Raw genomic sequence first — 230,686 nt, forward strand, 5'->3', positions numbered from 1 at the left:
CAGTTCGCGCAGCCAGGAAATTGCCTTGCGCGACGAACTGGCCGCGCTCGATCATTACATCGGTATCGAGAAGATTCGTCTCGGCGAACGCCTGCGGGTGCGCTGGTCGATCGACTCGGCGCTGCTCGATGCGCAGGTGCCGCAGTTGCTTCTGCAACCGCTGGTCGAGAACGCGATCCATCACGCCGTGGCGACCCGCACCACGCCGGGACAGGTGTCGGTATGCGCGCAACGCGATCATGCCCATCTGCTGCTGGAAGTCAGCGACGACGGCGGCCAGCGCAGCGCGCCGCCGGGCAATGGCCTAGCGCTGGGCAATACCCGCGAGCGCCTGCGGTGTTTGTACGGCGACGATCATCGGTTCGAGATTGGTGCGCGCACCGGTGGCGGCACTCAGGTCTGCCTGCGCTTGCCGTTACGGATGGCGACGGTCGGCGAGGCGGCGGCGTGAGCGCGTCCAGTATGGCCGGGCCGGGTATGGGCGCGCCGCTGCGCGCGGTCGTGGTCGACGACGAGGCGATGTCGCGCGCGCGTCTGCGTCGTCTGCTGGGGCAGCAGCGCGATGTCGAGGTCGTCGCCGAATGCGGCGACGGCGACAGCGCCTTGGCGGCGTTGCGGCGTCTGCGTCCGGACGTGGTATTTCTGGACATCCGTCTGCCCGACCTCAACGGGTTCGGCGTGATCGACGCGTTACCCTCCGAACAGCGACCGCAGGTGGTGTTCGTGACCGCGCATGCCGAGCATGCGCTGCGCGCGTTCGACGCGCAGGCGGTGGACTATCTGCTCAAGCCGTATTCGGCCGAACGTTTGCAGGCGGCGTTGGAGCGTATCCGTCGCTTGCGTGCGCCTGCGCCGGCGATGCCGTTCGCCGCATCGGCCGAGGGCTTCGCGCAGCGGCTGGCGGTGCCGGTCGGCGCGCGTCTGCGTCTGCTGCCGGTCGAGACGATCGAATGCGTGATCGCGCGGAGCAACTACGTCGAGCTGCGCGCCGACGGTCAGACCTATGTGTTGCGCGAGACCCTGAGCGGCCTGCAGGCGAGGTTGGACCCGCGCCGCTTCGTGCGCATCCATCGCTCGCGGATCGTGCGCGTGGATGCGGTGCGCGACATCGAGCATCTCGACGGCGGGCGCTATGTGCTGCGGCTGGCGAACGGGCTGCGCCTGGCCAGCGGCGCGAGTTATCGCGAACGGGTGCGCGAGGCGATGGGGTTGGGGTGATCTCGCAGTGCGCTCGCTGCCGCTGCGTTGTTTGCGCATGGCCTTCGTTTCGGGTCTCGCCACCGTCTGCATAGTTTTCGTCATTCCCGCGAACGCGGGAATCCAGCGACTTTAATCGTGGCTGCACGAAAGCCACTGGATTCCCGCGTTCGCGGGAATGACGAATTGAGAGATGGCGCTGAAGTCTCTGGATCCCCGCCTTCGCGGGGATGACGTTCTTGAGGAGCGCGTCCTGGGGTGGTGAGGTTCCGATTGGAGTCTCGCGTGGTCTATTGCGATGAGGCTCTTGAAGACCGTCAACACCAGCCACTCAATCCGCCGCCGCCTCATCGCGCAGCTGCTTCGCCCGCGCATGGCCCAGATAGCCGTGAATCCACACCCGCAGCAGATAGATCAACGGAATCATCGCGAACGCCGCCAGCATCTTGTAGCCGTAGTTGACCGTGCCGATCGCCAGGAACTGCGGGATCGGCCAATGCTGCGGGCCGAGTACGAAGGCGATGTACAGCACCACGAAGCTGTCGACCAGTTGCGAGACCGCGGTCGAGCCGGTCGCGCGCAGCCAGATGTGCTTGTCGCCGGTGGCGCTGCGGATGCGGTGGAACACCGCCACGTCAATCAGCTGGCCCAGCATGAAGGCGACCAGCGAGCCGCCGATGCTCCACATGCCCTGGCCGAAGATCGCCGCGAACGCGGCCTGGTAGTCGGGCACGCCCTGCGCCTGCGCGGCCTTGACCCACCAGTCGGCCGGCGCCAGCGCGATCGCGGCGAACGCGAACACGAAGCCGTAGGCGATCAGGATCGCCGCCAGCCACGAGATCAGACGCACGCCGCGACGGCCGAAGAACTCGTTGATGACGTCGGTCATCAGGAACACCACCGGCCACAGCAGGGTGCCGGCGGTGAAGTTCAACGAGCCGGTCTGGCCGAACAGATTCCATTGCAGCGGGGCGATGCCGAGGGTGTCTTCCAGCGCGAAGATCTTGACCCCGATGAACTCGGCCAACGCCGCGTTGACGCAGAAGAACGCCGACAACACGATGAACAAACGCAGCGAGCGATCCTGCAAGGTGCGCGTGCCTTCACCACCGGCGAACGGAATGCTGGGCTCGCCCGCGCTCACCGCTTGGGCCTCACCCGGTAGATCACGCCGCTCTTGTCGTCAGTGAACAGGAAACTGTCGCGGCCGGTGTGCAGCACGTCGCAGGGACGACCCAGTACCTTGCCGTCGGCGAGGAAACCGGTGATCAGATCGCCGCCGCTGCGGCCGTCGGCCTTGACCCGCACCAGGCGGTAACCGTGGTTGAGCGCGAGCTTGCTGGCGCCGTGCAGCGCGACCACGAACTCGTCGCTCAACTGGCCCTTGTCGCTGGACGGAAACCAGGCCAAGCCCAGTGCGGAAGCGTGCGAGGGGAAATACGAGAAGGTCTTGGGCGCGCTCGCGCAGCCGCTCTTGCGCGGAAACTTCGGATCGGCCGCGACCTTGCCGTTGTTGTAGTAGCAATACGGCCAGCCGTAATCGGCGCCGTCATTGACCACGAACATGGTTTCGTCGGGCTTCTGGTCGCCCAGGTGATCGGAGCCCTGATTGGTCGCATACAACTTGCCGTCGCGGTACAGCAGGCCGACCGCGTTGCGCAGGCCGCGCGCGTAGATGCGGCGCTGGCTGCCGTCGGGATTCATCTGCAGGATCGCCGCGCGCACGTCTTCTTTTTCCACGCAGGCGTTGCAGCTGCTGCCGACTGAGACGTACAGCTTGCCGTTGCCGAAGGCCAAGGTGCGGGTCAGGTGCCAGCCGCCGTATTTGTAGCTCAGGCCGTAGTCCGGGAAGCTCGCCAGCACTTCGGGTTCGGACGAAGGCTTGAGGTCGCCGTTGCGGTAGCGATAGCGCAGCAGCTTGTCGGTGTTGGCCAGGTACAGCCACGACTGGCCGGCGGCGTCGGTGTGGAAGGCGACGCTGTTGGGGTTGCGCTGCTTGTCCAGGTACACCGAGACCTTGGTGTAGCGCTCGGTCTTTTCGTCCCAGCCGTCGAGCGCGTACACGCGGCCGAGCTTGTTGTCGCTCAGGTTCTGCATGTCGGTGACGAACACCCGGCCGTCCGGGCTGCGGGCGAAGAAGCGCACGCGCTTAAGCCCTTGCACGACCGGCACGATTTCCAGATTGGCCGGCAGGTTGAGCGAGAAGCTGCGGCCGTCGTCGAGCTTGACCGGGTGCGGCGTCAGCGGCGCGGCCGCGGCGTGGGCGGTGTCGGCGAACAACGCGACGCCGCACAACAACGCGGTCGCGGCGGCGGTGCGGGCCAGACAGGCCAGAACTAAGGTCATGGAGTGCGCTCCGAATCGGCAGTGGCGCCCGCTGCGGGCGCGGAGAAGGGGATGGTCGACGGCGAGACCGCGCCGCCGGAGATGATGAAGCTCATCGCCTGATCGACGGTCCAGTCGGTCGGGGTGATCAGTTCGACCGGCACGATTTCCAGATAACCCGAGGTCGGGTTGGGCGTGGTCGGCACGTACACCGCGGCGAGTTCGCGGCCGGTGCCCTCCTCGCGCATGACCTTGGTGACGAAGCCGATCGATTTCATCTGGTTGTGCGGGAAATCCACCAGCACCACGCGCTGGGTGCCGTCGGGCTTGGTCTGCAGGATGTCGAGCAACTGGCGCGCGCTGCCGTAGATGGTGTTGGCCAGCGGGATGCGCTTGATCATCGCCTCGAACCAGCGCAGGACGGTCTGGCCGACGACGCGGCGCGCCATCGCGCCCGACAGCAGGATCACGCCGACGGTCGCGATCAGGGCGATCGCGGTCTGCACCCATTGATCGTTCAACCAGCCCAGGGCCTGCGGCGAGGTGGTCGCCAGGTTCTCGAGCAGCGGGCCGATCAGCGGACGGCTGGTGTCGGACAGCAGCACGAATACGAACTTGACCACGACCCAGGTCAGCCAGATCGGCAGCAGGGTCAACAGGCCGGTGAGGAACAGGCGTTGCAGATTGGGCGGGCGCATGGCGCGGATTGTAGGGGAGGGCGGTGGGTTGCGTGGTGTCTGGGTCGTGCTCGGTTTGGCGGTGGCGGTTGGGAGGTGGTGCGTGGGGAGGTGGATGGCGCCGTGGAGGCGCGGGTGCGGCTTGGGTGGTTACGTGTTGTTGCGCGGGCTGGAAGCGAATCCCCCGCGCCGATCGATTTGTAGCTGCGGGGTGCGACGTTGGGCGCTCGCCCCCCCCAACAAAGTGGGCGATGGTTTTCGTGGCTTCGGTGGGGTGTGAGCGTTGCGGCCGCTCAGGTTTGCTTCGAGCATCTGGGTGCGCACGCGTGCAAAGCTGACGATCGCGCCAGCCTGCGCCGAAACGGTGACCCGGACTGGCGCTACATGCGCTCGATCAGGCGCGCCAACACATCGCCCACTTTGGTGAGGGGGCGAGCGCCTTGCGCAGGTACGAAGTCAAATCACTGCTGCGTCGCGGGGGATTCGCTTTTGCCCGACGATGCAAAGGCCAACAGCACCAACGGCTTCAGCGCTCACGCACCAACCGGAACCCCACATCGTCATACCCGCGCCCCGCGCTCAGCGGACGCTGCGCGCTGCCGCTGCGCCAAGACCCGCCGCCGACCTGCCGTTGCTGGCAGTTGCGGCCGCAATCGGCCGACCACATCGACAGGGCGCGGCCGCTGCTGCCCGGCATGCGCTGGGCTTCGTCGGCGGTCGGCAGGCGATAGCGACGGCCGGTCTGCTGGCTGTACCACTGCGCATAGGCTTCGGCGTCGGCGATCGACACGCACACCACCGGTTCGGCTTCGGTCTGGTCGAAGCCCGGTGCTCGCCAGTCCTTCGGCGCGATCACCCGCAGCAGCGACACGCGTTCGCGGCACAGCGCCGGCGCGCGTTGATGGGCGCTGACGAAACGCGCGTATTCGCCGCGGCTGACCGGACGCGGGTTGAAGCTGACCGCGACGCTGGCGGCCGGCGCGACCGCGCTGGTGGCGACGCCGCGCGCGACCGGCGTGTCGCCGGCGATGCCGCGCGCCTGCGCGACCAGTCGGGTCGACACCGCGCGCGGTAAACCGAATTCCTCGGCCAGGGCGATGACCTTGCCGGCATCGGCGCCATCGCCGCGGCGCGCGGCCTGTTCGAGCCGGGTCTGCAGCGCCAGCGCGGCTTTCTCGCGCAGGCCGCGCTGCGCCGGCGAATCGGCGGTGCCGGTCTGCTGGCCCAGCGCGGTGGCGTTGACCAGATGCTCGCGGGCGCGCTGGTCGCGGCCTTCGCGCAGATCGCGGGCCATTTCCTCGGAGAACGCCTGGGTCAGTTCGTCGACCACCACCGCGACTTCCGGATTGGTGCTGTCCAGATGCCAGGCGGTGAGCAGGCTGTTGTACGCGTTGGCGTCGGCCGGCGACGCCAGCCGGCCCTGCGCGATGTAGCCGCGCGCGGCCTGCAGCGAATCCTGCAGCGGCGCCTGCGGCAACGGCGCCATCATCGCCTGGGTCGGGTCTTCGCTGGCGCTGGCCACGGCGGTCTTGTTGGCGGCGTCCGGCGCGACCCGGAAGAAACCGTCCTGCTCGACCCGGTTCAGCGCGAAGGCGATGGTCACCACCGCGATCGCCAGCACCGCCAGCCCGGCCCAGGCCGGCGTGGCCCAGCGCTTGAGCGGACGCAGCCGGCTGGCCATGCGGCCGAAGCCGCTCATCTGCCCGCGGTGTTTGATTTCGGCCAGGGCGACGGCCATTTCGGCGGCGTCGTCGAAACGCTGGTCGGGCTGCTTGGCCAGCGCGCGGTTCATGAAACGCTGCCAGTGCTTGAGCGGTGGCGGCAGTTTCGGAATCGGGTTCTGCGCGTGCATCACCGCCATCGACAGCGCGTCGGGCGCTTCGAACGGCAACCGGCCGGTCAGCATTTCCCAGCACAGCACGCCGAGGCTGTAGAGATCGGCGCGGCCGTCGACTTCCTCGCCGCGCGCCTGCTCGGGCGCCATGTAGGCGGTGCTGCCCACGGCCAGGCCGGTCGCGGTCATGCGCGCGCCGAAGCCGCGCCGCAGGGCGATGCCGAAATCGGCCAGCAGCGGCCGCTCGGTGATGTCGAACAACACGTTCTCGGCCTTGACGTCGCGATGCACGACGCCGCGCGCATGTGCGTACTCCAGCGCCGACAGCAGCGGTTCCATGATCGCGATGACGTCGCTTTCGCCGCGCGCGAAGCCTTGCTCGATGCGCTTGCCCAGATGGCCACGCGGCAGGAACGGCATGGCGTAGTAGGGCAGGCCGTCGCGGGTGCGGCCGACTTCGTGGATGCCGACCACGTGCGGATGTTCCAGCCGCGCGATCGTGCGCACTTCGTTCTCGAAGCGGCGCCGGCTGACCTCGTCGGCCAGCGCGTGCGGCAGCATGATCTTGATCGCCACTTCGCGCCCAAGCGCGATCTGCTCGCCCAGGTAGACCGTGGACAAGCCGCCGTGGTTGATGATCTCGCGCAACCGATAGCCCGGAATTTCCGGCATCGGAACGCTATTGGCATCGTTTTGTGGTGTGAAAGTCGACATTCGCGGCCCCGTGTCGCGACTGCACAGCATACGCTGCCGCAGTGCCCGCGTGAGGCCTAGTGTGTCTTTTCTGTGCCTTTACTTACAAGTAGCGGCGCGGCCGGACGGCGGGTTCGTCTCGATCGCCATACGCGAACGGCGTGCAACGAATGGCGACCGAAGTCTCATCGCGCGACGCGGTCGCGTTTGCGCCGTATGTACAGCTGCTTGCGCACCTTCGCCACGACCTCGCCGGAGGCGTCGACCACGTCGGTGTCGAACCAGCGCAGGTATTTGTCGCCGCCGGCGGTGGCCGCGCGCAATTCCTCCAGCACCGTGTCGTCGAGATCGAACTGGGCATGCACGGTGCCGCGGCCGGGTTTGACGAATTCGATCGCGCCGGCGCGGTCCCAGACGATGTAATCGCGGCCCAGTGCATTCATCGCCAGCAGCATCCAGAACGGGTCGGTCATCGAGAACAGACTGCCGCCGAAGTGGGTACCGACGTAATTGCGGTTCCACGGCCGCATCCGCAACTCGACCCGGGCATGGCGGTAGTCGTCGGCGATGCGGACGACCCGGATGCCGGCAAACAGGAACGGCGGCCACAGGTTCAGGCCGAGTCGCAAGGTGTTGGCTTTCATGGGCAGGGCAGTGGCTAGGGCGGGCCTAGCCTGCCATACGGATGCGTATAGTCAAGCCTCGGGCCGAGATCGCCTTTTCGGGCGTCCCGGTCGGGCCGGCTCGTGCGGCCGGCCGGTCCCGGCCGACTCAGAACAGCAGCGACGCCATCTTGCGGCGGTAGCGGCCGATCAGGTCTTCGTCGGCGACCACCCGGAACGCGTCGATCAGGGCCTTGCGCGGCAGGCCGTCCTGGTAGGCGCGGTCGCGCCGCAGCAGTTCGATGAACTGCTCCAGCCCGGCTTCGTCGCGGCCGGAGGCGATCTGGCGCGCGCCGAGCAGGTAGCGCGCCTGCAGGTCGTCGGGCTGGGCGGCGATGGCGGCTTCCAGGGTCTCGACCGGCGGTGCGTCGCGGGTCACGGCGAGGAAGTTCAGGCGCGAGCGGGCGCGCAGGGTGCGGTCGTCGGTGGCCAGGTTGGCGGGCAGGGCGTCGAGCAACTGCTCGGACTCCGAGGCCGCGCCGGTGGCGAGCAGGGCCAGGGCCAGGTCGAGCTTGAGTTCGGACTTGTCGGGATGCTCGGCGACCTCGTGACGCAGGCGCACGACCTCGGCATGCAGGTCGACCGGCGGCACTTCGACGGGCGCTTCTTCCTCGACCGCGGGCGCGGCCGGTTCGATGCCGTGATGCTTGAGGAATTCGCGCACCGCGCTTTCCGGCAGGGCTTCGGCGAAGCCATCGACCAGCTGCCCGTCCTTGACCAGGAACACGGTCGGGATCGAGCGGATCTGGAACGCCGCGCCGAGCTGCTGTTCGGCCTCGACGTCGACCTTGGCCAGTTCGAACGCGCCGTTGTAATCGGCGGCGAGTTTTTCCAGGATCGGGCCGAGCGTCTTGCACGGCTGGCACCACTCGGCCCAGAAGTCGATCAGGACCGGCACCTGCAGGGATTTCTGCAGCACCTCTTCCTGGAATCGCTCGGTGGTGGCGTCGAATACGTGGGGCTTGGCGGGTGCGGTCATCGGCGGGCTCATGGTTCGTACGCGGGGGTTGCTCCCCGAGGTGGGGACGGTGCGGGGCGCAGGCAAGCCAGTGCAGGCCAGGGTGTGCAGGCGAGAGTGGGCAGGCGAGCGCGCCGCGCGGCAGCGCACGCTAGCATGGCGCGATGAATCGCTCATCGACACCGCCTGCATCCGGATCGTCTTCGTCGGCCTCGCCTGCGTCGGCATCGCGCTCATCGACAGCAGATCCATCGTCGTCGCCCACGCGCGCCGCGCGCTGGATCGCCGTGGCCGCCGGACTGTGCTGCCTGGCGTCGCTGTACGGATTCGGCGCGGTGCTGGACGGCTATTCGCAGCGCCTGCATCCGCCAGGCCTGCTCGGCGCGCGCGGCATCGACCACGCCGCGGCCTTCAACCTGCTCGGTTTCGCCCTGCCGGGGCTGGCGCTGGCCTGGGTCGGCTGGCGCTTGCGCGAACGCCTCGATCAACGCAGCCGCGCGACCCGCATCGGCGCGTGGATGTGGAGCCTGTCGGCGCTGGCGTGGGCGGCGCAGGGCGCGTTCGTGCTCGATCCGGCCAATCTCGACGCGCAATCCAGCCGCCTGCATGCGGCGATGTGGTTGTTGTGGGCGCTGGCCTTCGTCGCCGGCGCGTTGCTGGTGGGGCTGGATGCGGTCCGGCGTCCGGGCGAGCGCGGTCTCGCCCTGATCGCATGGCTGGCGGCCGCGGCGATGCTGATCGTGCTTCGGGACGGCCAGTTCGGCCTGATGAGCGGGCCGGTCGCGCAGCGCCTGGCGTTGTGTGCGTGGCTCGTGGCCTATGTCGCGATGATGTGGCGCGAACACAGGCCACGCTAAGCGCGGACGGTTGATCGCGCGCGCGGCGGGCAATCTGAGTGGCATCGATCGCCTGTCAGCCGACGTGCGCCGGGTTGCCCGGCGCGCGTTCGAATCCCTGTCGCGGAAAGCTCAGGCCGACGCGGCCGCTTCACTCCGGCGCGGGGCAGAACCGGGTCATGCACCACTGGCGTTCGCGCTGACACAAACTCAACTGCGCCGGCGTCTGCGCCGCGGCGCGGCAGGCGCTGTATTCGGCGGCGCATTCCAGGCATTGCGGCGGCAACGCGGCATAGGCCGGCGCGATCGACGCCAGGGCGAAGCCGCTAAGGCCGGCGAGCGCGGCGGTGTATACGAGGCTGGAGATCTTCATCGATGGCATTCCTTGCGGTGGGCGAACGCCGCGGGGTTGCGACGTGGTTTCAAGCGTGGGCCGGTGAACGCGGCATGGCCGCAATCGATCGGGCTTGATCGATGACGCGGGATCAATTGGCCGTGCAAGAGCGCCTGCATGAGTGATAGCGCGTGTCGCAGGCGACCTCCTGCTCCGGCGTCTCGGCCCGGGTTACGCAACGCTTGTAGTCCGAGTAGCAGGCTATGCAGGTGGTTTCATTGGCCTGCACCGGCGAGGTCAGTGCCACGGAAAATCCCAGTCCTGCGATGGCGATCAGCGCGAACAGCATCGAATGCTTCATGGCGAGTGCGTCCTTATCGGTGGAAAGCCGCGATCTTGCGGCGGTGGCAGTGGCAGTGGCGATGCGTTGCATCGTGTCGGCGTGGCGCGGCCGGCATGGACCGATGCCGCAGCAAGGCAGATCGTTATCGGCGCCTGCCGCGGAGACTGCATCCGCGGCCTGCCTTGCTGCGACATCGGCGTTACCCTGATCGTTTGCGGCGCTTCGTTCGCCGCGCCGCGCGCATCACCGGCGCCTGTCGATGCGGTCGTGGCGGAACCAGTGCGGCACTTGGCCTCTTGTGCCGGGGCCGTCGCGGCGCGGGCGCGCCGCGGAGGCGATCGAAGCGTCGGATGTCGCGACGACTGCGTTGAATGGCCATGGAGTGCCGTGTGTCGAACTCCTTTTCGTTGGCGGTGACCAGCGGCTCCCGCCTCGCGGGCGGCGTGTGCGCATCGCGCTGGCTTGTCGCGATCGCGGCCGCGTCGTGACGATTCGATCCCGCGTCACGTCAAGCCCAAGGTTCCGTTTATAGCACCGGCGTCGCATCTGCGGCTGTGACCGATGCACGGGCAAAACCGGGCGTCCGCGGCTCGATGCATGAGCGTGGCGCAGTCGCGAGCGCGCCGCGAATGATCGCGGCGCGCGTGGGTGTGTTCGCTGGCGTTTTGACAGGCCGGGTCCGACGCGCCGGCCTCGCGGTCGCCGACTCAGAACGTCTGCTTGTAGACCTTGCCGTCCTTCATCACGAACTCGACCTTCATCACCGCATTGATGTCCTCGACCGGATTGCCCGGCACCGCGACGATGTCGGCGCGCTTGCCGGTTTCGATCACGCCCTGGTCGTCGACGCCGAGCACTTCGGCGGCGCGGATCGTCGCCGCCTGCAAGGCGACCGCGGCCGGAATGCCGGCTTCGACCATGTACAGGAACTCGCGCGCGTTATCGCCGTGCGGGCCCACGCCCATGTCGGTGCCGAAGCCGATCTTGACCCCGTTCTTGTAGGCCTTGGCCGCGGTGTCCTGGATCAGCGCGCCGATCCGCGCGGCCTTCGGGCGCACCACATCGGGAAAATAACCGTCGATCTTGGCCTTGTCGGCGACGAAACGGCCGGCGTAGACGGTCGGGATGTACCAGGTGCCTTTCTGTTTCATCAGCGACATGACCTCGTCGGTCATGTAGGTGCCGTGTTCGATCGAGGTGACTCCGCCGAGCACCGCGCGTTTCATGCCCTCGGCGCCGTGCGCGTGCGCGGCGACGCGATAGCCGTAATCGCGCGCCGTGTCCACGATCGCTTTCACTTCATCCACCGTGAACTGCGGCGCGTCGCCGGACTTGGCGTACGACAGCACGCCGCCGGTGGCGGTGATCTTGATGACGTCGCTGCCTTCCTTGTAGCGCTGACGCACGGCCTGGCGGGCGTCGTCGATCGAATTGATCACGCCGTCGGTCGGGCCGGGCGGGCCGATCAGATGCGACAGCGCGTCGTTGTAGCCGTTGGTGGGATCGGCGTGGCCGCCGGTGGTGGCGATCGATTTGCCGGCCGCCCAGATGCGCGGGCCTTCGATCAGGCCCTGATTGATCGCATCGCGCAGATGCGGACTGACTTCGCCGCCGAGATCGCGCACGCTGGTGAAGCCGGCCTGCAGGGTCTTGTTGGCGTAACCGACCGCGCGGAAGGCGAAGTCGACTTCGTCCAGGCGGAAGCCTTCGGAATAGCTTTGCGGGCTGGACTGCGAACCCAGATGCACGTGCAGATCGGTCCAGCCCGGGGTGCAGGTGTGTTGCGACAGATCGATGCTGCGCGCGCCCGGCGCATCGGCGCGGCCGTCGAGCACCTGCTCGATCTTGCCGTCGCGCACGACCACGGTGCGCGCGCCCAGCACCTTGCCGCTGCGCGCGTCGAACAGTTTTCCGCATTGCAGCGCGAGCGGTTCGGCCGGAACGGCGGCGGCGAGGGCGGGCGCGGCGAACGCGCCGGCGAGGGCGATCGATACAGCGGCGGATAAGCGGGTCATGAGCGATTCCGGCAGAAGGGCGGGGTCGAGCCCGCGGTGAAGATCCGCCGCTGTGCGCGCACGGCGAATCGCGATTTGCATCGGCCGGGGAATCGCGCAACCATCCCCCGCGCGACAGTCGAAGCTCCCGGAGCATGCAATCGACGGTGGCGATGGGTCAACGTGACTAACGTACTAGGCTTGGTGATCGGCGCGCGGCGCGGCATCGCGCGCGATGGACGGGCCGGCGCCGATGCGCATCGGCCCGGCCGGATTTCCTCAGGTCGGCCGTGATCCTATCCGTCGCGCGATCCGAGTCTTTCAACATGGCTCTGAGCGAGTTCACAGACCGAGTCCCGAACCTCATTCAATTCCAGGAGCCTTACCCATGAAACGCATCAGCCTGTTGCTCGCCGCATTGTTCGCACTGACCAGCACCAGCGTATTCGCCGAAGGCGAGGGCGATGGCCAGCATGGCGGCCAAGGCGGAGGAAAGACCGATCGCAGCAACAGCCACTTGCCGGTGATCTGCCGCGCGAACGAAACCGCGGTGGTGGTGCAGGGCGCGGACGGCAAGATCGTATGGACCTGCACGAGCGCAGCCGGGTCGGCCTCGTAGTAGCCACCGTTCAGTCGTCGGGGGCGCCGCGCGCATTGACTGGATCTGCCGCGGCGATATCCCTGAGTCTGCGTCTGTCGGCTCACGCGGCGGACGTGTCGCGAAGCGAATCACGAACACGCAGACCTGCGCTCGCCGGCCCTGCATGCGGCGAAAGCGTTCGATATCGATTCCGAACTGGTTTGGCCGAAGCGCGAGGCCGGCTGCTTGGCTGAGGCGGCGGCGTAATGGTGGCGTCATGGCGGAGCCGGCAGCGTTTTTTACTCGAACCGCAGCGCAGGCATGCATCGATCCAGTCGCCGCGATTGCGCGGTGATCCGATCGGCGGCAACGGAAAACCATACGCCCTGCAATGGAGCAACCATTTGCCGGCGCGGCATTCGAAGTGGCGCGCCATCCGTGCAAAACGGCACGTGCCGAGTGCGTTTTCGCGACGACGTTAGCCGAATCGGGCCGTTCATCCGATTTGAGACGCTTGTCGCGGGCGAAAGGCTCGTGCAAGGTAGCGCTCGCCTGAGGCCGTACGGACCGGGACTTCAGGTGTTGAACGCAGCGCGAATCCGGTTCGCCAGCGCGAGTCGAACCCCAATGAACAAACTTCTTCTTCAGATCGCCGCGGCTGCCGTCGTGGTCGTGTCGTTTTCCGCTTCGGCCGTCGATGTGCGCTCGGCGCCCGTGCTGAGCAGCAGCGGCGGGTTCCAGAACCTGCCCAAGAGCTGCCCGGCGGGCAAGACCGCACGCATCGTCTACGACCAGAAAGGCACGCCGATCGGCGTGGTCTGCGTTTAACGCGGCACGCATATCCGCGTTGGGCGAACCCTGAGGTTCGCCTGTCCGGATGGCGCTTGAAGACGAAGCCGCGGCATGCCGCGGCTTCGTCGTATCGGCGCGGACGCGGCATCAATGCGTGGGTCGAGCGGGCTTATCGGTCCATGTCGGCGCGCACGACGCGCGCCGCAGCTTATCGACTCAGGCCGTCGCCTCACGCAGCACTAAGCGCGCGATTGCCGTCGACCACGCGGTCGCGGCCTTCGCCCTTGGCGCGGTACAGCGCGGCGTCGGCGATCTGCAGCAGCTGCTGCGGGGTTTCGCGATCGTCCTGCGAGGTCGCCAGGCCGATCGAGCACGTCGCCGGGCCGAAGCTCTGGCGCAGGTGCAGGATCGTGGTCGAACCGATGGCCGCGCGGATCTGCTCGGCGCGCCGCAGCGCGGTCGCGGCATCGGCTTCGGGCAGCACGATGGTGAATTCCTCGCCACCGTAGCGGCAGGCGATGTCTTCGTTGCGGACCAGGTCGTGCAGCACTTGCCCGACCCGCGCCAGCAGCGCGTCGCCGGCGGCATGGCCGTGGGTGTCGTTGAAACGCTTGAAGTGGTCGATGTCGAGCATCAGCACCGACAGCGGCAGTTTGCGCCGCTGGCAGCGCAGCAGTTCGCGCTGCAGGTTCTCTTCCAGGTAGCGGCGGTTGAACAGGCCGGTCAGCGGGTCGCGCAAGGACTGCACGCGCAGAGTTTCGCGCAATTGCAGGTTGACGATGGCCTGGCTGAGTTGTTCGGCGATGGACTGGATCAGCCGCAGGTCGGCGTCCTGCGGCGGCTGCTCGCCGCTCAGGCACAGCAGGCCCAGCGAAGTGTTCTGCGCCATCAGCGGCACGCACAGGTTCCAGCGCGGATCGTCGTCGCCGCGCGCCGGTTCCAGGTGATTGCAGCGGACCGCGCCGCGATCGCCCTGGACCCGCTGTGGCTGGCCGCGGCGCAGCGCCCAGCAATCGTTGGGGTGCAGCAGGTCGGCGCTGACGATCTTTTCCTCGCCGAAACGCGCGGCGGTTTCGGCCAGGTTCTGCGAGGCGCGCAGGATGTAGCAGCGCCCGCCGATGCTCGGGATCAGGTCGGCGATCAGGTGCGCGGTCATGTCCATCGCTTCCTGCAGGTTCTGGCAGCTCTGCAGCAGACCGGCGTAATGGCTCAGGCTGCGGTGGCGCTCGGTCAGCAGGTGGCGCTCGGACGCCGAGGCCTCCAGGTCGATCAGGGCCTGGCGGGTCTCGCGTTCCAGTTCGCGGCTGCGCCGGTTCTCGCGCCACAGGCTGTACATCAACAGCGCCAGCAGGATCATCGCCAGGCCGATGCCGAGCACGACCAGCGCGGTCAGCAGGCTGGCGCGGTATTCGCTGCGGGCGTGGCGCGCGGCCAGCAGCGCGCGCTCGCGCTCGCGCATGACCTCGGCGAGCGCGGTCAGCTCGCGCATCTGTTCGTAACCCTTGCTGGTCTGGGCCTCGATCCGCGCCCGCGCCGGGTCGCGGCTGTGCAGTTCGACCAGGCGGTCGATCTCGGCCAGGCGCGCGCGCACCCGCCGTTCGAGGTCGCGGGCGAGGCGGTTCTGCGCCGGGTTGTCGGCGGTCAGGGAGATCAGCCGGCTGGCGCCGCTCAGCGCGCCGGGGATGCTGGTCAGGTATTCGGCGCGCAGCGTCGATCGGTCGGTGAGGCGGTAGCCGCGGGCGCTGGATTCGACCGTGCGGGTCGCGGCCACGGTCGCTTCGATCTCGCCGAGCACCTGGTAGGAATGCTCGACCCACTGCGAACTGCTGGCGAACCCGCGCAGGCCCAATACCGTGGCCACGCCGACCGCGGCCAGCAGCACCGCCGACAGCACGAAGGCGGGCAGGCGATAGGCGCGATAGGGGTTCGGGCGGGGCGGCTGAGACGGGAGCAAGGCGGGCTCGGGCGGCGTTTCGGCGCAGGCATCATCCCATACGGCGCCCTGGGTACCGCGAATTGGGCCGAACGCTCACATCGATCTGCGCAGTTAATGTGCCAGCCGGAGCGGCTGCGCGGATTCCGGGAACCGGCGGCCGCGCCGCCGCGATCGATCGATCCGGGCCATCGAGGCCCGAATGGCGGGCTTTTGTGCGCTGCGGTAGGCTTGCCGGTCCTGTCCTCTCGCCATTGCCCACCCGTGTCCGACGCCGCCCCCGCCCCGCACGACCCCAAGAACGAACACCACGGCTTCGATCCCAGCGCCCTGGAAGCCGCCGCCCAACGCTATTGGGACGCCACCCGCGCGTTCGAGGTCGACGAGCGTTCCGACAAGCCCAAGTACTACTGCCTGTCGATGCTGCCGTATCCGTCCGGCGCGCTGCACATGGGCCACGTGCGCAACTACACCATCGGCGACGTGATCAGCCGCTACAAACGCATGACCGGTTTCAACGTGCTGCAGCCGATGGGCTGGGACGCGTTCGGCCTGCCGGCCGAGAACGCCGCGATCAAGAACAAGACCGCGCCGGCCAAGTGGACCTACGCCAACATCGCCCACATGAAGGCGCAGCTCAAGACCATGGGCTACGCGATCGACTGGTCGCGCGAATTCGCCACCTGCACGCCGGACTATTACGTCCACGAGCAGCGCATGTTCGTGCGCTTGATGAAGCAGGGCCTGGCCTATCGCAAGAACTCGGTCGTGAATTGGGACCCGATCGATCAGACCGTGCTGGCCAACGAGCAGGTCATCGACGGCCGCGGCTGGCGCACCGGCGCGCTGGTCGAGAAACGCGAAATTCCGCAGTGGTTCCTCAAGATCACCGACTACGCGCAGGAACTGCTCGACGGCCTGGACACGCTGCCGGGCTGGCCGGAGGCGGTCAAGACCATGCAGCGCAACTGGATCGGCCGCAGCGAGGGCCTGGAGATCCGTTTCGACGTGCGCGATGCGGACGGCAACGCGCTGCAGCCGTTGACCGTGTTCACCACGCGTCCGGACACGCTGATGGGCGCGACCTTCGTGTCGATCGCCGCCGAGCATCCGCTGGCCGTGCACGCGGCGCAGTCCGATTCCGATCTGGCCGCGTTCATCGCCGAGCTGCGCCAGGGCGGCGTGTCCGAGGCCGAACTGGAAACCCAGGAAAAACGCGGCCGCGACACCGGCCTGCGCGCGATCCATCCCGTCACCGGCGAAGAAGTGCCGGTGTACGTCGCCAACTTCGTGCTGATGAACTACGGCACCGGCGCGGTCATGGCCGTGCCCGGCCACGATCAGCGCGACTGGGAATTCGCCAAGCGTTATCAACTGCCGATCAAGACCGTGATCGTGCCCGACGCGGTGCGCGATGCGCTGGCCGAAATCGGCCGCGACGTCGCCAGCCATCCCGACGCGATGAGCAGCGCGCTCGGCGGCGGTCCGTCGATCGACGTGTACGACACCGGCGCGGCGGTGCAGGTGGTCGAACAGTTCCAAAGCGCGATCCAGGAACAGGGCCCGTGGACCGAGCGCGGCTGGCTGGTCAATTCCGGCGAGTACGACGGCATGGATTTCCAGCAGTCGCTCGACGCGCTGGCGACCCGCTTCGAAGCCGAAGGTCGCGGCAACCGTCGGGTCAACTACCGTCTGCGCGACTGGGGCGTGAGCCGCCAGCGTTATTGGGGTTGTCCGATCCCGGTGATCCTGTGCGCCAAGTGCGGCGACGTGCCGGTGCCGGAAGACCAGTTGCCGGTGGTGCTGCCGGAAGACGTCGAATTCAGCGGCGTCGCCTCGCCGATCAAGTCCGACCCGCAATGGCGCAAGACCAACTGCCCGAACTGCGGCGGCGAGGCCGAGCGCGAGACCGACACCTTCGACACCTTCATGGAGTCGAGCTGGTACTACGCGCGCTACACCTCGCCGGGCGCGAGCCAGCAGGTCGACGAGCGCGCGAAGTACTGGACCCCGGTCGACCAGTACATCGGCGGCATCGAGCACGCGATCCTGCATCTGATGTATTTCCGCTTCTATCACAAGCTCATGCGCGATCAGGGCCTGGTCGACAGCGACGAGCCGGCGACCAACCTGATGACCCAGGGCATGGTGATCGCCGAGACCTTCTCGCGCGGCCCGAAGGGCGCGCAGGACTGGTTCAATCCGGCCGACGTGGACGTGATCCGCGACGAGCGCGGCCGCATCACCGGCGCGACGCTCAAGGCCGACGGCCTGCCGGTGGACATCGGCGGCATCGAGAAGATGGCCAAGTCGAAGAACAACGGCGTCGATCCGCAGTTGATGGTCGGCAAGTTCGGCGCCGACACCGTGCGCCTGTTCTCGATGTTCGCCGCGCCGCCGGACCAGTCGCTGGAATGGAACGAGGCCGGCGTGGAAGGCATGGCGCGGTTCCTGCGCCGGGTGTGGGTGTCGGTGCACAAGCACGTCGCCGACGGCATCGCGCCGGCGCTGGACCTGGTCTCGCTGGACGCCGCGCAGAAGACCCTGCGCCGGCAGCTGCACGAAGCGATCCAGAAGGTCGGCGACGATTACGGCCGCCGCCACAGCTTCAACACCGCGATCGCCGGGGTGATGGAACTGCACAACCACTTGTCCAAGTTCGACGACGCCAGCGACAACGGCCGCGCCTTGCGCCAGGAAGTCCTGACCGCGATCGTGCTGCTGCTCAACCCGATCACCCCGCACACCAGCCATGCCCTGTGGCAGGTGCTGGGCCATGCCGAGACCCTGCTCGAAGACCTGCCGTTCCCGCAGGCCGACACGTCCGCGTTGACCCGCGACACGGTGACCCTGGCGGTGCAGGTCAACGGCAAGCTGCGCGGCACCATCGAGGTCGCGGTCGGCATCGCCAAGGAAGACGCCGAGCGTCTGGCCCTGGCCGAACCGAACGTGGTCAAGTTCATGGAAGGCCTGACCGTGCGCAAGGTGATCGTGGTGCCGGGCAAGATCGTCAATATCGTCGCGTCGTAAGGTTCGCGGCGGGGTGGGGGGACGCTAAAAGCGAAGAGCTAAAAGCGAAGAGCGAAGAGCGAAGAGCGAAGAGCGAAGAGCGAAGAGCGAAGAGCGAAGAGCGAATCCCCCTCGGTCCCCCTTTTGCAAAGGGGGGAAGACAAGCACGGGCTTTGCCGGGATGCGAAGCGAGTACGACAGTTGCGAAACGAAAGCTGCAATTGCGAAACGAACGCTGCAATTGCCAAGTCAGCGCGGCGATTGCGAAACGAGCGCGGCGGTTACGAAGCCAAGCGGGTTTTGCTGAGCAAGGCATCGCGAAACCAAGCAGCGTCTCTCCGCAGGCATCGCTGGACGTACCCGACGCCATCGCCTTTGCTTTCCGCTCTTTGCTTTTCCCCCCTTTGCAAAAGGGGGGCAGGGGGGATTCGCTTTTGCCCTTGCTTGCCCCCGCCCGCGCCCAACATCCAAAGCCAGCCATGACCCCCATCCTCTACTGCCACCCCGACTCCGGCTTCAGCTACAAAGTCGCCCTGGCCCTGCGCCTGCTCGGCATCGAGTTCGAACAACGCCAGGTCAACATCCGCATCCCGCGCGACCAGCGCTCGCAGGAGTTCCGCGACCTCGCCGTCCACGGCGAAATCCCGGTGCTGCGCATCGATGGCCTGGCGCTGTGCCAATCGAACGTGATCCTCGACTATCTCGCCGTGCGCGAAAGCCGCCTCGACGGTGCCGATCTTGAACATCGCCTGCATGTGCGCGAATGGCTGGCCTGGGAAGCCAACCGGATCAGCCTCAACCTCGCCCACTCGCGCTACGGCCGCCAGATCGGCCACTACGACCCGGCCGTGCTGGCCTGGTACGACCGCCGCTCGATCGCCGACCTCGACCGCCTGCAGGCGCAGCTGAGCCAGACCGCGTGGCTGGCCGGCGCCGCGCCGACCATCGCCGATGTCGCCTGCAGCGGCTATCTGCTGTACGCGGTCGAGCCCTGGGCCGAGGCGGCCGGTTTCCCATGGCGGCTGTGGAGCGAACGCTGGCCGGCGGTGCATGCCTGGCTCGAACGCCTGCTCGCATTGCCGGGCGCGCAGACCCCGCAGGCGCTGTTCGCCGGGCACGAGATTCGTTACTGAGTCGAACCGGATCGATCGCGCCATGCGGCAAAACCGCATAGTGCGCATCGCCCGGGCCCGCGCGGTTCAGCCTTGCTATTGATGCCCGCAGCCGCGTCGTCCAGACTTCGCCCCATGACGCCTCGCTCTCCCTTCCTGTTCAAAGCGGCCGCCCGCACGTCGCTGTTGGCCCTCGTGCTGGTTCTGTCGGCCTGCGGATTCCAGTTGCGCCAGGCCCTGACCCTGCCGCCCGACCTCGGTCCGGTGCGGGTGGTTTCGGCCAATCGCTACAGCCCTCTGGCCGAATCGCTGGCGCAGGCGCTGACCCGCGCCGGCGCGGTGCCCGCCGAGGCCGATTCCAGCGAGGTCGCGGTGCTCGACCTGATTTCCGAGCGCTGGGGCGACAGCCCGGCCGCGCTCGACGAACTCGGCCGCGTGCAGGAATACAGCCTGCGCTACGCGGTGGTGTTCGAACTGCGCAAGGCCGACGGCACGGCGCTGGTGCCGCGCCAGACCATCGAACTGTCGCGCGACTACGTGTCCAACCCGACCAACGCCATCGGCACCGAGGGCGAGCGCGAAATACTGATGCGCGAAATGCGCCGCGACATGAGCGCCGCGGTGCTGCGCCGGATCGGCGCGGTCAGCGAGCGGCGCTAAGCCGCCCGCGCCGCCGCTTGCGATGGAACTGACCCCCGAGCGCCTGCTCGGTCAACTCGACAACGAAGCGCTGCGGCCGGCCTATCTGATCGCCGGCCCCGAGCCGCTGCGCGTGCTCGAAGCCGCCGACGCGGTGCGCGCGAGCGCGCGCAAACAAGGCATCGCCGAACGCGAAATCTTCGAAGCCGAAGGCAATCAGCGCGAACCCGACTGGAACGCGATGTCGGCCTCGTTCCGCGCGCCCAGCCTGTTCGCCAGCCGGCGCCTGCTGGAACTGCGCCTGCCCAGCGGCAAGCCGGGCAAGGAAGGCGCCGAGGTCATCAGCGACTTTTGCGCCGACCCGCCGCACGACGTCAGCCTGCTGATCACCGCCGGCGACTGGAGCAAGCAGCACGGCGGCAAGTGGAGCGAAGCGGTCGGCCGGATCGGCCACATCGCGGTCGCCTGGGCGATCAAGCCGCACGAACTGCCCGACTGGATCGAACGCCGGCTGCGCGCGCGCGGCCTGCGCGCCGACCGCGACGCGGTGCAGAGCCTGGCCGACCGGGTCGAGGGCAACCTGCTCGCGGCCGCGCAGGAGGTCGACAAGCTCGCCCTGTTGTCCGACGGCGAAACCCTGGACCTCGAACGCATGCAGGCGCTGGTCGCCGACGCCGCGCGCTTCGACGTGTTCCGCGTCCTCGATGCGGCCATGAACGGGCAGGGCGCGCAGGTCTCGCGCATGCTCGCCGGCCTGCGCGCCGAGGGCGAGGCCGTGCCGGCCCTGCTCGGCATGGTGGTGATGGAATTGCAGCGCACCGCCGCGCTGGCGCGGGTCAGCGCGCGCGGCGGCAATATCGCTTCGGAATTCAAGGCGCAGCGGATCTGGGATTCGAAGCAGCCGATGTACCGCCGCGCCCTGCAGCGCCACGACGCGCGGCGCTGGGAACTGCTGTTGGCCCAGGCCGGCCGGGTCGACCGCATGGCCAAGGGCCGCGAGGCCGGCGACGCCTGGGTCGCGCTGGAACGCCTGCTGCTGGCCGTCGCCGAGCCGCGCGCGCTGCGCCTGCTCAGTGTCTCGGCCGGCTGAGCCCGGACATGAGTCAGCCATGAGCCAGCCCATGAGCCGGCGACACGGAATCCGCGCATGAGCCTGCTCGTCTTCTACGGCGGCACCTTCGATCCGATCCACGACGGCCACATGGCGATCGCCTGCGCCGCCCGCGACGCCTTGCAGGCGCGGGTGCGGCTGATGCCGGCCGCCGACCCGCCGCACCGCGCGCCGCCTGGCGCCAGCGCCGAGCACCGCGCGCGCATGCTCGATCTGGCCGTGGCCGGCGAGCGCGATCTGGTCGTCGACCGGCGCGAATTGCGCCGCGAGGGCCGCTCCTACACGGTCGAAACACTGCGCGAGGTCCGCGCCGAGGTCGGCCCGGCGCAGCCGCTGGCCTTGCTGGTCGGCGCCGACAGCTTTCTCGACCTGCCGCAGTGGCGCGAATGGCAGGCGCTGTTCGATCTGGCCCATTTCGTCGTCGCCGAGCGCCCGGGCAGCCCGCTCGACCCGGCCCGCATCGAATTCGCAACAGGGCGTGAGACGGTCGACGTCGAAGCCCTGCGCGGGACCCCGGCCGGCCGGGTCTATCGCCTGCACCAGCCTTTGCATGCCGAATCGGCCAGCCAGGTGCGCTCGCTGATCGCCGCCGGCGAAGCCTGGCGGCAGTACGTCCCGGCGCCGGTGGCCGCCTACATCGAGCGCCACGGCCTGTACGGCGTCCCGGCCGTGCGCGGCGCGCCGGTATAGGCCTCCGGTATAATCCCGGCACACATTCCCGATAACGCAGAGCCGCATTCTCTTGACCAGCCAAGCCCAAGTCATCAAGACCCAGTTGCCGAACCCGCCGCCGCCGACCGAGCTGATCCTCAAGACGGTCCACGCCGCGGTCGAAGAACTCAAGGCCAAGGATGTCGTCGAGATCGACGTACGCGGCAAGAGCAGCGTTACCGACTACATGATCGTCGCGTCCGGCACCTCCACCCGCCACGTCAAGTCGATCGCCGACGAAGTGGTCAAGTTCGCCAAGAACCTCGACGTCATGCCGCTCGGCGTGGAAGGCGAGCGCGAAGCCGAATGGGTGCTGGTCGACCTCGGCGACGTCGTCGTCCACGTCATGCTGCCGCGCGTGCGCGAGTTCTACGCGCTCGAGCGCCTGTGGACGGTCGGCGACCAGCCGCCGCCGCCGGAAGGCTACGAAGGCAAGTTCGAGACCGACGACGAAGACCGCTTCTGATTGGCGGCCCGCTTCCGAGCGGGACGTTTCGAAACGAACCAACGACGGCGCCCACGGGCGCCGTCGTCGTTTCCGGCTCATGAAATCCCGCGCAACCAAGCCCCTGACTCGCAAGCGGCGACCGCAGGGCGTGCAGAGCTGAGAGGGGTTGGGGTGAGGGGCCCTCACGATCGCCAGACAAAGAAAAAGGGCGCCCAAGGCGCCCTTTTCCGTCAACCGCAAGCCAATCCGAATCAGTTACGCGACTGAATCTTCGACAGCAAGCGCAGGAACTCGATATACAGCCACACCAGAGTGACCATCAGCCCGAACGCGCCGTACCACTCCATGTACTTCGGCGCGCCCTGCTCGACGCCGGTCTCGATGAAATCGAAGTCCAGCACCAGGTTGAGCGCGGCGATCACCACCACGAACAAGCTGAAGCCAATGCCGATGATCCCCGACTGATGGATATACGGCACCTGGATGTTGAAGAAGCTCAGCGCGAAGCTGACCAGGTAGAGCAGGGCGATGCCGCCGGTGGCCGCGACCACGCCGAGCTTGAAGTTCTCGGTCGCCTTGATCAGGCCCGAGCGGTAGGCGAACAGCAGCGCGAACAGGGTGCCGAAGGTCAGCATCACCGCCTGGATCACGATGCCCGGGAAGCGGGCCTCGAACATCGAGGAGATCGCGCCGAGGAAGAAGCCCTCGACCAGCGCGTACAGCGGCGCCGTCACCGGCGACCAGGTCTTCTTGAAGGTGGTGACCAGGGCCAGGACCAGGCCGCCGATCGCGCCGCCCCAGATGTACGGGCCGGCGCCGATCACGCCCTGCTCGGTGATCTGCACCTGACTCCAGGCGAAGGCCGCGGTGAGCACGGTCAGCAGCAGCAGGAAACCGGTCTTGTTGACCGTGCCGTTCAGGGTCATCACCTGATCGCCGCCGCGCACGACCGCGCCGCTGCCCAGGTCGAGGAAAGTCGATTCCTTCAATGCGGGATTGCCGCTGCGGATCATGGTCTTGCTCCTTGAAAACGTACCGCGCACAGGCCGCGATACTTGAGAATGAGGTGTACCTGGGGCCGAAGCATACACGGCGCAAGCGCCGCCGCGCCTTTGCCGAGCGCGCCGGCGCGCGCCGCCGCCAGAATCCATCGCTTCGACCTCATTGACAGCGGCGAAAGCGCCCACCACACTATGCGGCCTTTCGCGGGGTTGGTGTGCCGCGGGAGTCCCGGCTTCGGGGTATAGCTCAGCCTGGTAGAGCGCCAGCTTTGGGAGCTGGATGTCGTGGGTTCGAATCCCTCTGCCCCGACCATCCGTCGAACAGGCCGAGCGTCAGTTAAGATTCTTCCGACTGGCGCCCGTAGCTCAACCGGATAGAGCACCGGCCTTCTAAGCCGGTGGTTGCAGGTTCGATTCCTGCCGGGCGCGCCACGTCGTAACGCTTTTAAATGTCGTTTCGCTTTAAGATGTAGCTTGTAGATGTCTATGGTGGATGTAGCTCAGTTGGTTAGAGCACCGGATTGTGATTCCGGGGGTCGCGGGTTCAAATCCCGTCTTCCACCCCAAATTTTAGTTGTGCGGCACTGCGTAGTTCGGTTATAGTGTCGCTCCGGTTTTATCGGGCTGTTAGCTCAGTTGGTAGAGCAGTTGACTCTTAATCAATAGGTCCAAGGTTCGAATCCTTGACAGCCCACCAAATAAGAAAAGGGACTTGGCCGCAACGCCAAGTCCCTTTTTCTTTGCCCGGAGTTTCTCGGCCCGAAACTTCCCGGCCTGAAGATTCCCGCTGAATTTATAGCTCTCTTCGGCGGTGTCGCGTACCGCGTACCGCGCGCCGCGCGATGCGGAGGCCGCATTCCAGCCGGCCTCCTGTCCGCCGTATCGCTCAGTCGAAAACCTGTTCCTTGGCGAGCGCGATCAGACGGTCGTATTGCTCGAGGAAACCCGCGGGCGCTTTTCCGCCCTGAGTGAACGCCGAGCGCATGCTGTCGGCCACGGCGGTGTATTCGCCGGCGATGCGCCGACGATAGTCGGTATCGGCGGTTCTGATCATGGCCTTGAGCAAGACGTCGTGGGCCGCCAAGGTGGCGAAAATCTTGTCCATGAGGTTGATCTCATGGGCGGAGGGGGCGTTGCGGTCGTTGCCGGACATGGGGACTCCAATTGCCGTGATGGGAAGGCGCCGCGATGAGGCGAGCCTGAAAGATGTCGCGGGTTGCCTTCAGTTTACGGTTCCCGCGCCACGCCCGGCCACGCCCGGCTTTTTGGCCGCGTCCGACCACGCCGCGCGAACCTTCATTCGTGTAAGAACCCGATGTCGATTCGCGCCCTGCTGGTTCGTCGGACTCAGTGAGGGCTTCACCTCGCTTAGGAGATATCCCATGAGTGGCACCGTCCGCCTGCATCGCGTCTTCACCGCCCCGACCGAGCGCGTCTACCGCGCCTTCCTCGACGCCGCCGCCCTGTCCAAGTGGCTGCCGCCGGACGGCTTCACCTGCACCGTGCATGAGCTGGAGGCGCGGGTCGGCGGCCGATACCGCATGAGCTTCACCAATCTTTCGACCGGCAACGGCCACAGCTTCGGCGGCACGTATCTGGAACTCGTGCCGAACGAGCGCATCGTTCACGACGACCGCTTCGACGATCCGAATCTGCCGGGCACCATGGTCACCACGATCACCTTGCGCGCGGTCTCGTGCGGCACCGAAGTGCAGATCGTGCAGGAAGGCATTCCGGACGTGATTCCGGTCGAACAGTGTTATCTGGGCTGGCAGGAATCGCTGACTTTGCTCGAGCGCCTGGTCGAGCCGACGATTCCGGATTGATCCTCGCTGCGGCATCGCGCGGCTCGGGATTCGGGTTCTGAGTTGCGAATCCATTCGAACGGGCATCTGCACGAGCCGCGACGAACCTGCCGGGGGACAATTGAGATTGTCGCGATCGCTTAAGCCGAATCACGACGATTACGCGTCCAGTGGCGACGCCCGATCAGCTCGGCTCACCTCCCGATGCGGCTTATCGATCCGCGGTCGCGACGCATCGTCGAATGCGACGAAACGAAAAGGCCCGGTCTATCCGCCGGGCCTTTTCTGTTCAGCGAGCCGTCCTGGTGTTCGGCGACGTGCCATCGCCACGGCGCGGGCTGAACGCTTGCAGGATCAGGGGGTGTAGCAGGGGCCGCCGCCAATCGGGCACGACTTCACGAACACCCATTTGTAGTTCGTGCAGGTGTAGTAGTTGCGCCGTCCGTTCTGCACGACGGTCGTCGAGGCGCCGTTGGGACTGCACGACTGCCCGGCCACCTGCGCGCTCGCGGTACCGCCAGCGCCGATCATCAATCCCGCCGCGAACACCGCGGCCGCTACTTTCTTCGTCATCGTCGAATTCATCACTTGCTCCATGTGCTTAACAATGTCGCTGGATTGGTTCGCGGGCATTGGCGGGACATGCAGCGTACAACTAGGGTCCGCGTATGCCGGCACGGGCAGCCAGCGCCTCTGTCCGTCATCGGATATCGCGCTTCGCGCATCGAATGCGACCTGGGAAGCTCGAGCCTGGACACGTGACGAATCAGGGATAACCTATTTTTCGCCGGATGTCAGACGTTCGCGTGCATGGCGCAAAACCGAAGCGTGATCTTCATCGGCACTTCGCGGCGGCGAACATGGCGATCGCGTAGTCATCGCAATCACTCGCGCGCCATCCGCGTGGCTGAAAAGATCAGCGGCTTAGCAAATGCATCGATGGCTGCGACGGGCGGGCGCCGCGTCGCTGACGCCGATGGTCTTGGCGAACGCGTGGATGTCGCAGCCGCGATGGACCGCGGATAGGCGTGCGCTGCATTCAAGGATAAAAGTGCCGGTGAAGATCACGTTTTAAGCGTGATCCACAGTCTCGAACATCGCACAGCGGCGCAAAAATCGGCTATCCCTATCAAGGCGTGTCCAGGTCTGAACTGCGCCGATCCCATTCGTCGCCCCCACGACAGCACCGGTACCCGACAACGGACAGAATCGCTGGCTGTCCGTGCTGCCATTCATGGCGCAAGTTTCGTTTGCATGCCGCCGCGAATGCCCGCGAATCGTTCCAGCGACATCATGTTATGCAAAGGGAGCAACGAATGAATCGGACTGTGATGAAGAAGATGGCGGCCGTGGTGTTCGCGGCGGGTATGGCGATCGGCGCCGGCGGCACCGCGAGCGCGCAGGTCGGCGGCCAGTACTGCAATCCCAACGGCGCCACCACGACCATCGTGCAGGGCAGCTGGCGTTACTACTACACCTGCAGCAGTCACAAGTGGGTGTTCGTCAAGGCATGCCCGATCGGCGGCGGACGCTGCGTCTTCTGATCGTACTCATGCGGGCCGTTGCGGCCGGTGCCCTGGCGACCGTCATGTCGCGATGAATCCTGGACGGCCCCATGGATGAAAAGCCCGGCAGACATGCCGGGCTTTTTTTGTCCGCGTCAGTTCAGCGTGCTGTCGAAGCAGGCGCGCGCCGGCTGCGCGGGGCGAAACGCGTTGCTTCGATCGAGCCTCGGCGTCGCGATCCGGTTCGATCGATCGCGACACCTGCGAGCATCGCGCAGGTGCCGAGATCAGGCTTCATCGCGTGCCTGGCCCGATCACGCCGCGCCTATCGCGCTGATAAAGCGAAGCGATCAGCGAGCGCATCGGTCGCCGTCACCAACGCATCCACGATCGCAGGATCCGCCGCGCTGTGTCCGGCCAGGACAATCTTGAGCTCCGCTTCCGGCCACGCCGCGGCCAGATCGATCGCGCTTTTCGCCGGACAAATGATGTCGTAGCGACCCTGCACGATCGTCGCCGGAATCTGGCGGATGCGATCGACATCGCGCAGCAGTTGATCGGGCTGCAGGAACACCTGGTTGCGGAAGTAGTGCGCCTCGGCGCGCGCCACGCTGATCGCCACCCGCGGTTCTTCGAAATTGCCCGCTTCGTTGGGATCGTGGATCAAGGTGGTGCTGCCGCCTTCCCAATACCCCCACGCCTGCGCCGCGGCCAGGCGCACGTCCGGATCGTCGCTGTCGAGCCGGCGCCAATAGGCCTCGGTCAGATTGTCGTGTTCGGCTTCGGGGATGTGGGCGAGGTAACGCGCCCAGCGCTCGGGGAAAATCCAGCGCGCGCCGCCGTCGAGTTCCTGGAACCAGCGTAGTTCGTCCGGCCGGCCCAGGAAAATGCCGCGCAGCACCAGCCCGAGCGTGCGGTCGGGATGCGTCTGGCTGTAGGCGAGGGCGAGGGTGGAGCCCCACGATCCGCCGAATACCACCCAGCGTTCGATGCCGAAGTGCTCGCGAATCGTCTCGATGTCCGCGACCAGATGTTGGGTGGTGTTGTCGCGCAATTCCGCGTGCGGCGTCGACTTGCCCGCGCCGCGTTGATCGAACAGGACGATCCGGTAGCGCTTGGGATCGAAAAAGCGCCGGTGATACGGCGACACGCCCGCGCCCGGCCCGCCGTGCAGGAACACGACCGGCAGACCGTCGGGATTGCCGCACTCTTCGATATGCAGTTCGTGCAGGTCGTCCACGGCGAGGCGGTGAGTGCGGTAGGGCTCGATCTCGGGAAACAGTTCGCGCACGGGAGGGCTTCCGTTGGGTTTCGCCGAGCATAGCCGCGCGGTCGCGCGGGTGTCTTTGCGGGCTTGGTGGCGATGGTCGGCGAGCGTGTGGCGGTGTCGGGCGCGCGCGACCGGAGGTGCGCGGCGTTTGCGATCGCGCCGAAGGCCTGGGGCGGGTGCGCATCGCCCGCGGCCATCGCGGCCATCGCGGCCGCGGGGCGATTTTTCGCCGCGCGCCGGCTAGAATGCGCCGGCCGCTTCGTTTCGATGCCGGCGCTGCGCGAAAGTGGCGGAATTGGTAGACGCACTGGATTTAGGTTCCAGCGGGTAACCCCCGTGCGGGTTCGAGTCCCGCCTTTCGCACCACGTCGGCTGGCCTGGCGACCATCCGCCGTGAATACCCCAATGGCGGGCGATTCCGGCCGGGGCTTTACCCCGTTTTGGCGCCAGCGCCACCGTAGCGGCAAGCTCTGCGGCCGGTCGCCGCTGCGGCATGCCAGCGGGACAGGATTCGCCCCGTCGGGCCTGGCACGGCCGCGCCGCCCCCGCCTTCAGGCCGCTCAAGCGCCGCGGCCCCCGTCTGGATCGCCAAAACGCGACCAATCGCCCGCAAAACCCCGCCCAAGGCCGATTCGGCGGCCCTTGACGCTGGCAGCGGCGGCCTTTATCGGCCAAACTAGTAAGTTCCGCTGCCCGGGACTGCTGCCGCCCAGGCCAGCGGCCGGACAGGATCATCAACATCGTCGCCGCGGCAGGTGCCGCGGTCGCAGGAGTGGATATGCAAGTTTCGCTCGAATCGCTGGGCTCGCTGGAACGCCGTCTGACCTTCAGCCTCCCCGCCGAAAATCTGGAAACCCAGGTCGGTGGCCGCCTGCGCGAAATCGCGCGCGACGCCAAGATCAAGGGCTTCCGTCCCGGCAAAGTGCCGACCAAGGTGATCGAGCAGCGCTTCGGCGCCCAGGTCCGCGCCGAAATCCTCGACGGCATGCTGCGCGAGAGCTTCAGCAACGCCGTGCGCGAGGAAAAGCTGCAGATCGCCGGTAACCCGCGCATCGAGCCGGCCGCCGAAGGCGGCGAAACGCTGTCGTACATCGCCACCTTCGAAGTCGTGCCGGATTTCGGCGACATCGACGTGAGCAAGCTGCAGGTCCTTCGCCACACCGCCGAAGTGACCGACACCGACATCGACGCGATGATCGAGAACCTGCGCCTGCAGCGCCGCACCCTGACCACGGTCGAGCGCCCGGCCCAGGCCGGCGACGTGGTCGAGCTGGAAACCTGGAGCCAGGTCGGCGACGAACGCCTGCCGGCCGAGGGCGCAGAGTACGGCAGCACCCAGATCGGCTCGGAATCGATGTTCAAGCCGCTCGAAGACGCCATGATCGGGGTCAAGGCCGGCGAAGAAACCGTCGCCGAGGTCGAATTCCCGGCCGACTGGCGCGCGCCGCAGCTGGCCGGCCAGAAGGCCAGCGTGCACCTCAAGCTCAACCACGTGTCCGAGCCGGTCCTGCCGGAGGTCGACGCGGCCTTCATCAAGAGCTTCGGCGTGAAGAGCGGCGATGCCGAGCAGTTCCGCAACGACATCCGCACCAACCTGGAGCGCGAGCTCAAGGGCGCGCTGATGACCCGCCTGCGCCGCGAAGTCGGCGAGCAGCTCATCGCCGCCTACGAGTCGGTCGAAATGCCGCCCAAGCTGGTCGAGAACGAAGCCCGCGACATGGTCTGGCAGACCGTCGAGCAGGCCCGTCGCCAGGGCCGCCAGATCGAAGCCCCGGCCGATGCGCACCTGAACTACATGGACGCGGCCCGCAAGCGCGTGCTGGTCGGCCTGCTGGTCGGCGAGATCGCGCGCCGCAACGAGCTGCGCCTGGAGCCCAAGCGCGTCAACGAGACCCTGCGCCTGATCGCCTCGACCTACGAGGAGCCGCAGCAGGTGATCGACCTGTACCGCAACGACCAGCAGCTGATGGCCGGCCTGCAGAACCGGGTGATGGAGGAGCAGGTGATCGACTGGATCGCCGAGCGCGCCCAGCACACCGAGCAGCCGCTGTCGTTCAGCGAGGCGATCCGCCCGAACTGAGCGGATTCGCGCACCGCCGGCGCGATCGCTCGCGCCGGCGCCCGCGAATCCGTTGCGGACGCTGTCCACAACGGGCGCGGGGAACCGCCAAGACGCTTTTAGCAATCGCGCCTCTTGCGCTGCGGTCCGGCCGGCCCCAAGTTGGCCGGACCGCGCTGCGTTTATCAGCGCACTTCTACGTCAGCCAATAGGTGCCGTTGAACATGGACAACCGAACCAAAGCCTTGAACCTGGTGCCGATGGTGGTCGAACAGACCAGCCGCGGCGAGCGCGCCTACGACATCTACTCGCGCCTGCTCAAGGAACGCATCATCTTCCTGGTCGGCGGGGTCGACGACCACGTCGCCAACGTGATCGTGGCGCAGATGCTGTTCCTGGAAGCTGAAAATCCCGAAAAGGACATCAGCCTCTACATCAACTCGCCCGGTGGCGTGGTCACCGCCGGCATGGCGATCTACGACACCATGCAGTACATCAAGCCCGACGTGAGCACGATCTGCATCGGCCAGGCCGCCAGCATGGGCGCCTTGCTGCTGGCCTCGGGCGCCAAGGGCAAGCGTCTGGCGTTACCGAACTCGCGGGTGATGATCCATCAGCCGCTCGGCGGCTTCCAGGGCCAGGCGACCGATATCGACATCCACGCCCGCGAGATCCTGACCCTGCGTCAGCGCCTCAACGAGATTCTGGCCAAGCACACCGGCCAGGACCTGGAGACGATCGCCCGCGACACCGAGCGCGACAACTTCAAGAGCGCCCAAGCCGCACTCGAATACGGCCTGATCGATCAGGTCGTGGATCGCCGCCCCGAAGAGTCGGTGCAGCCGTCCTGAGTCAGGCCACGACCCGATAATGACGCAAATCCTTGATCGCGCTGGGAATCCAGGGCGAGGCCCACGCTACGGGGTGGCCGGGGACGCTGTGTTATTCTCGGGTCGGCATAACTGAATCAGCGTTGGCGGCGCTTGCCGCCAAGGCTTTTTGGGCATATTAAGAATCAGGCTTCACACTGAGCAGCAACGGACCCCACCAAGCATGACCGACGATCGACAAGGACGCAGCACGGGCGAAAGCAACAAGATCCTGTATTGCTCGTTCTGCGGTAAAAGCCAGCACGAAGTCCGCAAGCTGATTGCGGGTCCGAGCGTCTTCATCTGCGATGAATGCGTCGAGCTTTGCAACGACATCATCCGTGAGGAGCTCGAGGAAAAGGCGCAGTCGGCACGCAGTCATCTGCCCAAGCCGCGCGAGATCCTCGAGGTGCTGGACCAATACGTGATCGGCCAGCTGCGCGCCAAGCGCACCTTGGCCGTGGCCGTGTACAACCACTACAAGCGCATCGAGAGCCGGCAGAGGAACGACGACGTCGAATTGTCGAAGTCGAACATCCTGCTGGTGGGCCCGACCGGTTCGGGCAAGACGCTGCTGGCCGAAACGCTGGCGCGGCTGCTCAATGTGCCGTTCACGATCGCCGACGCCACCACCCTGACCGAAGCCGGTTATGTGGGCGAAGACGTCGAGAACATCATCCAGAAGCTCTTGCAGAAGTGCGATTACGATGTCGAGAAGGCCCAGCAGGGCATCGTCTACATCGACGAAATCGACAAGATCTCGCGCAAGAGCGACAACCCCTCGATCACCCGCGACGTGTCCGGCGAAGGCGTGCAGCAGGCGCTGCTCAAGCTGATCGAAGGCACCGTCGCCAGCGTGCCGCCGCAGGGCGGGCGCAAGCATCCGCAGCAGGAATTCCTGCAGGTCGACACGCGCAATATTTTGTTCGTAGTCGGCGGTGCGTTCGCGGGTCTGGACAAGATCATCCAGCAGCGCAGCACCGAAGCCGGCGGCATCGGTTTCGGCGCCAAGGTCAAGAGCAGCGAGCGCAAGGTCGAGATCGGCAAGATCCTGGCCGAAGTCGAGCCCGAGGACCTGATCAAGTTCGGCCTGATCCCCGAGTTCGTCGGCCGCCTGCCGGTGGTCGCCACGCTCGAGGAGCTCGACGAAGCGGCGCTGATCTCGATCCTGACCGAGCCCAAGAACGCGATCACCAAGCAGTTCCGCAAGTTGTTCGAGATGGAGAGCGTCGAGCTCGAATTCCGTCCCGACGCGCTCGCGGCGATCGCGCGCAAGGCGCTCAAGCGCAAGACCGGCGCGCGCGGCCTGCGCACCATCGTCGAATCGGTGCTGCTGGACACGATGTACGAACTGCCGTCGCTGGAAAACGTCAGCAAGGTGGTCGTCGACGAGTCGGTGATCGAGCACAAGTCCGAGCCGTACCTGATCTATCAGACGCCGCCGGCGCAGCCGAAAGTCGCCGCGGCCGAGTAAGCCGCGGCATCGCGAGGCTATCGAAAAGACCAGGCGCTCGCGTCTGGTCTTTTTCGTTATGAATGCGACAAAGGCTTCGCAGCCGCGAAGTTTATTGTGGGAGGGCCTTCAGGCCCGACGCTCTTGTTTCAGATCGGGGTAAGCCGAGCGAAAAGCATCGGGGCTGAAGCCCCTCCCACAAAAAATTCCATAGCCGCGAGGTCTTTTGTGGGAGGGCCTTCAGGCCCGACGCTCTTGTTTCAGATCGGAGTGATCCGAGCGGAAAGCATCGGGGCCGATGCCCCTCCCAAAGATTCCGAAGCCGCGAGGTCTATTGGATTGCGCGGCGCGCTGTCGTCGCAACTGCCTCGGTCAAGCAGGCCTCAGCTGCGCAATCCCGAGTCGCGACTGGTTGCTACCCGGCGGCGGCCTGCAAGCCCCGGCAGGTGGTTAGCCGCGGCGCCCGGCCAACCTGTCCGATCCGCGCCCGGATCGGCGTGTGTTCAGTCAATAACGGCGTAAGGTGCGAATCAGGCCCGCGCGTCGCCGGCTGCCCGCCGCACCGCCAAGGCCGACTGTCGACAAGGCTGGAACTTTGCATGCCGAAAACGCTTCAATCCACTGATTAACAACGGTTTTCAAGGACAACGGACCGCCGCTGCACACGCCGCGCTTGCATCGCTCAGGCGACAACCCCATAAATCGGTCATGGCGGCCGTAGTGGCCGCAGATCGTATTCATCTGGAGTCCGCATGTCAGACCATACCGAACACGAAATCCTGCAATTGCCGGTGCTGCCGCTGCGCGACGTGGTCGTGTTCCCGCACATGGTGATCCCGCTGTTCGTCGGACGCGACAAGTCCATTCGCGCGCTCGATCAAGCGATGGAATCCGACAAGCGCATCCTGCTGGTCGCGCAGAAGTCCGCCGAAACCGACGACCCGGCCGCCGAGGATCTGTACGAGATCGGCACGCTCGCGCAGGTGCTGCAATTGCTCAAGCTGCCCGACGGCACGATCAAGGTGCTGGTCGAAGGCGTCTCGCGCGTCGCGGTCAGCGAGGTGATCGAACGCGACGGCGCATTGTCCGGCCAGGCCGTCATCGTCGAGCCGAACCTCGATCGCGAAGAACGCGAGATCGAGGCGATCGCGCGTTCGCTGATGGGCTTGTTCGAGCAATACGTCAAGACCAATCGCAAGCTGCCGCCGGAGCTGATGCAGACGCTCGCCGGCATCGACGAACCCGGCCGCCTGGCCGACACCGTCGCCGCCCATCTGGGCGTGCGCATCGGTGACAAGCAGAAGCTGCTGGAGACCCACGCCATTGGCGCGCGCCTGGAGCAGCTGGTCGGCCTGGTTGACGGCGAGATCGACGTGCAGCAGCTGGAAAAGCGCATCCGCGGCCGCGTGAAGTCGCAGATGGAGAAGAGCCAGCGCGAGTACTACCTCAACGAGCAGATGAAGGCGATCCAGAAGGAGCTGGGCGAGATCGACGATGCGCCCAACGACATCGACGAACTCACCCGCAAGATCGCCGAAGCCGGCATGCCCAAGCCGGTCGAGACCAAGGCCAAGGCCGAACTCAACAAGCTCAAGCAGATGTCGCCGATGTCGGCCGAAGCCGCGGTCGTGCGCAACTATCTGGATTGGCTGCTCGGCGTGCCGTGGAAGAAGCGCAGCAAGATCCGCAAGGACCTCAAGGCCGCGCAGGACGTGCTGGACGCGGATCACTTCGGTCTGGAGAAGGTCAAGGAGCGCATCCTTGAATACCTCGCCGTGCAGACGCGGGTGAAAAACATGAAGGGCGCTATCCTGTGTCTGGTCGGCCCGCCAGGCGTGGGCAAGACTTCGCTGGGTCAGTCGATCGCCAAGGCCACCAATCGCAAGTTCGTGCGCATGTCGCTCGGCGGCGTGCGCGACGAGGCCGAAATCCGCGGCCATCGCCGTACGTATGTCGGTTCGATGCCGGGCCGCATCGTCCAGAACCTCAACAAGATCGGCACCAAGAACCCGCTGTTCGTGCTCGACGAAATCGACAAGATGTCGATGGACTTCCGCGGCGATCCGTCCTCGGCGCTGCTGGAAGTGCTCGATCCCGAGCAGAACCATTCGTTCAACGACCACTACCTCGAAGTCGATCTGGACCTGAGCGAAGTGATGTTCGTGGCGACCTCCAACTCGCTCAATATTCCCGGCCCGCTGCTCGACCGCATGGAAGTGATCCGCATCCCGGGTTACACCGAGGAAGAGAAGCTCAGCATCGCCATGCGCTATCTGCTGCCCAAGCAGATCAAGGCCAACGGGCTGAAGGTCGAGGAAATCAAGATCGCCGAGTCGGCGGTGCGCGACATCGTGCGCTACTACACGCGCGAGTCGGGCGTGCGCAATCTCGAACGCGAGATCTCCAAGATCTGCCGCAAGGTGGTGAAGGAAATCGCGCTGGCCGGTCCGAAGCCGAAGAAGGGCAAGGACGGCGTGCATACGATCAGCTCGAAGAATCTCGAGAAGTATCTGGGCGTGCGTCGCTTCGATTTCGGCCGCGCCGAGGAGCAGAACGAAATCGGCCTGGTCACCGGCCTGGCCTGGACCGAAGTCGGCGGCGACCTGTTGCAGGTCGAAGCCACGCTGGTGCCGGGCAAGGGTCAGTTGATCCTCACCGGACAGCTCGGCGACGTGATGAAGGAATCGGCATCGGCGGCGTTGTCGGTGGTGCGTTCGCGCGCCGAACATCTCGGCATCGACGTCGAGTTCCTGCAGAAGCACGACGTGCATGTGCACGTGCCCGAAGGCGCGACGCCGAAGGACGGCCCGAGCGCGGGCATCGGCATGGCGACGGCGCTGGTGTCGATGCTGACCAAGAATCCGGTCAAGGCCGACGTGGCGATGACCGGCGAAATCACCTTGCGCGGTCGCGTGCTGCCGATCGGCGGACTGAAGGAAAAATTGCTGGCCGCGCTGCGTGGCGGCATCCGCACCGTGATCATTCCCGAAGAGAACCGCAAGGATCTGGTCGACTTGCCGAAGAGTGTGACGCAGGGCTTGAACATCGTGCCCGCGCGCTGGATCGACGAGGTGCTCGGTCTCGCGCTCGAGCGTCCCATCACGCCGACGCCGCCCGCCGGCGAAGGCGAACTTCCGGTTCGCGAAAACAACAAGAGCAATCCGCAGCCCGACGTCAAGCACTGACTCGGGCCGCTGGTCGGAATCCATCGTCAAGGGGTAGTAAAAATCGCTGAAAGCCGCGCCACAGCTAGCTTTCAAGCTTGCGCCCCTAAAATGCCGCTGGTATAACGACCGCAACCGCGCTGCAGCATCCCCACAACAAATCTGCAGAACGGCACACTTGATCGGAACGTTCGCCTCCTGCGGCGTTCGTTCCGATTCTCAGAACACGCGGTCACACCGCACAGGGAGTCAAGAAACTAATGAACAAGGCCGAACTCGTAGGCGCCGTTGCCGAAACCGCCGAGCTGTCGAAGACCGACGCTACCGCCGCCGTCGACGCACTGATCGACGTCGTCACCAAGGCGCTCAAGAAGGGCGACACTGTCACGCTCGTAGGCTTCGGCACCTTCCAGGTGCGCCAGCGCGCCGCGCGCCAGGGCCGCAACCCGAAGACCGGCGAGACCATCAAGATCGCGGCTTCGCAGAATCCTTCCTTCAAGGCTGGCAAGGCGCTGAAGGATGCTGTAAACTAAGCAGCTCGCCGACGATGCCAACGCATCGAAGGCAGAATCGAAGCAACGAACCCAGATGCTCGGGTGCTTAGCTCAGCGGTAGAGCGTCTCCTTTACACGGAGAGGGTCGGGGGTTCGAAACCCTCAGCACCCACCAGACTCTGGTCTTTCTGCCGCGGAATCCGCCTGAACACGGATGCCCAGCAAGACGCGAGTCGGGTTCGTACTTCGAAAAGTTTGTGGTCGAAAGTTTCAAAGCAGCGGAGTGGTAGTTCAGTCGGTTAGAATGCTGGCCTGTCACGCCGGAGGTCGCGGGTTCGAGTCCCGTCCACTCCGCCAGTTTTGCCAGAGGCGCCGGGAACGGCGCCTTTGTTTTTATATAAGTGAGAGCCCTGTTTTTTCGGTCGCGACCCGGCCGGCGGATTTGGGGTCTGCTGCAAAAGTTTCAAAGCGCGGAGTGGTAGTTCAGTCGGTTAGAATGCTGGCCTGTCACGCCGGAGGTCGCGGGTTCGAGTCCCGTCCACTCCGCCAGTTTCTCCAAAGGCATCGGCAACGATGCCTTTGTTTTTTCCAGGTTTTGCGCGGCACCGGCAACGGCGCCTGCGTTTTAAAAAGGCGCCCCGCAACGGGCGCCTTTTTTCTCGCCTGCAGATTCCCGCGCCATTCCCGCGCGGCGCCTTATCCGGGCCTGGGCCAGATCCTGCGAGTGGGGCGGGACAGCGGCGTGGCCATCCCGCCGGCCTGTCCCCCGGCAAACCGCTCCGGGCATATCGCCCTGGCCCCGGCGGCCTGACAGCGGGCGCCCCAGGCCGCCTCTCGCGAATGCGACCGACGTCGCCCCCCGCCCGCCCACGGCCCGGAACCGCGCTAAACTGTCCGGCTTACGACTGAACGCGACCCGGACAATGCTGCAGACACTTCGCGACAAGACCTCTGGCTGGATCGCCACGGTGATCCTGGGACTGCTGATCATTCCCTTCGCCTTCGTCGGCATCGAGCAATACCTCGTGCAGCGCGTCGACAGCGCGGTCGCGCGCATCGATATCGCGCCGTCGTGGTGGCGTTCGGCGCCGTCGTGGTGGCCGGCCTCGATGCTGTGGAAGCACGAGTCGATCGATCGCTCGCAGTTCGACGAGCGTTTCCAGCAGGAACGCGAACGTCGCCGCGCCCAGCAGGGCGAGCAGTTCGACGCGCGCGAATTCGAAACCCTGGAAAGCAAGCGCGAAGTGCTGGAAATCCTGATCGACGAGCGCGTGCGCAAGCTCGCCGCCGACGTCGACGGCCTGGCGGTCAGCGACGCGCTGGTGGTCAAGACCATCCAGAGCATCCCCGACTTCCAGGACAGCAACGGCAAGTTCAATCAGGAACGCTATGTGCTCGGCCTGCAGATGCGCCAGCCGGCGCAGACGCCGGCGCAATTCGAACAGTTCGTGCGCGAGCGGCTGATGGAAGGCCTGCTGACCAGCAGCGTCGGCCAGAGCAACTTCCTCACCCAGACCGAGATCGATCGACTGGTCAAGCTGATGGGCGAGAAGCGCGACGTCAGCCTGGTGATGCTGCCGGCGCCGGCCGCGGATACCTCCGAGGTCGCCGCCGCCGATATCCAGAAGTGGTACGACAGCCACGCCAAGGATTTCCGCGCGCCCGAGAGCGTCAACATCGAATACGTCGAAGTCGTCGGCGCGAACCTGCCGCCGCCGGCGCCGCCGACCGAACAGGCGTTGCAGGACCGCTACAAGGCGGAGAAGGCGCGCTTCCTCGCCGAGGAACAGCGCCAGATCTCGCACATCCAGATCAACGTGCCCGACGGCGCCGATGCCGCCGCGCAGAAGGCCGCCGAAACCAAGGCGAACCAGATCGCCGCGCAGGCCAGGGCGCCTGGCGCCGATTTCGCCGCGCTGGCGCGCGCCAACAGCGACGACCTGGGTTCCAAGGCCGCCGGCGGCGACCTGGGCTGGGTCGGCAAGGGCGCGATTCCCGGCGCGTTCGACGCCGCCGCGTTCAAGCTCAAGGTCGGTGAAGTCAGCGCGCCGGTGAAAGACGAAAGCGGTTGGCACGTGATCGTGGTGCGCGAGATCAAGAGCGGCGAGCAGCAGCCGTTCGAACAGGTGCGCGAGGCGCTGGTGCGCGAGGAAACCGAGTCGCTGCGCGAGAACGCGTTCAAGGATGTCTCGGGCAAGCTGGTCGATCTGGTCTACAAGAACCCGACCACGCTCGAAGGCCCGGCCAAGCAGATGAATCTGCCGCTGCTCAAGCTCGGCCCGATCACCCGCGACGCCGCCAGCAACACCGGCATCGCCAAGAATCCGGCGGTGATCCGCGCGGCGTTCTCCGAGGCGCGCATCCAGGACAACACGGTCAGCGATCCGATCGATATCGGCCAGGACCACAGCGTGCTGATCCGGGTCGTGTCGCACACGCCCGAGCGCGCGCTGCCGCTGGCCCAGGTCCGCGACAAGGTGATCGCCGCGGTGCGCGCCGATCGCACCGCCAAGGCCGCCGAGAAGGAAGCCGACGCGCTGATCGCGCGCATCAACGGCGGCGAGACCATCGCCGCGGTCGCCGCGTCCAAGCAACTGCCGGCGCCGGAAACGCTGCCCGACGTCGCCCGCGGCATGCCGTTGCCGACGCCCGAAGTCAGCGAGGCGATCTTCCTGGTCAAGGCGCCCGCGGCGGGCAAGGTCGCGGCTGGCAAGGCCGCGCTGCCCGATGGCCGCATGGTGCTGTTCGCGATCAACAAGGTGGTGCCGGGCAAGTCGTCGGATATCCCGGCGACGCAGATGGACATGCTGCGCACCCAGATCACCCAGATGGGCGGTGTCGACGAAAGCCGCGAGCTGACCTCGGCGCTGCGCAAGCGCATGCAGATCAAGGTGATGGACGACAACCTGCGCTGAGCGTTCTGAACAAGTCGAAGTGTGCTTGCACCCGACGGCGATTCAAAATCCGAGGCGTTGCGTCGTGGCAAGACGATTGGCGCATCGTCCCGGTTTTGAATACCCAGCGATGCCGATGACTCGTTGAGGGAGCAGGCGCGTGGGCGATATCGATCCGTTGACCTTCAGCGTCTTCTTCTTCGAGGGCTTGTGCGTGGTCGGCGCATTGCTGTTGATCTACAACCGATTTCGACCCTTGCCCGGATGGACCAAGGCGCTCAATGCGGTCTGGTGGTCGATCATCGTCGCTGGCCTGATTACGGCTGGGGTGCTGGCGTACGCGACCATCGTGTTCACCGAGGGCTGGGAGGCGGTGATGGTCTACGCCGCGATGCTGGCGTTCTTGCCGTTGTTTTTTGCATCGGTCATCGCGCTGTTCTTCAAACCCAGGCGCGCAATACCGCCGAGGTCATAGGCCGCGCGCGGCGGTGGAACCGATCGGATCGAATCGAATATGGGGCCCGACGTTGTCGGGCCTTTTTCGTGGGGCATTGCGGCGTCGGTCGAACAGACCTCGCCGGTGTCCGCCGTGGGCCTTGCGAGCGTGAACTCGAGCGCTTGGCTACCATGCGCGCATGAAAAGCAGATTGATCGCCGTCGGCGAACGCGCGCCGCGCTGGGTCGCTGAAGGGTTCGGCGAGTATCAGAAGCGTTTGTCGCATTGGCTGCCGCTGGAATTGGTCGAGATCGAGCCGGGCCTGCGCGGCAAGGGCCGCGACGCGGTGCGCGCGACCCAGGACGAAGGCGCGCGCGTGCTCGCCGCGTTGCCGAAGAACGCCTGCGTGGTCGCGCTGGAAGGCCGCGGACGCTTGTGGACCTCGGAACAACTCGCGCAGCGCCTGGAGCATTGGCGCGGGCAGGGTCGCGATCTCGCGTTCCTGATCGGCGGACCGGAAGGACACGCGCCCGAGGTGCTGGCGCGCGCCGATGAGCAATGGTCGCTGGGTCCGTTGACCCTGCCGCATATGTTGGTGCGGCTGGTGGCGGCGGAGCAGTTGTACCGGGCGGCGGCGTTGCTGGTGAATCATCCGTATCACCGGGCCTGACGGCCGGGATCGGGGAATCGGGAATCGGGTTTGCCGAGTCTGTTTTTTGCCCGTCATCCCCGCGAAGGCGGGGATCCAGGGCTTCATCCAGGCATGGCTCTGAAGTCTCTGGATCCCCGCCTTCGCGGGGATGACGAGCAAGGGCGAGGATATTTCGTTAGCCGTTAGCCGTTAGCCGTTAGCCGTCAGTCGCCAGCTGGCAGTCATCAGCCATCACCGCCTTCGACCGCATCCGAGAACGCCTCGTCGTCATTGCGCTACCGCAATCACCGACGTCCGATTCCCCATTCCCGAACCAAAAAAAGCCCGGGCCAAGGCCCGGGCTTTTTTGGTTCAACTCGCGAGAAAAACCTACTGCTCCAGCTTGAACTCGATCGGCACGCGGCCGCGGGCCTGGACCGGCTGGCCGTTGCTCATCGCCGCCTGGAACTTCCAGCGCGACTTGACCACCCGGATCGCGGCCTGGTCGAGCAGGCGATGGCCGCTGCTGCGCACCACGCTGACGTCGATCGGCTTGCCGTCGATGCCGACCAGGATTTCCAGTTCGACCACGCCGGTGAGGTTTTCGCGCACGGCCTGCGGCGGATACGACGGCGGCGGGCTGCTGAGCGCCTGCAGCGATGCACCGGTGAGCACCTGCGGGCCGACGTCGATCGACGGCGGAGTGAACGCGGCAACGGTGTCGGCGCCGAGCACGTCGCCGATCTGCGGGGTGTCGTTGATCACGATCGGCGGCGGTTCGACCGTCTGGGTTTGCTGCACGGGGCGGGGCACGGGATCGCGTTTGATCTCGCGCTTTTCGATGATCGTCGGCGGCGGCGGTGGTTCGATCTTTTTCTCGGGTTTGACGATCACGATCTCGGTGATCGTTTCCAGCGGCTGTTGAATCAGCTTGGGCGCACTCAGCGGAACCAGCATCAACATCAGCATGGCCGCGTTGAAGGTGATGGCGCCGGCGTTGGCGGCGATGCGGGTGCCGTCCAACTGGGTGGAGTGGGTAGGGATCGCGCGAACCATGTGCTGCCTCCTTGGATTGTCTACACATCACAGACAACGACTGGATACCGCTAACGGGGTCGAATCAGAAAGCGGCCTCGTGTCACAAAGTTGCGCCGGCGCGGGGCGGCAATGCAAGCGGTTCTCGTTTGCGACTTTGGTCGCTGGCGGCATATGGGCAAGCGCCACGGCCGCTGGCATCGCCGCGGCGGCGATGCGGGATTTCGCCAGGGTTTTTCGCGGGTCGGCGGATTGGGCGACGGTCGCCGATGTGCAATTCGCATGTGGTGTATCGCTGAACGGATGGCAACGGAAACCCGGGCGGCAGGCGCTTGGCCACTTGCGCGAACCCGATGGCCGCCATTGTTGCCGCAGTAACTTTCATCGTCCGGATCGCGCAATCGCCCGTGCCGCAAAAACGAAGACCCGCTTGCGCGGGTCTCGTCCGTACTCGTCGATGATCCAGCCCGGCGCGATTACTCGTCGGTTGGGTCCTGATCGGCACCGGGCTTGCGCTCCAGGCCGCCCTCGTCGGGATTGGGCGGCTTGCGCGGGTGCGGCTGGCGGGCGTCGTCGGGATCGCGCGGCTGCGGTTCCGGGTAGCCGGGGTTGCGCCCCGGCTTGGGGTCGGACGCCGGCGGCGTGGTCTTGGCGGGGCCGGCCATGCTCACTTGCCCAGCTCGAACACCACGTCGAGGCTCATCGACAAGGTGTTTTCGCCCGGCGACACCGAGGTGTCGGCGGCGGCGCCGGCCTTCTCCATGCGCATGGCCATCATCGGCATCGGCATCGGCGGGGCGAAGCGGCCGCCTTCGCTGACGCTGACGATGCGGCGCACCTTCATGCCGAGGGTCTTGGCGTACATCTCGGCGCGGGCCTGGGCCTTTTCGATCGCGCCGCGGCGCGCTTCGTCGAAGGCGACGTCCTTTTCCTTGTCGTCGATGTCGAAGGTCGGGCCGTTGATCTGGTTGGCGCCGGTGGCGACCAGCGAGTCGAGGATCTTGCCGAGCTTGGACAGATCGCGCACGACCAGGTTGACGTTGTTGTTGGCCTGGTAGCCGGTGATCGCCGGCGGCTGGTTCTCGACGTAGCGGTACTGCGGGTTGAGGTTGATGCCGCTGGTCTGGATGTCGCGCTCGGCGATGCCGGCGGCCTTGATCGCGGCGACGACCTTGGCCATCTGCTCGGCGTTGGCGCGCATCGCGGCGTTGGCGTCGGCCGCCTGGGTCACCACGCCGGTCGAGATCGTGGCGATGTTCGGGGTGCGCTTGGCTTCGGAGGTCGCCGACACCGACAGCAGGGTGCTGTCGTTGGCGATGTAGCCGGACGGGGTCTGGGCGGAAGCGGTCATGGCGGTTGCGGCTCCGAAGGCGAGGGCGGCGGCGAGCGCCAGCGGGCGCAGCGAGTTGCGGATGGATGCGTTGTCGATGAAGCGGGAACGGGCAACGGTGTAGGTGGACGACGACCGGGTCATGTGCAACTCCTTGGTGGACGAGGCTAGGGTCTTGCTGAACAGGTTAACGAACCGTGATTCGGTGCGGGGTTTGCTCCAAATGGCGTGGGCTGGCGCTCAGTCAGCCCGGGTTATGCTTTTGCGCATGCTCTATCTCGCCTCCCAGTCGCCCCGGCGACGCGAATTGCTCGGCCGCCTCGGCCTGGAATTCGGCCTGCTCGAACTCGATGTCCCCGAACACCGTCAACCCGGCGAGCCGGCGTTCGACTATGTGCGCCGTGTCGCCCGTGAGAAGGCCGGCGCCGGCCTGCTCAAGGTGATGGGCAATCCCGACGCGGTGGTGCTCGGCTCGGACACCGAGGTCGTGCTCGACGACGAAGTGTTCGGCAAGCCGCGCGATCCGGCCGATGCTGCGGCCATGCTGCGGCGCCTGTCCGGGCGCACCCATCAGGTGATTTCCGCGGTGTCGCTGGTCTCGCCTTCGCGCGAAGCGCAGGCGGTGTCGATCTCGGAGGTGACGTTCGCCGAACTCGACGAGGCCACGATCGCGCGCTATGTCGCCAGCGGCGAACCCGACGGCAAGGCCGGCGCGTATGCGATCCAGGGCGGCGCGGAGGTGTTCGTGACCCGACTGGCCGGTAGTTATTCCGGGGTGATGGGCCTGCCTTTGCACGAAACCGCGCGCCTGCTGCGCGAGTTCGGTTACGGCGCCTGACGGCACGGGCGCGGCGCGGGCGCCGTGCATGACAATACTTCGACCGCGTGGAACTTAACGTACCGCGCGCCCTTCCCATCCAGTACGCCCATCCATCACGTCTGACTTAGGACCCGTGCCGCCTCATGACTGAAGAGATCCTGGTCAACGTCACTCCGCGCGAAACCCGCGTCGCCGTCGTCGAGAACGGCATGCTGCAGGAACTGCACATCGAGCGCGGCTGGCGCCGGGGCGTGGTCGGCAACATCTACAAGGGCAAGGTGCAGCGGGTGATGCCGGGCATGCAGGCGGCGTTCGTCGAGATCGGCCTGGAGCGCGCGGCGTTCCTGCACGCGGCCGACATCGTCAAGTTCAATCAGCTCAGCGAAGGCGACGGCGAGGGCGATGCCGCGCCGTTGCCGCCTACGCCGACCCGGCCGATCGCCGAATTGCTGCGCGAAGGCCAGGACATCATCGTGCAGGTGGTCAAGGACCCGATCGGCAGCAAGGGCGCGCGCCTGACCACCCAGCTGAGCATTCCTTCGCGCTATCTGGTGCTGTTGCCGCGCACCCGCGTGGTCGGGGTGTCGGCGCGAATCGAGGACGAGGCCGAACGCGCGCGCTTGAAGTCGCTGGTCACCACCCTGGCGCCGAGCGGCGATCACCACGGTTACATCGTGCGCACCAACGCCGAAGGCCAGCCCGAGGAAGCGCTGGCCGAGGACATCGGTTACCTGAGCCGCGCCTGGGCCTTGATCGCCGAGAAGTCCGGTAGTTGCAAAGTCGGCGAACGCGTCTACGAGGACCTGAGCCTGCCCCTGCGCGCGGTGCGCGACCTGATCCGCCGCGACGTGGAGAAGGTCAAGGTCGACTCGCGCGAGACCTGCGAGCGCCTGCGCAGCTTCGCCGCGCAATACATGCCGGGCCTGGCCGAGAAGATCGAGCACTACACCGGCGCGCGGCCGATCTTCGACCTGTACGGGGTCGAGGACGAGATCCAGCGCGCGCTCGACAAGGAGGTGCCGCTGAAGTCCGGCGGCTATCTGGTCATCGACCAGACCGAGGCGATGACCACCATCGACGTGAACACCGGTTCCTTCCTCGGTCAACGCAATCTGGAGGAAACCGTTTACCGCACCAACCTGGAGGCGGCGCAATCGGTCGCCCGGCAACTGCGGCTGCGCAACCTGGGCGGAATCATAATCATCGACTTTATCGACATGACCGACCAGGAGCACCGCCGGCAGGTGCTGCGCCAGTTGGAAAAGGCGCTGACCCGCGATCACGCCAAGACCACGGTGTACGAGTTCTCGCCGCTGGGCCTGGTCGAGATGACCCGCAAGCGCACCACCGAAAGCCTGGAGCGCCAGCTCAGCGAGGCCTGCCACGAATGCGGCGGCCGCGGCACTTTGAAGACGCCGGAAACGGTGACCTACGAAATCTTCCGCGACATCGTCCGCCAGGTGCGCCAGTTCGACGCCGCGCGCCTGTTGGTGATCGCCTCGCCGAAAGTGGTGGCGCGCATCACCGACGAAGAATCCGCGGCGGTGGCCGAGTTGGAGGAATTCCTCGGCAAGTCGATCCGTTTTCAGCCGGACGATCAGTATGCGCAGGAGCAGTTTGATGTTGTGCTGCTTTGAGGCCGGGATTGGGGATTGGGGATTCGGGATTCGCAACAGCGAAGCCCGGCCGTTGATTTCCCGAATCCCCAATCCCCAATCCCCAATCCCGTCAGCCACACGCGGAGCGTGGGGCTGACATGCCCACCCCGCTGCGCCGCCGCCTACGCATGGCCCGTCGTGGCGCCTTCTATGGCGCCGCGATCGTGCTCGTGCTGGTGGCGTTGCTGCTCGCCGCGGCCAGCCAGGTGCTGCCGCTGGCCGAAAGCCATCCCGAGCAGGTCGCGCAGTGGTTGAGCAAGCGCGCCGGGCGGCCGGTCGCGTTCGACAAGGTCGAGACCCAGTGGACCCGGCGCGGTCCGCTGCTGCGCCTGGACGGGTTGCGGGTCGGCGAGGGCGCGCAGGCGTTCACCATCGGCGACGCCGAGATGCTGGTGTCGATCTACGCCGGTCTGCTGCCGGGGCAATCGTTTTCCGAATTACGCCTCAAGGGCCTGGACCTGACCCTGGAGCGCGCCGACGACGGACGCTGGAAGGTGCGCGGTCTGCCCGGGCAGACCCAGACCGACAACAGCGATCCACTGTCGGCGCTGGAAGGCCTCGGCGAATTGCAGGTGATCGACGGCAAGCTGGCGGTGATCGCGCCGTCGCTCGGCGTCGATGCGCGCATTCCGAAGATCGACCTGCGCTTGCGCGTGGACGGTTCGCGTTTGCGCGCGGGCGTGCGCGCCTGGCCGACGGTCGGCGTCGCCGGAGCGCCGTCGACGCCGCTCGACGCGGTGCTGGATTTCGATCGCCGTCGCGGCGACGGCCGCGCCTATGCCGGCGCGACCCGCGCCGATCTGGCCGGCTGGGCGCCGCTGCTCAAGATCGTCGGCATCCGGGTCGAATCCGGGCAGGGCCGCGCCGAGGCCTGGGTCGATCTGCGCGGGCATCGGGTCGCCGCGGTCACGGTGTCGGCGGCGTTGGATCGGGTCGGACTGCGCGGTGAGCGTCCGCTGCCGGTGCCGGTGCCGGTGCCGGTTCCGGTTCCGGTCAGCACCGCGACAGCGCCCGCGAATGCTGCCGCGACGACGAGCGCGGCTTCGAACACCACGACTTCCAGCACCGCCGCTTCAAGCCCTGCTTCGAACGCCGCCACTGCGACAGCCGCCACATCCGCACCGACGGCCGCGACACCGATCGCTTCCACTCCGCCTGGCGCCATCGGCCCCGACCGGGTCGAATTCGAACACGTCGAAACCCTCGCGCACTGGCGCCTGACCGACAGCGGCTGGCGCTTCGACGCGCCCACCTTGCGCATCGGCAGCGGCACGAACGTGCAGACGCTCGATGGCCTGGCCGTGGCCGGCGGCGAACGTTATGCATTGCGCGCCGACCGCATCGACGCCGGCCCGCTGATCGCGGTCGCCGCGCTCAGCGATGCCTTGCCCGAACGGTTGCGGCATTGGTTCGAAACCGCCAAGCCGCGGGTGTCGCTGAGCGCGATCGCGCTCAACGGACGCCGCGGCGGGCCGATGTTCGCCAGCGCGCGGATCGAAGCGCTGGGTTTCGATGCGGTCGGCACCTCGCCGGGCCTGCAGGGCCTGGCCGGTACGATCGAAGCCGACGCCGACGGCTTCGCGATTCAACTCGACGAAAATTCGCCGATGCGGTTCGACTGGCCGACCGGTTTCGGCGTGGTCCACACGGTCAAATTGCAGGGCCGGGTCGGCGGCTGGCGCGAAGGCAACGGCTGGCGCGTGGGCACCACCTCGCTGCGCCTGCGCGGCATCGACACCGACTTCGGCCTGGTCGCGCGCGGCGGGCTGTGGTTCCAGAACGACGGCACCCGGCCGTGGATCGATATCGCCACCGATCTCGACGACACCCCGATCCCGGTCGCGAAGGGCTTCTGGATCCGCAACCGGATGTCGCCGAACCTGATCCATTGGCTCGACACCGCGCTGGTCGGCGGAAAGCTGCGCAATGCGCATGCGGTGGTGTCGGGCGATCTCGACGATTGGCCGTTCAATCGCAATAACGGTCTGTTCGAAGCCAGCGCGCAGCTCGACGGCGCGGTGGTCAAATTCCAGCCCGAGTGGCCCGCGGTCGAAGGCTTGAACGCCGACGTGCGTTTCGTCGCCGACGGTTTCAGCGTCGAAGGCGTGGGCAAGATCGCCGGGGTCGGCATCCGCCGCGTCGGCGCCGGTATCGATCACTACAAGGACGGCACCCTCAGCGTCGCCGCCGATACCACCGCCGATGCCGCGCAGTTGCAGGCCTTGCTCAAGCAAAGCCCGCTGTACAAGGATCAGGCCGACACCCTCGACAACCTGCGCGCGAGCGGCGCGGCAAAAGTCGCCTTCGACATGAAGCTGCCGCTGATCCATGGCAGCACCACCCAGATCACCGGCACGGTCGATCTGGACAACGCCAAGCTCGCCGACCCGCGCTGGAAGATCGCGTTCGAACAAGTGCGCGGCCGCGCCGAGTACGGGCGCGGCGGCTTCCGCGCCGACGATCTGGCGGTGATGCACGACGGCGCGCCGGGCAAGTTGTCGCTGCGCGCGGGCGAGAATTTCGTGCGCGATCGCGGCAACGCGTTCGAGGCCGGGCTGGAGGCGATGTCCGGCGCCGACGAGTTGATCGCGCGCGGGCCGGACGAGTTGGCCTGGTTGAAGTCGTATCTTGACGGGCGTTCGTTGTGGACGGTCGGGATTTCGATACCGAAGTCGGCGCATGCGGCGACTGGCGTTGTCGGCAAAGCCGGGGCGACAAAGCCTGGCGTATCGGCGCCTACGCCGGCCTTGTTGCAACTGCGCTCCAACTTGGTCGGCACGACACTGACCTTGCCGCCGCCGTTGAACAAGGCCGCCGGCGCGGCGCTCGCGACCAGCATCGAAACGCCGTTGCCGCTGGGCACCGGCGACGTGCGCGTGGCATTGGGCAACACGCTGGCGCTGCGCGCGCGCACCACCAACGGCAAGACCGGCGTGCGGGTGGTGCTCGGCGCCAATCGGGTCGACGAGTTGCCGCCGGCCAGCGGCCTGATCGCAACCGGCCGCGCCGACACGCTCGAAGCGATCGACTGGATCGCGATCGCGCGCGGCGGCGGCAGCGGTTCGGGCGAAGGCGTGGCTTTGCAGCGCATCGACGTGACCGCGCAGAAACTGCAATTGCTCGGCGGCGTGTTTCCCAACACCCGGGTGATCGTCGCGCCGGCGCCGCAGGGCGCGACCGCGGTGCGCGCCGAGGGCGCGGCGCTGGAAGGCGCGTTGCTGATTCCCAGCGACGGCGCCATCGCCGGCCGTTTCGCGCGCGTGCATTGGCGCGCGCCGGCCGGCCCGGTCGCGCCGAATCCGACCACGATCACGCCCGGCAGCAACGGTGTCCACGCGTCCACCGCCGCCGCGGCCAACACCGCGCAGGCGGTGCCCAAGCCGGCGCTCGACGACACCATCGACCCGGCCAGGATTCCGGCGCTGACTATCGACATCGCCGACCTGCACATCGGCGACGCCGCGCTCGGCAACGCCAGCCTGCGCACCCGGCCGACCCCGGCCGGCATGCGCATCGACCAATTCACCACCCGCGCCGACAAGCAGTCGATCGACGTCAGCGGTGACTGGACCGGTCGCGGTACCGGCGCGCGCACCCATCTGAGCGCCTCGCTCGATAGCGGCGATGTCGGCGCCTTGCTCGGCGGTTTCGGCATCGGCGGCCAGGTCGGTGGCGGCAAGGGCAAGCTCAAGCTCGACGCCGGCTGGCCCGGCAGCCCGGCCGGTTTCGCGCTGGGCACCTTGGAAGGCAGCCTGATCGTGGACCTGCGCGACGGCCGGCTGATCGAGGTCGATCCCGGCGCGGGCCGCGTGCTCGGTCTGCTCAGCGTGGCGCAGTTGCCGCGCCGGCTGACCCTGGATTTCCGCGACCTGTTCGCCAAGGGCTTCGCCTTCGACCGCGTCGCTGGCACGGTGCGCTTCGGCAACGGCAGCGCGCGCAGCGACAACCTGGTGATCGACGGCCCGGCCGCGGCGATCGCGATCCGCGGCGCCGCCGATCTGCGCGCGCAGAGCTACGACCAGACCATCGAAGTGCGGCCCAAGGCCGCCAACGTGCTGACCGCGGTCGGCGCGCTTGCCGCCGGTCCCGTCGGCGCGGCGATCGGCGCGGCCGCCAACGCGGTGCTGCAAAAGCCGCTGGGCAGCCTGGCGTCGAAGACCTACCGGGTCACCGGGCCGTGGAAAGAGCCCAAGGTCGAAGTGCTGAGCCGGCAGGAGACGCGCGCGGCGAAGCCGCCGGGGCCGCCGGCGGGTTAGGGCGGATAGCGCGTGGCGACATCTTGATGGACCGTGCCGCGCTGTGCTGGCTCCGAGCTAGTTGAAGCCAAAGCTGCCTCCCACAGAGACTTCGCCGGTATCGAAGTCTTTTGTGGGAGGGCTTTCAAGCCCGACGCTCTTGTTTCAGCCGCGACGAAATCCGATGGGCACGCCAGCGCCAGCCGCAAAGCCGCAACCACCCACGCGCCACGCCAAATCCCCCAACCCCACCTGATTGCGCAAGCCGCAGCCATTGATCGGCTGCCCGGGTGCCACTATTTCCTGATCAGTAGCGGTTGCGGTGCCGTCTGGCTCCGCGGCCGCAAGCCGCCGGAATCGGCCGCGCGGCCCACCCAAGCGCCGCCGGCCCGCCTAAGATGGGCTTTCCGAGTGTTCACCTCTTGCCTGGTTCCCACATGACCCTTCCCCTGCAGATCGCCGAAACCCGCCTCCTCCTGCCCGCCGGGCTGGATGCCGGCGGCCTGGAACGCAGCTTCGGCACCTTGCTCGGGCCCGGCATCGATTTTGGCGACCTGTATTTCCAGCATTCGCGCCGCGAGAGCTGGACGGTCGAGGACGGCATCGTCAAGGACGGCTCGCATTCGATCGAGCAGGGCGTGGGCGTGCGCGCGATCAGCGGCGAGAAGACCGGCTTCGCCTATTCCGACGAAATCAACAGCGAAGCGCTGCTCGGCGCGGCCAAGTCGGCGCGTGCGATCGCCCGCGACGGTCGCTCGCAGAACGCGCGCAGCCTGGTCCGCGGCGGCGGACGTTCGCTGTATCCCAGCGACGACCCGATCGATTCGATCGGCAACGAAAGCAAGGTCGAAGCGCTGCGCAAGCTGGACAAGCTGCTGCGCGCGGCCGACCCGCGCGTGCAGCAGGTGGTGGTGAGCCTCAGCGGCACCATGGACACCGTGCTGGTCGCGCGCAGCGACGGCGTGCTCGCCGCCGACGTGCGCCCGCTGGTGCGCTTGAACGTGCAGGTGATCGTCGAACACAACGGTCGCCGCGAAAGCGGCTATGCCGGTGGCGGCGGTCGTTACAGCTATGCCGACCTGCTCGGCGGCGACAAACCCGAACAGTTCGCGCGCGAAGCGCTGCGCCAGGCGCTGGTGAATCTCGACGCGGTCGACGCGCCGGCCGGGATCATGCCGGTGGTGCTCGGCTCGGGCTGGCCCGGCGTGCTGCTGCACGAAGCGGTCGGTCACGGCCTGGAAGGCGATTTCAACCGCAAGGGCACCTCGACCTACGCCGGCCGCATGGGCCAGCGCGTGGCCTCGCCCGGCGTCACCATCGTCGACGATGGCACCCTGGAAGGCCGGCGCGGTTCGCTCAACGTCGACGACGAAGGCACGCCGACCAACTGCACCACCCTGATCGAAGACGGCGTGCTGGTTGGTTACATGCAGGACACCCTCAACGCGCGTCTGATGGGCATGACCCCGACCGGCAACGGCCGCCGCGAATCCTTCGCCCATCTGCCGATGCCGCGCATGACCAACACCTACATGCTCGCCGGCAAGGACGACCCCGAAGACATGATCCGTTCGGTCAAGAAGGGCCTGTACGCGGTCAATTTCGGCGGCGGCCAGGTCGACATCACCAGCGGCAAGTACGTGTTCTCGGCGACCGAGGCTTACCTGATCGAAGACGGCAAGATCACCGCGCCGGTCAAGGGCGCGACCCTGATCGGCAACGGCCCGGAAACCATGCAGAAGGTGCGCATGATCGGCCACGATCTGGCGCTGGACGAAGGCGTGGGCGTGTGCGGCAAGGACGGGCAGAGCGTCCCGGTCGGCGTGGGTCAGCCGTCGTTGCTGATCGATGGATTGACGGTGGGCGGCACCAGCGCGTGATGGCGCGTGGTGCGCAAGCGTCCCTTCTCCCGCGAGCGGGAGAAGGTGGCCCGAAGGGCCGGATGAGGGCGCGCGCGGTCATAAGCAACGACGCGATCTGCAACTCCCTCACCCCAACCCCTCTCCGGCCCAAACGCACGGCGTTTGGGCGTTCGCAGGCGCGCGAGCCGATGGCTCGCAAGCAGCGCCCACTCACCCCGCCAGCGGGAGAGGGACTACAAAGGCAGTCTTGCTTAGTCGTTGTCGGCGAATTCGTCGCCGTCATCGTCGCCCGCATCACCCGGACCGGCCAACACCGTGCGCAACTCGCGGTACAACTCGCGGAACGAATGCGGCGGCTTGTTGCGCTTGCGTTCCTCCAGCGTGTTGCGCACCAGTTGGCGCAGTCGTTGCCGGTCGGCGCCCGGGTGTTCGTCGAGCAGTTCGGCCAGCGCCGCGTCGCCGTTGTCGAGCAGGCGCTCGCGCCAGGTCTCGATGCGGTGCATCGCGGCGATCTCGCGCCGGGCGGTCTCGCCGTTTTCATCGAGCGCGTCGCGCAGCGCATCCATCGCCGCATCGTCCTCGCGGCGCATCTGCTTGGCCAGGAACGCCAGCTGGCGCTTGTGGGCGACGTGCGCGGTGATGCGCTTGCAGTCGCGGATGTGCGGCAGCAGCGCCTCGGGCACCGGCAGCTTGGCCAACTGGGCCTCGGTCAGGGACACCAGTTTTTCGCCCAGGGCCAAGGTTTCCAGCGCCTCGCGCCGGTTCTGGCTCCGGCTGGGGCTCAGGAATTCGCCGGTTTCCTCATCTCTGCCGCGCATCGCAAAACACCTCGTGTACCGTCAAACTGAACAATATCGCGTCGCAACGACGCCGCTTGCGTTTCCAGCGGCGCCTGCGCGCCACCGCCAACTCGGCGGCGCCCACGCGCCGCGGCACCAAGGATAAGCCATTGAACGTGTTAGCCCCCAGCTCCGGCATCGCGGCCGCCTCGGCCCACACCTTCGCCGACCCCGAAGCGCGCCTGGACGTGCTGGTCGATCTGTCGCAGCGGCTGCTCGCCGCGGCGCGCGCGCGCGGCGCCACCCAGGCCGAAGTGTCGTGCTCGGAAGAGGCCGGCCTCAACGTCAACGTGCGCATGGGCGAGGTCGAAACGGTCGAATCCACCCGCGACCGCGGCATCGCCATGACCGTCTATTTCGGCCAGCGCAAAGGCAGCGCCAGCACCGCCGATCTGCGCGAGGAAAGCCTGGAGGCCACGGTCGAGCAGGCCTGCGCGCTGGCCCGCTACACCGAGGACGACGAAGCCGCCGGCCTGGCCGACGCGGCCTTGATGGCCACCGATCTGCGCGATTTCGACACCTGGCATCCCTGGAACATCGACGCCGACCGCGCGATCGAACTGGCGCTGGCCTGCGAAAGCGCCGGCCGCGATTTCGACAAGCGCATCGAGAACAGCGACGGCGCCTCGGTCGGCACCGGCGCGAGCCTGGGTGTCTACGCCAATTCGCACGGTTTCGTCGGGCGCGAGCGCAGCACCCAGCACAGCCTCGGCGTCGCCTTGATCGGCGGCCGCGGCGACAACATGCAGCGCGACGGCTGGTACACCTCGGCGATGGCCGCCGATGAGTTGGAATCGGCCGCCAGCGTCGGCCGCAAGGCCGCCGAGCGCACGGTCGCGCGACTGGCCCCGCGGCAGATCGCGACCGGCGAGTACCCGGTGCTGTACGTGGCCGAAAGCGCGCGTTCGCTGATCGGTCATCTGCTCGGCGGCATCAGCGGCGGCGCGCTGTACCGGCGCGCGAGCTTCCTGGTCGACAGCGCCGGCACCCAGCTGTTTCCGTCGTGGTTCCGCATCGACGAACAACCGTTCCTGCATCGCGGCTACCGTTCGACCTCGTACGACGCCGAAGGCGTGGCCACCCACGAATCGGCCTTGATCGATGCCGGCGTGCTGCAGCATTACGTGCTCAGCAGCTATTCGGCGCGCAAGCTGGGCCTGCAGACCACCGGCAACGCCGGCGGCGTGCACAACCTGCAGGTCGCGGCCAACGCCGGCGACTACACCTCGCTGCTCAAGCAGATGGGGCGCGGCCTGGTGGTGACCGAGCTGATGGGGCAGGGCGTCAACGCGGTGACCGGCGATTACTCGCGCGGTGCGGCCGGTTTCTGGGTCGAGAACGGCGAGCTGCAGTATCCGGTCGACGGCATCACCATCGCCGGCAACCTGCGCGCGATGTTCTCGGCGATCGAAGCGGTCGGCACCGACGTGGACGAGCGCTCGCATGTGCGCACCGGTTCGATATTGATCGGGCGGATGACGGTGGCGGGCGAAAGCGCCGAGGATTAAGCCGCGGCGTTGGTCGTTGAGGTGTCGGCTGAAATCCGGATTGGATCGTGGCGCAATCCGGATGGCGACGCAGTCGAATCCGTCGTCCTGCGATCCATGGCTCCGATCATCAGCTGCGAATGCCGCGAAGTCTTTTGTGGGTGGGGCTTCAGCCCCGACGCTTTTCGATCAGCAGCGACGAAAACAGCGACGCGATCGAACCATCCAACATCGTCGCCAAAACCCGCCTGCAACCGACTCGGGCTCGATATCCGCGCACTCCATTCCTTGACCGCGGTTGCGAATCCGCGCATCGCCGACTGAACAGGCGCGGCGGCCTGTCAACCCGAGGCATGGCCACCCGTTCTCTGGCGTAGTTCCCGCCCGGAGAGCCGGATGAGCGCAAGCAAGGCCACGGCCGCCAATCGTTTCGGACTCGGCGCGCGCCCCGGCGAGCTCGACCGCGCCGGCGACGGCCGCCAGATTCTGCTCGCGCAGTTGCGCGAACCGCCGTCGCTGGCGGAATTCCGCGATCTGCCAGGCAGCGCCGCGACCTTGCGGCGCGAATACGAACAACAGCGCGCCAATCGCGCGAGCCGAAACGCTGAAGCGCCGGCGAAGTCGCCGCAGCCGATGATGGCTCCGTCCGAATCCGCATCGACGATGACCTCGCCCGGCATGGACACCGCATCCGCGCGCCGCCGCCGCACCGCTGCCGATCGCAACAGCACTACACCGAACGACCCCGCCGAGCGCGAACCCGCCACCCCCGCCGAAGCCCTGCGCCGCGAACTGCGCCGTCAGCAACTGGCCGAATTCGCCGCGCGCTATCGTCATGCCGCGTCCACCCAGGCGCCGTTCGTCGAACGCCTGACCCAGTTCTGGTCGAACCATTTCGCCGTCTCCATCGACAAGGGTAACGCGCGCCTGTACGCCGGATCGATGGAGCGCGAGGCGATCCGCCCGCATGTGCTCGGCCGCTTCGAGGATCTGCTGCTCGCGGTGGAAAGCCATCCGGCGATGCTGCGTTATCTCGACAACGCGGTGTCGATCGGCGACGACTCGCGCGCGGCGCGGCGCGCGCAACGCATGAGCGGCGGCGATGGCGACAAGCCGCGGCGCGGGCTCAACGAAAACCTCGCGCGCGAGATCCTCGAACTGCACACCCTCGGCGTCGATGGCGGCTACCGCCAGGACGACGTGATCGAACTCGCGCGCGCGATCACCGGCTGGAGCACGCCGGGCCCGCGCGACGCGCAGGCTCTCGACGCCTCGTTCGTGTTCCGCGCCAATGCCCACGAACCCGGCGCGCGCCGCGTGCTCGGCCGCGATTACGCCGAGGGCGGGGTTGAACAAGGCCGCGCGGTGCTGGCCGATCTGGCACGGCATCCGGCCACCGCGCGCCATCTGAGCTTCAAGCTCGCGCGCCATTTCGTCGCCGACGAGCCGCCGCCGGCGCTGGTCGAACGCATGGCCCGGGCCTATCTGCACAGCGACGGCGACCTGCGCGCGCTGTACCGCAGCCTGATCGAAAGCGACGAGGCGTGGTCGCCGGCCGCGCGCAAGTTCAAGACCCCCAACGATTTCGTGATCTCGGCCTTGCGCGCGGGCGAGTTGCCGGTCGGCAACGAAGCGCGCGCGCTGGTCGGATTACTGGCCAGCCTCGGCCAACCGGTATTCACGCCGCGCTCGCCGGCCGGGTTTCCCGACACCGTCGCCGACTGGAGCAATCCCGACGGTTTGTTCAAGCGCATCCAGGCCGCGCAGTTGTTCGCCGCGCGCGTCGATGCGCAGGCGTCCACGCCGTATCAGCGCGCGCTGTCGGTGCTCGGCGGCGACGCGGTCAACGGCGATTTCGCGATCGGCCTGCGTCGTGCGGGTTCGGCCAGCGAAGGCTATGCGCTGTTGTTCGCCAGCCCCGCGTTTCAGTGGAGAAGCTGATGGATGCGCAACGACGAGGCCTGCTCGCCGCGTTCGGCGCCAGCGCGCTGCTGACCCTGTTTCCCGGCGCGACCCGCGCCGCGACCGGGCACGACACGCGTTTCCTGCTGGTGTTGCTGCGTGGCGGCCTGGACGGCTTGCACCTGTTGCCGCCGTACGCCGATCCGGCCTACGCGCGCCTGCGCGGCGAGGGCGCGGTCGAAGACCCGATCCGCATCGACGCGAACTTCGGCCTGCACCCGGCGATGCAGCAGGCGGCGACGATGTATCGCGCGCGCGAGCTGATGCCGATCGTGGCGATCGCGCCGCCGTATCGCGAGCGCTCGCATTTCGACGCGCAGGATTGCCTGGAAAACGGCACCGCCTCGCCGACCGGCGCGCGCGACGGCTGGCTCGGCCGCTGCGTGCAGGCGATGCCGGGCGGCGCCGGTTTCGCGGTCGCCGCGGTGATGCCGTTGGCCTTGCGCGGCAGCGAGCGCGCCAGTAACTGGTGGCCGCCGTTGCCGAAGGATGTCGATCCGCAGCTGTTGCAGCGCTTGCAGCCGCTGTACGCGGCCGATCCGCGCCTGAGCGAGACCTTCGAACGCTCCACCCACGCCGCGACGATGACGCGCGACGGCAAGGGCGCGTTCGCGCTGCCCGAAGCGATGCGCATCGCCGCGCAGCGGATGAGCGCCGTCGATGGCCCGCGCATCGGCTTCGTCGAGGACAGCGGTTGGGACACGCACCGCAATCAGGCGCCGGTGTTGCAGCGCAAGCTGGCCGAACTCGATCAGGGTCTGGCCGCGGCGCGCGCGGGCTTCGGCGCGGCGTGGCCGCGCACCGTGGTCGCCGTGGTCACCGAGTTCGGCCGCACCGCGGCGATCAACGGCACCGGCGGCACCGATCACGGTACCGGCGGCATGGCCCTGCTGTGCGGCGGCGCGGTGCGCGGCGGCCGCATCGGCGGCGACTGGCCGGGCCTGGCCCCGGCGCAGCTCAACCAGGGCCGCGATCTGCGCGCGACCAGCGATCTGCGCGGCCTGTTCAAGAGCGTGCTGAGCGAACACATCGGGCTGGCCGAATCGGCGATCGAGTCGCGGGTGTTTCCGGCCAGCCGCGCGGTCGCGCCGATGACGGGCTGGCGGGCGGCCTAGGCTGCTCCGGCTTCTGCCTCAGGGTGACGCGAATCCTGTGGCTCGATGACCCGATTCCGGCGGTTCGCGCCACGACGAGGCGGGCAGTCGTGGTGTGGCCGCCGGCACCGATTTCGCGCGTTCGATCATTTCGAGCGACGGCGACCGTGACAGCTCGATTGCAACGGCATGCCCGGGCCGGCGGTCAAGGCCGTCCAAGCATGTCGGACACAGATAAAGTGCGGCAGCCATACCCAATTTACCTTGACAGCATGGACGCTCACGGCCGACAGTGACGCGGTTGGGCAGCCCGGAGCTGGCCCATCGGACTTACATCACGAACAGGAAAGGGGAAAAAGGAATGAACGATTTGAACGAACAAGCGTCCGGCAGCAGCGAGGACCGCACCCTGGCGATGATCACCCACCTCTCGGCGATCGTCTTCGGCTTCATCGTCCCGCTGATCATCTGGTTGATCAACAAGGACAAGCCGGAGAAGGAATTCCTGACCGATCAGTCCAAGGAAGCGCTGAATTTCACCATCTCGCTGTTCATCGTGTACATCGTGCTGATGGTGCTGTCGTTCGTGACCTTCGGTCTGGCCGGCCTGCTGTCGCCGGTGATCTGGATCGTGTCGGTGGTGTTCTTCATCATCGCCGGCCTCAAGGCGAAGGACGGCGTGCGCTATCGCTATCCGCTGACCCTGCGCCTGATCGCCTGAGTCGGGATTAGGGATTCGGAATTGGGGCCGGTCGCTCGCGGCCGGTCAGGGGAAAACGAAAAGGGCAGACTTCGGTCTGCCCTTTTTCGTGGCCGATTAGAACGTGTTGGCTGCGAATGTGCCCGCTGAGGACAGGTTGGTTCGGGCATGCGCCGTGTCGAGCGTGCTGGTTCGAACCGTATTCGACAGTGCTCGATGGCTTCGAGACCATCGCGCGAATCGCAGCGTTGACGCCGCGAGGCCGGACCAGCGTCGCCGCTCAGCGATCGCGTTCGATCGCCAACCGCCCCAGCGCGCGCAGCGCGTCGGCGCCGTGGCCGAACGGTTCCAGCGCGGCGTCCATCGCGCGCGCCAGTTCGTCCAGGCGCGCGCGCGAGGCGTCCAGGCCGATCAACGCGGGGAAGGTCGACTTGTCCTGAGCCGCGTCCTTGCCGGCGGTCTTGCCGAGGGTCTGGCTGTCGCCTTCGACATCGAGGATGTCGTCGCGGACCTGGAAGGCCAGTCCCAGCGCCTGCGCGTAGCGGTCCAGGGCGCCGAGCGCGGCGCCGTCGGCGTGGCCGCACAGCGCGCCCATGCGCACGCTGGCGCGGATCAGCGCGCCGGTCTTGAGCGAATGCAGATGCTCCAGCGCGGCCACGTCGAGCTGGACGCCGGTGCCGGTGGCGTCGATGTCGAGCGCCTGGCCGCCGCACATGCCGGCCACACCCGCGGCCTGGGCCAGAGTGCGCAGCAGGGCGACGCGGGTGGCGTCGTCCGTGTCGGTATCAGCCAATACCGCGAACGCCAGCGATTGCAGCGCGTCGCCGGCGAGGATCGCAGTGGCTTCGTCGAAGGCCACGTGCACGGTCGGCTGGCCGCGACGCAACGCGTCGTCGTCCATCGCCGGCAGATCGTCGTGGACCAGCGAATAGGCGTGGATCAGTTCGACCGCGGTGGCCGGCGCGTCGAGCACCGTCGGCGCGACCTCGAACAGCGCGCCGGCGGCATGGACCAGCAGCGGGCGCATGCGCTTGCCGCCGAGCAGCACGGCGTGGCGCATGGCTTGGTGCAGGCGCTGCGGCGCGGCGTCGGAGGCGGGCAGTGCGTGGGTAAGCGCGCGATCGGCGCGCTCGCGCCATTGGCTCAGCAGGTCGTCCAGACGGGCCGCATCACGCATCGACTTCGCTGCCCGGCGGGCCGGCATTGCCGAACGGCTCGGCGCTGGCCGGCTCCTGCGGGTCGGTGAGCAGGCGCACGCGCAGCTCGGCCTGTTCCAGCGCGGTCTGGCAGCGGCGGTAGAGACCGACGCCGCGCTCATAGGCGGCGAGCGAATCTTCCAGGCTCATCTCGCCGTGTTCCATCTTCTCGACCAGTTGCTCCAGGGCATCGAGCGACTGCTCGAAATCGACGACCGGCGAGGCTTCGGTGGGGGTTTTACGAGGCATACGGGAAGTGTGCGGCGGGGGCGGGGCGGGGTCAATGCGGCGTGGGGACGCAGAGGTTGGGGGCGATGGGGTTGATGCATCTCACCAGAACGTCATTCCCGCGAATGCGGGCTCGGCTCTACTTCGGCGTAGCCGAATATCCAGAGACTTCAGCGGCATCCCTTCAGATCGTCATTCCCGCGAACGCGGGCTCTGCTTTACTTCGGCGTAGCCCAATATCCAGAGACTTCAGCGTCATCTTTCCAGGACGTCATTCCCGCGAACGCGGGAATCCAGTGACTTTGACCTTGCAAGACTTCAAGCGGTCTCGCACGAAAGGCCCTGGATATTCGGCTATGCCGAAGTAAAGCAGAGCCCGCCTTCGCGGGAATGACGGTCTTGGAGGATGACGACGAAACGAGAGGGCTCGGTGCCCGCAGCAATAAATAACCGCGATACACGCAGCAGTAACGGCATCCCGATGCCCGCAGGAACAGCGGCGCGCGAAAAGGTAGAAACAACGGATGCCGACGCACGAAGCAGACCAAGAACACCGCGGACCACGAATACAGCGAGCCAACAACACAGCGAACAATCCCGCCCATCGCCCCAGATTCAACCCGCCACCAACGTCAACCGCCCCCCACACCCCCGCAACCACGCATCCATCCGCGCCGACACCGCCACATCGCCGACCGCCAGCACCTCGCCCTGCGCCGAGCTGAGCAGCGGCATGCGGCGCCGCTCCCACGGCGGCACGCCCAGGTCCTGCAGCACCTTGCGCAGCATGTTGCCATGCGCGCGACCCGGCAGCACGATGCGTTCGCCGCCGCGCCGCGCATGCGCCACGCCGGGCGCGTCGAAGGCCTCGGCGCCTTCGAGCCGCCACTCGCCGCCGTCGGGCAGGGCCAGCGGTGCGCGTCCGTCCCACGGCGTCTGCCAGTCCTCGGCCAAGGCGGGCCTGTGCATCTGCGCGTGCAGCAGGTCGCGCCAGGCATGCACCACCGCGCCCTGCCAGGCGAATTCGGCTTCGGCGTCGGCGCGCGCGTCGAGCAATTGCGATTCGATCTGGATCACGCCCTGGGTCGGCAGTGGCGGCAGGCCCAGGCCGGCGATCCAGCGCCGCAGCACCCGCGCGCGCCGCGCGACCGGCAAGGTGCGCAGGGCCGCGCGCGACAGCGCCTGCGGATCGAGACTGCGCACGGTGGCCAGGGCCAGCGCGTCTTCCTCGTCGAGCAGGCGTTCGGATTCGCCGGCCAAGCGTGCGGACAGGGCGAAACTCGCATCCGCCTGCGGCCAACGCTCGCGCAGCAGCGGCATGACCCGGTTGCGCAGGAAATTGCGGTCGTAGCGATCGTCGTCGTTGCTGGGATCGTCGATCCAGCGCAGGCCATGAGCCTGCGCGTAAGCAAGCAACGCGGCGCGCGGCACCGCCAACAGCGGCCGCCACAGGCGACCTTCGCCACAGGCGCGCCACGGCGTCATCGCCGCCAGTCCGGTCGAACCGGAGCCGCGCAGCAGGCGCAGCAGCAGGGTTTCGGCCTGATCGTCGCGGTGATGCGCGAGGAGCAGGGTTTCGCCGATACCCAGACCGGCCTCGAACGCGGCATGCCGCGCGCGCCGCGCCGCCGCTTCCGGACCGTCGCCCGCGTCGCGCGCAACCGACACCCGCGAAACGGTCAATTCCAGCTTGTTGGAGCGGCAAAATTCCTGGCAATGCCGCGCCCAATCGTCGGCCTGCGCATGCAAGCCATGGTGCACATGCCACGCGCGCAGGCCCTGTTGCCGCGCCTGCGGCGAAGCCGCCAAGGCATGCAGCAGCACGCTCGAATCCAGCCCGCCGCTGTAGCCCACGCACAGCGGCGTGGCCGGCAGTTCGCGCAGCGCGGCGGCGATCGCATCGAAGTTTGATACCAACATGCCGGCATGGTGCCACGACGGCGGGACGCAGCAACCCATGGATGATGCTGCGCACGCGCTGGGCCGCCATTACCTTGAGTTCTCCTTGGTAATGCAGAGATCGCGTCGTGTCCCGGCTTTTCGCTCCGCTGTCGCAACGCTCCTTGACCTTGCGCAACCGCCTGGTGGTTTCGCCGATGTGCCAGTACTCGGCGGTGGACGGCGTGCCGAACAACTGGCATCTGGTCCATCTGGGCAGCCGCGCGGTCGGCGGCGCCGGCCTGGTCATGACCGAGGCCTGCGCGGTCTCGCCGCAGGGGCGTATTTCCCCGGCCGACACCGGCCTGTGGAACGCCGCGCAGGCCGAGGCCTGGCATCGCATCAGCTGCTTCCTGCGCTCGCGCGAAGCCGCGGTCGGCGTGCAGCTGGCGCATGCCGGGCGCAAGGCCAGCGTCGAAGCGCCGTGGCTTGGCGGCAAGGGCGTGGCCGCCGATGCCGGCGGCTGGACCCCGGTGGCGCCGTCGGCGCTCGCGTTCCGCGAGGACTCGCCGCAACCGCGCGCGCTGGAACCGATCGACATCCGCAACGTGATCGACGATTTCGCCGCGGCCGCGCAGCGCGCGCTCGATGCGTGTTTCCAGTTGGTCGAGATCCACGCCGCGCACGGTTATCTGTTGCATCAGTTTCTGTCGCCGTTGTCGAACCAGCGCGAGGACCGTTACGGCGGCAGCTTCGAAAATCGCACCCGCCTGCTGCGCGAAGTGCTGGTCGCGGTGCGCGAGGTGTGGCCCGAACGTCTGCCGTTGTGGCTGCGCATTTCCGCGACCGACTGGGCCGACGGCGGCTGGGATATCGAACAGAGCGTCGAGCTGGCGCGGATCGTCAAGGACCTCGGCGTCGATCTGATCGACGTGTCCAGCGGCGGCCTGGTGCCGCATGTGCGCATTCCGGTCGAGCCGGGCTATCAGGTGCCGTTCTCGGCGCGCATCCGCCGCGAGGCCGGCATTGCCACCGGCGCGGTCGGCTTGATCACCCGCGCCGCGCAGGCCGAGAAGATCGTCGCCGACGAAGAGGCCGACGTGGTGCTGCTCGCGCGCGAGCTGCTGCGCGATCCGTATTTTCCGCTGCGCGCCGCGCACGAGTTGGGCGCGAACGTGCATGTGCCGGAGCAGTATCAGCGGGCTTGGTGAGCCGCGCCACGTGCGGCTTGCGAGGTTTCGCAGACCGGCAGTTTCATTCGCGTCAGGTCGGCGTCGGGGTCGCGCAGGTTGAAAGCAAAGTCGGTCCTGAGCATCAGTTGCACATAAGCCCGGCGGAAATCGTCGGGTTCGCACGATGGAGCGCCGTGTGCGCTGCCGATCACCAGCAGCGCGGCCGTTTCCGCTGGGCTTAACTGCTCCACCGGCGAATCGAAATATGTCCGCGCGGCTTGTTCCAGCCCGTTCGCCCGATGACCGAAATATCTGTTTTCCAGGATCGAATCGATGATGCGTTCGGCCGGCCATTCGCGGCTCAGGCGGCTGGTCACCGCCATGTCGATGAATTGCCAGCGGGCCGGCAACTGTCTGAGCGTCGCCACGTCGTGAACGAGCTCTCCAGCCGCGTTTCGCGTCGCGGTTCGCGGCCCGTTTGAAGCGATCATCGAAAACGAGATGTTTCTTGAAGCTTCACCCAACAGGCTCAGATCCGGCATGTCGTCGTCATCCGGCTCATGTGCGGTGTCGAAGCGCCCGGTTTTCCACGCGAGGACATGGCGCAAGGAGAATCCGAGGCTCATCAGCGGCAAGCCAACCCTGCTGAATCGCCTGATCCGGATTTCACCGCGACCACCGGATTGCGCCCACACCAACGCACGCGCGTGGTCGGAATACTCGCGGCGTGGTCCGGGCAAGGTTTGAGGCAGATCGTACGCGCCGTACCAATAAACGCCCTGAAGCAGCACAAAGAACAGGGCGACGACGCCCGCCAGTACCGCGGCGATTCGCTTTAACAGGACATCCATGTCCGCGATTGCCCGGAAGAATCAGGCGGCTTCGTACGCGCCGTAGCCGCGCAAGCGCTCATAGCGACGCTGCAGCAGTTCCTCGACCGGAACGTTTTCCAGCGCGTCGATCTCGTTGATCAACACCGCCTTCAAGCGCGTCGCCATCTGCTTCGGATTGCGATGCGCGCCGCCGATCGGCTCGCGCACGATCTTGTCGATCAGGCCCAACTCGTGCAGGCGCTTGGCGGTCAGGCCGAGCTGTTCGGCCGCGTCCTTGGCCTTGTCGGCGGTCTTCCACAGGATCGAGGCGCAGCCCTCGGGGGTGATCACCGAGTAGGTGCTGTATTCGAGCATCAAGGTGCGATCGCCCACGCCGATCGCCAGCGCGCCGCCGGAGCCGCCTTCGCCGATCACGGTGCAGATCACCGGGATCTTCAGCTCGGCCATTTCCAGCAGGTTGCGCGCGATCGCCTCGGACTGGCCGCGTTCCTCGGCGTCGATGCCGGGCCAGGCGCCGGCGGTGTCGATGAAGGTGATCAGCGGCAGGCCGAAGCGCTCGGCCAGCTTCATCAGGCGCAGCGCCTTGCGGTAGCCCTCCGGACGCGGCATGCCGAAGTTGCGCTTGATCTTGCTCTTGGTGTCGCGGCCCTTCTGGTGGCCGACGATGACCACGCTGCGACCGGCGATGCGGCCCAGGCCGCCGACGATCGCCTTGTCGTCGGCGAAGGCGCGGTCGCCGGCCAGTTCCTGGAACTCGTCGCACATCACCCGGATGTAATCGAGGGTGTAGGGACGTGCCGGATGGCGCGCCAATTGCGAAATCTGCCAGGACGAGAGGTCACGGAAAATCTGCGCGGTGCGCAGGCGCAGCTTGTCCTGCAGGGCATGGATTTCGGCGTCGATGTCGACGGCCGGGCCGCTGCTGGCGTGGCGCAGCTCCTGGATCTTGGCTTCCAGGTCGGCGATGGGCTGCTCGAAGTCGAGGTAATTCGGATTCATTCGGGGGCCGTGGGCCTTGGTCGGTGGACAGTCTAGCCCAGAGGGGGGGACCGTACCGAGGGGGATGGGGGCGGTGGGGCGGGGAACGAGTTAAGAGGAGTGAGCAGTGAGTAAAAGCGGGCATTCGCTCACTACTCGTTACTGAGCACTCGTTCAGAGATCAACGGCCGCATGCGCCTCTACTCACTCCTTACTCCTCTCAACTCACTTCTGCCTCAAGCCCAGGGCTTGCCCAACGTCAAGCGCACCGCCTTCACCCCAGGCTGCGATCGCAGCAGCCCGACCAGGTCCGCGTCCACGCGCACCGACTGCGGGCCGTTGAGGTCGAGCATGCCGGCCGCGCCCTGGCGCAGCAGGTCCAGACGGATCGGGGTCGGGCCGGGGCGCTGTTTGGCCAGCAGCGCGTCCACGCGCTGCCAGGTGCCCGGCACCCGCAGGTCCAGGCGCAGCGCCAGACGCTGCGCGTGCTTGGCGCAGATCTGCGCGTAGTCCCAGCAGCGCGCCGCGCGAAGGGCGAAGCCGCCGCTGAAGGCGTCCTCGCGCAGACCGCCCTGGATCACCAGCAGCCGGTCGCGCGCCAGCATCGAGGCGAATTCGCTGTAGGTCTCGGAGAAGAACGCGCACTCCAGGCGGCCGCGGCCGTCCTCGATCTGCACGAACATCTGGCTGTCGCCTTTCTTGCGGAAGCCGACGACCTGTCCGGCGACGATGATGTCCAGCTCCGGACGCCAACCGCTGCGCGCGCTTTCCGGACGTTTTTCCCAGATCGTTTCCAACTCGCCCAGGTCGATGCCGACCAGCCCGCGCAATTCGTCGCGATACGGATCGAAAGGATGGCCGCTGAGGTAGTGGCCCAGGGTCTCGCGTTCGCCGTGCAGGATCTGGCTCAGCGGCCACTCGTTGGCCTGCGGCAGGTCCAGATGCAGCGCCGGCGCGGCGGTTTCGAACCCGCCGAACAGCGAGACCTGGCCGGCGGCGCGTTCCTTGGCCAACTGGTCGGTGACCTTGAGCACTTCCGGCAACTGCAGCATCAGGCTGGCGCGATTCGGCCCGAGCCCGTCGAGCGCGCCGGCGTGGGTCAACGCTTCCATCGCCCGGCGATTGAGCTTGCCGGTGTCCACGCGCTTGCAGAAATCCAGCAGGTCCACGAACGGACCGGCGCGGCGCGCCTCGACGATCGCCTCGCACACGCCGCGGCCGACGCCCTTCACCGCGCCGATGCCGTAGCGGATCGTGTTGGCGTCGATCGCCTCGAACATGTATTGCGATTCGTTGACGTGCGGCGGCAGCACGGTGATGCCCATGACCCGCGCTTCGTCGAGGAAGTTGACCACCTTGTCGGTGTTGTCCATGTCCGACGAACACGTCGCCGCCATGAACTCGGCGCCGTAATGGCGCTTGAGCCAGCCGGTCTGGTACGCGACCAGCGCATACGCGGCCGAGTGCGACTTGTTGAAGCCGTACTCGGCGAACTTCTCCATCAAGTCGAAGATCGGGCTGGCCTGCTTGGCCGGGATGTTGCGCTCGGCGCAGCCGGCCTCGAACTTGGCCCGCTCCTTGGCCATTTCCTCGGGCTTTTTCTTGCCCATCGCGCGGCGCAGCATGTCCGCGCCGCCGAGCGAATAACCGGCCAGGACCTGGGCGATCTGCATCACCTGTTCCTGGTACACGATCACGCCGTAGGTCGGGCCCAGCACCGGCTCCAGCGAGTCGTGCGGATAGGTGACCTCGGCGTTGCCGTGCTTGCGATCGACCCAGTCCTTGTCCATCCCCGAGCCCAGTGGGCCGGGACGGAACAACGCGGCCAGCGCGATGATGTCTTCGAAGGTGTCGGGCTTGGCGCGCTTGAGCAGCTCGCGCATGCCGCGCGATTCGAACTGGAACACCGCGACCGTGTCGCCGCGCGCGAACAATTCGTAGGTTGGCTTGTCGGTCAGCTCCAGCGCGGTGATGTCGAGCGGTTCGTGCCCTTCCTTGGCGCGGCGCTTGTTGATCGCGCGCACCGCCCAATCGATGATCGTGAGCGTGCGCAGGCCGAGGAAGTCGAACTTGACCAGGCCGACGGCTTCGACGTCGTCCTTGTCGAATTGAGTGACGGGACTTTTGCCGCGGCCTTCGCCGTCGTGTTCGGCGAACAGCGGGCAGAAGTCCGACAGCGGGCTCGGCGCGATCACCACGCCGCCGGCGTGCTTGCCGGCGTTGCGGGTCAAGTCTTCGAGTTCGCGCGCCAGATCCAGCAGATCGCGCACGTCGTCTTCGCTGCGATAACGCGCGATCAGTTCGCTGGAGGCCAGTTCCGGGTTCTTGGCCGCCGCTTCGGATTCGCCGAGCGCGTCGTCGAGCGAGATGCCCAGCGTCATCGGGATCAGCTTGGCGATGCCGTCGACGAACCCGTAGGGATGGCCGAGCACGCGGCCGGCGTCGCGCACCACCGCCTTCGCCGCCATGGTGCCGTAGGTGATGATCTGTGAAACGCGGTCGCGGCCGTACTTGCGCGCGACGTAGTCGATGACTTCGTCGCGGCGGTCCATGCAGAAGTCGATGTCGAAGTCGGGCATCGACACGCGTTCGGGATTGAGGAATCGCTCGAACAGCAGGTCGTACGGCAACGGGTCGAGATCGGTGATGCCCAGCGCCCAGGCCACCAGCGAGCCGGCGCCCGAGCCGCGGCCCGGGCCGACCGGGATCTCGTGGTCCTTGGCCCAGTTGATGAAGTCCGCGACGATCAGGAAGTAACCCGGGAACCCCATCTTGATGATGACGTCGAGTTCGGTTTCCAGGCGTTCGTCGTAGATCTGCCGGGTCTTGCCCGGCGCGATCGGATTTTTTTCCAGCCGCTTGATCAGGCCTTCGCGCGATTGCGCGCGCAGCCACGACTCGATGGTGTGTCCGTCGGGCACCGGGAAGTCCGGCAGCGCGTATTCGCCGAGCTTGAGCTCGACGTTGCAGCGTGTCGCCAGTGCCAGCGCGTTGTCGATTGCGTCGGGCACGTCGGCGAACAGCTCGCGCATTTCCTCGCTGGACTTGAGGTATTGCTCGGCGCTGTAGTCGCGCGGGCGCTTGGGGTCGTCGAGCACGCGGCCCGAGGCGATGCACACGCGCGCTTCGTGCGCTTCGAAGCCTTCGGCGTCGAGGAAGCGCGCGTCGTTGCTGGCGATCAGCGGCAGGCCGCGCTTGCCCGCGGCCTGGATGGCGAAGGCGTTGAACAGCTCCTCGCCGTCGCGCTGGGTGCGGGTGATTTCCAGATGCAGGCGATCGCCGAACACGCCCTGCCAGTCGACCAGCCAGGCGTGGGCGAGTTCGTGGCGATTGGTCGCGGCCAGGCGCCCGCCCAGGCTGTGGCGGCCGGCGAGACAGAACAGGCCGTCGTTGTCTTCGCGCAGCCACTCCGGCCGCAACACTACGCCTTCGGTGCGGTGACCTTCCATCCAGGCGCGGCTGAGCAGGCGCGACAGGGTCAGGTAGCCGCCGCGGTCGCGGCACAGCAGGGTCAGGCGCGAGGCGGTTTCGTTGCCGTCGGCCAGATGCACGTCGGCGCCGATGATCGGCTTGATCCCGGCGCCTTCGCAGGTCTTGTAGAACTTGACCGCGGCGAACAGGTTGTCGAAGTCGGTCAGCGCGACGGCCGGCTGGCCGAGCGCGACGCAGCGTTTGACCAGATCGCCGATGCGGATCGTCGAGTCGGCCAGCGAGTACTCGCTGTGCAGGTGGAGATGAACGAATGGAGCGGACATGCGTACCGGTTCTGCGGCCGTGCCGGAGGAGACTCAAGCCGTGATCGGCAAGCGGCGTGCGAGCCGGCTTGCAGGGTATCAGCCCGGCGGCCCGGGACAAGCCTTGACAGGCGGGGATTGGCGTCGGGGCGGCGATTCGGGCTCGTGGCGAAAAGCCGTGGGCTGGGTGTTTGCGCGGATTTGGGCTTGCGTGGATGCACGTTGCGACGACACGCCCGACCGCAACTGATCGGTTCTCCTCCCCGATTGCGACGGCACGCCGATCCGCAATGAATCAGTTTCCCCCTTTGCAAAAGGGGGCTAGGGGGGATTTGCTTTTGCTCGTACTGCGCAGAGCCAAAGCAAAAGCAACTCCCCCGCGCGACGAGGACGATTCAGACATCAAGCTGACGCCGGGCGCTGGCCCCCTTTGTCAAAGGGGGCGAATTGACGTGATTTCGAGGCGGATCGCGTTTCCGGCGCGGTCGCAATAAATCGACGCGCGACCGCGATGAGTCGACATGGGTGTTCAATCCGTTCGCTTCGCCCGCACGATCGACATGTAGCGCGATAGAACCGCGGCGCGACAGCCCCGTGGTTCCGTCGATACGACCAGTACGATTGTTCCCATGAACGCCGCCTCTTTTTGAAAAGAGCGCCAAGGGGATTCGCCCTCGCGTATCACGCCACCCGAAACACCGGTTCCGGCGTGCGTCCGTTGACGTAATGGCTGTCGCTGACCCGTGCCTGATGCTGCAGCAAGGCCAGTTCGGCCAACCGATCGCGCACCCAGGCCGCGCGCTGCTGCGCCGCGTCGCCGGCCGGATGTTCGATCCGCCGGTACGCGCAGAAATCGCGGAAATCCTCGGCTTCGGCGGCGAACGCCGGCCACGCCAGTTCGATCAGCAGCACGTCGTCGAGCAGGCCGAGCAAGGGCACGCGGTCGGGAATCAGGTCGTCGCCGTCGTCGACATAGGCGAACAGCTGATCCAGACGCCGACGCAGGGCCGGGGTGCAATCCCAGGCTTCGTCGGCGGCCATCGCGCGCAGGTCCTGCAGGCAGTGCAGGCGCTCGTCGATCGCCCGCCTCGCATCGTTGGCGGGCAGCGCGGCGAGCCAGCCGGCCAGGCGTTGCAGGCGGGTGGCATCGACGCGCGCGGCGTCCGGGTTGAGTTCGTGGACCAGGGCGTCGAACGCGGCGATCGCCGCCGGGGTGATCGCCATCGCCGGTTCGAACGGCGGCAGGTGGCGCGGCAGCGCGCTGTCGCGTTCGAACGGCAGCGGTTCGGCCGTCGGGGTGGGGTGAGGCATGCGCATGGAACACCTCGCGTCCGGCCGATGGATGGCGGCGGTGCGTGTCGCGGGCCGGGAGGGCGACGCGGACCGGTGCGCAGTCGAGCCGCGACTGCGATGCTGCGACTGTGGGCCTGTCGAAGTGTGAGCGCGAGCGCTTGAAGTCGCTGTGACCCATGGCACGGGTAACGCGTTCAGCCGACCAAGGGTCGCGGCGAAGGGAACTCCGCGGCGATGCGCGCGGCGTGATCGGCGCGCGGAACAACGCGGCGGCGCGCAGGCCGCGCGCTGGCGTTCAGAACAGCGGCAGATTTTCCAGCGCGACCCGCACCGGGGTGAAACTGCGCCGGTGATGCGGGCAGGGGCCGTGCTCGCTCAACGCGGCCAGGTGCGCGGCGGTCGGGTAACCCTTGTGCTGGTCGAAGCCGTAGTGCGGGAAGCGTTCGTGCAGGCTGCACATGGCGCGGTCGCGCGCGACCTTGGCCAGGATCGAGGCGGCCATGATCGACGGCTCCAGCGCGTCGCCGCCGACCAGCGCTTCGCCGCGGCAGGGCAGGCCCTTGGGCAGGTGGTTGCCGTCGACCCGGACCAGATCGGCCTGCGGCGCCAGCGCCACCACCGCGCGGCACATGCCGAGCATGGTCGCCTGGAAGATGTTGACCCGGTCGATCTCCTCGACTTCGACGAATTCGATCCGCCAGGCCAGCGCGCGTTCGAGGATCAGCGGGTACAGCGCCTCGCGCCGGGCGTGGCTGAGTTTCTTGGAATCATCCAGGCCGTCGATCTTGCGGCGCGGATTCAAAATTACCGCCGCGACGCAGACCGGGCCGGCCAGCGGCCCGCGTCCGGCTTCGTCGACGCCGGCGATCAGGCGCGGTTTGGCGCGCGCCGGTCGCGCGGCGGCGTCGGCCGGTCGCTGCGGCTCGGCGGGCGGTGCATCCGGTGCTGGAAACAGGCTGTCCACGAAAGGCGGGGGCTCAAGGCGACGGCGTAGCGGCAGCCGCATTCTCGCCGATCAGCTCGACGATGGCGTCGGCTGCCCGCGCCGAGGCGTCGCGCTTGAGTTCCAGATGGATGCGCTGGAATTTCGGCAGCAGCGCCGCGCTCGCGGCCGGGTCGCGCAGCCAGCGCAGGCAGGCGCCGGCGAGGTTTTCCGGGGTGCAGTCGTGCTGCATCAGCTCGGGCACCAGCACCTCGCCGGCCAGCACGTTGGGCAGCGCGTAGTGATCGACCTTGAGCATGCCCATGCGCTTGGCCATGAAATAGGTCGCGCCCGACAGCTTGTAGGCGACCACCATCGGCCGCTTGGCCAGCATCGCCTCCAGGGTGGCGGTGCCCGAGGCGAGCAGGACCACGTCGCTGGCGACCATCACCGTGCGCGCGCCGCGATCGACGATGCGCAGCGCCCGGCGCAGGCGTTCGCCATCGGGATGGGCGGCGAGGATGCGTTCGAACGCCGCGCGCGAGGCGGCGTTGGCCATCGGCGCGACCACGCCCAGGCGCGGTTCGGCCGCGACCATCAGCGCGGCGGCGGCGATGAAGTCGCCGGCCAGGCGCTCGATTTCGCCGACCCGCGAACCCGGCAGCATCGCCAGCACCGGCGCTTCGTCGTCCAGGCCCAGGTTCATGCGTGCATCAAAGCGATCGGGATGGATCGGCATCTCGTCGGCGAGCGGGTGGCCGATGAAACGCGCGTCGACATTGTGTTTGGCGTAGATCGGCGGTTCCATCGGAAACAGGCACAGCACCCGGTCGGCGCTCAGGCCGATCTTCTGCGCGCGTTTCTCGCGCCAGGCCCACACCGACGGACTGACGTAATGCACGGTGCGCACGCCGCGCTGCTTGAGCCAGCGCTCGACCCCGAGATTGAAGTCGGGCGCGTCGATGCCGATGAAGGCGTCGGGTTTCCAGTCGAGCACGCGCTGACGCACGTCGCGGCGCAGGCGCAGCAGGCGCGGCAGGTGCTTGAGCACTTCGGCCAGGCCCATCACCGCCAGCTCGCCGGCGTCGAACCAGGTGTCCATGCCGGCCGCGCGCATCTGCTCGCCGCCGATGCCGACGAATTCCGCGCCCGGGTAGCGATGCTTGAGTTCGGCGATCAGGCTCGCGCCGAGCAGGTCGCCGGAGGCCTCGCCGGCGATCAGGGCGAAGCGCGGCGGCGGCGGGGGCGCGGCCGGGAAAATTTCGTCGATCGGGTTGGTCGTCGTCATGGGGCGTAGTGACGTTCCAGTTCGGTTTGATACTGCGCGCGATCGAATACGAATCGCAGCGGCGCGCCCGGGGGAAAGGCGCTTTGTGCCGGATTTTCACCCGGATGAGGGGCGAGCATGGGGCCTTGATCGTCCTCGAAGGTGATCTGCTGCCACGCGACGTGATCGCCGTCGAATTCCAGCACGCAGGAAATCACGCCGCAGTAGTCGCTGCCGCAGTGGCAACGGTACAGCACGTGGCGGCCGCTGCCGTTCTGGTTGTACGAGGGTTCGCGGCCGAGAAACAGCGCCAGGCCGCGCTCGCGCAGTGGCGGCGATTGGCGCAGGTCGAGGTCGCTGCCGCAGTTGCCCAGGTCGCGTTCGACTCCGAGCCAGTTGGCAAGCGATCGATCGTCGACGAATATCTCGGCGACCTCGGTGCGATGCGCCACGCCGTCGATTTCGTACTCGACGACGTGCTGTCCGATGCGTAGCCGCTGGACCGTCGTCATCGCGCCGGACTCAGCGCAGCAGCGGGCGCTCGCCGTTGCCGATGAAGTCCAGCAACGCGCGCACGTCCGGGCTGTCGGCGGCCAGTTCTTCGAGCTTGGCGCGCGCTTCGTCGAGCGGCGCGCCGGACACGTACAAGGTGCGGTAGGCGCGCTTGATCGCGCTGATGCGCTCGGCATCGAAGCCGCGGCGCTTGAGCCCTTCGCTATTGATCCCGCGCGGACGGCCGTAGCCGTCCTGGGCGACCATGACGAACGGCGGCACGTCGCCGTTGACCAGCGCGCCCATGCCGATGAAGGCGTGCGCGCCGATCCGGCAGAACTGATGGATGCCGGAGAAGCCGCTCATGATCACCTGGTCCTCGACCACGACGTGGCCGGCCAGGGTCGAGTTGTTGGAGAACACGCAGCCGTTGCCGACCTGGCAGTCGTGGGCGACATGGGTATACGCCAGCAGCCAGTTGCCGTTGCCGATGCGGGTGATGCCGCCGCCGTTGCCGGTACCGCGGTTGACGGTGACGAACTCGCGGAACACGTTGTCGTCGCCGATGTGCAGCGCGGTGCGCTCGCCGGCGAACTTCTTGTCCTGCGGATCGCCGCCGATCGCGCATTGGGCGTAGAAGCGGTTGTTGCGGCCGATCGTGGTCGGGCCGTGGACCACGCAGTGCGGGCCGAACACGGTGCCGTCGCCGACTTCGACTTCCGCGCCGATGTAGACGAACGCACCGACCACGACGCCGTCGCCGAGTCTGGCGCCGGGTTCGACGAAAGCGGTGGGATGGATGCTCGCGTTCGTGCTTATCGAATCGGGGTTCATCGGGTCGACGCTCATCGAATCAGTCCTTGGCCTCGGCGCACATGATGTCGGCGCAGGCGGCGACCTGGCCGTCGACGCGGGCCACGCCGGTGAACATGGCCATGTTGCGGATCATGCGCTTGAGGGTGACTTCCAGTTCCAGCCGGTCGCCCGGCACGACCATGCGCGAGAACCGCGCGCCGTCGATCTTGACCAGGTAGAACGAGCGCCCGGCGGCGACGCCGCCGTGCGAAATCTGGGTCAGCAGGCCGCCGGCCTGGGCCAGCGCCTCGACCACCAGCACGCCGGGCATGACCGGATTGCCGGGGAAATGGCCGTTGAAGAAGGGCTCGTTGCAGCTCACGTTCTTGTAGGCGAGCACGCGCTTGTGCGGCTCGAGCTCGACCACCCGGTCGATCAACAGGAACGGATAGCGGTGCGGCAGCAGCTTCTGGATCGCCGTCACGTCGAGCGGGAGTTGCAGGGTATGGCTCATCTTCAATTCGTCCTATGTCGCATCTGTTGCAACACCGCGTCGTGCATTGATGCCCGCGTCGGTGTGCGGCCCCATCGTCGGTTGCGCCCGCCCGGTGGAAGCGCGCGTGGCCTATTGTCCCGCAGATTCCCCGGCGGGTGGGGCGGCACCGTATGGAGCGTCGTCGCTGGTTCGTCGGCCAGCCCCTAGCCGGCGTCGCCGTCTTCGCGCGCGCGCGCGGTGCGTCGCGCGATCGCGTCGAGCTGTTTGAAACGCGCGGCGTTCTTGCGCCAGCTGCGGTTGTCCATCAGCGGCGTGCCCGAGGAATATTCGCCGGGCTCGCGGATCGAGCTGGTGACCAGGCTCATCGCGGTGATGGTGACCTTGTCGCAGACCTCCAGATGGCCCAGTACGCCGGCGCCGCCACCGATCAGGCAGTAGCGGCCGATCTTGGCGCTGCCCGCGGCGGCCGAGCAGCCGGCCATGGCGCTGTGGGCGCCGATGTGGACGTTGTGGCCGATCTGGATCTGGTTGTCGAGGCGCACGTCCTCTTCGAGCACGGTGTCTTCGATCGCGCCGCGATCGATGGTGGTGTTGGCGCCGATCTCGCAATCGTCGCCGATCGACACGCCGCCGAGCTGCGGCACCTTGAGCCAGCGGCCGGCTTCCATCGCCAGGCCGAAGCCGTCGGCACCGAGCACCGCGCCGGGATGGATCAGCACGCGCTGGCCCAGACGCACGCGGGTCACCAGGGTCACCCGCGCGATCAATTCGCAGCCGGCGCCGACCGTGCAGTCTTCGCCGATCACGCAGCCCGGGCCGATCATCGCGCCGGCCTCGATGCGGCTGCGCGCGCCGATGCTGACGAACGGGCCGATGTGGGCCTCGGGCGACACCTGCGCGCTGGGATCGATCGCGGCCCAGGCGTGGATGCCGGGCTCGCGCACCGGCTTGGGTTCGAACAGCGCCGAGATCTTGGCGAACGCGGCGTAAGGATCGCGCGCGATCAGCGCGGTGCCGGCATGCTCGCGGGCATCGTCTTCGCGCATGACCACGATGCTCGCCTGGCTGGCGAGCAGTTGCGCGCGGTATTTGGGATTGGCCAGGAACGCGAGCTGACCGGGGCCGGCCTTGGCCAGCGTGCCGACGCCGCTTACCCGCGCGTCGGCGTTGCCGTGCAGGCCGAGCGCATAGCGCTCGGCCAATTCGCGTGCTGAGTAACTGAGTTCGTCCACGTCGCCTTGCGGTCCGCAGACCGCGCTCAGAACGTACCGCCGAAGGTGAACTGCAGGCGCTCGAGCTCGTCGCCGCGATCGAGCTTGGTGGCGCCGTCGGCGCTGTAGATCGGACCCTGCTTCTTGAACGGGAACGCGTAGCTGATCGAGATCGGGCCCATCGGCGAACGCCACATCAGCGCGACACCGGCCGAGGCGCGCAGTTCGCCCGCGTCGAAGGAGTCGTAATCCTTGTACACGTTGCCGAAGTCGACGAACGCGGACACGCGCGCGGCCGGCGTATCGAGCAGGGTCGGGAAGTACATTTCCAGCGAGCCGGTGGTCTTGAACGCGCCGCCCAGCGGCTGGGCGAAGGTGCTGCCCACGCCCGGCGATTCGCGCGGACCCAGGGTGTTGTCGGTGAAGCCGCGCACCGAACGCACGCCGCCGGCGTAGAAGTTCTCGAAGAACGGCAGGCCGGTGGCGGTGATCGTTTCCGGCGGCAGCGGGCCGTCGGGACCGTCGCGGTCGATCACGCGGCTGGTGTCGCTGCCGTAGCTGTCGCCGTAACCGAGTTCGGCGCGGGTGTTGAGCACCAGGTGGCGCGACAGCGGCCAGAACTTGGAGAAGTTGTAGTTGATCTTGTAGTACTCGACCGTCGAGCCGGGCAGGGTCGCTTCCAGCCAGATGCGCTGCTGGGTGCCGGCGGTCGGGGTCAGCGCGTGGTTGAGGCTGTTGCGGCCCCAGCCGATCTGCGCGCGCCAGGCGTGGAAGGTGCGGTGACCCAGCGCATCGAGGTAATCGATGATGCTGGCCGGCGCGGTGCCCGGGAAGGCGAGGATTTCGTTGCTGTCGATGCCGATCAGGCCGGTCACCGAGTCGGTCTCGGTCAGCGGAATGCCGAGCACGACCTGACCGGTGCCGCTGGTAGTCGAGTACTGCGCGGTGTTGAAGTCGGAGTAATCCAACTCGCGCCACGACAGGTTGTAGCCCAGCGACACGCCGTCGTCGGTGAAGTAGGGGTTGGTGTAGGAGAAGTCGTAGCGAGACTGGTAGTAGCTGCGCTGCGCCTGCACCGACACGCGGTTGCCGCTGCCGAGGAAGTTGTTCTGCGACAGCTGCACCTGGGTGGTGAGCTTGCCGAGCTGCGAATAGCCCAGGCCGAACACGAAGCTGCCCGAGGTGGTTTCCTTCAGGTTGTAGACGATGTCGACCTGATCGTTGGTGCCCGGGACCGGCTTGCTCTCGACGTCGACCGTCTCGAAGTAGCCCAGGCCCTGCAGGCGGATCTTGGAACGGTCGATCGCGGCCTGCGAGTACCAGGTGCCTTCGAACTGGCGCATTTCGCGGCGCAGCACTTCATCGCCGGTGCGGGTGTTGCCCTTGAACACCACCCGGCGCACGTTGACGCGCGGGCCGGGCACGACCTGCATGTTGATGCCGACGGTCTTGTTCTCGCGGTTCACGTCCGGGATCGGATTGACCTGCGCGAACGCGTAGCCGACGTTGCCGAGCGCGGCGGTGATCGATTCGGAACTGACCTCGAGCAGGCGGCGCGAGAAGATCTGTTCGGGCTTGACGATGACCAGCTTCTCGACCTGGTCCTTCGGCAGCACCGTGTCGCCGGTGACCTGCACGCTGGAAACCTTGTACTGCTCGCCCTCGGTGATGCCGGCGGACAGGAACATGTCCTGGCGGTCCGGGCTGATCGAGACCTGGGTCGAATCGATGCTGAAATCGACGTAGCCGCGGTCGAGGTAATAGGAGTTGAGCTTTTCCAGGTCGCCGGAGAGCTTTTCGCGCGAGTACTGGTCGTCGCGGCGGTACCAGCTGAGCCAGTTGTGCTCGCGCGATTCCCAGCCGTTGACGATGTCCTTCTGCTCGAACTTGTCGTTGCCGATCAGGTTGATGTGGCGGATCTTGGCCGCCTTGCCTTCCTTGACGTTGATCGTGATGTCGACGCGGTTGCGGTCGAGGCGGTTCACCGACGGGGTAATCTCGACGTTGTACTTGCCGCGGTTGTTGTATTGGCGCGCCAAGTCCTGGGTGACCTTGTCGAGCGCGAGGCGGTCGAAGGTGTCGCCTTCGGCAAGACCAATCTCCTTCAGGCCCTTGAGCAGGTCCTCGGACTTGATGTCCTTGTTGCCGGTCAGGGTCAGCTTGTTGATCGCCGGACGCTCGCTGACGGTCACCACCAGGATGTTGCCCTGGCGGTCGAGCTGCACGTCTTCGAAGAAGCCGGTCTTGTACAGCGCGCGGATGGCGTCGCCGGCCTTGGCCGTGTCCATCGTGTCGCCGCGCTCGACCGGCAGGTAGGTGAACACCGTACCGGCGGAAATGCGTTGCAGGCCGTCGATGCGGATGTCGCTGACGGTGAACGAGCCCGGGCCGGGCGCGTTGGGCGCGCTGCCCCCGAGCGAGAACGGATCGGCCGACTGGGCCAACGCGGGAATCGCCGGGGCCGAGGTCATTGCCGTGGCAAGGGCGAGGGCGAGCAGGCGGCGATTAGGAATTCGCGTCATCATTACGTCCGTTGGGGGCTGGTCTGCCAGCGTGACTGCACGCGGGCATGGGGCGAAGCGGGCCGGTTAGGCGGGGTAGATTAAGGCAGGCGTTGTAGCAAAGCGTTCGTTCGAGCGTCGGGCCGGCATCAGCGCACCAGGTTGTTCAAGATGTCGTTGTAGAACGCCAGGCCCATCAGGCTCGCGATCAACGCCAGGCCGACGAAATGTCCGGCCGCCATGACGCGTTCGCTGACCGGGCTGCCTTTGACCAGCTCGATAAGGTAATACAGCAGGTGTCCGCCGTCCAAGATCGGGATCGGCAGCAGGTTCAGGATTCCCAGGCTCAGCGACAGCATCGCCAGCAGTTGCAGGTACCAGGCCGGGCCGTTGCTGGCGTAGGCGTTGGCGGCGCGGCCGATGGTGACCGGGCCGGCGACGGTGTTCTGGATCGAGACCCGGCCGGTGAAGGCGCGGCCGATCATCGCGAACAGCTCGCGGGTCTGATGGACGCTTTCGCGAAAGGCCGCCGGCACCGCGTCGATCGGGCCGTAGCGCAGGACCGCGTCGCGCTTGGGCTCGCGGAGGGTGGCCGGAGGCTCCACGCCCAGAGCCCAGAACTGCTCGCCGTTGTCGCGCTTCATGCGCTTGGGCGCGATTTCCAGTGCCAGCCGGTCGCCGTTGCGGGCCACTTCGATCATCGCGTTGCCGCCGCGTTCGCCCAGGCGGGCGATGGCCGGGGCGATGTCGTTCCAGCTGGCGATCGGGTCGCCGTCGATGGCGGTGATGCGGTCGCCCTCGGCGAGCACGCCCCAGGCGGCTTCGCCGGGTCTGATCCGGCCGATCACCGCCGGAATCAGCTGATGGCGGCCGCTCAAGCCCATGACTTCGACCGCGCGGCGCTCGTCGAACGAGGCCGGCAGCTTGGACAGGCGCAGATGGCGGGTCAGCTGGCTGCCGTTTTCGCTGCGCACCTGCACCGCGACGTCGTCGCGGTCGAGCGCGTGCGGGATCAGCGCCATCTGCACCTCGCTCCAGGTCGGGGTGACGCGGTCGCCGATCTGCAGCACGGTGTCGCCACGGCGCAGGCCCGATTCGGCGGCGATGCCGTTGACGCTGCCGACCACCGGCGCGAAGTCGGGGCGGCCGATCACGAACATGCCCCACAGAAACAGCACGCACAGGATCAGGTTGGCGGCCGGGCCGGCGGCGGTGATGGCGATGCGCTGCCACACCGACTTGCGATTGAACGCCTGCGCCGCGAGCGTTTCGCCGACTTCGTATTCGCGCTCGTCGAGCATCTTGACGTAGCCGCCCAGCGGAATGCGGCCGATCGCGTATTCGGTGCCGTCCTTGCCGACACGCATCCACAGCGGCTTACCGAAGCCGACCGAAAACCGCAGCACCTTGACCCCGCAACGGCGCGCGACCCAGAAATGGCCGAATTCGTGCAAGGTGACCAGCACGCCGAGGCTGATGATCAGCCACCACAACGAGCCCAGGATTTCGCTCATGGCTGCCTCAGGCTCTTTGACCGATCGCCTGCTCGGCGTGGCGGCGGGCCAGGGCATCGGCCTCGCGCAACGCCGCCAGCGAACTGGCCGGGGTGGACGGGAGCGCGGCGAGGGTGTCCTCGACCAGCGCGGGTATCGCTAGGAAACCGATGCGCCGCTGAAGAAAGGCTGAAACGGCCACTTCGTTGGCGGCGTTGAGCACCGCCGGGGCGGTGCCGCCGGCGGCCAGGGCCTCGAACGCCAGGCGCAGGCAGGGGAAGGCCTCAAGGTCGGGGCGCTCGAAATCGAGCCGACCATGGGCCAGCAGGTCGAGCCCGGCGACCCCGGATTCGATCCGCTCCGGCCAGCCGAAGCCCACCGCCAGCGCGGTGCGCATGTCGGGCAGGCCGAGCTGGGCGAGGGTCGAGCCGTCGACGAATTCGACCAGCGAATGGACCAGACTTTGCGGATGCACCAGCACTTCGATGCGATCGCCGCCGACCGCGAACAGGTGATGCGCCTCGATGACTTCCAGGCCCTTGTTCATCAAGGTGGCCGAGTCGACCGAGATCTTCGGGCCCATCGACCATTTCGGGTGCGCGACTGCCTGTTCTGGCGTGACCTGGCCCAGGTCCGAACGTGTACGGCCGCGGAACGGCCCGCCCGACGCGGTCAGCAGGATCCGCTTCAGACCGGGCTGCGAAGTCGGGTGGGCGTGCTGTGCGCCGCCGGTTTGCGCGGCGCCGTGCTCGGCCACGCGCAATTGCGCCGCCGGCAGGCATTGGAAGATGGCGTTGTGTTCGCTGTCGATCGGCACGATGCAGGCGCCCGATTCGTGCGCGGTCTGCATCAGCAGTTCGCCGGCCAGGACCAGCGATTCCTTGTTGGCCAGCAGCAGGCGCTTGCCGGCGCGCGCCGCGGCCAGAGTCGAGGACAGCCCGGCCGCGCCGACGATCGCCGCGACCACGGTGTCGCAGGCATCGGACGACACCAGTTCGACCAGGGCGTCGTCGCCGCAATGGGCCACGGTCGCCAGACCGCGCTCACGCAGGCCGTCGCGCAATGCGGCGTAGCCGGCCGGGTCGGCGATCACCGCGTGATCCGGGCGATGGCGTTCGCACAGCGTCAGTAGCGCATCGACCTTGCCGCCGGCGGCGAGCACGGTGGCGCGCAGGGCGTCGCCGTGGCGGGCGATCACGTCCAGCGCCGAAGTGCCGATCGAGCCGGTGGCGCCGAGGACGGCGACGTTGCGGGCGGGGGCGGTCATGCGCGGGTCTCGCAGCGGTTGCCGCGTTCGATTAGGGCTGTGTGGTCAAGAGCAAAAGCGAATCCCGCTCGGTCCCGCTTTTGCGAAGGGACGGGTCGCCGCGTACCAACCTCGCTTGGCTTATCGGAGGCGCGCGAATCATCTGCTTCGTCCGCGCGACGCAGGCTCTGCGAATACGTCCCGTCCCGTCCCTTTGCAAAAGGGGAGCAGGGGGGATTCGCTTTTCGCCCAATAGCCAGCGCACCAACGCGCGCGGCCAACGAAAAACCACCACCGTCGACAAGGCTCATCATCAAAACTCAAAAATCGCCTTGCCCAGCGCGAACACCGGCAACGCCGCCAGCACGCCGTCGATGCGATCGAGGATGCCGCCGTGCCCCGGAATCAGATGCCCGGAATCCTTCACCCCGACATGCCGCTTGAGCAGGCTCTCGAACAGGTCGCCGACCACCGAGAACAGCATCGCCACCAGCGAGACCAGCGCCACCCACGGCAACTGCGCGGTGGTCGCGCCGGCCAGCATCGAGAACCCCACGCCGGCCGCGACGCCGGCGATGGCGCCGCCGATCAGGCCTTCGACGGTCTTGTTGGGGCTCACCCGCGGCGCGAGCTTGAGCATGCCGAACTTGCGTCCGGCGAAATACGCGCCCGAATCGGCCGCCCACACCACCGCCAGCGCGGTCAGCAGCCACCAATGGCCGACCGGCAGGCCGCCCAGGCCGATCGGGCCTTCGGCGTGGATCCAGGCCATCGCGCACCAGGCCGGGATCACGCTCAGCGCGGCCGCGGCGAGCTTGAACATGCGCGCGTAAGTGCGGTGATCGCTGGCGAAGTTAAAGCGCTGCAGCCACAGCAGGGCCAGCAGCCACCAGACCACGCCGATCAGCGAGGCGATCTTGAACAGCACCATCGACGGCGCCTGCGTCGCGCCCAGGCCGCTGGTGCGCGAGGCCCACACGATCGCCACCATCAGCGCCATGTGCACCACCAGCAGCACGGTGCGCGACAGGGTGTCCTCGATCTCGGCCAGGTCGAACCATTCCCACAGCCCGATCAGGAACAGCACCGCGGTCAGCGCGATCACCCACGGCGTCGACAACAGCAGGATCGCCGCGATCGCGACAGGCGCCATGACCAGCGCGGCAAGCAGGCGGGTTCGGGTCATTCAACAGTCTCGTTGGGCTGGGCGAGCGCGATCTGCGCCCCGGTCAGGCCGAAGCGGCGTTCGCGGCTGGCGAAATCGTCCAGCGCGGTCTGCAGCAGGCCGGCGTCGAGTTCGGGCCACAGCGCTTCGGTGAACCAAAGTTCGGTGTAGGCCAGCTGCCACAGCAGGAAATTGCTGATCCGTGTGTCGCCGCCGGTACGAATGAACAGGTCCGGCGCCGGCAGTTCGGCCAGCGACATGCGCGAGGCCAGCAGGCGTTCGTCGATCGCGTCCACCGCCAGGGTGCCGGCCGCGACCTCCGCGGCCAGTGAGCGCGCGGCCTGGGCGATGTCCCAGCGGCCGCCGTAACTGGCGGCGATGCTCAGGTGCAGGACGGTGTTGTTGCGGGTCTGGCGTTCGGCCGCGGCCATGCGCTCGCGGATCTTTTCGGAGAAGCGTTCGCGTTCGCCGATGAAGCGCACCCGCACCCCGCGCCGGTCGAGTTCCTCGACCTCGCGCTCGAGCGCATTGAGGAACAGCTTCATCAGCGCGCCGACCTCGTCCTCGGGCCGGCCCCAGTTTTCGCTGGAAAACGCGAACAGGGTCAGCGCATGGACGCCGCGCGCGATGCAGAAATCGATGCAGACGTTGACCGCGCGCGCGCCGGCGCGGTGGCCGATGATGCGCGGCCGGCGCCGCCGTTCGGCCCAGCGGCCGTTGCCGTCCATGATGACGGCCAAGTGGCGCGGGATGCGTGCGGGCGCGGCGTTGGCGGGCTCGGAAGGCATGGCGCCGATGATGAAGACCTCAGGCTGCGGATGGAACGGAAGGTACGGACGGGTGGGGCGGCACAGTCTGGGGCGGGCTCGATCCAGGCAGCCCAGTGCTGGACCCGCGCGCCGCGTAGAAGTTCAGTGATCCGAACTCGGCGGGCGCGGGCCCGGCGGTTCATACCGCCATCAGTTCCTGTTCCTTGGCCTTGACCACGCCGTCCACGTCCTTGATCGCGCTGTCGGTGATCTTCTGGATCTCGCCTTCGAAGCTGCGCAGTTCGTCCTCGGTGACCTTCTTGTCCTTGAGCAGTTCCTTGGCCTGGTGGTTGGCGTCGCGGCGGATGTTGCGGATCGCGACCTTGGCGTCTTCGCTCTGGGCGTGCACGACCTTGGTCAGTTCCTTGCGGCGTTCTTCGGTCAGCGCGGGCAGGTTGATGCGGATCACGGTGCCGGCGGTGTTCGGGGTCAGGCCCAGGTCGGAGGCGAGGATGGCCTTCTCGACCGCGCCGACTATCTGCTTTTCCCACGGGGTGATGGTCAGGGTGCGCGCGTCGCTGACCTGCACGCTGGCGACCTGGCCCAGCGGCATTTCGGAACCGTGGTAGTTCACTTTCAGATGATCGACCAGCGCGGTGGACGCGCGCCCGGTGCGGATCTTGGTCAGATCGTGGCGAAAGGCTTCGACGCTCTTGGTCATGCGGTTCTGAGAGTCTTTCTTGATGTCGTTGAGCATCGCCGGCTCCGTTCCAGTAGCGGTAATCGCGGGATTATATGGGCTCGGGCGGGTTTTGCGGGCCACGCGGTCCCGGCGCGGACGCCCGCGCCGGCCCGGATCGGCGAAATTGCCGAGCGTTCGCGGTCGTTCGGGGGGATGCGGCGATGCACCGTGCGCATCGCGAATGCAGGCGACGCGTCGCCGGGGATCACGTTTTGCGCGGGATTGGGCCGTTGCGTTCAGGCCCGGCGGCGAGGGCGGCGCGGTGAATCAGGGTTTTCGCTGCGATGCAGCATGCGGCGTTCAGGGCCGATGGCTGTGCTGTCGCGGGTGGTCGTGCGGGTGCTCTTCGTGGGCTCGGTCGTCGTGAGCATGGCCGTCGTGACCATGACCGCGGTCATGGTCATGGCCAGGTGGATGACCGTAGTCATGGTCATGCCGCGGATCATGGCTGTGATCATGGTCATGGTGCGCCTGGCCGTGCTCGTGCGAATGATCCGGCGCATGCGCCTCGTGCTCGTGCCCGTGCCCCTCATGCCCATGTGCGTGCGAATGCGCATGCTCGCCGTGCGGCGCGCGGTCGTGACGATCGTGCTCGCAGGCGCGGCCGTGCTCGACCTGCAGGGTTGGGTGATTGATGCCGAAGCGGCGGTCGAGTTCGCGGTTGAGGCGGTCGATGAAGACGTCGTGGTCCTGGTCGTCGGGCCGCACGATATGCGCGGTCATGGCGATTTCGCCCGCGCCCAGCGACCAGATGTGCAGATGGTGGATCGCCTGCACCCCGGGCTGCTGGCGCAGCAGGGTTTCGACTTCGCCGCGATCGATGCCGCGCGGCACAGCGTCCATCGCCGCGTTGAAGGCTTCGCGCAGCAGGCCGAAGGCGCCGACCGCGACCACCGCGCCGATCAACAAGGCGATCGCCGGGTCCAGCCATGCCCAGCCGGTCAGCCACATGCCGGCGCCGGCCAGCACCGCGGCCAGCGACACCGCCGCGTCGGCCATCAGGTGCAGGAACGCGCCGCGGCGGTTGAGGTCGTGATCGTGCCCGTCGCGCACCAGCCAGGCCGCGCCGAGATTGACCGCGATGCCGAGCGCGGCGACCACGATCACCGGCAGCGCGGGAATTTCCGGCGGCGCGTTGAAGCGGCGGATCGCCTCCCAGGCCAGCGCGCCGGAGAAACCCACCAGCAACAGCGAATTGGCCAGCGGCGATAGCAGGGTCGCGCGCCGCCAACCGTAGGTGTGGCGCGCGGTCGGGGCGCGCTTGGCCAGCACCGCCGCGCCCCAGGCCAGGGCCAGGCCGAGCACGTCGCCGAAGTTGTGCAGCGCGTCCGACAGCAGCGCCAGCGAATTGGTCATGAAGCCGTAGCCGGCTTCCAGCGCGGTATAGGCCAGATTGATCAGGGTCACCGCGGCGAATGCGCGGGTGCCGCTGACGCCGTGGTGGTGGCCGTGGTGACTGTGCGAGTGCATGGGCGAATGCTGTCACGGCCGCGCCGGCGAACACTATTACAGGCCATCGCGCGGACGGTTTAAACCATGACCGGCGTCGGCGAATCCCATTGCCGGGTGTCGCCGCGGGCGAGGGCGGCATGACTTCAGGCACGTTGACTACGTTTGTAGTCAAAGCAACTATGACTACAGTTGTAGCCACGAGGGGCGGCATGAACCGCAAATCCATCGGCGACCAGGAACTGGCGCTGCTGCAATACCTGGCCGAGCAGGGCGACGCCTCGGTCGGCGAGGTCGCAAGCGGCTACGGCGAGCCGCGCGGGCTGGCGCGTTCGACCGTGCTGACGATGATGGAGCGCCTGCGCGCCAAGGCTTATCTGCGCCGGCGCAAGGTCGGCGGCGTGTACCGCTATTCCACCGCGACCCAGCCCGACGACGTGATGCGTTCGGCGGTCGGCAAGTTCGTCGCCAACACCCTGCAAGGCTCGGTCTCGCCGTTCGTGGCGTGGATGTCGCAGCGCGCGCAGGTCAGCGACGACGAACTGGCCGAACTGGAAAGTCTCGTCGCCGATCTGCAATCGCGGCGCAAGGAGGATTGAGATGACTCTGGATTGGATCGGCGACATCCTGCTGCCGCGTCTGCTCGCGGCGGGATTGCAATCCTTGCTGGTGGTCGCGGCGGTGTGGCTGCTGTGCCGTTACCTGCGTCTGAGCGCCGCGCTGCGCTGCTGGTTGTGGTGGTTCGCCGCGTTGCAGTTGCTGCTCGGCGCATTGTGGCCCACGCCGTTGAGCCTGCCGTTGTTGCCGGCGTCGTGGGATCAGGCGAGCCAGGCCGCGAACGTCGCAGCGGCGGCGCCGCAGTTGTCGTCGTCGGCGCAATTGCCGTTCTTCGTGACGAAGGGCGCGACAGACGCAACGGTCGCTGTCGCCACGGCGCCTGCCACGCATTACCTGATCCCCGACTGGCTGTCGTGGCCGCTGGTTTTCGCCGCGCTGTGGCTGTCCGGGTTCCTGCTGGTCGCCTTCGCCAGCGTGCGCGGTTATGCCGCCGCCTGCCGCCGCATCGCCGCATCGCGGCCGTGCGAACAGCCGCAAGTGCTCTCGACCTATCGCGCGCTCGGCGCCAGCCTGGGTTTGAATCGACTGCCGCCGTTGCGGGTGTCGGCGCAGATCGATTCGCCGCAGTTGATCGGCCCGCCGGCGACGGTGCTGCTGCCGCGCGAACGCTTGCCGCATCTGAGCGGCGACGAGCTGGCGATGGCGCTGCATCACGAGCTGGTCCACGTCCGCCGCCGCGATCTGTGGTGGGGCTGGGTGCCGGCGCTGGTCCAGCACCTGTTCTTCTTTCATCCGCTCGCGCATGTGATCGCCCGCGAATACTCGATCGCGCGCGAAGCGGCCTGCGACGCGGCCGTGCTCGACAGCCGTCGCTATGCCGCCCATGACTACGGGCGTTTGTTGTTGCGTCTTGGCGTCGCGCCGCGTCCCGCGGCCGGCGTCGCCAGCGCATCCCCCACTTACACGATCTTGAAGAGGAGACTCATCATGTTGCAGAACGCGACTTCGTCTTCGCATATCGGCGGTTTGATCCTGACCGCCGCCATCGTCCTGGTCGGGCTGGTGCCGTACCGCGTGACCGCGGCGGCCGGCGAGCGCGCGCCGCAATCGCAATCGCAATCGCAATCGCGCACCGTGTCGATCCATTCCTCGGACAAGAGCGGCGAAACCCGCATCACCGAGATCAACAACGGCAGCGACCCGCAGGTCTGGGCGATCAAGGGCGATCAGTACTACAAGGTGGGCGCCGACGGCGGCTACCAGCCGGTGACCGACGCGGCGACCCGCGCGCGCCTGCGGCAACGCATGGTCGAGTCGCGCAAGGCGGCGGTGGATGCGGAGAAAGCCGGACGCGAGGCCGAACGGGCGGGACGCGAAGCCGAGCGCAATGCGCACGCGGCCGGGGTCGCGGCGCAGCGCGCGGCACGCGATGCCGAACGCGCCGGGCGCGACGCGGAACGCCAGGCGCGGGCGGCGAGCGCCGCAGCCGAGCGCGGGGCGCGCGACGCCGGGCGGCAAGCCCGGCTCGATGGTGAGCAGGCCCGGCGCGATGCCGATCAGGCCAGGCGCGATGGCGAACAGGCGCGGCGCGATGCCGCCCAGGCGCGCCGCGACGTCGAGCAGGCCCAGCGCGATGCCGAGCAGGCCCGGCGCGACGCCAGTCAGCATGGGCTCGACAGCGCGCAGCATCGCCGCGATATCGAGCAGGCCCGACGCGATGCCGCCCAGGCGCGTCGCGATGCGCACCTCTCCGCGCCGGAAGCCGCGCAGATCCGTCGTATCGCCGAGCAAGCCAGGCGCGATGCCGGCCGCCATGCGATGAGCAAGGCCGAGATCGCGCGCATCTCCGAGCAAGCCCGACGCGACGCGAGCCGTTACGCCATGAGCGCGGCCGAGATCGCCCGCATCACCGATCAGGCCACGCGCGATGCGAGCCGCTACGCGATGAGCTCGGCGGAGATTGCCCGCATCACCGATCAGGCCACGCGCGATGCGAGCCGCTACGCGATGAGCCCGGCTGAGATCGCGCGCATCACCGAGCAAGCCAAGCGCGATGCGAGCCGCTATGCGATGAGCCCGGCGGAGATCGCGCGCATCACCGAACAGGCCAAGCGCGACGCGAGTCGTTACGCGATGAGCCCGGCCGAGATCGCGCGTATCACCGATCAGGCCAAGCGCGACGCGAGCCGTTACGCGATGAGCCCTGAGGAGATCGCGCGCATCACTGAGCAGGCCAAGCGCGACGCGAGCCGTTACGCGATGAGCCCGGAGGAGGTCGCGCGCATCACCGAGCAGACCAAGCGCGAAGCGCAGGTGTGGCGCTGATGTTGCCGGACGGCCGCGCTGGCGGGTTGAACCGACCGACGCCGCCTCATCGGCTGCGTATGTGAATTAGCGAGGCGATGGCGCGCGGAAATCCGGCGTCGTACGCAAAAAGACCCGCCGATGGCGGGTCTTTTTGTTCGGGGATGAGAACTCGGATGCCGGCGATATGATCCCGGCCGGTGCGTCTTCAGCCGCGACCCTGCACCAGCGTGCCGATGTTCTCGCCGCGCAGGATCTTCAGCAGCACGCCCGGCTGGCCCATGTCGAAGATGCGCAGCGGCAGTTCGCTGTCGCGGCACAGCGCGAACGCGGCGGTGTCCATGACCTGCAGGTCGCGGGTGATCACCTCGTCGTAGCTGAGCTTGTCGAAGCGCACCGCGTCGCTGTGCTTCTTCGGGTCCTTGTCGTACACGCCGTCGACCTTGGTCGCCTTGAGCAGCAGGTCGGCGCCGATCTCGATCGCGCGCAGCGCCGCGCCCGAGTCGGTGGTGAAGAACGGGCTGCCGACGCCGGCGGCGAAGATCGCCAGACGGCCTTTTTCCAGGTGGCGGATGGCGCGGCGGCGGATGTAGTCCTCGCACACGTCGTTGATCTTGATCGCGCTCATCACCCGCACCTTGGCGCCGAGCTTTTCCAGAGAATCCTGCATCGCCAGCGCGTTGATCACGGTGGCCAGCATGCCCATCTGGTCGCCGGTGACCCGGTCCATGCCGCCGGCCGCCAGGCCCGCGCCGCGGAAGATGTTGCCGCCGCCGATCACCAGCGCGATTTCGGCGCCGGCCTGTTGCACTTCGATGACTTCGCGCGCGAGCCGGCCGATCACCTTGGGGTCGATGCCGTAGTCCTCATCGCCCATCAATGCTTCGCCGGAGAGTTTCAACAGGACACGGCGATACACGAGCTGGGACATGGGAGGTCTCGGGGGAGGCGGAAAACGTGGCGAATTGTAGCTCAAGCGTCGCGCGCGCAGGCATGCGCGAACGGGCCGCTGCGCGATCGCGGGGGTCGCGCCGCACCTGTCCAGGCCGGCGCGCGGCGCGGATTCGCCGGACGCAGCGGGGCGGGGCGCCGCTCTCGCGCCGGTTTGCGCCAGGCGGCGATCGGGCGCGCGCCGCGCTCGAAAACCGTGATGTAAAAGGCGGACACGGGCGGACCGGGTATGATCCGGCCGCCGGTCCAGCCACTGGAACCGCCGCCGCGCGCGCCCACCGTGAGGCCGCCGCCGCGCATTACCCAAGGAGATGGAAAGTGTCGATCAAGAACCTCAACGAATTCGTCGAAGCGTCCAAGCAGAAGGATCTGAGCGCCGAAGCGTTCGAACTGGAAGGCCCGCACTTGCTGGAAGTGAAGCTCAACGGCCGCGTCTGGGCCAAGTCCGGCTCGATGGTCGCCTACCGCGGCGGCGTCAAGTTCGTGCGCCAGGGCATGCTCGAGCAGGGCCTGGGCAACCTGCTGAAGAAGGCGATCAGTGGCGAAGGCACCCAACTGATGAAGATGGAAGGCCAGGGCCGGGTCTACATCGCCGACGCGGGCAAGAAGATCACCCTGCTGCGCCTCAACGGCGAGTCGATCTTCGTCAACGGCAACGACGTGCTCGCCTACGAGGACGGCGTGGCCTCGGACATCAAGATGATGCGCAAGGTCTCGGGCATGATGTCCGGCGGCCTGTTCAACATCAAACTCAGCGGCAGTGGCGTGGTCGCGATCACCTCGCACTACGAGCCGCTGACCCTGGCGGTGACCCCGGACCAGCCGGTGTTCACCGACCCGAACGCGACCGTCGCCTGGTCCGGCGGCCTGAGCCCGGACATCGTCACCGATATCTCGCTGGGCACTTTGTTCGGCCGCGGCTCGGGCGAGAGCATCCAGCTCAAGTTCTCCGGCACCGGCTGGGTGGTGGTGCAGCCGTACGAAGAAGTGTATTTCCAGCAGGCCAGCTGATCGCGACACGGCAGGACCCGCGCGCGCCGTCGCGACGGCGCGCGCTTTGGCCATCTGCAAGGAGGCAGTGATGAAAACAACGATGAGCGTTTACCTCGGCGCCGCGATGGCGGCCGCGTTGATGTTGCCCGCCGCGCAGGCGCGCGCGCCCGCGGCGGTGCCGGTGCAGGTCGGTGGCGACGAGGTGCTGGACGCCTGCGGCTCGCTCGCGCAGGTCAAGGGCCTGAAGGCCGACGGCGATGGTTTTCTCGCGGTGCGCGCCGGACCGGGCAGGGCGTACGCGATGCTCGACAAGCTCGGCAATGGCCGCGAGGTGTATCTGTGCGACGGCAATGGCTACGGCGACGACGGATGGTTCGCCATCGTCTATCCGGCCGTGCCAGGAATGAAGTGCGAGGTCGGCTTGCCGATCGCCAAGAAGCGGGTGTATCGCGGGCCGTGCAAGTCCGGTTGGGTGAGGTCGGCGTGGGTTGAGGTGATGGCGGGTTGAGTCTTCAGCGCCATTTTTCTGGATCGTCGTTCTCGAAGGCGGCTGAGCTTTACTTCGGCGTTGCCGAGTATCCAGAGGCTTTAGCGCCATCTCACCAGAACGTCATTCCCGCCAAGGCGGGCTCCGCTCTACTTCGGCGTAGCCGAATATCCAGGGGCTTTAGCGCCATCTCACCAGAACGTCATTCCCGCGAAAGCGGGAATCCAGTGACTTCAGGCGTTCTCGCACGAAAGGCACTGGATTCCCGCCTTCGCGGGAATGACGGTAGGAGAAGACGGCGGTGCCGGAAGCTGCGTTGCTTCGGATGATTTGCGAAACCAGCGGTAATAGCGCCTACGCTCTAACCGATTCCCGATTCCCGATTCCCGATTCCCGATTCCCGATTCCCGATTCCCGATTCCCGATTCCCGATTCCCTGCACCCAAATCCCAAATCCCAAATCCCAAATCCCAAATCCCAAATCCCAAATCCCACCCAAAGAAAAAGGCCGCGAACTTCGCGGCCTTTCTCATACTGCAATCCGAAACCTGCGCGAATGGCTTACGCCAGACCCGCCTGCTTCATGACTTCGGCGGCGAAGTCGTCGACCTGCTTCTCGATGCCTTCGCCGACCGCGATGCGCTGCATGCTGACCACGTCGGCACCGGCGGCCTTGAGCACCTGCTCGACGGTCTGATCGGTGTTCAGCACGTACGGCTGGCCGTACAGGGTGACTTCGTTGACGATCTTGGCGATCTTGCCGCCGATGATCTTCTCCAGGATGTCGGCCGGCTTGGACTTGTCCTTGTCGGACATCTTCGCCAGTTCGATTTCCTTTTCCTTCGCCACGAAGTCGGCCGGCACGTCGCTGGCCTTGATGTGCGGCGGGTTCATCGCCGCGACATGCATGGCCAGGCCGCGCGCCAGGTCGGCGTCGCCGCCCTTGAGCTCGATCAGCACGCCGATGCGGCCGCCATGCACATACGCGGCGACGTTGTTGGCGCTGTCGATCTGGATCAGGCGACGCACCTGCAGGTTCTCGCCGACCTTGGCGATGACCGCGGCGCGGGTTTCTTCGACGGTCTCGCCGGAGGCCAGCTTGACCGCCTTGAGCGCCTCGGCATCGGCCGCGCCCGAGGACAGCGCGGCTTGCGCCACGGTGTCGGTGAAGCTCAGGAAGTTCGCGTCCTTGGCGACGAAGTCGGTCTCGGAGTTGATCTCGACCAGCACGGCCTTGCCGCCGTCCTGGGCGACCGCGATGCGGCCTTCGGCGGCCACGCGGCTCGACTTGTTCTCGGCCTTGATGATGCCCGACTTGCGCAGCCATTCGGCCGCGGCGTCGATGTCGCCGTTGTTTTGGGTCAATGCCTTCTTGCACTCCATCATGCCGGCGCCGGTGCGCTCGCGGAGTTCCTTGACCAGGGAAGCGGAAATATCAGCCATTGGGGTTACCTCAGGTATACGTGTTGCCCCGCAGAAGCGGCGCAAGCCGCGACTGGCATCGCCGGGGTGCGGCGACGATCGCGGCTTGCGCCGCTTCTGCGAGGTTGGATGGTGCGTATCGCAGCCGCGCACTATGACGCGGCTGCGTTACCGAGCGCTGACGACGGTCGCGATTACTCGGCGGCCGGAGCCGGAGCTTCGCCGTCGGCCTTCTTGGCGGCGGCCGGAGCCGGGCCCTTCTTGGCCGGAGCGCGGCCGCGCGGGGCGCCCTTGCGGTCGTCCTTGCCGGCTTCGCCTTCGGCTTCGGCGAAATCTTCTTCGCGCACGTTGCCGACCTGCGGAGCGGCGGCCTTGCCTTCGAGCACGGCGTCGGCGGCGGCGCGGGCGTACAGCTGCACCGCGCGGATGGCGTCGTCGTTGCCCGGGATGGCGTAGTCGACCAGTTCCGGATCGTAGTTGGTGTCGACCACCGCGATCACCGGGATGCCGAGCTTCTTGGCTTCCTTGATCGCGATGTCTTCATGACCGATGTCGATCACGAACAGCGCGTCGGGCAGACGGTTCATTTCCTTGATGCCGCCCAGCGAGGCTTCCAGCTTGTCGCGCTCGCGGCGCAGGCCCAGCACTTCGTGCTTGACCATCTTCTGGAAGGTGCCGTCGGTTTCGCCGGCTTCCAGTTCCTTCAGGCGCGAGACCGACTGCTTGACGGTGCGGAAGTTGGTCAGGGTGCCGCCGAGCCAGCGCTGGGTCATGAACGGCATGCCGCAACGTTCGGCTTCTTCGCGGATCGATTCGCGCGCCGAACGCTTGGTGCCCAGGAACAGGATGGTGCCGCGCTTCTGCGCGATCGCCGAGATGAAGTTCATCGCGTCGTTGAACAGCGGAACGGTCTTCTCGAGGTTGATGATGTGGATCTTGCCGCGGGCGCCGAAGATGTACGGGCCCATCTTGGGATTCCAGTAGCGCGTCTGGTGGCCGAAATGGACGCCGGCTTCCAGCATCTGGCGCATGGTGATCTGGGGCATTGCATTACTCCGAAGGCAGTGGAACCGACGCCGCATGAGTGATGGCGTTCCGACCCGGAGCAGGGCTCCGAGGCGAGTGGTTCCGGGGTTGGGCCTCCCTGTCGCTTCCGTGTCCGAACCCGCATCGACGATCTGGCGATCGAGGATGCAGGCACCCCGGCACGGGCTGTGGCGACAGGTGTGTATTCACCGGTGACGTCCGGTGTGGACGGCGATGCGGGTGGGGTTCGGGACGAACGCTCCACCAGCAAAGCCGCGAAATTGTAGCCGGGGCGGGGGCTCGGGGCAACCGCAGGCGCGCGGGCGCCTGTGCAGGCTCAGGGCTGGGCGGGCAGGGAGTCGTAGACCGAGCCTACGATCTGGTCCGGTTTGACCCAGTTTTTGACCCAGTTTTCGCCCCAGCTACTGCCCCAGCGCGAGTCCAGATCTTGGGTGGGCGCCGCCTGCAGCACTTGCTCCCGGCTCTTGCCGGCCCGCTTCAGCCGGGCGACCAGACCGCGGACTTCGACCAGCATGTCGCGTGCATCCGTGAGACTGCGGCGGCCGCCGATCGGCCCGTGCCCGCCCACGATTTGGGTTTTGTCGTCGGCGAGCGCCAGGCCTCGGTTCAGCGCCGCGATCAGTCCGTCCACCGTCCCGCCGGAGTCCGTATCGATGACCGGATACATCTCGTTGAAGAAGCAATCGCCCATGTGCAGCACGTTGGATGCCGGGAAATAGACCAGCAGATCGCCATCGGTATGCGCCTTGGGCACATGGATCAGCCGGACTTCGACGGTACCCAGGCGCAACTCTGTGTCGCTTTTAACGATGAGATTGGGTCGGGCGGCCCCGCGCGCGGCCAGGGCCTGATTTCCTCCGACATGGTCCGGGTGCGCGTGGGTGTTGACCACATAAGCCACCGGTTTGCGCCGCTCCAAGGCCTTCAGCAGGCCCGGCGTGATCTTGGGCTGCTCGCTGTCCACCAGGATCGAAGCGTTGTCCGACTCGGCCAGCAGCACCGCGGTGTCCGGCCCGCGCAGCATCAACACGCCCGGGGCCAGCGCGACGAAGACCGGTTCGACCGCCTCGGCCGCCGGCGAGGCGGCGGGCATGAGGGCGAGGCTGGTCAGCCCGGCGATAAGCAGCAATGAACGCAGATTCACGGCAAGTCTCCACAAGGGGCCGGCATCGGCACGCTGAGGATCGTGCGGGGCGATGATAGGCGAACGTGAATAAGCGATAATGCGGCCATGGCCATTTCCATCAAAACCCCCGAAGAGATCGAAAAGATGCGCGTCGCCGGCCGCCTGGCCGCCGAGGTGCTGCAGGTCGTCGCGCCCTATGTGAAGCCGGGCGTCAGCACCGGCGAGCTGGACCGCATCTGCAACGAGCACATCGTCAACGTGCAGAAGGCGATCCCCGCCAACGTCGGCTACAAAGGCTTTCCGAAGACCGTGTGCACCTCGGTCAACAACGTGATCTGCCACGGCATCCCCAGCGACAGCAAGATTCTCAAGGACGGCGACATCGTCAACATCGACGTCACCGTGATCAAGGACGGCTGGCACGGCGACACCAGCCGCATGTATTACGCCGGCACGCCGTCGGTCATGGCCAAGCGTCTGGTCGAGGTGACCCGCGAAGCGATGTTCCGCGCGATCCGCATCGTCAAGCCGGGCATGACCCTGGGCGACATCGGTCACGCCATCCAGACCTACGCCGAAGCCGAGCGCTTCAGCGTGGTGCGCGACTACTGCGGCCACGGCATCGGCCGGATCTACCACGAGGATCCGCAGGTGCTGCATGTCGGCCATCCGGGCGAAGGCCTCAAGTTGGTGCCCGGCATGACCTTCACCATCGAGCCGATGATCAACGAAGGCACCTATCGCCATAAGACCCTGCCCGACGGCTGGACCGTGGTGACCAAGGACCGCAAGTTGTCGGCGCAGTGGGAGCACACCATCGCCGTCACCGACGACGGGGTCGAGATCCTGACCCGGGTGCCGGGCGACGACAACGACCTATGACCGGCCCCGTCGCCGATAAGCCATCGGCGACGCCCAGTGCGACGCCCGACCCGGCGGCCGACCCGCCGCCGCCCGGCAGCCCCGCGGCGATCCGCGCCGCGCTCGCCGCGGTCGATGCCGCGCTCGCCGAGCGTTTCGACCGCGACGCCGACGCCGACATCGACCGACTGCTGCGCGCGCGCACCGACGCAGTCGACACCCAGGTGCGCGCCGCGTGGCGCGCCTGCATCGACGACGGCGCGCCGCTGGCGCTGTTCGCGGTCGGCGGCTACGGCCGCGGCGAACTGTTTCCGCAATCCGACATCGACCTGCTGATCCTGGCCGAGCCGCAGGCGCAGACCGCGCAGGCCGAACAACTGGGCTGTTTCTTCGCATCGCTGTGGGATGCCGGCCTGCCGGTCGGCCACGCGGTGCGCTCGGCCGCGCAATGCAGCGAGGCCGCGGCCGACCTGACCGTGCTCACCGCGATGCTGGAAGCGCGCCCGATCGTCGCCGACGCGGTCGCGCAGATGGCCTTGCAGGCGGCGGTGTCGCCGTCGCAGGTGTGGCCGGCGCGCGACTTCTTCATCGCCAAGCGCGACGAACTGCGCCAGCGCCACGCGCGCTACGGCGACACCGCCGACAACCTTGAGCCCAATCTCAAGGAAGGCCCGGGCGGCATGCGCGACGTGCAGACCCTGCACTGGATGGCGCTGCGCATCATCGGCACCTCGGACCTGGAATCGCTGGTCTCGATCGGCCAACTGGGCCAGGACGAATTGACCTCGCTGGAACGCGAACGTCGCGCGCTATCGCGCCTGCGCTTCGGCCTGCATCTGGTGGCGCGCAAGCGCGAGGAGCGCCTGCGCTTCGATTATCAAAAGCTGCTCGCCGAACGCCTGGGCCATGTCGATAACGCCGACAACCTCGCGGTCGAGCAGATGATGCAGGGCTTCTACCGCAGCGCCGCGCTGGTGCTGCGGATCGGCGAACGCCTGCTGCAACGTTTCGAGGAACAGATCGAAGGCGAAGCGGTGCCGGTGCCGTTGTCCTCGCCGTACGACGCGTTCGAACTGCGCCGCGACTACATTGCCGCGCGCGACGCCGACTGGCCGCGCGACGCCGCCGACGTGTTCGCGTTGTTCGCCGCGTGGGCCAGCCACGACGAAATCCGCGGCCTGCATTCGCAGACCGCGCGCACCCTGGCCGAAGCGCTGGGCAAGATCCCGAGCTTTGTCGAGGCCGAACCGGCCTTGCGCGAACGCTTCCTCAAGATCCTGCGCGGCCCGCATCCGGTGCATGCGCTCGAACGCATGGCGCGCCTGGGCGTGCTGGGGCGCTGGATTCCGGCGTTCTCGAAAGTCTCCGGGCGCATGCAGTTCGACCTGTTCCATGTCTACACAGTCGATCAGCACACGCTCGCGGTGCTGCGCAATCTGGCGCGCTTTGCCTCGGGCGTGGCCGACGAGCGTTTCAGCATCGCCCACGAAGTGTGGCCGCGCCTGCGTAAACCCGAGCTGCTGTTGTTGGCCGGCCTGTTCCACGACATCGCCAAGGGCCGCGGCGGCGATCATTCCGAACTCGGCGGCGAAGACGCGCGCGTGTTCGGCACCACCATGGGCCTGAGCGAATCCGACACCGCGCTGGTCGAGTGGCTGGTGCGCCAGCATCTGCTGATGTCGGTGACCGCGCAGAAGCAGGACATCGCCGATCCCGAAGTGATCCACCGCTTCGCCAGCAAGGTCGCCGATCGCGAACACCTCGATCACCTGTACCTGCTGACCTGCGCCGACATCGCCGGTACATCGCCGAAGTTGTGGAACGCGTGGAAGGACCGCTTGCTCGCCGACCTGTACACCGCGACCCGGCTCGCGTTGCGGCGCGGCCTGGAACATCCGGTGGCCGGCGCCGAACGCGCCGCGGAAACCCGCGAAGCCGCGCAGGCCATGCTCGCCGCGTTCGGCGCGCGCGACGAAGAAATCGCCGCCTTGTTCGCGCGCATGCCGGAAATCGCGTTCCAGCGCGGACGCCCCGATCAGATCGCCTGGCAGGCCGCGTCGCTGCGCGGCGTTGCGCTGGGCGACACGCGGGTACGCGCGCGGCCGGTCAGCGCCCACGGCGGCGCGCATGCCGGCGCGCTGGAAGTGTTCGTGCATTCGCCCGATCGCGACGGCCTGTTCGCCGCGATCGTCGCCACGCTCGATCGTCTCGGCCTGGCGATCCAGCAGGCGCGCGTGCTCGATGGTCCGCTCGGCGCGATCTTCGATACCTTCGAAGTGGTGCCGACCGATCCGCGCCAGCCGGCGAGCGCCGAAGAAGTCGAACGGCGTCTGGAAACCGCGCTGTCCGGATCACTGGAACGGATCAAGCCGGCGCGCCGCGCGCAGCCGCGCCATCTGCGCCATTTCCGGATCGCGCCGCAGATCGAATTCGCCGCCTACGCCAAGCCCGACGCGCTCAGCCCGCGCAGCGTGCTGAGCCTGGTCTGCACCGACCGCCCCGGCCTGCTCGCCGACGTCGCCCAGACCTTGCGCAAACAGCGCCTGCGCGTGCACGACGCGCGCATCGCCACCTTCGGCGAACGCGCCGAGGACGTTTTCCAGATCACCAGTGTCAACAGCGACGGGCACGACAGCCCGCTCGATCAAACGCAACAGCAGGCCCTGCGCGACGCGCTGCTGGCCTGCCTCGAAGGAGACAGTCGATGAGCCCCGCAAAGAAGACCAGCAAGAAGACCGCGAAGAAGAAGAGCGTTGAGTCCCCGGGCATCGACGAACTCAAGTTCATGATCGACAGCGCCTTCGAGCGCCGCAGCATGCTGACCCCGGACGAGATCGAAGGCTCGACCCGTCCGACCGTCGAACGCGTGATCGACGGCCTGGAGCAGGGCGAGTTCCGCGTCGCCGAACCCGACGGCAAGGGCGACTGGACCGTCAACGAATGGCTCAAGAAAGCCGTGCTGCTGTATTTCCGGGTCAACGAAATGCAGGTGGTCGAAGCCGATCCCGCGCCGTTCTGGGACAAGGTGCCGGCGCGTTTCGAAGGCTACGGCGAAGCTGATTTCCGCAAGCTCGGCGCGCGCATCGTGCCCGGCGCGATCGCCCGTCGCGGCGCCTACATCGGCAAGGACGTGGTGCTGATGCCGAGCTTCGTCAACATCGGCGCGCACGTCGGCGAAGGCACGATGGTCGACACCTGGGCCACGGTCGGTTCGTGCGCGCAGATCGGCAAGCACTGCCACCTGTCCGGCGGCGCCGGCATCGGCGGCGTGCTCGAACCGCTGCAGGCGTCGCCGACCATCATCGAAGACCATTGTTTCATCGGCGCTCGCTCGGAAGTGGTCGAAGGCTTCGTGGTCGGCCACCACAGCGTGATTGGCATGGGCGTGTTCCTCGGCCAGAGCACCCGCGTCTACAACCGCGCCACCGGCGAAATCAGCTACGGCTCGGTGCCGCCGTACAGCGTGGTCGTGTCGGGCCAACTGCCGGCCAAGGACGGTTCGCATTCGCTGTACTGCGCGGTGATCGTCAAGCAGGTCGATGCCAAGACGCGGTCTAAGACCAGCATCAACGATCTGTTGCGCGGTTTGGCGGACTGACGGATACGCGACGATGCAGCGGATTTCGGCCGGCATGATGGCGATCTATAAGTGGATCCTGCCGCTGTCGAGTCTGTTGCTGTTCGCGGCGATCGCCTGGTTTTGGCATGGATCCTCGGCGCCATCGATGCCGTGGATGAATTGGCTGATACCGGTGGCCGCGGTCGCGGCATTCGCGGCGCAGATCGCGACGACCTGGAATCTCGCCGATGAGGTCGTCGACCACGGCGACCACCTGCGCGTGCGGCGTCGCGGCATCGAAGAAACGGTGGCGATCGCCGATATCCAAAAGGTATCGGCAGAATATGCGATTCGACCGATCCGGGTGAACTTGCTGTTGCGCACGCCCGGTGGGTTCGGTCGGCGCATCGTGTTCGTTCCGCGTCCGAATTCCGCGTTCGGCACTTATGGCGAGAGTCGGGTCGCGGCGGATCTGGCGCAGCGTAGCGGTTCGCGCGTGTCGGTTCAGTCTGCCCATGGCTAGCATGGCCAACCGCGTCGTGTTCATCCCGAAGGGCTTCGTGTGGAGGCTGTTTGGCGAGCATCGCGTGGCCGAAGAATTTCGTGCGCGGGCCGAACGTCTGCGTAAGTACACTTGAATCGAGGCGGTGCGCAGTTACAGCGTGAGCCGGCAGGGGGCATCAACATTCGTCGATGCCAGGTTGACCGTTCATGACGACGCTGGGCGGCCTCGGTAACTGCGATACCTGCGCGAGCGCCAACACGTGGCTGGACGGTCAAGCGGTATTGCGTGAATCGGCAGACTAAGAGACAGGCCATGAAGCGAATTTCAGTTCAATGGATCGTGTTCTACAAATGGATTGCGCCGGCGATGACTCTGCTGCTTCTGGTCGCGGCTTCGGTTCAGTGGAGCAAATCGGGCGGGGCGTGGCCTTGGTACGTCTGGGCATTGTTCATGGCTGCCACCACGGTCGCCGCAGCGTACAGCATGATCATGGGGAAGCTGGCCGACGAAGTCGTCGATCACGGCGATTATCTGCAGATAAGGCGCGGGAGCATCGAAGAGCGTATTCAGATCGCCGACATCGAAACGATAGCGACGAATCATGCGTTTCGGTCGGAACGGGTGACGTTACGGCTGCGTCGTCCCGGGCGGCTGGGCGACCGTATTTCGTTCATTCCGCGCCAGAGCTGGCTGGGCATGTATGTCGAGAGCGCGGTGGTGGTCGAACTCAGGCAGCGTATCGCGCTGAAGAAAATCCATGATGAGTTCGTTGGCGCTGCCGCTATTCGCGGCTCCGACTAGGTGCCGGAACCAGGCACGAATCCGTATTGGTTTGAAAACAACAATTGAGGTCGAGATGACGACGCTTTACGGCTTGAACAACTGCGACACCTGCAAGAAAGCGCGCAAGTGGCTCGACCGCTTCGGCATCGCGCACAGCTTCGTCGATTACCGCGACAACCGGCAGACGCCGGAGACGCTGATTGATTGGAAGAATCAGGTCGGCGGGTGGGAATCGCTGATCAACAAGTCATCGACCACCTGGCGCACCTTGCCGCCCAATCGCAAGGAACCGGCGTCGGACGCGGAGTGGAAGTTGTTGCTCAAGGAGTACCCGCAGTTGATCCGCCGGCCGGTGGTGGTGACCGACGATGGCAAGCTCACTCAGGGCTTCAGCGACAACGGCTTCAAGCAGCGCTTCGGACTCGGCTCGTGAGCGCGGCCGATCGCACCGATGAACGCAGCGCGGTGCTCGCGCTGACCTGCGATCTGATCGCGCGGCCTTCGGTGACGCCGGAAGACCTCGGCTGCCAGATGCTGATCGCCAAGCGCTTGAGCGACGCCGGGTTCGCCTGCGAACACCTGCGCTATGGCGAGGTCGACAATCTGTGGGCCGTGCATGGCGACGGCGATGGGCCGACCCTGGTGCTGCTCGGCCATACCGACGTGGTGCCGACCGGGCCGGTCGACAGTTGGGCCAGTGATCCGTTCCTGCCTGAAATTCGCGACGGTGTGTTGTACGGGCGCGGCGCGGCCGACATGAAGGGTAGCGTGGCGGCGTTCGTGGTGGCATTGGAGCAATTCGTGGAGAACCATCCACGCCATCGCGGCCGCGTCGCGTTGTTGCTGACCTCGGATGAGGAAGGCGATGCGATCGACGGCGTGCGTCGGGTCGCCGACACCTTCCGCGCTCGCGGCGAGCGCATCGACTGGTGCATCACCGGCGAGCCGTCCTCGACCGCGAAACTTGGCGACCTGCTGCGCGTGGGCCGCCGAGGCACCTTGTCGGCGACGCTCAGGGTGATCGGCGTGCAGGGCCATGTCGCCTATCCGGAGAAGGCGCGCAATCCGATCCATCAGGCCATGCCGGCGTTGTCGGAACTGGCCGGGCGGCGTTGGGACGATGGCTACGAGACCTTTCCGCCGACGTCGCTGCAGATCAGCAACATCCACGCCGGCACCGGCGCCAACAACGTGATTCCCGGTGAGCTGCAGGTGCTGTTCAACCTGCGCTTCAATCCGAGCTGGAACGCCGAGCGGCTTGAGCGCGAATGCGAGGCGGTGTTGCAGGCGCACGGGCTCGAATATGAAATCCGCTGGTTTCGCGGCGGTGAGCCTTTCTACACGCCGGAAGGTCCGCTGCGCGCGGCGGCGCGCGAGGTGCTGGCGCAATTCGCCGGTGCGGCGCCGTTGGAGAGCACGGGCGGCGGCACCTCGGATGCGCGCTTCGTCGCGCCGCTGGGGGCGCAATGCATCGAGATCGGGCCGGTGAATGCGAGCATTCACAAGGTCGATGAGAATGTGTTGGTGGCGGATCTGGAGGCGTTGCCGGGGTTGTATCTGGGGTTGATTGAGCGGTTGATGGTGGGGTGATTGGGGGCGGTTGGTATCTCGCATCTCATCGAAATCTTTGCTGTGGCTGTATTTTCGCGGTCGCGGCTTGCGCCGCTCCTACAGGTAGGCCATGTAGTTCAGCTTACGCTTGAAGTCGCGCAGTTCATCCGGCGCTGCGAAGTCGCTGATTCGCGAGAACAAAAGCACACCCGAAGGGCGGCGCACATGGATGTGCGCCGTGCGCCACTGAGACAGGATGTCTCGTGTGGCGCATGCCCGCGTCTGCATCGACCTTGCGGGCACTTGATTCAAAAAAAGCGTTTTTCTTTGGTTACCTTTTGACCGAAGGGAATCCAGACGGACTTTTGTCGCTTTTGACAAAAGAAAGTAACTCGGCCGCTTGCGGACGAAAGCTGTTGCCTTTGCATCAAAGGCTTTAAAGCTTTGAAGCTGCAAGCAGGATCAAAAGCTTCCGCCACTAAAGCGGCGGGTCACTTTCTTTTGTCTAAAGCAACAAAAGAAAGGTAACCAAAGAAAAATGCTTTGTTGTGAGTCAAGGGCCCGCACGATCGGTGCATGCGCAGGCATGCGCCACACGGGACATCCATGTCCCGGTGGCGCACGGCGTGCATCCTGCACGCCGCCCTTCGGATGTGCTTTTGCTAACGCGAGTTACAAGCGTTGCAGCGCTGGATGAACTGCGCTGCTTCAAACTCAAGTCAAAGTCAAAGCCAGAACCGAAATCGAAGCTATCCTTCAACAGCAACAGCAACAGCAACAGCAACAGCAACAGCAACGGCAACGGCAGCCGCCGCAACCGCAACCGCAGCATGATGCGCGGGCTCGTCGCCACGACGCCTAAGCGATCGCTACGGCTTCAACGTCAAGGTATAACGCGCGGTGCCCGGCAAGAACGGTGTCGGTCGCCCGTGCACCCAATCGTCATGACCCGCGCCCCAGAACGGCGACAGCGGATGCCCGCTCTGGCCGCCGGGCATGTGGATGATGCCGTCGACCTCGTGGCCGGGCGACACCACCATGCGCTCGGAAGCGCCGAAATCCGGGCGCTGCACGCGCGGCATCGCCGCGTCGCCGGGGAGTTGGTCGAACGGCATGCACAGCGCGCGCTTGGCGAAACCGGGCAGGGCCGAGGCGAGCGGGTGGCAGATGCGCGCAGTGTTGTGCTCGCCCCACGAATGCTTGGCCAAGGCCGCGGCGGCGTTGGCGCCGGGGGCTATGTCGAAGTCGTCGAGCACGTCGCGCGCGGCGTGTTCCAGCAGGTCGTCCCAGGATGCTTCGTTGCGCGGCAGCAGGTTCGCCGGACGCTGCTCAAGCAGCGGCCAGACCACGCCTTCGAGTTGCTTGAATTCGGGCATCTCGAATTGCTTGCCCAAGGCGACCTGCGCCGGCGCGGTCAGGCCGTTGGCGATGCGCGTATGCACAGCGCGACGCCAGTTGCGGACCAGGCGATAGCTGACCGAGCCGGGTTCGGCGCGGCCTTCCCAATGTTTCGCGGCGGTGGCGATCGCACTCAGCGCGCTGCCGTCGCCTTTCTTGCCGGTGCGCGCGGCCTGATCCTGCAGCAGCTTCCACCAGCGCTGCAGGAACAAGGCGCGATCGTCGAGCTGTATCGCCAGCAGGTCGCGTTCGTTGAAACGCTGCTTGGCGAACAGACCGTCGCGGATCTGCCCGGCGCGCGCGCCGAGGACGTAATTGCCGTCGCCGATGCGTTCGAGCTCCAGACCGTCGAGGGTGCGGGTGTTCGCAGTCCACAGACGGCCCGAGGGCGGTGCGATCAGGTGCGGTGCGTCCTGGGTCTGGATCGTCCACGGCGGGCAGGTCGGCGGCGTGAGCGCTTGCCCGCGCGGGTCCGTGTTCTCGACCGCCAAGGTGGTGGCGCAATCGCCTTCGCGTTCGGGAATCGGACCGAGCAGGCGCCAGCCGATCTTGCCGTTGCGATCGCCGACGACCAGGTTCTGTACCGGCAAGGCGACATCGCGCGCGATGCTCATCGCATCGTCGACCGATTGCGCGCGAGTCAATTCCGACAGGCCCATGTTGAGCGCGCCGGGCAGGTGCGCCGACCAGCGCAGCGCCAGCGCGCTGCCGTCGGCGTTGTCGTGCATCAGCGGGCCCCACGCGGTTTCGCGTACCAGGAATTTCTGCGCCGCGCCGCCCTTGACCGCGATGAGTTCCTCATGCTCGATCAGGCCGGCGCAGCCGCCGGCCTTGGCGGTGCTCGCGCAACCCGGTTCCAGCGACCAGTCGGCCCAGTCGCCGTAGCTGTTGGTGAACGCCCAGGCGACCTGGCCGTTGCTGCCGACCACCAGCGCCGGCAGGCCGGGCAGGGTGAAGCCGTTGGCGTCGATGCGGCCGCCGGGCACGCGCGCGTCGGCGTAGCGCAGGCGCGCGCGGAACCACAGGTTGGGCGCGCGCAGGCCCAGGTGCATGTCGTCGGCGACGATCGCGCGGCGGTCGGCGGTGAGGCTGCCGGCGACGGCGAAATTGTTGCTGCCGATTTCGTCGGGAAACGGCAGTTGCAGCAGGCCGCCGGGCGCCGGCGTGGGCAGTTTGCGCAGGTCGATCTGATCGGCGCCCGGAAGGACCGCATCGCCGATCGGCGCGCCGAACAGCGGCGCATCCCAACTGGTGCCGGCGTGGGTCAGCAGTTGGTACAGCGGCGCGGGCAGCGAATGGCTCAGCTGCCAGTCGCCGAATTCGCGCGCATTGCTGCCGTCCTGCAGGTCGAAATACATGGCGTAGCCGACCAGGGCCGAGTCGGTCACTGTCCAGGCCTCGGGCTGCGCCTGCAGCAGCAGATACGGCCACGGCTTGCGCGACAGCCCGTGCAGGCCGGCATTGACGCCGTCGCTGTAGGCTTGCAGCAGCGCGGTCTTGTCGTCGGCGAAGGCGGCCAGTTCTTTGTCCACGCGGCTGCGCAGGCGGTGCACGCGATGGCGGCGGTCGTAATCGAGCGCGCGTTCGCCGAACAGCGCCGACAGTTCGCCGGCGGCGGTGCGCCGCAGCAGGTCCATTTCGAAGTAGCGCTCCTGGCCGTGGACATAGCCCAGCGCGCGCATCGCATCGGTCTGGTTGGCGGCGTCGACGGTGACCACGCCCAGCGCATCGCGCTGGATCGTGACCGGCGCCGACAGGCCGGGCAGGGCGAGCTCGCCTTGCAATTGCGGCAGGCTGCCGCGCAGCAGCCACCAGGCGCCGACCGCGGCGATCGCGAACAGGCAAAGCAGCGCGAGCACACCGCGCTTGATCCATTTGGCCATGAAGGTCCTCCGTGGGGCGAGCTTAGCCGAAGTCCGCGGCGGCTCGGCGAAGCTGGGATGAAGTGGCGGGTTCGTCGAAGAAAGGTTTTGCTCGGGCGGCCACGAATCTGATGGGATCTTTTGTGGGTGGGCCTTCAGGCCCGATGCTTTTCGCTACGCCGCGATAAACCGGCAACCCGATCGAAAGGCGTCGGGTCTGAAGGCCCTTCCCCAAGAGACCTCGAGGCTCGGGGCAGGCAAATCGCGGGTCCGCGACGGCCGTCGCGCTGGCCCGCGTCCGCGGCGCTTGCATCCGGCGCCGTCCTCAAGCAGGATCGGTCCATGAGTTTCGAACCCGCCATCGCCACCGCCCGCAACGCCGCCTTCGCCGGCCGCGCGCGCGCGGCCGCGGTACGGGGCAACAATAATAATCGCAATAACGCCAGCCTCCCGCGGGCCGGCGATTAGCGCGCGCAACACACGCTCAATCGCTCAGGAAGCCCGCACTGCGAAGTGCGGGCTTTCTTGTTTTTGGGGTGTGTGTGTCCGGTCATGTGTTCGTCCTTGAATAAGAGCCCGGCCTTCCATGGCCGGGAATCTAAAAAAGCTTCACCACCCCCTCCGGAGATTTTTCGATGTGCTCGATCCTTGGTTTGTTCGACCTGCGCCCCGGCGCCGATCTGCGGCCGCTGCGGCCGCTGGCCCTGTCCCTGTCGGCGAAGCAGCGCCATCGCGGGCCCGACTGGTCCGGCGTCAGCGTCGAGGCGCGCGCGATCCTGGTGCACGAGCGCCTGGCCATCGTCGATCCCACCGGCGGTTCGCAGCCGCTGCGTTCGGCCGACGGCGAACTGGCGCTGGCGGTCAACGGCGAGATCTACAACCATCGCGAACTCGAGCAGCAGCTCGCTCAACCGTATGCGTTCCAGACCAAGTCCGACTGCGAAGTCATCAATGCCCTGTACCGCGAAAGCGCCGACCTGGGCGAACTGCTCAACCGCCTCAACGGCATCTTCGCCTTCGCCCTGTGGGATGCGGCACGCGGCCGCTATGTGATCGCGCGCGATCCGTTCGGCGTGTGTCCCTTGTACTGGGGCCACGATGCCGACGGCCGGTTGTGGGTGGCCTCGGAAATGAAGGCGCTGGCGCGGCTGTGCGACGACGTCGCGCCGTTCCCGGCCGGGCATTACTTCGACAGCGAGGTCGGCGTGCCGGTGAAGTATTACCAGCGTCCGTGGCGCGACTATGCGGCGACCGAGGGCGTGGAAGTGTCGAAGCAGGAACTGCGCGAAGCCTTCGAGCGCGCGGTGCATCGGCAGATGATGAGCGACGTGCCGTATGGGGTGCTGTTGTCGGGTGGTCTGGATTCGTCGTTGGTCGCGGCCTGCGCGGCGCGTTTCGCGCGTCGGCGCATCGAAGAAGACGATCAGGCCGAAGCCTGGTGGCCGCGTCTGCATTCCTTCGCGATCGGCCTGGAAGGCTCGCCCGATCTGGCCGCGGCCGAGGTCGCCGCGGCCGCGCTCGGCACCGTGCATCACGGTTTCACTTACACCTTCGAAGAAGGCCTGGACGTGCTGCCCGATGTGATCGCGCATATCGAAACCTACGACGTCACCACCATCCGCGCGTCCACGCCGATGTTCCTGCTCGCGCGGCGGATCAAGGCGATGGGCGTGAAGATGGTGCTGTCGGGCGAAGGCTCGGACGAAATCTTCGGCGGCTATCTGTATTTCCATAAGGCGCCGAACGCGCGCGAGTTCCACGAAGAACTGGTGCGCAAGCTCGATGCGCTGCACAGCTTCGACTGCCTGCGCGCCAACAAGTCGATGATGGCCTGGGGCGTGGAGCCGCGGGTGCCGTTCCTGGACGTGGAGTTCATCGAAGTGGCGATGCGCATGGACGCGCAGGCCAAGATGGTCGACAAGGCCTCGGGCCGGATCGAAAAAGCGGTGCTGCGCGAAGCCTTCGAAGGCTATCTGCCCGATTCGATCCTGTGGCGGCAGAAAGAGCAGTTCAGCGACGGCGTGGGCTATGGCTGGATCGACGGGCTCAAGGCGCATGCCGAGGCGCAGGTCGGCGATCGCGAATTCGCTACCGCCGCTAGCCGCTTTCCGATCAACACCCCGCAGACCAAGGAGGCCTATTACTACCGCGGCCTGTTCGAGCGTCTGTTTCCCGGCACCGCCTGCGCCGAGACCGTGCCCGGCGGCAAATCGATCGCATGTTCCTCGCCGGCGGCGATCGCCTGGGACGCGGCCTTCGCCAACGCCGCCGACCCGTCGGGCCGCGCGGTGGCGGGTGTGCATCAGGCCGCGTTGGTCTGAGCCGACGAAGCCGGGCGCCGCGGTGGCGGCGTCCGGCTTGGCGATCAGATACCGCAGCCGTTCCAGGTGCGCTCCAGCGTGCGCGTCTGCGGCGGGCCGCTGGCGCAGGTGACCACGACCGTGGCGACGCCCTTGAGTTGGCAGCCGGCATCCTTGAAGACGAGTTGGCCGGCGTGAGCGGACGTGGCGGGAAAGGATGCGCTACCGCTGCGCGAATCCTCATTGACGTCCCAATTGGGATGGATGCTGTCGCGCCAACTGGCGGAAGCGTAGACCGTGTAGTTGACCGGAAGCGGAGCGGGCGGACTGAAACCGTCGGGCTGCAGGTCGGCGTCGGCGCTGACCTGAGCGGTGGTGCCGGTCTGGCCGAAGCTTAGATTCAAATCGATGACATGGCCGCAGATCGGAATGATGGAGGACGCATTCGGTGGCGGCGTCGCGGCGGCGGCCGAGCACAGGACCAAGGCGAACAGGCCTGTCGTGCAGGCGGGGATCAACGTTTGCTTGCGCATGGAACGTTCCTTGTTTGAGTGGCGAATCGGTGAAATCGGCGGCGCGGGCGCAGCCGATATTGTCGGCTTCGGGACCATGCCGCTGGCATCGGGGCGTTTGCTGCCGTCGCCGAACCCTCGCGACGGCGGCGGCCAGCGCCGGCGGACGATGCAATTGTTCATGGCTCATCCTTGCAGTGAGTGACTCAGGCGCGCGAAATCCTTCGTGCGCTTACGGGTACTCGCAATCGGCGCGAACAACGGCTCATGGTTCGACAAGCCCGTGGCGGATCTGCATGAGGGCAGGCTCAAGGCCGGGTGCCGTGTGCGGCAACGGGCATACGCGCAGGCGAGGTATTCCGGCTCGGCCGGGCGCGGCCGTTCCGCGCTGATCGCCGGTTGCCGGTCGATCGAGTCGCGCGATCGCAAGCCGTGGTCGACACTGTAATCAGCCGACCACGGCGCGGGCATTCGCCGCGACAACCAACACCGGTATCACATCGAAAAGTCCGGCCTATGCGTTACCGGACGCGCGGCCACGCGTCAGCGCGCGGCCGCCGAACAGCTTACAAACCGCAACCGACCCAATTGCGCGTCAGCTGCTTGGTTTCCCAGCTGCCGTCGGGGCAATGCACGTTGACGATGGCGCTGGCGACCAGTTCGCAGCCGGCATCCTTGAACAACATGCCGTTCGCGGTGACCGGCGCGGTCGAAAAGGCGCCGTAGACTTCGCTGCTGTGAGTGTCGCTGGTCCAATTGGGGTTGACGGCGTTGCGCCGCATCACCGTGCTCTCGGCGACGAAATAGCTCGGGAACGGGATCGACCCGTGCACGAAGGGATGGCGCACCAGGCTGGCTTCGGCGTGGGCGGTGGCGGTGGTGCCGCTCTGGCCGAACTGCAGATTGAGTCTGGCCGAGTATTTGCCGCTGCAGGCGGACTGATTTTCCAGGACGCTGGGCGGATCGCTGGCGAACGCGGCCAGCGGCAGGAGCAGCGAAAGCAAACCGGCGGCGAGCGCCGAGGCGGTGCGGGTCTTGAGCATGGCGAATCTTCCTTGGATGTCGATGGACTGAAGTCCGCGCGGCCCTGCCCCCTTGGGCGTCCCATCCGGTCGGACGTACGCTCGGATCGCGCGAACGACGCCGCCGTGGGCGACGTCGCGGCGAATGTGGCGCAGCCGCCATCCGGCGTGAATATGCCTGGGACGGGTTTGCGATGAAGCGCGGATCGAGCCGACGAAACCGCGCGAGCGACGAACGAAATTATCCGAAGCGATCAACCGCGCGCCGGATAATCCTTGCAATCGACCCAGTGCACGCCGGCGCCGCGGGTGTGCTGCAACACCCATGGCAACGCGATGCGTGCCTTGTCGTGTATGTCGTGGAACAGGATCGTGCCGTGCCGCCACAGCAGCATCAGGCTCAGCATGCGGCCCTGCATGTCGGTCGGCGTCATCTTCGCGTTCCAGTCCTGCGAATCGATACCCCACAGCACCACGCGCTGGCCGTGTTCGCGGAAGAAGGCGCCGCTGTCGGCCAGACGCTGTCCATACGGCGGTCGGAACAACGGCACGTACAGCGGGCCGGATTGAGCCTTGATCAAGGCCGCGCTGCGCACGACCGAGTCCTGCCATTGCGGCCAGCGCGAATGCGACTGGTGCTCCCAGCCGTGCGAGGCCACGCACATCCCGGCATAGCGTTGCGCGGTGCTCAGTTTCGGATTCGCCGCGACTTGCTGCTGTAACGACTGCCCGAGCAGGAAGAAGGTCGCGTCGAGCTTGTGCTCGCGCAACATGCGCAGCAGTTTGTCGGTGTTGCCGCCGGCCGCGCTGGGGCCATCGTCGAAGGTCAGCAGGAATTGCCGGTCGGGCAGTTCGCTGCCGTCGACTTCGTCGGCCGAATAGGTGTCGATCTCGCTGCTGGTGCGCGGGAACAGCGCGGCCAGCCGCAGTTGTTCGTCGAGATAGATGCGATGGAAACGCGCCGCGTCGCCGCGCCAGGCGGCGTAGGCGGGGTCGGGCGCGGCGACGAAGGCGAGCGCGAGTGTGCGCAGCGCGGCGGCGTCGACGGCGGGTTGGCAGAACGCCTCGCGCGGCGCGCAGGCGCGCGCGGCGAGGCGGTAGTTCGTAGTCAGCCGCTGCCAGAAACGCGCGCGGATCTTTTCGACCCAGGCGCGATCGATCCGCTTGAGCTTGAGTCGTTGCGCCAAGGCCGCGTCGTCGACGGCTTCGCTGAGCGCCAGTTCGTGGCCGAAGGCGAGGATCTCGGCGCGCGAGGCGCGGTCGAACGCAGCCGGCGAATTCAACGCATGCGGCCAGGTCGCGCGGTCGGCGCGGGCGACTTCGGACGGACCGGCGGCCTGGGCCGTCGTCAGCGCACCGCACAGCAGCAGCGACAACGCCAACAACCTCGAACGGCGCGCGCGCGCGCGCTCGCCGCGCGGGTGTTCAATAGCCACTGACACGCTCCAATGCCTGATCGTAGGTCTTGTCCGGCTTTTCGCGCTTGGCCGCCAGATAGTTCGACATGGCCCGCTCGTACTGGCCGTCTTCTTCGTACAGTTTGCCGATGTTGTAGTAGGCGCCGGCGCGGATCGTCGCCGCGCCCGCGCCCTTGGCCAGGGCGATGGCCTTGCGCGAGGCCCAGATCGCTTCGGCGGCGCGGCCCAGCTTGACGTAGGCCAGGCCCAGATTGCTGTAGCTCAGCGCATGCGCGGGATCAAGTTCGATCGCCTGCTGGTACAGCGCCACCGCGCCGCGCAGATCGCCGTTGCGATACGCCGCTTCGCCGCGCAGATTGGTCGCGATCGCGGCATCGCCGGCTTCGCTGCCGACCGGTTCGTCGCCGCCGTGTCCGCCGATGCGCGCGATCTCGTCGCCGATACGCTCGGCATTGACCGCGACCGTGCTGAGCGCGTTGAGATCGTCGAAGCGGCCTTCGCCGTCGACCCGGAATACCGTCCACAGGTTTCCGGTTTGATCGCGCGGCACCCGATAGCTGCGCACCAGCGATTCGCCGATGTACACGAACACCTGCGCCTGGCTGCGCGCGAGCGCGCGGCTGTCGGCGCGGTCGCGATGGCCGAAGTCGTGGACCGCGAAGGTGTAGGTCTCGCCGGGATGGCGGCGTTGCACGGTGATGGTTTCCGGGCCGCGCTGGCCGCTGTGGTCCAGGTCCAGGCTGGCGTCGCGTCCGCTCTTGCGTTCGAAGTAGACGTGATTGCCCGGATAGCTCAGATGCGCGTCCAGATCGGCCGCGGTATCGCCCCAGTTCAGCACCACGCGCAGGCCGTCGAGGTTGTGCATCACCGGGCTGAGCGCATACGCCGGGACGTCGCAGGGGCATTGCACGATCAGTTCGGCATAGCCGGGCTTGGCGATCACCAGCCGCGATTGCGGGTCGCGCGCCAGCACCGGATCGAGCGCGGCGCGGCCTTGCGCATCGGTGGTCGCGACCAGCGAGGGCCGGTCGGCGCGTTGCAGGCTGACCGTCGCGTTATCGATCGGACGATCGGCGAGGATCGCGCTGACCACCTGCACGCGCTCGCCTTGCGCATGCGCCGGTGCGACCGTCGAGGCGAGGCCGATCACACAGGCGAGGGCGGGCGCGGCCATGCGGCGAAACATCCTGATTGCGTTCCTGGGGCGGCGGGTCGGGGGCGAGGATGGTGGCGATGATACGCAATGCCGACGCCGGGTTGGGCGGCTTTCCCCGCCTGGAACGTGCATCGCGCGGCGGTCCGCGCCAGCGCGCCTGCTAGGCTGTAGCGGCGCGGCGGCGGTGGTCCGGCAGGACTCGCGGCTTGAGTTCACGACCCGGCCATGGCCCCGTCCGCGCGATCGATCAACGGCAACCGCAACACGGGAGAGGCGCGATGGCAGCTCAGGCGCAGGGCAGCGAACTGGTCAATGTGGTGGTGCTGCTGGCGGCGGGCGTGATCGCGGTCCCGGTGTTCAAGCGGATCGGCCTGGGCTCGGTGCTCGGCTATCTGGCCGCGGGACTGGCGATCGGGCCGTTCGGGCTGGGGTTCTTCGCCGATCCGCAGGCGATCCTGCATGTGGCCGAACTCGGCGTGGTGATGTTCTTGTTCATCATCGGCCTGGAGATGCGGCCCTCGCACCTGTGGAGCCTGCGCCGCGACATCTTCGGCCTGGGCACCGCGCAGATCGCGCTGTGCTCGGCGGCGATGACCGGGGTCGGGCTGCTGTTCGGTTTCCCGCCGGTGGTGGCCTTCATCGGCGCGATGGGCTTCGTGCTCACCTCGACCGCGATCGTGATGCAGATCCTCGGCGAACGCGGCGATCTGGCCTTGCCGCGCGGGCAGCGGATCGTCGCGATCCTGCTGTTCGAGGATCTGCTGATCGTGCCGCTGCTGGCCCTGGTCGCGCTGATGGCGCCGCCGGACGCGAACGGCGCAACCCATTCGCGCTGGCTCGACATCGGCATCGCCATGGCCTCGCTGGCGACCCTGCTGGCGGCCGGCATCTGGCTGTTGAACCCGCTGTTCCGCGTGCTCGCCGCGGCCAAGGCGCGCGAGGTGATGACCGCGGCGGCGCTGCTGGTGGTGCTCGGCGCGGCGCTGCTGATGCAGATCGGCGGCCTGTCGATGGCGATGGGCGCGTTCCTGGCCGGGGTGCTGCTGTCGGAATCGACCTTCCGCCATCAGCTCGAGGCCGATGTCGAACCCTTCCGCGGCATCCTGCTGGGCCTGTTCTTCCTCAGCGTGGGCATGTCGCTGAACCTGACCGTGGTCGCGGCGAACTGGCCGCTGATCGTCGGCGGGGTGCTGGCGCTGATGCTGGTCAAGGCGCTGTGCATCTACATCGTCGCGCGGCTGCTCAAGTCCTGCCATACCGAGTCGCTGGACCGCGCGGTGCTGATGGCGCAGGGTGGCGAATTCGCGTTCGTGCTGTTTTCCGCCGCCGCCGCGGCCAAGCTGATCGACGCCGAGATCAACGCCAACCTGACCGCCATCGTGGTGCTGTCGATGACCTTGACCCCGCTGGCGATCATCGCCTTGCGCAAGCTGTCGCCGAAGATCGCGCTGTCGCTGGAGGGCGTGGACGAACCCAACGGGCTCAGCGGCAGCGTGCTGCTGATCGGCTTCGGCCGGTTCGGCCAGGTCGTTTCGCAATCGTTGCTCGCGCGCGGGGTCGAGGTGTCGATCATCGACACCGACGTGGAGATGATCGAAAGCGCGCAGACCTTCGGTTTCAAGGTCTATTACGGCGACGGCACGCGCCTGGACGTGTTGCATGCCTCCGGCGCCGACAGCGCCCAGCTGATCGCGATCTGCATCGACGACCGCGCCGCGGCGACGATCACCGCGCAGCTGATCAAGCACGAATTTCCGCAGGCGCGCCTGCTGGCGCGCAGCTTCGACCGCGAACACGCGCTGGACCTGGTGCATGCCGGGGTCGACCTGCAGGTGCGCGAGACCTTTGAATCGGCGATGCGCTTCGGCGAGGCAGCGCTGGTCGAACTCGGCGTGCCGGTCGATGAAGCCGCCGAGGTGGTGGCCGATATCCGCCGCCGCGACGCGGAACGCTTCGAACTCGAACTGGTCGGCGGCGTGCGCGCGGGGACTTCGCTGTTGTACGGCAATATGCAGCAGACCCCGCTGATCGCGCCCAAGCCGCGGCCGTCGCGACAGGATCAGGAGGAAGAGCACGCGCCCGGCATTTCCGCTTGAGCTAGCGCGGGGGCGTTCGACGTATTCACAGGAAACATCGTTGATGGCATGGACGCTTTGGCATGTCGTGTTTCCGGCCGCGGCCGTGCTCGGCGTCGTGTTCATGATCCTCGCGTTCAAGTACGGCGTGCGCGTGCACGCCAGCGCGACGTTGGCGCGGGTGCGCCCGTTGCCGCGGCAGCGGCTGGAATTGCCTCGGCACGGTGTATTGCAACGTGTCGATCGAGCGCGGCGACTATCGCAACTACTTCGACGACGCGCGCTTCGTGCTGCGCGACGCGAAAGGCGCCGAACTCGAGCAATACGGCAAGTGGCTGCGGGTGCGCTACAACCGTCAGCCGCCCCCGGACCGGGTCGTCACCAGTTTCATCACCCCCGACGATGGCGTGGTCGAACTGTCGATCGAAAACCCCGCGCCCGAGGCCGAAACCGCGACCTGGGTGGTGATCCAGCGCGACGTCGAGCAGGTGGTGGCGATGTGGGTGGCGCTGGGCATCACCGGCGCGGCGATGGCGATGTTCGGATCGGCGTTCGCGGCGGTTTTGTGGAGCAGCACCTTGCTGCAAAGCGGCGCGGCCGCGGCTGGCGGTTGAGGCTGCCGCCGCGGGCGTAGTCAGCGCTTGGCGCTCGCGCAATCCGGCGGCCAGCGTTTATCGGGCGACGCGGTCAGATCGATCACGAAGAATTCGCCGGAACGTTCGCCGTCGGCCTGCGCGAACAGCAACCGGTCGCCGCGCGGCGACAGCAACGGACCGACCTGGAACACATCGGCGCGCGCGGCGATGCGATCGCGCTCCTTCCAGACATTGCCGCTGCGTTCGAATCTGTACAGATGCGAGCGGTCGCCGCGGTCGATCACCGCGATCATGCGATGGCCGTCGCGCGATACCTCGGCTTCGTATTCGTTCGCCGCGGTGCTGACCGGCGCGCCGAGATTGCGCACCTGCCAGGCGCCTTCGGCCTGCGGCGTAGCCAGGTAGATATCGCCGCTGCCATGGCCGCCGGCGCGGCTGGAGCCGAAGTAGATGCGGCCGTCGGCCATCGCGCGCGGCAACAGTTCGGATGCTTTCGAATTGACCGGTTCGGGCAGGCGTTGCGGCTGACTCCATTCGCCGTCGCGACTGCGTTCGACCACGTAGATGTCGAGGTCTTCGCCCTTGGGGTCGTGGCGTGCGGATACGAAATACAGGCGGCGGCCGTCGGCGCTCACGAACGGATCGGCGTCCAGGCCCGGTTTTGAGGCGGCGAACGGCGGCGCGCTCGGCGTCGACCAGCCGCCGGCCTCGCAACGCGAATGCAGCAGCCGCCAGTTGGCGAATTGCCGGTCGCTGCGCATGAAATATATTTCGCGGCCGTCGGGGCTGAAGGTCGGCGAGGATTCGTACTGATCGCTGCTGAGGTTCGGCGGCGCCCAGCGCTGCGGTTCGGGCGCATGCGCAGCGGGCCGCTGGTAGGCCATGGCACAGGCGGTCGCGCAGGTCGTGGCTAGCAGGGCGCTGGCCAGCCAGTACACGGCGGGGTCGGGATGACGCGAAGGCGTTGGGTTCACGGGAGCGTCCTGTGCGTGCAGCGCTAGTCGTCGCGTTGCCGCTGCTGGAACCGCCGCGCCTTGGCGACGTTGCCGCAGGTGGCCATGTCGCACCAGCGCCGGCGGCCGTTCTTGGAGGTGTCGATGAACACCCAGCCGCAATCGTTGCCGTCGCATACGCGCAGCCGGTCCACGCGCGCGCCCTTGAGCAGTTCGATCGCATACGCGGTGATGACGTGCGCGATCAGGTCGAGGCCGGAACGTTCGACCGACCATTGCGTCTGCAATCGCGAATCGTGCGAGACCAGCCGCGCGGCGCGCGAGGCGGCGAGCCGCGCCTGATCCAGGCGGTCGAGCGACGCGTCGTCGGGTTGCCGGCCGTGGGCGAGGGCGTACGAGGACTCGCACAGCGCTTCGCGCAAGCTCTTGCAACGCGCCAGCGCGGCGGCGGCCTTGGTCGGCGACTCGGCGGCGAGCGTGTCCAGCGCGTTGAGATCGGCGCGTGCGAACAACTCGCTCTGGCGCGCCCAGCGCAGCAGCCCGGCATAGTCGTCGAGCCAGTCGCGCGGCTGGGTGTCGCGAGCGGTGACGGTGTTGACCAGGTCCAAGGCCGGGTCGCCGCCGACCAGATCGGCGGGTTTGAAGGCATGGAATTCCAGCTGCATGCTTCACCTTTAAAATTTGTTTTGAAGGTTATAGCGATTTTCGCCCGAGCCGCAATGCGGCATCGGCGGATTTCCGATGGGCGGCATGCGAACGCGCCAGCCATCACGCGATCTGCGCCGGGTCTGGTTCACCCTGACCGCCACCTTGGTCCGCCCCTTCGTCGGAGAACCCCGCCATGCCCTCCTCCAGGCTGTCTGTCGCAGTTTCGCTGGCCTGCCTGACCCTCGGTCTGGCCGCTTGCACCCGGCACGACGCACCAGCGCCGTCTGCCGCCGAACCGGCCGCGTCCGCCGCCAGTGCTCCGGCTCAGCCCGCCGAACCGGCTGCGCAGCCGTTGCAGACCCAGGTCTATAACCCCGGCAAGAACGGCGTGTTCCAGGTCAGTTCGGTGCTGGTCACCGGCGCGCGCGAGGCTGTGTTGATCGACGCGCAGTTCGGCGCGGCGCAGGCGCGCGAAGTGGTCGAGCGGATCAAGGCGTCAGGTAAAACCCTCACCACCATTTACATCAGCCACGGCGACCCGGATTACTACTTCGGTCTGGACACGCTGCAGGCCGCCTTCCCGCAGGCGAAGATCCTGGCGACGCCGCAGACGGTCGAACACATTCGCGCGACCCAGGCGGCGAAACTCGCCTACTGGGGCCCCAAGCTCGGCGCCGATGCGCCCAAGCGCATCGTGATCCCCGAGCCCTTGCAAGGCGACCGCATCGAGCTGGAAGGGCAGGCCCTGCAGATCGTCGGCCTAGATGGGCCGACACCGGACCGCAGCGTGGTCTGGATTCCCTCGATCCGCACCGTGGCCGGCGGCGTGCCGGTGGTGGCCGGCGAACATCTGTTCATGGCCGATACGCCCACGCCGCAATCGCATCTGGACTGGCTGGCGACGCTGCAGAAGATCGAAACGCTCAAGCCCGACGTCGTCGTGCCCGGTCACTTCGCGCCCGGTTCGGCGCAGACCTTGGACGCGGTGCGTTTCAGCGCCGACTACATTCGCGCGTTCGATGAAGAGGCGGCCAAGGCCAAGGATTCGAAAGCCTTGATCGCGGCGATGAAGCAGCGTTATCCGGGGCTGGAAGGCGAGTTGTCGCTGGACATCAGCGCCAAGGTCGCCAAGCGCGAAATGCCCTGGCCGTAAGCATGCGATGGCTGTCGCGGCAAAAAAACGGGCCGCTGCATCGGCAGCGGCCCGCATCCTTCAACCATGTCCAGACCGAACGATCAGGGATTGAAATAGCTCGACACGCTCGAATAGATGTCCGCGAAGCGCGAGTAGAAATCCGGATCGCGCGGCGCGCTGCAGAACGAGCTGCCGCCCCACAGCCCGCCGCGCAACTGATAACCGCCGCTGCTGGTCACGGTGAACAGGCCCGAGCCCGAGGAGCCGCCTTCGGTGATGCCGGTGTTCCAGACCACGCGATACAGCGGCGACACGCCGTCGGCCGAGGTCGACAGACCGGTCACCGAACCCAGCGAATACTTCTTGACGTCGCCGGCCGGGTGATGGATGCCTTCGATCGCGGTGCCGGTGGACGCGATCGCCGCGCTCGACCAACCCGCATACACCGCGCCCGTCGGCGGCGCGGTCTTGAGTTCCAGCAGCGAGGTGTCGCGGCTGGTGTTGGCGTGGCGCAGGAACGCGCCGCCGCTGAGAGTGGTGTAAGCCGGATTCACGGTCGAACCGCCGCAGGTGGTCACGTCGTAGAACCAGTAGGTCTGCAGCGTGTCGGCCTCGGCCTGGGTGCTGATGCAATGCGCGGCGGTCCAGAACAAGCGTTTTTTCGGCGAATGGTTGTTGTTGAGCAGGGTGCCGGTGCACAACCACGAGCCCTGCGCGTTGGAGTAGATCATGCGCGCCACCGACTTGGCGGTGGACACGAAGCCGGCCGGCGGATTGACGCGGCACACGATGTCTTTTTCGCACGAGGCGCTGCCGCCGACCGCTTTCTGGATGTCCTTGTCGTTGGCGACCGGGCTCAGATCCAGATGCGAAAGCTGCGGCACGTTCAGCGACAGCGACTTCGGATTGACGCCGTTGGGCAGGATCAGTTCGACGGTGAGCGTGTCGCCCGACACCACCGGCGACCAGGCCTGTGCGTTGCCGGCGAAATCCGCGCCGCTTTGTTCGAACACGCGGCCGTCGTTGCCGGCGAAATGCAAGCGGACCGACTTGGCGCCGCTGCCGCGCAGCGACAGCGCGGCGCGCAGCGCGGCGGCGCTCTCCGAGGCCAGGGTGAAGCGCGCCGAGCGGCCGCCGTCGGCCAGCGGCTGCCAGGCCAGGGCGTTCAAATCGATGCGGCTGCGCTCGACCTTGCGGTTGACGCCGATTTCCAGCGGCATGCCGTCGCGGTCCTGCTTCAGCCGCCGCGATTGCAGCGAGACCAGGTCGGTGCGGGTGGGCGCGGGCAGGCTGAGCACGCGCGCCGGCGCGGTTTTCGCGGCGGCGGCGAACTCGGCCGCGCCCATGGCGCCGGCCGAGGGCGCTTCGGTGACCGGCGCCGAATCCATTTCGACCACGGCGGGCGGCGCCGCGACCGCGGCGGCGGAGACGGCGGACAGGCCGGCGAGCAGGGCGAGGCGAAGGGCGTGATGGTGAATCATCGTGGGTTTCCTCGTGTTGCTGAAGGCAAGGCAAGGCAAGGCGGGCAGGGCGTGCGTCGGCAGCGCCCTGCCCGCGTTCGATCGTGCCGCGGTGAACGATCAGGGATTGAAGTAGCTCGCGATGCTCGGGTAGACATCGGCGAAACGCGAGTAATAGTCGGGCGATCTCGGGTTGCTGCACGAGGCGCCGCCGCCGAGCAGGCCGCCGCGCAGCTGATAGCCGCCGCTGCTGGTCACGGTGAACAATCCCGAGCCGGACGAGCCGCCTTCGGTGGTGCCGGTGTTCCAGACCACGCGATACAGCGGCGAGCTGCCCAGCGCCGACGACGACAACCCGGTGACCGAACCCAGCGAATATTTCTTGAGATCGCCGCTGGGATGATGGATGCCTTCGACCGCGGTATTGGTCGAGCCGATCAACGCGTTGGACCAACCCGCGTACATCGCGCCCGCCGGCGGCGCGGTCTTCAGCTCCAGCAACGAGGTGTCGCGCGTGGTGTTGCTATGACGCACGAACGCCCCGCCAGTGAGGACGCTGTACGTCGGATTCGCGGTCGAGCCGCCGCAGGTGGTGGCGTCGAACAGCCAATACGTCTGCAAGGTGTCGGCGACGCTCTGCTGGGTGAAGCAATGCGCGGCGGTCCAGAACAACTGCTTCTTCGGCGAATGATTGTTGTTGAGCAGGGTGCCGGTGCAGATGAAGGTGCCCTGCGGGTTGGTGAAGATCATGTGCGCGACGGACTTCGCGGTGGAAACGAATCCCGCCGGCGGATTGACCCGGCAGACGATGTCCTTGTTGCACGATCCGCTCGCGCCGATCCGGGCCTTGAGTCCTTTTTCGCCTTCGATCGGGCTCGCATCCAGGTGCGAGAGGCGGGGTACGTTCAAGCGCAACGCCTTCGGATTCACGCCCTTGGCCAGCACCAGCTCGACCACGAGCGTATCGCCCATGACCACCGGCGACCAACCGGGCGAGGCGCCGGCGAATTCGCCGCCGCGGCTTTCGAACACGCGGCCGTCGTTGCCGCCGAAATGCAGCTTGGCCGATTTCGCGCCGGCACCGCTCAGCGACAGCGCCGCGCGCAGCGCGACCGCGCCTTCCGACGACATCTCGAAGCGCGCCGCGCGGCCGCCGTCGGCCAGCGGTTGCCAGGCCAGGGTGTTCAAGTCGATGCGGCCGCGTTGCACGTCGCGGTTGAAACCGATTTGCAGCGGCAGACCGTCTTTTTCCTGCTGCACGCGCTGCGCTTGCAAGGTGGAGACCTCGCTGCGGGTGAGCGGAGCCAGGCTCAGCACGCGCGGCGCGGAGATTTTCGCCGAAGCGGCGAACTCGGCGGCGCCCAGGGCGCCGGCCGAAGGCGCCGCGGTCACCGGCGCGGAATCCATCTGCGCGACGGACTGAGCCGCGGCGGACGCCGACAGGCAGGACAATCCGACGAGCACGGCGATACGAAGCGTGTGGTTGACGATCATTGAGCGGTTCCTTATCAGAGCGAGCGGAAGCAAAGGGGAGCGAGTCCGGCGGGGTGGCCACCGTGTCGTGCGCGGTCTGATCGGATCCAGGCGATGGGTGGCGCAAGATCCGGGCCGGGCAGGGACGCACCGAACCTAGGCCGCGCGCGCGGCGAGGTTTTGTGCGCTCTGGCGGACTTCGCGAAAGCCGCGCGGACGCAAGGGGCGCGGCGGCGATGGCGGCGGCCGATCTGTGAAATGCCTAGCAACCCGCGCTGAAAATTTAGGTGCATAAGCGGCACAAAATCGCTGATCTGGAGCGAAAATCCGGCAACTGCCGGCTCGACTGCGCGAATGCATGTGGTCGCGCATGCCTTCGCAGGTGCCGTTGCCGGCCCGTTCAGCGGCTGGGATCGCCGCGGCGGGCAGGCCTGGGCGCGACCCCGTTCACGGCCCGGCCGAGGGGCCGCTGCGACGCCGCGTTCATGGCGATGTGAGACCATTTAGGCCATGACCAAAAAAACGAACAGTAAAAAGCCCGGTAAGCCCGGCACAGGCAAGACCCCCTCGCACACCGGCGCCGGCCCGGGTCCCAGCAAGAAAGGCGGCACCAAGCCGCCCGCGGCCCGCCCGCCCTGGCTGCCCGACAATCTCCAGCACGGCGCCAGCAAGACCCCGCGCAAGAAGGCCGCGTCCGGCCCCGCCGGTTTCCTCCCGCAGGTTCCCGGCCCCGCGGTCAAAGGCCCGGCCGTCAAGGCCCCGCCTTACCACGATCCCTACGCCGACCGCGAAGCCTCGCGCTACGAGCAACCGATCGCCAGCCGCGAACTGATCCTGCAGACCCTGGCCGCGGCCGACGGCCCGATGTCGGCCGAGACCCTGGCCGAACAGCTCAAGCTCACCGAACCCGACCGCGCCGACGCGCTGGGCAAGCGCCTGGGCGCGATGATTCGCGACGGCCAGCTGATCCGTAACCGCAAGGGCGATTTCGCCCCCGCCGCGCAGATGGACCTGATCCCCGGCGTGGTGATCGCCAACCCCGACGGTTTCGGCTTCCTGCGCCCGGAAAGCGGCGTGGGCGACGACCTGTTCCTGCCGCCCTACGAAATGCGCAAGGCCATGCACGGCGACCGCGTGCTGGTCAGCGTCACCGGCATGGACCGCCGCGGCCGCCGCGAAGGCGCGATCGTGGAAGTGCTCGAACGCCGGCTCAACCGGCTGATCGGCCGCTTCACGGTCGAGCAGGGCATCAGCTACGTCGTGCCCGACGATCGCCGCATCCAGCGCAACGTGCAGATCCCGCCGGACGCGCGCATGGACGCGCACAACGGCCAGTTGGTCGTGTGCGAACTGGTCCAGGCGCCCGATCACAAGCGTCCGCCGATCGGCCGCGTGCTCGCGGTGCTCGGCGACAAGCTCACCGCCTCGCTGGCGGTGCAGGCCGCGATCCACGGCCACGAAATTCCCGACGTGTTCCCGCAGGAAACCCTGGACGAAGCCGCGGCGGTGCCGCTGACCGTGCCCGAGTCAGTGGCCGCGCAACGCGTCGACCTGCGCACGCTGCCGCTGGTCACCATCGACGGCGAAGACGCGAAGGACTTCGACGACGCGGTGTATTGCGAAAGCAACCGCGACGGCTTCCGCCTGGTGGTCGCGATCGCCGACGTGTCGCATTACGTCCGCCCGGGCACGCCGCTGGACGACGAGGCGCAAAAGCGCGCGACCTCGGTGTACTTCCCCGGTTTCGTCGTGCCGATGCTGCCGGAGACCTTGTCCAACGGCATCTGTTCGTTGAACCCGAAGGTCGATCGCCTGTGTTTCGTCTGCGACATGCAGATCGATCGCGAGGGTCAGGTCAGCGAGTCGAAGTTCTATGAGGCGGTGATGAACTCGCACGCGCGCCTGACCTACACCACGGTCTGGAACGCGGTCGGCGACGTGCCCGAGGAATTGAAGAGCGAGGCGCATGCGCAGATCGGCTCGCTGCTGCCGAACATCGAGCGCCTGCATCAGTTGTTCCATGTGCTGCTGAAGGCGCGGCAGAAGCGCGGCGCGATCGAATTCGAATCCAGCGAAGTGCGCTTCGTGCTGGGCAGCAACGGCGAAGTGACCCAGGCCGGCATGCTCCAGCGCAACGACGCGCACAAGCTGATCGAGGAATGCATGATCGCGGCCAATGTCGAGGCCGCGAAGTACCTGATCGCGCAGGAAGTGCCGGCGCCGTACCGCATCCACGACCGGCCGCCGGAACAGAAGTACGCCGATCTGCAGGAGTTCCTCAAGGAATTCAAGCTGCGCATGCCGGCCTGGAACCAGGTCGAGCCGCGCGATTTCACCGCGCTGCTGAAGAAGATCCGCGAGCGTCCGGACGCGGCGCTGATCGAATCGGTGCTGCTGCGCAGCCAGAGCCTGGCGGTGTACGCGCCGGAGAACGTCGGCCACTTCGGCCTCGCTTTGCATGCTTACGCTCACTTCACCTCGCCGATCCGGCGTTATCCCGACTTGCTGGTGCATCGCGCGATCAAGCACGCGCTCAGCGGCGCCAAGCCGAGCGCGTACGGCTATTCGCCGCGGCAGATGAGCGCGCTGGCGCTGCAATGTTCCGAGCGCGAGCGCCGCGCCGACGAGGCCGAGCGCGAGGTCGACGAGCGCTACCGCGCCGCGTGGATGGAGCAGCATGTCGGCGGCGAGTTCGAAGGCACCATCAGCGGCGTGACCAGCTTCGGCCTGTTCATCGAACTCGACGAATCCAAGGTCAACGGCCTGGTCCACGTGACCCAGCTGCCGCACGACTACTACCACTTCGATCCGATCCGCAAGACGCTCAAGGGCGAGCGCACCGCGCGCGAGTTCCGGCTCGGCGACCGGGTCGCGATCGTGGTGCTCAAGGCCAGCGTGGAAGACCGCAAGATCGACTTCCGCCTGGTCGAGGAGCGCGGCGCCAAGCCGTTGCCGCCGCGCGGGCAGCCGGCTAAGCGGACCAAGCAGAAGTATTGAGGCACGGCGGTGGGCGCGGGTTGGGCGCTGCCCGCCCGCGTCGGGAACGCGTCGGCAACCACCCAGGCAGGATGGGACCCGACGCTGGCCAAGCCGCTTTGTCGCCTGGCCGCAACCGGCGTTATCCGTAACTACGACACGGGTTGCTGGTGGCCACGACACGAGCGCGTTGATCGGTCGCCCCGTTTGACAAAGGGGGCGGGCGCCCGGCGCGATTGCGATTCAATCGATTAGCTCCAGCGCGGGGGATTTGCTCTTCCTCCAGCTGGTTGCGTTAATCAGTCGCCCCCTTTGACAAAGGGGGCGGGCGCCCGGCGCACCTGCCATCAGTGCCACCAACTCCAGCGCGGGGGATTTGCTCTTCTTCAGGGTGGTTGCGTTGCTGCGGGTGGGTAAGAGCAAATCCCCCCTGGCCCCCCTTTTTCAAAGGGGGGAATTCTTCGGGTGGGTTTCGAGGGCAGGCGGGAGTTTTGGGCCCGGCCGCGTGGCCGCCCGTTGTCGGTCGTCGTCGCAAAAAAACCGCCGCAAACCGCCGCCTGGCGCCCGCGATCCGCCCCAACCGTGGCGGTAGCTTAGAATTCATCCCCCAGATCCAGCCCCGGCCCCGCGCGCCCGCGCGGGTGCCCCGGCCACGACCGCCCCACGGAATCCCCCATGAGCCAGAAACAATGGATCGCCGGCATCAACGCCGTCGCCGCTTCGATCGAACACGATGCGTCCAACGTGCGCGAGGTGCTGATCGAGGCCGGCGCCAAGAACCCGCGTCTGACCGAGATCGAGACCGCCGCGCGCCGCGCCGACATCGACGTGCGCCGGGTCGCGACCAGTGCGCTCGAAGGCGTGGTCGGCAATCTGCGCCATCAGGGCGTGGTCGCGCGTTACGCCGCGGCCAAGACCTGGAACGAGAACGAGCTCGAAGGGCTGGTCGAGGCCGCCGAGGGCAAGGCGCTGATCCTGATCCTCGACGGCGTGCAGGACCCGCATAACCTCGGCGCCTGCCTGCGCAGCGCGGCGGCCGCCAACGCGACCGCGGTGATCATTCCGAAAGACAAATCGGTGCAGGTCAACGCGACCGTGCGCAAGACCTCGGCCGGCGCGGCCGACAGCATCCCGGTGATCCCGGTGACCAACCTGGCCCGCGCAATGCGCGATCTCCAGCAACAAGGTGTATGGATCTACGGCCTCGCTGGCGAAGCCGATGCGTCGCTGTACTCGATCGATCTGAAAGGCAACGTCGCCCTCGTCCTTGGCGGCGAAGCCGACGGCCTGCGCCGCCTGACCCGCGAGAACTGCGACCAGTTGGTCAAGATCCCGATGCCCGGCGGCAATGCGGCCAGCGGCGTGGAAAGCCTCAACGTCTCGGTCGCCTCGGGCGTGACCTTGTTCGAAGCGGTGCGTCAGCGCGGCGCGGCGTGAGATGAGCCTGTCGCTGGGCCGGGGCATGAACTGGCTGTGGCTGTTCCCGGCCATCGGCGCGGCGCTGCTGCTCGGCGCGATCGCGATCGCGGTGAACCAGCAGCGGTTCCAAGCGCAAGCGCTGCGCGCGCAGGGCGTGGTCGTCGACCATAGCTTCAGTCGCTCGGATGATTCCAGCGGCGGCACCTATTGCCCGATCGTGCGTTTCACCGCCGCCGACGGCCAGCAGATCGAATTCGCCGGCGGCGTGTGTTCGCAGCCTCGCGCCGAAAATGTCGGCGACACGGTGGCGGTGCTGTATCGCGGTGACGATCCGCACGACGCCAGGATCGATTCGTTCCTGACCCGTTGGCTCGCGGTGATGATCGTGGGCGGCCTCGGCGGCGTGTTTTTCGCGATCGGCCTGCTGGCGGTGGTGCCGGGTCTGCGAGGCCGCCGCATCGCGGCCGACTTGCGCGCGACCGGCGTGGCGATACAGGCCGACGTGGTCGAGGTGGCGCGCGACGGCTCGATCAAGGTCAATGGCCGCTCGCCGTGGCGGATTCACGCGCAATGGCGCGACCCGGCCAGCGGCAAGATCCATCTGTTTCGCAGCGACATGCTCTGGTTCGACCCGAGCGACTATGTCGGCGAGCACGTCAGTGTGTTGATCCGGCCCGGCAAGCCCAAGCGCTATTGGATGGACACGCGTTTTCTGCCCGAGCTGGCCTGAGCGCGGCGGCGGGCGGCCGCAGGGTTACATCCCGGTCATCGAAGGCCGCGGGGCGCGTGAGAAACTGCGCATCGCGAGGCGGGGACGACCCCGCTGTTGCAATCGCATCCGGGGACGGCCCCGTCGTTAATCTGGAGTCAGTCATGCCCTGGATCTTGCTCTTATTCGCCGGCCTGCTCGAAGTGGGCTGGGCGATCGGTCTGAAATACACCGAAGGTTTCACCAAACTCTGGCCCTCGCTCGGCACGGCCGCGGCGATGATCGTCAGCCTGGGTCTGCTCGGCCTGGCGATGAAGTCGCTGCCGGTCGGCACCGCTTACGCGATCTGGGTCGGCGTCGGCGCGGTCGGCACGGTCATTCTCGGCATCGTGCTGTTCAACGAGCCGGTCAATGCGCTGCGCATCGGCAGCATCGTGTTGATCATCGCCGGGCTGATCGGTTTGAAGCTGGCCTGATTGAAGCTGGCCTGATTGACGCTGGCCTGAGAGCGGGCTTGAAGGTCGATCTGGCGCGGCGCGATTGATCTCTCGTGCCGTCGTTCGATCATGCGAGCGCTATCGCAATGATGAAAACCCGACCGCCGGCCGGTTCGACGATCTGGCCGGCGGTTATTGTTGTCCGCACACTCAGGCCGTTTCCATCCAGGTGGGATGAATGAGCATCCGTGCCCGCGTCCATGCCGACAATCCGATCCTGCTCGATCTATGGCATCGATCGGTGCGTGCGACTCACGACTTCCTCGACGAGGACGAGATCGCGCGTTTGCTGCCGCAGGTGCGCGACCTGTATCTCGATGCTGTCGATGCCTGGGTTTACGAAGACATGGACGGCCGGCTGCTCGGTTTTATCGGCCTGTCGGGCACGCAGGTCGAGATGCTGTTTCTGGACCCGCGCTGGCGGGGGCAGGGCATCGGCACGCGCTTGCTCGATCACGCGCGCCAGTTGCGCGGCGCCTTGACCGTCGACGTCAACGAGCAAAATCCGCGGGCGCACGGTTTTTATCGGCGTTATGGCTTCACCGACATCGGCCGTTCGCCGGTCGATGCCCAGGGCCGCCCGTTTCCTTTGATCCACATGGCGCTGCAAGGCGCGAGCTGAGTCGGCGGCGCGGGCGTCTTCATGCCGATCGTCGCGACTGCGCTGTCGAAGCCGCGACTCACTCCAGGGCGTTGGCCAACAGCTCATCGAACCGGCGCGCGATATCGGCGATGGTCTGCGCCTTGTCCTGGCCGTTGATGATGCGCCGCGCTTCCTCGTAGTTCGGCAGTTGCCCGGGCTTGAAGTAGTGGTCGAGTTTCTTGCCGGTGAACCAGCCCTTCTTCATGCCCTCCATCGCGATCGCGTAGGCGATCTCGGGCTTCTTGGCGTCGTCGGGCTTGTTGAGCAGATCGATGCCGAGGATCTTGCCGGCGCGCTCGTAGTTGGCGCGGCCGGTCAGCTGCACGTAGCCGCGGCCGTGGAAGCGTGCGCCATCGCCCGCGCGGGTGTTGCCGAGCATCTTGCCTACGCGGGTGTCCGGGCCGTACAGGCGGTTGAAGCGCGCGTCGTCGCCGAACTCGTCGATCGGCCGCAGGGTGTGCGCGGTTTCCCACTTGAACGTCGCCAGGCAATACGCGATCTGATTGCGATGCACCGGATTGGAATTGAAACTGGCGTCCTGCTCGATGCGTCCGATCAAGAAGCGCAGCGCCTGCGCGAGGTCGTCGCGCAACGGTCCGAAGCGCTTGCGGTAACCATCGAGAAATTGCTCGTCGTCGAAAGCGAACATCCTGTCCTCCTGTCCATGATTGCCGGTCGTGCGCGCGGCGGGCGCGGCGCATGAGGGCGGTCGAGGCGGCGCGATGCCGCTCGATGTTCATTGAACGCGCGTGCTTTGGCGGGCAGGACAGCGGGGGATGTTGCGGCGGTGAAACATGTCGCGCCGGCTGTCGCGGGATGGCTCAGCTCAGGTCGTAGCGTTCGAGCACCACCAGCACGGCGGCATCGTATTGCCACAAGGTGGTGGTTCGATCGCATTCGGGGATCGGACATTCCGCCAGCGCCTCGCCCCAATGCAGCATCGTGGCCAGGTCAAGCCGCTGCTTCAGCGACGCGACCACGGCCCGACGCTGCGTTTCGCCGAAGAACGCGAACTGCTGCGCGTCCGGGTCGAGCGTGCGCGATGGAATGCTGCCGTCGAGCAGCCAGTGCCCGTCCCAGCCGATGTCCAGATACGTCGGGTTGTGCATGTGCTCGGGCTGCTGGCCGTCGAACAGCAGCGGCGCGGCGCCGGCGAGCCAGACCACGAACGCGCAACGCCATGCGGCGTCGTCGATGGCCAGCACCGAGGCGATCCAGTCGTCGATCGACTGCTCATCCAGGTAGCGCAGCACCAGGCAGCACGCGGCCGAGATCGCGTGGCCGGGATTGATCGCGTAGAAGCCGCTGCCGAGCGGTCGCAGCAGGGCGTCGCCGCCGCCGGCTTGCGCCTCGCTCCAGCACGGCGGCGCCATCAACCTGCGGCCGAGCGTGTCGAGCAGGTCGCGGCGGAACCCCGGATCGCGTCCGGGCAAGGCCGGGTCCAGGCAATGCACGAACACCGCGGTGACCAGCAGTTCGTAGTGGTCGCCGTCGTCGGCGCGCTCAAGGATGCGCGGCAGCAGAAAGTCGAACCACTCGCTCCATTCGTCGCTGTGGTCGAAACAGCGAGGGCCGCAGGTCAATGCGTCGAGCGCGTTATCTAGTTCGCGCCTGGACCAGGTCTGCGGATCGGGCTGCATCAGGCCGGTGTACATCGCCCGCTCGCCGCCCATGAACCAGGCTTCGCCCATCGGCGTTCGCGGGCGCGGCGCGCGTTCGCGCAGGCGCCGCAAGGCGTCGGCATCCGGGCCTTGGCCGGGAATCCATCGGTACGCGGGCGCAGTGGAAGGCACGCGGCGCTCCTTGCGCGGGCCGGTCAGGCGATCGCCGGCGGGTGGATCAGCCGCGCGGCCACGCGTTGACGATCTTGCAGAACAGCTCGGCGGTGCGCTGGGTGTCGTAGACGGCCGAGTGCGCTTCCTGCGCGTTCCATGACAGGCCGGCGGCCTGGACCGCGCGCGCGAGCACGGTCTGGCCGTAGGCGACGCCGGCCAGGGTCACGGTGTCGAACACGCTGAAGGGGTGGAAGGGATTGCGCTTGTGGCCGCTGCGGGCGACCGCGGCGTTGAGGAAGTTGAGGTCGAAATGGGCGTTGTGGCCGACCAGGATCGCGCGCTGGCAGCCGTGGCGCTTGACCGCCTCGCGCACCGGAGCGAACACCGCTTCCAGCGCCTGCCGCTCGGGCTTGGCGTCGCGGAACGGGTGGTCGATGTCGATGCCAGTGATTTCCAGCGATTTAGGGTCGATCAGGGTGCCGGGCGCGGGCACCACGTGGGCGCTGGCGATTTCGCCGGGCACGATCCGGCCTTCGCCGTCCAGTTCCAGCGGTTGCACCGCGATTTCCAGCAGCGCGTGCTTGTTCCAGTCGAAGCCGCCGGTTTCGACGTCGACGACGACCGGCAGGTAGCCGCGGAAACGGTTGGCCAGGGTGGTGAGGAAGGGCGCCGCGGTGGGCGCGGTCGCGGTCGGGCCGGTTTCGGTCATCGCGAAAGCCTAGCAGGTTGGGGCGAGGGCTTTGGCGCGTTCGGCTGAACCGGTGTTGTGAGTGTTTGTGTGCCGAGGTTAGGCCAGGACCTCGGTCTGAGGCCGTGATCAGGAGCGCAGTGGCGTCGTGGTTGCGGTGGCGTGGTCGCGGCTTGCGCCGCTCCTACAGGTTGGGACGAACCGGCGCGGGACGGCGTGGATGCGCTCAGGCTTCGGGATTCGCGGCGCGCGCAAAGACGATCACTCCGCTCGCGCGCATCTGCCGCAGCAAGCCATCGCCGAGCGCGAGGAAGGCGGCGCTGTCGTCGCTGCCGGCCTCCTGGGCCAGGGCCTGCAGTTGTTCGCGCGCACTCAGTTCCGGCGATTCGCCGATGCGTTCGACCAGGCGATAGGCCAGCGGGCTGAGTTCGGAAAAACGCACGTCGCCGTCGGCTTCGCGGCGCAGCAGGACCAGGGTCGGCGTCGCCGGCGGCTGGTCGGGCTGGTAGTCGGGGCCGAGCCGATGCACGGGCCAGGCATAGGCCAGTGGCCATGCCAGCGGCGACAGCCGCGGGTGATGGTCCAGCAGTTCGTCGTCGCTGATTGCGACTTCGTCTTGCGGCGCGACCGCGTCGCTGAGTTGCAGCGCCAGTTCGACCCACTCGTAGTGCGCGAGTTCGGGCAGGAAGGGCGGGATGGCGTCGTCGTCGGGACCGTTGCCGTCGAGATCGTCCAGGTAGCGCAGGAACTCGCGCGCGATCTCGGCGAACAACGGGGTGCGGCAGCGGTAGTCGCGATAGAAATCGCGCACGAGCCGTTGCCAGCGTTGCTCGCCCAGCAGTTGGCTGATGACCGGAAAATTGCCCGACAGCAACCCCAGGATGTTGTTGAACAGCAGCTCGCGATAGATCCCCAGGCGCCGGTCCTCGATGCCTTGCGGCGCCGGGCTGGCCTGCGGATCGCGCAGATGCCGGGTCAGTTCGAATTGCTGCGCGCGCAGGCGCGAGGGGGCCTCGTTCATGGCTCAGGCGCGCGCGCGGCGGGCCGGGCTGGCCGCGGCCTGGCTCGATTCGCTCAGCACCCGGCGCACGATCCGCAGTTCGTCGACCAGTTCTTCGTAGGGCGGGAAATTGAAATCGCGCTCGAGCAGGGTCGGGCGCGCGCCGAACATGCGGTAGGCATCGCCGAGCAGCGACCAGACTTCGTTCTTCACCGGCGCGCCGTGGGTGTCGACCTTGAGATCGTCGGCTTCGTCGTAATGGCCGGCGACATGGATATAGGCGATGCGCTCGTGCGGCATCGCCTGGATGAATTCGCGTGCGTCGTAACGATGGTTGATCGAATTGACGTAGACGTTGTTGACGTCGAGCAGCAGGTCGCAATCGGCCTCGGCCAGGATCGCGCGGGTGAATTCGATCTCGCTCATCTCCTGGTGCGGAGCGGCGTAATAGGACGCGTTTTCCACCGCGATGCGGCGGCCGACGATGTCCTGGGTACGGCGGATGCGCGCGGCGACGTGATGCACGGCTTCCTGCGTGAACGGAATCGGCAGCAGGTCGTACAGATGGCCGTCGTCGCTGCAATAACTCAGGTGTTCGCTGTAGCAGGCCACGCGGTGTTCGTCGAGAAAGCGACGCACCCGGGCCAGGAAGGTTTCGTCGAGCGGCTCGGTGCCGCCCAGCGACAGGGACAGGCCGTGGCAGACCAGCGGATGGCGCGAGGACAGGTCGCGCAGCGCTTCGCCGAAGCGGCCGCCGATGCCGATCCAGTTTTCCGGCGCGCATTCGAGAAAATCGAAGTCGCGTTCGGTCTCGGCGGTCGGCGCGGACTGCAGCGGGCTCAGCAGAGCCCGCCGCAGGCCAAGACCGACGGCATCGGGTTTCAAATTGCGCATGCCGTCCATCGTGTCAGCTCAGTGGCATATCAGACCGATTCGAAACGAATCAGACCGAACCGCCGCACTTGCCTTCGCCGCACTTGCCTTCACCGGCCTTCTTGGCCGCCGCTTCACCGGTCTTGACCGGCTTCGCGGCGTCCTTCTTGTCGCCGCCGCACTTGCCTTCACCGCACTTGCCTTCGGCGTGCTTCTTCTTTTCCGCGCCGCACTTGCCTTCGCCGCACTTGCCCTCGGCGTCCTTCTTCTTGTCGCCGCCGCAGCTGCCTTCCTTCGCTTTCTTGTCGGCGCCACAGCTGCCTTCGGCCGTCTTGGCGGTGTCGGCGGCGGCCTTGGCGTCGGCGGCCTTTTCGGCGGCCGGCGGAGCCTGCTGGGCGCCGAGCAGGTAGCCCTGCGACAGATCGCTCATCGCGAACGCGGAAGCCGACAGGCTCAGACCGCCGATCAGGGTGGCGCCGAGGGCGAGGGCGAGGGGCTTCTTGATTTGCTTGGACATGGATGACTCCTGTGGCGATGAGGGCGGAGGATGGTCCGCCGTTGGAATAACGGTCCAGTGTGCCGGGTTCCGTCAGATCGGGTTGTGCTTGAAACGCGATGGATGCGGTCGAGCTGTTGGGTGATACGACTTCGGTACGAACATGGATGCAGCGGGGCGACGGCGGTCGACGGGCGCGGCCGTCGACGATCGCGGCCTGTGACTGGCGCGGCCTTCAACCAGCGCGCGCGTCAACAAGCCAGGTACTCGCGGGCGAGCAGCCGCGCTCTGTGCAAACGCGATTTCACCGCTTCGCGGGTCAGGTCGAGCTGTTCGCCGATTTCGGCGATGGTCAGCCCTTCCAGGTCGCGCAGCAGGATGATGTGGCGGTAATGCGCGGGCAGCGATTCCAGCGCGGCGGCGACATCATGCCGCCACTCGGCCGGTTCGTGGCTCACCATCGGCGCGATGTTGTCGCTGATCGCAGCGCCGCTGAGCATGCGCCGGCCGCGCTTGAGCCGATTGCATTCGCGCTTGACGATGCGGAAGGTCCACGACACGAAGCATTCGAGTACGCGCAGATCGCGCAGCTTGCGCGATACGGTGAACAGGCTTTCCTGGACCGCGTCCTCGACGTCGTTGATGACGCAGTGATACTCGGCGTAACGGCGCAGGTCCTGGCGCGAGTGCACCAGCACCCGTTCCAATGCGGCCGTGTCGCCCGAGCGGGCGGCTGCCAGATCACCGTTGGCCATCGATAGCGTCATGCCGGGCTGTCCTCCTGAGTTCCCAAAAATACACTGCAGCGTGGCGCTGCGGACATGTACCAAGAGTTTAGGACGAGGCGAACGGATTCGCGCTTCCGCGGCGATGCGCCGAAATTGTTTAGAACGGGTTAAGCCGGGTTTGGCTGTAACCGTTTGCAGCCTTTGTTTGCAAGGCTCGGACGCATGCGCGTCGAAGCGCCGCGCGAGACGGCGAAGGCGCCGATCGGCGGGACGCGTTGGAGGGTTGGCGCCGGCCGGGGCGGGCGATGCGCCGTTGCTGCACTGCAACGTGCGCGAAAACGGCCGCTTGGTCGGACCGCTCGCTTCGGTGGCCGGGGTGAGGCCGCCCGGCAAACTGACTCGTCGGAGCGAGGCTTGTCGGAGCGAGGCTGGGTGCGCGGGGTCTCGCCGGACGGGTTTCAGTCTCGGCGGTTCGAACCTCGCCGCGCGGACGCTCGCGACGCTCGATCGAAACAAGGACGGGGCCGAAGCCCCGTCCGTAACGGCATCCGGCGACGCGGGCTTACAGCGCGCCGGTGGTGTTGGTGTCGTCGCGCTTCTCGCGCGGGGGCAGCAGTTCTTCGCCCTTGACCAGGAACCACACGTTCTCGGCGATGTTTGTGGCGTGGTCGCCGATGCGCTCGATGTTCTTGGCCATGAACAGCAGATGGGTGCAGGCGGTGATGCTGCGCGCGTCCTCCATCATGTAGGTCAGCAATTCGCGGAACAGGCCGGTGTAGGCGGTGTCGATCTCGGCGTCGCGCGCGCGCACCTTTTGCGCGAGTTCGATGTCGTTGTCGCGGTACGCGCTCAGCACGTCGCGCAGTTGCTTGACCGCGAGCGTGCCCAGCGCATGCAGGCCGGCGACGTGCGGCAGCGGCGGCGACAGGTTCAGCGCGGTGGAGCGCTTGGCGACGTTGGCGGCGTAATCGCCGACGCGTTCGATGTCGGAGGCGATGCGGATCGCGGCGAGGATCTCGCGCAGATCGCGCGCCATCGGCCCGCGCAGCGCCAGCTTCATCACGTCGTGGCTGATTTCCTGCTCGAGCGCGTCGATCGCCTCATCGTTGGCGATGATGCGCTCGGCGGCCTTGTCGTCGCGGCGCTGGACCACGTCGAGCGCGGCTTCCAACTGCGAAGCGGCCATCTCGCCCATGCGCAGGGTTTCGTCGAGCAGGCGGCGCTGCTCGTCGTCGTAGCTTTTGACGATGTGGTCGTGCATTTGGGTGCTCATATTAATGCCGAGATTCGGGAATCGGGATTCGGGATTGGAAAAAGCAAGGCGATCTGCTCGGGATCGGCGGAGGCGGGGAAGCGATCGCTTTTGCGAATCCCGAATACCGAATCCCTAATCTCGGGTCGCTTCAACCGAAGCGGCCCGTTATGTAGTCTTCCGTCTGCTGCTTGGTCGGCTGCGAGAAGATCTGCTCGGTCGGACCGTGTTCGATCAGGTCGCCCAGGTACATGAAGGCGGTGAAGTCGGACACGCGCGCGGCCTGCTGCATGTTGTGGGTCACGATCGCGATGGTGTAGTCCTTCTTCAGCTCTTCGACCAGTTGCTCGATGCGACTGGTCGAGATCGGGTCGAGCGCCGAGGTCGGTTCGTCGAGCAACAGCACCGACGGCTTGAGCGCCACCGCGCGCGCGATGCACAGGCGCTGCTGCTGGCCGCCGGACAGGCCCAGCGCGCTCTGGCCCAGCTTGTCCTTGACCTCGTCCCACAGCGCGCCTTGACGCAGCGCGTGTTCGACGCGGTCGTTCATTTCCGACTTCGACAATTTCTCGTGGTGGCGAATACCGTAGGCCACGTTCTCGAAGATCGTCATCGGGAACGGCACGGGCTTTTGGAACACCATGCCGACCTTGCTGCGCAGCCGGTTCATCGGGTACTTCGGATCGAGGATGTTCTCGCCGTCGAGGATCACCTCGCCGCGCGCCTCCAGCTTCGGGTACAGCGCGTAGATGCGGTTGAAGATGCGCAGCAGGGTCGACTTGCCGCAACCCGACGGGCCGATCAGCGCGGTGACCTGCTTCTCCGGGATGTCCAGGTTGATCGACTTGAGCGCGTGGAACTTGTCGTAATAGAAGTCCAGGCCGCGCGCGGAGAGCTTGACCGGCGAAGCGCCGACCACGGCCGCGGCGCGGTCGGGGGTGGCGACGGAGATACGTGCATCGTTCATGGCCGGGGTCCGGGCAACGGGTTGATTCGAGAGGTCAGTCATTGGCGATCCGATTGCGCAACACGAGGGCGCGGGCGAGCAGGCTGACGACGAGGACGAAGAAGGTGAGCACCAGGGCGCCGGCCCAGGCCAGGGTCTGCCAGGTTTCGTAGGGGCTGCCGGCGAATTGGTTCATCACCACCGGCACGCTGGCCATCGGCTGCATCACGTTGTGGCTCCAGTACTGGTTGCCGAACGCGGTGAACAGCAGCGGCGCGGTTTCGCCGCTGATGCGGGCCAGCGCCAGCAGCACGCCGGTGACGATGCCGGCCGAGGCGCTGCGGTACAGCACCTGCACGATCACCTTCCATTGCGGCACGCCCAGCGACAACGCCGCTTCGCGCATCTGCGCCGGCACCAGCCGCAGCATTTCGTCGGTGGTGCGCACCACCACCGGCAGCACGATGAAGGCCAGCGAGATCGCACCGGCCAGGGCCGAGAAGTTACCGCCGGTCTGCATCACGATCAGGGTGTAGACGAACAGGCCCAGCACGATCGACGGCGCCGACAGCAGGATGTCGTTGACGAAGCGCACCACCGTGCCGATCTTGCGCCCGGCGCCGTATTCGGCGAGCCAGGTGCCGGCGGCGATGCCGAGCGGGGTGCCGATCACGATCGCGATCACACACATCACCGCGCTGCCGAAGAAGGCGTTGAGCAGGCCGCCTTCCTGCATCGGCGGCGGCGTGTTCTGGGTGAACAGCGCGATGTTGATGCCGCCCAGGCCCTTGGCGAGCAGGGTGTAGAGAATCCAGCCGAGGAAGAACAGGCCGAATGCGGCCGCGGCGCAGGCGAGGATCACGGCGACGGTGTTGACGATGCGGCGGCGGCCGTACATCGAATCGGCGACGCGATGGCGGCGCTGGGTGTCGGCATCGACGGTCTTGGCGACGGTGCTCATCAGTTGCCCTCCTTGCGCGAGAGCTGCATCAGCATGAAGCGCGCCGCGGCGAGCACGACGAAGGTCACGATGAACAACACGAAGCCGAGCAGCAGCAGGGCCGAGCGGTAGGTCTCGGTGGCTTCGCCGAAGTCGTTGGCGATCAGCGCGGCGATGGTGGTGCCCGGTTCCAGCAGCGAGGTCGAGAAGTTGACCGAGTTGCCGATCACGAACGCGACCGCCATGGTCTCGCCGAGCGCGCGGCCCAGGCCGAGGAACACGCCGCCGATCACCGCCGAGCGGGTGTAGGGCAACACGATGTCCCAGCTCACTTCCCACTTGGTCGAACCCAGCGCGTACGCCGATTCCTTCAGGCGGGTCGGCACGGTCAGGAACACTTCGCGCATGACCGAGGAAATGAACGGGATCACCATGATCGCCAGGACGATGCCGGCGGTGAGCATGCCGATGCCGAGCGGCGGTCCCTGGAACAGGCTGCCGATCACCGGCAGGGTGCCGACGTTGTCGTTGAGCCAGGGGGTGACGTACTCGGTCATCACCGGCACCAGCACGAACAGGCCCCACATGCCGTAGATGATCGAGGGAATGCCGGCCAGCAGCTCGATCGCGGTGCCGATCGGACCGCGCGCCCAGCGCGGCGCGACCTCGGTCAGGAAGAAGGCGATGCCGAAGCTGATCGGCACGGCGATGATCATCGCGATCATCGCGGTGACGACGGTGCCGTAGATCGGGACCAGCGCGCCGTAGTGGTTCTCGACCGGGTTCCATTCGGTGGTGATGAAGAAATCGATGCCTTCCTCGGCCAGTACGTGGCGGCCGCCCCACAGCATCGACAGCGCCGCGCTGGCCAGCGCGATCAACACGAAGACGACGGTGGCGGTCAGTACGTAGCGGAACAGGCGATCGTTGCGCGCATCTTTGCCGTCGCGGCTGGTGCTGCCGGTATGGGCGGGTAGGGCGGTCGCGTTCATTGCGAGATGGGGTCCGTCGTGGCCGGGCTTGCGGTGGCGGGCTTGGTTCTGCGCGTGGGGCGGGTGCTGCGGAGAGGCGAAGGAGCTACAGATGCGGGAGTTCGTAGGCGGCGCCGCGAGCGTTTTTTGCTCGTCATTGCCGCGAACGCGGGCTCTGCTTTACTTCGGCGTGGCCGAATATCCAGCGACTTAAAACTATTGCGGTGTTGCGTTTGCCGTCATCCCCGCGAAGGCGGGGATCCAGGGCTTCATCGCGACGGGTCTCTCACGTGGAGGGACGCGTCGTTCTGAAGCAGGCGGGGTTGCGCTGAAGGCTCTGGATCCCCGCTTTCGCGGGGATGACGTTCTGGCAAAGCCGCGTCCGCAAAGCGGACGCGGGCCGATGCGTCACTTGAACTCAGCCGCCCAATACGCCTCGATCTGCTTGACCAGTTCCGGCGGCAGCGGCACGTAGTCCAGCGCCTGCGCCTGCGCCTGGCCGTTCTCGAACGCCCACTTGAAGAAGGCGCGGGTGTCGGCGCTGCGCTTGGCGTCCTTGGGCTGCTTGTACATCAGGATGAAATTGGTCGCGGTGATCGGCCAGGACTTCTCGCCGGTGGCGTTGGTGATCACCAGGTTGAAGTCCTTGGCGCTCGCCCAGTCGGCGGTCGAGGCCGCGGCCTGGAAGGCTTCGGCGCTGGGCTGCACGAACTGACCGGCCGCGTTCTGCAACTGGGTGTGGGCCATCTTGTTCTGCAGCGCATAGGCCAGTTCGACGTAGCCGATCGAACCCTTGATCTGCTTCACGTACGAAGCCACGCCTTCGTTGCCCTTGCCGCCGACGCCGCCGGGCCACTGCACCGAGGTGCCTTCGCCGACCTTGGCCTTCCAATCCGGGCTGACCTTGGACAGGTAGTTGGAGAAGTTGAAGGTCGTGCCCGAACCGTCGGAGCGGTGCACGATGTTGATCTTCACGTCCGGCAGGGTGGTGCCCGGGTTGGCCGCGGCGATCTTGGGATCGTTCCACTTCGACACGGTGCCCAGGAAGATGTCGGCCAGCAGCGGGCCGGTCAGGCGCAGCTTGCCGGCTTCGATGCCGTCGACGTTGACCACCGGCACCACGCCGCCGATCGCCGAGGGGAACTGGCCCAGGCCGGCGGCGGCGAGCTCTTCGCTCGGCAGCGGCTTGTCGGAGGAGCCGAAATCGACCGTGCCGGCCTTGATCTGGGCGATGCCGCCGCCCGAACCGATCGACTGGTAGTTGACCTTGGCGCCGGTCGACTTGTTGTAGTCGTCGGACCACTTGGACAGCAGCGGGAAGATGAACGTGGCGCCGGCGCCGGTGATCTGCGCGGCGACCTGGTCGCCCGCGGGGGCGGCTGCGTCGGTCTTGGCTTCACCGGCCGGGGCCGGGTTCTGCTGGCCGCCGCACGCGGCGGCGGCCAGCGCGATGGCGAGGGAGAGGACGGCGATACGGACCGGCGAAGATTTCATGCGGTGCTCCATCAAGGGGGCCGGCATGGGCGCCGGCTGGGCTGGCGCCATTTGATGATCTTTTTGTTACACGGCTATGACACGGATTCGTCACGAATCTGTAGTGAAAGGCCGGGCGGGGTGCTGGAGGTCGCGGTTTTGCGGGTTTTGGGCGGCGCGGACGGTAACAAACGCGCGATGCGTGGGGGCTGGAGCGGCCCTCATCCGGCCCTTCGGGCCACCTTCTCCCGCGGGCGGGAGAGGGGTTGGGTCAGCCGGCGGGCGCCACAGCGTATGCCTTGCCCAAACGCGCACTGAGCCCCTCTCCCGCTCGCGGGAGAGGGGACGGGGTGGGGGCCGCAAAAACAAAACGGGCCCGAAGGCCCGTTTCATCCGATCACTGCAATTGAAAACCGATCTCCCCCGATCTGAAGGATCCCCCGGACCCGACGATCGGTCGGATCAGTAATTCATGCTCGTGGTCCAGTAGGTCTCGATCTGCTTGACCAGCGTGTCGGGCAGCGGCACGTAGTCCAGCGTCTTGGCCTGCGCGTCGCCGTTGGCGTACACCCAGCGGAAGAATTCCTTGGCGTTCTTGGCGCCTTCGGCGTTCTTGGGCTGCTTGTACATCAGGATGAAGTTGGTCGCGGTGATCGGCCAGGAGTTCTCGCCCGGCGCGTTGGTCATGACCAGGTAAAAGTCTTTGGACTCACCCCACTGCGCACTGGCCGCCGCCGCGGCGAACGTCTCGTCGGTCGGCAGCACGAACTTGCCGTCGGCATTCTTCAGGCGCGAATACGCCATCTTGTTCTGCAGCGCGTACGACAGCTCGACATAGCCGATGCCGCCCTGGATCTGCTTGACGTAAGCGGCCACGCCTTCGTTGCCCTTGCCGCCGATGCCGATCGGCCACTTGACCGCGGTGCCTTCGCCGACCGAGCTCTTCCACTCGCCGCTGACCTTGGACAGGTAGTTGACGAAGTTGAAGGTGGTGCCCGAACCGTCGGAGCGGTGGACGACGGTGATCTTCTTCGCCGGCAGCGGCACGCCGCCGTTGAGCGCGACGATCGCCGGGTCGTTCCACATGGTGATCTTGCCGAGGAAGATGTTGGCGAGGGTCTCGCCGTCCAGCTTCATCGCGCCCGAGGCCACGCCGGGGACATTGAGCACCGGCACCACGCCGCCGATCACCGACGGGAACTGGGCCAGGCCGAACTTGGCCAGTTCATCGGGCTTGAGCGGCGCGTCGGACGAGCCGAAATCGACCGTGCCGGCCTTGATCTGGGCGATGCCGCCGCCGGAACCGATCGACTGGTAGTTGACCTTCTTGTTGGTGGCCTTGGCGTAGTCGGCCGACCACTTGGACATCACCGGGTAAACGAAGGAAGCGCCGGCGCCAGTCACGTCGGCGGCCTGCGCGTTGAACGCGAAGGCGGCGGCCAGTGCAAGCGCGGTGACGCGGAACGAACGGGTATTGAACACGATGAGGCTCCTGGAGAGAGACGGCTGGCACGAATCCGTTGTGGCGCATTGCATAACGGTTCGATGTCAGTCGCGAGTCGGAAACATGACGAACGCGTGACTTGCTCCCCGATCCGATCCCGGCCGTCGCGCGATCGGCGGCGGACGAGCCCGGCGATGCGCGGCGATCGGAAAAATAAGGGCGCGGCACCGGCCGCGCCCTTGAACGATCGGTGCCGATCGAGGGGGAGAGATGTACGGTCTGATGCGATGAAGCGGTGCGGCTTACCAGTAGAACTGGAAGCGCGCCGACAGGATGTTCGGGCTGTCGTCGACGACGCGGTTGAAGGTACGGCTGTTGTAGACCGGGTTCTGCGAGTAGGTCGCGCTGGTGCGGCCGATGTAGCGCGAGCTGTCGACGACCGAGTAGTCGAGCATGAACTTGAAGTTCGAGCGCCAGTACCAGTTCACGCCGACGGTCCAGGCGTCCATCTCGCCGCCGAGCACGCCGTCGACGATCGGAGCGGCGGTCGGGGTCGCACCCGGGCGCAGCGAGCCGTCGTTCAGATCGATCTTGTCGTAGCGCACGGCGAGCTGCCACATGCCGGTGGAGGGCTCATCGGGCAGCGGGGTGGACGGCACGCCGGCCTTGTAGCCCCAGGTTTCGCCGGTGATGTTCCACACGCCGCTGACGTAGAAGCTGTCGGTGGTGTAGTCCTTGCCGGTCAGGGTGGCGGTCTTGTAACGGCCGATCTTGCTCTGCATGTACTCGGCCTGCAGCTTGAACGGGCCGTGCACGTACATGGCTTCGGCGCCGACGATGGCCTGGCGATCGAGGTTGGTCAGGGTGCCGCTGTCGACCAGGCGGCCGCCGGCGAGGTCGGCCTGCGGACGGGCGCGGATGCGCAAGCTGTCCTTGGTCACGCCGGTGTTGCCTTCCAGCTCCGCTTCCAGGTTCACGTACGACAGACCCAGGTGCAGGATGTTGCCCTTCTCGTTGATCGGGGCGAAGGTGCCGCGCAGGCCGTAGCCGTCGCCGCGCTTGAGATTGCGGGTCAGCTCGTCGCCGAAGTAGCTGGCGGTGATGCTCCAGTCTTTGCTGCCGTAGCTGTAGGCGGCGCCGACGCGGCGGGCGATGCCGAAGGTGTTGGTCACCATCGCCTTGGAGATGAAGTCGTTGTTCTTGGTCGAGGACAGCTCTTCCAGGCTGTTGGGCTGCTTGAACTGACCGAACTGGACGTAGTGGTTGGCGTCGCCGCCGAGCTTGTACTTGAGGTTGACGTCGAGGAACTTGTCGGCCTTGGCGTCGTAGCCGGCGACCCATTCGAAGTTGCCCGGGCCCTTGCCCTTGAGCACCAGTTCGGCGCGGCGCAATTCGTTGTCGGTATCCTTGCCGTCGGGCAGGTCGCCGTTGAGGTTCAACACGTCGCTGTTGAAGTCGTTGTAGTCGCCCTGGAGCAGACCTTCGAAGGTGACTTCCGAGTCGCCGATGACGTCGAGTGCGATTTCAGCATGCGCGGCGGGCGCCGACAGAGCGGCGAACAACGCGACGGCAAGGGTGGTGCGGGAGAGTTTCATTGGTCTAGCCCTGAGGCGTGGAGAGATGCCGCGCAGGCTAGGGTGTGAAAGTTGCGTAAATGTGACAGAACTGACTTATTTCGCGGGCATGACGTTGCGATGACGCTCGCGCAACCGCGGCATGTCGGTTGCAAACACGTTGAAAATCAAGCCGCTACGGGCTCCGGATCGCCTGGCGTCTTGTCCGGGAAGCGACAAAGATCACGGATGACACAATGCGGGCAATCGGGTTTTCGTGCCTTGCAAACGTAACGTCCGTGCAGAATCAGCCAGTGATGCGCGTCCTGCAGGTAGCGTTCGGGAACAACTTTGAGCAGTGCTTGTTCGACCGCGACCACATCCTTGCCGGGCGCCAGTCCGGTCCGGTTCGACACCCGGAAGATGTGCGTGTCGACCGCGATGGTGGGTTCGCCGAACGCGGTGTTGAGCACGACGTTGGCGGTCTTGCGGCCGACCCCGGGCAATGCTTCGAGCGCGGCGCGATCGCGCGGCACGTCGCCGCCGTGCAGGTCGATCAGTTGTTGCGACAGCGCGACCACGTTCGCGGCCTTGGTGTTGAACAGACCGATCGTGGCGATGTAGGGCTTGAGGCCGTCGACGCCGAGCGCGGCGATCTGCCGCGGCGTATTGGCGATCGGAAACAACTTGCGAGTGGCCTTGTTGACGCCGACGTCGGTCGCCTGCGCCGACAGCGCGACCGCGACCAGCAGTTCGTACGGCGTGCTGTATTCGAGTTCGGTGGTCGGATGCGGGTTGAGCGATTGCAGGCGCGAGAACATTTCCTCGATCTGCGGCGGGCTCAGGCGCGCGCTGGGTTTTTCGCGCTGGGCCGGGGGCTTGGCCGCGGGTTTGCTCGCCGATTTGCTTGCAGCCTTGCCGGTCGAAGCGCCGCCGAGGGTATGCGCAGGCTTTTTCGCGGCCTTTTTCGCGACAGCTTTCTTGGCGGCGGATTTGCTTGCGGCGGATTTAACCGTCGCCGACTTTGGCTTGGCGTCAGTTGCCGCCGCGGATTTTTTCGCCGCGACGTTCTTGCCGGCCGTGTGCGCGGCGGACGAGGTTGACTTGGCTGGCGACTTGGCTGGCAAAGGCTTGGGCATGCGGGTTGGTGGGATCAGGTCGGTCCGCGTTGCGCGGCTTTGGCCTTGGCGCGCGCGAGCGCGGCCGCGGCCGCGGAGGGCAGGGCCGGACGCGGTGGCGTCGGCGCGGCGTCGGCCGCATTAATAAGGTTGCCGGTGGCTGCATTGCTCGCGGGTGTCACGGCCGCCGTCGCGCCCGCGCGTTGCGCGGCGCGTTCGTCGGCGCGGCGTCGCAGGCGCGCATCGCGGGCGCGGTAGCGTTCGCGCGCAGCCAAGGCGCGCAGCCGTTGCTCGCGCGCGTCGCGCGTGGCCTGCGTGCATTGCGCTGTGCAATGCGCGCAGACCGGCGCGTACTCGTCCTGCAACAGGCCGAGTGTGATCGCGCGATCCAGATCGTCCAGCGCCAGCGCCAGCGCGATCGCGTGCGCCGCCGCGCCGCTCGGGTCGGCGCAGCCGCAGGCACAGATCGCGGAGACGACGGCCACGGCGCGACTCAGGTGCCGTTGAAGGCCGGCTTGCGGCGTTCCAGGAACGCGGTCGTGCCTTCGCGCATGTCGTCGGTCGAGAACATCAGGCCGAACTGCGCGGTTTCGTATTCGAGGCCTTCCTCGATCCCGCATTCGCCGCCGACCGCGACGCAGTCGAGCACGCCGCGCAGCGCCAGCGGCGCCGAGGCGGCGAACTGCTCGGCCAACTTGTAGGTCTCGGTTTCCAGATCGGCCGCGGGCACGACCCGGTTGACGATGCCCAACTCCTTGGCGCGCGCCGCATCGATCGGCGTACCGACCAGGCACAGCTCCAGGGTCGCGGCGCGCCCGGCCAGGCGCAGCAGGCGCTGGGTGCCGCCGAAGCCGGGAATCAGCCCGAGATTGATCTCCGGCTGGCCGATCTTGGCGCTGTCCGCGGCGATGCGCAGATGGCAGCCCATCGCCAGTTCCAGCCCGCCGCCCAGGGCGAAACCGTTGATCATGCCGATCACCGGCTTGGGCATTTTCTCGATCCGGCGCATCAGTTTCTGCCCGCGCAGGGAGAAATCGCGGCCCTGGACCGGGCTGAGGGTGTTCATTTCCGATATGTCCGCGCCGGCGACGAAGGCTTTCGGGCCGGCGCCGGTCAGGATCACCGCGCGTACCGACGGGTCGTTGGCGGCGGCTTCGAACGCCGCCAGCAGGGCGTCCAGGGTCGCGGCATTAAGCGCGTTCAGCTTGTCCGGACGGTTGACGGTGATCTGGCGCACGGCGCCGCGATCGGCGACGAGAAGGGGCGATTCGGTCATGTGATGGCCGTAGGATGTCGGGAAAGGGGGGGATGTGATCGCCGTGGAACTCCGGGCCTGGGGCGCGGTCAGATCCGGGGGCGTCAGTGGCGGTTAAGCGCTGCCGCCGGTATCCTAACCCGTCCTGTTGCGGCCTTACGACCGAACCGGGCTTTACCTATCGGGGCTTTGGAAACTGCCCCCAGCTGATCGGAACGGCCTCGCGCCTTCCGTGCCACCACCGGAGATTCCACCGAATGAAGTTGCGTTTGATTGCTGCCGCCGTCGCAGCCCTGGCACTGACCGCCGGCAACGCCGTCGCGCAGGACACTTCGTCCGAGAAGGGCAAGCTGAGCTACGCGCTCGGTTACGACCTCGGCCGCAACGCCGTGGAGAGCGGCGAACAAGTCGATGTGAACACGATCGTCAAGGGCCTGCAGGACGGCTACGCGAAGAAGCAGCCCGCGGTCGCGGTCGACCAGCTGCGCACCGCGGTGCAGAACATGCAGAAGCGCCAGCAGGACAAGGCCAAGGCCGAGTGGGACAAGGCCGCCGCCGAGAACAAGACCAAGAGCGACACCTTCATCAACGCCAACAAGGCCAAGGCCGGCGTGAAGGTGCTGCCGAGCGGCGTGCAGTACCGCGTGATCGACGCGGGCAGCGGCGCCAAGCCGACCCAGTCCAGCACCGTCGCGCTTGAAGTCGCCGGTCCGTTCCCGTTCGGCGAGCGTCCGGCGCAGGCGCGTCCGGCCAATGCGATCCCGTCGATCAAGGTCAGCGAGATCGAAATGGCGGCGATGCGCGAAGTGCTGCTGCAGATGCCGACCGGCGCGAAGTGGGAAGTGACCCTGCCGTCGGCGCAGGCCTACGGCGCCGACCCGCGTACCCCGTATCCGCCGAACGTGGCGGTGCAGTTCGAAATCAAGCTGGTCAGCGTCAAGTAAGACCGGCGCGAACGAAAGTGTGATGCGCTTGCGCCGGCATGTCCGGCGCAAGTCGTTTCTGGGGTCCGGCGATGAGTGAGCGGTCATCCGCTCGCGCGCCGCGCCGATATTCCGATCTGCTTGCCGGCGCGCCGGCAGGGCTTTACCCCGCCGTGTCGCCAGGCAGAATGGCGGCATGGCCTCGGTGGACGATATGACGACTTTTCGCGCGGTGCTGAGCCCGTGCATCGGCATTTGCCAACTCGGCGACGACGGCCTGTGCGAGGGCTGCCTGCGCACGACCGCGGAAATCGCGCGCTGGTCGCAGATGAACGACGACGAGCGCCTGCGCCTGATGGAGGATGTGTTGCCGCTGCGCGAGTCGAGGGTTCGATGAGCGGGGCCGCATCCGATTCGGGTTTCGACGGGGCTCTTTTTGATAGGAATTTCCTCGACGGTGATTCGCGCGCGCGCACCCGCCTGATCGCTGCGCTGCATCCGCTCGATGCCGCGCCCGAGAGCGACGGCTGGAACCTCGACGATCTGACCGACCTGCTGCCGGCCGACGCGCTGCGCGCGCAAGCCGCGGTGCTGGTCGGCCTGGTGCCGCGCGGCGACGGCGTGCAGGTGCTGCTGACCCGCCGCACCGACGGTCTGCGCCAGCACGGCGGTCAGGTCAGTTTTCCCGGTGGCCGCATCGAGCCCGACGACGAGGACGCGGTCGCCGCGGCCTTGCGCGAGACCGAGGAAGAGATCGGCGTGCCGCCGGCGTTGATCGCGCCGCTGGGTTTTCTCGATCCGCTGGTGACCATCACCGGGTTCCGGGTGCTGCCGCTGGTCGCGGTGATCGATGCGGACTATGTCGCGCGGCCCGATCCCAATGAAGTGGCGCAGGTGTTCGAAGTGCCGCTCGATTTCCTGCTCGATCCGGCCAACCTGACCACCCGCACCCTGGATTACAAGGGCCGCGCGCGACATGTGTTGGAGTACCGCTATCCAACCCAGCGCATCTGGGGCGCGACGGCGTCGATGCTGTTGAATCTGCGACAACGACTGGAGACGACGCGATGAGCGACTGGACCACGCTGGTATCGGCCGAAGACCTGGCGGCCGCGCTGGGCAACAAGGATCTGATCGTCGTCGACACGCGCACCTCGCTGACCGATCGCGCCGCGAGCGAGCAGGCTTATCGTCAGGCGCATATCCCGGGCGCGCGTTACGCCGACCTGGATCGCGACCTGTCGGATCACCGCAAGACCACCGGCGGCCGCCATCCGTGGCCGGACGCGGCCGATTTCACCGCGACTCTGGGCCGCTGGGGTATCACCCCGCAGCACCAGGTCGTCGTCTACGACAGCGCCGATGGTGCACTGGCCGCTTCGCGTCTGTGGTTCCTGCTGCGCGTGCTCGGCCATCGCCGCGTGGCCGTGCTCGACGGCGGCTGGCAGCGCTGGAGCGCGCTCGGTCTGCCGAGCGATGCCGAGATTCCCACGCCGCAACCGACCCAGTACGAAGCCAGCTTCGATGCGCGCCGCCTGCTCGACGCGCAGGACGTACGCGGCCTGCTCGACTCGGGCGGGCTGTTGATCGATGCGCGCGCGGGCGAGCGTTTTCGCGGCGAAGTCGAACCGCTGGACCGCGTCGCCGGCCACGTGCCTGGCGCGCGCAATCGCGCCTATGCGCTCAACCTCGACGACGGGCGTTTCAAGTCGCCGGAGGTGTTGGCGGCTGAATTCGCGCCCTTGTTCGATGGCCGCGAACCGTCGCAGGTCGCGGCGATGTGCGGCTCGGGCGTTACCGCCTGCCACCATTTGCTGGCGATGTCGCATGCCGGGTTCGACGGGGCGGCGTTGTATACCGGATCGTGGAGCGGCTGGATCGAGGATTCGCAGCGGCCGATTGCGACTGGCGACAGCTGAGCGGGCGGAGTAGCGCGCCGCGATCCGATCGAAAACGATCTACCACTTCCCTTGTTGCGACGAACGCTACCTGTAGGAGCGGCGCAAGCCGCGACCGTCATGCAGCCGTTCGCGCCGTCGCTGGCCGAAGGATAATTGCCCTAACTGCGCGGTAGTGATTTGCGCCGTAGTCGCGGATTCGCGGTCGCGGCTTACGCCGCTCCTACAGTTTGGGACCGGACTGGCGTCGGATTTGAGTTGCGAGCATGGCCTTTGATGGGCGTTCATGCCGTGCGATCGCGGTAGTCCCGTGTGAGAACGACACCGCTATGCAAAACACACCGCCCCAATCGCTCATACGATTTGCGCAATGTGCTAATTCCATTGCGTTACCGAAGTGACGCGCATCGCGTAATGGCGGCGTCACAGGCCGCACCCATCCTTGCGCCAAATTCGCACAGGGGGAGTGCGCACCATGTTGCGTGCCGTGGTTTTGCCGTTGCTGTTGTTGTTCGCGTCACTGTCGTCCCTGTTCGCCGCGCCCGCCCGGGCGCAGGACGCCGAACGCGTACGCATCCATGGTTCCAACACGCTCGCGCATGCGCTCGTGCCCACGTTGGCCGAAGCCTGGCTGCGCGATATCGGCTACACCGGCATCCGCAGCTCGCGTCCGCGCGCGTCGTTGACCGAAATCCATGCCAGCCGCGATGGCCTGCCGCTGGTGGTGGAGATCGACGCCAGCGATTCGGCGCGCGGTTTCGCCGATCTGGTCGAGGGCCAAGCGCAGATCGCGATGATGACGCGGCGACCGAATGCGGTCGAACTCGATGCCGGCTGGCAACTCGGCGATCTGGGTTCGCAGGATCAGGAATTCGTGGTCGCGCTGGACGGCGTCGCGGTGGTGGTCAATCGACGCAACCCGGTGCTGCGCATGGATCTGGACCAACTGCGCAAGCTGTTTTCCGGGCAGTCGCGCGATTGGAGCGAGCTCGGCGGCGCGGCCGGCGAAGTGCGCGTGCATCTGGACCCGAACGCCGGCGCGGTGCGCGACCTGATGAACGAGCGGGTTATGCGCGGCGCGGCGTTCGCCGAAGCGCAGTTGCACGCCAGCGCGCGCGAACTGGTCGCCGCGGTCGCGGCCGATCCGCTCGCGATCGGTCTGATTCCGATCGGCGAACATTACGGCGACGGCACCCGGCCGCTGGCGATCGCCGAGGGCGGCCGCGCGATCGTGCCGACCCGCACCGAAGTGCTCGGCGAGGACTATCCGCTGAGCCGGCGACTGTATTTGTACGGCGGCCAGATGATGGGCGCGTTGAGCCGCAGCTTCGCGCTGTACGCGATGACCCGCGCCGGCCAGCGCGCGGTCGCGCGCAGCGGCCATCTCGCGGTGACCTTGGTGCCGGGCCGTGCGCGCGCGATGACCGCCGGGCCGGTCGAGTACCGGCAATTGGTCGAAGGCGCGGTGCGTTTGCCGCTGAACCTGCGTTTCAATTTCAACGGTGCCGGCGAGGCCGGCGTCGCCGCGAGCGTCTACGACAGCCGCGCGGTGCGCGATCTCGATCGCCTGCGCGCGTTCATGCAGTTGCCGCCGAATCGCGGCCGCCGTCTGTTGGTGATCGGTTTCGCCGACGCCAGCGCGGGTTCGAGCATGGCCGCGATGATGATGAGCAACGACCGCGCCGATCTGGTCGCGCAGGAACTGATGTCGCGCGGGCTGAAAGTGCAGCAGGCGCGCGGAATGGGCACGGCGCTGCCGGTAACCTCGAGTCGCAACGCGGGCGCGCGTTACCGCAATGAGCGGGTCGAGGTGTGGCTGCTTTGAAGCGAGTTTAAAGCGAGGAGTGAGTGCAGAGGAGTGAGTAAGAGCCAGAGTGAGTGTAGAGGAGTGAGAAGTGAGCAGGAGCGAGCGGCGACCCTGCTTTTACTCACTTCTCACTCCTCTGCACTCACTCCTCGCTTCATCACTTGCCGAGCTTCGCCACCAACGCCTTCAACGCACCCTGGGTATCCGGCGAATACCACGCATCGACAAAACGATCGAGTTCGATGTGTTCCGGACGCAGCGCTTCGACCAGATCGGCGCGCGCCAGCAAGCGCGTCTGCAGCATCGCGCTGCGCGGCAGGATCAGCAGCTGCGCCAGCCAGGCGCGCGCGCGTTCGCTGACGGCGTCGATTTCGACCAGTTCGTCGACCAGGCCGATCCGCAGCGCGGTGTCGGCGTCGACCATCTCGCCGGCGATCAACAGGCGCTCGGCGCGGTAGTGGCCGATCACTCGCCGCATCAGGCGCTGGATGCCTTCGGGCGCGACCAGCCCGACCTGGGTTTCGTTGAGGCCGATGCGGTAATTGCCCGCGGCCATGACCCGGTAATCGCAGCACAGGGTCAGCACGCAGCCGCCGGCCGGAGCGTGGCCGGCGATCGCCGCGACCACCGGCACCGGCGCGGACGCCAACGCGCGCGCCAGGCCGAAGAACGACTGCCATGCCAGCAGCAGATGATCGCGCTGCTCGCCGAGCGACAGCAGGTAGGGCACGTCGAGGCCGGCCGAGAACACCTTCGGCCCGCCGCTGAGCACGATGCCGTGGGCGCCGTGATGGATCGCGCTTTCCAGCGCTTCGCGCGTGGCGTTGCACAGCTTGGGATCGAGCGCGTTGACCGGCGCGCGCGCCAGCTTGATTTCGACGATGTCGCCGTGTTGGATGGTTTCTACGCAATTCATGGTTTGACGTCCTGGGGCCAGCGATAACGCACGGTGTAGGTCAGCTTGGTTTCGCCGTCGGCCGGCACCGCCACGTCGAACTCGGCATGGCGCGCGTCCTTCTTCTTCGACGGCAGGCTGGAGGACACGATCTCCCAATCGGCCCAGCGCGGCAAGGGCTCGGTGACCCGAACCGTGGCCGGGTTCTTCTTCGCGTTCTTGAGCGTGATCGCGAACGATTCGGTGATGGTGCGTCCGCTGCGGTCCAGTTTGAACGCGGTCGCTTCGCGCTTGCCGCTCAGGTCGAATACTTTGCCGAGTTCGAGCTTGATCTGGGCATTGGCCGGGGTATGGCCGAGGGCCGATTCGCCGAGGAAATCGCCGCCGTCGAACACCCGCACGCGCCCGGCCGGCAGCGGCAGGCCCAGCCCGGAGGTCTTGTCGTTGCTGAACTCGACCTTCGACATCACCGGCAGATCGCCGGTCTGGCCGTGGTAGTCGCGATCGATCAGCGGCGTGGGCGGTTGCCAGTCGTTGTCGGCGCTGGCGAAGGAATAGATGCGTTCGCAGGCGACCGCGCCGTTGCGCGGGAACAGCGCGATGCGTTCGGTGCTGCCGTTGGCCAGGGTGACCGTCTGCGGCAGATCGTAGGCGTGGTACTCGCCGGCGGCGCGTTCGACCGGCATCGGTGGCGCGGCGGCCATCTGCACCTTTTCAGCGGACATGTCCGCTGCCATGTAGCCGAAATTGCCGGCCACCGTGTCTCGGGTGCGATTGGGTTCGCCCGCGACCAGGCTCAGGCGCGCGCCGTTGAACGCGCCGCCGGAGCGATTGGCGATCAGCGCGGCGCCGTCGAGCGCGAGCTTGCAACCGCCGCCCGGCGCCAGCGTGGCGAGGTATTCCGCGCGCCAGGCCATGCCGCCCATCGGATACGACAGCAGGAATTCGGCGTCGCCGCTCTTGTCGGCGTTGACCGTCCACTGCAGCGAGGATTGGCGCGGCAGCAGGTTGTCGTTGTCGATCAGACTGAAGCTGTCGTAGCTGCGGATCACCTTGACCCGACCGTCGTCGAGAGCAAGGGTGAGGCCGTTGTTGGCCGAGATCAGCACGCCGCTGTCGGTCTGCTTGGCGCCGCCGGCGGTGTGTTCGACCGAGACCTTGCGCCCGATCGCGACCACGATGACGTTCTGCGCGCCCGCGACCGCGGAGACATACCGCTGGCCGATCACGCTCACGCCGCCGCCTTGCGGTTGCAGCAGCGCCGCTTCGATGTCCATCGCCGGCGGCAGCGATTGCTCCGACACGTCGTTGCGGCCGCTCTTTAGCTTGAAGCGCAGCGGCCGTTCGACCAGCGCATAACCGGGCATGCCGACGCTGGCGCCCTGGGTGCCGGCCAACGCTTCGTAGCCGCCGCTGTAGACGGTGAGCTTGGTGCTGGCGCCGGCGGTGGCGGCGGTGGTGTTGTCGGACGGCGTATCGGCGCCCGCGGATTCGGCGCGGTCGGCGCCCGAGGGCGCGGCGGAGCAGGCGGCCAATGCGCAGGCCAGGGCGAGCAGGCTCAGTGACTGTTTCATCGTCAACTCCATGGAGGCTCGGGGGTATGATAAGGCGATGAACGTATCTGCCATCCGAATGGGGTTGACGCTCGCCGCCGCGCTAGGCGCGGCGTGCGCATTTCACGCATCGGCGAAGGATCGGCCCGCGCCGCCGGTCGCGACTGCCGCGGGTGCGTGCATCGCCAAGGGCCAGATCACGGTGCGCGATGCATGGGTGCGATTGCCGCCGATGCAGATGCCGATGATGGCCGGCTTCGGCCGGATCGAGAACCGCTGCGCGGCGCCGCTGGTGATCGTCGCGGCGAAGAGCGCGGCGTTCGCCGACGTGTCGCTGCACGAGACCCGCATCGTCGACGGTGTCAGCAAGATGCGCGCGTTGCCGGAACTGCGCATCGCGCCCGACGGCGCGGCGGTGCTGAAGCCCGGCGGCATGCATCTGATGCTGATGCAGCCGCATGCGCCGCTCAAGCAGGGCAGCCGGGTGGCGATCGAATTCGAACTCAAGGGCGGCGGTTCGCTGCTGGGCGAGTTCGAGGTGCGCAAGGCCGCGCCCTGATCCGGTAGCGTCGAAATCGCGCCAGCTCCCTGTAGGAGCGGCGTGAGCCGCGACCGCGAAATTTCGCTTACCGCGCAAGCCCTGATGTCACGCTCGCGAATGAAACATACGACGTAATCGCGGTTTCGCGGTCGCGGCTCACGCCGCTCCTACAGGGGGCGCCCGTAGTTAAGCCGCGTGCGACGCCCGCGCGGTGCGATCGGTTATTTGCGGACGGCGATGTACGCCGTCCGTATGAAACTCAGCCAGCCGAGCAGGCCGCTCGCACCGGTTCGGGCAGGGCCGCCGGCTGCCCGGTTTCGCGGTGAATCCACACCAACACCACGTTGCCGTCGCAGTACAGCGCGCTGGAATCGTTCGCGCCGACGATGCGGTGGCCGATGCTCAGGCTGGTGGTGCCGAGGCGTTCGACGAACAGTTCGACCTCGAGTTCGTTCGGCCATTCGATCGGGCGGCGATAATTCAGATGCGCGGCCGCGACCACCGGCGCGACATGGTCGTCCATGCCGTGGCCGGGCAGGGTCACCATCCAGCGCAGCCGCGCTTCCTCCAGATAGCTGAGGAACTTGGAATTGTTGACGTGGTTGAACGCGTCGAGATCGCGCCAGCGCACCGACAGCGGCACCCGGATCAAGGCGGGATTCTGTGCCGGTTCGGGCGTTGCCGGCGCTTGCGGCGCGGTCGCGTTGCCGCTGCTGACAGGCGCCGCGATCGCGTGTTGCTGGGTTGCACCGGGTTTCGCCGCCGTGGGCTGCGCGGCCTTCTTGGAACCGCCACGCTTCGAATCGGCAGGCTTCGAATCGATACGCTGCGAATCGGCCTGCGTGGCCGACCCCTCGTCGACAGCCACCGTGGCACTCGCGGACTTGCGCGAGCGCGGCTTGCGTTGCTTGCGCGGCGGCGACGTGGTTTCGCCGGCAGTGTTGTCCACGGCCGGCGTGTTCTTCTTGCTGCGATCGGTCATGCGGCGGATTTCTTCTTGGCGCGCGTTGCCGGCGCGGCGGTCTTGGCGGCGGGTTTCTTCTTCGCCGGCTCGGCGGGCGTCTTGACCTTCTTCGGCGTGCCGAGCAGCGGCGCGAGGAAGTGGCCGGTGTGCGAGTGCGGCAGCGCGGCGATCTCCTCCGGCGTGCCGGTGGCGAGGATGGTGCCGCCGCGATGGCCGCCCTCCGGACCCAGGTCGATGACCCAGTCGGCGGTCTTGATCACGTCGAGGTTGTGCTCGATCACCACCACGGTGTTGCCGTCGTCGCGCAGGCGATGCAGCACGGCGAGCAGGTGCTCGATGTCGTGGAAGTGCAGGCCGGTGGTCGGCTCGTCGAGGATGTACAAGGTGCGCCCGGTGTCGCGGCGCGAGAGTTCCTTCGACAGCTTCACGCGTTGCGCTTCGCCGCCCGACAAGGTGGTCGCGCTCTGGCCCAGCTTGATGTAGCTCAGGCCCACGTCCATCAGGGTTTCGAGCTTGCGCGCGATGGTCGGCACCACTTCGAACAGATTCAGCGCCGCCTCGACCGTCATTTCGAGCACGTCGTTGATGTTGTAGCCCTTGTACAACACCTCCAGCGTCTCGCGGTTGTAGCGCTTGCCATGGCAGACGTCGCAGGGCACGTACACGTCCGGCAGGAAGTGCATCTCGACCTTGATCAGGCCGTCGCCCTGGCAGGCTTCGCAGCGTCCGCCGCGCACGTTGAAGCTGAAGCGGCCCGGCGAGTAGCCGCGCGCGCGCGCTTCGGGCACCTGCGCGAACAACTCGCGCAGCGGCGTGAACAGGCCGGTGTAGGTGGCCGGGTTCGAACGCGGGGTGCGGCCGATCGGCGACTGGTCGATATCGACGACCTTGTCGAACAGTTCGATGTTCTCCACCGACTTGTACGGCGCCGGCGTCTGCGAGGCGCCGTTCAATTCGTTGGCGGCGATCACATACAAGGTGTCGTTGATCAGGGTCGACTTGCCCGAACCCGACACTCCGGTGACGCAGGTCAACAGCCCGGCGGGAATGGCGAGATCGACATTCTTGAGGTTGTTGCCGGTGGCGCCGCGCAGGTGCAGGGTGCTCTTGGGATTCGGCTTGTGCCGGGTCTTCGGAATCTCGATCTTGCGCTTGCCGCTGAGGTATTGACCGGTCAGCGAACGCGGCGCCTTGAGGATGTCGGCGAACTGGCCCTGAGCGACGATTTCGCCGCCGTGCACGCCGGCGCCGGGGCCGATGTCGACGATGTAATCGGCCAGGCGCATCGCGTCTTCGTCGTGTTCGACCACGATCACCGTATTGCCCAGGTCGCGCAGACGCGTGAGCGTGCCGAGCAGGCGTTCGTTGTCGCGCTGGTGCAGGCCGATCGACGGCTCATCGAGCACGTACATCACGCCGACGAGGCCCGCGCCGATCTGGCTGGCCAGCCGAATGCGCTGCGCTTCGCCGCCCGACAGCGAGTCGGCCTTGCGTTCCAGGGTGAGGTAATCCAGGCCGACGTCGACCAGGAAGCGCAGGCGATCGACGATTTCCTTGACGATCTTGACCGCGATTTCGCCGCGCCAACCCGGCATTTCCAGGGTCTTGAAGAAGTTCAGCGCTTCGTCGACCGGCAGCACCACCAGGTCCGGCAGCGGACGCTCAGCCACGAACACATTGCGCGCGGCGCGATTCAAGCGCGCGCCGCCGCAATCGGGGCAGGGGCGCTGGCTGATGAACTTGGCCAGCTCCTCGCGCACGGCGGCCGATTCGGTCTCGCGGTAACGCCGCTCCAGGTTCGGCACGATGCCTTCGAAGCGATGCTTGCGCTGGCTGCGGCCGCCGCTTTCGGTGATGTAGTTGAAGCTGATCTGCTCGTCGCCGCTGCCGTACAGCACGGCCTTCTGCTGCGCCGCGGTCAACGCCTGCCACGGCGTGTCGACATTGAACTTGTAGTGCTTGGCCAGCGACTGGATTAGCTGGAAGTAGTACGCGTTGCGCCGATCCCAGCCGCGCACCGCGCCGGCCGAGAGCGACAGCTCCGGATGCACGACCACGCGCGCCGGATCGAAGAACTCGGCCACGCCGAGGCCGTCGCAGGTCGGGCAGGCGCCGACCGGCGAATTGAACGAGAACAGCCGCGGTTCCAGCTCGGGCAGCGAGTAATCGCAGACCGGGCAGCTGTACTTGGACGAGAACAGCAGCGGCGCGGTCTCGGCGTTGTCCAGCGACTGCACCTGGGCCATGCCGTCGCCGAGCTTGAGCGCGGTCTCGAACGATTCGGCCATGCGCTGCTTGATGTCTTCGCGCGGGCGGAAGCGGTCGACCACCGCTTCGATGGTGTGCTTGACCCGCAGCGCCAGTGGCGGCACCGCGTCGATCTCGTACAGCTCGCCGTCCACGCGCACGCGCACGAAGCCCTGCGCGCGCAGTTGTTCGAACACTTGCGCGTGCTCGCCCTTGCGTTCGCGGATCACCGGCGCGAGCAGCATGTAGCGCTGTTCGGGGTCGAGGGTCATCACTTGATCGACCATCTGGCTGACGGTCTGCGCTTCCAGCGGGTAGTGATGGTCCGGGCAGCGCGGCGAACCCACCCGCGCGTACAGCAGGCGCAGGTAATCGTAGACCTCGGTGATGGTGCCGACGGTCGAACGCGGGTTGTGCGAGGTGGATTTCTGCTCGATCGAAATCGCCGGCGACAGGCCTTCGATGTGATCGACCTCGGGCTTCTCCATCACCGACAGGAACTGGCGGGCGTAGGCCGAGAGCGATTCGACGTAGCGACGCTGGCCTTCGGCGTAGATGGTGTCGAAGGCGAGCGAGGATTTGCCCGACCCGGACAGGCCGGTGATCACGATCAGCTTGTCGCGCGGCAGATCGAGATCGATGTTCTTGAGGTTGTGCGTCCGCGCGCCGCGGATGCGGATGTAGTCCAGCGCCATCGGGTGCCTGCAAGGGGGGAGTAGAGCCGCCGGCGCGAAACGCGACGGCGAACAGGGGAGCGTATCGAGTGGGGAAGGTGGGGGCAAATCCCGGAAACGAAAGCGCCTGCCGCGGGCGTGAGGGATGTCATCCCGGGCCCGTGGCGCTTGGGGTTCAGGCGCTCGCGGCGATCGCGGCCGGACCTGGGTTCGAGGCGATCGCCGGGTTCGGCAAAGCCGAGTGCGCGAACTTGGAGTGGGTTGCGGCGGATCGAGCGCGGGTCGCTGCGCGACAGGCCTCGCCGCCGCGGCGAAAGGCGGCGGGGCGATGCAAGTGTGGCTGATGCTACTGAAGACGAGGGCTTCAGCCCCGGCGCTGTTTGTTCAGGTCGCGGTGTGCGACCGAACAACGTCTGGACTGAAGCCCGTCCACCTGAAAACGCATGACTTGTTCAGGTTAGGACGCGTTACCGCGCCCGAGCGTTTACTTGACCGCGTTGAACTGCAGCGGCGTGGTCGCCGCGCCGCTGGCGGCCTTGGTGTCGAGCGCGCCCGGATTGACCCCGGCGACGATCAGCTGGACCTTGACCGCGTCGGCGCGCTGACGCGACAGGGTTTCGTTGTCGCTGGCCTGGCCGGCGCTGCCGCCGGGACCGACGATCTCGTAGCGCGCGTCGGCCGGGCCGGCCTGGATCGCCTTGGCCGCGCGGCTGAGGATGTCCAGGCTGGCCGGGGCGATGCGGGCGCCGCCGTCGTCGAAGCGCAGATTGATCTGGTTGAGCGCCTTGACGATTTCGGCCGGGCCGGCCTTGCCCGGTTCCAGCGCCGCCAGCGCCTGCGCGGCCGCGTCGCTGGACGCCGCGGCGCCGCCGACGCCTTCGAACAGGCCGCCGTATTGGTAGCCCGGGAACAGGGTCTTGGCCTTTTCCAGCAGGATCGCGCGGTCGGCGTCGGAGGCCTGGCCGCTGAGTTCGATCTTCTCGCCCTCGAAGCTCACCGCCGCGCCGGACATGCTCAGCGCCGCGGCGAACTGCGGCAGCTTGTCCAGCCACGGCGCCGGCTTGGCGGCCTTGTCGACGTTGAGGTTGCCGCTGATCTGGCCGCTGTAGGCCTGGGCCAGGGCGATGCTCAGGGCCTTGCGGTTGGCCTCGCTGTCGAGGGTGCCGTCGTAGCGGATCGCGCCGTTGTTGTTGACCAGACTGAGCTTGGCGTCGAAGCGCACGACCGGCGCGGGCGCGGCGGTGGCGGCGGGGTTGGTGGTCGCGGCATCGGGGGACGCGGCGTCGCGGTTGCAGGCGCTCAGGCCGGCGCCGAGCGCCACGGCGAGGGCCAGCGACGGCAGGCCGAGACGGCGGCCGAAGGCGAGGGCGGGCGGGTTGGCGCGGGCGGCGGGCGGGATGGTGCGCATGGATTCTCCGCTGGGTGGAAACCGGGGTCGTGAGATTGCGGCGCGTGGCGATATCAGGCAAAGCATGTCGGAGCGGGGCGATGGATCGGGGCCGGGCGACGGATTGCGGGGCATCGCGGTGCGTCGGTGGCTGATGGAGCGGTGGCTAATGGAGTGCGGTTGTGCGGTGGAGTTCCCGGTTGCCGCGGCTGATGTGATTGCCGATTGATCGCTCATGCCTGGGGCATGCGTCGACTTGATGGCGATCCCACCAGAACGTCATTCCCGCGAAGGCGGGAATCCAGTGACTTTGAACGTGGCTGCGAGAAAGTGGACGTACTGAAATCGATCAGCATGACGACCTTCGTCGAGCTGAAGCCGCCAATCAACGTTGCGCAAAAGTCGCTGGATTCCCGCGTTCGCGGGAATGACGTTGTTGAAGACGCGTGGCGATTTGAAATCGTCCGCAGTCGGCAACGTCATCCCAAAAAACGAAGGGCCCGGCAACCGGGCCCCTCGTAATTACTCGAACGCTGCGATCAGCGGCTGGAGCTGTAGGTGATCGAAACCGGATCAGCACATTCCTGGGTGCCGTTGTTGCACAGCTTGTAGCTCATGGTGCCGCTGCCGATGACGCGGAACGTATCGGTGTTGGCGCCGGTGTTGCGCACGGTCTTGAGGATCGCGCCGTTGCGGTAGATGTCGATGTTCTTCTTGCCCTTCTCCCACGACAGGTTCACCGAGGTGCGGTGATTCGGCAGCGCGCTGGCCTTGGCTTCGACGCGACGCGGATAGTTGGCGTCGACGAAGCTCGGGTACAGCGACATGCCGGCGGAAGCGCGGTAGCCCTTGACCTGGACGTACCACACGCCGCCCTGCGGGGTCGGGAAGAAGCAGGTCTCGTTGTTGGACGAGGTGAACGGACGGCAGTCGTACGACGTGCTGGTCGGCTCGGCGCCGTACTTGACGTAGATGTCCGAATCGCCGGTGCCGCCGTACAGGGCGAACAGCAGGTTGGACGCGCCGTTCGGAACCAGCAGCTGGTACTTGATCACGCCGTTGGCGGCGACTTCGATGTTGGTGACGGTGACGCCGTTCTCCAGCTCGATCGCCGGCTCGGGTTCCGGCGCCTGCGGGTCCGGCGGCAGCGCTTCGGTGCCCTTGGCCACGGCGACGGCATAACGCGCGTCGACGATGCCCGAGCCGCACCAGTTGCTGAAGCTGCAACCGCCCGGCTGGCCGCCGACGTGCGCGGTGTTGACCAGGATCTTTTCGATCTGGGCCGGAGTCAGCGGGTTCGCCGCGGCGGACTGCATCAGCGCGGCGACCGCGGCCACGTGCGGCGCCGCCATCGAGGTGCCGGCCATCCACGCATAGCCTTCGCCTTCCTGGCCCTGCAGGCCCAGGTTGAGGGTCGACAGGATGTTGTCGGCCGCCGGCGTCACGCCCGAACCGCCGGGCGCGGCCACGTCGACCTTGTCGCCGAAGTTGGAGTAATCGGCCAGCGTGCCGGTCGGGCCCACCGCGGACACCGCGATCACGCCTTCGCAATTGGCCGGCGAGAAGCCGGACACGTCGGCGCTGGAGTTGCCGGCGGCGATGACCACGGTGGTGCCGCGGTTACGCGCTTCGGTGAAGGCGAGCTGTTCGGCCGCGCTGCACGCGCCGCTGCCGCCGAGGCTGAGGTTGATGACCTCGGCCGGGGTCGCGTTGGCCGGCACGCCGGTGACGGTGCCGCCCGACGCCCAGGTCACCGCGTCGATGATGTCGGACTCGTAACCGCCGCACTTGCCGAGCACGCGCACCGGCTGGACCTTGGCGCCGAACGCGACGCCGGCCACGCCCTTGCTGTTGTTGGCGACCGCGGCGATGGTGCCGGCCACATGAGTGCCGTGCCAGCTGCTGTCCTCGGGAATGCCGAAGATGTTGCACTCGCCGTCGTGCCAGTCGCCCGGATCGTTCGGATCCGCATCGCGGCCGTCGCCGTCGACGCTGACGTCGGTATCGACGATGAAGTCGTAGCCCGCGACGATGTTGGCGTCGAGGTCGCTGTGCGGGGTGATGCCGGTGTCGAGCACGGCGACCACGATGCCGTCGCCGTTGGCGATGTCCCAGGCCGGTTCGACGTTGAGGCCGCCCGGGCCGTTCTTGTAATGCCACTGCTGGGCGTAGCCGGGATCGTTGGGAACCAGCAGCGGCTTGTAGAAGCGGTCGGTGCTGACTTCGACGATGGTCGGGTCGAGCTTCATCAGCTCGATCGCCAGCTCTTTCTGGGCGGCCTTGTCGAGCGCGGTATCGGTCTTGATCAGGCTCGAGCCGGTGGCCAGCGTGCGCAGCGGCAGGATGCCGACGCCCAGCGTGGTCGCGGCCTTGGCGTACTGCTGGTTGAGCGCGGCCGGAGCCAGCTTGGTCGCGGCGCCGGGCGCGCGGGTGATGATGAAGCGGTTGCTCTTCTCGGCCGCGGCCGCCTTCACCGCCTTGGGCGAGGTCGTGGCGTTGGCGGTGTGCACCTTCGAGAACGTCTGCAATTTGCTGCCCGAATAGGCCACCGGCGCGACGACTACGGCCGTCGCGAGGGCCAGTGCGGTCCATTTCAATGAACGTGCTTTGCGAGTCATGACAAACATCCTTGATCCTTCGTTGCGCATGATCCCCTTCGCATCCCCTGTTTAGCGTCGGGCCTTAGGTCCGCGACGGCTGTGCCGTCGTGCCGTCGCGGTACTTTCTTGCGCAGTCCGCCGCGCGCATCGCGCCGCGCCGAACTGCAGGGTGCTGTGACAGACGCACGCCGCCGCTGCCGTGCGCGAAGCGCTGCACGGATGAGGAGAGGAATGCGGCTGATGCGCGAAGGCGAAGCCTCTGCGCGGAAAACCGGTCTGAACTGACGACTGCGAACCACATGCACGGAGCCCCCGGATACAACGCGACCGCTTCATCGTTGCGCGTGTGCGTCGCACGCGTTGCGCTTCGATGCCGCCGTTCCTTGTCGCGCGACCCCCTGCAAGTCGCTCACAACCGAAGCTAAATGAGCGCACCCATCGCATGCAAGTGTCATCAAAGCTGTGATATCGACATGAATGCGACTGAGCGCACAAACACGCGCGATGCGCCTGGATGGCAAGGGTGGGGGAGTGGGCGCCAGCGCCTGCGAATGCAGGGATTTTCAGGCGCGCGCGCGATCGCCGAGTGCGCCGCGATTATTTTCGCGTCGAATCGAGTTTCTTTCGGAACTGTGAACTGAGTCGATCTATATTTCGCCGCGTCACGCGCGATTTGTATGAACTGCCGCACGATTCTTCGCCGCGCATGCGACGCGATGCGACTTCGCGCCGATGGCGATCGATTGTTTTTGCGCGCTTTCGCTGTTGCAGCTTCGCAACATCGGCATCGAGCCACGCGTTCGCGATGAGGTTGCATGAATGCGCGCGAATGTTTCCGTTTACGCAAATCGTTTTGAGCCGCGGGGTATTGAGTCGCGTTGCGCCGCGGTTGCGCGCTGGATCTTTTTTCGCGTGGTTTTGCGAGTCGACGACTCGGGAGGCATGCGGCAAAGACGATCGGGAACTGCGGTGCAACGCGGTCCGGCGCGGGCCTCGGACTGGCCCCTGTAGGAGCGGCGTAAGCCGCGACCGCGACTTCAAAGGGCCGACGTTGGCGTGGGTGCGCGGTCGCGGCTCGCGCCGCTCCTACAGGGGGATACGGGACGGCCCGGCGGGGCGGGATTCGCCTAAACCATTAATTTTCATGGAAAAATGGCCAGGTGGCGCTGGATTCGGCCGGAACGCCCACCGCCCACGCGGCCCCCGAGCCGGTCCGGCCAGGGGCCATAGTTGCCGTAACCCGCTGAATCCCCTAAAATTCCGCTTCTGTCCGCCCGGTTCGGGTGCGGCAGGACCAAAAATAACTACAGAGGAATCTGGTCATGTACGCAGTACTGGTCACCGGCGGTAAGCAATACCGCGTGATGCAAGGCGAGACGCTCCGCGTCGAGCTGCTCGATGTCGAAGCCGGCAGCGAAATCAAGTTTGACACCGTCCTGATGCTCGGCGACGGCGAAGGTGTGAAGCTCGGCGACGCGCTCAAGGGCGCCAGCGTCACCGCCAAGGTCGTCGGCCACGGCCGCGCCGACAAGGTGCGCATCGTCAAGTTCCGTCGCCGTAAGCACCACCGCAAGCAGATGGGTCACCGTCAGCACTACACCGAAATCGAAATCACCGGCATCGCCGGTGGTGACAACAAGTAAGGAGCAGCAGCCATGGCACATAAAAAGGGCGTAGGTTCCACCCGCAACGGCCGCGACTCCAACCCGAAGTACCTGGGCGTGAAGATCTACGGCGGTCAGGCGATTGAAGCGGGCAACATCATCGTGCGTCAGCGCGGCACCCAGTTCCATCCGGGCGCCGGCGTCGGCCTCGGCCGCGACCACACCCTGTTCGCGCTGGTCGATGGCAAGGTCGAGTTCTCGACCAAGGGCCTGAAGAAGCGTCGCACCGTCAGCGTCGTCGCCGCCGAGTAATCGCGCCGCCACGCTGTACGAGGAGCCCCGCTTCGGCGGGGCTTTTCGTTTGAGGGCCGGGATTCGGGATTGGTGAGTCGGGATTCGCGAAAGCGAAAATCCGGTTCGCCGCTCCCGCTACAATTCTCGGTGGCCCTGTTTTTGCCAATCCCAAATCCCGAATCTCAAATCCCGGCTCTTATGAAACTCGTAGACGAAGCAGAAATCAAAGTGATCGCCGGCAATGGCGGCAACGGCTGCATCGGCTTCCGTCGCGAGAAGTTCATTCCGCTCGGCGGGCCGGACGGTGGCGATGGCGGCGCGGGCGGCAGCGTGTGGCTGGTCGCCGACGAAAACGTCAATACCCTGGTCGATTTCCGCCATCAGAAGCAGTTCCGCGCTCAGCGCGGCGAGAACGGAATGGGCCGGCAGGCTTATGGCAAGGGCGGCGAGGATCTGGTCATCGTGGTGCCGGTCGGGACCGTGGTGACCAATGTCGAGACCGATGAAGTCATCGGCGATCTGGTCGCGCACGGCGACCGCCTGCTGGTCGCGCACGGCGGCAAGGGCGGCCTGGGCAACATGCATTTCAAGAGCTCGGTCAACCGCACTCCGCGCAAGGCCCTGCCGGGTCTGCCGGGCGAGGAGCGCGAGCTCAAGCTGGAACTCAAGCTGCTGGCCGACGTGGGCCTGCTCGGGTTCCCGAACGCCGGCAAGAGCACCCTGATCCGCGCGGTCTCGGCGGCGACGCCGAAGGTCGCGGACTATCCGTTCACGACGCTGTATCCGAACCTCGGCGTGGTCAGCGTGGAAGCGCATCGCAGCTTCGTGATCGCCGACATCCCGGGCCTGATCGAGGGCGCCGCCGACGGCGCCGGCCTGGGCGCGCAGTTCCTGCGTCATCTGCAGCGCACGCGTCTGCTGCTGCACCTGGTCGATATCGCGCCGATGGAAGGCGGCGTCGACGGCGTGAGCCCGGCCGAGCAGGTGCGCGCGATCGAGCGCGAGCTGCACAAGCACGATCCCGAACTGCTGGCCAAGCCGCGCTGGCTGGTGCTCAACAAGGCCGACCTGCTGCTGGAAGAAGAGCAGCAGGCCGCGGCGCAGGCGATCGTCGATGAACTGGGCTGGAAGGATCGCTGGTATCTGGTGTCGGCGATCGGCCGCGACGGCACCTTCCCGATCATGCAGGACGTGATGGCCTTCTTCGATCGTCAGCGCGCCGAGGCGCTGGAAGCCGCGCATGCCGCCGGCGACCATGTGCCCTGAGCCGCGGGCTCACTGGTATTCGAATGCAAACCCCGGGCGCCGCGCGATGCGGCGTCGCTGGCGTTCGCGCGCCAACTCGCGCGCCGACTTCAAGCTGACTTCACCGCTCGCATCGATGATGCGCGGCATGCCCTGCGCGTGCGCCAGCGACCATGTGTCCGCCGATGTCCTTCGCGGCGAAGCCTTTGGCGAAACTTCCCTTCGCCCAAACAAAAGCCCGGCCGAAGCCGGGCTTTTGCATGCCGTCGCGAACGATCTTTCAATCGCGCGCGACGATATGTCGTCGCAAGACTCAGGCCGCGGCCAGCGCCTTGATGCGGGCCGACAGGCGGCTCTTGTGACGGGCGGCCTTGTTCTTGTGGATCAGGCCACGGGAGCTGAAACGGTCGAGGATCGGCTGAGCGACGTCGAACGCGGACTTGGCACTCGCGGCGTCGTTCTCGCCGAGGGCCTTCAGCACCTTCTTGACGGCGGTACGCAGCATCGAACGCTGGCTGGCGTTGCGGGCGTTACGCACGACAGTCTGCTTGGCGCGCTTCTTGGCGGACTTGATGTTTGCCACGGTGGATTCCTGGAATTTTGGTTGAAAGCGTTAATGGAACTGGACGAAGAGATGCTGCTAGAAACGAAATTACGGAAAATCAGACCGAAAAGTATGGCCGATTCAGTGGGTTGCGTCAACTGGCTGGGGGCGCGCCGATGAGCAAGGGCGGTTTGCTGCGTTCATCGGTGATTTTCAGCTCCATGACCTTCATCTCGCGGGTCACCGGCCTGGTCCGCGACCAAGTCTACGCCTGGCAGTTCGGCGCCAGTCCGGCCATGGACGCGTTCTTCATCGCGTTCAGGATTCCGAACTTCATGCGCCGGATCTCGGCCGAGGGTTCGTTCTCGATGGCGTTCGTGCCGGTGCTGGCCGAATACAAGGAAAAACAGGACCACGCCGCGGTCAAGGCGCTGGTCGACCGGGTCACCGGCACTCTGATGGCCGCGTTGCTGGCGATGACCGCGGTGGTGGTGATCGCAGCGCCGTGGATCATGCAGTTGTTCGCGCCGGGCTGGGACCCGTTGAGCGAGCAATACGCGCTGGCGACGGAAATGCTGCGGATCACCTTTCCGTATGCCTTGTTCATTTCGCTGGCCTCGCTGGCCGGCGGCATTCTCAACAGTTACGAGAAATTCGCGATTCCGGCCTTGTCGCCGGTGCTGCTGAACGTGTCGATGATCGCCGCGGCGGCGTGTTCGACTCCGCTGATGGCGCGGCTGGGCCTCAATCCGGTGCTGGCCCTGGCCTGGGGCGTGTTCTTCGCCGGCATCCTGCAGCTGGCGTTCCAGTTGCCGGCGCTGAAAAAGCTCGGCCTGCTGCCGCGGCCGCGCTGGGGCGGGGCGCATCCGGGCGTGCGCAAGATCATGCGGCTGATGGTGCCGACCCTGTTCGGCTCCTCGGTGGCGCAGGTCAATCTGCTGCTCAACACCGCGCTGGCCTCGTTCCTGATCGTCGGCAGCGTGAGCTGGCTGTACCTGACCGATCGGCTGCTCGAATTCCCGCTGGGCATGTTCGGGGTGGCGATCGGCACGGTGATCCTGCCGCATCTGTCCAAGCGCCATGCAGCGACCGATGTCGACGGCTATTCCAAGGGCCTGGATTGGGGCTTTCGCCTGTGCCTGCTGATCGGCATTCCGGCCTGCCTGGGCCTGGTGCTGTGCGCCGAGGCGCTGATCGCGGCCTTGTTCCAGTACGGCAAGCTGACCCCCAACGACACCGCGATGATCCGCCTGAGCCTGATGGCGCAATCGACCGCGGTGCCGGCGTTCCTGCTGGTGAAAGTGCTGGCGCCGGCGTTCTATTCGCGCCAGGACACCAAGACCCCGGTCAAATCGGCGGTGGTGTCGGTGGTGGTCAATCTGATCGCAACGGTGGCGCTGCTGCTGGCGGCGTTGTACCTGACCGATGTCGGTCAGGCCGCGTTGGCCCGCACCGGCGACCTGCGCGAAGCGCTCGGCGAAATACCCGGCGCGCATGCCTGCCTGGCGCTGGCGATCGCGATCGCCGGCTGGACCAATGCCCTGCAATTGGCCTGGTATCTGCGCCGCGCGAAGGTCTATCGGCGTCAGCCGGGCTGGGGCCGGTTCCTGCGCCAGATCGCGGTCGCCAGCGTGGCGATGGCGGCGGTGGTGCTGAGCCTGTTGTGGCTGTGGCAGGGCTGGACCGGCTGGCCGTGGTGGGAGCGCCTGCTCAAGCTGGCGGTGGTGGTCGGCGCCGGCGGCGCGGTCTATGGCGCGGCGCTGTGGCTGCAGGGCATCCGTGCGCGCGATCTGCGCGGGCATTGACGGGCGAGGGCGGCCGTCGACGCGAGGCCCAGCGCTCGCCATCGCCACGGCAACGGCATTCAACCGGCGGGTTCGGATGCCGTTGAGACTTGCGTGCGGCGGCTATACTTCCTTATTCATCCTTTCAGCAGGCCCGGCCCGTCCGGGTTTCCATTACCGACCCAATGAGCAGGCTGTTTCGTGACGTCGAGGGCGGGCCGCGGTGCCCGCACGGCAGTGTGGTCTGCATCGGCGCCTTCGATGGCCTGCATCTCGGGCATCGCGCGCTGGTGCGCCATACGGTGGCGCGCGCGCGCGCGCTGGATCTGCCCGCGGTGGCGCTGAGTTTCGAGCCCTTGCCGCGCGAATTCTTCGCCCCGCAGGCGCCGCCGCCGCGGCTGCTGTTGCCGCGGGCCAAGGCCGAAGGGCTGCTGGCGCTGGACGCCGATCAGGTCGGCCTGCTGCGCTTCAACGGCCGGCTCAGCGGACTGAGCGCGGAAGCGTTCGTGCAGCGCGTGCTGGTCGAGCGGCTGGCCGCGCGCGAAGTCTGGGTCGGCCCGGAGTTCCGCTTCGGCAAGGCGCGCGGCGGCGACATCGCGCTGCTGCGCCGGCTCGGCGAACAAGCCGGTTTCACTGCGCACGAAATCGAGCCGGTGCATCTGGACGGCCAGCGCGTATCCAGCACGCGCATTCGCGAGGCGCTGCTGGCCGGCGACTTCGCAACCGCCGGGCGCTTGCTCGGGCGGCGCTACGCGATCGGCGGCCACGTCGTGCATGGCAAGCAACTCGGCCGCACCCTGGGCTTTCCGACCGCCAACCTGCGCTTCGGCGGCAAGACGCCGGCCTTGTCCGGCATCTACGCCACCTGGGTCCACGGCATCGGCGATCAGCCGCGCGCGTCGGTGTCGAGCCTGGGTACGCGCCCGACCGTCGCCGGCGTCGAACCGCTGCTCGAAGCGCATCTGTTCGATTTCGACGGCGACCTGTACGGTCGTCGCATCGAGGTCGAATTCGTCGCCCACCTGCGCGCCGAGCTCAAGTTCCCCGATCTGGATTCACTGACCGTGCAAATGCATCGCGACGCCGAACAGGCGCGCGAACTCCTGCAACTCGATCCGCGACGCCCGACCGCGTCGCCAGCCCTGGGCGCCGACGCGACCCAAACTGCCTGAGACCCGCTGTGACCAACGATTCGAGCCAATCCGCACCCGCCAATCCGTACAAGGCCACCCTGCTGCTGCCGGCCACCGATTTTCCGATGCGCGGCGATCTGCCCAAGCGCGAGCCGGAAACCCTGGCGCGCTGGGAGAGCGAGGGCCTGTATCAGCGAATTCGCGAGAAGGTCGGCCAGCGCGAGCGCAGCTTCATCCTGCACGACGGCCCGCCGTACGCGAACGGCGAGATCCACATCGGCCACGCGCTCAACAAAGTGCTCAAGGACATCGTGGTCAAGTCCAAGCTGCTGGCCGGCTTCGACGCGCCCTACGTGCCGGGCTGGGATTGCCACGGCCTGCCGATCGAGACCAAGGTCGAGAAGGCCTACGGCAAGGTCGGCGACAAGCTCGACGCGGCCCAGTTCCGCGCCAAGTGCCGCGAGTACGCGGCCAGCCAGGTCGACCTGCAACGCCGCGATTTCAAGCGCCTGGGCGTGATCGGCGATTGGGAAAATCCCTACCTGACCATGGATTTCCGCTACGAGGCGGACATCATCCGTTCGCTGGCGAAAATCGTCGAGCGCGGCCATCTGGTGCGTGGCTCCAAGCCGGTGCATTGGTGCTTCGACTGCGGCTCGGCGCTGGCCGAGGCGGAGATCGAATATCAGGACAAGGAATCGACCCAGATCGACGTGGGCTACGTCGCCAAGCACGCGCGCGGGCTCGCGGCGCTGCTCGGCGCGGCGATCGACGACGACACCCTGATCGCGATGCCGATCTGGACCACCACGCCGTGGACGCTGCCGGCCAGCCTGTCGGTGACGGTCGGTCCGGAACTCGATTACGTGCTGGTCGAAGGCCCGAAGCGCGCCGACGGCGGCCGTCGCCTGCTGGTGATCGCCGAATCGCTGGCCGAGAAGGCGCTCAAGCGCTACGGCGTCGACGAGGTGGTGGTGCATGGCCGCGCGCGCGGCGTCGAACTCGAAGGTCAGCGCCTGCAGCATCCGTTCTACGCCGAACGCGAATTGCCGGTGCTGGTCGACAGCTACGTGTCGGCCGAAGACGGTACCGGCATCGTGCATAACGCGCCGGGTCACGGCCAGGAAGACTATGCGGTGGGCCTGAAATACGGCCTGCTCGATCAATACACCGCGGCGCAGATCAACCCGGTCGACGGCCGCGGTCTGTATCTGCCGTCGACGCCGCCGGCCGATCAGCACACGCTGGCCGGCGTGCATATCTTCAAGGTCGATCCGATCATCCTTGAAGTATTGAAAGCGCACGACGTGCTGCTGGCCTCCGGCCGGCTCAAGCACAGCTACCCGCATTGCTGGCGGCACAAGTCGCCGGTGGTGTTCCGCGCCACGCCGCAGTGGTTCATCTCGATGGAGAAGGCCGGCCTGCGTCGCGACGCGCTGGCCGCGATCGGCGGCGTCACCTGGATCCCGGGCTGGGGCGAGGCGCGCATCTACAACATGATCGAGAGCCGCCCGGACTGGACGATCTCGCGTCAGCGCTACTGGGGTGTGCCGATCGCGCTGTTCTTCAGCCGCGAAACCGGCGAGCCGCATCCGCGCTCGGTCGAGATCATGCGTCAGGTCGCCGACGTGGTCGAACGCGAAGGCGTCGATGCCTGGTACGCGATGACCGCCGAACAACTGCTCGGCGACGAGGCCGCGCAGTACGAGAAGGCCACCGACATTCTCGATGTCTGGTTCGACTCGGGCGTCAGTCACGAATGCGTGCTCGCGCAGCGTCCGCAGGACGGCCTGCGCAAGCCCGCCGACCTGTACCTGGAAGGCTCCGACCAGCATCGCGGCTGGTTCCACAGCGCGCTGCTCAGCGGCGTGGCGATGGACGGCGCGGCGCCGTACCGGCAGGTGCTGACCCACGGCTTCACCGTCGACGAAAACGGCAAGAAGCAGTCGAAGTCGCTCGGCAACGTGGTCGTGCCGCAGACCGTGATCGACGCGATGGGCGCCGACGTACTGCGCCTGTGGGTCGCATCGACCGACTTCAGCGCCGAAATGTCGGTGTCGGACAAGATCCTCAAGCAGAACGGCGAGGGCTATCGCCGCATTCGCAACACCGCGCGTTTCCTGCTCGGCAACCTGAGCGGGTTCGACCCGGCGCGCGATCTGGTCGGATTGGACGACATGGTCGCGCTCGATCGCTGGATCGTGCATCGCGCCGCCGAATTGCAGGACCGCATCGCCTCGGCCTACGAGCGTTACGACTTCGCCGAAATCGTGCAGCTGCTGACGAACTTCTGCAGCGTCGACCTTGGTTCGCTGTACCTCGACGTGACCAAGGATCGCCTGTACACGATGCAGGAGAACTCGCGCGGCCGGCGTTCGGCGCAGAGCGCGATGTACCGCATCGCCGAAGCCTTCGTGCGCTGGATCGCGCCGATCCTGAGCTACACCGCCGACGAAATGTGGCGGCATCTGCCGGCCGGCACCGACAGCGGCGCGCGCGAGGACAATGTGCTGTTCGCGACCTGGTACGACGGCTTGGCGCTGTTGCCGCCCGACGCGGCCTTGTCGTCGGAAGACTTCAAGCGCCTGCTGGTGCTGCGCGACGACGTGGCCAAGACCCTGGAGCCGATGCGCGCCGCCGGCCAGATCGGCGCCGCGCTCGAAGCCGAGATCTCGCTGCGTTGCGGCGTCGCCGATCAGAACTGGCTGGCGCCGCTGGCCGACGAACTGCGTTTCCTGTTCATCAGCGGCGATGTCGAAGTCGTCGCCGACGACGCGATCCAGGACATCGCCGTGCTCGCGGTCAAGACCGGCAAGCGCAAGTGCGTGCGCTGCTGGCACTACCGCGCCGACATCGGCGTCAGCGCCGAGCATCCGGACCTGTGCGGCCGCTGCGTCGACAACATCGCCGGCGAGGGCGAGGACCGTCGCTGGTTCTGATGCCCCGATCGATGCGCGCGGCATCGCGCCGCGCGCATCGAACTTGTTCCTCGCGCCATCCCTTTCGCAAGCACAGATCCGAGCCACGATGACCGATATCGCAAGCAAACCCGGCCGCAACGCGCTGCCCTGGCTGATCGTCTCGATCGTGGTGATCGCGCTGGACCAGCTCAGCAAGGCCTGGGTGCTGGCCTCGCTGCCCGAGTACACCGCGGTGCCGGTCATCGACGGCGTGTGGAACTGGTACCGCAGCTATAACACCGGCGCGGCCTTCAGCTTCCTCAGCGACGCCGGCGGCTGGCAGAAGTATTTCTTCCTGGTGCTCGCGGTCGGGATCAGCGGCCTGCTCGCCACTTGGCTCGCGCGCACCGAGCGCAGCGACTGGAAGACCGCGCTGCCGTACGCGCTGGTGATCGGCGGGGCGATCGGCAACGTCATCGACCGCATGGTCCACGGCCACGTGGTCGACTTCATCCAGTGGTACTGGCGCGACTACCACTGGCCCTCGTTCAACATCGCCGACTCGGCGATCGTGGCCGGGGCGATCGGGATCGCGGTGTACGGGCTGTTCAGCGGCAAGCCGGCCGAACGGGCTTGAGGAGCAGGAACGAGTTCAGAGGAGTGAGGAGTGAGTAGAGGCGGCTTTTACTCACTCCTCACTCCTCTGAACTCGTTTCTCCCCCCCAACAGCCAGCCGTCCAGCACAAGAGTACAATCCCCCCATGGACGTCCTGCTCGCCAACCCCCGCGGCTTCTGCGCCGGCGTCGATCGCGCGATCGAAATCGTCAAGCGCGCCATCGAAACCCTCGGCGCGCCGATCTACGTGCGCCACGAAGTCGTGCACAACCGCTTCGTCGTCGACGACCTCAAGCGTCGCGGCGCGATCTTCGTCGAGGAACTCGACGAAGTCCCCGACGGCGCCACCGTGATCTTCAGTGCCCACGGCGTGTCCAAGGCGGTGCGCCAGGAGGCCGAACGGCGCGCGCTCAAGGTGTTCGACGCGACCTGTCCGCTGGTCACCAAGGTGCACCTGGAAGTCTCGCGTCACTGCCGCGCCGGTCGCGACGTGATCCTGATCGGTCACGAAGGCCACCCCGAAGTCGAAGGCACCATGGGCCAGTGGCGGCGCGAAGCCGGCACCGGGCGCATTTACCTGGTCGAGGACGCGGCCGACGTCGCCGCCCTGCAGGTCGATCAACCCGAAAACCTGGCCTACACCACCCAGACGACCCTGTCGGTCGACGACACCCGCAGCGTGATCGAGGCCATGCGCGCCAAGTTCCCGGCGATCCAGGGCCCGCGTCACGACGACATCTGCTACGCCACCCAGAACCGGCAGGACGCCGTACGCGAACTGGCTGCGCAGTGCGACCTGGTGCTGGTGGTGGGATCGATCAACAGCTCCAACTCCAACCGCCTGCGCGAGCTGTCCGAGCGCGAGGGCGTGGAAGCCCACCTGATCGACGGCGCGGTCGAAATCGACCCCGAATGGGTGCGCGGCCGCAAGCGCATCGGCGTCACCGCCGGCGCCTCCGCGCCCGAGGTGCTGGTGCGCGGGGTGATCGACCGCCTGCACGAACTGGGCGCCCAGGGCGTGCGCGAGCTCGAAGGCGAACGCGAGGACATGGTGTTCGCGCTGCCGAAGGAACTGCGCCTGCAGCTCGTCGGTTGAAAGCGGGTCGGTTAAGAGCAGGCGGCTGAGAACAGGTCGAATGAGAACAGGTCAGCTGCGAACCGGTCGCCCGGGCTGGCCGCGGACCGGATCGAATTGACCGCCCGGCCCCGTCCCGCCTAGAATTGCCGTCCTTGCCGGAATAGCTCAGTTGGTAGAGCGGCGCATTCGTAATGCGTAGGTCGTAGGTTCGATTCCTATTTCCGGCACCACGTAACTCCGAGAAGAAATAACCGCCCGGCCAACGATCCAACGGCCGGCAAGCTTCCCGGAAAACAAAGGCCTCGCATCCGCGAGGCCTTTTTGTTTGCCGACCGACCAACTCCACTCACCCCGCGGCGCCGGACTCGCACGGCAAGCAAGTCAACACCGCGCCCATCGACGTCAGCGATGCTCCATGACGCGCCGCGATGGCCGTGCAGCGATCATTCGCCGATCTCACCAGACTCAAGGCGACGTCTTGGTCTCGATCTTCTCGTACCCCGGCGAGTAATACCCACCGCCGCCATCCGTACCCGTCAGCGTCCGCCCTTTGCACGCGTACCGTTTCTCGTTGTACGAGTAATTGGTCTGGATGTAGCCGCGTTCTTCGTCGCGGCTGCGGATCTGCGCGCCGACGCGCGAGGAATAGGTCGCTTGCTTGGGGCTGGTTTCGACCACGCCGTCGGTCTCCACCAGCATCTGCCGGGTGACGCCCGGGCGGATTTCCTCGGGTTTGTCGGTCGCGGTGGCCAGATCGCCGCGATGCACTTCCTGCAGGTGCGCCTTGCAGGCGGCGTAGTCGGCGAAGTCGCGCGGCGGTACCGGCATGCCGGGCAGGTGGCCGCTGGCTTGCGCGGCGCTTGTCGCCAGGAACATCGCGATCAGCGTGACGCGCGCGCCGATGGCTCGCGTGTCGATGCGAGCGGCGCGATGCGCATGATCCGCGGTGGTGGCGTCCAAATAACGTTCTTCCATAAACATCGTTCCCGATTCGATAGGTGCATGCGCACCGCTTGGCCTGCAATGTAACTCCGGCGCCACGCCGATGCATGCCTGTGTCCGGATGCGGCGAAGGCGCCACGGTATTCGAGCCGCTGAAGCTCGGTCGTGGCCGCTGATCTGGACGCGGTCCGTCGAATGCGGCGATGAGGGACTTATGGCCGCGCGAATATCCCGCGCGGCCAGTTTGACGATGATTCGATGATCCGGCCGCGCACGAGTCATGTTGCGTCGCAGCGAAAGGTGCGGGCGCAATCCAGACTTCATGCGCTGATGCCGCGTGAAACCAGCCTCACGGTCGCAGGCCCTGCGACCGTCGCCATGCAGACTGTGCTTATCGCGGCGCTTGTCATCTGCGTGCATAGAAGGTGAACCCACACTGCGCGTCGGCGGCGTCTTCACCAATCCGCCATCCCTTTTTCACTATTTTTTATCGAGCCGGTCGCCACCATGCGCCGGCTTGCGGATCAACAGCGAAGGCACTGACGAAAATGCGCGTAGACGTATTCGTGGTAGGGAACGAGGAAGGGTATGTGGTGGCGCCTGCGGACAGCTGGCTGCCGCTGGACGAAATGAAGGCGCTCGGCGCGCTGCGCTTCGGCTGGACCATCGACACCGCGATGGCGATGCCGAAGCTGGATTGGCACGCGATCGCCAAGGACATCGACGCGCGCGGCTACAGCATCGTGGCCAGCGACGATGTCGGCGGGCTGTTGGCGCAGCCGCAGCAGACGCTGTATGCGATCTATCCCGAGCAGCATCGGCCGATTGCGGCCTGAGCGGTTGCGTTCAGGGACACTGACCTCGCCTGGGTAGCGGGTGTGGCCTTAGTCGGGAATCGTTTTTGGTCATAAGCCGCGATGGCGGACTCGGCCTGCACGGCAGGCGTGTTTCGCGATCGCGGCTTATCCGATTGTTTGAGCGAAAGCTGAGGCAGCGTGGGCTCGTGCTTGCCCAGAGCGGTTCACGATTTGATCGAAGCCCTTGTAGGAGCGGCGTGAGCCGCGACCGCGACCTTTTGCATGCGACGCAAGCCTGTTTCGCGGTCGCGGCTCGCGCCGCTCCTACAGGTAGCGCACGAGACGGCGACCGCGGCTGGTGGCGGGCCTTGCCGCGATCGCGTGCCGGCATTCGCACGATGCAGCGGTTGCCCGGTATGCCCCTGTAGGAGCGGCGCGAGCCGCGACCGCGACCTCACGCGCGCGACGCAAACCTGTTTCGCGTCCGCGGCTCACGACCACAGCAAACCCGTGGCGCCGCCCGAGCAGGGGCCGGAGAGGGATAACCGCGACTCGTGGTCGGACTTTGCCGCGATCGGCGCCGGCGTCTCGCACGATGCGACCGGCAGCCGCTACAGTGCGGTTCCGCTTCGTTCGCAGTGCCCGCATCCGTGTCCAATCTGTCCAAATCCTCCGGCAAGTCCGCCGCGTCCAAGGCCCGCACCGCGTACGTGTGCTCCGAATGCGGCGCCGATTACAACAAGTGGCAAGGGCAGTGCGGCGAGTGCGGGGCCTGGAACACGCTCAGCGAGTTCGTGGTCGAGCCGGCGGTCAAGGCCGGGGCCGGCGGGGTCGCGGCCAGCCGTCGCAGCAGTTGGGCCGGGCGCGCCGACGCGCCGGCGGTGACCGCGCTCAAGGACGTCAGCCACAGCGAGGAGTCGCGGGTCAGCACCGGCATCGGCGAGTTCGACCGGGTGCTCGGCGGCGGCCTCGTGCATGGCGCGGTGGTGCTGGTCGGCGGCGACCCGGGCATCGGCAAGTCCACCTTACTGTTGCAGGCGATCACCCGCATGGCCCAGACCTTGCCCGGCCTGTACGTGACCGGCGAGGAATCGCTGTCGCAGGTCGCCGGCCGCGCCTCGCGCCTGGGCCTGCCGTTGGACGGCGTGCATGCGCTGGCCGAGACCGGGGTCGAACGCATTCTCGAACACGCCTCGCGGATGAAGCCGGCGCTGATCGTCGCCGACTCGGTGCAGACCTTGTGGACCGAACAACTCGCCGCCGCGCCGGGCTCGGTCAGCCAGGTGCGCGAAAGCGCGGCGCGGCTGGTGCGCTACGCCAAGGAGACCGGCACCGCCGTGTTCCTGGTCGGCCACGTGACCAAGGAAGGCGGCATCGCCGGCCCGCGCGTGCTCGAGCACATGGTCGATGCGGTGCTGTATTTCGAAGGCGAGAGCGGCAGCCGCTTCCGCGTGCTGCGCGCGTTCAAGAACCGCTTCGGCGCGGTCAACGAGCTCGGCGTGTTCGCGATGAGCGACAAGGGCCTGCGCGAAGTGCCCAACCCGTCGGCGATCTTCCTGTCCGGCAGTCGCAGCCCGCAGCCGGGCAGTTGCGTGATGGTGACCCGCGAAGGCACCCGGCCGCTGTTGGTCGAAGTGCAGGCGCTGGTCGATTCCTCGCCGCTGTCGAACCCGCGCCGGGTCGCGGTCGGCATGGAACAGAACCGTCTGGCGATGCTGCTGGCGGTGCTGCATCGGCATGGCGGTATCTCGGTCGGCGACCAGGACGTGTTCGTCAACGTGGTCGGCGGCATCCGCGTGCAGGAAACCGCGGTCGACCTGCCGCTGCTGCTGGCGGTGCTGTCGTCGCTGCGCGATCAGCCGTTGGCCGAGCAGACCGTGGCGTTCGGCGAGGTCGGTTTGTCGGGCGAGATCCGCCCGGTGCCCAACGGCGAGGACCGCTTGAAGGAAGCGGCTACCCATGGGTTCAAGCGCGCCATCGTGCCCAAGGGCAACGCGCCGCGTGGCGGCAAGATCGGCGAGATGGAAGTGATCGCGGTCGAGCGTTTGTCGGAAGCGCTGGAAGCGGCGTGACGGGTCTGGGCGCGCGGCACGCAGGACGGCCGGATCGGCGCCACGCCGCGGCCGCTTGTGCGCGCGCAGGCGAAATGACGACGCTGCTGCAACGATCCTCGACCGGTACTAGGCGGTAAGCGCGAATGGCGCATCGTTCGTCGCGCGAAACGGACGCGGCACCGACGCCGGGCCGCGCGTTCGCGCGCTGGGTCTCGATCGCGCTGCATCCGTTCGCGGTCTTTATCGCGCTGACCCTGGTCAGCGTGCGGGTGCTCGCGCCGCAGGCGCTGGGGCATGCGCTGATCGGCGTGTCGGCGGCGGTGCTGGCGTGCTGGGCATTCGTGCTGCAACGGCGCCGGGCCGGGCATTGGTCGACGGTGGATGCGTCCAAGGCCAGCGAGCGGCCGCTGTTGTATGCGGTGCTGTTGGCGATTCTTGCGATCTGTTGGTGGTGGATGCGCGGGCAGGCGGCGCCGCTGGCGCAGGGCATCGTCGCGGTCGCGGCGATGCTGGTGGCGGCGGCGGTGTTCAATCGCTGGATCAAGCTGTCGCTGCACATGGCCAGTCTGGCGTTCGCGGCGGTGTCGTTGCTGGCGTTATGGCGGGTGGCCGGGGTCGCGGCCATCTGTGCCTTGCCGCTGCTGGCCTGGGCGCGCTTGCGCATGGCGCGGCATACGCCGGCCGAGGTGATCGGCGGCACGGTGCTGGGCGCGGTGTTCGCGCTGGCGCTGCGGGTGTGGGCGGGGTGAATCGGTGTCGTAGCCAGGTTCGCCGATCGCAAGTCGACACCGACTTGCGTGGCGACTTTGACTGCGCTGCAGGAAGTCTTTTGTTGGGCGGCTTCAGCCCCGAGGTTTTTCGCTCAGGCGCCGCCGAACGATCCATCTGGCTGATCGAAAAGCGTCGGGGCTGAAACCTCTGCCACAAAAGACTTCGTGGCGTTCGATCAGGTTGTATCCACAATCGCGATTCGACTCAGGTTCGCGAGCCTATTAGCGGTCGACATTCAACGAACGACCGGCGCCGCATTGGAACGCAGCGCCGGTCGTGGAGTTGGCTCGACCCAATCCGGTCTTGCTGGATGCAACAAGACCGGATCGTAAAAGCCGCTAGAAACGATGCAGATCCGATAAGACGGGAAAATCCGTTAGGCCCCGGAAAACCCGCGTTACGCCGCCGGCTTGCCCGCCTTGGCATGCGCATTGAGCAATTCGACCAGCTTGGCTTCATCAAAGCCCTGCATGCTCTTGTCGCCGATGTAGATCACCGGGACGCTGTTGATCTTCAAGCCGTCGGCTTCCTTGCGCGCGGCCTGGTCCTTGTCGATCACGCGTTCGACGAAGCGCACGTTCTGCTTTTCCAGCAGCGCCTTGGCCTTAACGCAGAACGGGCAGGTCGACAGGCTGTACATCACCACTTCGCCGCCGCTGGCCTTGGCATTGGCGTAGACCGCCGAATAGTCGCCTTGGGTCACTTGCGCGCCGCCACCGCCGCCACCGATCAGTCCGCTGTTGCGGACCAGATAGCCCGCGCCTACGCCCAGGCCCAGGGCCAGGGCCACGACCAGGATGGTGGTCAGGATCGACTTGAAATTCATTCCTTGTCCTCTTTGAGTGATGCGCTATGAATCGTCGGCGCCGGCTCGTGGCAAGCGCCCGCGACGATGGAATCGGGCTCAGCCCCGGCAGCCGCAGCGGTTGACGCAGGCCAGACGCTCGCGGAAGCACTCGGTTCCGCCGCCTTCGGCGCGGCATTGTTCGAAGATCGCGATGCAATCGTCCCAGCAGCGGGCGCATTCTTCGGGCGTGCCGCCGCTGGAGAAGGCGCTGAGCGACATCGCCAGGCCGAAGCAGAACGCGGCGCCGATCGACAGCCGGCGCGTGGTAAGTCTCAACATCACTGTTCCTCCTTGTGCCCGTCACTGGGCCGCTAGGGTTATATCACCGGCGCGGTGCCGGGCCACTGCTGTGAAGTCATGGCGGATGTGACCGGCGTTACGGAATCCGGTGCCGCGGGTCGATGCGACGGCGCTTGCGGATACGCCCGGGTGTCGTCGGCGGCGCGGCGATGCGCGCGCGGCGCCGGTTCGCTGCACTGCGGCACGAATCTGCGCGTGGTTGCGCGAGTCCGGAGGAGCCTGCGCTCCTCCGGATGTGATCGATCGGATCAGGGAATCGGACAGCCGCACACGTTGCCGCAGGCATTGAAGTTGGCCGAGCACACGCTCGCCGGTTGCCCGGAGGCACGGCAGGCGCGGCGTTCGGCGAAACAGCCGTCCCAGCAGTCCGCGCAGCTGGCGGCGAATGCGCTCATCGAGAAGGCCACGCCGAAGCAGAAGGCGACGACGGCGGAAATACGATTGCGTTTATGCAACATGGTGATGCTCTCCTTTGGTGGATCGGTGACGATCGGTGGTGGTGATGTAAGCGCGCTGTCAGGGAATCTGGCAGCCGCAGCGACGCCCGCAGGCGTTGTAGTTGGCCGTGCACACCGACGGCGGGTTTCCGGCCGCGCGGCAGATCTGGCGTTGGGCGAAGCAGCCTTGCCAGCACTCTTCGCAAGTGGCGGCGAACGCGCTCATCGAAAAGGCGAGGCCGAAACAGAACGCACAGGCGGCCATCACACGGTTGCTCTTGCTGATCGACATCAGACGTCTCCTTGGTCTGGCGAAACCCACGCTCGTCGTGAGCGCGTGGCGATGGACGCCGATGCGATGCGCGAGGCCTGCGTCCAGGGGCGTCGCGAGGGGCGGATGCATCGTGCCGCGAGCATGCCCGGCTTGGGCCGACGGCTCGATCCAACGCAGTAGAGCGCAGCCAGCGGCCACGGAAATTGCCCTCGACGCGGTCGCGTTGACGGAACGGCGATAGCCGTCGAAAAAACGCAATTCCGCTGCGGTGCAGCAGGAATTTGTGATCTCCGCTCAGGTTTATGAACACGCCTTGGCACACATTCGAGACCTTGGCCGTAACAACCCTCGTGACAAGGAGCGTGCGATGGCGCTGCGTATCCTGTTCCTGTGCACCGCCTACAACGGACTGGCGCAGCGCGCCTGGGCCGAGCTGAGCGAACTGGGCCACCAGATCGCGGTGCAGGTCGCTTCCGATGCGGACACCATGCGCGCCGCGGTCGCGCGCGAACGGCCGCAACTGATCGTCGCGCCGATGCTGAAGTCGGCGATCCCCGACGACATCTGGACCCGGCATACCTGCCTGATCGTGCATCCGGGCATCGTCGGCGATCGCGGCCCATCGTCATTGGACTGGGCGATCCTCGAAGGCGAACCCGATTGGGGCGTGACCGTGCTGCAGGCGGCGGCGGAAATGGACGCCGGCGACATCTGGGCCAGCGCCGGCTTCGCCATGCGCGGCGCGTCCAAGAGCCAGTTGTACCGGCATGAAGTCACCGACGCGGCGGTGCGCGCGTTGTTGCAGGCGGTGGAGCGTTTCGAATCCGGCGACTATCGACCGCAACCGTTGGACTACGCGCACGCCGACGTGCGCGGCCGACTGCGCGCGAGCATGCGCCCGGCCGATCGCAGCCTGGACTGGGCGATGGACGACGCGACCTTGCTTGCGCGTATCCGCAGCGGCGACAGTTCGCCCGGCGCGCGCGGCGAAATTGCCGGCCTGCGCTGCCATGTGTTCGGCGCGCACGTCGAACCCTCGCTGCGCGGCCGCCCCGGCGAATTGCTGGGACAACGCGACGGCGCGGTCTGCGTCGCGACCGGCGACGGCGCGCTATGGCTCAGCCATCTGCGCGAGAAAGACGGCATCAAGCTGCCGGCGACGCGGGTGCTGGGCGAAAAGCGCCTGCACGGCATCGTGGCGCGGGCGTCGAAACCGGCGACTTCGGTGGCGGGTCGGCGCGACCATGGCTATCGCCAGATCCGTTACCGCGAAATCGGCGCGGTGGGTTATCTGCATTTCGATTTCTACAACGGCGCGATGTCGACCGCGCAATGCGACCGCCTGCGCACCGCGTTTTTGCAGGCGCGTCGTCGGCCGACCCGGACCATCGTGTTGATGGGCGGCAGCGACATCTGGTCCAACGGCATCCACCTCAATACCATCCAGGCCGCGGCCGATCCGGCGCTGGAATCGTGGCGCAACATCCTGGCGATGAATGCCTTGGTGCGCGAGATCGTGCTGACCGATTCGCACCTGGTGATTTCGGCGATGCAGGGCAACTCGGGCGCGGGCGGGGTGATCCTCGCGTTGGCCGCCGACCAGGTGTGGGCGCGACGCGGCGCGGTCATGAACCCGCACTACAAGGGCATGGGCGGCTTGTACGGTTCCGAGTACTGGACCTATCTGTTGCCGCGCCGGGTCGGCGAGACATTGGCGCAGGAACTGACCGAAGGCCTGCGCCCGATCGGCACCGCCGGCGCCGAGCGCATCGGCCTGATCGACGCCGCGTTTGGCGCCAGCGGCGCGGATTTCGTCGCCCACGTCGAACAGCGCGCCGAGCGCGCGGCCGACCCGGCCAGCGTGCGCAAGGCGCTGGCGAGCAAGCGTCGGCGTCGCGCGATCGACGAGCGCCGCAAGCCGTTGGAAAGTTATGGCGCGGAAGAGTTGGCGCATATGTACCGCAACTTCTTCGGGACCGATCGCAGTTATCACGAGGCGCGGCATCGGTTCGTGCACAAGTGTTGCGTGGCGCCGAGTTGCGAGGCCGCGTCGGTCGAGGCGGTGGTCGATCGGGATCGGGCTACCGCATGAGGTGAATCGATCGATTCTGGAATCGATTTAGATCTCGATGCAGTCGATGCTTTGCTGTGGCTGTGGCTGTGGCTGTGGCTGTGGCTGTGGCTGTGGCTGTGGCTACGGCTCGGCTTTACACGCTTCTGCTCGCGCCCCAATTCGCGCAGTCCATCCAGCGCTGCGAAGCCTCTGACTGGCGTTAGCAAACGGACACCCGAAGGGCGGCGTGCAGGATGCACGCCGTGCGCCACCGGGACATGGATGTCCCGTGTGGCGCATGCCTGCGTCTGCACCGATCGTGCGGGCCCTTGATTCAAAAAAAGCATTTTTCTTTGGTTACCTTTCTTTTGTTGCTTTAGACAAAAGAAAGTAACTCGGCCGCTTGCGGACGAAAGCTTTTGCCTTTGCCTCAAAGGCTCTACAGCTTCAAAGATTGAAGCTTTAAAGCTTTTAAAGCTGAAGCTAGATCAAAAGCTTCCGCCACTAAAGCGGCGGGTCACTTTCTTTTGTCTAAAGCGACAAAAGTCCGTCTGGATTCCCTTCGGTCAAAAGGTAACCAAAGAAAAATGCTTTGTTGTGGATCAAGTGCCCGCAAGTGCGGAGCTTCCGCGGGCATGCGCCACACGAGACATCCTGTCTCGGTGGCGCACGGCGCACATCCATGTGCGCCGCCCTTTGGGTGTGCTTTTGCTAACGCGAGTCAGGAGCTTCGCAGCGCTGGATGGGCTGCGCGAATTGGGGCGCAAGCAAAAGCGCCATGGCCTACCTGTAGGAGCGGCGTGAGCCGCGACCGCGACACCACGGCTACGCCGCAGGGTTCGTCGAACCCGTAATGGCGCGGTCGCGGCTTACGCCGCTCCTACAGGCAGGCCATGGCGCCACGCGGCCCTGGCCGATGACGTCGGGAATCGGGCCAAGCCGAAGCCGCCAAAGCGAAGCCAGCGCCAAGCACTGGCCACGCCCTGGATCATCCCGTCGCGATCAGGGAATTTCGCAACCACAGGAGATACCGCAGGACCGATAGGTCGTGCCGCAGGTAAAGTCGTTGCCGACCACCTGCATGCACTCGGCGTACTCGATCTCGCAGGTGCGCCAGCACTGGTCGCACGATCCGCCGGCCGTCGCGCTCAGCGACAACGCAAAACCGAAGCACATCGCGACCAGCGCGCCAATGCCGAGCTTCCTTGATTTCCTGCTCATGATGTCGTCCTCTTCGCCCCGGAGCGGGGCGCGTGCATCATGCGAAGCATCGCGTGCCGCGGTCAATGCGCCGGCGTGGGGAGTGTGACGACGAAGCGCACGCTCGGATGAGCGGGCGTGTGAGCGAAAGACGTCGGGCCTGGAGGTCCCACAGCCGCCTCGCCGAAGCCAAGCGCCTTGTGAGGCCTTCCAGGCCCGAGACTGTTCGATCAGATGCGACGAACCCGCATCCGATCACGCCCCAACCGAATCGGAATCGGACCCGGCGCCTGGATCAGTGCCCGCCCGCCGCCGCCGCGCCGCCGCCCGCCTTGGCGCTGAACGGGGGTTTGGCGAACCACACGAACACGGTCACCAGCAGGAACACGATGCCGATCAGATGCAGCATTTCGTTGAAGCCGAGCTGCGCGGCCTGTTGCGAAATCATCTGGTTCAAGGCCAGCGCGCCACGGGTGGCGTCGCCGTTGCCGAGCGTGTTGACGGTCTGCTGGATCGCCGGATCGTTGGCGGCGATGTGTTCGGTCAATTGTGCGTGGTGGATGGTGCTGCGCTGGCTCCAGGCCCAGGTGGTCAGCGAGGCGGCGAAGCTGCCGCCGAGGGTTCGCACGAAGGTCGCAAGTCCCGAGCCCGCGGCGATCTCATGTGGCTCAAGATCGGACAGCAGGATCGTCAATACCGGCATGAAGAACAGCGCCACGCCCAGGCCTTGCCACAACTGCACCATGGCGACGTGGTTGAAGTCGACATCCAGGTTGAAGCCTGATCGTATGAAACTGGTGAAGGCCATCACGATGAAGGCGGCGCTGGCGACCAGACGCAGATCGAAGCGGGCCGCGTACAGACCCACGAACGGTGTCAGCAATACCGGCAATATGCCGATCGGCGCGGTTGCCAGGCCCGCCCAGATCGAGGTGTAGCCCAGATTGCGTTGCAGCCACAGCGGCACCAGCAGGCTGATCGAGAAGAACGCCGCGTACGCAAGCACCATCGCCGCGGTGCCGGCGGCGAAGTTGCGATGGCGGAACAGGCGCAGGTTGACGATCGGATCGCGTTCGGTCAGTTCCCAGATCACGAACACGGTCAGCGCGACCACCGCGACGAGGGTCAGCACCACGATCTTGGTCGAGTTGAACCAGTCTTCGTCGTTGCCCAGGTCGAGCATGATCTGCAGCGCGGCCACGCCGAGCACCAGCATCGCCAGGCCCATGTAATCCATCTTCGGGTTTTCCAGCCGTTCCGGCCGGCCGCGCAGCTGATTGCCGACCACCAGGCAGGCGAAGATGCCGATGGGGATGTTGATGAAGAAAATCCATTCCCAGCTGTAGTTGTCGGTGATCCAGCCGCCGAGGATCGGGCCGGCGATGGGCGCGACGACGGTCACCATTGCCAGCAGGGCGATGGCTTGCCCGCGTTTATGCGGTGGGTAGATCGAGATCAATAGCGCCTGGGTGACCGGGTACATAGGTCCGGCGACGAAGCCCTGCAACGCGCGCGCGGTCACCAGCAGGCCCATGGAGTTGGCCAGGCCGCACAGGAAGGACGCGATCACGAACAGCATCGTCGCCCACATGAACAAGCGGCGTTCGCCGAATTTGCGAGTGAAGAAACCGGTCAGCGGCAGCGCGATGGCGTTGCTGACCGCGAACGAGGTGATCACCCAGGTCGCCTGGCTGCTGCTGCCGCCGAGGTTGCCGGAGATGGTCGGCAAGGACACGTTGGCGATGGTGGTGTCGAGCACCTGCATGAACGAGGCGAGCGCGAGGCCCAGCGTGGTCAATGCGAGATTGGGTGGCCGGAAGCCGGCTTGCGGCGCGGGCGCGGCGGCGGCATTGGCGGTGGTGGCGGACATCGATCGGCCTGTCGGTTCGGGTGAGCCGCGCGTGGGCGCGGAACCAAGAGCGGAGGTGAAGCCTTCCGGTCCCCGTCATTGCGGCTTGCGCCGCAATGACGGTTTCGGAGTTCGCGCTGCATCGCGGGGGGAGGGGAGGCGGCGCGCACGGCGCGGCCGCTTCGACACGATGCATCGCGAACGACAGACGAAGAACGACGTGGGGGAGGTGCTTCGTCTTTGCTGCGCGGTGCCGCTGAAATGGCTGAAACGGCTGAAGCTGGAACGGTGAAGCAGGTGAAACAGTCGCTACGGATGCGATGGCGATCCCCGGTCAAACCGAGCCGATCGCCGTTCGATCAGCCGTGCTGCATGTTCGGCAGGTTGTCGCGCACGATCTTCTCGATCATCGCGTCGGCCTCGTGCAACTGCTTGGCGTAGGCATCGGTGACCAGCACCGGCTTGGCCGGCGGCGCCGCGGCCAGGACCGCGCCGGTCTGCTCGCGGATACCTACGTCGACGTGCATGCTCAGGCCCAGGCGCAGCGGGTGTTCGACCAGTTGCTTGGGTTCGATCTCGATCCGCACCGGCACGCGCTGGATGATCTTGATCCAGTTGCCACTGGCGTTCTGCGCCGGCAACAGCGAGAACGCGCTGCCGGTGCCCATGCCGAGGCTGACGACTTTGCCCTGATAGGTCACGTCGCCGCCGTACAGATCCGAATGCACGTCCACCGACTGGCCGATGCGCATCTTGGCGAGTTGGGTTTCCTTGAAGTTGGCTTCGACCCAGACCTGATCGAGCGGAATGATCGTCATCAGCGCGGCGCCCGGCTGCACGCGCTGGCCGAGCTGCACGTTGCGCTTGCCGACATAACCGCTGACCGGCGCGACGATGGCCGAGCGCTGCAGGTTCAAATACGCCTGACGCAGTTGCGCGGCGGCCGCGGCGACCTGCGGCTGCTTGGCGACGGTGGTTGCGTCGACCAGCGCGCGATTGCGCGCCAGCGAGCCGCGCGAGGACGACATCGCCGCTTCGGCCGAAGCCAGTTCGTCGCGCGCATGCGCCAGCTCTTCGGCCGAAACCGCGCCACTGGCGACCAGGCCTTCGCGACGCTTGACGTCGGCGCGGGCCTTCTGCACCGCGACTTCGCGCGCCGACAGATCGGCCTGGCCGGCGTCGACCGCGCTGAACAGACCGCGCACCTGGCGCACGGTGTTGGCGAGATTCGCGGTGGCCTGGTCATAGGCGACCTGCGCATCGTTCGGATCGAGCTGCACCAGCACCTGGCCGGCGCTGACCTTCATGCCGTCGTCGGCGCCGATGCTGACCACGGTGCCGGTCACCTGCGGGGTGATGTTGACCACGTTGCCCTGCACGTAGGCGTCGTCGGTGTCCTGATGCCAGCGCAGAACGAGCATGTAGTACAGCGTCCACGCGATGCCCGCGATGACGATCACCGCGAGCAGGATCGTCAGCGCCTTGCGGCGGTTGTTGTTCTTCGGCGGCGCGGCCGGCGCGACCGCGGCTTGAGGATTGACTTCGGTGGTCATGGCGTCGGGGCCTTCGCGATAACTTGGGTAGAGGATTCGTTGGCAACGGTGGACGCGACCGGGTCGGGCGAACTGAGTTCGAGTCCGCCGCCGAGCGCGCGGTCCAGGTCGATCTGCGCGGCGTAGCGCTGCGCGCGCAGGCCGGCGAGTTGTTGGTCGAGTTGCAGCAGCGGACGCTGCGCCGTCAGCACGTCGAGTTGCGTGCCCAGACCGGCGCGGTAGCGGCTGCTGGCGATCTGCCAGGCCTGCTGCGCGGCATCGCGCGCCTGCTGCGCCGAGACGATCTGGCCGTCGAGCGAACGCGAGCTCTGCACCGCGTCGGCGACTTCGCGCAACGCGCCGATCAGGCTCTGGTTGTAATTCGCGACCGCGAGGTCGTACTCGGCATCGGTGTCGGCCAGGTTGTTGCGCAGACGGCCGCCGTCGAAGATCGGCATGCTGAAGGCCGGGCCGCCTTGCAGCAGTTTGGCTTCGCTGGTGAACAGGTCCGACAGGTGACCGGTGGCCAGGCCGACGATCGCGCTGAGATTCACGCTCGGATAGAAGTCGGCCTTGGCCGCCTTGATGCCGTGCGAACTGGCTTCGACCCGCCAGCGCGCGGCGACCACGTCGGGGCGATGGCCCAGCAATTCGCTCGGCAGCACCGACGGCACCGCCGGGTTCTTCGCCGCGAGCAGGGTCGGGCGAGCGATTTCAAGGCCGCGATCGGGGCCCTTGCCCAGCAGCGCGGCGAGCGCGTTGCGGGTGGCGTCGATCTGCTGCTGCGCGGCCTGGATCTGCTGATCGGCGCTGGCGCTGGCGCTCTGCGCGTTGCGGATCTGCAACTGGTTGTCGAGGCCGGCCTTGACCCGCTGCTGGCCCAGGCCGAGCAAGCGATCGGAGCGTTGCTTTTCCGAACTCGCCACGTCCAGCGCTTCGAACGACTGCGCCAGCGACACGTAGGCGCGGGCGATGTTCGACGACAAGGTCAGGCGCGCGGCCTGCGCTTCGACTTCGGCCGCGCGGGTCTGGCCGAGCGCGGCCTGCCAGCGCGCGCGCTTGCCGCCCCACAGGTCCGGGCTGTACTTGAATTCGAGCATCAGCACGTGCGCGCCGAGGTACTTGCCGCCGATCGGATCGGGGGCGAGGGTCTCGGGCAATTCCGCCCCGGAGTATTGGGCGGCGGCGCCGACGGTCGGCTTGCGCGCGGCATCGGCCAGCCCGGCCTGGGCGACCGCCTGACGCACGCGCGCGTCGGCGGCGTCGAGGCTGGGCGTGCCGGTCAGGGCTTCGTCGATCAGCGCATTGAGCTGCGCGTCGCCTAGCGAAGTCCACCAGTCGCGCTTGGGAAATTCGGCCGCCGAGACCTGGGCGAGGCTGCGGGTGGCTTGCAGGCGGTCGGCGTCGAGCGCGTGGCCGGACGGCTCCAGGCCGCGGGTGCTGGCGCAACCGGCCAGGATCAGCGCGGCGGCCAGCGGCGTGAGCACGTAACGCAGCCCGCGGCGCGGGCGAGGGTCGAGAGAGGACATGGCTCAGGAACCGGAGAGTGAGAGGTTGTCGCGAACTTGTTCGAGCAGGCGATACAGCTGATCGCGATCGCTGTCGCTCAGGCCGGCCATGGCGCGCTCGCGTACGCGCTTGCCGCACTGGTCGATGTCTTCCCAGATCGCGGTGCCGGTTTCGGTCAGGTGGATGTTGAGCGCGCGGCGATCGTCCGGATCGGCCACGCGCACGACGAAGCCGCGGCTTTCCAGCTTGTCGAGCAGGCGGGTCATGGCGCCGGGATTGAGCTGTGCGGCGCGCGCCAGTTCGGTGACCCCGGCGGTACCGATCGCCAGTTCCTTGAGGGTGATGAACTGGCTGAAGGTGAGGTCGTGGCCGGCCTGCGCCAGCTCGCGTTCCATCTGCGCCCACATCGCGTCGCGCACCTGGCGGAACAGCAGGCCGAGGTTGGAGGTCGAGCAGGGCTGGTTGGGGGTCGAGGTCGTCATGGCGCGGCATGTTGCTCGCCCGCACAATAGTTGTCAAGGCAAATATTGTTCTAGCAACGACCTATTCAGGCCGCCGCCAGCCATGTGTGGAAAGCGTGTAGACCGTTGCCTGGCCTGGGTTTGCGGTGATCAGGCCGGAACTGCAAGGCGCGGGCGGCGGGCACGGCATGCGCCGGCACATGCGGCCAAAGGTGGCCGGTGCGGGGCATGAAGATGGATTAAACGTCGGCTGTTTGGTGCCGGGACGACTACTGAACGAGTCCTGGGCGACGGCGCTCGCAGCGCCGCTCAGACCCGTCGCAGGACCACTTCGAGCACGAACTTGCTGCCGAAAAAGGCCAGAATCAGCAAGGCCATCGCGGTCAGGGTCCAGCGCACCGCGACCACGCCGCGCCAGCCGTAGCGCCAGCGGCCCAGCAGCAGGCCGCCGAAGGCCAGCCACGACAGCACGCTGAGCACGGTCTTGTGGACCAGGTGCTGGGCCAGCAGGTTTTCGACGAACAGCACGCCGGTCAGCAAGGTCGCGGTCAACAGGATGAAACCGACCGCGATGGTGCGGAACAGCAGGCTTTCCAACTCGACCAGCGGCGGCAGCGCGCGCAGCCAGCCGTGGAATTCGCGCCGCCGCAGCGCGCGTTCCTGCAGCCACAGCATCAGCGCGAACAGCGCCGCCACCGCCAGCGTGGCGTAGGCGAGCAGGGCGAACCAGGCGTGCAACTGCAGGCGCCAGTCCAGCGGTTCCGGGTGCTGGACGTGGCCGTACAACTGGTACGTCACCAGCATCAGCGCGGCCAGCGGAAACACCACCACGCCGAGCGCGGCCATGCGCCCGGCCGCGCCGAAAATCGCGGTCAGCACCGCCATGCCCAGCCCGACCAGGGACAGCGCGGCGAAGAAATGCAGGTCGGCGCCGCCGGCGATGCGCCAGGCGATGAAATGCGCCGCACCGTGCAGCAGCACCGCCAGATTGGCCGGCAACAGCCACAAACGCGCCTCGCGTCCGCGCTCGCGGCGCACCGCCGCGATCAGCAGACCGGTCGCGGTCAGGTAGAGAACGACGGCGATGAGAACGATTGTCATCGACGAAGTGTGGCATAGGCGAGGAATGAGTGGAGAGGAGTGAGAAACGAGTAAAAGCCGGCGACGGTCCCGACTCGTACTCGTTTCTCACTCCTCTCCACTCACTCCTGCCGCCCAGCCCCTGCCGCTATACTTGCCGCCCCTGTCGTTTCGCCCTGCCGACCACGCCATGTTCGAATCCCTGACCCAACGCCTGTCCGGCACCATCGAGCGCCTGCGCGGCCGCGGCCGTCTGACCGAAGAGAACATCCGCGAGTCGCTCCGCGAAGTGCGCATCGCCCTGCTCGAGGCCGACGTCGCCCTGCCGGTGGTGCAGGCGCTGATCGAACGCATCAAGGTGCGCGCGGTCGGCCAGGAAGTGCTCAAGTCGCTGACCCCGGGCCAGGCCCTGATCAAGGTCGTGCGCGACGAGCTGACCACGGTCATGGGCTCGCAGGCCACCGACCTGAATCTCAACGTGCCGGCACCGGCGGTGATCCTGATGGCCGGCCTGCAAGGCGCCGGCAAGACCACCACGGTCGGCAAGCTCGCCAAGCATCTGAAGGAGCGGCGCAAGAAGAAGGTGATGGTGGTCTCGGCCGACGTCTACCGTCCGGCCGCGATCGAACAGCTCAAGCAACTGGCCGAACAGGTCGACGTGCTGTTCTTCGCCTCCGACGCTTCGCAAAAGCCGGTCGACATCGCCCGCGCCGCGATCGCCGATGCGCGCAAGTCCTACGTCGACGTGCTGCTGATCGATACCGCCGGCCGCCTCGCCATCGACGACGCGATGATGAGCGAGATCAAGGCGCTGCACGCCGCGGTGTCGCCGGTCGAAACTCTATTCGTGGTCGACTCGATGACCGGCCAGGACGCGGCCACCACCGCCAAGGCCTTCAGCGAAGCGTTGCCGCTGACCGGCGTGGTGCTGACCAAGACCGACGGCGACGCGCGCGGCGGCGCCGCGTTGTCGGTGCGCTACGTCACCGGCCGTCCGATCAAGTTCATCGGCGTCGGCGAAAAGCCCGACGGCCTGGACGTGTTCCACCCCGACCGCGTCGCCAGCCGCATCCTCGACATGGGCGACGTGTTGTCGCTGGTCGAGCAGGTCGAGCAGCAGGTCGACAAGGACAAGGCGCAGAAGCTCGCCGAGAAGGTCGCCAAGGGCAAGAAGTTCGACCTCAACGACATGAAGGACCAGCTTGAGCAGATGCAGAACATGGGCGGCCTGCACGGCCTCATGGACAAACTGCCGGGCATGGGCCAGATCCCCGACGCGGTCAAGAACCAGGTCACCGGCAAGGAAGTGCCGCGCATGGTCGCGATCATCAATTCGATGACCAAGAAAGAGCGCCGCAACCCGGCCCTGCTCAACGGCTCGCGCCGCGCGCGCATCGCCAAGGGCTCGGGCCTGACCCCGGCCGACGTCAACAAGCTGATGAAGCAGTATCAGCAGATGGAAAAGATGATGAGCAAGCTCTCCGGCGGCGGCATGAAGGGCCTGATGCGCGGCATGAAGGGCATGATGGGCGGACGCGGCGGCATGCCGTTCCGCTGAGCGAGGCGTCGCGGCGAAACCATCGAACGGCGGCCCTTGGCCGCCGTTTTTCGTTGTGGCAGCTGCGAATTCGTCCCGCCTCGCGATGCCCGGTTTACTACCTGTAGGAGCGACGCAAGTCGCGACCGCGCAACCGCGCTGATTGCGCAGCCATCTTTATCTGTCGAATCGTCCCGTCCCGGCGCGCGGAGCCGGCAGGCACGTCGGCGCATTTTCAAATCGGCGCACGCCTCGCCGTGTATCTACATCGACGCACCGAATTCGCATCGTCGAACACTCGAACATCGTGTGTATCCAACAGATCGCACAGACCTCACGCAGCGCCGAGGTGAAGCCCTGAATCCCCGCCTTCGCGGGGATGACGAGCAAAGGCGAAAGCCTTTTTCCTCACAGTCACGAGGCATCACCATCCACCGCGCTCTCGCAATCGCCCCCTGTAGGAGCGACGTAAGTCGCGACCGCGCAACCACGACAATTGCGTAGCCCCTCTGGTCTGGCAAATCCTCCGGCCTCAACGCATTAAGTTTCACGCACCCGCACCCGCACCCGCACTCGCACTCGCACCCGTTTCCAACTCGCCGCCACTCGCCGACAAACGGCGTCGCGCGTTCTCGGGCTGAGAGACGGCGCCGGGCGATTCTGTGTTCACGGAACGGCGAGGCGCGGAACAGACAGACGGAAGGGGGCTGATCCAAGCGCGGGGGGGGCTCGTGCAGGCCGCGCGCTCAGAACCGAGCGCCGCCGCCCGCAAGGTCGCGACGACCGTGCCAGCCACGTGAGCACGAAACCGCGCATGGACCGCGCGGATACACCGAGGTTCGGGGAAGACCGGTTCCGGGGGGCGGAACCGGCGCAAGGGCGGGCGGCGACAGGACGGCGTCGCCCGCCGGGCGGCATCCGAGGGAAGCGGGTGCCGGCGCCAGGGACGGCGCGGCAGGGCAGGGAAGCGCGGGGATCCGGGCCCGTCAGGGGCCCGGGTTTGCCCAAGCCACGGAATCGGTTAAACTTTCCGGCTTACCCCGTCATTCCGACGGCTGGGCAACACAGGAAAACAGACCCCATGGTCAAGATTCGACTGACCCGCGGCGGCGCCAAGAAGCGTCCGTTCTACCACATCATCGTCACCGACAGCCGTAGCGCCCGCGATGGCCGCAACATCGAGCGCGTCGGTTTCTACAACCCGGTCGCCGCCGGCGCCGAGAAGCGCGTCGAGCTGAACATCGATCGCGTCAAGCATTGGGTCGCCAACGGCGCCCAGCTGACCGACAAGGTCGCCGACCTGTACAAGCAGGCCGTCAAGGCCGCTCCGGCCGCCTGAGCCGGCGGGCCGCGCAGGTTAGCCCGCGCGGCCCTTCCCACGCACCCATGAGCGATTCCTCGCGCCGCCTCCTGCTGGGCAGGGTGCTCGGCGCTTTCGGCATTCGCGGCGAAGCCAAGCTCGAGTCCTGGACGCAGCCGCGCGCCTCGATCTTCCGCTACCAGCCCTGGATCGTCCGCGACCCGCAGGGCCGCGAGCGCGAGCTGTCGGGCGTGCGTGGCCGCGAAAGCGGCAAATTCCTGATCGCCACGTTTCCCGATGTCAGCGACCGCGACACGGTCGAAGCCATGCGCGGCACCGAGATCTACGTTCCGCGTTCGGCCCTGCCGCCGCCGAAAGACGGCGAGTACTACTGGGTCGACCTGGAAGGCCTGAACGTGGTCACCACCGAGGGCGTGTCGCTGGGCAAGGTCTCGCACCTGTTCGCCACCGGCGCCAACGACGTGCTGGTCGCCCGCGACGACGAACGTGAGCGCATGATCCCGTTCGTGATTCCGCAGTACGTGCTGTCGGTCGATTTCGAGGCCAACCTCGTGACGGTCGATTGGGATCCTGAGTTCTAGGAAAGAGTTGAGAGGAGTGAGAAACGAGTAAAAGCTGGTTTTTCCTCGTTTCTCACTCCTCTCAACTCACTCCCGCCTCATGCGTATCGACCTCATCAGCCTGTTCCCCGAATTCGTCGCGCAATGCGCGGCGTTCGGCGTGGTCGGGCGCGCGGGCGAGCGCGGGCTGCTGTCGTTGCATGGCTGGAATCCGCGCGATTACGCCGAAGGCAATTACCGCCGCGTCGATGAGCGCCCGTTCGGCGGCGGGCCGGGCATGGTCATGCTGATCGATCCCTTGCGCGCGGCGATCCGCGCCGCGCGCGAGGCCGATCCGGCGCCGGTCCGGGTGATCTACATGAGTCCGCAGGGCGCGCGCCTGGATCAGGCCAAGGTCCGCGAACTGGCCGGGCACGAGCGGCTGATCCTGTTGTGCGGCCGCTACGAAGGCGTCGACGAGCGGCTGATCCAGGCCGAGGTCGACGAGGAAATCTCGATCGGCGATTACGTGCTGTCCGGCGGCGAACTGGCCGCGGCGGTGATCGTCGATGCGGTCGCGCGGCTGCAGGACGGCGCGCTGGGCGACGCCGAATCGGCGGTCCAGGACAGTTTCGAGGACGGCCTGCTCGACTGCCCGCATTACACCCGCCCGGTCGAACACGAGCTGGGCACGGTGCCGCCGGTGCTGATGTCGGGCAATCACGCGGAAATCGCCAAATGGCGCCGTCAGCAGTCGCTGGGCCGGACCTGGCAGCGGCGCCCGGACCTGTTCGACGAGGCCGCGCTGTCCAAGGCCGACCGCAAGCTGATCGCGGCCTTCCGCGCCGAATTGGCCGCGGCTCAGGCTGCGGAACAGGGTGCACAGGCGGCCGCTGGAAGCGTTTCCAGCCCCGAATCGGCCGTTCAGCCAGGCCGCCAGGCCGGCGAAACGCCCTGAGCCCCTAGCGCCGCGGGAAAAAAGCTCGTTATAATTAGTCGCTTAGCTGTACCCCTTTGCTGTACCGATGCCATGACGCGGGTCCACGTGCACTCGCGCAACAACTAATCCAACAGGCCGTAACCATGAACAAGCCCTCGCTCCACACCCTGCTGCAGAATTTCGAAGCCGAGCAGATCACCCGCAAGCTGCCCGACTTCAGCCCCGGCGACACCATCGTCGTCAACGTCAAGGTCAAGGAAGGCACGCGCGAGCGCGTCCAGGCCTATGAAGGCGTGGTCATCGCGATCAAGAACGGCGGCCTGAACTCCTCGTTCACCGTGCGCAAGATCTCGCACGGCTTCGGCGTCGAGCGCGTGTTCCAGACCCACAGCGCGATCATCGACTCGGTCGACGTCAAGCGCCGCGGCAAGGTCCGCGCCGGCAAGCTGTACTACCTGCGTGGTCTGCAGGGCAAGAAGGCGCGCATCAAGGAAGATCTGGCCGCGTACGCGCGCGCCAAGAGCGCCAACGTCGCCGCAGGCGAGTAATCCCCGCATCGCGCGCCTGCCGCGCAATGCCACGAACGGCCGCCGCGAGGCGGCCGTTTGCGTTTGCGCGCGGCACGGTGACGGCGTCCGCCGCGGACTCGCGCGGCGCGAGCCGTCCCTAGGGCGCGTGGCGTCGATCAAGCGCATCGCGCGAGCCTGCGTCGCGGTCTTCACGATGGCCGCGATTGGCCCGTTGTCTGGCCGCGGCGGCGCTGTGCGCCGCGCCCGGTTCGCGCTAGATTCCCGACGCGGCGTCGGCCGCCGGCAGTGCCGCCCCCGCGGCAGGAGAGCGCAACGTGAATCCGGGTTTGTCTGAAGGCGATATCTGCACCTATCAGCGCAGCGACGGCGCTTGGGGCTTTTTCTGGGTCCAGCGCATCGACGCCTTGCCCGACGGCCGCGACGCGCTGTCGCTGCGCAAGTTCGACACCCATACCGCCGAGGAAGTGCTGCGCGAGCATGTCGCCGACGTCGACGAACTCAAGGCGCTGCGCCTGCTCGGCCACTTCCCGATCGTCGGTACCCGCGTGGCCGAGGTCGAGCCCCGCGTGATCGGCCACATGCCGGTGCGCGACGCCGACCTGGAGGGCTACCGGATCTGGCGCGAGGCGTTCGACAAGGGCGAAGCCGGTGTGTTCACCCTGGCGTTGCAGGACATCTGAGCACGCCGATGGCTGCGAAACGCGGCTGCGTGTTGCCTGCGTCGAGCGGTGCGGCCCGTCAGCGCGGCGGCCGTTCGGTTTCTGCATCGGCGACGTCGCGCGCCAAGTTGGCGATCTCTTCCGGACTCGCATCGGCCACCGGCGCCGGCGGCTGCGCAGCGATTTCCGCCGGCGTGGCGATGGTCTGGGTGGCGATCGGCGCGACCGCGCGTTCGGCCGGGCTCATCATCCGCGAGCGTCGCCAACCGCCCCAGCGGTAATACGCCAGCGACATCAACATCGCGCAGAACGCGCTGACCGGGAAACTCCACCACAAGGCGTCGGTGCCGATCACCGGCTGCAGCAAGGTCGCGAACGGTACGCGCACGCCCCACAGCGCGAACCCCAGGATCAGCAGCGGCGGCACCACCGCGCCGGTCGCGCGGACCACGCCGGAAATCACGAAGGTCACGCCGAAGAACAGGAACGACCAGATCGAAATATGGTTGAGGTGGCGGGCGATTTCGAACGACGCGCTGCCCTCGGGCAGGAACAGCGCGAGCGTGTAGCGGTCGAACAAAATCAGCGGCGCGATCAACGCGCCGGTCATCAGGAAATTGAAACCGGTGCCGGTGCGCGCGGTCGCGTCGACCCGGTCCCAGCGCCCGGCGCCGACGCTCTGCGCGGCGATCGAGGAACACGCCGCGCCGATCGCCATCGCCGGCATCTGCACATAGGTCCACAGTTGCAGCGCCGCGCCGTAACCGGCGGCGGTGCCGGTGCCGTGGGCGTTGACCAGGCTGATCATCGCGATCATCGCCAGCGAGATCAGCACCATCTGCAGGCCCATCGGCACGCCCTTGACGATCAGCGCGCGCAGCACCGCCGGGTCGATCTTGAGCAGATGCGCGTCCTGCCGGCCCAGCCACAGCACGTGGCGCTTGCGCCGCAGGTACAGCAGCATCGCCAGCAAGCTCAGGCCCTGGGCGAAGAAGGTCGACGCGGCCGAACCGGCGATGCCCATCGCCGGCACCGGGCCCCAGCCGAAGATCAGCAGCGGATTGAGCACGATGTCGAGCGCCACCGACATCAACAAGAAGCGGAACGGCGTGCGCGAATCGCCGGCGCCGCGCAAGGCCGCGGAGAAGAACGCGAACGCGTACAGGAACGGCATCGACAGGAAGATCACCCGCAGATAGCTCTCGGCCAACGCGAGCGCGGGCGTCGGCGTGCCCATCGCGCGCAGCACGGTATCGGCCATGAACCAGCCGGCGATCGCGATCAGCACCGACAGGGCGATGAAGAAGGTCGCGCTGGTGCCCATGACCTGGCGCGCGCGGGCGGTGTCGCGCGCGCCGATCGCCTGGCCGATCAGGATGGTCGCGGCCATGCCGATGCCGAAGATCGAGCCGATCAGGAAGAACATGATGTTGTTGGCGTTGGCCGTTGCGGTCAGCGCCGCTTCGCCGAGGTAGCGGCCGACCCAGATCGAATTGATCGAGCCGTTGAGCGATTGCGCCGCGTTGCCGGCCATGATCGGCAGGGCGAAGGAAATCATGGTGCGGCCAATCGGGCCTTCGGTCAGCAAGTGGCTGCCGCGCGGGGTGCTGGAGGCCATGGCGGGATCCGGACGGGGATGGCGCAGTATGCCGCCGCGCGGGGTGAGCGGGCCGTGGCCGCGCGATGCCGGGCTGGAGCGAGCGGTGAATTATTGCGCGGGCTGGGTTGCGCGGATGTGGGAAAGGTCTCGGTGCCGAACAAGCATCAGTCGCAATGGAAGAAGTGATTGTCGGAAAAGCCCGGGTTCTTTTTTTTAAACGCGTTGTCCCCGATTCGTGCTGGTCAGTTAGGCTTCACAGCGGCCACCGAGGAGCGCCCCATGACCGCAATCCGCCAAGCCACCGCGGGGGACAATGAGCGCATCTGCGCTCTCCTGGCCGCGGCCGGCCTGCCAACAGAGGACCTGCCGGCCCCTTCTGTCGAGCTTTGGGTGGCTGAAGCGGCTGACGGGATTGTCGGCGTCGTTGGCGTGCAGCACTTCGGGCAGGCGGGCCTATTACGCTCGCTGGCAGTCGATACCGCTCACCGCGGCTCGGGTCTCGGCGCTGTCCTTCTCGGCCATGCGCAAAACCAAGCGCGCGCCACGGGCTTGCGTGAGTTGTTTCTCTTGACCGAAACGGCAGCCGTCTTCTTTACCGCGCATGGTTATCGCGCGGTCGCTCGCGATTTGGCTCCGGCGGATGTGCTTGGCAGCTCTCAGTTCCGGTCGCTTTGTCCCGCGTCCGCCATTTGTATGGCCAAGACACTCTAGAAAATAACCAGAGCTCGCCACCCACGCGGATCGCGACAGGGTGTCTTCAACATGGACATGATTTGTGGAGGCGCGAGGCGGTGCATTAGTGCTTCGCACAAATGGACATGATCGTCGTTGGGCGCGACGCAGTGCGTTTTCTCCCTGGAACAGCAGGCGGTGGGATTCGTTCTTGCCTTCGTTGCGCGGCGATCCGCATCAAAAGCGAATCCCCCGCGCGGAAGCGACGCGAGGACTGCACAACTGCGCCGGGCGCTCGCCCCCTTTTACAAAGTGGGCATGATTTTCGGGGACGTGATGTGGTGCATTCCCTCTTTCCCAAGGTGGGGATTATTCTCGGGGTGCGATGCGATCCATTCGCCTCTCTCCCTAAATGGACACGGTCTTCGACGAGCGCGATGCAATGCTTTTCCCCTTTTGGAAAAGGGCGGCAGGGGATTCGCTTTCGCCTTCACCGCATCGCGCCCGGTTCGCGGCTCCCGTCGTATCCTTCGACAACGCACCGCTATCTTCCGCATCGATGAGCAAGCAAGCCGAAACACCCGTCGCGTCGCCGGCCGCCTCGGTCCGCCTGGACCTGTGGCTGTGGGCCGCGCGTTTCTTCAAGACCCGCAGTCTCGCGCGGCAGGCGGTCGAGACCGGCAAGGTCGAGGTCGGCGGCCAGCACGCCAAGGCCTCGCGCGCGGTGCGGGTCGGCGACGGCCTGCGCATCGTGCGCGGAGAGGAAGTGTTCGAAGTCGCGGTGCTGGCGCTCAGCGATGATCGCGGCCCGGCCAGCGTGGCGCAGACGCTGTACGTCGAAACCGAAGCCTCGCGCCTGGCGCGCGAGCAACTGCGCGCGACGCGCATCGCCGAGCGCAACGGCTACCGCGCGCCGGAAGGTAAGCCGGACAAGCGCGCGCGGCGCCTGATCAAGGCATTGGGCGATATCGACGCGTTGTAGCGTCGGCGGCGTCGGTCGTCGCGTTCGCGCGCGTCCACGTCCAGCGGCGATTTCGGATTTCGCTGAACTCCGGTTGCGCCGAATCTGATCGTGCAGGGATTTGCTCGCGCAGGAGTTGGATCGCGCCAGGATCCGACCGCAGCGGACTTAAAATCCGCCGCCCAAAACAACGACGGCCGCGCCGAAGCGCAGCCGTCGTCTACATAAGTTCGCTGACGCCGCGCGTGGCCGAAGCCGGACGCGGGCGTAACCTCAGCGCTGACCGCCGAGCAGGCCGCCGCCGATCTTGAGCAGGTCGCCCAGGCCGAGCTGGCCGTCGCCGTCCTGGTCGAGCACCGAGCTCAGCAGGCCGCCAGCCGAACCCTGTTGCTGGATGCGCTGGTGTTCCTGACCGAGCACGTTGCCGAGCTGCTGCGGCGAGGCCGCGGCCTGGCCGCCGCCGGAGAACATGCGCTGGGCCAGATACGACAGCACGATCGGCGCGAGCAGTTTCAGCAGCGTATTGGCCTGGCCGCCTTCCAGTCCGGTGGCCTGACCCAGGCCCTGCGCGGCGGTTTCCTGGCGGCCGCCGAAGATGTGGCCGAGGATGCCGGCGCCGTCGGTCTGGCGATTGCCGCCGCCACCGCCGAGCACCGCGCCGAGCACGCTGCCCAGGTCCAGGCCGCTGGCGGCCGCGGGCGCGGCGTGGTCGCGTTGCAGCGCGCCGAACAGAGCTTCAGCACCCTGCGGCTGGCTGGCGTTGCGGCCGAGCGCGCCGAGCAGCAACGGCAGCGCCGCGCTGACCGCGCTCTGCGTCTGCGGCTGCGACAGGCCGAGCTGACTGCCCAGTTGCGCCAGCGGCTGGCCCTGAAGTTGGTTGAGAAGATCGTCGGTCAGCGAGGCGCTCATGGCGGGATTCCGGGTGCGAGGAAAGCAGATGCTAGCGCCGAATCGTGAGTGGCGGGTGATGCTGGCGGTCGCGAAATCGGCGATGGCATCGCGATCGTGCAGGCGATGTGGGCGCGCGGTGCGATTGAGGCACTTGGGGACTTTCGCGCGGCGGGTCGCAGGCTTGCGGCCGCGAACGGCGGGCCGCGCCGGGGCGATCGGGCCTGCAACGACAGGCCTGGCGGTGTTTTCGCGACTCGGGCGTTTCCAGGCAACGTGGCCGCCGCGGCGCACGGCAAAAAAAAGCCCGGCTGAGGTCGCCGGGCATAAAGTCACACAGGGTCTGTTGTCGGCGAATGGTTCGCCGGTCGATCAGTTCAGATCGAAGCGGTCCGCGTTCATCACCTTGTTCCAGGCCGCGACGAAGTCGTTGACGAATTTCTGTTGCGCGTCGGAGCTGGCGTAGACCTCGGCCAGCGCGCGCAACTGCGAGTGCGAGCCGAAGATCAGATCGGCGCGGGTGCCGGTCCACTTGAGTTCGCCGGTCTTGCGGTCGCGTCCTTCGAACACGTCCTTCGCCTCGGAGTTCGCCTTCCACACCGTGCCCATGTCGAGCAGGTTGACGAAGAAGTCGTTGCTGAGCGCGTCGGCCTTGCGGGTGAACACGCCGTGCTTGCTTTGACCGGCGTTGGCGCCGAGCACGCGCAGGCCGCCGACCAGCACGGTCAGTTCCGGCGCGCTGAGGTTCAACAACTGCGCGCGGTCGATCAGCAGCGATTCGGCGGTGACGTCGAACTTGCCCTTGAGGTAGTTGCGGAAGCCGTCGGCGATCGGTTCGAGCACCGCGAACGAATGCACATCGGTCTGTTCGGCCGTCGCGTCGGTGCGGCCCGGAGTGAAGGGCACCTTGACCGGGAAGCCGGCGTTCTTCGCCGCCTGTTCGACGCCGGCGGCGCCGGCCAGCACGATCAGGTCGGCCAGGGACACCTTCTTGCCGCCGCTCTGCGCATCGTTGAATTCCTTCTGGATGGCTTCGAGCGCGGACAGCACCTTGGCCAGTTGATCGGGCTGGTTGACCTCCCAGTCCTTCTGCGGCGCCAGACGGATGCGCGCGCCGTTGGCGCCGCCGCGTTTGTCGGAACCGCGGAAGGTCGAGGCCGAGGCCCAGGCGGTGGACACCAACTGCGACACCGGCAGGCCCGAGGCCAGGACCTTGGCCTTGAGCGCGGCGATGTCCTGCTCGTCGATCAGGGCGTGGTCGACGGCCGGCACCGGGTCCTGCCAGATCAGCACTTCGGCCGGGACTTCCGGACCGAGGTAGCGCGGGCGCGGGCCCATATCGCGATGGGTCAACTTGAACCAGGCGCGAGCAAAGGCGTCGGCGAACTGATCGGGATTTTCGAAGAAGCGGCGCGAGATCTTTTCGTAGGCGGGATCGAAGCGCAGCGACAGGTCGGTGGTGAGCATGGTCGGCGCGTGGCGCTTGTTCGGATCGTGCGCGTCGGGGATCTTGTCCGCGCCGGCGCCGTCCTTCGCGATCCACTGGTGCGCGCCGGCCGGGCTCTTGCTCAGTTCCCACTCGAAACCGAACAGGTTGGCGAAGAACTCGTTGCCCCATCGCGTCGGCGTGCTGGTCCAGGTGACTTCCAGGCCGCTGGTGATCGCGTCGCCGCCCTTGCCGCTGCCGAAACTGCTGCCCCAGCCCAGGCCCTGTTCGGCGATGTCGGCGCCTTCGGGCTCGCGGCCGACGTGCGATTCGGGGCCGGCGCCGTGAGTCTTGCCGAAGGTGTGGCCGCCGGCGATCAGCGCCACGGTCTCCTCATCGTCCATGGCCATGCGCGCGAAGGTATCGCGGATGTCGCGGGCCGCGGCGATCGGATCGGGGTTGCCGTTGGGGCCCTGCGGATTGACGTAGATCAGGCCCATCTGCACGGCGCCGAGCGGGTTCTCCAACTGGCGGTCGCCGCTGTAGCGCTTGTCGCCGAGCCACTCGGTTTCGCTGCCCCAGTACACGGCTTCTTCCGGTTCCCACACGTCGGCGCGGCCGCCGGCGAAGCCGAAGGTCTTGAAGCCCATCGACTCCAGCGCGACGTTGCCGGTGAGGATCATCAGATCCGCCCAGGAAATCTTGTTGCCGTACTTTTGCTTGATCGGCCACAGCAGGCGGCGCGCCTTGTCGAGGTTGCCGTTGTCCGGCCAGCTGTTGAGCGGGGCGAAACGCTGCTGCCCGGCACCGGCGCCGCCGCGGCCGTCGAAGATGCGATACGTGCCGGCGCTGTGCCAGGCCATGCGGATGAAGAGCGGGCCGTAGTGACCGAAGTCGGCAGGCCACCACTCCTGCGAATCGGTCATCAGCGCGTGCAGGTCCTGCTTCACCGCGGCCAGGTCCAGGCTCTTGAACGCCTGTGCGTAGTCGAAGTCGGGATCCGGATTGGACGGCGGCGCCTGCTGGTGCAGGACCTTGAGGTTGAGCTGGTTCGGCCACCAGTCGCGGTTCGACGTGCCGCCGCCGGCGGTGTGGTTGAACGGACACTTCGATTCGGTGTTTGACATGGGTTCTTTAGCCTTTCGCTGGTGACGGTGCGGGTTCGACGGCTGCGTTCCGGGTGACGCCCGATTGCCTATGCGCGAACGGATCCGATCTCGGACCCGTTGCGGACGTTACGCTGGCGTTGCGTCGACTGCTGATTCGGCCGGTGCTGCTGGAACGGGTCCTGGAACGGCATCGCCGCATGGGCGGTGAGGCTCAAGTGCCGGTCGCGCCCGTGCCCTGGCGGGTTCGAGGCGGTGGTCGGTCCGGTCGGCTGGCAAGAGTCGTGCAATCGCATCGCTGGCGCTCGGTGGTGTAGCGGTGACGGAAGGGGCTCCGTTGGGCGGGGTGTTGACGTGGGTTGACGATAGGTCGGCGCCAATGACAAGTGAAATCGATATTTCCGACGTATTCGATAGAAGCCGACTATGGCGAAGCGGTTCGCGCCGCGGCGCAGCATGGGCGCGCTCGAATCATGGAAGGCTCGCGCCCGGCGATTCGTGATCGATGTGGCAAACGCGCCGGTCGGTTCGCGGATGCTGCTTTGCAGCAGCGTTTGTGCATGCCGGCGCCGGTCCATACTCGGCGCGAGCGTCGGCCAGCGCCGTAGCGCTCATCCATTCGACCAAGGAGGGAAACACGATGAAGGCAAACACGATGGGGAAGAGCGCGGGCCTGCGGATCGCCGCGCTGACGGCGTTGGTGTTCGGCCTGGGCCTGGGCGCGTCGGCGTTCGCGGCGGATCCGGATTGCATCAATACGTGCCTGGAGATCAAGCGCGACTGCATCGCCCAGGCCGGCGGCGGTTCGATCCAGCATTGCAATCGCGCCTACCGCGAGTGCGCGGCGGGTTGCGAGTTCTGATCGAAGTGCGGGGCGACGCGACAGGCGCCCGCGCGGCGCCTGTCGCTTTCGATGCCGCGAATGGTTTGATGCGTGCGCGTTGAATCATCGCACGGCGATGGGGTGGCGACGCCGCCGGCCGGAGGCTGAAATCAACCGCCCTGGATGACGTCGAACTCGCCCGCGAGCACGCGATCGAGCCGGCCGCTGCGCCAGCCGCGCACGCCGTCGCGCACCAACGGCGACGGCGATTCGCGATAGCGCCGGCAGATCCGGCGTTCGCCGTCCGGCGCGGCCTGGGCCACGCGCGCGCGGCCGGGCAGGTCGGCGGCGACCTGTACCGACAGCGAAGCGCGGCGGGTGACGCCGTCGTCGAGTTCCTCGAACACATGCAGGCCCGATTCGCCCTGCAGCAGATCCAGCGCGCCGAAGCCGCTGACCGCGAGCCAGGCCTTGCAATGCTCGGGGTCCTGGCGCAGCACCTGGACGCGCATATTGCGGCGCCGCGCCCAGGCCAGGTACATCGCCAGCAACTGCTGCCACCACAGGCGCAGATCGGCGCCCGAACGCAGTGGATCGGCGTCGCCGGTGTCGATCTGGATCAGTGCATCCTGCGGCCGTTGCTCGCGTACCGCGTCGATCGCCAGACCGAGCAGGAACAGCAGCTGGGCCAGACGGCCGGCGAACTCGCCGTTGCCGCGTTCCTGGCGCAGGCGCTGCTGCATGCGCTGGGCGGTGTCGAGCGCGCTTTCGATGCGGTCGCGGCGTTCGATGCGGTCGAGCACGCCGTGGCGTTCGCCGGCCGACCAGAAGTCGGACTCGCTCATGCGCGCGTAATCGGCTTCGCGCGCGCGGACCCAGTCGGCCGATTCGATCGCCGCGTCGAGTTCGCGCAGGCGCGCATCCAGGCGCGCGATCGCCTCGGCATCGGCCGAGGGTGCGTAGACCAGGTCGCGCAGATCGCCAGCCGGCGCGGAGGCGTCGATGGTCGCGGCTTCATCGGCAGGCGCGACTTCGCTTGCCTGGGTCGCATCCGGATCGATGAACACCACATCGAGCTTGTCGCCGGCGCTGCGCACGAACAGGAACTGATCGCCGCGCGGCGCGCGGTGTTCGACGATGCTGCGCGCCAGCGGCGCGAGCAGGTAGTGCTCGATCGCGCGCCGCAGCGGACGCGCGCCCAGGTCCGGGGTGAAGCCGCGGTCGAGCAGGAACTCGATCGCGGACGGTTCCCATTCCACCGCCCAGTCGCGATTGCGCAAGCCGCGTCGGGTCAGCACGCGGCCCAGTTCCTTGTGCAGGATCTCGCGCATCAGATTGCGGTCGAGCGGGTTGAACAGCACCACCCGATCCAGACGATTGATGAATTCGCGGCGGAAGGTTTCGTACAAGGCCTTCTCGACCGCGCTGCGCGAATAGCCGCCGCTGACCGAATTGAAACCCGGTCCCGCCGTGCGCGAAATGGTCGAGCCGACGTTGCTGGTCAGGATGATGATGCTGTGGCGGAAGTCGGCGGTGTGGCCGCTGCGATCGCTCAGGCGCGCATCGTCGAACACCTGCAGGAACAGGTCCCACACCTTCGGATGGGCTTTCTCGAATTCGTCCAGCAGCACCACCGAGAACGGCTGCTCGCGGATACGCGAGGTCAGCGAACGCACGCCGCCCTGGCCGCCTTCGTCGGCGGTCAGGCGCCAGGCCGAGTCCTCGGACTGGAACTCGCTCATGTCCAGGCGCAGCAGGCGTTCGTCGCTGCCGAACAGCAATTCGCCCAGCGCCTTGGCCAGTTCGGTCTTGCCGGTGCCGGTGGGGCCGGCGAACAGGAACACGCCGATCGGCCGGCCGTTGTCGGTCAGGCCGGCCTTGAGCATCGCGATGCGGTCGAGCAGGGCGTCTACGGCTTCGTCCTGGCCGATCACGCGCTGACGGAAGAATGCGCGCAGACGGTCGAGGTCCAGACTCTGGCGATCGTCGATCACGTCCAGCGGCAGGCCGCTGCGTTGGGCGATGGTCGCCAACAGACCTTCGGCGTCCAGCGGCAGGGCCGGCGGCTCCTGCGCGCTCGCGCTTTGCAGACTGTCGCCGAGCAAGCGCAGCAGACGGCCGGGTTCCTGCTGTTCGGGGAAATACTGCGCGGCCATGCGCGCGGCCTCGGCCAGCACGCGCGCGTCGGCAACCGGGCGGCTGAGCCGTTCGGCTTCGATCCGCGCCCATTCGGCCGCGATCGGCTCCAGAGCTAGCGGTTCGACCGGGGCGAGGTTGAGAATTTCGAAATGGTGCTTGATCACCGGCCGCGCGATCAGCAACTGGGCGAGCTGGCGCGGAGTGATTTCGCCGATCACCCTCAACTGGCCGCGTTCGATCGCCGGCAGCATCAGGTCGAGCAGGCCGCGCGGATCGCGCGAATGCGAGCCCTTGGCCAGCAGGTCGAAGAAGTCCGGCGCGCGCCACAGCGCCTGCTTGCGATCGAGCACGGCGAGCATCTCGCGCACGCGCTCCTCGAGTTCGCCGATATAGCTTTGCCCGGACAGGATTTCCGCGGCGCTGGCTTCGAACACCAGCCAGCCTTCGCTTTGCAGGCGCTGGCTGAGCAGGTCGATCAGCACGCTCTTGCCGACGCCGTGTTCGCCGGCGACCAAGACCGAGGTCGTCGCCTCATTGCTCAGCAACTCATGCACGCGTTCGAGCTGTCGCGCCAATGCGTCGTGCACGATCCGCGTCTGCGGCTTGATCGCCGCGTTGACCCGGCCGAACGCGCCGAGCACGCGGCCTTCGCGGCGCGCGTTGGCGGCGCGTTCGACCTGCGCCAGCAGCGGATCGAGCAGCGGCGAGGCGAAGCGCTTGAGGGTGTCGCGCAGCTGGCTGGCCTGGGCCTCTTCGAGTTCGTCCAGCGCCGGCGCGGCCGGCGCATCGCCGAACTGCTGCGCCCATTGCAGGTAGTCGCGCAGGTGCTGGCGCACCGGCGCGAAGTCCCACCACCACGGCTGCGCGTGCCGCATCAGATGCGGCAGTGCTTGCGCGTCGCCACGGGTGCGCAGGTAGTCGATCAGAAAATGCAGCGGATAGCCGCCGAACTGGGCGGCGTGTTCGAGCACCGGCTCAAGCGGGATGTCGCCGCGCCGCGGCAGCACCGCGGTAATCATCGATTGCTGCACGTAGCCGCTGCCGCCGAGCTGGCGTACCAGTTCCTCGGCGCTGAAGGCCTCGCCGGCGAGCAGGTCCACGCCCTGGTGGAATTCGGGCAGGGCCAGCAGGTCCTGCGGACGCTGGATGCGTTCGTCGACCGCGTCGATAGCGCGGAGCAACCGCAGCAGTTGATCGGCGGGCGTTTCGTTGTTGGTCGAAGACGTTTCGATCGGCGCCTTGGCTTCGCTCTTATCCTCGTCGGGCGTTGGATCGGCCTGCGGCGGAGAAGCATCGGCGATAGCGGCCGCGGCCACCGGCGTGGCCCGATAAAGGCGGGCGAGGATCAGACCGGCGACCACGCCGACGACGAATAACAAGGCTTCCACGGGGGCTCCGGTGTCCATTCCGGGCGACAGTTTAGCGGGTCGGTCGCTGGGGACGGTGCGATGCACGTAGCGCACTGCAACCCGGGCCGGCGTTGCGGCGGCGCGTGCGAACCGCGAGGTCTGTTGTGGGAGGGGCTTCAGCCCCGACGCTTTTCGCTCAGGTCGCGATGCAGCGCGGGCGTGCCGCGACCGGAGACAAGAGCGTCGGGGCTGAAGCCCCTCCCACAAAAGACCTCGGCGTTTGCGCGCAAAGGCGTCCAGCAACGGTTGTCTTGCGGACGTCGTAGCCGAAGCCGTCGTTTTACAGGCCGTCATCCGCACGCAGGCGGGGAGCCAGAGACTTCACAGTCCTGCCGCGGTGAAGCCCTGGATCCCCGCCTGCGCGGGGATGACGAGCATGGGCAGGCACCGCGATGACGAGCGCCGGTATGCAGGCGCGACGAACAGCAGGTATTACGAGCAAAGGAAACGTGGGATAGCGAGTACAGGTTTCGTATCGGCCGGTCGTTCGCGACGACTTTACGAAACCCGATCTCGCCCATGGCGTCCTATCAAACCAACGCCTTGATCCGATACAAGGCTTCCAGCGCCTGCTTCGGCGTCAGCTCATCCGGGTCGACCTCGGCCAGCGCATCGAGCGCGGCCGACGACGGCGGCGCGAACAGGCCGAACTGCTGCGGCGCGTCCAGCGCGGCCTTGGCGAACGACGGCTTGGGCGTGTCGCGGCCCTGTTGTTCGAGTTCCATCAGCCGCCCGCGCGCCTGCTTGACCACCGACTTGGGCAGGCCGGCCAGCGCCGCCACCTGCAGGCCGAAGCTGCGATCGGCCGGGCCGTCCTTGACCGCGTGCATGAATACCAATTGCTCACCGCCGTTCTTGTCGTGATGCTCGACTGCGTCCAGATGCACGTTGGCGATACCGTTGCCGGGTTCGGCCAACGCGGTCAGTTCGAAATAATGCGTCGCGAACAAGGTGTAGGCGCGGTTGCCGTGAGCGAGGTGGCGCGCGCAGGCCTCGGCCAGCGCCAGGCCGTCGTAGGTCGAGGTGCCGCGGCCGATTTCGTCCATCAGCACCAGCGACTGATGGGTGGCGTGATGCAGGATGTAACTGGTCTCGCTCATTTCGACCATGAAGGTCGATTGGCCGCGCGCGAGGTCGTCGCCGGCGCCGATGCGGGTCAGGATGCGATCGATCGGGCCGATCACCGCGCGCGACGCCGGCACGAAACTGCCGATATGCGCGAGCAGCACGATCAGCGCGTTCTGGCGCATATAGGTCGACTTACCGCCCATGTTCGGGCCGGTGATGACCAGCATGCGGCGGCCGTTGTCCTCGTCGAGGATCAGGTCGTTGGGTTCGAACGGTTCCTTGCGCACCGCCTCGACCACCGGATGGCGGCCGCGCTCGATCCGTAGGCCCGGCGCGTCGGTCAGTTCCGGTCGCGACCAGTCCAGGGTGGCGGCGCGTTCGGCGAAACCGCACAGCACGTCGAGCTCGGACAAGGCCGCGGCGCAGCGCTTGAGCGGTTCCAGGCGTTCGTTGAGCGCGTCGAGCAATTGTTCGTACAGCAGCCGCTCGCGCGCCAGCGAACGTTCGCGCGCCGACAGCACCTTGTCTTCGAACTGCTTGAGCTCTTCGGTGATGTAGCGCTCGGCGTTGCTCAGGGTCTGCCGGCGGGTGTAGTGGGTCGGCGCTTTTTCCGCCTGCGCCTTGCTGATTTCCAGGTAATAGCCGTGGACGCGGTTGTAGCCGACCTTCAACGTCGGGATGCCGCTGCTGGCGCGTTCGCGCGCTTCCAGATCGACCAGGAACTGATCGGCGTTGGTCGACAGCGTGCGCAGTTCGTCGAGTTCGGCATCGTAGCCGGTCGCGAACACGCCGCCGTCGCGCGCCAGCACCGGCGGCTGAGTGACGATGGCCTGGGCCAGTAGATGCGCGTGTTCGTCGTGTTCGCCGAGCGACGCGCACAACGCGTTGAGCCGCGGCGAATCCAGCGGGCGCAGGATCGCGCCGACATCGGGCAACAGGCCCAGGCCGTCGCGCAGGGTGGACAGGTCGCGCGGACGCGCGCTGCGCAGGGCGATGCGCGAAAGAATGCGTTCGAGATCGCCGAGCGCGCGGAAGCGTTCGCGCACTTCGTCGCCGCCGCGGCTGTCGATCAGCGTCGACACGGCGTGGTGGCGATGGCGCAGCACGTCGCGGTCGCGCAGCGGCCGGTGCAGCCAGCGCCGCAGCAGGCGTCCGCCCATCGGCGTGACCGTGCTGTCGAGCACGCCGAGCAGGGTGGTGCGGCTGTCGCCGTCGATGCGGCTGTCGAGTTCCAGATGACGGCGCGTCGCCGCGTTCATCGCGATCGCGCCGTCGCCGGATTCGACCGCGATCGAAGTCAGATGCGGCAGGCGCTGCTTCTGGGTTTCTTCGACATACCCCAGCAACGCGGCGGCCGCGGCGATCGCCAGCGGCTTGTCTTCCAGGCCGAAACCGCTCAGATCGTGCAGTGCGAAGAAACGCAGCAGCTGACGGCGGCCGCTGTCGACATCGAACAGCCACGGCGGACGCCGGCGCATGCCGTTGCGTTCGGCCACGAACGGCGCCCAGCCGTCTTCGTCGGCGACCAGCACCTCGGCCGGTTCCAGTCGCGCGATCTCGGCCTCGAGCGCATCTTCAGTCGCGACTTCGTTGACCAGGAAACGGCCGGCGGCCAGATCGGCCCAGGCCACGCCGTACCCGTGCTTGCCGCGCGAAATCGCCAGCAACAGGGTGTCGCGGCGTTCGTTGAGCAGGGCCTCGTCGGTGACCGTGCCCGGGGTGATCACGCGCACCACTTTGCGTTCGACGATGCCCTTGGCCAGCGCCGGGTCGCCGATCTGTTCGCAGATCGCCACCGATTCGCCCAGCGCGACCAGCCGCGCCAGATAACCTTCGGCCGAATGGTGCGGCACGCCGGCCATCGGAATCGGTTGACCGGCCGAATTGCCGCGCTGGGTCAGGGTGATGTCGAGCAGTCGCGCCGCCTTGCGGGCGTCGTCGTAGAACAGCTCGTAGAAATCGCCCATGCGAAAGAACAGCAGCACGTCCGGGTGCTCGGCCTTCGCGGCGAAGAACTGACGCATCAGCGGGGTGTGTTCCGACACGTCTTTGTCAGTGCCGGATTTGTCCTTCGTATTCAAATATATACGCCAAATTCAGGGCCGGCATGCATGCCGAGTGGGGAGATGTCGAGGGTGTTCAAGCGCTTGGTATGGCGCCTGCGTAGTCTACTGCGTTATTTTCCGGCCACGTAGCCAGGACGCGGCGTTGCGCCGTGGCCGTATCCGCGCCGCGGTGCCGGGCCCGATATGAACGCAAGGAGCGAGTGGTGGGGAAAATCACCAGGATCGAGTACAAACCCGAGCGGGAGAGGTACTGGATATTCGTCGACGGCAACTACTGCTGCAGCATCCGCGAGCGGACCTTTCCGGCCATGCAGTTATCGCTCGGGATGGCCGCCACTTGCGATGAATTGATCGAGCGCGAGAAGTTTTTCTGGAAACATCACTACGATCAATCCGCCTGGGAGAAGGAGGGTGTGCGGCTCGGCAAGGTCAAGGCCTTGATCGACGCCATCGATCCGCGCGCGGTGGCCCAGATCGTGGGGTTCGGCGCGGGCAGCACCGAGTTCATCGCGGCGCATCCGCAAGAGGCCGGGCGTCCCGACATCGAAGTGATTTCGACGGATGGGCGCCATCGCACCTTGCTCGCGGTGGAAGTCACCGGCACCGAGCAGATGCGCGGCGCGACCTATTGGGTCCGGCCCGACAAGCTCGATTACGTGCAGGCGCATCCCGCGCAGGACGTCTGGCTGATTCTCCACTATGCCGAGCCGCAAGAACGGTTCGTGTTCATTCGGCCATCAAAAGACCGACACTACCGTCCCGTCGAAAAGGTGATTCGCGGCGCCAAGGAGCACTACGTCGAGTTCAGCGACCACAGTCCCGAGGTCGTCGCGTTCGAGGTGTTCGAGCGAAGCGTGATCGACAAGATCGAGGCCGCGACGAAGTAGTCATTTACCGTATTCAATAACGCTGCGCCGCGCCTGGCGGCAAGGAACATCATGACGACTGCACGCAAGCGCGTTGCCGACGCCGCGCTGAAAATAATCACGGCCACGCCCACCGGTATCCGCTGGGCGGACCTGTCCCGGGCGGTGGCCGCGGCGCTTCCGGACGAGAACAGGAACACCATCACCGGTTCGCTTCATCACTTCCGCAACCACCTGCCGCCCGGCGTGACCCGGCCCGATCGCGGTGTGTACGCTCTGGGCGACAGCGGTAACCGTGAGCCCGCGCCGACGGTCACGGCCGCCAAGTTCCGCGAGTCCGACTTCTACCAGCCGTTCGCGGAATGGCTGGAAATCGAATTGGAGGAAGTCACCATCGCCAAGCCCATCGGCGGTAACGGGGCGGGCGGGAAGTGGGGGACGCCGGATGTGATCGGCCTTTACGCGGCCAAGCCCAGCGACCCCATCAAGTTCACGACCGAGGTTCTCGCGGTCGAAATCAAGATCGACACGCAGAGTCTGATCGTCGCCTTCGGCCAGGCCTGCGCCTACAAACTTTTCGCGCACCGGGTGTATATCGCGGTGCCGCGCAACTCCAATCAGTCCGACCTCAAACGCCTCGATGCCCTGGCCGGCGTGGTCGGGATCGGCCTGGTGAAGTTCAACTCCGAAGACCCGGAATCGCCGGACTTCCAGGTGATGGTGCGCGCGGCCAAGCACGAGCCCGATTACTACTACACCAACGAGGTCCTTTCCAAATTCAAGTGGGAGTTCGGGCTGTAGTCAGCGGGGGACGCCGGTTTGCCGCGGGCTCGGTGTTTTAGTCGCTCGCGATTTTTCCACGGGCACTTCGCGTCCATGCAGCGCCCGGTATTCGTTCGACATCGAGGCGAGGTATTCGCTGACGACGACCCGGCCCAGCCGATCGATCTCGATCAGGCCGTAGTCCAGGGCGGCGTGCAGATCGCGGCGCAGCAGCACGCCGTGATGGGCTTCGTTGTCCGTGCGCCAGTTGGTCCATGGAAAATGGGCCGCGTCGCAAACCTCATTCGGGGCGGCGGAGAGGGCGCAACGGTTGCCGGTTTTGGCGGCGACACGCTGGCGGAATTTGCCTTGCTCGGGGCGCGTTTCGCGAAGCGCGAACGAAGGTGGGCGAGACGGCATGGGCTGGCCGTCGACGGAGACGTCGCGGCGGCCGGGCAGCGAACCGCGCTGCAGCAGCACGGTGTCGCCTTCGACGACGGGATACCAGGCAATCGGGTCCAGTCCGCGCGCCTGCGACAGGCCCGAGCTCCACTTGGAGCGGTCCGCCTTGCGCTTCTGCAGGATCACCCGCACGGGCCGACCGCAATAGCGGACCAGGATCGCGTGGAGCGCGGCCGCGCGCGCTCGGCGCTGGCCGGTGAGGTCGTCCCTGAGCGAGGGATGGCTCTGGCTCCATTTCGGAATGCCGTGGGGATCGTGGATGTCGTGCATCCACAGCGTCACATAGGCCGATGTCCCGTCGTCCCAACCCCAGTTCGACGCGAACGCGCGGTGATGCTGTATCAACCCAGGGGCCATGCCGGCGCGTTGCAGGAACGAAGCCACGGTTCCTTGTTCCAGGTATTGCTCGAGGTTAGGCATGACCGTTTTTGTCCGGGTGCTCGATGCGCTTGTCGCGCATCCTAGCGCCTGAGCGGTTGCGTCGATCCGACAGGTCTGTTCGTCGCGACGCCGTCGCCTCGAACACGATCGCGACTTCGTCCTCGCAGCGCCGACTGTCTTTTCGCGATCGCGCGCGTATCGCGTCTGGCGTGCGCCCAACCTGCCGCGTCCCGCGACCCAAGTGCGAAAACGTGATGCAGCCCCCCGTGGCTGTTGCAGCGCACATTGCGTGCCCCTGGAACCGTACGCTAGCGTCCGGGGGGCGATGGCAGGGGGGGCGACGCCGGAACTTTGTGGGCGTCCTCGCGGTCAGTCGGACTTCGCTGTTTCGTCGCATCACTTTCGTCGGACTACCTTCTCATCGGACACCAGCAGGTGTCCGCAGCGCACATCATCTCGAAGGGGAATTAAGGATGAAGACTCTGTTCCGCAACAAGGCGGGGCGGTTGCTTTCGGCTGTGGCGCTGATCGCGCTCGCGGCCCCCGCGATGGCCAATACCCTCAATCAGAACGTGTCGTGGACCATCGACCGGTCCGGCACCACCGCCAAATATCGGACCGTCGCCTACGGCGATTCGATCTTCGCCGGCTACAACGGCTCGATCAGCAACGCGGGCAAGTACTCGGCGCCGACGGTGGACGCCGAGTACCTGTCGGCGCGCTGGAACGCCGATATCGAAAGCGTGCGTCGCGCCAAGTCCGGTGCGGTGGCGCGCGACGTCTACGAAAACAAGATCGTGGCCGAGCGCTCCTACATGCAGGCCGCGTCGACCCGGGTGGTGAGCTTCGAGATGTGCGGCAACGACGGCCTGCAGGCGCGTTCGGCGTTCAAGTCGCAGACCGGCACCTGCGACTACAGCGGCCTGGACGCGGCGATCAATTCGTGCAAGACCTACGTCGCGGCGGCGATGGATTACATCAACACCAACGCGCACGCCAACACCCGGCTCAAGGTGATTTCGAATCTGCACTATCCCGGCTACAACACCGACAACGTGCAGAGCGCCTGCCGCGACGCCGGCACCGGCCAGACCGTGAACATGCGCGACCGCTTCCTGCCCGCGATCGCCAAGATGAACTACTGGATGTGCGAATACGCCCGCCAGAAGGGCTTCAAGTGCGCCGACAGCTTCGCCCAGTACATGGCCGCGGATTACGACAGCAACGGCGACGGCCTGATCGACTCCGACGCGCTGCGCTACGTGTCCGGGGAAAGCGAGGCCAGCTACGTCAACCGCACCTCGGTGACCCTGCGCTCGACCTTGCGCGATGCGAACACCAAGTTCGTTTCCTCGTCGAGTTCGTTCGACTACATCCAGTCCGACGACACCCATCCGACCTACACCGGCGGCACCGTGTCGGCGGGGCTGTGGGGCGGCACCACCGGCACCGGCGCGCCGCGCTATTCGAGCTTCACTAACGGCCGCAGCCCGATCTGGAATCAGTACGGGCACGAGCGCATGGGTTGGGCCTTGTCGGTGTATCAGCCGACCAATCCCTGATCGCGAGTCCGGCGGACTAAACGACCGTGTCCAAGCGCAGTAATCCGCAGGCCCCGTCGTCCCGAGCGGACGGCGAGGGCATGCGCGTGATCGCGAAGCCCGCCACCCGCGGCAGCAGGCTGCCGTGGGTGGTGGGTGTCGGCGTGGTCGCGGTTGCCGTCGCGTTGGTCGGGTGGTGGTGTCTGCGCGAACCTGCGCCGGGCTCGAGTAATGGCGTCGCGCGGGCCGGCACGGATCGCGATGCGATGGCCACCGCGATGGACGACCGATCCGCATCCACCCATCCCGCACGACGAATCGCATCGCCGCGGCAAGCGCAGAACATGCCGAGCAACGATCCCGATGATCTCGCCAGTTACTTCCAGCCCGGCGATTCGGAACCCACCGGCGCGCAGGTCATCGAGGCCTTGCAGCAGGCCGGCGTGCGTACCGGCCTGGGCGCGTTCAATCCGCCCGGTACCAGCCCGCCGCTGGTCGGGCTGGTGGTGCCGGAAGGTTATGAGTTGCCGCGAGGCTATGTGCGCCATCATCAAGTGACCGACGAGGGTGTTCCGATCGAACCGATTCTGATGTTCTCGCCCGACTTCACCCTGCACGACGCACAGGGTCGGCCGATCGCGATGCCGGCCGACCGGGTGGTGCCGCCGGAACTCGCGCCGCCCGGCATGCCGCGACGGCAGATCCAGATTCCCCCGCGCTGATTTCCCGCGCTCACCCCGCGACACGGAGTGTTCGACTTGACCCATGAGCGGTTGTCCCGCTGGCGTAGCCTCGCCGGCATTCTCGCCACCGCCGTGTTGCTCGGCTTGTACGCGCTCGGTGGGCTGGCCTGGATTTTGGGTTTCGTCGCGCTGGTGCCGTGGCTGCTGGTGCTCAACACCGACAGGACGATGCCGCGGGTGCTGGCGAACGCCGCGCTGATGAGCGTCGCTTTCGTGGCGGCGGTTTTCTATTGGTTCGGCGCGGCGATCGGCGCCTACACCGGCGTGGGCGCGGCGACGGCGACGGTGGTGCTGCTGGTGTTCGCGTCACTGGTGCAGCCGCAATTCATCGCTTTCGCATTGATGCGGCAATGGGCGGGACGCCGTTACGGGCCGGTGCTGCGCGCGCTGGCCGCGACCTGCGCGTGGGTGGCCTGCGAATGGCTGGTGGCCAAGCCCTTGGGCGATACCTTGGGGCATGGCTTGTTTCCGTCGGCGATGCTGCGTCAGGTCGCCGATCTCGGCGGCGCGGCGGGCATCACCGCGTTGCTGCTGCTGGTCAACGAGGCGATCGCATTCGCCATCGTCCAATATCGCGGCCGAGGTACGGATCGCAGCATGCGCGTGCTGCTGCGGCCGCTCGCGCTGGCGATCGGCATCGTCGCGTGCATGGCCGGTTACGGCGCGGTGCGGCGCGCGGGCTTGCAGGCGCCCGCGCTCGCCGATGCGCCGACGCTGCGCGTGGCGATGGTCCAGGCCAACATCACCGACTACGAACGGCTGCGCAAGGAAATCGGCGCGTACGGCGTGGTCCGGCAGGTGCTCGACACCCATTACGCCTTGTCGTGGTCGGCGATCCGCGACCACCAGGCGGACGTGCTGCTGTGGTCGGAAACCGTGTATCCCACCACCTTCGGCCATCCGCGCAGCGAGGACGGCGCGGCGCTGGATCGCGAGATCCAGGGTTTCGTCGATACGGCCGGCGTGCCGCTGGTGTTCGGCACCTACGACCGCGACGCGCAGGGCGAGTACAACGCGGCCGCGTTTCTCGAACCCGGCAAGGGCTTGCTCGGCGTCTATCGCAAGACTTATCCGTTTCCGCTGACCGAGCACGTGCCGCGCTGGCTCGACGGGCCGCGCTTGCGCAGCGTGTTGCCGTGGACCGGCACCTGGAGCCCGGGCGACGGCGCGCGCGTGCTGCCGTTGCGCAGCGCGGACGGGCGCGAGGTCAACGTGGTGCCGCTGATCTGTCTGGACGATGTGCATCCCGACCTGGCCATCGACGGCGCGCGGCTCGGTGCGCAGGCCATCGTCGGCATTTCCAACGATTCGTGGTTCACCGCGTATCCGGTCGGCGCGCGCCTGCATCTGGCGGTCGCGGCGTTCCGCAGCATCGAAACGCGCTTGCCGCAGGTGCGCGTCACCACCAACGGCTTCAGCGCGATCATAGACGACACCGGCGAGGTGCTCGCGAACACCGCGATCGGCGATCAGGCCGTGCTGACGGCGTTCGTGAGCGCGCGCGATCCGTCGCCGACCTTGATGGTGCGCTGGGGCGATTGGGTCGGACGCGCGGGTGCAGTGTTTCTGCTCGGGTTGGCCGCGCTGGCAGCGTGGCAGTCATTGCGTCGTCGTGCGTCCTTGGGGCCGCAGGTGGAAACGGTCATTGAGGTCGTGATGCTTACGCCGCTGTGGCGTGCATTAATCGGCGCGCTGCGGCTATGCGCGGGCGCGGGACTGCTGTGGCTGGCCTTCGACATGCTGACGCGCACGGGCCTGCAGATTCAGTCCTTGTCGCAGCTGTGGCTGTTCGCCGCGGCCGTGCTGGCGCCGGCCGTGGCCGCGTGGGCGATCAAGCGCGCGTTCGTCGCGCAGGCGCGTGTCGAAGCTTCGCTGCTGGTGCTGGACCAGCGCCGGCGCAAGATCGAACTTCCGGTCGCGTCGATCGCCGCGCTGCGGCCCTGGCGCATTCCGCTGCCGGGCAGTGGCGTCGATGTGCGCCTGGCCGCGGGCCCATGGTGGACGTGGAGTCTGGCATCGACCCGTCCGCGGGCCTTGCAGCGCCTGTTGGCTTCGACCGGCATGCCGATCCGGCTGGAAGGCGGCGTCGCCAACGATCTGGCCGATCTGGCCCAGAGCCGCGCCGACGCACGCCGACGCCGGCTCGATCATCCGCTGGTGAAATTCGGCCTGGTCGCGCTGCTGCTGGCGCTGATCGCGTTCCGCCTGCATCAGATCATCGCCTTCGGCGGCGTGTTCGGCGAGTACTACAGCTACGGGCTCGGCGCGTATCTCACCGGCCTGCTGATCTGGTGGGCGTCGTGGTCGATCGGCTTGATGCTGTTCGCCGCGGTGCTGCGGCTCGCGATCGAAACCGTCGTCGTGCTGGCCATCGCGTTGCGCTCCGCGCATGCGGCTGCGGTGCGCGATGCGATGGAATGGCTGGGTCGTCTCGCGTTCTATCTCGGCGTGCCGGCGTGGCTGGCGATGCGCTTGCTGGCTGCCGGATGAAAGCGCGGATGCCGCGCCACCACGCTCACGCTTGCGTTGGCGCCCTGGCTACGTCGTCGCACATCGGACAAGCCCCATCGCGTTAGCCCATCCGCGCGGCGGCAATCCCTGCAGCTTGCGTCACAGCGGTCAGCGCGATGGTTTCGACAGCGATTGTTGCTTGCGCCTGGCGGCCTTCGCCGCGGCATCGTCGCCCTTGGCCTCGTAGGTTTCGGCCAGGCTGTCCCACGCGTTGGCGGATTTGGGAAACAGCAGGGTGTTGAGAATAAATACGCGCAGCGCGGTGTCGGCGCCGTGGGTTTCGCGCAAGGCGTAACCGGTGTTGTTGATCGTTCGCTCGAGCTGTTGCTTGTCGACGCTGCGATCGGCGCGCAAGGTTTTGGCGAATGCCTGCTTCTGCTTGTCGTCCGGCGCGCGCAGCGCGAACGCGGCGATCCGGTCGGCCAGGGCCTGCGTCGGGAAGCGTTGCGGCGCCAGCACGCCCATCAGGTCGTCGACCAGGGTGCGCGACCAGACGTTGCGGGCGCTGCCGTTGGTCAGATAGACGACGGTATAGACATCGCGGTCGAGCGAGTCGCCGAACAGGATCCGCGCGCGCACCACGGTGCCGCCGTCGTGGCCGACGTCGCGGTAGTGGCCGCTGTCGCCGCTCTCCCAGCCGCTGAGGAATTCGCCGCGCTGGCCGCCGGGCAGCGTCTGCGGTTGCCACAATTGCATCAGCGAGGTCTTCGATACCAGCTCGCCGGCCGCGACCGCGCGCAGAAACGCGGACAGATCGCCGCGGCTCATGTACAGCGCGCTATGGCCTACGGCGTACGCGGGCCAGATCACATCGGGCATCGGTTGCGCTTTGCCGTCCTGGCCGCGATAAGCGGCGACCACGCCGCGCGCGGGCAGGCCGTCGCGGCCCAGCCAGGTGCGTTGCAGTTGCAGCGGGACGAGGATGCGTTCGCGTGCGATCCGCGTGTAAGGTTGGGTGTAGTGGGTTTCCAGCAACTGCGTGAGCACCAGGTAGTTGGTCTGGGTGTAGCGCGTGCGGCTGCCGGGCGCGAACTGCATCGGCCGGGCGGCGGCGACGGCCAGGGCGGCCGGCAGGCTCGCGGGAAAGGACGCGTTGGCTTCGACGGTGCCGGCCATCTGTTCGGGCGTGTAGTACTCGGCCACGCCGGAGGTGTGGTTGAGGAACTGGCGCACGCTGATCGAATTCCAGTTCGCGGGCTGGTCGCGCAGGTACGCGCTCGCGGGCCGGTCCAGATCGACCTTGCCTTGTTCGACCAATTGCATCAGCAAGGTAGAGACGAACAGTTTGGCGACCGAGTACACCGGGAAGATGTCGTCCGCGGCCACCCGTTGGCCCTTGTCGAGGTCGGACGCGCCATACACGCCTTGAAACACGGACTTGCCGTCGCGGCTGATTTCGACCGCTTGACCGACGATGCCGTAGCGCTGCGATTCGATCCGCAGTTGATGCCGCAGGCGGTCGGCGGGATCGGGCCGGACCGTGGCATTCAACAAGCCCGGCGCGAGAGCGAGCAGGCAGAGCAGGGCGTGGCAGAGGCGTCGATTCATTGCGGTGCGGCTCGAAGGCGTGGTCGGAAGGGCGGTGTGCGCCGGACTGTCGAATGTGCGCGAGATCTAGGCGCGAACCGGCCGGGACGCATGGTAGTCGATGCCGTGGCACGGTCGCTCCGTCGCGTCGCGCGCGTGCCCGGTGACGATGCGGTGATACCCAGGCAAGCGGGCCACGGCTCCCGATTGTGCGGACTTCCGCGCCCAAGCCGGGCAAGCGCGACTAGTCCCGCGCGCCGCGCCGGTGCGAGCATCGGCCAGGTCTGCCAACTTCGCCGCTGGAGCTTCGATGAACCTCACCGCCCGCATGTTGCGCCGCAAGTCCGTCGAGCAATTGCAGCGCGAGGCGTTGACCCGCGGCGAACTGCGCCGGGTGCTGGGGTTGTGGCATCTGACCGCGATCGGGCTCGGCGGGATCATCGGCGTGGGCATCTTCGTGTTGACCGGCACGGTCGCGGCCGATACCGCCGGGCCGGCGGTGGTGCTGTCGTTCGTGCTGGCCGGCATCGCCAGCGCCGCGGCGGCGCTGTGCTACGCCGAGTTCGCCGGGCTGATTCCGGTGTCGGGCAGCGCCTACACCTATGGCTACGCGGTGCTCGGCGAGTTCGCCGGTTGGTTGATCGGCTGGGATCTGCTGCTGGAGTTCGCGCTGATCGCGGCGGTGGTCGCGGTGGGCTGGTCCGGTTACGTGCAGGCCTTGCTCGACGCGGCCGGGGTGGCGTTGCCGGTGTGGGCGCAGGGCGGCTGGTTCGGCGGCAAGGCCGGGCAGGTCGTGAACCTGCCGGCGGTGTTCGTGTCGCTGGCGATCACCGCGCTGCTGGCGTTCAAGACCGAATGGGGCGCGCGCTTCAATACCGTGGTGGTGGCGATCAAGATCGGCGCGGCGCTGCTGATCATCGTCGCCGGCGTGGCCTATGTGGATCCGGCGCGCTGGCAGCCGTTCATGCCGTTTGGCGTGCACGGCGTCGTGGCCGGCGCCTCGATCGTGTTCTTCGCCGTGTTCGGTTACGAAATGATGACCACCGCGGCCGAAGAGGCGATCGACCCGCAACGCGACCTGCCGCGCGCGGTGGTGCTGTCGCTGGCGATCGCGATGACTCTGTACATCGGCATCTGCCTGGTGCTGACCGGGATCGTGTCCTACACCACCCTCGGCAACGATGCGCCGGTCGCCAACGCGTTCGCGGCGATCGGCATGCCCAAGGTGATGGTGGCGATTTCGCTGGCCTCGATCTGCGGCATCACCAGCGTGATCTTCGCCAATCTGCTGGCCGGCGCGCGGATCTGGTTCGCGCTGTCGCGCGACGGGCTGCTGCCGGGCTGGTTCGGAAAGGCGCATCCGCGCTGGCGCACGCCGTGGCGCACGACCTGGCTGGTCGGCGCGGTCGCGGCGGTGGCGGCCGGGCTGTTTTCGCTGGAGGAACTGGCCAAGCTGGTGAATATCGGGGTGCTGTGCGCGTTCGTGGTGATCTGCAGCGCGGTGCTGGTGCTGCGTTACCGCTCGCCCGAGTTGCCGCGGCCGTTCCGCACCCCGTGGTCGCCGTTGGTGCCGCTGATCGGTATAGGTTTCTCGCTGTGGCTGATCAGCGGATTGCCGTACCTCACCTTCGAGCGGTTCGCGATCTGGCTGCTGATCGGCTGCGCGGTGTATTTCGGTTACGGCATTCGCCACAGCAAGCTGGCGCGGGACGTGGCCGAGCAGGCATGAGCCGTCTTAGCGGCGTCGCCTGAGCGCGTCGCCGCCGCGGGTCAGCGCTGGCCGCGCGCGCTGTTGCCGGGGTCGGGCGCGGCCGCCGCGCGCGTCGGCTCGGTCTCGGCTATCTCGGTTGCACCGGTCGCGGGCTTGGCCTGGATGGCTTTCAGGCCGACTGCCCGGGCCGGTATCGCGCGCACTTTCGGCAATTCGAGCGTCGGCGGGTTGGCCACGATCGGCGGGATGCGCGTCTGGTCGGGCACGCAGGCGTGGTAGGTAGGCAGGAACGCGGCCGCGAGCACACAGGCGCCGGCGATCAACGCAGCCGCTGTCGGAGGCGTAAGCGCTACGCCGAGTGTCGTTTTCATGAAGTCCCGAATCAATCTGCCGCACACGGCGGCGGTGCGCGCGAAGGCGCTAATCGTTATGTGGTGCGTACCGCGGGTGCTGCCGACCGGGCGAACCGGTCCGTCCGGCGCCGTCCTGGCGCTAACTCGGTCACGATGCGTCGCGGCATTGCACGATACCGCAGCGTCCGGCGCTAGCTAGTGGTGACCCTAGCAAGGTCTGGGCCGTGACGCAGTAACCAAAATTGTGAATTTGTATTTTTGCGTGACGCAGGTCCACATCGAAGCGCCGCGCGCGAGGCCGCGACGGGGACGATCGATGATCGCGCGGCGCGCGCAGCCGCCGGGACGCGGCCGCGCCGAGTGTCAGGCCTCCGCCGTGGCCGCCAGTTCCGGGCCGGTGCTCACGCGCAGATGGCGCGCGCGGATGCTCATGAACACGATCGCCGCCAGCAACAGTCCGGCGGCCGCGGCGTAGAACAATCCGCCGAACGCGGCGCGGAACAGTTCGCGCGCCGACGGCGACAAGGCATGGGCGGCCAGTTCGCTCAGGCTGCGCGCGCCCGAGCCGTCTTGCGCGGTGCCGATGCCGGCCTCGGCCAGGCGCAGCAGGATCAAGGCCGAACCCGCGGTCGCGACCACCGCGGTTCCGAGCGTGCGCACGAAGGCCATCGCGCCGGTGACGCTGCCGAGTTGGCGCGTTGGCGCGGCGTTCTGGGCGACGACGTTGATGATCGCGGTGCTCGGGCCGATGCCGAAACCGACCGCGCCGAGCAGCAGCGACGCGCTCAGCGGCGTCAGTTGTTCGGCGAACAGGCCCATCGCGAACAAGGCCGCGATCGCGATCGGAAAGCCGAGCAGCACCGGCCCCTTGAAGTCGCCGCTGCGCGCGGCGTGGCGGCCGCCGAGCAGGGCGCTGATCGCGCCACCGACCAGCGCCGGTATCAACAGCAGGCCGGCATGCGAGGCGCTCAGGCCCAGGCCGATCTGGTAATAGGCCGGCATCAGCACCGCCACCGCGATGTAGAAGCCGTAGGTCAACAGACCGACCAGCAGGGCCGGGCCGATCACCGCATGGCGCAGGAAGGTCGGCGGCAGCACCGGATCGGCGACCCGGGTCTGGCGCCGTGCGAACGCGAACCCGACCACCGCGGCGAACCCGAACAGACCCAACACCTGCGGCGAGGCCCACGCGTAGCGCACGCCGCCCCAGGTCAACGCGAACAGGAACGCGGTGGTCGCCAGCGCGAACAGCAGCGTGCTCAGGTAATCGATGCGGCCGCTGTGGCCGGCGGCGACGAACGCGCGCATGCCCGGCCAGGCGATGGCCAAGGCGAGCAGTCCGATCGGCAGATTGATCCAGAAGATCGCGCGCCAGCCCAGCCAGTCGGTCAGCGCGCCGCCGAGCAGCGGACCGATCAAACCTGCCACCGCCCAGACGATGGCGAAATAGCCGGCGAAGCGGCTGCGATCGCGCGGCCCGGCGATTTCCGCGACCGCGGCCTGGGCGACGATGATCAGGCCGGCGCCGCCGACGCCTTGCAAGGCGCGCGCGGCGACCAGCATCGGCATGCTGGTCGCCAGCGCGCACAGGACCGAACCGAGCAGGAAGCCGCCCATGCACACCAGCAGCATGATCCGGCGTCCGTGCAGGTCGCCGAGCTTGCCGATCACCGGCGTCGCCGCGGCGCTCGCGAGCAGATAGGCCGACACCGCCCAGCCCATCAGGTCGAAGCGTTGCAGGTCGCCCACGATCGCGGGCAAGGCGGTGGCGACGACGGTCTGTTCGATCGCGCCGAGGAACAGCGCCAGCATCAGTCCTGCTAGTACGCGCTTGGAGCCGCGTTGGTTCGCGGCCGGTCGCGTGTCGGTGGATCGATCCGAGTCATGGCGATCGAGGTGTGGTTGATCGAAGCCTGATTGATTGAGGTTGGCTTGATCTAGGCTGGATTGATCGACGCCGGAACGGTCGGACGGAGCAGAGGACATGAGGATTCTCGTGGCGCGCGCCGTCCATGCGCGCCGCCCACAGCTCGGGCGGCGCGCGCGACTGTCGCAATCGATGGGGCCTGCGATGCAACGTTGCGAGCGAGCGACTACAGCTTGACCAGCACCTTGCCGCGATTGTCGGCGCCGCCGACGAACAGGCTCTGGTACGCCTGCGGGATGTCGTCGAAGCCGTGGCGGATGGTGTGGGCCGAGCTCAGTTCCTGACGCCGGATCATCCCGCCCAGATCGCTGTGCAAGGCCTGCCAGTTGGAATCGGTGAACCACTCCAGCGAGAAGATCCCGCGGATGGTCGCGCGCGGAAACATGATGTACGGCAACAGCCGCGGCCCGGTGTAGTCCTGCTCGACCTGGCTCGCCCATTGCCAGCACACCGCGACCTGACTGTCGACGTTGAGCATCGAGAACACCACGTCGGTGACCATGCCGCCGATGCTGTCGAAGTATTTGTCGACACCGTTCGGCGCGGCCTGCTGCAACGCGTCGCGCATCTTGTCGGCGGTGTCGTTGGCCTTGTAGTCGACGATCGCGTCGAAGCCCAGCTCGGTGAGGTATTGCGCCTTGGCCTGCGAACCGGCGGTGCCGACCACGCGCGCGCCGGCGCGCTTGGCCATCTGCCCGACCAGACTGCCGATCATGCCCGAGGCGCCGCTGATGACGATGGTGTCGCCGGGCTTGACCGCCATGAACTTGGTCAAGGTGCCCCACGCGGTCATGCCCGGGCCGCCCATCACCCCGAGCGCGGTCGACAGCGGCAAGGTTTCGTCGTAATTAGCCGGATCGAGCTTGCGATAAGCCGGAAACACCATCGGGAACGTACCGGTCTGCCACAGCGCCGGTTTGCCGTCGCTGACCAGGTGCGTGCGCCAACCGCCGAAACCCTGCAGCAGATCGCCGGGCTTGAACGGCGCATCGGGACCGGCGTCGAGCACTTCCATAATCGAATCGGCGCCCATGTGGTTGCCGATCGGTGTGTCCAGGCAGATGCCCTGCAGATACGGATCGACCGACACATACAGCGTCTTGAGCAGCATCTGCCCGTGGCCGAGGGTCACGTCGAGTTCTTCCTCGACTTTTTCGTAGATGCGGCTGGCATCGGGCACGCCTTCGACATGCTCGCGCACTACCCATTTTTCGATCTTCATGTGCTCAAGGTCCTGGTGGTGATCAATTGCGGGTAAGCATCGGCGGGGCGGTAAGCGGGCGCGGCTGGGCCGACCGGATGGATCAGATGGGTCGGCAGCGGCTTGTGGTTGTCGATGCTGGCGGTGAAGTCCTTGCTGTCGTCCTTACAGATGAACTGCATGACATGACGGCCCGCGGCGGCGGCGCGGATCAGGCCGCCGGTGGTGGCCCATACGCCGGACACGTAGAAATTCGACAGGCCTTCCAGCACCGGCCCGTTCTTCTTGATTTCCTCTTCCAGGGTCTCGCCGCTTTCGACGAACGGCTGCCAGCCGAGCACGGTGCCATCGTAGTTGCCGGTGTAGCGCACCTGGGTCAGCGGGCTGGACACGTCGCGCACGGTGATCGAATCCTTCAGCCCCGGATAGCGTTTTTCCAGGAACCGGATCATCGCGTTGCTGACCTTGCGCTTGGCCGCGTGGTACTCGTGGCCGCGCCGCACCGGCAAGGTGTGGAACTCCTCGCCCTTGCGCTTGCGGCTGACCTGCTCGGGCCCTTCGTTGAGCGCGCGCCATGGCGCGATGTCGCAGAAATAGGTGGCGTAGACGATGGTGGTTTCGCCCGGCGCCAGTTCGGGATAGTGCTGGCTGCGGAACTGCACGTTGATGCTCGGATGGCGGATGCCGACCATCTCGGCGGCTTCTTCCTCATCGAGCAAGTACGTGGTGCAGGGCTCGCCTTCGGGGAAGGGCTTGTCCAGGCCGAGGAAGGTGATGAAGTAGCCCGGGAACACCATATGCGGCTCGGTGATCGTCTCGGTGTAGAGCTTGCGGTAGGTCTCGCTGAGGTATTTGCCCTTGAGAAACTTCATCATCGTGGTGTGGCCGTCGGCGGCCGAGACCACGATGTCGGAGAACACCTCGCGCCCGTCGCTCAGGCGGATGCCGATGGCGCGATCGTTCTCGACCAGGATCTCCTCGACCTTGGCGTTGTAGCTCACCTCGCCGCCCAGGCGGCGGAAGCGTTCCTCGATCGACTTGGCCAGGCCCAGCGAGCCGCCCTCGGGCACGCCGGCCGACAGGTTGGCGTGCGAGGCGAGCTGGAAGTAGAACGGCAGCACCGGAAAATTCTGGTGCTTTTCGTACAGGATGAAATTGAACGCCTCGCGCAGGAACGGGTCCTTGAACTGCGCCGAGTAGTCGGTCATCAACACGCTGATCGACTTGCGGATGGTGTTGAAGTAGGGGATGAACGAGGCCAGCATCTTCCAGCGTTCCCAGCGGCCCATCAGCCCGACCGGCTTGAGGAACGGGTACACGTTCAGGGCCTTGCGGAACTTGCGCAGGCCGCCGACGAATTCGCGGATCAGCTTGGTGTCGGCCGGCGAGATCTCGATCAGATGCGCTTGCAGCCGGTCGGGATCGGAATAGAAGTACACCTCGCGGCCGTTGGCGCCGCGCACGATGTTGAACACGTCGAAGTGGCGCATCTGCTTGCCCTGCAGCGCGCCCAGTTCCAGCCATATCTGATGCATCTCGTTGCCCGGGCCGTTGCCGAGCAGCCAGCTGATGCAGCAGTCGAAGGTGAAATCGCCGCGTTCCCAGGCGGTGCAGCAGCCGCCGGGGATTTCGTGCATCTCGAAGATCTGCGTCTTGTATCCGTTCATTTGCGCGTAGCAGCCGGTCGACAGACCGCCGAGCCCCGCGCCGATGATGATCATGCTTTCTCTGTTGCCCAGCGTATGCGACATGGTCCTGGCTTCCTTGGAGGTCAGACGGCGGAGGCTTGTTCGAGCGCGACGGGCGCATCGACGAGGCGCAGCTTTGCGGGCCGTTCCGGTGGGGTTTTATCGAGTTGCGGGAAATGGCCGAGCTTGCCGGTATGCCAGGGCGCGGCGCCGCCGCTTTCCCAGGCCTTGAACTCGCGGCCGAGTTCCTTGCAGATGAACTGCATGACGAAGCGGCCCGACGAAGCGGCGCGGATCAATCCGCCCAGGCCGACCCATTGCCCGGCCATGTAGAAACCGCGCAGCCCCGGCAATTGCATGCGGCCCTTGTTGACCAGTTTGTTGGCGAGGTCTTCGGCATCGCTGAAGGCCTTCCAGGCCAGGATGCTGCCGTTGCTGTTGCCGGTGTAGCGCTTGGTCGTGGCCGGCGAGGCCACGTCGACCAGTTCGATCCGTTCGCCGATGCCCGGATAGAGTTTTTCCAGGAAGCCGCGCACGAATTCGCCGACCTGCTTCTTCTCCGCCCAGTAGCGTTTGCGATCTTCGGTGCGCAAGGTGCGCCAGTAATTGAAGTCGCTGAAGTAGGTGCAGTGGATCACCGAGCGCCCGGCCGGGGCGAAGCCGTCGGAATAGCGCGAGCGCAGTTGCACCACGATGCTGGCCTGCAAGGCGCCGGGCAGTTGCTTGGCTTCTGCTTCGCTCAGCATGTAGGTGGTGCTGTGCGAATCGTTCGGGTCGAGATCGCCTTCCAGGCCGACGAAGGCCGAGACCACCGCCGGGAACAGGATGCCCGGCTTGTTGAGCATCTCGTCGTACAAGGTGTCGATGGTCTTGTTCGTGTACTTGCCTTCGAGCATGCCGTAGATGGTGGTGTAGCCATCGGCGGCCGAGACCACGAAGTCGGCGTAATGGCGCGCGCCGCCCTTGAGTTCGACCCCGACCGCGCGTCCGTTCTCGACCAGGATGCGGTCGACGCGCGCACGGTAGGTCAGGATGCCGCCGAGGGCGGTGTAGCGTTCCTCGATCGAACGCGACAGGCCCAGCGAGCCGCCTTGCGGAAAACCGGCATTGTTGTTGTAGGCGCAGGCCATGTTGTACAGGTACGGCAGCAGCGGGAAGCATTCCGGGTCTTGATAGAAGATGTTGCGGAATGCGCGCTTGAGCAGCGGGTCCTGAAACTTGTCGGCGAAGTCGTGCATCGGCGTGGCCGCGTTGCGCCAGAACAGCCGGAACGCGGGCAGGATCTCGAGCATGGTCTTGATTTTTTCGCCGACGCTCTTGAGCGGATTGGGCTTTAGGAACGGGTACAGCTCGATCTTGATGAAGCGGCGCAGGTCGGCGCAGAACGAGCGGATCAGGGCTTCGTCAGCCGGAGAGATTTCCAGCAGATGGCGTTCGAGCCGGTCGGGGTCGTTGTAGAACGTGACCGAGCGGCCTCGTTCGTCGACGACCTTGTTGAACATGTCGAAGTCGCGCACGGTCTTGCCGTCGAGCGCGCCGAGTTCGCGCCAGATCTGGTTGGCGTCGTTGCCGGCGCCGGTGCCGATCAGCCATTCGATGCAGTAGTCGAAGATGTAGCCCTTGCGCGACCACGCGGTGCAGCAGCCGCCCGGCAGCACATGGGTTTCGAAGATGCGCGTGTCCATGCCGTTCATCTGGCCGTAGACGCCGGTGGCCATGCCGCTGACGCCGCCGCCGATGACGATCACGCGCGGCCGGCCGTTCGCGCGCGGTGCGCGATCGCTCCAGTCGGGGCCGGTATCACGCGACATAGGCGGCCTCCACGGACAGGCGCGCGCGCAGCAGTGCTGCGATGGTGTGAGATGAGTGGCCCAAGTCAGGCGTCATGGTCATGGCTTCCTTGCGGCTCAGGCGGCGGGTGCCGGCGACAACGCCGGCGAGGTTTCGACCAGACGTAGCGGTCGCGGACGTTCCAGCGGCGGGTCTTTGTCGAGTTGCGGCAGATGGCCGAGCTTGTCGCGATGCCAGGGTTCGCGATTGCCGCTTTCCCAGGCCTTGAACGGCACGCCGAGTTCCTCGCACAGGTACTGCGCGGCGAAGCGTCCGCTGGAGGCGGCCTTGATCAGGCTGCCGCCGTTGATCCAGTGGCCGGCCATCGAGAAACCGCTGAGCCCTTTCAGGCGCATGCGGTCCTTGTTGACCAGTGCGGCTAGCAGGTCGTCGGCATCCGGCGATTTCCAGGCCAGGATCGCGCCCTTGTGATTGCCGGTGTAGCGCTCGGTGGTGGCTGGCGTGCCGACGTCGACCAGTTCGATCCGCTCGCCGATACCCGGATAGAGTTTTTCCAGAAATCCGCGCACGAATTCGGCGACTTCGCGTTTCTTCGACCAGTACTGCTTGCGGTCGGTGCTGCGCAGGGTCTTCCAGTAATCGAAATCGCTGAAGTAGGTGCAATGGATCACCGACTTGCCTTCCGGCGCGAAGCCGTCGGAATAACGCGAGCGCAGTTGCACCACCAGACTGCCTTGATCGGCGCCCGGCAATCTGGCCGCGTCCTGCGCATTGAGCAGATAGGTCGTACTGTGCGATTCGCTGGCCGGCACGTCGCCTTCGAAACCGACGAAGGCCGAGACCACGCCCGGATACCGTTCGCCGGGCCGGTGCAGCACGTCGTTGAACAGTTTGTCCAGGCGCGGATTGGTGTACTTGCCGCCGAGCAGGCCGTGCAGGGTGAACATGCCGTCGCAGGCGGCGACGACGTGGTCGGCGTAGTGTTTCTCGCCGTTCTTGAGTTCGACCCCCACCGCGCGGCCGTCCTCGATCAGGATGCGATCGACCCGGGTGCGGTAGTTGATGATCCCGCCTAGAGCGAGATAACGCTCCTCGACCGAACGCGACAGCCCCAGCGAGCCGCCCTGCGGAAAGCCGACGTTGTCGTTGTACGCTTCGGCGAGGTTGTACAGATACGGCAGCACCGCGAAGTTCTGCGGGTCCTGGAAGAACATATTGCGAAAGCCGCGACGCAGCAGCGGATCGGCGAAGCGGTCCGCGTACGGTCCCATCTGCGCCGCGCCAGTGCGCCAGAACAATCGGAACGCCGGCAGCACCTGGCGCATCATCGCCAGCTTCTCGCGCCAGTTCTCCAGCGGCGCCGGTTTCAGGAACGGATGCAGGGCGAGCTTGGTGAAGCGGCGCAGATCGTCGCAGAACGCCTTGATCAACGGCGCGTCGACCGGCGAGACCTCGATCAGGTGTTTTTCCAGACGATCGGGATCGTTGTAGAAACGCACCTCGCGGCCGTTCTCGTCGACGACCTTGTTGAACAGATCGAAGTTCTTGACCGTCTTGCCGTCGAGCGCGCCGAGTTCGCGCCAGACCTGATTGGCGTTGTTGCCCGGCGCGGTGCCGTTGAGCCACTCGATGCAGTAATCGAAGATATAGCCCTTGCGCGACCACGCCGTGCAGCAACCGCCCGGCAGCACGTGCTTTTCGAAGATGCGGGTTTCCAGCCCGCTCATCTGCGCGTAGCTGCCGGTGGCCATGCCAGCCACGCCGGCGCCGATGATGATCACCCGCGGCTTGCCGCCTGCAGCGCGCTCGCGCGCGCTCCAGTCCGGGCCCGACTTCGACGGTTTGGCCGCGTCCGCGTCAGGCGACATTGGTCTCGTCTCCCACCAGGATGCCGCGCGCCAACGCCGCGTTGAGCGCGATGTAGTCGTGGTCGAGCATGTCGGCGTGCTTGCCGAAGCCCTTGAACACCTTGGTGTGGGTGGTCGAGCTGCCATGCCAGGTGCCGCGATGGCCGGTGCCGTAGAACACCAGCTTGTCTTCGTCGGAGATCACGCTCACCGGCGCGGCGATCTTGCCGATGTTCGGGGTCTGGCTGCAGAAGCGGATGTAGTCCTTGGCCTGCTCCATGGTTTCCTGGGCCACGATCGCCGAACCGGTGTGCTTGCGCAGGTGCTCGGTGAGTTCGCGTTCGAAGGCTTCGAAGTGCTCGTTGCCCAGTTCGAAGGATTCCGGAATGCGGTAGGAATCCATGATGACCACGTTGGGCACTTCGCGGCCGCGGCGTTCGAGTTCCTTGGCCACTTCGAAGGCGAGGTTGCCGCCGAGCGAATAGCCAAACAGCGTGCAGTGGCCGTCGGGCGCGTGGATGCTTTCGATCAGGTCGGCGTAACTGGCCACCTTCTCGTCGCCGAGGATGTAGTTGAACGAAACGAACTCGTACTCGGGCATATGCACCGCGAGCTGGCGATAGACCAGGCCGTGGCCGCCCGCGGGCGGGAAGCAGAAGATGGTCTGCTCGTGGTCCTTGCCCTGGTTGAAGCGCAGATAGGGTTGCGCGCCGGCCACGCGGCCCAGGCTGATCGCTTCGACCGTCTTGGCCATGCCGTGCAGGGTGGTGACCTTGAACAGCTGACTCACCGCGATGGCGATGTTGAACTCGGTCTGCAGGTTGTAGATCAGTTCGATCAGCTTGATCGAGCTGCCGCCGACTTCGAAGAAATCGTGCTGCAGGCCGACCTGTTCCAGTCCGAGCAACTGCTTCCAGTGTTCGGCCATGCGCACTTCGTACAAGGTCACCGGCGCTTCGAACTCGGCCTGGCCGGCGTCGAAGTCGGGCGCCGGCAACGCGGCCAGATCGACCTTGCCGTTGGCTGACAGCGGCAGCGCGTCGAGCTGGACGTAGTGCGCCGGGATCATGAAGGTCGGCAGGTACGCCGCCAGGTGTTCGCGCAGCGCGCGCCAGTTCAGGCGTTCGCCCTCGTCGGCGGCCACACAGTAAGCGCACAGCGCCGCTTCGCCGCGCGCATCCTCGCGCACGGTCAGCACTGCCTGCTTGACCGGTTCCCAAGCGGCGAGCTGGGATTCGATCTCGCCGATCTCGACGCGATGGCCGCGCACCTTGACCTGGGTGTCGACCCGGCCGATCAACTGCACTTCGCCGTCGCCGCTCCAGCGCGCGAGGTCGCCGGTGCGGTACAGACGTTGCGGCTTCGCGCCGGGGCTGAAGGTCAAGGTGACGAAACGCTGCGCGGTCTGTTCCTCGTCGCCGACATAGCCGGCGCTGACGCCGCCGCCGCCGATCCACAATTCGCCGGGCACGCCGGCCGGCAGCGGCTGTTGGTGTTCGTCGAGGATGTACAGCGCGCTGTTCGGGAACGGCCGGCCGATCGGCACCATGCGGCTGGGTTCGAGGTGTTCGGTCGCGCCTTCGAAGTAGGTGCTGTCGATGGTCGCTTCGCTCAGGCCGTAGGAATTGATCACCCGGGTACGCGGCCCGGCCAGCGCGCGCAGGCGCTGGTATTCCTCGACTTTCCACACGTCCGAACCGACCACCAGCAGGCGCATGAAGTCCAGGCGCTTGCCTTCGCGATCGCAGTAATCCATGACCCCGCGCACCACCGCCGGCACGAACTCGGCCGCGTCGACCTGCTCATCGAGCATCACTTGATACAGGCGCGCGGTGTTGAACAGCAGTTCGCGCGTGACCAGTACCAGCTTGCCGCCCGAGCACAAGGCGCGGACCAGATCGCCGGCGAACACGTCGAACGAGAAGCTCGCCATCTGCAGATGCGCGTTGGCTTCATCCAATCGGTATTCGCGCTCCCAGCCGGCATAGGCCGAGGCGAGGTTGGCGTGGGTGACGCGCACCGCCTTGGGCTTGCCGGTCGAACCGGAGGTGTAGATGACGTAGGCGCTGTCGTCCAGGCGCACCGGGAAGTCGACCGGCGAGGCATCGGTTTCGGCATCGGCGATCAGATGCAGTTCGTCCAGGGTCAGCACTTCGCCGGACCACGAGGCCAGGCGTTCGCGCCGGTCTTCGTCGATCACCGCGAATTTCGCATCGGCGTGCCCGACCATGTAGGCCAAGCGCTCGGCCGGATACTCGGGATCGAGCGGCAGATACGCACCGCCGGCCTTGAGCACCGCGAGCAGGGTGACGATCAGTTCCGGCGACTTGTCCAGGCACAGCGCGACCACCGCGCCGTCGCGCACGCCGAGTTCACGCAGCTTGCGGGCGAGGCGATTGGAACGGCGTTCGAGTTCGCCGTAACTCAGCTGCCGGGCCGGACCGGTTTCGCCCGGCGCCGCCACCGCGATCGCCTCAGGCTTGGCGCGGGCGATATCGGCGATCAGCTGATGCACCGGGCGCGTGGCCTGCGCGGTTTCGCTCGCGCCGCTCCACTGTTCGAGCACCGCGGCGCGCTCATCATGACCGAGCAACTGCAGCTGCGCGATCGACTGCGTCGACGGCACCCGGGTCAGTTCGTCGAGCAGGTTGACGTAGTGCGAGGCCAGCCGCTGCATGGTCTGCGGCAGGAACAGGTCGGTGTTGTACTTGAACACGCAGTGGAAACGTTGGTCGGCTTCGTCTTCGTACGCGGACAAGGTCAGGTCGAACTGGCCTTCTTCCTCGGGCAGTTCGATGTATTCCAGGCGGTAGCCGTACTTCTCGGTCGCGACCTTGTGCGCGAGCAGGATGAACATCGCCTGGAACACCGCCGAGCGGCTCGGATCGTGCTGCAGTCCGAGTTTTTCGACTAGCAAAACGAACGGGTATTCCTGGTTGTCCAGGCCGTTGAGCACGATCTGCTGCACCTGCGCGAGCATCTGCGCGATGCTCGGCTGCTCGGACAGGTTGACGTGCAGCGGCAGCGGATTGACAAAGTAGCCGTAGACCTGGGCGAACTCCTCCTGGGTGCGGCCCATCACCGGGCTGCCGACGATCACGTCGTCCTGGCCGGTGTAGCGGTGCAGCAGGATGTAGTACGCGCTCAGGAGCACCATGAACACGGTGACGCCGTTCTCGCGCGCCAGCGAGTGGATGCGCGCGCTCAGCTCGGGTTCGAGCACGAAGAACTGCGAGGCGCCGTTGTGGGTCTGCACGATCGGCCGCGGCTTGTCGGTCGGCAGATTGAGGATCGGCACCTCCTCGGGCAGGGCCGACTGCCAGTAATCGAGCATCTTGTTGGCGTCGCGGCTGGCGAGGAACTTGGTCTGCCAGTTGAGGAAGTCCAGATAGCGCGCGCGGATCGGCGCCAGCTCGGTCTTCTCGCCGCGGCGCAGGCCTTCGTAGATCGACAGCAATTCTTCGATGAAGGTGAAGGTCGAGATCGCGTCCGAGATGATGTGGTGGACGGCCTTCATGATCACCCAGCGATCCTTGCCGCGCTTGTACAGGCGGAAGCGCACCAGCGCGTCGTGTTCCAGGTCGTAGGGTTTGCGGTATTCGCGGATGATGTGCTGGTAGATCTCGTCCCAGCTCTTGTCCAGCGCGTCGATCAGGGCGATGTCGTGCTTGCCCTCGGCCGAGATCTTCTGCACCGCATGACCTTCGTCGAGCATGAAGTTGGCGCGCAGGCTCGGGTGGCGCGCGATCAGCGCGCGCACCGCGTCGAACATCAGTTCCGGTTCCAGTTCGGCCCGCACCTCGACCGCGCCGCCGATGTTGTAGGCGAAACCGTCGGGATTGAGCTGCTTGAGGAACCACAGCGCGTTCTGGTTCTGGGTCAGCGGGTAGCGGGTGTCGTCGGTGTGGGCGATGAACTGCGAGCTGCCGTCGTCTTCGCCATCGGCCGCGACCAGGTCGATCAGCGCGGCGTGCAGTTGCTCGCTCAGGGTGCCGATCGAGGAACTGCTCAGCAGGGTGACGACCGGCAACGCGACCTTGAGTTCGGTGTGGATGCGCGCGCGCAGTTCCATCGCCAGCAGCGAATCCAGGCCGAGCGCGTTGAGGCTGGCGTCGGTGTCGATCTGCTCGTGCTTGATCCGCATCACTTGCGCGATCAGACCGTGGAAACGTTCGTTGAGCAGGTTCCAGCGGGTCTCGGCATCGCCGTCGCGGAAGGCGTCGACGAAGCTGCCGTGCTCCTGATTGCCCGCGCCGGCGTTGTGCTTGGCCAGTTCGACCACCAGCGGCGGCGGCGAGGCGTACCAGGCCAGGAAGATCGGCCAGTCGACCACGGTCGCGACCAACAGCTGGGCGCGATCCTGCCCGATCACCCGTTCGAGCACGTCCATGCCCGCGTCGGGCGACAGCGAACTCATGCCGCGGCTGTTGCGGTAGTGATCGATCAGGCCGAGCTCCTCGATCATGCCGGTCGCCCACGGGCCCCAGTCCAGCGCGAGCGCGGGCAGGCCGCGCGCGCGGCGGTGATGGGCGAGGGCGTCGAGGAAGGCGTTGCCGGCGGCGTAGTTGGTCTGGCCGGCGGTGGTGACCAAGGATGCGATCGACGCGAACAGCACGAAATGTTCGAGCGGCTGATCGGCCAGGTACTTGTGCAGCAGCCAGCCGCCGACCACCTTGGGTTCGTATACCGGATCGAAGCTGTCGCGTTCCATCTCGGCCAGCAAGGTGTCGCGCACCTGGCCGGCGAGGTGGAAGGCGCCGCGGATCGGCGGCAGTTCGCGCTGGCGATAGTCCGACAGCCAGCCGTTGAGCGCGCCTTCGTCGGTGATGTCGAGCTGGGCCAGGATCGGCTCGGCGCCGAGGGTTTCCAACTCTTTCAGGAAGCGCACGTTGCGGCCGACCGGGCTGTTCGGATCGGTGTCGCGCCATTGCGCGCGCGGCGGCAGTTTGCTGCGGCCGACCAGGATCAGCTTGCGCGCGCCGCGCTTGACCAGAGTGCGGCAGAGCAGGCGGCCGAGCGCGCCGAACGCACCGGTGACGAGGTACGCGCCGTCGGCGCGCAGACGCAGCGGCAGCGGCTTGGTCAGTTCGGTCGCCGGCATCAAGCGGCTGGTGTAACGCTTGCCGTCGCGCAGCGCGATTTCGTCCTCGTCGATCAGCAGCACTTCGCGGCGCAACGCGAGCGCTTCGGCGCGCAATGCGGCGGCGTCGTAATTGCCCGACGATTGCAGATCGATCAACTTGCCGCGCTGCGCGACCAGTTCCTGATACCACAGCACCCGGCCGATGCCCCAGGCCGGTGCGCCGAGCGGTTCGACGGCGTCAAAGCGCCGCACCGCCTGGGTGCCGCGGGTGACGATATGCAGCTTGCCGTGCGGATGCGAACTCTGCAGCGCCTGACTCAGCGCGATCAACGCATACGCGCCGCGGCTGTTGCCGGCCTGCAGGCCGGGTGCGTCGATCTGATCGAGGGTGGGATGGTCGAGATTCCACAGATGCACGACAGAACCGAAGCGGCCTTGATCGTGCTTGGCCAGATCGGCGAACAGGCGCTGCAGGTCCTTGACCGAACCGGGCGCGACGGTCGACTCGCGCAGATCCTTTTCCAGCTTGTAGCGCTTGCCCGGACGCACCAGATGCACGCGCTCGCCGCGATTGGCGGCCAACGCGGCGAGTTCGTCGCCCACGCCTTGCGCGTCGGCGAAGATCAGCCAGCCGTCGCTTTCGCCGGCCAGACCGGGTTCAGCGATCGCCAGACCGGTTTCGACCTGCGCGGCCTCCTCGGCCTTTTCGACCCAGGTGGTTTCGGCCAGCCAGTTGTCGATCGTGTTCAAGCTGACCTTGGCGCTGGCGTTCTCGACGTTGGCCGCGCGGAAGCCGCCGACCCGGCCCAGCGGCGCGCCGTGTTCGTCGTAGACGAAGATGTCGCCGATCAATTCGTCGCCACCGTCTAAGGTGATCACCGCATGCACCCACAGCGCACGGTCGCCGATCGCGTCGGTGCGCACTTCCTGGATCGACAGCGGCAGGCGGATGCCGGTGTCGCCGGCGTCGTCGCTCTGCTGCTTGAGGATCTGCGGCGTCAACAGCGCCTGGAAGCAGGCGTCGAGCATGGCCGGATGGAAATGGTGATCGGCCGCGCCGCCGAGCAACTGCGGCGTCGGCGCGATCCGCGCCAGCGCTTCGCCGGGCGCGACCCAGACTTCCTCGATGCCCTGGAACGCCGGGCCGTAGTGATAACCCATCGAAGCCAGCGAGTCGTAGCAGGCCGAACGCGCCAGATACAGCGGGCTGCGTTCGCGCACCGCGGCCACGTCGAGCGTCGGCCCGCTGCGGCGGCCCTGGCTCGCGCGAATGCTGCCGCTGGCATGCACGGTGCGGTCGTTACCGTCGGCCGACACGGTCGAGACGTTGAAGGTCGCGCCGTCGGAGGCGAACGACAGCTGCACCGTCGCCGCTTCGGCGTCGGGCAGGAACAGCGCTTTGCGCAGTTCGATGTCGGCGATCGCGGCCGAAGCGCCGCCGGTCATCGCGCGCACCGCCTGGGTCGCCATTTCGATATAGCCCGCGGCCGGGAACAGCACATTGCCCTGGATGCGGTGGTCTTCGAGATACGGCTGGTGCTCGACGTCGAGCTTGGCTTCCCAGGTCGGTTCGGCATTGGCCATGCGCCGGCCCAGCAACGGGTGATCGAGCTGGCCCAGGCGGATCTGTTCGACCGGACGCGGTTCGATCCAGTAGCGATCGCGCTTGAACGGATAACGCGGCAGGGTGACGTGCCGGCCGCGCGGATGCAGCGATTTCCAGTCGATCGCCAGGCCGAGGTTGTGCAGGCTCGCGAGCGAGGCGGTGAAGCGCGCGGCTTCGTCCTCCTGGCGGCGAATCGACGGAACGCTCTTGGCGCTGCCGCCGCGCGCGGCGAAGCACTCCTGAATCGAGTGGCCGAGCACCGGATGCGGACCGATTTCCAGGAACAGATCGTAGCCGTCGTCCATCAGCTGATCGATCGCGGCGCGGAAGCCGACGCTGTTGCGCACGTTCTCCCACCAGTAGTTCGCGTCGAGCTCATGGCCCTGGGCGATGCCGGGACGCGCGGTCATATACAGCGGCACCTGCGCCGGATGCGGCGCCAAGCCGTCGAGGCATTGCAGCAACTCGTCCTTGATCAGGTCCATCTTGGCGCTGTGATACGGCACGCGCACGGTCAGGAACTTGGCGAACAATTGCTCGCCCTGCAGCTTGGCCGCGAGTTCGGCCAATGCGTCCTGATCGCCGGCCAGGGTGATCGCGGTCGGGCTGTTGACCGCTGCGACCGAGACGCGATCGCCATAGGGTTTCACCCGCTTGAGCGCTTCGGCCTCGCTCAGACTGACCGCGAGCATGGTGCCGGTGTCGACCAGCTTCTGCTGCAGGCGGCTGCGATGCACCACCACCTTGACCGCTTGTTCCAGCGTGTACACGCCGGCGGCGTAGAAGGCGGCGACCTCGCCGGTGCTGTGGCCGACGATCGCGTCGGGCACGATGCCGCGCGCGCGCCACATCGCCGCCAGCGCGATCTGCACGGCGAAGTTGGCCGGCTGCGCGAGCCAGGTGTCGCTCATCTTCGAATCAGCTTCAGCCGCGTTCATTTCATCGATCAGCGACCAGTCCACGTGCTTGGACAGTTCGCGGTCGCATTGCTCGATCACTTCGCGGTAGATCGGATCGTGGTCGAACAACTGCCGGCCCATTGCCCACCACTGCGGGCCCATGCCGGTGAACACCCAGGCCAGTTTCGGCGCGGCGGTGCCGCGGCGCTCGTCGGCGACGATGTGCGGATGCGCTTCGCCGGCGGCATAGGCGTCCAGGCGTTCGAGCAGTGCTTCGCGGCTGTCGTAGACGAACGACAAGCGCGCTTCCAGATGCTGGCGGCGATGGGCGAGGGTGTAGGCGAGATCCTTCAGCGACACCGCGTCGGCGCCGTCGCGTTCGAGTTCCTTGCGGATGCCGTCGACCAGTTCGGGGAACGCGGCCGAATCGCGCGCGGTCAGCGGCAGGATGTTGTAGCGCGGCTCGGTCTCATTGGCGGCGTCGGCCTGCGCGTGCACGTCCTCGCGCGGCGGCGCTTCTTCCAGCAACACGTGCGCGTTGGTGCCGCCGAATCCGAACGAGTTGACGCCGGCGCGGGCCGGGCCGTCGTGCGCGGGCCACGGCGTGACCTGCGTCGGGATCTCGTACGGCATCGAGGCGATGTCGATGTCGGGGTTGATGGTGTTGAGGTTGATGTGCGGCGGGATCAGCTTGTGCTTGAGCGCCAGCGCGGTCTTGATCAGACCGGCGACGCCGGCCGCGGCTTCGGTATGACCGATATTCGTCTTGACCGAACCGACAAAGCACTTGTCGCCGGGCTTGCGGCCGATGCCGAGCGCGCGGCCGAGCGCCTTGGCTTCGATCGGATCGCCGACCGGGGTCGAGGTGCCGTGCGCTTCCATGTACTGCAGGCTGCCCGGTTCGATCCCGGCTTCCGCGCACACCCGCTTGATCAAGGTCACCTGCGCATCGGGATTGGGCACGGTGATGCCGTTGCTGTGGCCGTCCTGGTTGACGCCGGTGCCGACGATCACCGCATAGATCGGATCGCCGTCGCGCAGCGCATCGTCCAGACGCTTGAGCGCGACGATGCCGACGCCCTCGGCGCGCACGTAGCCGTTGGCGGCGGCGTCGAAGGTGCGCGACTTGCCTTCCGGCGACAGGAACCCGCCCTTGGTTTCGGCGATGGTGTACTGCGGGGTCATGTGCAGCAGGGTGCCGCCGGCCAGCGCCAGGCTGGTCTCGCGCCGGCGCAGGCTGTGGCAGGCCAGATGCACGGCGACCAGCGACGAGCTGCAGGCGGTGTCGATCGACAGGCTGGGGCCGCGGAAATCGAAGCAGTACGAGATGCGGTTCGACGCCATCGTCATCATCGTGCCGGTCGCGGTGTGCGCGGCCAGCGTCTCGAAGCTCAGATCGGCGAACTGCACGATCTTGTAGTCGAGGGTGAAGGCGCCGACGAACACGCCGATCTCCTGGCCGGCGAGTTCGCCGGGCTTCTGGCCGCCGTCCTCGAGCGCTTCCCACGCCACTTCCAGCAACTTGCGCTGCTGCGGGTCCATGTAGTCGGCTTCGCGCGGGCTGATGCCGAAGAACGCCGGATCGAATTCGTCGAAGCCATCGATGTAGCCGCCGCGTCCGCCGACCAGACGGCCGGGCTTGCTCTTGTCCTTGCTGCCGAGGGTGCCGACGTCGTAACGGTTGGCCGGGGTCGCGGTCAGGCAGTCCTTGCCCTCGATCAGGTTCTGCCAGAACGCGCGGTGATCCGATGCGCCGCCGGGCAGGCGG

The 230,686-nt window shown here is 66.9% G+C and carries 186 protein-coding genes, 9 tRNA genes and 1 pseudogene (2 of these 196 running past the window's edge); 95 read left to right on the plus strand and 101 right to left on the minus strand.

The window, feature by feature from the left end:
• Both AC3A4T_RS06660 and AC3A4T_RS06665 read left to right on the plus strand, forming a co-directional pair.
• Window positions 1-451, plus strand: the 3' end of a protein-coding gene (locus AC3A4T_RS06660) for a sensor histidine kinase (RefSeq protein ID WP_487674671.1). It extends 623 nt beyond the left edge of the window; the window shows 451 of its 1,074 coding nt (coding positions 624-1,074); its start codon lies beyond the left edge, outside the window; it ends in the stop codon at window positions 449-451.
• A complete protein-coding gene (locus AC3A4T_RS06665) occupies window positions 448-1,218 on the plus strand; it encodes a LytR/AlgR family response regulator transcription factor (RefSeq protein ID WP_487674672.1) in 771 nt (256 codons plus the stop codon). The genes AC3A4T_RS06660 and AC3A4T_RS06665 overlap by 4 nt, the downstream gene beginning before the upstream one ends.
• A gap of 310 nt (window positions 1,219-1,528) precedes the next feature.
• Here AC3A4T_RS06665 and AC3A4T_RS06670 read toward each other — a convergent pair whose 3' ends face one another.
• The 6 genes from AC3A4T_RS06670 to trxA all read right to left on the minus strand — a co-directional run bounded on the left by AC3A4T_RS06670 (window position 1,529) and on the right by trxA (window position 8,367).
• Complete coding sequence (locus AC3A4T_RS06670) at window positions 1,529-2,341, minus strand: queuosine precursor transporter (RefSeq protein WP_487674673.1); 813 nt, start codon at window positions 2,339-2,341, stop codon at window positions 1,529-1,531.
• A complete protein-coding gene (locus tag AC3A4T_RS06675; RefSeq protein WP_487674674.1) occupies window positions 2,338-3,543 on the minus strand; it encodes a PQQ-dependent sugar dehydrogenase in 1,206 nt (401 codons plus the stop codon). The genes AC3A4T_RS06670 and AC3A4T_RS06675 overlap by 4 nt, the downstream gene beginning before the upstream one ends.
• On the minus strand, window positions 3,540-4,220 hold the full coding sequence (locus AC3A4T_RS06680; protein ID WP_487674675.1) for a DUF502 domain-containing protein: 681 nt from the start codon (window positions 4,218-4,220) through the stop codon (window positions 3,540-3,542). The genes AC3A4T_RS06675 and AC3A4T_RS06680 overlap by 4 nt, the downstream gene beginning before the upstream one ends.
• 505 nt (window positions 4,221-4,725) lie before the next feature.
• Window positions 4,726-6,705 carry a serine/threonine-protein kinase gene (locus tag AC3A4T_RS06685; RefSeq protein WP_487674676.1) on the minus strand — a complete coding sequence of 660 codons (1,980 nt, stop codon included), beginning with the start codon at window positions 6,703-6,705 and terminating at the stop codon, window positions 4,726-4,728.
• Between the two features lie 206 nt (window positions 6,706-6,911).
• Window positions 6,912-7,370: a DUF4442 domain-containing protein gene (locus tag AC3A4T_RS06690; RefSeq protein ID WP_487674677.1), complete on the minus strand. Its 459-nt coding sequence runs from the start codon at window positions 7,368-7,370 to the stop codon at window positions 6,912-6,914.
• Between the two features lie 127 nt (window positions 7,371-7,497).
• Window positions 7,498-8,367, minus strand: a complete 870-nt coding sequence (trxA, locus tag AC3A4T_RS06695) for a thioredoxin (RefSeq protein ID WP_487674678.1) — start codon at window positions 8,365-8,367, stop codon at window positions 7,498-7,500.
• Window positions 8,368-8,633: 266 nt separating this feature from the next.
• On the opposite strand from trxA, the gene AC3A4T_RS06700 reads away from it, so the two are divergent.
• Window positions 8,634-9,203 carry a DUF998 domain-containing protein gene (locus AC3A4T_RS06700; RefSeq protein WP_487674679.1) on the plus strand — a complete coding sequence of 190 codons (570 nt, stop codon included), beginning with the start codon at window positions 8,634-8,636 and terminating at the stop codon, window positions 9,201-9,203.
• Between the two features lie 130 nt (window positions 9,204-9,333).
• On the opposite strand, the gene AC3A4T_RS06705 is transcribed toward AC3A4T_RS06700, so the two are convergent.
• From AC3A4T_RS06705 to AC3A4T_RS06715, 3 genes are all read right to left on the minus strand, one after another.
• Complete coding sequence (locus tag AC3A4T_RS06705; protein ID WP_487674680.1) at window positions 9,334-9,555, minus strand: hypothetical protein; 222 nt, start codon at window positions 9,553-9,555, stop codon at window positions 9,334-9,336.
• 112 nt (window positions 9,556-9,667) lie between these two features.
• Window positions 9,668-9,949 (minus strand): hypothetical protein, encoded by a 282-nt coding sequence (locus AC3A4T_RS06710; RefSeq protein WP_487674681.1) that lies wholly within the window; start codon window positions 9,947-9,949, stop codon window positions 9,668-9,670.
• Window positions 9,950-10,566: 617 nt separating this feature from the next.
• Entirely contained in the window at window positions 10,567-11,874 is a 1,308-nt protein-coding gene (locus tag AC3A4T_RS06715; RefSeq protein WP_487674682.1) for a metal-dependent hydrolase family protein, read from the minus strand.
• A gap of 367 nt (window positions 11,875-12,241) precedes the next feature.
• Between AC3A4T_RS06715 and AC3A4T_RS06720 the strand changes: the two genes are divergently transcribed.
• Together AC3A4T_RS06720 and AC3A4T_RS06725 are read left to right on the plus strand one after the other, a co-directional pair.
• Window positions 12,242-12,472 (plus strand): hypothetical protein, encoded by a 231-nt coding sequence (locus AC3A4T_RS06720; RefSeq protein ID WP_487674683.1) that lies wholly within the window; start codon window positions 12,242-12,244, stop codon window positions 12,470-12,472.
• Window positions 12,473-13,060: 588 nt separating this feature from the next.
• A complete protein-coding gene (locus tag AC3A4T_RS06725) occupies window positions 13,061-13,261 on the plus strand; it encodes a hypothetical protein (RefSeq protein WP_487674684.1) in 201 nt (66 codons plus the stop codon).
• A 193-nt stretch (window positions 13,262-13,454) separates the two neighbouring features.
• Here AC3A4T_RS06725 and AC3A4T_RS06730 read toward each other — a convergent pair whose 3' ends face one another.
• The gene (locus tag AC3A4T_RS06730) at window positions 13,455-15,179 is read right to left on the minus strand and encodes a sensor domain-containing diguanylate cyclase (RefSeq protein ID WP_487674685.1); all 1,725 of its coding nucleotides are present in this window, start codon (window positions 15,177-15,179) and stop codon (window positions 13,455-13,457) included.
• 309 nt (window positions 15,180-15,488) lie between these two features.
• On the opposite strand from AC3A4T_RS06730, the gene leuS reads away from it, so the two are divergent.
• The 6 genes from leuS (at window position 15,489) to rsfS (ending at window position 22,206) form a co-directional block, all read left to right on the plus strand.
• Window positions 15,489-18,188, plus strand: a complete 2,700-nt coding sequence (leuS, locus tag AC3A4T_RS06735; RefSeq protein ID WP_487674861.1) for a leucine--tRNA ligase — start codon at window positions 15,489-15,491, stop codon at window positions 18,186-18,188.
• Between the two features lie 458 nt (window positions 18,189-18,646).
• On the plus strand, window positions 18,647-19,300 hold the full coding sequence (locus AC3A4T_RS06740; protein ID WP_487674686.1) for a glutathione S-transferase family protein: 654 nt from the start codon (window positions 18,647-18,649) through the stop codon (window positions 19,298-19,300).
• A 114-nt stretch (window positions 19,301-19,414) separates the two neighbouring features.
• A complete protein-coding gene (locus AC3A4T_RS06745; protein WP_487674687.1) occupies window positions 19,415-19,939 on the plus strand; it encodes an LPS-assembly lipoprotein LptE in 525 nt (174 codons plus the stop codon).
• 22 nt (window positions 19,940-19,961) lie between these two features.
• Window positions 19,962-21,008 carry a DNA polymerase III subunit delta gene (holA, locus tag AC3A4T_RS06750; protein WP_487674688.1) on the plus strand — a complete coding sequence of 349 codons (1,047 nt, stop codon included), beginning with the start codon at window positions 19,962-19,964 and terminating at the stop codon, window positions 21,006-21,008.
• Between the two features lie 57 nt (window positions 21,009-21,065).
• A complete protein-coding gene (nadD, locus tag AC3A4T_RS06755) occupies window positions 21,066-21,719 on the plus strand; it encodes a nicotinate-nucleotide adenylyltransferase (protein ID WP_487674689.1) in 654 nt (217 codons plus the stop codon).
• A gap of 52 nt (window positions 21,720-21,771) precedes the next feature.
• Complete coding sequence (gene rsfS, locus AC3A4T_RS06760; protein ID WP_036109887.1) at window positions 21,772-22,206, plus strand: ribosome silencing factor; 435 nt, start codon at window positions 21,772-21,774, stop codon at window positions 22,204-22,206.
• Between the two features lie 233 nt (window positions 22,207-22,439).
• On the opposite strand, the gene AC3A4T_RS06765 is transcribed toward rsfS, so the two are convergent.
• Window positions 22,440-23,201 (minus strand): Bax inhibitor-1/YccA family protein, encoded by a 762-nt coding sequence (locus AC3A4T_RS06765; protein ID WP_160309452.1) that lies wholly within the window; start codon window positions 23,199-23,201, stop codon window positions 22,440-22,442.
• 224 nt (window positions 23,202-23,425) lie between these two features.
• Between AC3A4T_RS06765 and AC3A4T_RS06770 the strand changes: the two genes are divergently transcribed.
• From AC3A4T_RS06770 to AC3A4T_RS06785, 4 genes are all read left to right on the plus strand, one after another.
• Window positions 23,426-23,502: transfer RNA gene (locus AC3A4T_RS06770), tRNA-Pro, on the plus strand.
• 42 nt (window positions 23,503-23,544) lie between these two features.
• A tRNA-Arg gene (locus tag AC3A4T_RS06775) sits at window positions 23,545-23,621 on the plus strand.
• 57 nt (window positions 23,622-23,678) lie between these two features.
• A tRNA-His gene (locus tag AC3A4T_RS06780) sits at window positions 23,679-23,755 on the plus strand.
• Between the two features lie 55 nt (window positions 23,756-23,810).
• Window positions 23,811-23,886: transfer RNA gene (locus tag AC3A4T_RS06785), tRNA-Lys, on the plus strand.
• A gap of 189 nt (window positions 23,887-24,075) precedes the next feature.
• Here the strand turns inward: AC3A4T_RS06785 and AC3A4T_RS06790 are convergent.
• The gene (locus AC3A4T_RS06790; protein WP_487674690.1) at window positions 24,076-24,342 is read right to left on the minus strand and encodes a hypothetical protein; all 267 of its coding nucleotides are present in this window, start codon (window positions 24,340-24,342) and stop codon (window positions 24,076-24,078) included.
• 229 nt (window positions 24,343-24,571) lie between these two features.
• Between AC3A4T_RS06790 and AC3A4T_RS06795 the strand changes: the two genes are divergently transcribed.
• The gene (locus AC3A4T_RS06795) at window positions 24,572-25,015 is read left to right on the plus strand and encodes an SRPBCC family protein (protein WP_487674691.1); all 444 of its coding nucleotides are present in this window, start codon (window positions 24,572-24,574) and stop codon (window positions 25,013-25,015) included.
• Between the two features lie 333 nt (window positions 25,016-25,348).
• On the opposite strand, the gene AC3A4T_RS06800 is transcribed toward AC3A4T_RS06795, so the two are convergent.
• Window positions 25,349-25,567 (minus strand): hypothetical protein, encoded by a 219-nt coding sequence (locus AC3A4T_RS06800; RefSeq protein ID WP_487674692.1) that lies wholly within the window; start codon window positions 25,565-25,567, stop codon window positions 25,349-25,351.
• Window positions 25,568-26,310: 743 nt separating this feature from the next.
• Between AC3A4T_RS06800 and AC3A4T_RS06805 the strand changes: the two genes are divergently transcribed.
• Window positions 26,311-26,538, plus strand: a complete 228-nt coding sequence (locus tag AC3A4T_RS06805; protein ID WP_487674693.1) for a hypothetical protein — start codon at window positions 26,311-26,313, stop codon at window positions 26,536-26,538.
• A 286-nt stretch (window positions 26,539-26,824) separates the two neighbouring features.
• Here the strand turns inward: AC3A4T_RS06805 and pip are convergent, their stop codons facing one another.
• A complete protein-coding gene (pip, locus tag AC3A4T_RS06810; RefSeq protein WP_487674694.1) occupies window positions 26,825-27,790 on the minus strand; it encodes a prolyl aminopeptidase in 966 nt (321 codons plus the stop codon).
• A gap of 259 nt (window positions 27,791-28,049) precedes the next feature.
• Between pip and AC3A4T_RS06815 the strand changes: the two genes are divergently transcribed.
• From AC3A4T_RS06815 to rlmH, 13 genes are all read left to right on the plus strand, one after another.
• Window positions 28,050-28,135 (plus strand) — tRNA-Leu (locus AC3A4T_RS06815).
• Between the two features lie 412 nt (window positions 28,136-28,547).
• Complete coding sequence (tig, locus tag AC3A4T_RS06820; protein WP_487674695.1) at window positions 28,548-29,849, plus strand: trigger factor; 1,302 nt, start codon at window positions 28,548-28,550, stop codon at window positions 29,847-29,849.
• A 203-nt stretch (window positions 29,850-30,052) separates the two neighbouring features.
• Window positions 30,053-30,679, plus strand: a complete 627-nt coding sequence (clpP, locus tag AC3A4T_RS06825) for an ATP-dependent Clp endopeptidase proteolytic subunit ClpP (protein ID WP_036110091.1) — start codon at window positions 30,053-30,055, stop codon at window positions 30,677-30,679.
• Between the two features lie 202 nt (window positions 30,680-30,881).
• Window positions 30,882-32,171, plus strand: coding sequence for an ATP-dependent Clp protease ATP-binding subunit ClpX (gene clpX, locus AC3A4T_RS06830; protein WP_056108932.1), 1,290 nt, complete (start codon window positions 30,882-30,884; stop codon window positions 32,169-32,171).
• 96 nt (window positions 32,172-32,267) lie between these two features.
• On the plus strand, window positions 32,268-32,672 hold the full coding sequence (locus AC3A4T_RS06835; protein ID WP_487674696.1) for a DUF6053 domain-containing protein: 405 nt from the start codon (window positions 32,268-32,270) through the stop codon (window positions 32,670-32,672).
• 230 nt (window positions 32,673-32,902) lie between these two features.
• Complete coding sequence (gene lon, locus AC3A4T_RS06840; RefSeq protein ID WP_487674697.1) at window positions 32,903-35,335, plus strand: endopeptidase La; 2,433 nt, start codon at window positions 32,903-32,905, stop codon at window positions 35,333-35,335.
• Window positions 35,336-35,574: 239 nt separating this feature from the next.
• On the plus strand, window positions 35,575-35,847 hold the full coding sequence (locus AC3A4T_RS06845) for an HU family DNA-binding protein (protein ID WP_036110003.1): 273 nt from the start codon (window positions 35,575-35,577) through the stop codon (window positions 35,845-35,847).
• A gap of 61 nt (window positions 35,848-35,908) precedes the next feature.
• Window positions 35,909-35,983: transfer RNA gene (locus AC3A4T_RS06850), tRNA-Val, on the plus strand.
• 105 nt (window positions 35,984-36,088) lie between these two features.
• A tRNA-Asp gene (locus AC3A4T_RS06855) sits at window positions 36,089-36,165 on the plus strand.
• 115 nt (window positions 36,166-36,280) lie between these two features.
• Window positions 36,281-36,357: transfer RNA gene (locus AC3A4T_RS06860), tRNA-Asp, on the plus strand.
• Between the two features lie 374 nt (window positions 36,358-36,731).
• Window positions 36,732-38,723, plus strand: coding sequence for a SurA N-terminal domain-containing protein (locus AC3A4T_RS06865; RefSeq protein WP_487674698.1), 1,992 nt, complete (start codon window positions 36,732-36,734; stop codon window positions 38,721-38,723).
• A 139-nt stretch (window positions 38,724-38,862) separates the two neighbouring features.
• Window positions 38,863-39,177, plus strand: a complete 315-nt coding sequence (locus AC3A4T_RS06870) for a hypothetical protein (RefSeq protein ID WP_487674699.1) — start codon at window positions 38,863-38,865, stop codon at window positions 39,175-39,177.
• Window positions 39,178-39,337: 160 nt separating this feature from the next.
• Entirely contained in the window at window positions 39,338-39,808 is a 471-nt protein-coding gene (gene rlmH / locus AC3A4T_RS06875) for a 23S rRNA (pseudouridine(1915)-N(3))-methyltransferase RlmH (RefSeq protein ID WP_056109240.1), read from the plus strand.
• A gap of 351 nt (window positions 39,809-40,159) precedes the next feature.
• Here the strand turns inward: rlmH and AC3A4T_RS06880 are convergent, their stop codons facing one another.
• The 3 genes from AC3A4T_RS06880 to AC3A4T_RS06890 all read right to left on the minus strand — a co-directional run bounded on the left by AC3A4T_RS06880 (window position 40,160) and on the right by AC3A4T_RS06890 (window position 42,218).
• A complete protein-coding gene (locus AC3A4T_RS06880) occupies window positions 40,160-40,825 on the minus strand; it encodes an energy transducer TonB (protein ID WP_487674700.1) in 666 nt (221 codons plus the stop codon).
• Window positions 40,826-41,280: 455 nt separating this feature from the next.
• Window positions 41,281-41,475: a hypothetical protein gene (locus AC3A4T_RS06885; protein ID WP_487674701.1), complete on the minus strand. Its 195-nt coding sequence runs from the start codon at window positions 41,473-41,475 to the stop codon at window positions 41,281-41,283.
• Window positions 41,472-42,218 (minus strand): SIMPL domain-containing protein, encoded by a 747-nt coding sequence (locus AC3A4T_RS06890; protein WP_487674862.1) that lies wholly within the window; start codon window positions 42,216-42,218, stop codon window positions 41,472-41,474. Before AC3A4T_RS06890 ends, AC3A4T_RS06885 begins: the two co-directional genes overlap by 4 nt.
• A 184-nt stretch (window positions 42,219-42,402) precedes the next feature.
• Between AC3A4T_RS06890 and AC3A4T_RS06895 the strand changes: the two genes are divergently transcribed.
• The 4 genes from AC3A4T_RS06895 to tldD all read left to right on the plus strand — a co-directional run bounded on the left by AC3A4T_RS06895 (window position 42,403) and on the right by tldD (window position 50,727).
• The gene (locus AC3A4T_RS06895; protein ID WP_487674702.1) at window positions 42,403-42,972 is read left to right on the plus strand and encodes a Maf family protein; all 570 of its coding nucleotides are present in this window, start codon (window positions 42,403-42,405) and stop codon (window positions 42,970-42,972) included.
• A 125-nt stretch (window positions 42,973-43,097) separates the two neighbouring features.
• Complete coding sequence (gene rng, locus AC3A4T_RS06900; protein ID WP_056108912.1) at window positions 43,098-44,591, plus strand: ribonuclease G; 1,494 nt, start codon at window positions 43,098-43,100, stop codon at window positions 44,589-44,591.
• A 149-nt stretch (window positions 44,592-44,740) separates the two neighbouring features.
• Window positions 44,741-48,868: a YhdP family protein gene (locus AC3A4T_RS06905; protein ID WP_487674703.1), complete on the plus strand. Its 4,128-nt coding sequence runs from the start codon at window positions 44,741-44,743 to the stop codon at window positions 48,866-48,868.
• Between the two features lie 416 nt (window positions 48,869-49,284).
• Entirely contained in the window at window positions 49,285-50,727 is a 1,443-nt protein-coding gene (gene tldD / locus AC3A4T_RS06910) for a metalloprotease TldD (protein WP_487674704.1), read from the plus strand.
• A gap of 233 nt (window positions 50,728-50,960) precedes the next feature.
• On the opposite strand, the gene yjgA is transcribed toward tldD, so the two are convergent.
• Window positions 50,961-51,527 carry a ribosome biogenesis factor YjgA gene (yjgA, locus tag AC3A4T_RS06915; RefSeq protein WP_487674705.1) on the minus strand — a complete coding sequence of 189 codons (567 nt, stop codon included), beginning with the start codon at window positions 51,525-51,527 and terminating at the stop codon, window positions 50,961-50,963.
• 131 nt (window positions 51,528-51,658) lie between these two features.
• Between yjgA and pmbA the strand changes: the two genes are divergently transcribed.
• From pmbA to AC3A4T_RS06935, 4 genes are all read left to right on the plus strand, one after another.
• Entirely contained in the window at window positions 51,659-53,056 is a 1,398-nt protein-coding gene (pmbA, locus tag AC3A4T_RS06920) for a metalloprotease PmbA (protein WP_487674706.1), read from the plus strand.
• Between the two features lie 375 nt (window positions 53,057-53,431).
• Window positions 53,432-54,976: a DUF1800 domain-containing protein gene (locus AC3A4T_RS06925; protein ID WP_487674707.1), complete on the plus strand. Its 1,545-nt coding sequence runs from the start codon at window positions 53,432-53,434 to the stop codon at window positions 54,974-54,976.
• Entirely contained in the window at window positions 54,976-56,112 is a 1,137-nt protein-coding gene (locus tag AC3A4T_RS06930) for a DUF1501 domain-containing protein (protein ID WP_487674708.1), read from the plus strand. Before AC3A4T_RS06925 ends, AC3A4T_RS06930 begins: the two co-directional genes overlap by 1 nt.
• Window positions 56,113-56,452: 340 nt before the next feature.
• On the plus strand, window positions 56,453-56,812 hold the full coding sequence (locus AC3A4T_RS06935; protein ID WP_056108899.1) for a DUF4870 domain-containing protein: 360 nt from the start codon (window positions 56,453-56,455) through the stop codon (window positions 56,810-56,812).
• A 259-nt stretch (window positions 56,813-57,071) separates the two neighbouring features.
• Here the strand turns inward: AC3A4T_RS06935 and ispA are convergent, their stop codons facing one another.
• From ispA to tilS, 3 genes are all read right to left on the minus strand, one after another.
• On the minus strand, window positions 57,072-57,968 hold the full coding sequence (gene ispA / locus AC3A4T_RS06940; protein ID WP_487674709.1) for a (2E,6E)-farnesyl diphosphate synthase: 897 nt from the start codon (window positions 57,966-57,968) through the stop codon (window positions 57,072-57,074).
• Window positions 57,961-58,236 carry an exodeoxyribonuclease VII small subunit gene (locus AC3A4T_RS06945; protein ID WP_487674710.1) on the minus strand — a complete coding sequence of 92 codons (276 nt, stop codon included), beginning with the start codon at window positions 58,234-58,236 and terminating at the stop codon, window positions 57,961-57,963. The genes ispA and AC3A4T_RS06945 overlap by 8 nt, the downstream gene beginning before the upstream one ends.
• Window positions 58,237-58,830: 594 nt before the next feature.
• On the minus strand, window positions 58,831-60,135 hold the full coding sequence (gene tilS, locus AC3A4T_RS06950) for a tRNA lysidine(34) synthetase TilS (RefSeq protein WP_487674711.1): 1,305 nt from the start codon (window positions 60,133-60,135) through the stop codon (window positions 58,831-58,833).
• A gap of 107 nt (window positions 60,136-60,242) precedes the next feature.
• On the opposite strand from tilS, the gene AC3A4T_RS06955 reads away from it, so the two are divergent.
• On the plus strand, window positions 60,243-61,304 hold the full coding sequence (locus tag AC3A4T_RS06955) for an NADH:flavin oxidoreductase/NADH oxidase (protein WP_487674712.1): 1,062 nt from the start codon (window positions 60,243-60,245) through the stop codon (window positions 61,302-61,304).
• Here the strand turns inward: AC3A4T_RS06955 and AC3A4T_RS06960 are convergent.
• From AC3A4T_RS06960 to AC3A4T_RS07040, 17 genes are all read right to left on the minus strand, one after another.
• Window positions 61,289-62,116: a transglycosylase domain-containing protein gene (locus AC3A4T_RS06960; protein WP_487674713.1), complete on the minus strand. Its 828-nt coding sequence runs from the start codon at window positions 62,114-62,116 to the stop codon at window positions 61,289-61,291. The two genes, AC3A4T_RS06955 and AC3A4T_RS06960, sit on opposite strands and share 16 nt — an antisense overlap.
• 21 nt (window positions 62,117-62,137) lie before the next feature.
• On the minus strand, window positions 62,138-63,097 hold the full coding sequence (locus AC3A4T_RS06965) for an acetyl-CoA carboxylase carboxyltransferase subunit alpha (RefSeq protein ID WP_487674714.1): 960 nt from the start codon (window positions 63,095-63,097) through the stop codon (window positions 62,138-62,140).
• A gap of 215 nt (window positions 63,098-63,312) precedes the next feature.
• On the minus strand, window positions 63,313-66,831 hold the full coding sequence (gene dnaE, locus AC3A4T_RS06970) for a DNA polymerase III subunit alpha (protein ID WP_487674715.1): 3,519 nt from the start codon (window positions 66,829-66,831) through the stop codon (window positions 63,313-63,315).
• A 660-nt stretch (window positions 66,832-67,491) separates the two neighbouring features.
• Window positions 67,492-68,121: a hypothetical protein gene (locus AC3A4T_RS06975; protein ID WP_487674716.1), complete on the minus strand. Its 630-nt coding sequence runs from the start codon at window positions 68,119-68,121 to the stop codon at window positions 67,492-67,494.
• Between the two features lie 277 nt (window positions 68,122-68,398).
• On the minus strand, window positions 68,399-69,067 hold the full coding sequence (rnhB, locus tag AC3A4T_RS06980) for a ribonuclease HII (protein ID WP_487674717.1): 669 nt from the start codon (window positions 69,065-69,067) through the stop codon (window positions 68,399-68,401).
• A gap of 13 nt (window positions 69,068-69,080) precedes the next feature.
• A complete protein-coding gene (gene lpxB / locus AC3A4T_RS06985) occupies window positions 69,081-70,313 on the minus strand; it encodes a lipid-A-disaccharide synthase (protein WP_487674718.1) in 1,233 nt (410 codons plus the stop codon).
• Window positions 70,310-70,804: a hypothetical protein gene (locus AC3A4T_RS06990; RefSeq protein WP_487674719.1), complete on the minus strand. Its 495-nt coding sequence runs from the start codon at window positions 70,802-70,804 to the stop codon at window positions 70,310-70,312. The genes lpxB and AC3A4T_RS06990 overlap by 4 nt, the downstream gene beginning before the upstream one ends.
• A gap of 10 nt (window positions 70,805-70,814) precedes the next feature.
• Window positions 70,815-71,618, minus strand: a complete 804-nt coding sequence (lpxA, locus tag AC3A4T_RS06995) for an acyl-ACP--UDP-N-acetylglucosamine O-acyltransferase (protein WP_487674863.1) — start codon at window positions 71,616-71,618, stop codon at window positions 70,815-70,817.
• Between the two features lie 19 nt (window positions 71,619-71,637).
• Window positions 71,638-72,093 carry a 3-hydroxyacyl-ACP dehydratase FabZ gene (gene fabZ / locus AC3A4T_RS07000; protein WP_056108852.1) on the minus strand — a complete coding sequence of 152 codons (456 nt, stop codon included), beginning with the start codon at window positions 72,091-72,093 and terminating at the stop codon, window positions 71,638-71,640.
• Window positions 72,094-72,278: 185 nt separating this feature from the next.
• Entirely contained in the window at window positions 72,279-73,307 is a 1,029-nt protein-coding gene (gene lpxD, locus AC3A4T_RS07005; protein WP_487674720.1) for a UDP-3-O-(3-hydroxymyristoyl)glucosamine N-acyltransferase, read from the minus strand.
• Window positions 73,308-73,333: 26 nt separating this feature from the next.
• Entirely contained in the window at window positions 73,334-75,808 is a 2,475-nt protein-coding gene (bamA, locus tag AC3A4T_RS07010; protein WP_487674721.1) for an outer membrane protein assembly factor BamA, read from the minus strand.
• 128 nt (window positions 75,809-75,936) lie between these two features.
• Window positions 75,937-77,301: an RIP metalloprotease RseP gene (rseP, locus tag AC3A4T_RS07015; RefSeq protein ID WP_487674722.1), complete on the minus strand. Its 1,365-nt coding sequence runs from the start codon at window positions 77,299-77,301 to the stop codon at window positions 75,937-75,939.
• A 7-nt stretch (window positions 77,302-77,308) separates the two neighbouring features.
• The gene (gene dxr, locus AC3A4T_RS07020; RefSeq protein WP_487674723.1) at window positions 77,309-78,547 is read right to left on the minus strand and encodes a 1-deoxy-D-xylulose-5-phosphate reductoisomerase; all 1,239 of its coding nucleotides are present in this window, start codon (window positions 78,545-78,547) and stop codon (window positions 77,309-77,311) included.
• A 292-nt stretch (window positions 78,548-78,839) separates the two neighbouring features.
• Window positions 78,840-79,712, minus strand: coding sequence for a phosphatidate cytidylyltransferase (locus AC3A4T_RS07025; RefSeq protein WP_487674724.1), 873 nt, complete (start codon window positions 79,710-79,712; stop codon window positions 78,840-78,842).
• The gene (uppS, locus tag AC3A4T_RS07030) at window positions 79,709-80,479 is read right to left on the minus strand and encodes a polyprenyl diphosphate synthase (protein WP_487674725.1); all 771 of its coding nucleotides are present in this window, start codon (window positions 80,477-80,479) and stop codon (window positions 79,709-79,711) included. Before uppS ends, AC3A4T_RS07025 begins: the two co-directional genes overlap by 4 nt.
• 160 nt (window positions 80,480-80,639) lie before the next feature.
• Window positions 80,640-81,197 (minus strand): ribosome recycling factor, encoded by a 558-nt coding sequence (gene frr / locus AC3A4T_RS07035; RefSeq protein WP_036113716.1) that lies wholly within the window; start codon window positions 81,195-81,197, stop codon window positions 80,640-80,642.
• 285 nt (window positions 81,198-81,482) lie between these two features.
• Complete coding sequence (locus AC3A4T_RS07040; protein ID WP_487674726.1) at window positions 81,483-82,652, minus strand: cation diffusion facilitator family transporter; 1,170 nt, start codon at window positions 82,650-82,652, stop codon at window positions 81,483-81,485.
• A gap of 191 nt (window positions 82,653-82,843) precedes the next feature.
• Here AC3A4T_RS07040 and AC3A4T_RS07045 point away from each other — a divergent pair, with 191 nt between their 5' ends.
• Both AC3A4T_RS07045 and AC3A4T_RS07050 read left to right on the plus strand, forming a co-directional pair.
• Window positions 82,844-83,230: a BlaI/MecI/CopY family transcriptional regulator gene (locus AC3A4T_RS07045; protein ID WP_036113719.1), complete on the plus strand. Its 387-nt coding sequence runs from the start codon at window positions 82,844-82,846 to the stop codon at window positions 83,228-83,230.
• 1 nt (window position 83,231) lies between these two features.
• Window positions 83,232-85,514, plus strand: a complete 2,283-nt coding sequence (locus tag AC3A4T_RS07050; RefSeq protein WP_487674727.1) for a M56 family metallopeptidase — start codon at window positions 83,232-83,234, stop codon at window positions 85,512-85,514.
• 187 nt (window positions 85,515-85,701) lie between these two features.
• On the opposite strand, the gene pyrH is transcribed toward AC3A4T_RS07050, so the two are convergent.
• Window positions 85,702-86,424, minus strand: a complete 723-nt coding sequence (gene pyrH, locus AC3A4T_RS07055; protein WP_036113722.1) for a UMP kinase — start codon at window positions 86,422-86,424, stop codon at window positions 85,702-85,704.
• A gap of 338 nt (window positions 86,425-86,762) precedes the next feature.
• On the opposite strand from pyrH, the gene AC3A4T_RS07060 reads away from it, so the two are divergent.
• A complete protein-coding gene (locus AC3A4T_RS07060; protein ID WP_487674728.1) occupies window positions 86,763-87,455 on the plus strand; it encodes an AIM24 family protein in 693 nt (230 codons plus the stop codon).
• Between the two features lie 70 nt (window positions 87,456-87,525).
• On the plus strand, window positions 87,526-87,945 hold the full coding sequence (locus AC3A4T_RS07065) for a hypothetical protein (protein ID WP_487674729.1): 420 nt from the start codon (window positions 87,526-87,528) through the stop codon (window positions 87,943-87,945).
• A 540-nt stretch (window positions 87,946-88,485) separates the two neighbouring features.
• On the opposite strand, the gene tsf is transcribed toward AC3A4T_RS07065, so the two are convergent.
• The 3 genes from tsf to AC3A4T_RS07080 all read right to left on the minus strand — a co-directional run bounded on the left by tsf (window position 88,486) and on the right by AC3A4T_RS07080 (window position 91,537).
• Window positions 88,486-89,367 (minus strand): translation elongation factor Ts, encoded by an 882-nt coding sequence (gene tsf, locus AC3A4T_RS07070; protein ID WP_487674730.1) that lies wholly within the window; start codon window positions 89,365-89,367, stop codon window positions 88,486-88,488.
• Window positions 89,368-89,540: 173 nt separating this feature from the next.
• The gene (gene rpsB, locus AC3A4T_RS07075; RefSeq protein WP_036113735.1) at window positions 89,541-90,392 is read right to left on the minus strand and encodes a 30S ribosomal protein S2; all 852 of its coding nucleotides are present in this window, start codon (window positions 90,390-90,392) and stop codon (window positions 89,541-89,543) included.
• A 317-nt stretch (window positions 90,393-90,709) separates the two neighbouring features.
• Window positions 90,710-91,537: an MBL fold metallo-hydrolase gene (locus AC3A4T_RS07080; protein ID WP_487674731.1), complete on the minus strand. Its 828-nt coding sequence runs from the start codon at window positions 91,535-91,537 to the stop codon at window positions 90,710-90,712.
• An 87-nt stretch (window positions 91,538-91,624) separates the two neighbouring features.
• Here AC3A4T_RS07080 and map point away from each other — a divergent pair, with 87 nt between their 5' ends.
• The 7 genes from map to dapE all read left to right on the plus strand — a co-directional run bounded on the left by map (window position 91,625) and on the right by dapE (window position 98,817).
• On the plus strand, window positions 91,625-92,401 hold the full coding sequence (gene map / locus AC3A4T_RS07085) for a type I methionyl aminopeptidase (RefSeq protein ID WP_036113789.1): 777 nt from the start codon (window positions 91,625-91,627) through the stop codon (window positions 92,399-92,401).
• The gene (gene glnD / locus AC3A4T_RS07090; protein ID WP_487674732.1) at window positions 92,398-95,088 is read left to right on the plus strand and encodes a [protein-PII] uridylyltransferase; all 2,691 of its coding nucleotides are present in this window, start codon (window positions 92,398-92,400) and stop codon (window positions 95,086-95,088) included. The genes map and glnD overlap by 4 nt, the downstream gene beginning before the upstream one ends.
• Window positions 95,064-95,978: a 2,3,4,5-tetrahydropyridine-2,6-dicarboxylate N-succinyltransferase gene (gene dapD / locus AC3A4T_RS07095; RefSeq protein ID WP_487674864.1), complete on the plus strand. Its 915-nt coding sequence runs from the start codon at window positions 95,064-95,066 to the stop codon at window positions 95,976-95,978. The genes glnD and dapD overlap by 25 nt, the downstream gene beginning before the upstream one ends.
• A gap of 76 nt (window positions 95,979-96,054) precedes the next feature.
• On the plus strand, window positions 96,055-96,462 hold the full coding sequence (locus AC3A4T_RS07100) for a hypothetical protein (protein WP_487674733.1): 408 nt from the start codon (window positions 96,055-96,057) through the stop codon (window positions 96,460-96,462).
• A gap of 294 nt (window positions 96,463-96,756) precedes the next feature.
• Window positions 96,757-97,245: a hypothetical protein gene (locus AC3A4T_RS07105; protein WP_487674734.1), complete on the plus strand. Its 489-nt coding sequence runs from the start codon at window positions 96,757-96,759 to the stop codon at window positions 97,243-97,245.
• Window positions 97,246-97,300: 55 nt separating this feature from the next.
• Window positions 97,301-97,660 (plus strand): Spx/MgsR family RNA polymerase-binding regulatory protein, encoded by a 360-nt coding sequence (locus AC3A4T_RS07110; RefSeq protein ID WP_487674735.1) that lies wholly within the window; start codon window positions 97,301-97,303, stop codon window positions 97,658-97,660.
• A complete protein-coding gene (gene dapE / locus AC3A4T_RS07115; protein WP_487674736.1) occupies window positions 97,657-98,817 on the plus strand; it encodes a succinyl-diaminopimelate desuccinylase in 1,161 nt (386 codons plus the stop codon). The genes AC3A4T_RS07110 and dapE overlap by 4 nt, the downstream gene beginning before the upstream one ends.
• A gap of 78 nt (window positions 98,818-98,895) precedes the next feature.
• Here dapE and AC3A4T_RS07120 read toward each other — a convergent pair whose 3' ends face one another.
• Together AC3A4T_RS07120 and AC3A4T_RS07125 are read right to left on the minus strand one after the other, a co-directional pair.
• Entirely contained in the window at window positions 98,896-99,234 is a 339-nt protein-coding gene (locus tag AC3A4T_RS07120) for a hypothetical protein (protein ID WP_487674737.1), read from the minus strand.
• 413 nt (window positions 99,235-99,647) lie between these two features.
• Entirely contained in the window at window positions 99,648-102,059 is a 2,412-nt protein-coding gene (locus AC3A4T_RS07125; RefSeq protein ID WP_487674738.1) for a penicillin acylase family protein, read from the minus strand.
• A gap of 321 nt (window positions 102,060-102,380) precedes the next feature.
• On the opposite strand from AC3A4T_RS07125, the gene AC3A4T_RS07130 reads away from it, so the two are divergent.
• Window positions 102,381-102,506 carry a hypothetical protein gene (locus AC3A4T_RS07130; protein ID WP_487674739.1) on the plus strand — a complete coding sequence of 42 codons (126 nt, stop codon included), beginning with the start codon at window positions 102,381-102,383 and terminating at the stop codon, window positions 102,504-102,506.
• Between the two features lie 167 nt (window positions 102,507-102,673).
• On the plus strand, window positions 102,674-104,359 hold the full coding sequence (gene asnB / locus AC3A4T_RS07135; RefSeq protein ID WP_487674740.1) for an asparagine synthase B: 1,686 nt from the start codon (window positions 102,674-102,676) through the stop codon (window positions 104,357-104,359).
• 44 nt (window positions 104,360-104,403) lie between these two features.
• Here the strand turns inward: asnB and AC3A4T_RS07140 are convergent, their stop codons facing one another.
• The 4 genes from AC3A4T_RS07140 to AC3A4T_RS07155 all read right to left on the minus strand — a co-directional run bounded on the left by AC3A4T_RS07140 (window position 104,404) and on the right by AC3A4T_RS07155 (window position 108,464).
• On the minus strand, window positions 104,404-105,033 hold the full coding sequence (locus tag AC3A4T_RS07140) for a hypothetical protein (RefSeq protein ID WP_487674741.1): 630 nt from the start codon (window positions 105,031-105,033) through the stop codon (window positions 104,404-104,406).
• 383 nt (window positions 105,034-105,416) lie between these two features.
• Window positions 105,417-105,893 (minus strand): hypothetical protein, encoded by a 477-nt coding sequence (locus tag AC3A4T_RS07145; RefSeq protein WP_487674742.1) that lies wholly within the window; start codon window positions 105,891-105,893, stop codon window positions 105,417-105,419.
• A gap of 233 nt (window positions 105,894-106,126) precedes the next feature.
• Window positions 106,127-107,308: a polysaccharide deacetylase family protein gene (locus tag AC3A4T_RS07150; protein ID WP_487674743.1), complete on the minus strand. Its 1,182-nt coding sequence runs from the start codon at window positions 107,306-107,308 to the stop codon at window positions 106,127-106,129.
• A complete protein-coding gene (locus tag AC3A4T_RS07155; protein ID WP_487674744.1) occupies window positions 107,298-108,464 on the minus strand; it encodes a tetratricopeptide repeat protein in 1,167 nt (388 codons plus the stop codon). Before AC3A4T_RS07155 ends, AC3A4T_RS07150 begins: the two co-directional genes overlap by 11 nt.
• A gap of 260 nt (window positions 108,465-108,724) precedes the next feature.
• On the opposite strand from AC3A4T_RS07155, the gene AC3A4T_RS07160 reads away from it, so the two are divergent.
• On the plus strand, window positions 108,725-110,542 hold the full coding sequence (locus AC3A4T_RS07160) for a monovalent cation:proton antiporter-2 (CPA2) family protein (RefSeq protein ID WP_487674745.1): 1,818 nt from the start codon (window positions 108,725-108,727) through the stop codon (window positions 110,540-110,542).
• A gap of 215 nt (window positions 110,543-110,757) precedes the next feature.
• A complete protein-coding gene (locus AC3A4T_RS07165) occupies window positions 110,758-111,135 on the plus strand; it encodes a hypothetical protein (protein ID WP_487674746.1) in 378 nt (125 codons plus the stop codon).
• 20 nt (window positions 111,136-111,155) lie between these two features.
• Here AC3A4T_RS07165 and AC3A4T_RS07170 read toward each other — a convergent pair whose 3' ends face one another.
• Together AC3A4T_RS07170 and AC3A4T_RS07175 are read right to left on the minus strand one after the other, a co-directional pair.
• On the minus strand, window positions 111,156-112,091 hold the full coding sequence (locus AC3A4T_RS07170) for a TolB family protein (RefSeq protein WP_487674747.1): 936 nt from the start codon (window positions 112,089-112,091) through the stop codon (window positions 111,156-111,158).
• 23 nt (window positions 112,092-112,114) lie between these two features.
• Complete coding sequence (locus tag AC3A4T_RS07175; RefSeq protein WP_487674748.1) at window positions 112,115-112,735, minus strand: CGNR zinc finger domain-containing protein; 621 nt, start codon at window positions 112,733-112,735, stop codon at window positions 112,115-112,117.
• Between the two features lie 176 nt (window positions 112,736-112,911).
• On the opposite strand from AC3A4T_RS07175, the gene AC3A4T_RS07180 reads away from it, so the two are divergent.
• Window positions 112,912-113,871, plus strand: a complete 960-nt coding sequence (locus AC3A4T_RS07180) for an MBL fold metallo-hydrolase (RefSeq protein WP_487674749.1) — start codon at window positions 112,912-112,914, stop codon at window positions 113,869-113,871.
• 83 nt (window positions 113,872-113,954) lie between these two features.
• Here the strand turns inward: AC3A4T_RS07180 and AC3A4T_RS07185 are convergent, their stop codons facing one another.
• Window positions 113,955-115,334 carry a trypsin-like serine peptidase gene (locus AC3A4T_RS07185; RefSeq protein ID WP_487674750.1) on the minus strand — a complete coding sequence of 460 codons (1,380 nt, stop codon included), beginning with the start codon at window positions 115,332-115,334 and terminating at the stop codon, window positions 113,955-113,957.
• Between the two features lie 99 nt (window positions 115,335-115,433).
• Window positions 115,434-116,807 carry a trypsin-like serine peptidase gene (locus tag AC3A4T_RS07190; RefSeq protein WP_487674751.1) on the minus strand — a complete coding sequence of 458 codons (1,374 nt, stop codon included), beginning with the start codon at window positions 116,805-116,807 and terminating at the stop codon, window positions 115,434-115,436.
• A 489-nt stretch (window positions 116,808-117,296) separates the two neighbouring features.
• Here AC3A4T_RS07190 and rnr point away from each other — a divergent pair, with 489 nt between their 5' ends.
• From rnr to AC3A4T_RS07215, 5 genes are all read left to right on the plus strand, one after another.
• On the plus strand, window positions 117,297-119,783 hold the full coding sequence (gene rnr / locus AC3A4T_RS07195; RefSeq protein WP_487674752.1) for a ribonuclease R: 2,487 nt from the start codon (window positions 117,297-117,299) through the stop codon (window positions 119,781-119,783).
• Window positions 119,784-120,437: 654 nt separating this feature from the next.
• Window positions 120,438-121,199, plus strand: a complete 762-nt coding sequence (rlmB, locus tag AC3A4T_RS07200; protein WP_487674753.1) for a 23S rRNA (guanosine(2251)-2'-O)-methyltransferase RlmB — start codon at window positions 120,438-120,440, stop codon at window positions 121,197-121,199.
• Between the two features lies 1 nt (window position 121,200).
• Window positions 121,201-121,911: a DUF3592 domain-containing protein gene (locus tag AC3A4T_RS07205; RefSeq protein ID WP_487674754.1), complete on the plus strand. Its 711-nt coding sequence runs from the start codon at window positions 121,201-121,203 to the stop codon at window positions 121,909-121,911.
• Window positions 121,912-122,054: 143 nt separating this feature from the next.
• On the plus strand, window positions 122,055-122,366 hold the full coding sequence (sugE, locus tag AC3A4T_RS07210; RefSeq protein WP_487674755.1) for a quaternary ammonium compound efflux SMR transporter SugE: 312 nt from the start codon (window positions 122,055-122,057) through the stop codon (window positions 122,364-122,366).
• A 199-nt stretch (window positions 122,367-122,565) separates the two neighbouring features.
• Window positions 122,566-123,009 carry an acetyltransferase gene (locus AC3A4T_RS07215; protein WP_487674756.1) on the plus strand — a complete coding sequence of 148 codons (444 nt, stop codon included), beginning with the start codon at window positions 122,566-122,568 and terminating at the stop codon, window positions 123,007-123,009.
• Between the two features lie 58 nt (window positions 123,010-123,067).
• On the opposite strand, the gene AC3A4T_RS07220 is transcribed toward AC3A4T_RS07215, so the two are convergent.
• The 17 genes from AC3A4T_RS07220 to AC3A4T_RS07300 all read right to left on the minus strand — a co-directional run bounded on the left by AC3A4T_RS07220 (window position 123,068) and on the right by AC3A4T_RS07300 (window position 139,563).
• Window positions 123,068-123,679, minus strand: coding sequence for a glycoside hydrolase family 19 protein (locus AC3A4T_RS07220; RefSeq protein WP_487674757.1), 612 nt, complete (start codon window positions 123,677-123,679; stop codon window positions 123,068-123,070).
• Between the two features lie 172 nt (window positions 123,680-123,851).
• Window positions 123,852-124,823, minus strand: coding sequence for a hypothetical protein (locus AC3A4T_RS07225; protein ID WP_487674758.1), 972 nt, complete (start codon window positions 124,821-124,823; stop codon window positions 123,852-123,854).
• Between the two features lie 46 nt (window positions 124,824-124,869).
• The gene (rnt, locus tag AC3A4T_RS07230; protein WP_487674759.1) at window positions 124,870-125,514 is read right to left on the minus strand and encodes a ribonuclease T; all 645 of its coding nucleotides are present in this window, start codon (window positions 125,512-125,514) and stop codon (window positions 124,870-124,872) included.
• A gap of 205 nt (window positions 125,515-125,719) precedes the next feature.
• Window positions 125,720-126,514, minus strand: coding sequence for an HvfC family RiPP maturation protein (locus AC3A4T_RS07235; protein ID WP_487674760.1), 795 nt, complete (start codon window positions 126,512-126,514; stop codon window positions 125,720-125,722).
• A gap of 3 nt (window positions 126,515-126,517) precedes the next feature.
• On the minus strand, window positions 126,518-127,387 hold the full coding sequence (locus tag AC3A4T_RS07240) for an HvfB family MNIO-type RiPP peptide maturase (protein WP_487674761.1): 870 nt from the start codon (window positions 127,385-127,387) through the stop codon (window positions 126,518-126,520).
• A gap of 49 nt (window positions 127,388-127,436) precedes the next feature.
• Window positions 127,437-127,883 (minus strand): HvfA family oxazolone/thioamide-modified RiPP metallophore, encoded by a 447-nt coding sequence (locus AC3A4T_RS07245; protein ID WP_487674762.1) that lies wholly within the window; start codon window positions 127,881-127,883, stop codon window positions 127,437-127,439.
• Window positions 127,884-128,113: 230 nt separating this feature from the next.
• The gene (locus AC3A4T_RS07250; protein WP_487674763.1) at window positions 128,114-128,629 is read right to left on the minus strand and encodes an RNA polymerase sigma factor; all 516 of its coding nucleotides are present in this window, start codon (window positions 128,627-128,629) and stop codon (window positions 128,114-128,116) included.
• 523 nt (window positions 128,630-129,152) lie between these two features.
• Window positions 129,153-129,863, minus strand: a complete 711-nt coding sequence (gene phoU / locus AC3A4T_RS07255) for a phosphate signaling complex protein PhoU (RefSeq protein ID WP_046656171.1) — start codon at window positions 129,861-129,863, stop codon at window positions 129,153-129,155.
• Between the two features lie 130 nt (window positions 129,864-129,993).
• Entirely contained in the window at window positions 129,994-130,809 is an 816-nt protein-coding gene (pstB, locus tag AC3A4T_RS07260; RefSeq protein ID WP_056108722.1) for a phosphate ABC transporter ATP-binding protein PstB, read from the minus strand.
• Window positions 130,810-130,843: 34 nt separating this feature from the next.
• Entirely contained in the window at window positions 130,844-131,686 is an 843-nt protein-coding gene (gene pstA, locus AC3A4T_RS07265; RefSeq protein ID WP_487674865.1) for a phosphate ABC transporter permease PstA, read from the minus strand.
• 62 nt (window positions 131,687-131,748) lie between these two features.
• Window positions 131,749-132,720: a phosphate ABC transporter permease subunit PstC gene (pstC, locus tag AC3A4T_RS07270; protein ID WP_487674764.1), complete on the minus strand. Its 972-nt coding sequence runs from the start codon at window positions 132,718-132,720 to the stop codon at window positions 131,749-131,751.
• Between the two features lie 387 nt (window positions 132,721-133,107).
• Window positions 133,108-134,193, minus strand: a complete 1,086-nt coding sequence (gene pstS / locus AC3A4T_RS07275) for a phosphate ABC transporter substrate-binding protein PstS (protein ID WP_487674765.1) — start codon at window positions 134,191-134,193, stop codon at window positions 133,108-133,110.
• A gap of 441 nt (window positions 134,194-134,634) precedes the next feature.
• Window positions 134,635-135,654 (minus strand): phosphate ABC transporter substrate-binding protein PstS, encoded by a 1,020-nt coding sequence (pstS, locus tag AC3A4T_RS07280; protein WP_487674766.1) that lies wholly within the window; start codon window positions 135,652-135,654, stop codon window positions 134,635-134,637.
• Window positions 135,655-135,918: 264 nt separating this feature from the next.
• Complete coding sequence (locus AC3A4T_RS07285; RefSeq protein ID WP_487674767.1) at window positions 135,919-137,211, minus strand: OprO/OprP family phosphate-selective porin; 1,293 nt, start codon at window positions 137,209-137,211, stop codon at window positions 135,919-135,921.
• Between the two features lie 146 nt (window positions 137,212-137,357).
• Window positions 137,358-137,990, minus strand: coding sequence for an endonuclease III (gene nth, locus AC3A4T_RS07290; RefSeq protein ID WP_487674866.1), 633 nt, complete (start codon window positions 137,988-137,990; stop codon window positions 137,358-137,360).
• 332 nt (window positions 137,991-138,322) lie between these two features.
• Window positions 138,323-138,706 (minus strand): hypothetical protein, encoded by a 384-nt coding sequence (locus AC3A4T_RS07295; RefSeq protein WP_487674867.1) that lies wholly within the window; start codon window positions 138,704-138,706, stop codon window positions 138,323-138,325.
• A gap of 74 nt (window positions 138,707-138,780) precedes the next feature.
• A complete protein-coding gene (locus AC3A4T_RS07300; protein WP_487674768.1) occupies window positions 138,781-139,563 on the minus strand; it encodes an enoyl-CoA hydratase/isomerase family protein in 783 nt (260 codons plus the stop codon).
• Window positions 139,564-139,799: 236 nt separating this feature from the next.
• Here AC3A4T_RS07300 and AC3A4T_RS07305 point away from each other — a divergent pair, with 236 nt between their 5' ends.
• The 4 genes and pseudogenes from AC3A4T_RS07305 (at window position 139,800) to AC3A4T_RS07320 (ending at window position 144,188) form a co-directional block, all read left to right on the plus strand.
• Complete coding sequence (locus AC3A4T_RS07305; RefSeq protein WP_487674769.1) at window positions 139,800-140,486, plus strand: FKBP-type peptidyl-prolyl cis-trans isomerase N-terminal domain-containing protein; 687 nt, start codon at window positions 139,800-139,802, stop codon at window positions 140,484-140,486.
• A 175-nt stretch (window positions 140,487-140,661) separates the two neighbouring features.
• A pseudogene (locus tag AC3A4T_RS07310) lies at window positions 140,662-141,536 on the plus strand (CoA pyrophosphatase).
• Complete coding sequence (locus AC3A4T_RS07315) at window positions 141,533-142,384, plus strand: sulfurtransferase (RefSeq protein ID WP_487674770.1); 852 nt, start codon at window positions 141,533-141,535, stop codon at window positions 142,382-142,384. The pseudogene AC3A4T_RS07310 and the gene AC3A4T_RS07315 overlap by 4 nt, the downstream one beginning before the upstream one ends.
• Before the next feature lie 454 nt (window positions 142,385-142,838).
• Complete coding sequence (locus tag AC3A4T_RS07320; protein ID WP_487674771.1) at window positions 142,839-144,188, plus strand: substrate-binding domain-containing protein; 1,350 nt, start codon at window positions 142,839-142,841, stop codon at window positions 144,186-144,188.
• Between the two features lie 139 nt (window positions 144,189-144,327).
• Here the strand turns inward: AC3A4T_RS07320 and AC3A4T_RS07325 are convergent, their stop codons facing one another.
• The gene (locus tag AC3A4T_RS07325) at window positions 144,328-145,086 is read right to left on the minus strand and encodes an enoyl-CoA hydratase/isomerase family protein (RefSeq protein ID WP_487674772.1); all 759 of its coding nucleotides are present in this window, start codon (window positions 145,084-145,086) and stop codon (window positions 144,328-144,330) included.
• Complete coding sequence (locus tag AC3A4T_RS07330; protein ID WP_487674773.1) at window positions 145,083-146,639, minus strand: DUF4139 domain-containing protein; 1,557 nt, start codon at window positions 146,637-146,639, stop codon at window positions 145,083-145,085. The genes AC3A4T_RS07325 and AC3A4T_RS07330 overlap by 4 nt, the downstream gene beginning before the upstream one ends.
• A gap of 37 nt (window positions 146,640-146,676) precedes the next feature.
• On the opposite strand from AC3A4T_RS07330, the gene AC3A4T_RS07335 reads away from it, so the two are divergent.
• Entirely contained in the window at window positions 146,677-147,177 is a 501-nt protein-coding gene (locus AC3A4T_RS07335; protein WP_487674774.1) for a copper chaperone PCu(A)C, read from the plus strand.
• A 241-nt stretch (window positions 147,178-147,418) separates the two neighbouring features.
• On the opposite strand, the gene AC3A4T_RS07340 is transcribed toward AC3A4T_RS07335, so the two are convergent.
• The 3 genes from AC3A4T_RS07340 to AC3A4T_RS07350 form a co-directional block, all read right to left on the minus strand.
• Window positions 147,419-147,811, minus strand: a complete 393-nt coding sequence (locus AC3A4T_RS07340; RefSeq protein ID WP_235567698.1) for an acyl-CoA thioesterase — start codon at window positions 147,809-147,811, stop codon at window positions 147,419-147,421.
• Window positions 147,812-148,137: 326 nt separating this feature from the next.
• On the minus strand, window positions 148,138-151,065 hold the full coding sequence (gene uvrA / locus AC3A4T_RS07345; RefSeq protein ID WP_487674775.1) for an excinuclease ABC subunit UvrA: 2,928 nt from the start codon (window positions 151,063-151,065) through the stop codon (window positions 148,138-148,140).
• A 463-nt stretch (window positions 151,066-151,528) separates the two neighbouring features.
• Entirely contained in the window at window positions 151,529-152,452 is a 924-nt protein-coding gene (locus AC3A4T_RS07350; protein WP_487674776.1) for an OmpA family protein, read from the minus strand.
• Between AC3A4T_RS07350 and AC3A4T_RS07355 the strand changes: the two genes are divergently transcribed.
• Complete coding sequence (locus AC3A4T_RS07355; RefSeq protein WP_487674777.1) at window positions 152,451-152,660, plus strand: hypothetical protein; 210 nt, start codon at window positions 152,451-152,453, stop codon at window positions 152,658-152,660. The two genes, AC3A4T_RS07350 and AC3A4T_RS07355, sit on opposite strands and share 2 nt — an antisense overlap.
• A gap of 310 nt (window positions 152,661-152,970) precedes the next feature.
• Here AC3A4T_RS07355 and AC3A4T_RS07360 read toward each other — a convergent pair whose 3' ends face one another.
• The gene (locus AC3A4T_RS07360) at window positions 152,971-155,049 is read right to left on the minus strand and encodes a S8 family peptidase (protein WP_487674778.1); all 2,079 of its coding nucleotides are present in this window, start codon (window positions 155,047-155,049) and stop codon (window positions 152,971-152,973) included.
• A gap of 1,304 nt (window positions 155,050-156,353) precedes the next feature.
• Between AC3A4T_RS07360 and rplU the strand changes: the two genes are divergently transcribed.
• The 3 genes from rplU (at window position 156,354) to cgtA (ending at window position 158,195) form a co-directional block, all read left to right on the plus strand.
• Window positions 156,354-156,674, plus strand: coding sequence for a 50S ribosomal protein L21 (gene rplU / locus AC3A4T_RS07365; protein ID WP_036113830.1), 321 nt, complete (start codon window positions 156,354-156,356; stop codon window positions 156,672-156,674).
• Between the two features lie 12 nt (window positions 156,675-156,686).
• On the plus strand, window positions 156,687-156,947 hold the full coding sequence (gene rpmA, locus AC3A4T_RS07370) for a 50S ribosomal protein L27 (protein WP_031371911.1): 261 nt from the start codon (window positions 156,687-156,689) through the stop codon (window positions 156,945-156,947).
• 180 nt (window positions 156,948-157,127) lie between these two features.
• A complete protein-coding gene (gene cgtA / locus AC3A4T_RS07375; protein ID WP_487674779.1) occupies window positions 157,128-158,195 on the plus strand; it encodes an Obg family GTPase CgtA in 1,068 nt (355 codons plus the stop codon).
• A gap of 292 nt (window positions 158,196-158,487) precedes the next feature.
• Here cgtA and rpsT read toward each other — a convergent pair whose 3' ends face one another.
• Window positions 158,488-158,757, minus strand: a complete 270-nt coding sequence (gene rpsT / locus AC3A4T_RS07380; RefSeq protein WP_036113822.1) for a 30S ribosomal protein S20 — start codon at window positions 158,755-158,757, stop codon at window positions 158,488-158,490.
• Between the two features lie 137 nt (window positions 158,758-158,894).
• On the opposite strand from rpsT, the gene murJ reads away from it, so the two are divergent.
• The 6 genes from murJ (at window position 158,895) to AC3A4T_RS07410 (ending at window position 166,459) form a co-directional block, all read left to right on the plus strand.
• Entirely contained in the window at window positions 158,895-160,523 is a 1,629-nt protein-coding gene (murJ, locus tag AC3A4T_RS07385; RefSeq protein ID WP_487674780.1) for a murein biosynthesis integral membrane protein MurJ, read from the plus strand.
• 164 nt (window positions 160,524-160,687) lie between these two features.
• Window positions 160,688-161,674 carry a bifunctional riboflavin kinase/FAD synthetase gene (locus tag AC3A4T_RS07390; RefSeq protein ID WP_487674781.1) on the plus strand — a complete coding sequence of 329 codons (987 nt, stop codon included), beginning with the start codon at window positions 160,688-160,690 and terminating at the stop codon, window positions 161,672-161,674.
• 86 nt (window positions 161,675-161,760) lie between these two features.
• The gene (ileS, locus tag AC3A4T_RS07395) at window positions 161,761-164,574 is read left to right on the plus strand and encodes an isoleucine--tRNA ligase (protein ID WP_487674868.1); all 2,814 of its coding nucleotides are present in this window, start codon (window positions 161,761-161,763) and stop codon (window positions 164,572-164,574) included.
• Between the two features lie 88 nt (window positions 164,575-164,662).
• The gene (gene lspA, locus AC3A4T_RS07400) at window positions 164,663-165,172 is read left to right on the plus strand and encodes a signal peptidase II (protein ID WP_487674782.1); all 510 of its coding nucleotides are present in this window, start codon (window positions 164,663-164,665) and stop codon (window positions 165,170-165,172) included.
• 124 nt (window positions 165,173-165,296) lie between these two features.
• The gene (gene ispH, locus AC3A4T_RS07405) at window positions 165,297-166,247 is read left to right on the plus strand and encodes a 4-hydroxy-3-methylbut-2-enyl diphosphate reductase (RefSeq protein ID WP_036113812.1); all 951 of its coding nucleotides are present in this window, start codon (window positions 165,297-165,299) and stop codon (window positions 166,245-166,247) included.
• A 136-nt stretch (window positions 166,248-166,383) separates the two neighbouring features.
• A tRNA-Thr gene (locus tag AC3A4T_RS07410) sits at window positions 166,384-166,459 on the plus strand.
• Window positions 166,460-166,694: 235 nt separating this feature from the next.
• On the opposite strand, the gene AC3A4T_RS07415 is transcribed toward AC3A4T_RS07410, so the two are convergent.
• The gene (locus AC3A4T_RS07415; RefSeq protein ID WP_487674783.1) at window positions 166,695-167,630 is read right to left on the minus strand and encodes a hypothetical protein; all 936 of its coding nucleotides are present in this window, start codon (window positions 167,628-167,630) and stop codon (window positions 166,695-166,697) included.
• A gap of 89 nt (window positions 167,631-167,719) precedes the next feature.
• Here AC3A4T_RS07415 and AC3A4T_RS07420 point away from each other — a divergent pair, with 89 nt between their 5' ends.
• The 3 genes from AC3A4T_RS07420 to AC3A4T_RS07430 all read left to right on the plus strand — a co-directional run bounded on the left by AC3A4T_RS07420 (window position 167,720) and on the right by AC3A4T_RS07430 (window position 170,771).
• Window positions 167,720-168,007, plus strand: coding sequence for a hypothetical protein (locus tag AC3A4T_RS07420; protein ID WP_148650303.1), 288 nt, complete (start codon window positions 167,720-167,722; stop codon window positions 168,005-168,007).
• Window positions 168,008-168,627: 620 nt separating this feature from the next.
• Entirely contained in the window at window positions 168,628-170,040 is a 1,413-nt protein-coding gene (gene radA, locus AC3A4T_RS07425; protein ID WP_487674869.1) for a DNA repair protein RadA, read from the plus strand.
• Between the two features lie 125 nt (window positions 170,041-170,165).
• Complete coding sequence (locus AC3A4T_RS07430) at window positions 170,166-170,771, plus strand: hypothetical protein (protein WP_487674784.1); 606 nt, start codon at window positions 170,166-170,168, stop codon at window positions 170,769-170,771.
• A 419-nt stretch (window positions 170,772-171,190) separates the two neighbouring features.
• Here the strand turns inward: AC3A4T_RS07430 and AC3A4T_RS07435 are convergent, their stop codons facing one another.
• From AC3A4T_RS07435 to AC3A4T_RS07450, 4 genes are all read right to left on the minus strand, one after another.
• Complete coding sequence (locus AC3A4T_RS07435) at window positions 171,191-171,619, minus strand: glutaredoxin family protein (protein WP_051547825.1); 429 nt, start codon at window positions 171,617-171,619, stop codon at window positions 171,191-171,193.
• A 78-nt stretch (window positions 171,620-171,697) separates the two neighbouring features.
• Window positions 171,698-171,919: a hypothetical protein gene (locus AC3A4T_RS07440; RefSeq protein WP_057921274.1), complete on the minus strand. Its 222-nt coding sequence runs from the start codon at window positions 171,917-171,919 to the stop codon at window positions 171,698-171,700.
• A 269-nt stretch (window positions 171,920-172,188) separates the two neighbouring features.
• Window positions 172,189-172,398 carry a hypothetical protein gene (locus AC3A4T_RS07445; protein ID WP_487626414.1) on the minus strand — a complete coding sequence of 70 codons (210 nt, stop codon included), beginning with the start codon at window positions 172,396-172,398 and terminating at the stop codon, window positions 172,189-172,191.
• 58 nt (window positions 172,399-172,456) lie between these two features.
• A complete protein-coding gene (locus AC3A4T_RS07450; protein WP_487674785.1) occupies window positions 172,457-172,909 on the minus strand; it encodes a hypothetical protein in 453 nt (150 codons plus the stop codon).
• A gap of 109 nt (window positions 172,910-173,018) precedes the next feature.
• On the opposite strand from AC3A4T_RS07450, the gene AC3A4T_RS07455 reads away from it, so the two are divergent.
• A complete protein-coding gene (locus AC3A4T_RS07455) occupies window positions 173,019-174,743 on the plus strand; it encodes a hydrogenase maturation protein (protein ID WP_487674786.1) in 1,725 nt (574 codons plus the stop codon).
• 963 nt (window positions 174,744-175,706) lie between these two features.
• On the opposite strand, the gene AC3A4T_RS07460 is transcribed toward AC3A4T_RS07455, so the two are convergent.
• The 6 genes from AC3A4T_RS07460 to AC3A4T_RS07485 form a co-directional block, all read right to left on the minus strand.
• On the minus strand, window positions 175,707-175,925 hold the full coding sequence (locus AC3A4T_RS07460; RefSeq protein WP_487674787.1) for a hypothetical protein: 219 nt from the start codon (window positions 175,923-175,925) through the stop codon (window positions 175,707-175,709).
• Between the two features lie 274 nt (window positions 175,926-176,199).
• Window positions 176,200-177,774: a DHA2 family efflux MFS transporter permease subunit gene (locus tag AC3A4T_RS07465; protein WP_487674788.1), complete on the minus strand. Its 1,575-nt coding sequence runs from the start codon at window positions 177,772-177,774 to the stop codon at window positions 176,200-176,202.
• Window positions 177,775-178,112: 338 nt separating this feature from the next.
• Window positions 178,113-179,306, minus strand: coding sequence for an EmrA/EmrK family multidrug efflux transporter periplasmic adaptor subunit (locus AC3A4T_RS07470; RefSeq protein WP_487674789.1), 1,194 nt, complete (start codon window positions 179,304-179,306; stop codon window positions 178,113-178,115).
• Window positions 179,303-180,814 (minus strand): efflux transporter outer membrane subunit, encoded by a 1,512-nt coding sequence (locus tag AC3A4T_RS07475; RefSeq protein ID WP_487674790.1) that lies wholly within the window; start codon window positions 180,812-180,814, stop codon window positions 179,303-179,305. Before AC3A4T_RS07475 ends, AC3A4T_RS07470 begins: the two co-directional genes overlap by 4 nt.
• A 3-nt stretch (window positions 180,815-180,817) precedes the next feature.
• Complete coding sequence (locus AC3A4T_RS07480) at window positions 180,818-181,276, minus strand: MarR family winged helix-turn-helix transcriptional regulator (protein ID WP_036111610.1); 459 nt, start codon at window positions 181,274-181,276, stop codon at window positions 180,818-180,820.
• Between the two features lie 288 nt (window positions 181,277-181,564).
• Window positions 181,565-182,356 (minus strand): cytochrome C assembly family protein, encoded by a 792-nt coding sequence (locus tag AC3A4T_RS07485; protein ID WP_487674791.1) that lies wholly within the window; start codon window positions 182,354-182,356, stop codon window positions 181,565-181,567.
• 169 nt (window positions 182,357-182,525) lie between these two features.
• Between AC3A4T_RS07485 and ffh the strand changes: the two genes are divergently transcribed.
• From ffh to AC3A4T_RS07515, 6 genes are all read left to right on the plus strand, one after another.
• Window positions 182,526-183,893: a signal recognition particle protein gene (gene ffh, locus AC3A4T_RS07490; RefSeq protein WP_056108644.1), complete on the plus strand. Its 1,368-nt coding sequence runs from the start codon at window positions 182,526-182,528 to the stop codon at window positions 183,891-183,893.
• Window positions 183,894-184,953: 1,060 nt separating this feature from the next.
• Window positions 184,954-185,211, plus strand: a complete 258-nt coding sequence (rpsP, locus tag AC3A4T_RS07495; protein WP_036111600.1) for a 30S ribosomal protein S16 — start codon at window positions 184,954-184,956, stop codon at window positions 185,209-185,211.
• A gap of 47 nt (window positions 185,212-185,258) precedes the next feature.
• Window positions 185,259-185,774 carry a ribosome maturation factor RimM gene (rimM, locus tag AC3A4T_RS07500; protein WP_487674792.1) on the plus strand — a complete coding sequence of 172 codons (516 nt, stop codon included), beginning with the start codon at window positions 185,259-185,261 and terminating at the stop codon, window positions 185,772-185,774.
• Window positions 185,775-185,853: 79 nt separating this feature from the next.
• Window positions 185,854-186,690 carry a tRNA (guanosine(37)-N1)-methyltransferase TrmD gene (gene trmD / locus AC3A4T_RS07505; protein ID WP_487674793.1) on the plus strand — a complete coding sequence of 279 codons (837 nt, stop codon included), beginning with the start codon at window positions 185,854-185,856 and terminating at the stop codon, window positions 186,688-186,690.
• Window positions 186,691-186,815: 125 nt separating this feature from the next.
• Window positions 186,816-187,220: a 50S ribosomal protein L19 gene (rplS, locus tag AC3A4T_RS07510; RefSeq protein ID WP_056108634.1), complete on the plus strand. Its 405-nt coding sequence runs from the start codon at window positions 186,816-186,818 to the stop codon at window positions 187,218-187,220.
• Window positions 187,221-187,516: 296 nt separating this feature from the next.
• Complete coding sequence (locus AC3A4T_RS07515; RefSeq protein WP_487674794.1) at window positions 187,517-187,882, plus strand: hypothetical protein; 366 nt, start codon at window positions 187,517-187,519, stop codon at window positions 187,880-187,882.
• 58 nt (window positions 187,883-187,940) lie between these two features.
• On the opposite strand, the gene AC3A4T_RS07520 is transcribed toward AC3A4T_RS07515, so the two are convergent.
• Entirely contained in the window at window positions 187,941-189,479 is a 1,539-nt protein-coding gene (locus tag AC3A4T_RS07520; protein ID WP_487674795.1) for an MATE family efflux transporter, read from the minus strand.
• A gap of 261 nt (window positions 189,480-189,740) precedes the next feature.
• Here AC3A4T_RS07520 and arsN2 point away from each other — a divergent pair, with 261 nt between their 5' ends.
• Window positions 189,741-190,172: an arsenic resistance N-acetyltransferase ArsN2 gene (gene arsN2 / locus AC3A4T_RS07525; protein WP_487674796.1), complete on the plus strand. Its 432-nt coding sequence runs from the start codon at window positions 189,741-189,743 to the stop codon at window positions 190,170-190,172.
• Between the two features lie 520 nt (window positions 190,173-190,692).
• Window positions 190,693-191,115: an RNA-binding S4 domain-containing protein gene (locus AC3A4T_RS07530; protein ID WP_487674797.1), complete on the plus strand. Its 423-nt coding sequence runs from the start codon at window positions 190,693-190,695 to the stop codon at window positions 191,113-191,115.
• Window positions 191,116-191,367: 252 nt separating this feature from the next.
• On the opposite strand, the gene AC3A4T_RS07535 is transcribed toward AC3A4T_RS07530, so the two are convergent.
• Together AC3A4T_RS07535 and katG are read right to left on the minus strand one after the other, a co-directional pair.
• On the minus strand, window positions 191,368-192,003 hold the full coding sequence (locus tag AC3A4T_RS07535) for a DUF937 domain-containing protein (RefSeq protein WP_487674798.1): 636 nt from the start codon (window positions 192,001-192,003) through the stop codon (window positions 191,368-191,370).
• A 351-nt stretch (window positions 192,004-192,354) separates the two neighbouring features.
• On the minus strand, window positions 192,355-194,535 hold the full coding sequence (gene katG, locus AC3A4T_RS07540) for a catalase/peroxidase HPI (protein WP_487674799.1): 2,181 nt from the start codon (window positions 194,533-194,535) through the stop codon (window positions 192,355-192,357).
• Window positions 194,536-195,154: 619 nt separating this feature from the next.
• On the opposite strand from katG, the gene AC3A4T_RS07545 reads away from it, so the two are divergent.
• Window positions 195,155-195,376, plus strand: a complete 222-nt coding sequence (locus AC3A4T_RS07545; protein ID WP_487674800.1) for a hypothetical protein — start codon at window positions 195,155-195,157, stop codon at window positions 195,374-195,376.
• Window positions 195,377-195,507: 131 nt separating this feature from the next.
• On the opposite strand, the gene AC3A4T_RS07550 is transcribed toward AC3A4T_RS07545, so the two are convergent.
• On the minus strand, window positions 195,508-198,864 hold the full coding sequence (locus AC3A4T_RS07550; RefSeq protein WP_487674801.1) for an AAA family ATPase: 3,357 nt from the start codon (window positions 198,862-198,864) through the stop codon (window positions 195,508-195,510).
• 125 nt (window positions 198,865-198,989) lie between these two features.
• Between AC3A4T_RS07550 and AC3A4T_RS07555 the strand changes: the two genes are divergently transcribed.
• Window positions 198,990-199,151, plus strand: coding sequence for a DUF6053 domain-containing protein (locus AC3A4T_RS07555; protein ID WP_487674802.1), 162 nt, complete (start codon window positions 198,990-198,992; stop codon window positions 199,149-199,151).
• A gap of 264 nt (window positions 199,152-199,415) precedes the next feature.
• Here AC3A4T_RS07555 and mutS read toward each other — a convergent pair whose 3' ends face one another.
• Entirely contained in the window at window positions 199,416-201,977 is a 2,562-nt protein-coding gene (gene mutS / locus AC3A4T_RS07560; protein ID WP_487674870.1) for a DNA mismatch repair protein MutS, read from the minus strand.
• A 245-nt stretch (window positions 201,978-202,222) separates the two neighbouring features.
• On the opposite strand from mutS, the gene AC3A4T_RS07565 reads away from it, so the two are divergent.
• Window positions 202,223-202,906: a hypothetical protein gene (locus tag AC3A4T_RS07565; protein ID WP_487674803.1), complete on the plus strand. Its 684-nt coding sequence runs from the start codon at window positions 202,223-202,225 to the stop codon at window positions 202,904-202,906.
• 51 nt (window positions 202,907-202,957) lie between these two features.
• The gene (locus AC3A4T_RS07570; protein ID WP_487674804.1) at window positions 202,958-203,686 is read left to right on the plus strand and encodes a hypothetical protein; all 729 of its coding nucleotides are present in this window, start codon (window positions 202,958-202,960) and stop codon (window positions 203,684-203,686) included.
• On the opposite strand, the gene AC3A4T_RS07575 is transcribed toward AC3A4T_RS07570, so the two are convergent.
• A complete protein-coding gene (locus AC3A4T_RS07575; protein WP_487674805.1) occupies window positions 203,687-204,529 on the minus strand; it encodes a hypothetical protein in 843 nt (280 codons plus the stop codon).
• A gap of 434 nt (window positions 204,530-204,963) precedes the next feature.
• Here AC3A4T_RS07575 and AC3A4T_RS07580 point away from each other — a divergent pair, with 434 nt between their 5' ends.
• From AC3A4T_RS07580 to lnt, 3 genes are all read left to right on the plus strand, one after another.
• Window positions 204,964-206,052 (plus strand): hypothetical protein, encoded by a 1,089-nt coding sequence (locus AC3A4T_RS07580; RefSeq protein WP_487674806.1) that lies wholly within the window; start codon window positions 204,964-204,966, stop codon window positions 206,050-206,052.
• 80 nt (window positions 206,053-206,132) lie between these two features.
• Window positions 206,133-206,753, plus strand: coding sequence for a hypothetical protein (locus AC3A4T_RS07585; RefSeq protein ID WP_487674807.1), 621 nt, complete (start codon window positions 206,133-206,135; stop codon window positions 206,751-206,753).
• A gap of 51 nt (window positions 206,754-206,804) precedes the next feature.
• On the plus strand, window positions 206,805-209,264 hold the full coding sequence (lnt, locus tag AC3A4T_RS07590) for an apolipoprotein N-acyltransferase (RefSeq protein WP_487674808.1): 2,460 nt from the start codon (window positions 206,805-206,807) through the stop codon (window positions 209,262-209,264).
• A 129-nt stretch (window positions 209,265-209,393) separates the two neighbouring features.
• Here the strand turns inward: lnt and AC3A4T_RS07595 are convergent, their stop codons facing one another.
• Window positions 209,394-210,833, minus strand: a complete 1,440-nt coding sequence (locus tag AC3A4T_RS07595) for a serine hydrolase domain-containing protein (protein ID WP_487674809.1) — start codon at window positions 210,831-210,833, stop codon at window positions 209,394-209,396.
• A 289-nt stretch (window positions 210,834-211,122) separates the two neighbouring features.
• Here AC3A4T_RS07595 and AC3A4T_RS07600 point away from each other — a divergent pair, with 289 nt between their 5' ends.
• Complete coding sequence (locus AC3A4T_RS07600) at window positions 211,123-212,541, plus strand: amino acid permease (RefSeq protein WP_487674810.1); 1,419 nt, start codon at window positions 211,123-211,125, stop codon at window positions 212,539-212,541.
• Window positions 212,542-212,582: 41 nt separating this feature from the next.
• Here the strand turns inward: AC3A4T_RS07600 and AC3A4T_RS07605 are convergent, their stop codons facing one another.
• The 7 genes from AC3A4T_RS07605 to AC3A4T_RS07635 all read right to left on the minus strand — a co-directional run.
• On the minus strand, window positions 212,583-212,846 hold the full coding sequence (locus tag AC3A4T_RS07605) for a hypothetical protein (RefSeq protein WP_487674811.1): 264 nt from the start codon (window positions 212,844-212,846) through the stop codon (window positions 212,583-212,585).
• 393 nt (window positions 212,847-213,239) lie between these two features.
• The gene (locus AC3A4T_RS07610) at window positions 213,240-214,688 is read right to left on the minus strand and encodes an MFS transporter (RefSeq protein ID WP_487674812.1); all 1,449 of its coding nucleotides are present in this window, start codon (window positions 214,686-214,688) and stop codon (window positions 213,240-213,242) included.
• Between the two features lie 281 nt (window positions 214,689-214,969).
• Window positions 214,970-216,025: an MDR family NADP-dependent oxidoreductase gene (locus tag AC3A4T_RS07615; protein ID WP_487674813.1), complete on the minus strand. Its 1,056-nt coding sequence runs from the start codon at window positions 216,023-216,025 to the stop codon at window positions 214,970-214,972.
• Window positions 216,022-217,755, minus strand: a complete 1,734-nt coding sequence (locus tag AC3A4T_RS07620; protein WP_487674814.1) for a phytoene desaturase family protein — start codon at window positions 217,753-217,755, stop codon at window positions 216,022-216,024. The genes AC3A4T_RS07615 and AC3A4T_RS07620 overlap by 4 nt, the downstream gene beginning before the upstream one ends.
• A 20-nt stretch (window positions 217,756-217,775) precedes the next feature.
• On the minus strand, window positions 217,776-219,503 hold the full coding sequence (locus AC3A4T_RS07625; RefSeq protein ID WP_487674815.1) for a phytoene desaturase family protein: 1,728 nt from the start codon (window positions 219,501-219,503) through the stop codon (window positions 217,776-217,778).
• A 96-nt stretch (window positions 219,504-219,599) separates the two neighbouring features.
• Window positions 219,600-221,351 carry a phytoene desaturase family protein gene (locus tag AC3A4T_RS07630; protein WP_487674816.1) on the minus strand — a complete coding sequence of 584 codons (1,752 nt, stop codon included), beginning with the start codon at window positions 221,349-221,351 and terminating at the stop codon, window positions 219,600-219,602.
• Window positions 221,341-230,686 carry the 3' portion of an HSAF biosynthetic non-ribosomal peptide synthetase/polyketide synthase gene (locus AC3A4T_RS07635; RefSeq protein ID WP_487674817.1) on the minus strand. It continues 143 nt past the right edge of the window, so the window shows 9,346 of its 9,489 coding nt (coding positions 144-9,489); the start codon falls outside the window, past its right edge; it ends in the stop codon at window positions 221,341-221,343. The genes AC3A4T_RS07630 and AC3A4T_RS07635 overlap by 11 nt, the downstream gene beginning before the upstream one ends.

The sequence above is a fragment of the Lysobacter sp. Soil_N_51 genome (genome assembly GCF_057655755.1).

Bases quoted from the DNA above. Each gene is read 5' to 3' on its own strand.
- AC3A4T_RS07065 (WP_487674729.1), top strand. From the start codon at position 87,526: ATGAAAACAACGATGAGCGTTTACCTCGGCGCCGCGATGGCGGCCGCG.
- AC3A4T_RS07470 (WP_487674789.1), bottom strand. From the start codon at position 179,306: ATGACCACCGAAGTCAATCCTCAAGCCGCGGTCGCGCCGGCCGCGCCG.
- AC3A4T_RS06740 (WP_487674686.1), top strand. From the start codon at position 18,647: ATGACCCCCATCCTCTACTGCCACCCCGACTCCGGCTTCAGCTACAAA.
- AC3A4T_RS07615 (WP_487674813.1), bottom strand. From the start codon at position 216,025: ATGAAGATCGAAAAATGGGTAGTGCGCGAGCATGTCGAAGGCGTGCCC.
- AC3A4T_RS06800 (WP_487674692.1), bottom strand. From the start codon at position 25,567: ATGACGAAGAAAGTAGCGGCCGCGGTGTTCGCGGCGGGATTGATGATC.
- AC3A4T_RS06880 (WP_487674700.1), bottom strand. From the start codon at position 40,825: ATGGTTCGCGCGATCCCTACCCACTCCACCCAGTTGGACGGCACCCGC.
- AC3A4T_RS07455 (WP_487674786.1), top strand. From the start codon at position 173,019: ATGGCGCTGCGTATCCTGTTCCTGTGCACCGCCTACAACGGACTGGCG.
- rimM (WP_487674792.1), top strand. From the start codon at position 185,259: ATGAGCGATTCCTCGCGCCGCCTCCTGCTGGGCAGGGTGCTCGGCGCT.
- AC3A4T_RS07485 (WP_487674791.1), bottom strand. From the start codon at position 182,356: ATGACAATCGTTCTCATCGCCGTCGTTCTCTACCTGACCGCGACCGGT.
- AC3A4T_RS06795 (WP_487674691.1), top strand. From the start codon at position 24,572: ATGAGTGGCACCGTCCGCCTGCATCGCGTCTTCACCGCCCCGACCGAG.
- sugE (WP_487674755.1), top strand. From the start codon at position 122,055: ATGCCCTGGATCTTGCTCTTATTCGCCGGCCTGCTCGAAGTGGGCTGG.
- pstB (WP_056108722.1), bottom strand. From the start codon at position 130,809: ATGAACGATGCACGTATCTCCGTCGCCACCCCCGACCGCGCCGCGGCC.
- rpsP (WP_036111600.1), top strand. From the start codon at position 184,954: ATGGTCAAGATTCGACTGACCCGCGGCGGCGCCAAGAAGCGTCCGTTC.
- AC3A4T_RS07355 (WP_487674777.1), top strand. From the start codon at position 152,451: ATGGATTCTCCGCTGGGTGGAAACCGGGGTCGTGAGATTGCGGCGCGT.
- AC3A4T_RS07130 (WP_487674739.1), top strand. From the start codon at position 102,381: ATGAGTTTCGAACCCGCCATCGCCACCGCCCGCAACGCCGCCTTCGCC.
- AC3A4T_RS07580 (WP_487674806.1), top strand. From the start codon at position 204,964: ATGAAGACTCTGTTCCGCAACAAGGCGGGGCGGTTGCTTTCGGCTGTG.
- dxr (WP_487674723.1), bottom strand. From the start codon at position 78,547: ATGACCGCCCCCGCCCGCAACGTCGCCGTCCTCGGCGCCACCGGCTCG.
- AC3A4T_RS06720 (WP_487674683.1), top strand. From the start codon at position 12,242: ATGAAACGCATCAGCCTGTTGCTCGCCGCATTGTTCGCACTGACCAGC.
- rnr (WP_487674752.1), top strand. From the start codon at position 117,297: ATGACCAAAAAAACGAACAGTAAAAAGCCCGGTAAGCCCGGCACAGGC.
- AC3A4T_RS07190 (WP_487674751.1), bottom strand. From the start codon at position 116,807: ATGATCGTCAACCACACGCTTCGTATCGCCGTGCTCGTCGGATTGTCC.
- AC3A4T_RS07350 (WP_487674776.1), bottom strand. From the start codon at position 152,452: ATGCGCACCATCCCGCCCGCCGCCCGCGCCAACCCGCCCGCCCTCGCC.
- AC3A4T_RS06925 (WP_487674707.1), top strand. From the start codon at position 53,432: ATGAGCGCAAGCAAGGCCACGGCCGCCAATCGTTTCGGACTCGGCGCG.
- AC3A4T_RS06865 (WP_487674698.1), top strand. From the start codon at position 36,732: ATGCTGCAGACACTTCGCGACAAGACCTCTGGCTGGATCGCCACGGTG.
- AC3A4T_RS06680 (WP_487674675.1), bottom strand. From the start codon at position 4,220: ATGCGCCCGCCCAATCTGCAACGCCTGTTCCTCACCGGCCTGTTGACC.
- ffh (WP_056108644.1), top strand. From the start codon at position 182,526: ATGTTCGAATCCCTGACCCAACGCCTGTCCGGCACCATCGAGCGCCTG.
- nadD (WP_487674689.1), top strand. From the start codon at position 21,066: ATGAGCCTGCTCGTCTTCTACGGCGGCACCTTCGATCCGATCCACGAC.
- AC3A4T_RS06745 (WP_487674687.1), top strand. From the start codon at position 19,415: ATGACGCCTCGCTCTCCCTTCCTGTTCAAAGCGGCCGCCCGCACGTCG.
- murJ (WP_487674780.1), top strand. From the start codon at position 158,895: ATGAGCAAGGGCGGTTTGCTGCGTTCATCGGTGATTTTCAGCTCCATG.
- pyrH (WP_036113722.1), bottom strand. From the start codon at position 86,424: ATGTCCCAGCTCGTGTATCGCCGTGTCCTGTTGAAACTCTCCGGCGAA.
- AC3A4T_RS07040 (WP_487674726.1), bottom strand. From the start codon at position 82,652: ATGCACTCGCACAGTCACCACGGCCACCACCACGGCGTCAGCGGCACC.
- pstC (WP_487674764.1), bottom strand. From the start codon at position 132,720: ATGAACGCGACCGCCCTACCCGCCCATACCGGCAGCACCAGCCGCGAC.
- AC3A4T_RS07595 (WP_487674809.1), bottom strand. From the start codon at position 210,833: ATGAATCGACGCCTCTGCCACGCCCTGCTCTGCCTGCTCGCTCTCGCG.
- rlmH (WP_056109240.1), top strand. From the start codon at position 39,338: ATGAAAAGCAGATTGATCGCCGTCGGCGAACGCGCGCCGCGCTGGGTC.
- AC3A4T_RS07460 (WP_487674787.1), bottom strand. From the start codon at position 175,925: ATGAGCAGGAAATCAAGGAAGCTCGGCATTGGCGCGCTGGTCGCGATG.
- phoU (WP_046656171.1), bottom strand. From the start codon at position 129,863: ATGAGCACCCAAATGCACGACCACATCGTCAAAAGCTACGACGACGAG.
- AC3A4T_RS07155 (WP_487674744.1), bottom strand. From the start codon at position 108,464: ATGGCCGCGCCCGCCCTCGCCTGTGTGATCGGCCTCGCCTCGACGGTC.
- fabZ (WP_056108852.1), bottom strand. From the start codon at position 72,093: ATGAGCCATACCCTGCAACTCCCGCTCGACGTGACGGCGATCCAGAAG.
- mutS (WP_487674870.1), bottom strand. From the start codon at position 201,977: ATGCGTCAGTTCTTCGCCGCGAAGGCCGAGCACCCGGACGTGCTGCTG.
- AC3A4T_RS06990 (WP_487674719.1), bottom strand. From the start codon at position 70,804: ATGACGACGGTCCAGCGGCTACGCATCGGACAGCACGTCGTCGAGTAC.
- map (WP_036113789.1), top strand. From the start codon at position 91,625: ATGGCCATTTCCATCAAAACCCCCGAAGAGATCGAAAAGATGCGCGTC.
- AC3A4T_RS06765 (WP_160309452.1), bottom strand. From the start codon at position 23,201: ATGATCCGCAGCGGCAATCCCGCATTGAAGGAATCGACTTTCCTCGAC.
- AC3A4T_RS07465 (WP_487674788.1), bottom strand. From the start codon at position 177,774: ATGTCCGCCACCACCGCCAATGCCGCCGCCGCGCCCGCGCCGCAAGCC.
- cgtA (WP_487674779.1), top strand. From the start codon at position 157,128: ATGAAACTCGTAGACGAAGCAGAAATCAAAGTGATCGCCGGCAATGGC.
- AC3A4T_RS07610 (WP_487674812.1), bottom strand. From the start codon at position 214,688: ATGCTGGCGCTGTTCCTCGGCGCGATCGAACAGACCGTCGTCGCCACC.
- AC3A4T_RS07125 (WP_487674738.1), bottom strand. From the start codon at position 102,059: ATGGCCAAATGGATCAAGCGCGGTGTGCTCGCGCTGCTTTGCCTGTTC.
- AC3A4T_RS07600 (WP_487674810.1), top strand. From the start codon at position 211,123: ATGAACCTCACCGCCCGCATGTTGCGCCGCAAGTCCGTCGAGCAATTG.
- AC3A4T_RS07215 (WP_487674756.1), top strand. From the start codon at position 122,566: ATGAGCATCCGTGCCCGCGTCCATGCCGACAATCCGATCCTGCTCGAT.
- lpxB (WP_487674718.1), bottom strand. From the start codon at position 70,313: ATGACGACGACCAACCCGATCGACGAAATTTTCCCGGCCGCGCCCCCG.
- AC3A4T_RS06965 (WP_487674714.1), bottom strand. From the start codon at position 63,097: ATGAATCCGAATTACCTCGACTTCGAGCAGCCCATCGCCGACCTGGAA.
- uppS (WP_487674725.1), bottom strand. From the start codon at position 80,479: ATGCCTTCCGAGCCCGCCAACGCCGCGCCCGCACGCATCCCGCGCCAC.
- rlmB (WP_487674753.1), top strand. From the start codon at position 120,438: ATGAGCCAGAAACAATGGATCGCCGGCATCAACGCCGTCGCCGCTTCG.
- asnB (WP_487674740.1), top strand. From the start codon at position 102,674: ATGTGCTCGATCCTTGGTTTGTTCGACCTGCGCCCCGGCGCCGATCTG.
- AC3A4T_RS07445 (WP_487626414.1), bottom strand. From the start codon at position 172,398: ATGTTGCATAAACGCAATCGTATTTCCGCCGTCGTCGCCTTCTGCTTC.
- AC3A4T_RS07175 (WP_487674748.1), bottom strand. From the start codon at position 112,735: ATGCAGCTGGAATTCCATGCCTTCAAACCCGCCGATCTGGTCGGCGGC.
- AC3A4T_RS07475 (WP_487674790.1), bottom strand. From the start codon at position 180,814: ATGTCCTCTCTCGACCCTCGCCCGCGCCGCGGGCTGCGTTACGTGCTC.
- AC3A4T_RS07360 (WP_487674778.1), bottom strand. From the start codon at position 155,049: ATGACTCGCAAAGCACGTTCATTGAAATGGACCGCACTGGCCCTCGCG.
- uvrA (WP_487674775.1), bottom strand. From the start codon at position 151,065: ATGGCGCTGGACTACATCCGCATCCGCGGCGCGCGGACGCACAACCTC.
- AC3A4T_RS07110 (WP_487674735.1), top strand. From the start codon at position 97,301: ATGACGACGCTTTACGGCTTGAACAACTGCGACACCTGCAAGAAAGCG.
- rseP (WP_487674722.1), bottom strand. From the start codon at position 77,301: ATGAGCGAAATCCTGGGCTCGTTGTGGTGGCTGATCATCAGCCTCGGC.
- pstA (WP_487674865.1), bottom strand. From the start codon at position 131,686: ATGTACGGCCGCCGCCGCATCGTCAACACCGTCGCCGTGATCCTCGCC.
- trxA (WP_487674678.1), bottom strand. From the start codon at position 8,367: ATGACCGCACCCGCCAAGCCCCACGTATTCGACGCCACCACCGAGCGA.
- AC3A4T_RS07435 (WP_051547825.1), bottom strand. From the start codon at position 171,619: ATGAATTTCAAGTCGATCCTGACCACCATCCTGGTCGTGGCCCTGGCC.
- bamA (WP_487674721.1), bottom strand. From the start codon at position 75,808: ATGACGCGAATTCCTAATCGCCGCCTGCTCGCCCTCGCCCTTGCCACG.
- arsN2 (WP_487674796.1), top strand. From the start codon at position 189,741: ATGACCGCAATCCGCCAAGCCACCGCGGGGGACAATGAGCGCATCTGC.
- AC3A4T_RS07440 (WP_057921274.1), bottom strand. From the start codon at position 171,919: ATGTTGAGACTTACCACGCGCCGGCTGTCGATCGGCGCCGCGTTCTGC.
- AC3A4T_RS07145 (WP_487674742.1), bottom strand. From the start codon at position 105,893: ATGCTCAAGACCCGCACCGCCTCGGCGCTCGCCGCCGGTTTGCTTTCG.
- AC3A4T_RS07235 (WP_487674760.1), bottom strand. From the start codon at position 126,514: ATGAACGAGGCCCCCTCGCGCCTGCGCGCGCAGCAATTCGAACTGACC.
- AC3A4T_RS07325 (WP_487674772.1), bottom strand. From the start codon at position 145,086: ATGAATTGCGTAGAAACCATCCAACACGGCGACATCGTCGAAATCAAG.
- AC3A4T_RS07045 (WP_036113719.1), top strand. From the start codon at position 82,844: ATGAACCGCAAATCCATCGGCGACCAGGAACTGGCGCTGCTGCAATAC.
- AC3A4T_RS06905 (WP_487674703.1), top strand. From the start codon at position 44,741: ATGGCCCGTCGTGGCGCCTTCTATGGCGCCGCGATCGTGCTCGTGCTG.
- AC3A4T_RS07535 (WP_487674798.1), bottom strand. From the start codon at position 192,003: ATGAGCGCCTCGCTGACCGACGATCTTCTCAACCAACTTCAGGGCCAG.
- AC3A4T_RS07245 (WP_487674762.1), bottom strand. From the start codon at position 127,883: ATGTCCAAGCAAATCAAGAAGCCCCTCGCCCTCGCCCTCGGCGCCACC.
- rplU (WP_036113830.1), top strand. From the start codon at position 156,354: ATGTACGCAGTACTGGTCACCGGCGGTAAGCAATACCGCGTGATGCAA.
- rnt (WP_487674759.1), bottom strand. From the start codon at position 125,514: ATGACCGAAACCGGCCCGACCGCGACCGCGCCCACCGCGGCGCCCTTC.
- clpP (WP_036110091.1), top strand. From the start codon at position 30,053: ATGGACAACCGAACCAAAGCCTTGAACCTGGTGCCGATGGTGGTCGAA.
- AC3A4T_RS07160 (WP_487674745.1), top strand. From the start codon at position 108,725: ATGGCAGCTCAGGCGCAGGGCAGCGAACTGGTCAATGTGGTGGTGCTG.
- AC3A4T_RS06960 (WP_487674713.1), bottom strand. From the start codon at position 62,116: ATGGATGTCCTGTTAAAGCGAATCGCCGCGGTACTGGCGGGCGTCGTC.
- AC3A4T_RS07575 (WP_487674805.1), bottom strand. From the start codon at position 204,529: ATGCCTAACCTCGAGCAATACCTGGAACAAGGAACCGTGGCTTCGTTC.
- AC3A4T_RS06710 (WP_487674681.1), bottom strand. From the start codon at position 9,949: ATGCAACGCATCGCCACTGCCACTGCCACCGCCGCAAGATCGCGGCTT.
- rpsB (WP_036113735.1), bottom strand. From the start codon at position 90,392: ATGCCCCAGATCACCATGCGCCAGATGCTGGAAGCCGGCGTCCATTTC.
- AC3A4T_RS06975 (WP_487674716.1), bottom strand. From the start codon at position 68,121: ATGCCTCACCCCACCCCGACGGCCGAACCGCTGCCGTTCGAACGCGAC.
- rpmA (WP_031371911.1), top strand. From the start codon at position 156,687: ATGGCACATAAAAAGGGCGTAGGTTCCACCCGCAACGGCCGCGACTCC.
- AC3A4T_RS07570 (WP_487674804.1), top strand. From the start codon at position 202,958: ATGACGACTGCACGCAAGCGCGTTGCCGACGCCGCGCTGAAAATAATC.
- clpX (WP_056108932.1), top strand. From the start codon at position 30,882: ATGACCGACGATCGACAAGGACGCAGCACGGGCGAAAGCAACAAGATC.
- AC3A4T_RS06725 (WP_487674684.1), top strand. From the start codon at position 13,061: ATGAACAAACTTCTTCTTCAGATCGCCGCGGCTGCCGTCGTGGTCGTG.
- katG (WP_487674799.1), bottom strand. From the start codon at position 194,535: ATGTCAAACACCGAATCGAAGTGTCCGTTCAACCACACCGCCGGCGGC.
- AC3A4T_RS07520 (WP_487674795.1), bottom strand. From the start codon at position 189,479: ATGGCCTCCAGCACCCCGCGCGGCAGCCACTTGCTGACCGAAGGCCCG.
- AC3A4T_RS07420 (WP_148650303.1), top strand. From the start codon at position 167,720: ATGCGCGTAGACGTATTCGTGGTAGGGAACGAGGAAGGGTATGTGGTG.
- AC3A4T_RS06930 (WP_487674708.1), top strand. From the start codon at position 54,976: ATGGATGCGCAACGACGAGGCCTGCTCGCCGCGTTCGGCGCCAGCGCG.
- rplS (WP_056108634.1), top strand. From the start codon at position 186,816: ATGAACAAGCCCTCGCTCCACACCCTGCTGCAGAATTTCGAAGCCGAG.
- AC3A4T_RS07185 (WP_487674750.1), bottom strand. From the start codon at position 115,334: ATGATTCACCATCACGCCCTTCGCCTCGCCCTGCTCGCCGGCCTGTCC.
- AC3A4T_RS07585 (WP_487674807.1), top strand. From the start codon at position 206,133: ATGCGCGTGATCGCGAAGCCCGCCACCCGCGGCAGCAGGCTGCCGTGG.
- lspA (WP_487674782.1), top strand. From the start codon at position 164,663: ATGACCGATATCGCAAGCAAACCCGGCCGCAACGCGCTGCCCTGGCTG.
- AC3A4T_RS07620 (WP_487674814.1), bottom strand. From the start codon at position 217,755: ATGTCGCATACGCTGGGCAACAGAGAAAGCATGATCATCATCGGCGCG.
- AC3A4T_RS07300 (WP_487674768.1), bottom strand. From the start codon at position 139,563: ATGACCGAATCGCCCCTTCTCGTCGCCGATCGCGGCGCCGTGCGCCAG.
- AC3A4T_RS07105 (WP_487674734.1), top strand. From the start codon at position 96,757: ATGAAGCGAATTTCAGTTCAATGGATCGTGTTCTACAAATGGATTGCG.
- AC3A4T_RS07530 (WP_487674797.1), top strand. From the start codon at position 190,693: ATGAGCAAGCAAGCCGAAACACCCGTCGCGTCGCCGGCCGCCTCGGTC.
- AC3A4T_RS07625 (WP_487674815.1), bottom strand. From the start codon at position 219,503: ATGTCGCGTGATACCGGCCCCGACTGGAGCGATCGCGCACCGCGCGCG.
- AC3A4T_RS07630 (WP_487674816.1), bottom strand. From the start codon at position 221,351: ATGTCGCCTGACGCGGACGCGGCCAAACCGTCGAAGTCGGGCCCGGAC.
- dnaE (WP_487674715.1), bottom strand. From the start codon at position 66,831: ATGTCCGCTCCATTCGTTCATCTCCACCTGCACAGCGAGTACTCGCTG.
- AC3A4T_RS07025 (WP_487674724.1), bottom strand. From the start codon at position 79,712: ATGACCCGAACCCGCCTGCTTGCCGCGCTGGTCATGGCGCCTGTCGCG.
- glnD (WP_487674732.1), top strand. From the start codon at position 92,398: ATGACCGGCCCCGTCGCCGATAAGCCATCGGCGACGCCCAGTGCGACG.
- AC3A4T_RS07180 (WP_487674749.1), top strand. From the start codon at position 112,912: ATGCCCTCCTCCAGGCTGTCTGTCGCAGTTTCGCTGGCCTGCCTGACC.
- lon (WP_487674697.1), top strand. From the start codon at position 32,903: ATGTCAGACCATACCGAACACGAAATCCTGCAATTGCCGGTGCTGCCG.
- AC3A4T_RS07305 (WP_487674769.1), top strand. From the start codon at position 139,800: ATGAAGTTGCGTTTGATTGCTGCCGCCGTCGCAGCCCTGGCACTGACC.
- yjgA (WP_487674705.1), bottom strand. From the start codon at position 51,527: ATGCGCGGCAGAGATGAGGAAACCGGCGAATTCCTGAGCCCCAGCCGG.
- AC3A4T_RS07205 (WP_487674754.1), top strand. From the start codon at position 121,201: ATGAGCCTGTCGCTGGGCCGGGGCATGAACTGGCTGTGGCTGTTCCCG.
- AC3A4T_RS07250 (WP_487674763.1), bottom strand. From the start codon at position 128,629: ATGACGCTATCGATGGCCAACGGTGATCTGGCAGCCGCCCGCTCGGGC.
- tig (WP_487674695.1), top strand. From the start codon at position 28,548: ATGCAAGTTTCGCTCGAATCGCTGGGCTCGCTGGAACGCCGTCTGACC.
- ispH (WP_036113812.1), top strand. From the start codon at position 165,297: ATGGACGTCCTGCTCGCCAACCCCCGCGGCTTCTGCGCCGGCGTCGAT.
- AC3A4T_RS06690 (WP_487674677.1), bottom strand. From the start codon at position 7,370: ATGAAAGCCAACACCTTGCGACTCGGCCTGAACCTGTGGCCGCCGTTC.
- tsf (WP_487674730.1), bottom strand. From the start codon at position 89,367: ATGGCTGATATTTCCGCTTCCCTGGTCAAGGAACTCCGCGAGCGCACC.
- AC3A4T_RS07330 (WP_487674773.1), bottom strand. From the start codon at position 146,639: ATGAAACAGTCACTGAGCCTGCTCGCCCTGGCCTGCGCATTGGCCGCC.
- rng (WP_056108912.1), top strand. From the start codon at position 43,098: ATGACTGAAGAGATCCTGGTCAACGTCACTCCGCGCGAAACCCGCGTC.
- lpxA (WP_487674863.1), bottom strand. From the start codon at position 71,618: ATGAACCCCGATTCGATAAGCACGAACGCGAGCATCCATCCCACCGCT.
- AC3A4T_RS07240 (WP_487674761.1), bottom strand. From the start codon at position 127,387: ATGCGCAATTTGAAACCCGATGCCGTCGGTCTTGGCCTGCGGCGGGCT.
- AC3A4T_RS06935 (WP_056108899.1), top strand. From the start codon at position 56,453: ATGAACGATTTGAACGAACAAGCGTCCGGCAGCAGCGAGGACCGCACC.
- tilS (WP_487674711.1), bottom strand. From the start codon at position 60,135: ATGTTGGTATCAAACTTCGATGCGATCGCCGCCGCGCTGCGCGAACTG.
- ileS (WP_487674868.1), top strand. From the start codon at position 161,761: ATGCGCGGCGATCTGCCCAAGCGCGAGCCGGAAACCCTGGCGCGCTGG.
- AC3A4T_RS06675 (WP_487674674.1), bottom strand. From the start codon at position 3,543: ATGACCTTAGTTCTGGCCTGTCTGGCCCGCACCGCCGCCGCGACCGCG.
- ispA (WP_487674709.1), bottom strand. From the start codon at position 57,968: ATGCGTGATGCGGCCCGTCTGGACGACCTGCTGAGCCAATGGCGCGAG.
- AC3A4T_RS06845 (WP_036110003.1), top strand. From the start codon at position 35,575: ATGAACAAGGCCGAACTCGTAGGCGCCGTTGCCGAAACCGCCGAGCTG.
- AC3A4T_RS06945 (WP_487674710.1), bottom strand. From the start codon at position 58,236: ATGCCTCGTAAAACCCCCACCGAAGCCTCGCCGGTCGTCGATTTCGAG.
- tldD (WP_487674704.1), top strand. From the start codon at position 49,285: ATGACCCTTCCCCTGCAGATCGCCGAAACCCGCCTCCTCCTGCCCGCC.
- AC3A4T_RS06705 (WP_487674680.1), bottom strand. From the start codon at position 9,555: ATGAAGATCTCCAGCCTCGTATACACCGCCGCGCTCGCCGGCCTTAGC.
- nth (WP_487674866.1), bottom strand. From the start codon at position 137,990: ATGTTCTCGCGCCTGCAATCGCTCAACCCGCATCCGACCACCGAACTC.
- AC3A4T_RS06790 (WP_487674690.1), bottom strand. From the start codon at position 24,342: ATGTCCGGCAACGACCGCAACGCCCCCTCCGCCCATGAGATCAACCTC.
- AC3A4T_RS07545 (WP_487674800.1), top strand. From the start codon at position 195,155: ATGAAGGCAAACACGATGGGGAAGAGCGCGGGCCTGCGGATCGCCGCG.
- AC3A4T_RS07285 (WP_487674767.1), bottom strand. From the start codon at position 137,211: ATGAAACTCTCCCGCACCACCCTTGCCGTCGCGTTGTTCGCCGCTCTG.
- AC3A4T_RS07390 (WP_487674781.1), top strand. From the start codon at position 160,688: ATGAGCAGGCTGTTTCGTGACGTCGAGGGCGGGCCGCGGTGCCCGCAC.
- AC3A4T_RS06715 (WP_487674682.1), bottom strand. From the start codon at position 11,874: ATGACCCGCTTATCCGCCGCTGTATCGATCGCCCTCGCCGGCGCGTTC.
- AC3A4T_RS07480 (WP_036111610.1), bottom strand. From the start codon at position 181,276: ATGACGACCTCGACCCCCAACCAGCCCTGCTCGACCTCCAACCTCGGC.
- trmD (WP_487674793.1), top strand. From the start codon at position 185,854: ATGCGTATCGACCTCATCAGCCTGTTCCCCGAATTCGTCGCGCAATGC.
- AC3A4T_RS07335 (WP_487674774.1), top strand. From the start codon at position 146,677: ATGAACGTATCTGCCATCCGAATGGGGTTGACGCTCGCCGCCGCGCTA.
- AC3A4T_RS07320 (WP_487674771.1), top strand. From the start codon at position 142,839: ATGTTGCGTGCCGTGGTTTTGCCGTTGCTGTTGTTGTTCGCGTCACTG.
- holA (WP_487674688.1), top strand. From the start codon at position 19,962: ATGGAACTGACCCCCGAGCGCCTGCTCGGTCAACTCGACAACGAAGCG.
- AC3A4T_RS07140 (WP_487674741.1), bottom strand. From the start codon at position 105,033: ATGAACAATTGCATCGTCCGCCGGCGCTGGCCGCCGCCGTCGCGAGGG.
- AC3A4T_RS07430 (WP_487674784.1), top strand. From the start codon at position 170,166: ATGGCGCATCGTTCGTCGCGCGAAACGGACGCGGCACCGACGCCGGGC.
- AC3A4T_RS07315 (WP_487674770.1), top strand. From the start codon at position 141,533: ATGAGCGACTGGACCACGCTGGTATCGGCCGAAGACCTGGCGGCCGCG.
- AC3A4T_RS07220 (WP_487674757.1), bottom strand. From the start codon at position 123,679: ATGTTCGCTTTCGACGACGAGCAATTTCTCGATGGTTACCGCAAGCGC.
- AC3A4T_RS06685 (WP_487674676.1), bottom strand. From the start codon at position 6,705: ATGCCGGAAATTCCGGGCTATCGGTTGCGCGAGATCATCAACCACGGC.
- AC3A4T_RS06895 (WP_487674702.1), top strand. From the start codon at position 42,403: ATGCTCTATCTCGCCTCCCAGTCGCCCCGGCGACGCGAATTGCTCGGC.
- AC3A4T_RS07050 (WP_487674727.1), top strand. From the start codon at position 83,232: ATGACTCTGGATTGGATCGGCGACATCCTGCTGCCGCGTCTGCTCGCG.
- AC3A4T_RS06805 (WP_487674693.1), top strand. From the start codon at position 26,311: ATGAATCGGACTGTGATGAAGAAGATGGCGGCCGTGGTGTTCGCGGCG.
- frr (WP_036113716.1), bottom strand. From the start codon at position 81,197: ATGCTCAACGACATCAAGAAAGACTCTCAGAACCGCATGACCAAGAGC.
- pstS (WP_487674765.1), bottom strand. From the start codon at position 134,193: ATGAAATCTTCGCCGGTCCGTATCGCCGTCCTCTCCCTCGCCATCGCG.